Source organism: Streptomyces sp. BI87, assembly GCF_025957665.1.
Lineage (GTDB): Bacteria > Actinomycetota > Actinomycetes > Streptomycetales > Streptomycetaceae > Streptomyces > Streptomyces albidoflavus.
The window spans coordinates 5,875,514-6,100,525 of the sequence record NZ_CP110079.1 but is presented as its reverse complement, the minus strand read 5'-3'; the positions used below and the strand labels follow the sequence as shown (position 1 = coordinate 6,100,525).

Genomic DNA, 225,012 nt, shown 5'->3' with positions numbered 1-225,012 from the left:
ACGGAGACGGTCGCCGACCGGACCACGGCCGCCCCGGCGAAGTACAGGGCGTAGGCGAGGGCGCTCGGCACGGCGGCGACGTACACCAGGAGCCAGACCACGCGGGCCGGGTCGGCGCTCTGCGGAACCAGCCCCTCCAGCAGGCCGAACGGCAGGAGGAGCAGGGCGCCGACGGCGAAGGCCCAGGTGGTGGTGGAGAGCGGGTCGCCGTCGCCGTCCCGGCCCCAGAAGCGGGTCATCAGGGTGATGGAGGCGTACCCGGCGGCCGCGATCACGCCGAGCGCGATCCCCCACGGCCGGACCGTCGCTCCCTCACCGCCGAGCACGAGCACGGCCAGCCCGAGCAGCGCGCCGCCCACGGCCAGGAGGCCGCCGAGACCCAGCCGCTCCCCCAGCAGCAGCCGGGCGCCGAGCGCGATCAGCACGGGCCCCGAACCGAGGGTCACCACCGTGCCGACCGCGAGCCCGGTCTCCTGCACCGCGGCGAAGTAGGCGGTCTGGAAGACCGTCAGGCCGATCCCGGTGGCGAGGACCCGGCGGACCTTGCGCCGCAACGGTTCGGCGGGACGCGGCGCGCGCCGTCCGTGCCGCAGGGCGTGCACGCCGAGGAGCAGGGCGAGCCCGCCGACGTAGCGCCAGAAGGAGAGGGAGACGGGGCCGATGTCGCTGGCCCGGTAGAGCAGGGAGGCGGCGGCGCCCGCCGTTCCCCAGGCCGCACCGGCGACGACCAGGTAGAAGAGGCCGCGGCTCACGGGCAGGCCGACGGCAGAGGGGTGGGACATGGTGTTCTCCGCAGGTGGTGTGAAGCGAACGGTTCACGTCTGCGGGCAGCACTCGCCGCCCCGGCGACCGGCCGGGTCACGACGCGCGGGGGCCCGCCTCAGGCGGCGGGCGGCGGAAGGACGAGTGCATGCGGCATGGACCGCACTCTAGGCATGGTCGCGGGCGCCGGACAACTCCTCGCCCGCCGCCCGCTCCCCGGCCGGATGGGACGCCGCGACCGGCCCCGCCGAGGGAGCGGCCGGGGTGGAGGACTGGGCGATGAACGCGCCGAGCAGGACCACCACGCCCCCGGCGATCTGCGGCAGCGAGAGGTGCTCGCCGAGCAGCACCCAGGCGAGGACGGTGGCCACCACCGCCTCCAGGCACGCCACGACCCCGGCGACGGCGGGCGACAGCCGGCGCACCGACAGCACCCCCGTCACATAGGCGAGGACGGTGGCGAGCAGCACGATCCAGCCGAGCAGCAGGAAGGCGGCGACCGGCGTCCCGTCCATCCGCGCCGTCCCGGCCAGCACGCCCCACTCCATCGACCAGGGCCGGGCGATCACGGTGAGCACCGCGGTCCCGACGAGCAGGCCGTACGCGATGACGCCGAGCGGATGCGGCGCCTCGTCCCCGGCGTCGCCGCCCTGGTCGGAGAGGACGAAGTAGCCCACCTGGCAGCAGGCGGCGCCGAGCGCCAGCAGGAGGCCGATCACGTCGAAGCGGAGCCCGGCCCACACCTCCACCACACAGGCGAGCCCGCCGACGGCGAGCACCACCCCGAAGGCGGCGGCCCGGGTCACCGGACGGCGCTGCACGAAGCGCACCCAGCCGAGGACCAGCGCCGGCGCCAGGTACTCGACCAGCAGCGCGACGCCTACGGGGATACGGGAGATCGCGGCGAAGTAGCACGCCTGGACGCCCGCCACCGCCAGCAGGCCGAAGCCGAGCAGCAACGCCGGGCGCCTGCGCGGCAGATCGCGGTGGACCCAGGCGAGCGGCAGCATGACCAGGGCCGCGCCGGCCACCCTCAGCCAGACGACGTGGAGCGGGTCGAGCCCGGCCTCGATGAGCGGTTTGGCGGCGACACCGGAGCCTCCGAAGGCGAGGGCGGAGACGAGCGCGAGACCGAGCCCCGCGCCGCGTCCGCCGAGCGGCCGGCGGGAGGTCAGGGGAGCGTGGGGCGCTGATGCGGGGGAAGCGGAGGAGGCTGACACGGGCACATCATGACAGCAGAGATCAGGGGCGTCACCCCATGGCGCTCCTTACCGTTCCGGCCCCGGACGCTCCTGTGGCGCGCCGAGTTCGCGGCGCAGTGCCGACACGTCGATCGGGCCGGCCTGTTCGCCGACGTGCGAGGCCCGGCCCTCCGCCGGAGGCACCGGCTCCGCGTCGAGGCGGCGGCGCAGCAGCTCGCGGTCGACCCCGGCCCGCTCCATGACCTGGACGGCCCGGCACTCGGGGTCCGCGACCAGCCCGGCCAGCAGATCGGGGCCCGCCGGCCGGTCGCCCCGGCCGTCCGCCCGCTTCCGGGCGGCCTCCAGCGCCTCGGCCGCGGCGGGCGACCAGCCGTCGGACCGGGCCATCGGCACCGCGCCGGAGTCCTCGACGGAGCCGTGCCACTTGAGTCCGTAGCCGATGTTCCGCTGGACGAGCAGGCCGAGGAGCTTCACCAGTTGTTCGCCGCCCTGCTCGCAGGCGTCGACGGCCTCGCGGCTGGCGGGGTCGTGCTCCAGCAGGGCGTGGAGCAGGTGCGCGGTGTCGGCCTGGCCGTCGCCGTCCCGCTGGGCACGGCGGCGCGCGCCCGCCAGGGCGTTGGCCAGCTCGGGCCGCGGGGAACCGTCGGCCGGGACGGGTCCGGGGTCCGAGGTGTGGAGAGGGCGGTACACACCCACCACCTCACCATTCGGGCGCTTCGTCCACATCCCCGAGGGGACGCATTCGCGCGTCCGACACAGGGTGGGCATGCCGCGGCCGCCCCTCCTCCCTGCGGAGGAGGGGCGGCCCGGCGCGGACGGGAGGCGTGCGGGTCGTTCCGTGCGCCCCTCGGGGTGCGCCGCGGGGTCAGTCCTGGTCGGCGAGGATCAGGTAGAGCCGCTTGCGGGCGTCGTTGACGACGGCGAGGGCCTTCTCCTGCTGCTCCTTGGTGCCGGTCTTCCAGACCTGGCCGAACGCCTCCATCAGCCCGGCACCGGCCTGGCGGATCTCGTTGACGCTCTCCCAGTCGACGCCGCGGCCGACCTCTTCCCAGGGGGCGTCCGGCCCCGCCTCGGCGGCGGTCCGGCCCTCCTCGGTGAGTGCGAACAGCTTCTTGCCGCCGCTGCTCTCACTGGCGATGAGGCCCTCGTCCTCCAGCAGCTGGAGGGTGGGGTACACCGATCCCGGGCTGGGCTTCCAGGCACCGCCACTGCGTTCGGCGATCTCCTGGATCATCTCGTAGCCGTGCATCGGCCGGTCGGCCAGCAGCGCCAGGATGGAGGCGCGCACGTCACCGCGCCGCGCCCTCCCCCGGCCGCCGCCGCGCCCGCGCCCGCCCCAGGGCCCACCGGGCCCGAAGCCGGGCCCGAACGGCCCGAAGGCCATCCGCCGCCGGTCGTCACCGTCAGGCCCGCGCCGCCCCCCGCCCCATCGCTCGAACCCCTCAGGCCCAGGCCCTCCGTGGTGGGAACCGAACTGCCGCCCGTGCCCCAGTCCGTGCTCATGCTCGTGGTCGTGTCCGTGGATACGCATCGCAACGCTCCTTCCGTTCGTAATCGGTCGCGATGCCTCAACGATATATCGGAACTGTTCTTACGGCAAGACCTCGGCTCGGAGGGTCGATGACCTGGCTCTTCGAAGCGCCCGATCCGCATGACGCCGCCCCCACTCCACGAGCGAGGTCAAGGCACTAGGGGGACCGACCCCTGGTCGAGCCGGCCGGGGCGGGCCCTCCCCCGAACCGAAACTCGAGGCCCCGGGTGCGGCCCGGTCGGCACGCGCAGCGTGAGCCGCTCCGCGGCGGTGGGCGCGATCTCCCGCACCTCGTCGACCGGTCCGGACCCGGTCGACGAGCAGCCGCCTGCCATGAACGGCCATCCGGGCAATACGGTGGGACACGAGGGCCTCCGGCCGGTGGAGACTCGACACCTCCACCACACACGGGGCCCCTCGTCATGATCAAGCCCACCAGCGTCAACCACGCTCGTGACCAGGCACGCCCCTCCCCACCTCGGCCAGGGCCCCCGCGTCGCCCTGCGCCACCTCAGCCGGCAGGACTACGCCGGGATCGCCGCCCTCACCCGCGAGAGCACCGAGCTGCACCGGACCTGGCTGGGCGTCCACGAGCCGGCGGTGGAGGCGTTCGAGCGCCGCCTGGAGCGGTTCGGGCGGCCGACGCACGAGGGATTCGTGATCTGTCTGCGCGAGACCGGGGCGATCGTGGGCGGAGTCAACGTCAACGCCATCCTGCGCGGCAGCCGGCAGTGCGGCACCTCGGCTTCACCGCGTACGCGGCGACGACCGGCCGGGGTTACCTGACCGAAGGGCTGGGCCTCGTGATCCGGCACGCCTTCGGCCCCATGGGCCTGCACCGGCGGGAGGCCGACATCCAGCCCGGCAACACCCGCTCGCTCGCCCTCGTCCGGCGCCTCGGGTTCCGGTACGAGGGGTTCTCGCCCGCCTTCCAGGTGATCGACCGGGAGTGGCGGGACCACCAACGCAGGGCCCTGGCCTTTGAGGACGTACCCCGGCGGGCCCGGCGATGGGCACAGACGGGCGCCGGTGAGCGCCGGTGCCGGGCCAGACGGCGCAAAAGCAGGTCCACCGACCCGCGATTGGCCTTTGCCGCCGCTCGCCCGGGGGCGGCACGCTCGCCGCATGCGCCTGCGAATCATCGATGCCTTCACCGACCGCCCCTTCTCCGGCAACCCGGCCGGGGTCATGCTGCTCGACGCCTTTCCCGAGGACGCACGGCTCCAGCGCATCGCCGCCGAGGTGAACCTCTCCGAGACCGCGTTCGCCCACCCGCTGGAGCCGGGCGGCGAGGCCGACTGGGCGCTGCGCTGGTTCACCCCGCTCCGCGAGGTGGAGCTGTGCGGCCACGCCACCCTCGCCACCGCCCACGCGCTCACCTCCGACGGGCGGGTCGCCCCGGGCGGGGGCCCGCTGCGCTTCGCCACCCGCAGCGGCGTCCTCACCGCCGTGCCCTACGCCGACGGCGGGCACACGCTGGACTTCCCGACCGCGCCGCTGACCGAGGAGCCCCTGCCGGAAGGGCTCGCCGAGGCCCTGGGCGCCGTGCCGCTCAGCGTCCACGACACCGGCCCGCACTGCGGCGACCTGCTGCTGGAGCTCCCCGACGAGAAGACGGTCCGGGAGCTGGAGCCCGACCACCGCGCCCTCGTCCGCCACAGCCGGCGCGGCATCATCGCCACCGCCCTGGCCGACGATCCCGCCGCCGGCTACGACTTCGTCTCGCGCGGCTTCTTCCCGCAGGTCGGCATCGACGAGGACCCGGTCACCGGCAGCGCCCACACCGCCCTCGCCCCGTACTGGACGGCCCGCCTGGGCCGCGAGCGGCTGACCGGGTTCCAGGGCGGGGCGCGTACCGGCATCGTCCGGACCGAACTGCGCGGCGACCGCACGCTGCTGACCGGCGACGCGGTCACCGTCTTCGACGGCGAGCTGCTGGTGTGAGCGGCCGGTCCCGGCTGCCTGCGACCGCTCAGGCCGTCGGCAGCCAGCCGACCTTTCCCGCCAGCAGCGCGTACCCGACGAAGGCGCCGATGTCGAGCAGGGTGTGGGCGACCACCAGCGGCCCGACCCGGCGCCAGCGCTGGTAGAGGAAGGCGAAGACGACGCCCATCACCAGGTTGCCGATGAAGCCGCCGATGCCCTGGTAGAGGTGGTACGAGCCGCGCAGCACCGAGCTGGCCAGCAGGGCGGCGACCGGGCTCCAGCCGAGCTGATCGAGCCGGCGCAGCAGGTAGCCGACAACGATCACCTCCTCCAGGACGGAGTTCTCGGCCGCCGAGAGGATCAGCACGGGGAACTTCCACCACTCACCGGGCAGCGACTCCGGGACGACGGTGAGGTTCATGCCGGCCGCGCGCGAGACCAGGTAGAAGGCGAGTCCCGCGCTGCCGATGCAGGCCGCCAGAGCGGTACCCCGGGTCAGGTCGAAGCGCGGCCGGGTGAGGTCGAAGCCGATCGAACGGGGCCCCGCGCCCTCCCGCGTCAGCAGGTGGAGGACGAGCAGCACGGGCACCAGGGCGGTCGCGATACCGAAGAGCTGCCAGGCCAGATCCAGCCACGGACGCCCGGGCGCCGCCGAGGAGTTGAGATTGGCCGCCTGGTCCTTCAGACCGCCCGGCCGGGTGACCGAGCCGACGAAACTGATCAGGGAGGAGACGGCGCTCGCGCCCAGCGACAGCGCCAGCACGATCAGCGTTTCGTCCCGGAACACCCTTCGTGAGGGATCTTCCACCCGTAGAGAACCAGCCACCAGCCCTGCCTCCGTCCGCACTCTGCCTCCAGTTGTGCAATCCCGGCCCATCCGCCCGCACACCCCGCTAGGGTCTCGAAAACAGATCCGAAGATCGTGCGCGACAGGCCGAGGGGGACGGGCGCCGTCGACGGCGCGCCTGTCCCCCTCTCCTTGCTTCATCGCTCAAGGAGGGGCACCACCGCAATGGGACGTCACAGCTTGCCCGATGAGTACGGGGCCGCTGCGCCCGGCCCTCGCCCCCGGGCCCGGGGCCGCACCGTCGCCCTCGCCACCGTCCTCGTCCTCGCGGTCGCCGCGGGCACCGCGGTGGCCGGGCGCAACGGCCTGCTGCCGCTCGGCGGCTCCTGCGCGGACGAGGCGGTACGCGTCGATGTGGTGGCGGCGCCGGACATCGCCCCGGCGCTCGGACAGGCGGCCGCCCACATCCGTGAGAAGGAGGTGACCTCGGACGGCCACTGCATGGACGTCCGGGTCACGCCGCGCGACGCCTACCAGGTGGCCGACGCCCTGCGCGCGGGCAAGGGCGGCGAGTACGAGGTGTGGGTGCCCGACTCGGCCCTCTGGCTGGACAGAGCCGGCTCCGACAGCGACAGCACCCCCGTCACGCCCACCGGCAACATCGCGGCCACCCCGGTGGGCGTCGCCATGCTGCCGAGCGCCGCCCGCTCACTGGGGTGGCCGTCGAAGACGTACAGCTGGGCCGAGCTGACCGCGGCGGCCACCGCCGGCGAGAAGCTCCGCCTGGGCACCGCCGACCCGGCCCGCAGCGCCCCCGGCCTGCTCGCCCTCACCATGGTCGGCGCTTCCGCCGCCGAGGCGGGCGACGAGGACAACACGCAGGTGGCCGAGGCCGCGAAGATCCTCGCCTCCCGCATGTCGGACTCCGACGGCCAGGTCCTGGACACGCTGGCCCGCGACGCCTCCGGCACCGAGCAGGGCAACCCGCGCCGCAACCAGGCGCTGATCCTCACCGAGCAGGCGGCCCACCGGCACAACGCCGGCACCGAGGAAGAGGAGGGGCTCGACCTCTTCTACCCGAAGGACGGCACGCCGCTGCTCGACTACCCCTTCACCCTGGTCGACGAGCGCGGGCAGAGCACCGACGAGAGCAGGGCGGCGGTCCGCTTCATGACCTTCTTCGGCGAGCCGGAGGGTCGCCGCGTCCTCGCCCGGCACGGCTTCCGCCCGGAGTCCGGCGACGCGGACGAGGCCGTGGTCACCGCGGCGGGCGGCCGCACCCCGCAGCCGTACGCGCAGGAGGAGTTCGAGCCGCCGGCGCCGGAGGCGGTGCAGGAGACGCTCGGCATGTGGACCATCACGGTGCAGAGCGCGCGGCTGACCACGGTGGTGGACGCCTCCGGCTCGATGGCGCAGCCGGTGCCGGGCCGCGACCAGTCGCGGATGGACGTCACCAAGGCGTCGCTGATCCAGGCGCTCTCCCAGTTCACGCCGGACGACGAGATCGGTCTGTGGGAGTTCGCCACCCACCTCGACGGCGACAAGGACTTCCGGAAGCTGGTCGAGACCCGCCGCCTCGGCGACCGGGACGAGAAGGGCAAGGCGCACCGCGAGAAGCTGACCGCCGCCTTCGGCGACCTCACCCCCGTCCCGGACGGCGCGACGGGGCTCTACGACACGACCCTCGCCGCCTACCGGGCGGCGCAGGACAGCTACGTCAGCGGGAAGTTCAACGCCCTGGTGATCCTCACCGACGGGATCAACGAGGACCCGGGGTCGATCTCCCGCAGCTCCCTCGTCGCCGAGCTGGAGGGGCTGCGCGACCCGGACCGCCCGGTCCCGGTGATCGCCATCGCGGTCGGCCCGGCCGCCGACAAGGAGGAGGTCAAGGAGATCGCCGAGGCCACCGGCGGCTCCGGTCACCAGGTCAGCGACCCGGCGCAGATCCACGCCGTGATCCTCAAGGCGATCATGGAGGCGGGGAGCACCCTCTGACCGCCGCCTCCCGAGCCGTACGACTCCCCCGCCCGGCCGGGCTCAGACCGGCCGGGCGGTCGCGTCGGTGACCCCGACCGGCCAGGTGTGCACCGGCTCCCCGGCGTGCATCAGGTCGCTGTAGCGGCGCACCATGGCGGCGAGCGCCGGGCGCCGCTCCATCCCGCTCTCCCGCGCCCGGTGGTACGTGGCCGCCTGCCAGGCGGCGCCGTTGGTCCGCCGGCGGCAGCGGGCCTCGATGACGCCGAGGTAGCGGTCCCGGTCGGCCGGGTCGACGCCCCAGGCGTCCAGCCCTGCGGAGGCCAGCGGGAGCAGCTCCTCCAGGACGAGGGTGGCCGCGTCGGTCTCGGCGGTCCCGGTGTACTTGCCGCGCCTGGGCCAGGTGAGCCGCGCGTCGATCCCGTACCGGCAGGCGGCGTCGAAGTTGGCCTCGGCCGCCTCGAAGGGGAGCTTCGTCCAGACCGGGGTGCGGCTCTCGGCCAGCGAGCGGACAAGACCGTAGTAGAAGGCGGCGTTGGCGACGACATCGATCACGGTGGGCCCGGCGGGCAGGACGCGGTTCTCGACGCGGAGGTGGGGCACGCCGTCGGCGACGCCGTAGACCGGGCGGTTCCAGCGGTAGACGGTGCCGTTGTGCAGGACCAGCTCGGCGAGGGAGGGGGCCTGGCCCGCCGCCAGCGCGTCCTCGGGGTCCTCATCGGAGCAGATCGGCAGCAGCCCGGGGAAGTAGCGCAGGTTCTCCGCGAAGAGTTCCCGGGCGCTGGAGATCCACCGCTCGCCGAACCAGGTGCGGGGGCGCACCCCCTGGACCTGGAGTTCCACCGGACGGGTGTCGATCGACTGGAGGAAGAGGGGCGCCCGCGACTCGCGCCACAGCTCCTTGCCGAAGAGGAACGGCGAGTTGGCCCCGATCGCGATCTGCACGGCGGCGACGGCCTGCGCGGCGTTCCACACGTCGGCGAAGCGGTCCGGGGTCACCTGGAGGTGGAGCTGCACGGAGGTGCAGGCGGCCTCGGGGGCGATCGACGAGGCGGTGTAGCGCAGCCGCTCGACCCCCTCGATGTCGAGCGGGAATTCCTCGCCCCGGGCGGCCACGATCTCGTCGTTGAGAAGGCGGTAGCGGTCGACGTCGGTGAGATTGGCGGAGACCAGATCATCACGGGTGAGGGTCGGCAGAATTCCGATCATGACGATCCCGGCGTCCAGCTCTCCGGCTTTACGGTCGGCATACCCGAGGCCGATCCGCAACTCCTCGGCCAGCCGGTCCAGGACGCGATCACCCAATCGGTGGGGGGCGATATTCACTTCGAGATTGAACATTCCCAGCTCGGTCTGGAAATCGCGGCTGGCGATCCGCTCCAGCACTTGCTGGTTCATCATTCGCGGCAGGCCGTCGGAGCCCGCGAGATTGAGTTCGATCTCCAGGCCCAGGAGGTTCTTCGGACGGTCGAAGCGCTTCTCGTCCAGCATCCGCTCCAGCGCCCGCTGGCACTGCTGAAGTTTGCGCCGGAACGCATGCCGATCCGCCAGATCGAACGATCCCGCCTCGACCTTCTCGCCCATCGATGCCCTCCCCGGGGTACTGGTCCCCGGCTGCCGCCCAGGGCTGGTCCACGGAAGATGATGCCCAGGCAATGCGATCCATAACGCCCCGCGACAGCCCGCCGCGCGCTAGGCTCGATCCCGACCGAGGCACTGGGCACATTCACGCGGCAAGCCGCGGGCGAATGAGCTCCGGCACCGCGGCACCTGTTCGGCCCTGGTCCGTCGCTCACTCGGCCCCGGAGGACGGCGAGCGGGTGGTGAAATCGCCGACAGGAACAGGCCGACCGCCCGCCGGATGAATATCCAGGTCACAGGCGTGCCGTCCGGAGAAAATGCGGATGAACCCCTCATTATGGCGACCGAATACCGCCTTGCCCGCAATTCCGAGCACCGGTAGGCGAAGCGCCGATGGAACACAGGTCGTATAAACTCCGCGAACGAGGCAGTGAATTGGCGACCGCCAGGACCTGTCCGGCGGATCATCGCGGCCTCACGCACCGTTCTACCGGAGAGGGCCCAAGGTCCCTGCCCCGCCCCTTCGCTCTGAGCTGACAGTGTCGTCCGCGCCTGCCCTGATGTCCCCTGCCTGCCCGACGAGAGGCGACCCACCATGCCGCTGCACTTCTTCCCGGCTCCCGCGCCCGCCGAGCGCAGCGTCCTCGCCGCCCTCGGTTCCCCGACGGCCGTCCGCGAGGCCCGCACCTCCGCGCTCCGCGCGGCGACCGGCCCGACCAGCCCGGAACTCCCGCTGCCGGTCCACGTCATGGACCGCACCACCCTGGAGAGCGACTCACCGATCCGGCTCGCCGGCTGGCGGTTCCTGATCCGCAGCGGCGAGCGGGCCGTGGCCGCCGCCGACACCCGCCTCACCCCGGACGGCTGGGCCTTCTCGCACTTCTTCGAAGGCCCGTACGTCACCGCCACCGAGGCGGCCCTGCGCCAGGCCGACGGCCTCGCCGCGCCGCACCAGCCGCGCCTGCTGTCGGTCCCGGGGCTGTACATGCTGACGCTCTGGCTGCACGGCGACCCGGCGGCCGACGCCGGCCGGGGCGGCCCGCTCGCCACCGACCTGCTGGTCCCGATCGCCCCGGCCCCGCCCGGCATCGCCGCCCACCGGCCCTACCCGGCCTCCGAGCTGCTGCCGGTGCTGACCCGGCGCCTCTCCCCCGGCCAGCTGCCGGGCCCGCTCCTGCCGGCCTGACCGCCCGGGGCGCGGGGAGGCCGTACGCTCCCTCCTCGCGCCCGGGGCGCACCACCCCTCTTGTGGGCTAGCCCGATGTGACCAGTTCCAATGACCCGAATTGACAGGGCAGTTGACATGAACCGCCCGCACGGGTGACGCGTCCTCCCCCAGTGAGGAGCGCTGCCGCGAAATGCCTGCGGATTCAGCGCCACGGGGCAACACTGGGACGACCGATCAGACGGGGGCGGTCATGAAGAACACGTCGAGCAGGACAGCAACCACATCGCAGGGAAAGAACCCACCCATGTGCCAGCACCAGCCTCTCTGCCCCACCGCCGACTCCGCCGACCGGGAGGCCGCCCGCGTCGTGGCGCACCGCCCGGAACAGGGCTGGAGCCTGCTGTGCAACGGCGTCGTCCTCTTCGAGGACACCGGCGAGCTGCTGCCCGACGGGCAGATCATCGCACCGCACCGGCCGCTGACCCCGGGCCGGGTGACCACGGCGGCGTGAGCGAGGGCGCGCGGCAGCCGCACACCGCGCGAGAGGAAACGGCAGGGCCGGCTCGGAGACGCCTCCGAACCGGCCCTCACGTGTCTGCGGCCTCCCCGTGGGGAAGGCCCGCCGATCAGTCCTGGTACGCGTCCAGCGGCGGGCAGGAGCAGACCAGGTTGCGGTCGCCGTACGCCTGGTCGATCCGGCGGACCGGCGGCCAGTACTTGTCGGCCGCGTGCACGCCGGCCGGGAAGACGGCCTCCTCGCGGGTGTAGGGGTGGTCCCAGTCGCCGGTGAGGGTGCGGGCGGTGTGCGGGGCGTTGCGCAGCGGGTTGTCCTCGGCGGGCCAGGCGCCGGTGGCCACCTGCTCGATCTCGGCGCGGATGGCGATCATCGCCTCGCAGAAGCGGTCGAGCTCGGCGAGGTTCTCGCTCTCGGTCGGCTCGATCATCAGCGTCCCGGCAACCGGGAACGACATGGTCGGCGCGTGGAAGCCGTAGTCGACCAGCCGCTTGGCGACGTCGTCGACGCTGACGCCGGTCGCCTTGGTGAGCGGGCGCAGGTCGATGATGCACTCGTGGGCGACGAGCCCGGCGGGGCCGGTGTAGAGCACCGGGAAGTGCGGCTCCAGCCGCTTGGCGATGTAGTTGGCGCCGAGGACCGCGACCTGGGTGGCGCGCTTGAGCCCCTCGCCGCCCATCAGCCGCACGTACGACCAGGAGATCGGGAGTATGCCCGCGGAGCCCCACGGGGCGGCCGAGATCGGGCCGACGCCGGTGGCGGGCCCGGCGGCCGGCTGGAGCGGGTGGTTGGGCAGGAAGGGCGCCAGGTGCTCGCGGACACCGACCGGGCCGACGCCGGGGCCGCCGCCGCCGTGCGGGATGCAGAAGGTCTTGTGCAGGTTGAGGTGGGAGACGTCGCCGCCGAACCGGCCGGGCTTGGCGAGGCCGACCAGCGCGTTGAGGTTGGCGCCGTCGACGTAGACCTGGCCGCCCGCGTCGTGGACGGCGGCGCAGATGTCGGCGACGTGCTCCTCGAAGACTCCGTGGGTCGACGGGTAGGTGATCATGAGCACGGCGAGCTGCTCGCGGTACTGGTCGATCTTGGCCCGCAGGTCCTCGATCTCGATCTCGCCGTCGTCGGAGGTCTTGACGACGACGACCTTCATCCCGGCCATGACGGCGCTGGCGGCGTTGGTTCCGTGCGCCGAGGAGGGGATCAGGCAGACGGTGCGGTCCAGGTCGCCGTTGGCCCGGTGGTAACCGCGGACTGCCAGCAGCCCGGCCAGCTCACCCTGCGAGCCGGCGTTGGGCTGGAGGGAGACCTTGTCGTAGCCGGTGACCTCGGCAAGGCGCTCCTCCAGCTCGCGGATGAGCGTGAGGTAGCCCTGCGCCTGGTCGGCCGGGGCGAAGGGGTGCAGCGCGCCGAACTCGGGCCAGGTGACCGGCTCCATCTCGGTCGTCGCGTTCAGCTTCATCGTGCAGGAGCCGAGCGGGATCATGCCCCGGTCCAGCGCGTAGTCCCGGTCGGCCAGCCGCTTGAGGTAGCGGAGCATGGCGGTCTCGGAGCGGTACTGGTGGAAGACCGGGTGGGTCAGGTACGCGTCCTCACGGAGCAGCGCCTCGGGCAGCGCGTCCGGGGCGGAGGCGTCCAGCTCCTCGATGTCGGCGGAGACCCCGAAGGCCTCCCAGACCGCGGCGAGCCGGGCGCGGGTGGTGGTCTCGTCGCAGGCGACGGAGACGTGGTCGGCGTCGACCTGGCGGAGGTTGATGCCCCGCTCGCGGGCGGCGGAGGCCACCTCGGCGGCCCGGCCGGGCACCCGGGCCGTCACGGTGTCGAAGAACGACTCCTCGGTGATCTCGACCCCGCTCCGGCGCAGCCCTGCGGCGAGCAGCGCGGCGAAGCGGTGGGTACGCCCGGCGATGGCACGCAGCCCCTCGGGCCCGTGGTAGACCGCGTACATCCCGGCCATCACGGCGAGCAGCACCTGCGCGGTGCAGATGTTGCTGGTGGCCTTCTCGCGGCGGATGTGCTGCTCACGGGTCTGGAGGGCGAGCCGGTACGCGCGGTCGCCGTCGGCGTCGACCGAGACACCGACCAGACGGCCCGGGAGGCTGCGCGCGAACTTCTCACGGACCGCCATGTATCCGGCGTGCGGGCCGCCGAAGCCCATGGGCACGCCGAAGCGCTGGCTGGTGCCGACGGCGATGTCGGCGCCGAGCTGACCGGGCGGGGTCAGCAGGGTCAGGGCGAGCAGGTCGGCGGCGACGGTGACGACGGCACCCAGCTCGTGGGCGGCGTCGATGACCGGCTTGAGGTCGCGGACGGCCCCGGAGGCACCGGGGTACTGGAGGAGGACGCCGAAGACGCCCCGCTCGGCGACCTCGGCGGGGATGCCCTCACTGAGGTCGGCGACGACCACCTCGACGCCGGTCGGCTCGGCGCGGGTCTCGATCACCGCGACGGTCTGCGGGAAGGCGTCGGCGTCGATGAGGAAGACACCCTGCTTGACCTTGCCGACCCGGCGCGAGAGCGCCATCGCCTCGGCGGCGGCGGTGCCCTCGTCCAGCAGCGAGGCGCCGGAGGTGGGCAGGCCGGTGAGGTCGGCGACGGTGGTCTGGAAGTTCAGCAGCGCCTCCAGCCGGCCCTGCGAGATCTCCGGCTGGTAGGGCGTGTACGCCGTGTACCAGGCCGGGTTCTCCATGACGTTCCGCAGGATGACCGGCGGGGTGAAGGTACCGTAGTAGCCCAGGCCGATCATGGAGTCGACGACCTGGTTGCGGTCGGCCAGGCTGCGCAGTTCGGCGAGGACCTCCGCCTCGGAGCGGCCGTCGGGCAGGTCCAGCGCCTCGGCGCTCTTGATCACGTCGGGGACGGCGGCGGCGGTGAGTTCGTCCAGGGAGCCGTAGCCCACCTGAGCCAGCATCTTGGCGCGGTCACCGGCGTCGGGCCCGATGTGCCGCTGTTCGAACGGGACGCCCTGTTCGAGGCGGGAGAGCGGGGTGCGGTTGGCGGTCATGCGGAGGCCTCCTGGTCGACGCGACCTGCGTGGGACACCCGCCGCGGGTGCCCGTACGGCCTCCCCCTCTGTCATCCGGACCTGAGAGCTTCACCGGCGCTGAGGCCGGTTTTCACCGTCGGTGAGGCCGGGGTGCGCACGGAGCGTCCGCCTCCCGTCCTGCTTTCCAGAGTGACCTCGTCCGTGCGGTACGGGGGCCTGAGAGATTCCGGGGAGGATTTGCTCCTTCGGCGCCTCCGCGGTGAACGCCGGAGGACTCTCCCGCACGGGGTCGACAGCCACAACCAGCCTATCAGCGGGAACCGCGCCGGGTCCGTTCGAGTGGCCGAGCGACGGGATGTGCCCTTTCGTAGGAGGGACGCATGTGCTGCGATGCCCTGGGAGGGTTCCGTGCAGAGCGATATCGATCCCCGCAGCCTGATCGGACGCAAGGCGTTCGACCGCCACGGCACCAAGGTCGGCACGGTCGACGAGGTCTATCTGGACGACGCGACCGGCGTCCCGGAGTGGGCCGCCGTCCGCACCGGCCTCTTCAGCCGCGACGCCTTCGTCCCCCTGGAACCGAGCGAGCTGGTCGAGGGAGGGCTGCGCATCCCGTTCGAACGCGCCCTCATCCGCGAGGCCCCCGACTTCGGCGTGGGCCGCCACCTCTCCCCGGAGCAGGAACTCCAGCTCTACCACCACTACGGACTGGACCTCGGCGCCCCCGAACCGCCCCCCGACCGCGACTTCGGCCGTGTCGCGGGCACCGACGACGCCTGACCCACCCCGCTCACCCCCCGTCGGGCCCGCTGTCCTCCTCCACCAGGGGGAGCGGCGCCGACAGGCTCAGCTCCGGGTCGTCCGTGCGGAAGGTACGCACCCGGCCCGGCGCCGAGGTCGGCGTCTCGAACCGGACGGTCACGCGTCCGACCCCGCTGCCCTGGACCCAGCCGGGCCCGTGGACGGCGTGGACCACGTCGTGACCGGCGGGCCAGCGCCGCTCCTCCGGGACGGCCGGCGCGACCGGGTCCACCGTCTCGGCCGCGGGCCCCTCCGGAGCCGGCTCCTCCGCCCCCGCGGCCGCCTCAGCTGCGGCCCGCTCCCCCGCGGCCTGGGCGAACAGGTCCTCCTGCGTGTAGTCGGCGAGGCCGCTGACGCCCACGCCGAGGAGACGGACCCCGCCGGTGGTGTCCACGCCCTCCAGGAGCCGCGCGGCGGCCTCCCGGACGACGGCGGGGTCGTCCGTGGGGCCGCGCAGAGTCTCCGAGCGGGTCAGCGTGGAGAAGTCGTAGCGGCGGACCTTGAGGACCACCGTGCGCCCCGAGCGGCCCGCCTCGCGCAGCCGCTTGGTGCACCGCTCCGCCAGCCGCGCGACCTCGCCGCGCACCCGGACCCGGTCGTGGATGTCCAGGTCGTAGGTGTCCTCCACGGAGACGGACTTGCCCTCCCGCTCGGAGACCACGGGCCGCTCGTCGAGGGCGAGGGCCATGGCGTACAGGCCGGTGCCGTGCGCCCGGCCGAGCAGCCGGACCAGTTCGTCCTGGCCGGCCTCGGCGATCTCGTCGACGGTGGTGATGCCCGCACGGCGCAGATGGTCACCGGTGGCCGGGCCGACGCCGGGCAGCACCCGGACCGGGAGCGGCGCCAGCAGTTCCCGCTCCGTGCCCGGCTCGATGAGGACCAGGCCGTCCGGCTTGGCCCGCTCCGAGCCGATCTTGGCGAGCATCTTCGACACGGCGAGCCCGACCGACCCGCTCAGCCCGGTGACCCTCCTGATGTCCGCCCGCAGCCGCTCCCCCACCTCGCGGGCGGAACCGCTGTCGAAGGCCGCCCCGCCCGCCTCCAGGTCGACGAACGCCTCGTCCAGGCTGAGCGGCTCCACCAGCGGCGAGAGCCCCCGCAGCAGCCCCATGACCTGGTTGCTGACGTCGCGGTAGAGGGTGAAGCGGGGGGTGAGGTACGCGGCGTGCGGGGCGAGCCGACGCGCCTGCGCGGTGGGCATCGCCGAGTGGACCCCGAACCGCCGTGCCTCGTAGGAGGCGGTGGCCACCACTCCGCGCGGCCCGAGCCCACCGACCACCACCGCTTTTCCGCGCAGGCTCGGCTTGGCGGCCTGCTCCGCCGAGGCGTAGAAGGCATCCATGTCGAGATGGAGGATCGTGGGCGCGGATCTCACGGGGTCGATGCTGCCCTACGCCACCGACAACGGCGGCCGGACGGCCCGTGGGCTCGTTCAGACCGCCCGGTTGCGCCGCCGGGCCAGCTCGTCGCCGGGGTGGTGGCGCACCACCGTCTCCCCGGTCTCCACCCGCTCCCCGTGGAGCTGGGCGAGGGCGCTCTCCACGTCCGACCAGACCACGCCCACCGCGATGCCGAAGATGCCCTGGCCGCCCTGGAGCAGGTCGACCACCTCGTCGGGCGAGGTGCACTCGTAGACGGTGGCGCCGTCGCTCATCAGCGTCATCCGCTCCAGGTCGCGGAAGCCGCCGTCCCGCAGGTGCTGGACCGTGGTGCGGATGTTCTGGAGGGAGACCCCGGTGTCGAGGAACCGCTTGACGATCTTGAGGACGACCACGTCGCGGAAGCTGTAGAGCCGCTGCGCGGCGCCCCCGTGCGGCGGCCGCACGCTCGGCTCGACCAGCCCGGTACGGGCCCAGTAGTCCAGTTGGCGGTAGGTGATCCCGGCCGCGGCGCAGGCGGTGGGACCCCGGTAACCGATGTCGTCCCCGGCCCTCTCCACGCCGTCGGCGACGGCCTCGACCGGCCGCCCCTGCCGTGCCGCCGACCTGCCGTGAAGCGGGTACGGACCGCGCTCGCGGGGGCTGAGCCCCGGAGCACCCCCCGTCGTACCGTCGCCGCTGATGCTCACGCCGACCCTCCGTCCTTGACCTGCTTGTCGACGGTAGGCAGTCACCCGGGGTGCGTCAACGATCGCCGCGCTCGCCACGCCGGGTGATATTCCCCCCAAGGGTGGTTTACCGTGTCCCGCTTCCGGGAAAGGCCGCCGATCGGCCGGAGGGGTCAGCCGCCGCTACTGGCTGTTGTTGGTGCCGAAGTCCTCGGGCGAGATCTGATCGAGGAACTCGCGGAACTTCTCCACCTCGTCCTCCTGCTCGTCCGGGATGGCGATCCCCGCGTCGTCGAGCACCCCGTCACTGCCGTAGATCGGCGTGCCGGTGCGCAGCGCGAGCGCTATGGCGTCGGAGGGGCGGGCGCTCACCTCGACCCCGCTGGCGAAGACCAGCTCCGCGTAGAAGACGCCTTCCCGCAGGTCGGTGATGCGCACTTCGGTCAGCTCCTGCCCCACGGCCTCCAGGACGTCCTTGAAGAGGTCGTGCGTCAGCGGCCTGGCAGGGGCCATGCCCTGCTGGGCAAATGCGATGGCGGTCGCCTCACCCGGTCCGATCCAGATGGGGAGGTAGCGGTCGCCTCCCACTTCGCGCAGGAGCACGATCGGCTGGTTGGAGGGCATTTCGACCCGGACACCTACGACGTCGAGCTCGTTCACACAGCAACCCTAGGACGTGCCCGGCGGGTTTGGGTAGTCGGGCTCCGGCTGGATCGGTCCGGATCAGGGCAGACGCACCCCGAGAGCGGTCTGGAAGAGCGCCGAATGCAGGCTCGTGGTGAGCTCGGCCAGCTCCTTGGTCCGCTCCTGGGCATGGGCTCTGGTCTGCGGATTCCGGTGCAGGCGCAGGGGCGCGACGATCTGCTCGACCAGGGATGCCTCCCGGTCGGCGGCGGCCTTCATGGCCCGCAGATGACGCGGCTCGATTCCCGAGCGGCCCAGTTCGGCCACCAGAGCGGCGACGCGCACCGCCTGGGCGTCGTAGTCCCCCTCGGGCAGCGGGCCGATCAGCCCGTACGACTCCCATTCGGCGAGTTCCTCCTCGCCGACCTCGGCGGCGGCCAGGAGCTCCGCCCGGCCGACGCGGCGGACGGTGGGAGCGCCGGGGTCGGTCTCCTGGGCCTCGCGCTGCCGGCCGACGCCGGGGAGCGGGTACTCCTCGCCGCGCTCGACGGCGTCGAGGTGCTCCTTGATGACCTTGAGGGGGAGGTAGTGGTCGCGCTGCATGCGCAGGACCTGGGCGAGCCGCTCGATGTCCTGCGGGCTGAACTTGCGGTACCCCGAGGGGGTGCGCTGCGGCTCGATGAGCCCCTCGGACTCCAGGAAACGGATCTTGGAGATGGTCACTTCGGGGAATTCGTCACGGAGCGTGCTGAGCACCGTGCCGATACTCACCGGCCGACTGTCCGCGGCGGCGGTGCCGTTCCCGGCACCGCCCCTCGCTGATTGACGCATAGACCTTCCTGACGGTCAGATGCCCCGCTGGCTGGCGTAGAAGACCAGCCGGTACTTGCCGATCTGCACCTCGTCGCCGTTGGCGAGCGCGACGGCGTCGATGCGCTCGCGGTTGACGTAGGTGCCGTTGAGGCTGCCCACGTCGGCGACGGTGAAGGCCCCGTCCTCCTGGCGGCGGAACTCGACGTGGCGGCGCGAGACCGTCACGTCGTCCAGGAAGATGTCACCCTGCGGGTGGCGCCCCGCCGTCGTCAGGTCCCCGTCGAGCAGGAACCGGCTGCCGGCGTTGGGCCCGCGGCGCACCACCAGCAGCGCCGATCCGGCCGGGAGGGCGTCCACGGCGGCCTGGGCCTCCGGGGAGAGCGTCGGCGCCGGGTTCTGCCCGGTCACCTCCGCCTCGTACGCCTCCAGTCCGGAGATCGAGATCGTCGAGGTGGTCTCCGACGGGCGCTCCTGGGCCGCCTGGGCGGTCAGGGGCGCTCCGCAGTTGGAACAGAAGCGGCTGGCCTCGGCGTTGCGGTGCCCGCACCTGCTGCACACCATGGACGGGCCTCCCTGCCGCGGCTGCCCTGCGGGGGCTTCGGTTCCGTACGAGCCGGGACCGAAGTCTCCACCCGTACTTGAGGTTGATGGTTCACCGAAACCTATGCCGCCGGCACCGGAGCGGTCAACGGACGACGCGCCCGAATTGTCACCGCCGGCCACCTCGTCACGGAACAGGGGACGCTCGCCCTGCTCCTCTTCTCCCTGGCGCGGGGCGCGGTGCCGGGCGGCCTTGCCGCCGTCCTCGCGCCCACTCTTGCCGAACAACTTCGCAAACAACTTCACGGGCGATTCCCCTTGACCGAAACAGACCCGCCCGTGGGGCAGGACGAACCCTGATTGCACACGACGGCCGATCCGGACGCCTTCACCGCGTCCGTCTCCACCGCACAGTTTCCACCACGCACCGCCTCCGCCGTGCGCCGACCCCCCGCAACCTCATGCCCCGCTCGGGCACTGTGCATACGCTCGGGCCTCACTCGTTGGACGACCGAGCGTAGTCAGGCTGCTCCGCCGGTCGCAAGGCGTCCACCACGATCTTCTCCTCACGTGTCACCACCACCGTGGCCTGCTCCTTCTCCAGCGTCTGGACCACCCCGCCAGGGATGTTGAGGGCCGGTTCGAGATCCTGCGGGTTGCCGACGACCTTGAAACGGTAAGGACGGGTGATCTTGTTCCCGTCGACGTTGACGCCGCCCGATCCATCACTCAGGTACGTGCCCGCGACCACCCGTACGTCATTCACCTGGATCGCCTCCGCGCCCGCCGCCCGCAGCTCCTGGACGGCGTCCAGGAGCATGTCGGCGCGGACGGTCCCGGCGGCGTCCTGGACGGTGACGGTGATGCCCGGACCGGTCGCCGCGACGTTCCCCGCGAGGATGCCCAACTGACGCTCCTTCTCGACGGTCTGCCGACGCGCCTCCTCGGCCTGGTCCGAGCTGTTCTCCAGCTCGGTCCGCTGGTCCTCCAGACGCTGCTTCTCGTCTTCCAGACGCTCGGTACGGTCGTCGAGTTCATCGAGGATGCGCACGAGATCGTCCTGGCGGGCGCCGCGCAGCGCCCCGGTGTCGTTGGTGGAGCGCACCTGGATGGCCAGGCCGAGCCCGAGCACGAAGAGCAGCACGGCGACGGTGAGCTGGGCACGGGTCACCCGCGGCGGCCACAGGCCCTTCACCAGGCGCTGCCGGCCGGTCAGTTCGGCGGGGGCCGGCCCTTCCTCCGGGGGCGGCTCGGCGGCGGGCTCGGGGGCCGCCTCGGGCAGCGGCTGGCGCCGGGGCGGTCCGGCCGGACGGGGGGCGTCGCCGGAGTCGGGGCCCTGGGCGCCGGGCTCGTCGTCGCGCATCGGCCTCACGCCCTGAACACGTGCCGGCGGATGGCCGCGGCGTTGGAGAAGATGCGGATGCCGAGGACCACGACGACGCCGGTGGAGAGCTGGGCGCCCACGCCGAGCTGGTCGCCGAGGAAGACGATGAGGGCGGCGACGACGACGTTCGACAGGAACGAGACGACGAAGACCTTGTCGTCGAAGATGCCGTCGAGCATGGCGCGCAGCCCGCCGAAGACGGCGTCCAGCGCCGCCACCACGGCGATCGGCAGATAAGGCTCCACGACGGCGGGAACCTCGGGCCGGACCAGCAGTCCGGCCACGACTCCCACGAGGAGCCCCAGTACGGCGATCAAGATGTGCCCTTTCCCGCGGTCGGCTCCGCGATTCGTACGCTCACGCTCGGTGCGGCGGGCAGGCGGACCTCGTCCTCCGCGGTGATCCTCGTGCGGATGCCGAAGTTCTCGCGCAGTGCCGCGAGGTACTGCCCGTCCGCGCTGCCCTGGAAGCGGTCGGCGAGGCGCTGCCCGTCGCCCACCGCCAGCACCGTGTACGGCGGGCCCAGCGGTTTGTTGTCGACCAGTATGGCGTCCCCCGCGGCTCTGATCGCCGAGAGGGCGGTGAGGCGCTGGCCGTTGATCGACACGGCCTCGGCGCCGGACTGCCAGAGCCCGTTGACGACGCGTTGCATGTCGCGGTCGCGCAGCCGCCCGGTGTCGGAGAACCCGGCGCTCTCCCGCGGTCCGCCGCCCCCGGTGTCGGACCCCTTGGCGTCGTCCACCACCAGCTTGAGGCCGGGGCCGTGGACGGCGGTGGAGCCCGAGAGGAGGCCGACCAGGGCGCCCTGGTCCCCGCCGTGCTTCTGGAGTGCCTCGCGCTGGCGCTTGCCGACCTCGGTCCGCAGGCTCTCGACATCCTTCTCGAGACCGTCGGCGGTGGCCGATCCGCTCTCGATCCGGTCGATGAGTTCCTCGCGTTCCTTGGCGACGACCGGTGCGTCCTCGCGGGCCTGGGCGGCCCCGACGGTGACGACGAGGGCGGCGAGGACCAGCCCGGCCGCCAGCCCGAGCTTCGCCTTGAGGGTGCGCGGGACGCCCGCGGTGCCGTCGGCGGCCCGGCGGGCGGCCGCCTCGGCGTAGCCGTCGTCCAGGCTGTGGTCCATCACGTTGGTGAGCAGCGACATGGAGGCGTCGGGGCGCGGGCGGCGCGGGACGGTGCTCCGTCCGGGGGGCTGCTGCGACATGCCGCACATCGTCGCACGGCCGGGGCCCCACCTCCGAATGGGCTCGGGCGGCCGCGGGCGTACTGCCCGCGGCCGCCCGGTGGCGGTGTTCCGGCGTCAGCGCCCTGCGCTGTCCACCACGGCCGCCCACTCGTCCAGCAGGGCCTCGGCCGACTCGTCGTCCGGCCCCTCGGCCCACAGGTGGGTGACGGCCTCGGCCCGGTCGGGCAGGACCATCACCCAGCGCCCGTCGGCCTCGACGACCCGGACGCCGTCCGTGGTGTCCACGTACCGGTCGCCGGCCGCCTCGACCACCCGCCGCATGACCAGACCCTTGACCGCCCACGGGGTGGCGAGGTCGCGCTTGAGGACGTGGGCGCGCGGGATGCGGGCGTCGATCTGGCTGAGGGTGAGCTGGGTCCTCGCCACCAGACCGATGAGCCGTACGAACGCGGCCGTGCCGTCGAAGACGCTGCTGAACTCGGGGACGATGAAGCCGCCCCGGCCGTCGCCGCCGAAGATCGTCGCCTCGTCGCGGCCGACCCGGGTGAGGTCGTCGGGCGAGGTGGTCGTCCACTCGACCTGCGTGCCGTGGTACGCGGCGACCTGCTCGGCGATGCGCGTGGTGGTGACGGGCAGCGCCACCCGCCCGCTGCGCCGGTCGGCCGCGACCAGGTCGAGCATGACCAGCAGGGCCCGGTCGTCCTCGACGATCCGGCCCTTCTCGTCCACGAGCGAGAGTCGCTCGCCGACGGGGTCGAACCGAACACCGAACGCGGCCCGCGCGGAGGCCACCATCTCGCCGAGCCGCACCAGTCCGGCCCGGCGGCTCTCCGCGGTCTCGGTCGGCCGGGACTCGTCGAGCCCCGGGTTGATGGTGAGCGCGTCGACGCCGAGCCGCCCCAGCAGGCTGGGCAGGACCAGCCCGGCACTGCCGTTGGAGGCGTCGACGACGACCTTGAGCCCGGAGTCGGCGATCCCGCTGGTGTCGACGTTGCGCAGCAGCGAGCCGGTGTACGAGTCGAAGACGCTGGACGGGAAGTGCAGGTCGCCGATCTCCCCGGGGAAGGCACGCCGGTACTCCTGGCGGGCGTAGACCCGGTCCAGCTTGCGCTGGCTGCCCTGGGAGAGGTCGCCTCCCCGCCCGTCGAAGAACATGATGTCGACGGAGTCGGGGACGCCCGGGGTGGTACGGATCATGATGCCGCCGGCGCTGCCGCGCGCCGTCTGCTGCCGGGCGACGGGCAACGGCACGTTCTCCAGGTCGCGTACGTCGATGGCGCTGGCCTGGAGCGCGGAGATGACCGCCCGCTTGAGGGCGCGGGCGCCTCGCGAGTGGTCGCGGGCGGTGGTGACCGTCGAGCCCTTCTTGAGGGTGGTGGCGTACGCGCCGGCCAGGCGGACGGCGAGTTCGGGGGTGATCTCGACGTTGAGGATGCCGGAGACGCCCCGGGCGCCGAAGAGGTGCGCCTGGCCGCGCGACTCCCAGATGACCGAGGTGTTGACGAAGGCGCCGGCCTCGATGGTCTTGAAGGGGTAGACGCGGACGTTGCCCTGGATGATCGACTCTTCGCCGATGAAGCACTCGTCGCCGATGACGGCGCCGTCCTCGATCCGGGCCGCCCGCATCACGTCGGTGTTCTTGCCGATCACGCAGCCGCGCAGGTTGCTCTGCTGCCCGATGTAGACGTTGTCGTGCACAACCGTCTTGTGGAGGAAGGAGCCGCTCTTGACCACGACGTTGGAGCCGATGACGGTGTCCTCGCGGATCTCGGCACCGGCCTCGACCTTGGCGTAGTCGCCGATGTACACCGGTCCGCGGAGCACCGCGTCGGGGTGGACGTCGGCGCCCTCGGCGACCCAGACGCCGGGCGAGATCTCGAACCCGTCGAGTTCGACGTCGACCTTGCCTTCGAGCACGTCGGCCTGGGCCTTCACATAGCTCTCGTGGGTGCCGACGTCCTCCCAGTAGCCCTCGGCGACATAGCCGTAGATGGGCTTGCCTTCCTTCATCAGCTGCGGGAAGACGTCGCCGGACCAGTCGACGGAGGTGTCGGCCTCGACGTAGTCGAAGACCTCCGGCTCCATGACGTAGATGCCCGTGTTGACCGTGTCGGAGAAGACCTGGCCCCAGGTCGGCTTCTCCAGGAAACGTTCCACCTTGCCGTCGTCGTCGACGATGGTGATGCCGAATTCCAGGGGGTTGGGGACGCGGGTCAGGCAGACCGTGACCAGGGCGCCCTTCTCCTTGTGGAAGGCGATGAGATCGGTGAGGTCGAAATCGGTGAGTGCGTCGCCGGAAATGACGAGGAAGGCGTCGTCCTTGAGGGCTTCCTCCGCGTTCTTGACGCTGCCGGCTGTCCCGAGTGGCTTCTCCTCATTGGCATAGGTGAGTTCCATCCCGAGTTCTTCGCCGTCACCGAAATAGTTCCTGACGAGCGAGGCCAGGAACTGGACGGTGACCACGGTCTCGGAGAGCCCGTGCCGTTTGAGCAGCCTGAGCACGTGCTCCATGATGGGCCGGTTCACCACCGGCAGGAGCGGCTTGGGCATGCTTGAGGTCATGGGGCGAAGGCGCGTGCCTTCGCCTCCGGCCATTACGACGGCCTTCATGTCGGAAGCGTCCTCCTTGAAGAGACGACGGTCTTGCCGACTTCACCCGGCCGGTCCGGCCCGCGACTAGGTGTGGCGCGGACCATCAGCCTTACGGCCACCCAATGGCGGGGCTCAATCGGCCGTGGCGTCCGCCCTGACAAGTCGGCGGACCTGGACCACGTAGAGAATCCCTGCCCACCAGTAGAGGGTTGTACCCCATCCTGCGAACGCCCATCCGAAAACAGCTGCGAGGGACGCGAGCCAGCTGCCGCCCTCGCTGAGGAGCAGCAGCGGAAACGCGTACATCAAGTTGAAGGTAGCGGCCTTTCCCAGAAAGTTCACCTGGGGAGGCGGATAACCGTGGCGTCGGAGGATGCCCACCATGACCAGGAGCATCAGTTCACGGGCGAGGAGGAGGCCGGTGAGCCACCAGGGAAGGATCTCCCGCCAGGTGAGGCCGACCAGCGTGGAGAGGATGTACAGCCGGTCCGCGGCCGGGTCCAGCAGCCGGCCCAGGCGGCTGATCTGGTTCCATCGCCTGGCCAGCTTGCCGTCCAGGTAGTCGCTGACGCCGCTCAGGGCGAGCACCAGCAGCGCCCAGCCGTCGCTGTTCGGGCCGCCGAAGACGGGCCGCAGAATGAGCCACAGGAACAGCGGTACGCCGACCAGCCGGGCCATGCTGAGGACGTTGGGGATGGTGAGGACCCGGTCCGTCTGGACCCGAGTCTCCTGGACCTCCACCCGGGGGCCTCCTGTGGTGTAACGCGCCAATGTTGCCCCCCGACCTTACCCCCCGGCCCGCGCTCCCTTCACAGAGGGGGCACAAGTCCCCCTGAATGCCGCTGAACGCAGAAATGCCTCGGGCCCCGGAAACCTGTTTACACAAGATTTCCAGGGCCCGAGGCCAAAGAAAGTTCGGCGGCGTCCTACTCTCCCACAGGGTCCCCCCTGCAGTACCATCGGCGCTGTAAGGCTTAGCTTCCGGGTTCGGAATGTAACCGGGCGTTTCCCTCACGCTATGACCACCGAAACACTACGAAACACACCAGCAACCACAACCCACCTCTAGACAGGTATGTGATTGGTGTTCGTGGTTTCAGAACCAACACAGTGGACGCGAGCAACTGAGGACAAGCCCTCGGCCTATTAGTACCGGTCAACTCCACCCCTTACAGGGCTTCCATATCCGGCCTATCAACCCAGTCGTCTACTGGGAGCCTTACCCTCTCAAGGAGGTGGGAATACTCATCTCGAAGCAGGCTTCCCGCTTAGATGCTTTCAGCGGTTATCCCTCCCGAACGTAGCCAACCAGCCATGCCCTTGGCAGAACAACTGGCACACCAGAGGTTCGTCCGTCCCGGTCCTCTCGTACTAGGGACAGCCCTTCTCAATATTCCTACGCGCACAGCGGATAGGGACCGAACTGTCTCACGACGTTCTAAACCCAGCTCGCGTACCGCTTTAATGGGCGAACAGCCCAACCCTTGGGACCGACTCCAGCCCCAGGATGCGACGAGCCGACATCGAGGTGCCAAACCATCCCGTCGATATGGACTCTTGGGGAAGATCAGCCTGTTATCCCCGGGGTACCTTTTATCCGTTGAGCGACGGCGCTTCCACAAGCCACCGCCGGATCACTAGTCCCGACTTTCGTCCCTGCTCGACCCGTCGGTCTCACAGTCAAGCTCCCTTGTGCACTTACACTCAACACCTGATTACCAACCAGGCTGAGGGAACCTTTGGGCGCCTCCGTTACTCTTTAGGAGGCAACCGCCCCAGTTAAACTACCCATCAGACACTGTCCCTGATCCGGATCACGGACCCAGGTTAGACATCCAGCACGACCAGAGTGGTATTTCAACGACGACTCCACACACACTGGCGTGCATGCTTCACAGTCTCCCACCTATCCTACACAAGCCGAACCGAACACCAATATCAAACTGTAGTAAAGGTCCCGGGGTCTTTCCGTCCTGCTGCGCGAAACGAGCATCTTTACTCGTAATGCAATTTCACCGGGCCTATGGTTGAGACAGTCGAGAAGTCGTTACGCCATTCGTGCAGGTCGGAACTTACCCGACAAGGAATTTCGCTACCTTAGGATGGTTATAGTTACCACCGCCGTTTACTGGCGCTTAAGTTCTCAGCTTCGCCACACCGAAATGTGACTAACCGGTCCCCTTAACGTTCCAGCACCGGGCAGGCGTCAGTCCGTATACATCGCCTTACGGCTTCGCACGGACCTGTGTTTTTAGTAAACAGTCGCTTCTCGCTGGTCTCTGCGGCCACACCCAGCTCACCGAGCAAATCGGATCACCAGACATGGCCCCCCTTCTCCCGAAGTTACGGGGGCATTTTGCCGAGTTCCTTAACCATAGTTCACCCGAACGCCTCGGTATTCTCTACCTGACCACCTGAGTCGGTTTAGGGTACGGGCCGCCATGAAACTCGCTAGAGGCTTTTCTCGACAGCATAGGATCATCCACTTCACCACAATCGGCTCGGCATCAGGTCTCAGACTATTGCCAGACGGATTTACCTACCTGACGTCCTACACCCTTACCCCGGGACAACCACCGCCCGGGATGGACTACCTTCCTGCGTCACCCCATCACTCACCTACTACCAGCTCGGGCCACCGGCTCCACCACTTTCCATTCCCCGAAGGGTCCGGAACGGCTTCACGGGCTTAGCATCACTGGATTCAATGTTTGACGCTTCACAGCGGGTACCGGAATATCAACCGGTTATCCATCGACTACGCCTGTCGGCCTCGCCTTAGGTCCCGACTTACCCTGGGCAGATCAGCTTGACCCAGGAACCCTTAGTCAATCGGCGCACACGTTTCTCACGTGTGAATCGCTACTCATGCCTGCATTCTCACTCGTGAACCGTCCACAACTCGCTTCCACGGCTGCTTCACCCGGCACACGACGCTCCCCTACCCATCACAGCCTCCGTTGGGAGTATTGCTGCAATGACACGACTTCGGCGGTACGCTTGAGCCCCGCTACATTGTCGGCGCGGAATCACTAGACCAGTGAGCTATTACGCACTCTTTCAAGGGTGGCTGCTTCTAAGCCAACCTCCTGGTTGTCTCTGCGACTCCACATCCTTTCCCACTTAGCGTACGCTTAGGGGCCTTAGTCGATGCTCTGGGCTGTTTCCCTCTCGACCATGGAGCTTATCCCCCACAGTCTCACTGCCGCGCTCTCACTTACCGGCATTCGGAGTTTGGCTAAGGTCAGTAACCCGGTAGGGCCCATCGCCTATCCAGTGCTCTACCTCCGGCAAGAAACACACGACGCTGCACCTAAATGCATTTCGGGGAGAACCAGCTATCACGGAGTTTGATTGGCCTTTCACCCCTAACCACAGGTCATCCCCCAGGTTTTCAACCCTGGTGGGTTCGGTCCTCCACGACCTCTTACAGCCGCTTCAACCTGCCCATGGCTAGATCACTCCGCTTCGGGTCTAGAGCGTGCAACTCAAACGCCCTCTTCGGACTCGCTTTCGCTACGGCTTCCCCACACGGGTTAACCTCGCTACACACCGCTAACTCGCAGGCTCATTCTTCAAAAGGCACGCAGTCACGACGCACCGAGCAAGCTCGATGCGCGACGCTCCCACGGCTTGTAGGCACACGGTTTCAGGTACTATTTCACTCCGCTCCCGCGGTACTTTTCACCATTCCCTCACGGTACTATCCGCTATCGGTCACCAGGGAATATTTAGGCTTAGCGGGTGGTCCCGCCAGATTCACACGGGATTTCTCGGGCCCCGTGCTACTTGGGTGTCTCTCAAACGAGCCGCTGATGTTTCGACTACGGGGGTCTTACCCTCTACGCCGGACCTTTCGCATGTCCTTCGCCTACATCAACGGTTTCTGACTCGTCCCACGGTAAGCAGACCGTAGAAGAGAGATCCCACAACCCCGCATGCGCAACCCCTGCCGGGTATCACACACATACGGTTTGGCCTCATCCAGTTTCGCTCGCCACTACTCCCGGAATCACGGTTGTTTTCTCTTCCTGCGGGTACTGAGATGTTTCACTTCCCCGCGTTCCCTCCACACTGCCTATGAGTTCAGCAGCGGGTGACAGCCCATGACGACTGCCGGGTTTCCCCATTCGGAAACCCCCGGATCAAAGCCTGGTTGACGACTCCCCGGGGACTATCGTGGCCTCCCACGTCCTTCATCGGTTCCTGGTGCCAAGGCATCCACCGTGCGCCCTTAAAAACTTGGCCACAGATGCTCGCGTCCACTGTGCAGTTCTCAAACAACGACCAACCACCCACCACCCCGAGACATACATCCCGAGTTCACTGGGGCCGGCAACCGAAGAAACAGCCACATCGTGGCCGCTCCCTCAGACACCCAACAGCGTGCCCGACACCTTCCATCCCCTCGAACTGTTTTCCACGCCGAAGCAGTACTCACAGTCCCAGCAGACCGAATGTGCCGAATAGTCAACGTTCCACCCATGAGCAACCAGCATCAGACGTTTGCTGATGAACTGGCCTCTGACCAAGCGAACTTGGTGAGAAGTGCTCCTTAGAAAGGAGGTGATCCAGCCGCACCTTCCGGTACGGCTACCTTGTTACGACTTCGTCCCAATCGCCAGTCCCACCTTCGACAGCTCCCTCCCACAAGGGGTTGGGCCACCGGCTTCGGGTGTTACCGACTTTCGTGACGTGACGGGCGGTGTGTACAAGGCCCGGGAACGTATTCACCGCAGCAATGCTGATCTGCGATTACTAGCGACTCCGACTTCATGGGGTCGAGTTGCAGACCCCAATCCGAACTGAGACCGGCTTTTTGAGATTCGCTCCACCTCACGGTATCGCAGCTCATTGTACCGGCCATTGTAGCACGTGTGCAGCCCAAGACATAAGGGGCATGATGACTTGACGTCGTCCCCACCTTCCTCCGAGTTGACCCCGGCGGTCTCCCGTGAGTCCCCAGCACCACAAGGGCCTGCTGGCAACACGGGACAAGGGTTGCGCTCGTTGCGGGACTTAACCCAACATCTCACGACACGAGCTGACGACAGCCATGCACCACCTGTACACCGACCACAAGGGGCGCCTGTCTCCAGACGTTTCCGGTGTATGTCAAGCCTTGGTAAGGTTCTTCGCGTTGCGTCGAATTAAGCCACATGCTCCGCCGCTTGTGCGGGCCCCCGTCAATTCCTTTGAGTTTTAGCCTTGCGGCCGTACTCCCCAGGCGGGGCACTTAATGCGTTAGCTGCGGCACGGACAACGTGGAATGTTGCCCACACCTAGTGCCCACCGTTTACGGCGTGGACTACCAGGGTATCTAATCCTGTTCGCTCCCCACGCTTTCGCTCCTCAGCGTCAGTATCGGCCCAGAGATCCGCCTTCGCCACCGGTGTTCCTCCTGATATCTGCGCATTTCACCGCTACACCAGGAATTCCGATCTCCCCTACCGAACTCTAGCCTGCCCGTATCGACTGCAGACCCGGGGTTAAGCCCCGGGCTTTCACAACCGACGTGACAAGCCGCCTACGAGCTCTTTACGCCCAATAATTCCGGACAACGCTTGCGCCCTACGTATTACCGCGGCTGCTGGCACGTAGTTAGTTACGCTTCTTCTGCAGGTACCGTCACTTTCGCTTCTTCCCTGCTGAAAGAGGTTTACAACCCGAAGGCCGTCATCCCTCACGCGGCGTCGCTGCATCAGGCTTTCGCCCATTGTGCAATATTCCCCACTGCTGCCTCCCGTAGGAGTCTGGGCCGTGTCTCAGTCCCAGTGTGGCCGGTCGCCCTCTCAGGCCGGCTACCCGTCGTCGCCTTGGTGAGCCACTACCTCACCAACAAGCTGATAGGCCGCGGGCTCATCCTGCACCGCCGGAGCTTTACACCATCCACCATGCGGCAGACGGTCATATCCGGTATTAGACCCCGTTTCCAGGGCTTGTCCCAGAGTGCAGGGCAGATTGCCCACGTGTTACTCACCCGTTCGCCACTAATCCCCGCCCGAAAGCGGTTCATCGTTCGACTTGCATGTGTTAAGCACGCCGCCAGCGTTCGTCCTGAGCCAGGATCAAACTCTCCGTGAATGTGTACCCGTAATCGGGCGCAACAGACATGAGAGCGGTGCGACAAGGAGGAATAGTCCCTGTCGCACACAGCGTCCTCGCTGTTGTATTTCAAAGGAACCTCAACCAACCAGAAACCTGGCCGGTCGGGGTATCAACATATCTGGCGTTGACTTTTAGCACGCTGTTGAGTTCTCAAGGAACGGACGCTTCCTTTGTACTCACCCTCTCGGGCTTTCCTCCGGGCGCTTCCCTTCGGTATTTCGTGTTCCAGACTCTATCAGTTCTTTTTCCTGCCTCCGACCACCGTCCGCAGGCATGCGGATATGCAGTGGATTCAGGGAATCTGCTGAGTTTGGTTCGCCCCGTCGGCACGCTTGAATGTCGTGCTCGGCGCTGGGCAGGAGTCGACTGTACCCAGGCGCGGAGCCGCGATGCAAATCGTTTCTGCTCGCGGCGGCCCACGTCTTCAACAGGACGTCTTGGGCGGAATCGTGACTTCGTATGACTTACGCTACTCGGCAACGTGCCGTCCAGGTCCGCCCGGCGGTTCTCCTGTCCTTCTCAGACCTGCTCATCTTCTCGGAGGTTCCGCCATGACCGAAGTGATGTCCCCGCTCAGCGGCCAGGCCATCGGGCTGGCCTCGGTGCCGGACCCCGTCTTCTCGGGCGCGATGGTGGGGCCGGGTACCGCGATCGACCCGGTGCGCGAGCCGTCGGAGGCGGTCTCCCCGGTCGCCGGTGTCGTGGTCTCCCTGCACCCGCACGCGTTCGTCGTGGTGGACGAGGCGGGGCGCGGGGTACTCACCCACCTCGGGATCGACACCGTGCAGCTCAACGGTGAGGGGTTCGAGCTGCTGGTGCGCAAGGGGGACACCGTCGCCCAGGGGCAGCCCGTGGTGCGGTGGGACCCCTCCGCCGTCGAGACCGCCGGCAAGTCGCCCATCTGCCCGGTGGTGGCACTGGAGGCGGTCGCCGACCAGTTGTCCGGTGTTCGTGAGGATGGGGACGTGGCGGCGGGCCAGCCGCTGTTCAGCTGGAACTGACCGCTCCCGGCGCCGGATTCCGGCGGGCGACCACATCCAACGCGGCGGGTACGCCGCACGAGCGGAGACAGTGAGATGGAGACAACGCTGCGAGGCGTCGGCGTGAGCCACGGAGTGGCGATCGGCGAGGTACGGCACATGGGGACGGCGGTGCTGGAGCCGCCGGCCAAGCAGATCCCCGCCGAGGAGGCGGAGCGCGAGCAGGCCAGGGCGCGGCGGGCCGTGGAGGCGGTGGCCGCCGACCTGATGGCGCGCGGGAATCTCGCGGGCGGTGAGGCCCAGGCCGTGCTGGAGGCCCAGGCCATGATGGCGCAGGACCCGGAGCTGATCGCCGACGTGGAGCGGCGGATCGCGGTGGGCAGCACCGCCGAGCGCGCCGTCTACGACGCCTTCGCCTCGTACCGGGCGCTGCTGGCCGGGGCCGGTGAGTATCTGGCGGGCCGGGTCGCCGACCTGGACGACGTGCGGAACCGGATCGTGGCGCGGCTGCTGGGCGTGCCGATGCCGGGGGTTCCCGACAGCGACGAGCCGTACATCCTGATCGCGCGGGATCTGGCGCCGGCGGACACCGCGCTGCTCGACCCGACGCTCGTCCTGGGCTTCGTGACCGAGGAGGGCGGGCCGACCAGCCACAGCGCCATTCTGGCGCGGGCGCTCGGGGTCCCGGCGATCGTGGCGCTCCCCGGGGCCGGGGAGCTGGGTGAGGGTACCGAGATCGCGATCGACGGGAGTTCCGGCGAGGTCTTCGTGGACCCGAGTGCCGAGAAGCGGGCGGCGCTGGAGGCGGACGCGGCGGCGCGCAAGGCGGCGTTGTCGGCGTCGAGCGGCCCCGGTGCGACCTCGGACGGGCACACGGTGCCGCTGCTGGCCAACATCGGCGGGCCCGGTGACGTGGCGGCGGCGGTGGAGGCGGGGGCGGAAGGAGTCGGGCTGTTCCGGACCGAGTTCCTCTTCCTGGACGACAGTGCCCGCGCGCCCTCGGAGGAGAAGCAGACGGCCGCGTACCGGCAGGTGCTGGAGGCGTTCCCGCAGGGGCGGGTCGTGGTGCGGGTGCTGGACGCGGGTGCGGACAAGCCGCTGGACTTCCTCACGCCCGCCGACGAGCCCAACCCGGCGCTCGGGGTGCGCGGGCTGCGCAGCCTGCTGGACCACCCTCACGTGCTGCGGACCCAGCTGACCGCGCTGGCGCGCGCGGCGGAGGGGCTTCCGGTGCACCTGGAGGTCATGGCGCCGATGGTCGCCGACCGCGCGGACGCCAAGGCGTTCGCGGACGCCTGCCGGGAGGCGGGGCTGCACGCCAAGTTCGGGGCGATGGTGGAGATCCCCTCGGCGGCGCTGCGGGCGCGCTCGGTGCTCCAGGAGGTCGAGTTCCTGTCGCTGGGCACCAACGACCTGGCGCAGTACACCTTCGCCGCCGACCGGCAGGTGGGCGCGGTGTCGCGGCTCCAGGACCCGTGGCAGCCGGCGCTGCTGGACCTGGTCGCGATGGCGGCCGAGGCGGGCCGGGCCGAGGGGAAGAGCTGCGGGGTGTGCGGCGAGGCGGCCTCCGATCCGCTGCTGGCCTGTGTGCTGACCGGGCTGGGGGTCACCTCCTTGTCGATGGGCGCGGCCTCGATCCCGTACGTGCGGGCGACGCTCGCCAAGTACACGCTGGCGCAGTGCGAGCGGGCCGCCGCCGCGGCGCGGGCCACCGAGTCGGCGGACGAGGCGCGGGCGGCCGCTCAGGCGGTGCTGTCCGGGGAGTGACACCGGCGGTGGGGCCCGCTCCACCCGCCTCAGCAGGGGTGTCCTCCCGGCCGGGAGGACACCCCTCTTGCTTGCGGTCAGTGGCAGGTGTCCGGGCCGTGGTCGTCGTCGAGCGGGGTGCCCGCTCGGTACTCGACGCCCGGTTCCGGAGCCACCGGTTCGCCGGTGACGGGGTCGGTGCAGTAGGCGTCGAAGACCTCGCCGGCGGTCAGCGGCTGGGCGCGGCCCGCCCTCAGGCGCCAGCCGCGGACCTCCTCGGGCTCTCCCTTCGCCCTGCTGCGCATGACGAGTCCGGCGGGGGCGGGCAGGGCGAGGGCGCAGGCGAGCAGGGTGGTGAAGTCGACGGTCTCCTCGTGGTCGAGCAGGGCTTCGCCGGCCGTGCTGGTGTCGGCATGAAGGGCGGCGAGCAGGGTACGGCCGGCAGTGGTCAGGGAGCAGACGAGCTGGTGGTGGCCGGGGGCGGTGGTGTCGAGGGCGGCGCCCAGGAGGTGTGCGGCCCGGCGCTGGGCGTGGTGGGCGAGCGGCCTGGCGCAGCGCGGGCAGTCGCCGAGTTCGTCCAGGAGGTCGCTCGCGTACTCCCAGGTGGTCTGGCGGAGGGATTCGGCGACCAGGCTGCGGAGCAGCTCGGGGAGGGGTTCGCCCTCGTGGAGGATGCAGGGGCCGAGGGCGGCGGCCTCCGCCGTGTACCGGGCCCTGCTGTCGGTCGTGTCCGGGTCCAGGCCCTCCTGGGCGCAGAAGCGGGCGAACTCGGCCGGGTCGAAGAGGACGACGGAGGTGGTGCGGCCCTGGGCGGCGAGGGAGCGGAGCAGGGCCTCTGCCTGCCGGAGATAGGTGGGGTGGTCCTCGAAGAGGAAGGTGCGGTAGCGGCGCATGGCCGCGAGGTCGTCGGCGGAGGCGAGCAGGCCGAGGGTGCCGGCGATCTCGCGGCGCAGCAGCTGGCGCGGGGTCGGGTGGGTGGTGGTCATGCGGGGTCCCCCTGGTGAGTGAGCAGTACCGACTTACTCACTCACCGTAACCACCGCCACTGACAGTGACCCTCAGTGGCGGTCGCGGGCCAGGTCGGCGTAGTGGTGGAGGAGGTCCAGACGGTCGACGGAGCCCGGGTTGACCGCCTTCTCCAGCGGGGTGCCCTGCATGAGGCGCTTGACGGGGACCTCGATGCGCTTGCCGGTGAGGGTGTGCGGGACGCCGGGGACCTCGATGACCTCGTCCGGGACGTGGCGCGGGGAGAGGCTGTGGCGGATCGCCTTCTTGATCTTCCCGCGGAGGGCGTCGTCGAGGACGGCGCCGTCGGCGAGGTGGACGAAGAGCGGCATCCAGTAGCCGCCGTCGGCCTGTTCGACGCCGATGACCAGGGATTCGCGGATCTCTTCGAGCCGTTCCACCACCTCGTAGATGTCGGCCGAGCCCATGCGGACGCCTTGGCGGTTGAGGGTGGAGTCGGAGCGGCCGTGGATGACGACGGAGCCCCGGTCGGTGACGGTGATCCAGTCGCCGTGCCGCCAGACGCCCTCGTAGGTGTCGAAGTAGCTGTCGTGGTAGCGGCTGCCGTCGGGGTCGTTCCAGAAGTGGACCGGCATGGAGGGCATGGGGTTGGTGACGACCAGTTCGCCGACCTCCTCGGTCAGCGGCCGGCCGGCCGGGTCCCAGGCCTGGAGGTCGGTGCCGAGACAGGGGGCCTGGAGTTCGCCGATGTGCACGGGGAGGGTGGGGACGGCGCCGGCGAAGCAGCTGCACACGTCGGTGCCGCCGCTGACGGAGGCGATCCACAGGTCGGAGCCGGCCTCGGCGAACTCGTCGTGGAGCCAGCGGAATCCGTCCGGCGGCAGCGGGGAGCCGGTGGTGGCGACGCACTGGACGCGGGAGAGGTCGTGGTCGCGGGCGGGGTGGACGCCGGCCTTGCGGCAGGCCATGACGTACGCCGCCGAGGTGCCGTAGAGGGTGGCGCCGGTGCGTTCGGCCACGCGCCACTGGGCGCCGGTGTCCGGGTAGCCGGGGCTGCCGTCGTAGAGGACGACGGTGGTGCCGGTGAGGAGGCCGGAGACGAGGAAGTTCCACATCATCCAGCCGGTGGAGGTGTACCAGAAGAAGCGGTCCTCGGGGCCCAGGTCGCAGTGGAGGCCGAGCTGCTTGAGGTGTTCGAGGAGGATGCCGCCCTGCGACTGGACGATGGCCTTGGGCAGGCCGGTCGTACCGGAGGAGTAGAGGACCCAGAGCGGGTGGTCGAAGGGGACCGGCGTGAAGACCGGCTCGGTGTCGGCGGCGACCAGGTCGGCCCAGTCGCGGGCGCCCTCCGGGGCGGGGGTGCCGAGGAGCGGGATGTGGACGACGGCGCGCAGCGAGGGCAGGGCGGCGCGGAGTTCGGCGACGGTGTCGCGGCGGTCGTGCTCCTTGCCGCCGTAGCGGTAACCGTCGACGGTGAAGAGGACGACCGGTTCGACCTGCTGGAAGCGGTCGAGGACGCTGCGGGCGCCGAAGTCGGGGGCGCAGGAGGTCCAGACGGCGCCGACGGCGGCGGAGGCGAGCAGGGCGACGACGGCCTGCGGGATGTTGGGCAGGTAGCCGCTGACCCGGTCGCCCGGCTCGACGCCGAGGGCGCGGAGCTCGGCGGCGAGCGAGCCGACCTGGCGGCGCAGCTCCGCCCAGGAGGTCGGGCCGACGGTGCCGGTCTCGTCGACGTGCAGGAGGACGGGGGCGTCGGGCCGGTCGGCTGCGGCGCGCAGGGCGTGTTCGGCGTAGTTCAGGGTGGCGCCGGGGAACCACTGGGCGCCCGGCATGGAGCGCTCCCCCAGCACGCGCGCGGCCGGGGTGTCGAAGCGGACGTCGAACCACTCGGTGACGGCCTGCCAGAAGGTGTCGAGCTCCTCGACGGACCAGCGGTGCAGGGCCGGGTAGCCGCCGTCGGCGGGGGCGCCGTGGTGCTCGGCCGCCCAGCTCTGGAAACGGGTCACCGCGGCTTGCGCGACGCGCTCCTCGGTGGGCTGCCAGAGCGGCTGGGGCTGCGGTTCGGCGGTCGTCATGGGGCGGCTCCCGTGCGGTGCGTACTCGGTGCCCGCGCCCCGCGCCGCCGGGTGGGCGGCCGGCGGAGCACGAGGGCGGTGCGGTGGGGCCGACGATGCCATGTGATCGATTTCCGCACCAGGGTGGCGGCCACACACCTGCCCGGTCGGCGGTGTGGTTGATCACTGGGTGAACGGCGGCTGAACGAAGTCCTCCAGGGCGTCCCCGGATGGCAGGCTGACCGGCATGGACGGTCGTGACCTCGTACGTTCGGTGGCAGCGGTGGCAGGGCTCGGGCTGGTGCGCTCGTGGTGGCCCGGGCGTGGCGACGCGGCCGCGGTGGAGCGGGCCCGGGTGCCCGGGCGGGCGGTGGGGGCGGAGCCGGGGCCCGGGGGCGGCGTGGTGCGGTTCGAGCGGTCGGCGCTGCGGGTGCTGGTGACGACGGCGGGGGCGGTCTTCTGCGGCTGGGACGGTGCGGAGCCGACGCCCTCTCCCCTGGTCCGGGAAGAGCTGGTCGAGCCGGACGCGCGGGCCCGGCTGGAGCCGCACACGGCGGGCGGCTGGCGGGTGGTGGCCGAGCGGCTGACCGTGGCGGTTTCCTCGACGGGCGCGGTGGAGCTCTGCACGCCGGGCGGGGTGCTGCTCCGCCGGGATCTGCCGCCGCGCTGGTGGGAGCGGGGCGAAGGCGGGCCCGCGCGGTGGGCACGGCGCTCGGAGGTCGGGGCGGACGCGCGCTTCTTCGGGCTCGGCGGGAGCGGGGCGGGGCTGCGGCTGGGCGACGGGGTGCATCCGGTACCGGGTGGCACGGGGGTGGCCCCGGTGCAGTTGGTGCTCGCGGACGCGGGGACGCACCTGGTCGTCCCCGACGGAACCGAGGCGGGGACGGTGCGCCTGTGGGAGGGGGCCGAGGGCGCCGGGTCGGGGCACGACCGGCCGGGGCGGGCGGAGTGGCGGGGTGCGGGCGGTCCGCCGCGCCACTGGATGGCGGTGGGGACGCCCGCGCGGGCGCTGGCCTCGTGGGCGGCGGTGGCGGGGACCCCGGAGGTTGCGCCGGTCTCCGTGATCGGGGTGGGCGTCAGCGGCGGCCGGGCCGCCCGGCCGCGTACGCGGGTGCCCCGGCAGGGGGCGGCCGCCGGTGACGGCTGGGCGGCGATGCGGACGGCGCTGGCCCGGGTGACGGCGCTCGGGGTGTGCGGGGCGGCGCCGGGCGGGGCCGAGGGTGACGGTCCGGGGAAGGGGGCGCCCGCGGAGGTGTGGGTGCGGTGGTGGCAACTGGGGGCGTACCTGCCGGTGTTCCGTACGGGGGCGGGGCCCGAGGGATGGGAGGCGCGGCCCGCTCTGGCGGAGCTGGCCCGGGTGGCGCTGGCCGAACGGCGGCGGCTGCTGCCGTACCACGCGGCGCTCGGCGCCTTCGCCGGGCTGACCGGGGTGCCGGCGGTGCGGCCGGTGTGGTGGAACACCCCGGAGGACCGGGGGCTGCGGGAGGGCGGGGACGCCTTCCTGCTGGGGGACGCGTTCCTGGTCGTACCGGTGCTGGGGCCCGGCGGCGGGCCGTCGGCGGTGCGGTTGCCGGCGGGGCGGTGGTACGACACGGCCACCGGGCGGGCGTACCAGGGGGGTGCCGCCGTGCCGGTGGGGGTGGCGGCGGACCGGTTGCCGGTGTTCGCGCGGGCCGGGGCCGTGGTGCCGGTCCGCGGGGCGGACGGGGAGGTCGAGTGGGAGGTGTGGGCGCCCGCGCCCGGGCGTACCGGTGCGGGGATGGTGGTGCGGGAGTCCGGGGTGCTGGAGCGGGTGGTCTCCCGCTGGGAGGAGGGGCGGGTCGTGGTGCGGGAGGAGGCTGCCGCGGCGCGTGGGGCGGAGGTGTCGGTTCCGGTCCGGGTGCGAGGGTTTGGGTGAGAGGGCGGCCCGTCGCGCCGGGAGGTTCGTCGGGTGTCCGTCCCTCCTGGGCGGGCGTCACCGATGGCCTCAGGCGCCGGCCGGGCTGGATGTGCGCGGCCCAGGTTCAGAAGGTAGGGGCGCCCGGCTGGGTCAAGAGGTCCGTGTTGTCGGTGCGCTGGTCGATGCTGCCGGTGAGGGGAAGGGCGCGCAAGGCAGGGTCGGTGAGGGTGGCGGTGAGGGCCCGGGTGAAGCGTTCGGCGTGGAGGACCTGGTACGGGCGGTCGTGGTAGGGACGCAGGGCCGGCTCGACGGGGTCGGTGAGGCCGGTCGTGTTCTGGCGGGTGGCGAGGTGGACGTACGCGTCGCCGAGGTGGCGTTCGCGGTCCGGGTACGTGGTGGCGGCGAGGGCGGCACGCAGGGAGGAGGCCAGGGCGTCGGTGCCGGGGAGGCGGGCGAAGGCGCTGCCCAGCCACTTGCCGTAGGGGGCGTAACGGCGTTCGAGGAGGAAGGTGAGGCGCATCAGGTCGCGGACGAGGCGGGCGGCGGTGACGGCGGAGCCCAGCTCGTCGCCGACCTCGGCGCAGCGGCCGACGAGGGCCTCCTCCTGGGCGACGCGCTGCCACTGGCAGGCCAGGAGGTAGCGCCAGACCTGGTCCGGGTACCAGGCGAGGCGGTGGCGGGCGGCGGTGAGGGCGCCGGGGCCGTCGTGGAGGACGGCGCCACCGGTGACTTCGGCCAGTCGCTGCTGGGGCATGGCCAGCCAGTCGGCGGCCGTCGGCTCCTCGGCGGTGGCAGCCGGGCCCAGTTGTCCGGTGAGCCAGCGGTCGGTCTCCAGGATGTCGACGCGGTGCTCGACCGGGCCTTCGGTCGGCGTCATGTGGCCGATCGGGCCGTCGGCGGTGGCGGGGCGGAAGTGGGTGGGCCAGCCTCGTACCTCCTTCGGCAGCCGCTCCCGCAGCAGTTCGTGGAGGTCGGTGGTGTGGCGGGCGGCGTCCTCGGGGGTGAGGAAGAGCTGGAGGCGCGGGCCCCATTCGTGGTCGGCGGAGCGGGGCGTGTCGAAGCCCAGCACCTCCGAGCCCGTGCCGACCCGGGCGGCCGCGTACCGCAGGCCCGGGTGGACCTCGTCGAGCAGCGGGCGGACGGCCTCCTCGTAGAGGAGACGGGAGAGTTCCAGGCCGGGGAGGAAGTCCGGGGCGGGGTGGGTCATGGGCTCACTGTCGCCAGCGGGGGCGGCCGCGGCAAGCGGGTTTCGGCACGGCGGCGGGACTCACCCGTACCGTCCGGCGAACCAGGCGTCCGCCGCACGGGTGTGCAGGGGGAAGCCGAGTGCGGCGGGGGCGCGCAGGAGGCGGGTGGCGGTGGTCTCGGCGGTGGGGGTGAAGGCGGGCAGGCTCGCGGCGGGGCGCTCGGGGAGGAGGCCGAAGAGGAGGAGGTGGCCGTCGCCGGAGCTCATGGCGTCGGCGAGGGTGACCTCGGCGGGGTCGGCGAGGACGCCGGTCTCCTCGCGGAGTTCGCGGACGACGGCGTGGCGCCAGTCCTCGTCGCCGTCGATGAAGCCGCCGGGCAGGGCGGCCGTGCCGCGTGCCGGTGCGATGGCGCGGACGACGGTGAGCAGCGCCGGGCCTGCCTCGTCGCGTACGGGCAGGAGGGCCACGGCGACCGGGAGCGGGTTGCGGTAGGCGGTCGTCCCGCAGGCCGGGCAGAGGCGGCGGCCGGCGCCGGGGTCCGGGTAGGGGGTGCCGCAGGCCGAGCAGTGGGAACCGGGGACGGGCGGCCGGGAGGTGGGGACGGGCGTGGGCGTGGGGCTGGGCGTGGTGTCGGGCACGCGGGGACTGTAGCGGAGGGGGTGGCTCGCGAAGCGGTGAACGGGAGGCCGGGCCCGGCGGGTTGCTCTTCCCTCGTGGCGGGCGGAGCTGATAGATGAAGGGCGCATGACAGGAACCAATTCCTCCGCCCGTCCCTCCTCGGCCTCCGCGCGGTTCTCCTCCCGCGCCGTGCGCGTGCTCGGCGCGGGACTGGCGGCCGCCGCTCTCGCGCTGACCGCCGGTGCCGCCGCCTCCCCCGCCACGGCCGCGCCGGTCGCGGACGCCGAGCGCTCCGGCGGCCCCAAGGCCCCGCGGGGCTTCGTGGCCCTCTCCGACGTGGCGCCGACGATCCTCCAGGAGATCCGCTACACGACGCCGCACAACTTCGTCGGCGAGCCGATCGACGGCTACCGGGCGCCGATGTGCGTGGTCACCAGGCCGACCGCCGAGGCGCTGAAGCGGGCGCAGCGCGGGCTGCTGCGCAAGGGCTACTCGCTCAAGGTCTACGACTGCTACCGGCCGCAGCGCGCCGTCGACCACTTCGTGCGCTGGGCGGAGGACGTGGCGGACGAGCGGATGAAGGCGGAGTTCTACCCCCAGGTGGACAAATCGCGCCTCTTCGAGGACGGCTACATCGCGGAGAAGTCCGGCCACAGCCGCGGCTCGACGGTCGACCTGACGCTGGTGAAGCTGCCGGCGAAGCCGACCCGGCCGTACGTCCCCGGCGAGCCGCTGAAGCCCTGCTACGCCCCGCGCGAGCAGCGGTTCCCGGACAACTCGGTGGACATGGGCACCGGGTTCGACTGCTTCGACACGCTCTCGCACACCGACGACCCGCGGATCACCGGAGCCCAGCGGGCCCACCGCGACCTGCTGCGGTCGGCGCTGGCCGCCGAGGGGTTCACCAACCTGCCCGAGGAGTGGTGGCACTTCACCCACAAGCCGGAGCTCTTCCCCGACACCTACTTCGACTTCCCCGTGGAGCGCCGCTCGCTGCCCGGCGGTCACCACCACTGAGCGGCGACGGCCGCCGCCGTCCCGCCCGGCCGTGGGCCTGGTCCGGGCGGCGCGGCGGCGGCTACCGTGCCCGCATGGAGCAACGGAGCTTTGATACCTACGAGGAATTCTGGCCCTACTACGTGGCGATGCACTCCAAGGCGGCGACGCGCTGGGTGCACCTGACCGGGACGCTGACCGGGCTGGCGATCAGCGCCTACGGGCTGACGCGGGGGCGTAAGCGGTACCTGGCGGCGCTGCCGCTGATCGGGTACGGGACGGCCTGGCCCGCGCACTTCCTCATAGAGAAGAACAACCCGGCGACCTTCGGGCACCCCGCCTGGTCGCTGCGGGGCGACGCGCAGATGATCCGGATGATGCTGGCGGGGCGGGACCACGAGCTGGCCGAGACCGCGCGGAAGTGGCTCGCGGAGAACCGCTGATCCGGGGCCCCGCCGTGTCTTGACGGCCGGCCGGGGCGGGAGAACACTTCCCCGGCACGCGGCCCGCACCCCGGTCGGCGAGGGTGCGGGCCACGTGCGGTGGCGGGTGCCGGGTCAGTGCGGGGCGGTCTCGCGGGGAGCGGCGGCGCGGGCCATGGCGTGTTCGACGACCCCGATGAGGACCTCCTTGGCGGAGGCGCGCTCACGGGCGTCGCAGAGGACCACCGGCACGCCCGGGTCGAGGTCGAGGGCGGTACGGATGTCCTCGGGCGGGTAGTGATCGGCGTCGTCGAAGCAGTTGACGCCCACGACGAAGGGGATGCCGCGGCGCTCGAAGTAGTCGACGGCGGCGAAGCAGTCCTCCAGGCGCCGGGTGTCGGCGAGGACGACGGCCCCGAGGGCACCCTGGGCCAGTTCGTCCCAGAGGAACCAGAACCGGTCCTGGCCGGGGGTGCCGAAGAGGTAGAGGGTGAGGTCCTCGCGGAGGGTGATCCGGCCGAAGTCCATGGCGACGGTGGTGGTGTGCTTGGCCTCCACGCCGCCGGTGTCGTCCACCGGGCGCCCGGCCTCGCTCAGCGTCTCCTCGGTCCTGAGCGGCTTGATCTCGCTGACCGCGGCGACCAGGGTGGTCTTGCCGACGCCGAATCCCCCGGCCACGAGGATCTTCAGGGTGACCGGCTCGACGGGAGCCTTCTCCCGCGGTGAGCGCCCGAACTTCATGGAGTCTCGTCTCCTGCTTCGCTGATCTCTCGGGGGGGTGGGTGCCGACGGGCGGTCAGAGGGCGCGCAGCCCGCTGATCACCTCGCGCAGAATGCTTTCGTCGGGCAGCTCCGCCGGCGGCACCGGACGGTTCACGTGCACGAACTCCTCCTCCACGAGGTCGCCGACCAGGACCCGGACGACGCCGACCGGCAGGTCCAGCTCGGCGGCGAGCTCCGCCACGGACTGGGGCGCCTCGCGGCACAACGCGACGATGTCGACGTGCTCCGGCGACAGCGTGCGGTTCTCCTCCGGATCGTCGGCGCGCGGCTCCGCGACGACGAGCGCGATGAGGTCCAGGCGGTGCTGACCGGTGCCGGTGGTCCGGCCCCGCGTCATGGCGTACGGACGGACCACCGGTCCGGCGTCGTCGTCGAACCAGCGGTGCGCCCCGTTCCCGTCTTCGCTCATGCCTGGTTCACTACCCGCCCGCGGGCAGATCCGTGCGCGGCGCGCTGCCCAGATGCACGCCGACCCGCTTGACCAGCAGCGTCATCTCGTACGCCACGAGCCCCACGTCGGAGTCGGAGTCGGCGAGGACGGCGAGGCAGCTGCCGTCGCCCGCGGCGGTGACGAAGAGGAACGCCTCGTCCAGCTCGACGACGGTCTGCCGGACGCGCCCGGCGTCGAAGTGCCGGCCGACGCCCTTGGCGAGGCTGTGGAAGCCGGAGGCGACGGCGGCCAGGTGTTCGCTGTCCTCGCGGGTGAGGTCCTGGGAGACCCCGGTGGGCAGTCCGTCGCCGGACAGGACCAGGACCTTGCGGATGCCGGCGACCCTGGTGACCAGGTCGTCGAGGAGCCAGTTCAGCTCCCCGGAACCGGTGGTGTGCGCGGCGGTCTTCGATGCGGTCATCGACCGTCTCCCTCGGGTGTCGTTCGTGGTGCTGTGGAGCCCGCGTTCTCGTCGCGGCCGCGCTGCCAGCCTCGCTGGAGCGAGGCCATGCGGCTGCGGACCTCGTCGGCGTCGCGGTCGGTGTCGTGGGTGGTGTCCTGGTCGCGGTCGTCCGGAGCCCTCCTGCGGGCCTCCTTCAACTGCGGGGCGAGGCTGGCCTGCCGGACCCGGCGCGGCAGGCCGGCGGGTCCCTTCACGGGCGGGGCGGCGGGCTGGTCGCGGGCGCCGCTCTCCTCCTGGTCCTGGGCGGGCTCGTCGGGCCGGCTGTGGGCGACGGTCCGGCCGTGCGAGCTGACCAGCTTGGGGGTGCGGCGGCGGGGCAGCGGCGCCGGGCCCGCGCCCGCGGGTGACGGTCCGCCGGGCCTGGCGCCGGCGGCCGGGTCGTCGTGGGCCTGCTGGTGCTGGTCGCGGGGGTCGGCGGCGGGGGCCAGCGGCCGCCTGGGCCGGAAGACGCCCGGTTCGCTGTCGTCGTCGGGCAGGGCGCCGGGGAAGTCCTCCTCGTCCACGCCGGGGGTGCCGGCCGGGGCCTCGAGTTCGACGGGGCCGTCGGGGAGGAGGGGGCGCGTGGGCGTCCGGGAGGTCGGGATGCGGGTCAGGGCGGGGCGGCCGGGGCCGCGTGCGCCGCTGTCGGCGGTGTCGAGGGAGAGGCCGCGGCCGTCGGTGGAGCCGCCGGACTCGTCGGTCTCGATGAGCAGGGCGTCCGGGATGAAGACGACCGCGGTGGTGCCCCCGTACGGCGACTTCTGGAGGGAGACCCGGATGTTCTGGCGCTGGGCGAGGCGGCTGACCACGAAGAGGCCGAGCCGGTCGGTGTCGGAGAGTTCGAAGTCGGGGGTCTCGGCGAGGCGGAGGTTGGCGTCGAGGAGGACGTCGGGGGCCATGCCCAGGCCCCGGTCGTGGATCTCCAGGGTGAAGCCGTTGGCGACGGACTCGCCGTGCACCTGGACGGCGGTGTGCGGGGGCGAGAAGACCGTGGCGTTCTCCAGGAGTTCCGCCGTGAGGTGGGTGAGGTCGGCGACGGCGGGGCCGGTCACCGCGATCTTCGGCAGGCGGCGGACCTCGATCCGCTCGTAGTCCTCCACCTCGGCGACGGAGGCGCGGACCACGTCCATGAGCTGCACCGGGCGCCGCCACTGCCGGGAGGGCGCGGCGCCGGAGAGGATCACCAGGCCCTCGGCGTGGCGGCGCATGCGGGTGGTCAGGTGGTCGAGGCGGAAGAGGTCGGCCAGTTCCTCGGAGTCCTCGGTGCGCCGCTCCATCGTGTCCAGGAGGGTGAGCTGCTTGTGCAGGAGGACCTGGCTGCGGCGGGCGAGGTTGACGAAGACCTCGGAGACGCCGCGCCGCATCTGGGCCTGTTTGACGGCGCCTTCGACGGCGGCCCGTTGCAGGGTGTTGAGGGCCTGGCCGACCTGGCCGATCTCGTTCTTCGCGTACTCCAGCCGGGGGGCCTCGGTGTCGACGTCGACCTGTTCGCCCGCGGCCAGGCGGCGCTGGACCGAGGGCAGGCGGACGCCGGACGCCTCGTGGGCCTGGTGGCGCAGCCGGGAGAGGTCGCGGATGAGGCTGCGGCCGACGCGTACCGAGAGGTAGAGCGAGAGGGCGAGGGCGGCGAAGCCGAGGACCCCGGTGGCGGCGGCGCGGACGAGGATGCCGACGGCGACGGGCCGGACGCGCTCCTCGTAGCGGTCGGCGGCGGCGCCGGCGCGCTCGGCGAGGCCGTCGAGGACCTTGCCCGCGGCCGTGTCCCAGCTCTTGGCGGTGACGCCGCGCGGCGGCCCGGGCGGGGAGGCGGCGACGGAGGTCTCCAGGTCGCGCAGGGGCGCGGTCTCGGCGCCCTGCCAGTACCGCTCGTAGCGGGCCTCCTCGTCGTCGGGCAGGAGCGGCAGGCTGGTCTCGAAGAGGAGGGTGCGCTGGGCCAGGAGGTCGGAGACCTGGCGCAGGTCGGCCTTGTCGAAGCGTTCGCCGACCAGGGCCGAGGCGACCAGGGCGTCCTCGCGGGAGAGCAGGTCGCGGGCGCGGGCGAGGGAGACGAGGGCCCGGTTCTCCTTGTCGAGCTCGACGTCCTTGATGGTGTGCAGGTGGGTCAGGAAGACGTAGCAGGGGTCGACGAGGCGGTTGTACAGGTCGAGGGCGGCGGCACGGGTGACCGTGTTGTCCTCGACGGAGCGGCGCAGGGTGGCGATCCCCTCGAAGGATTCGAGGAGCGCGGTGAGCCGGCGCCGGGAGTCGGCGCTGAGCCCTTCGGTGGCGTCGGTGTCCTCGGCGCCGGCCCGGACGCGGGCCAGGGCCCGGTCGGTGGCGGTCCGCGAGCGGCGCAGTTCGCCGAGGGCGGCCGAGGCGCGCGGGTCGGCGAGGTGGACGAGGGTGCGGCGCCGTTCGTCCTGGAGGACCCGGGCGGCTTCCTCGACGGGCCGGCCGACCCGGTCGTCGGCCTCGCCGATCTTCAGGATCTCGGCGGCCTCACGCCCTGTCAGCACCGTGGCGAAGCCCCAGATCGCGGTGAGGGAGACCAGCGGCACGAGCAGCAACGCCACGATCTTCCGCCGGATCGTCCTGCCGCGAAAGCGCATGGCCTCCCCCAGTCCGTCCCCCGATGGTGTCCGGGGTGCACATCCGTGCGTCAACAAACGGCGCGAGCCTACTACTGACACAGGGTTGACCGAAGAGACGTCCGGGAGGTTTTCGGCCCGGAACGAGGCATCGGCGTCCGGTTCCCGCCGTTCAGCGACGATCAGGTGACCCTCGGGCCGCACACCGGCGTCCTCTCAGGCAGACTGGCCCCCTCCCGGACCGGCTGATTGCGGACATCTTCCCGGTCAGTTCCGACATCTCGCCCCCGTGGTCGGGAATCATCCGGGGACTCCGTGCGTCCTTCTGTACAAGTCGTGTACGAGGTGTGCGGAGTTGGTACGGGAGGGGTGCGCCGGCGTGGACCGGCGGCCGCCGGATCTCGACGGCGGCAGCGTAAAGCGGACGAAGGCGGGCAGCCAGACTGAAGACGGGGCCGGTTTTACGCGGCACCGGTCGGCTGACGGCAAGGCGGTGGGGAGTGACGGACTGATGGCTACGGCGGAGCGGCGGAGGACCCCGGCGGAGCGGGGCGAGCCGGGCGGGCAGGTGCCCGGCCCGCGCCGGGCGGAGGCGAGCGGGGAGCCGGAGCGGGCGCCGCTGTGGGTGGACGAGCCCGCGGCGCGTCCCCGGATGCCCGATCCGGTGCGGACGGCGGCGGTGCGGGCGGTGCTGATCGTGGCGCTGACGCTGATACAGGCGATGGTCGCCTTCCTGGCGACGCTGGCGGAGTCCTGGCTGGCCTTCCCGATGGTGCTCAGCAGCGTGGCGAGCACCATCGCGGCCACCTGGGCGGTGCTGGACGTCTGGGTCACCCGGCAGGTGTGGAACCAGCGGCACGGTGTGGTCTCGGCCCCGGGCAGCACGGCCCGCGAGCGCCGCCGCGAACGCCGCCGGGAGCGGCGTGCCGCCCGGCGCGCGGCCAAGGCCGGGGCGCGGATACCCGACCCGTCGGGCGGGGCGCCGGCCGCCGCCTCCGACGGGGAGCGGAATCCACGGACCAGCGGCACGGCGCGGGGCGGCGACGCCACCCCGGAGGCCGCCCCGAAGGGGAGCGGCTCCGGCGCACGGCCCGCCGGGCGCGACAGGGCAGGCTTCGAGCCGTCCGGGGTGAAGGCCTCGGAGCGGGAGCGGGAGTTGACCCACTCGTCCTGACCGGGCGGCGGTACGGCGGCTCCGTCAGGTTCGCCGTACCGCCTCCGGACCGGCAGACACCGACAGCTCCGCCCTCAGTGCCGGACCAGGCAGAACGGATGCCCGGCCGGGTCGGCGAGGACGCTCCAGCTCCGTTCACCGGAGCCGTCGTCCAGCAGCGTCGCCCCCGAGGCCAGCGCCTGTTCCTGGGCCTGGTCCAGGTCGGGCACACCGAAGTCGAGGTGGAACTGCTGGGGCCGGGACGCATCGGGCCACCGGGGCGGCTGGTACGGCGTCACCCGCTGGAAGGCGAGTACGAGCCCGGACGGCGTGTGCAGCGTCGCCCACTCCCCGCCGACCGCCCAGCGCCGGTCCTCCTGGTTCACGGCCCCGCCGAGCAAGGACCGGTAGAAGCGGGCGAGTTCCAGCGGCTCGGAACAGTCCAGCACCACGCACTGCAGTTCGGCGATCATGAGCCGATCCTAGGGCCGGGCCGTCGTTCTGCGAGGTCGAGGCCGACGGCGCCAGGCGCCGGAACGGCATGGCTCTCGGCCACCGTCACCAGGAGGAACCGGTGTCGTACCCGCCACAGCCCACCCCCGAGCAGGAACTCGCCGAGGCGAAGAGGCGGTTGAGCCTCCCGCACATCGTCGTGATCTGCGGCTCCACCCGCTTCATGGCGGAGATGAACGAGGCTGATCTGCGGGAGACCGCGGCCGGAGGGATCGTCGTCAAACCCGGCTGTGACATGAAGTCGCCGCACGCCCTCTGGTCCGACCCTGTCGAGGCCGAGGCGCTGAAGGCGCGCCTCCACGAGCTGCACCGGGCGAAGATCCGGCTCGCCGACGAGGTGCTCGTGGTCGGCGACTACATCGGGGACAGCACCCGGGCCGAGATCGCCTACGCCCGGTCGCTGGGCAAGCCGGTGCGGTTCACGCACCCGGAGGTCGACCCGGACGCCTGACCGTGTCGCGGTCGCGGCAGGGCAGACACCCCCTAGACCCGCTCCAATGCCCGGTGCGGCCCCCTCGGCAGTTCGGCCACGACCGGGTCGCCAGGGCGGACCACGCCGCCGGTGCGGACCACGCCCATCACGCCGGACTTGAAGGTGAAGTCCCCCGACGCGGAGTCCAGCGCGAAGACCTCGGCGAGGAGGCCCGGGCGGAAGTCGTTGATCTTCGCGCAGGGGTTGCGCAGGCCGGTCACCTCGACCACGGCCTCCTCGCCCAGCCGCAGGAGCGTGCCGGTGGGGAGGCCCAGCAGGCCGACGCCGCGGGTGGTGATGTTCTCGCCGAGCTGGCCAGCCGTGACGTGGTAGCCCTTGAGGGCCAGTTCGTCGAAGAGTTCGGCGTGCATCAGGTGGACCTGGCGCATGTTGGGCAGGTCCGGCTCGTAGGTCATGCGGAACTGGTGGCGGATCGTCCGCCCCGCGTGCACGTCGCCTTCGACCCCGAGTCCGGCGAGCAGCGTGACCGACTCCCTGACGGGCTTGGAGAAGGCGTACGTCTCGTTACGGCTCACCGCTGCGACCTGGCCGTTCATCTCCCCGTCCGGTCCACTGCCGGCGCTCACGCCTCGTCCTTGCGCGGCTTGACGTACATCCGGGTGGCGGTGATCTCGCCGTGCACCGTCTCCTCCTGCGGGTCCTGCTGGGGCAGGCCGGGGCGGAGGTGTTCCTCGACGCTGATGTACTTCAGGCCCGCGCGGAGGTCGGCGTCGTTGCGGAGGCGGATGACCAGGGGAAACTCGGCGAGGGCGGTCGTGTCGAAGAGGCCGGTGGTGTACAGGAGCTGGACGCCGAGGGCGTCGGCGACGGCGCGCTGGAGTTCCAGCAGGTAGGTGGCGTTGGCGCGGCCGATGGGGTTGTCGAGGAAGAGCGTGCCGGCGTGGCGGTGCTTGTCGCGGCCCCGGTCGTTGCTGCGCAGGGCGGCCATCGTGCAGTACAGGGCGATGGCGGCGGTGAGCAGCTGGCCGCCGGAGAAGACGTCGCCCATCTGGCCGACGGGGACGCGCTCCGCGCGCAGCACGGCGTCCGGCTTGAGGATCTCGACGGAGACGCCGCGCGGCTGGAGGGCGGCGTGGACGCCGCGCAGCAGCAGGGACATGCCGTCGCGGCGCAGGTCGGCGTTCTTGCGGACGGCGGTGCTGGTGGCCTCGTCGATGACCTCGCCGAGCCGTTCCACCAGGGTGGTCTGGTCGGGCTCCTCGAAGCGGATGCGCAGGAACTCCTGGCCCGACCACTCCCCCAGCCCCTCGGGCAGCCGGGAGAGCCGCTGGGCGGAGCGCAGCGTGGCGAGGGAGGACTCGACCAGGCCGCGCAGCCGGTCCACGATCGAGTCGCGGTTGCGTTCCAGCTGGTCGAGTTCGTCGGTGAGGACCCGGAGCCTCGGCGCGAACGCATCGGCCCACTTGGCGGCGTGTTCGGGCAGCGCGGCGGCGGGGAGTTCGCGGATCTGGGCGCGGGCAGGGGTGCGGACCTGTTCGTAGCGGCTGGAGTTGGCGTGGCGGACCAGGATGTCGCTGGTCTCGCGGAGGGCCGACTCGGCGGCGGAGAGGTCGGCGGCGCAGCCGCGCAGGGAGCGGCGCGCCTCGGCGGCGGCGCGGCGGGCCTCGTCCAGGCTCCCCGTGTACTGGTCCGGGGCCTGGGCGCCGCTCTCGTCCTCGGTGTCGCGGGTGTCCTGCGGGTCGCGGAGCAGGTCACGCAGGAGGGACGCGGTCTCCTCGAAGCCCGCGGTGGCCTCCTCGGCGGCGCGATGGGCGTGGAGGAGTTCGCCGTGCGCCTCGCGGGCGGCGGCCAGTTCGTCGGTGCGCCCGGCGAGTTCGGCGGTGGCGGCGCGCAGCAGCCGCTGGGCGGCCTCGACGTCGGCGGGCACCTGCTCGGGCGGCAGCTCGGTGTGGGCCTCGCCCTCCTCGGGGGCGTGCCGCTCGGCCTCGCCGCGCAGCCGGCCGAGCTGTTCGCTGGCGGCGGCGGAGCGGGTCTCCAGCATCTGGACGAGGGCTTCGGCGCGGGCGGCGGCGGCCTGGCGGGAGGGCCCGTCGGCGCCGTCGGGGTCCTCCAGGAGCTGGGCGGCGCGGTTGCGGACCTTGTTGCTGAGCCGGTCGAGTTCGGCGCGGGCCGCCGACTCGTCGCTCTCGGCACGGGCCTGCTCGGCCCGGAGGTCGGCACCGACGCCGACCTTCTCGTACAGCTGGGAGGCGGAGCGGTACGCCTCGCGCAGGGCGGGCAGCGAGACGCGCGGGGTGTCGGCGGTGGCGGGGAGTTCGGCGTCGTCGGGGACGCCGGCGATCTCGGCGCGTTCGGCACGCAGGGCGCGGGCGGTGCGGCGGGCGTCGTCGGCGGCGCGCTGGGCTGCGCGGCGGTCCTCGTCGGCGGCGCGCGCCCGGTCCAGGCAAGTCTGGGCGCGCTCCTCGCTGGTGGCGGCGGTCTCGGCCAGTTCGCGCAGGGCGGCCTGCCAGCGGGGCCGTTCGCGCAGGCGGTGGGCGAGGCCGGCGAGGGCGTCGGCGGCGCGCCGGGCGCGCTGGGCGCGTTCCTGGCTGTCGTCGCGGACCCGGTTCGCCTCGGTGGCGGCCTCGTCGGCCTCGGCACGGGCGGTGCGGGCCTGCTGGAGGGTGTGGGCGGCGGTGTCGGCGTGCTCCTGGGCCTGGTCGGCGGTGGCGCGCAGCTCGGTGAGGTGGCCCGCCGGGCAGCCGGCGCGCCACGACGTGAGCCGGGCGGCCAGTTCGCGGTCCTTGGCGAGACGGGCGGCGAGCGCCCGGATCTCCTCGTCGCGGGCGGCGGCGCGGGCGCGCAGGGCCTGGCGTTCCTCGTCGGCGGCGTACTCGTCGTGCATGGCCGGGTTGGGCGGGACGAGGAAGACGTTCTCTTCCTCGGTGCCGGAGGCCGCCGTACGGGGTGCCGGGGCGAGGAGGGCGGCCGAGGTGCCGACGGCGACGGCGGAGCGGGGCAGCAGGGCGGCGTCGGCGAGGACGGCGCGGGCCCGGCTGTGGGTGTCGGGGTCGGTGATGACGACGCCGTCGACCAGCTCGGGCCGGGCGGCGAGGACGGCGGCGTGCTCGGCCGGGTCGACGGCCTGGGCGAGGTAGCGCCAGCCGGGGAGGGCGGGGATGCCCTGTTCGCCGAGGTACTCGACGGTGGCGAGGACGTCGGGGCCGGGCGGCAGGAGCCCGCCGTCGCCGAGGGCGCCGAGGATGCGGGTGTCGTCGGCGGCGGCGGTGCGCAGGTCGAAGAGCTGGCGTTCGGCGGCGGTGACGCCCTCGTCCAGGAGGGCGGCGAGGCGGTCGGCGGAGCGGTCGAGTTCGGCGGCGGTGAGCGGGCCTTCCTCGCTGTCGGGCGCGGGCAGGCCGAGGAGTTCGGCGAGCCGGGGTTCGGCGGCGAGGGCGGCGGCGGTGCGCTGTTCCGCCTCGTGGGCGCGGGCGGCGGCGTCGGCGGCGTCGTGGGCGCGGGCGGCGGCGAGGTCGGCGCGGGCCTCGTCGGCGGCGCACTCCTTGGCGTGGTCGGCGGCGCGGTGGGCGCGTTCGCGGGCGCTCTCCCAGGCGGCGGCCGCCTCCTGCTCGGCGTCGGTGGCGGCGAGGGCGGCCCGGGCGGGGTCGCTGTCGGCGGCTCCGGCCTCCAGCCAGCCGGCCCGTACGGCTTCCTCGGTCTCCTGCTCGACCTCGGCGAGGCGCTGGCGCAGGTGGCCGGTCTCGCTGCGGGCGCGCTGGGCCTCGGTGGCGGCGGCGGTGGCGTCGCGGTGGGCGGCCTCGCCCTCGTCCTGGAGGTGGGCGGCGCGCTCCTCCAGTTCGGTGGCGACGCGTTCGCCGTCGCGGGCGGCGGCGTCGAGGGCGCGGACCAGGGCGGTGGCGGCCTGCGAGCGGGCGGCGAGGGCGGGGGCGGCGTCGCGTTCGGCCTCGCGGATGGCGTCGGCTACGCGGGTGGAGCGGTCCGCGGCGGCGCGGTGGCGCAGGACGGCCTCGGCGGCCTGCCAGGCGGCGTGCAGGGTGCGGGCGTCGGCGAGTTCGCGGCGCTGGGCGGCGGCGGCCTTCTCGGCGACGGTGAGGGCGAGCGAGGCGTGCCGGTAGGCGAGTTCGGCGGCGATCAGGGCGGCCCGGGAGCGGGTGTCCTCGGCGCCGGTGACGCGGTGGGCGGCGGTGGTGACCTGCTGGGCGAGGTCGCCGGTGCGGGCGCGTTCGTGGCGGGCGCGCAGGGAGAGGCTGCGGGCGAGGGTGCGGGTGCGGCGTTCGGCGGCGGCGTGGATGTCGCGGCTGCGGTCGCGTTCGGCGGTGGTCTCGACGATGCGGCCGAGCAGGTCGACGGAGCCTGCGGTGAAGTCGCGTTCGGCGATGAGTTCGGCGCGGCGGCCGAGTTTGTGGCCGAAGCCGTGGACGAGGTCGGCGAGGCCGTCGGTGTCGCGGGTGTCGGTGACGGCGCGCAGCAGCAGGTCGGTGAAGTCGGAGTCCTTCTTGACCGCGAAGAGGCCGGCGGCCTCGCCCTCGTCGGCGTTCATCTCCCGCTGGTAGCGGAAGAGTTCGGGGTCGAGACCGAGTTCGCCGAGGTGCTCGGTCCAGCGTTCGTGGGTCTCCTCCCAGTGCACGTCGAGGTGGAGGTAGAACTTCCCGGCGTCGGTGAGGGCGTCGCGGAACCCCTTCATGGTGCGGCGCCGGCCGCGCGCTCCGGAGGCGCCCTCGACGGGCGCGGGGACGGTGGTGGACTCGGCGACGGGCAGCGAGTCGAGGCTGAGGCCGGGACCGGGGCGGAAGGAGTACCAGGCCTCGGCGAACTTCCGCGGGTCGTTGGAGACCTGGCGGCCGCGCCACTCGCTGACCTTGCCAACGACGACGGTCTCGCCGGTGAGGGTGTGCTGCCACTCCAGGGCGACGTGGCCGCAGTCGTCGGCGAGCAGGAACTTGCGGAGCACGCCGGAGCTGGCGCCGCCGAGCGTGTTGCGGTGGCCGGGGAGCATCACCGAGAAGATCAGCTTGAGCAGGACGGACTTGCCGCCGCCGTTCTCCAGGAAGAGGACGCCCGCGGGGGCGGGCCTGCGCGGCGGGCCGACCGGCTCCTCCTCGAAGAACTCCGCCTGGGCGGGGGCCGGCTTCGGCACGGCCTTGCCGACCCCGCGCAGGTCCAGGACGGTGTCGGCGTACCGGGCGCCTGCGGGTCCGATGGAGTAGAGGCGGACCCGGGACAACTCGTACATGGCGGCGGACTCTCGTTGCGATCGGTACGGTCCGGCGGCGGCCGGAGGGCGTGGGCTTGCGGGTGGGCCGGCGGGCGGCCGGTCAGGAGAAGGGCAGTCCGGCGTCGGCGACCAGGTCGAGGTCGTCGCCCTCGTCGGGCGGGAGCAGGGTGGCGGTGCCGTCGCTGACGGGGACGATGCCGAGGCCGAGCAGTTCGCTCATGGCGGCGCCGCCCGCGAGGTCGCGGACCTGGAGCTGGTAGCGGGCGGTGGTGCGGTACGTCCCGCCGGCCTCGTCGCCGGTGCGCTGGAGGAAGCCGGACTCGGTGAGGAAGGCGGCGGCCTTGCCGACGATGCCGGTGGTCGAACCGGCGAGCCTGCGGGCGTCCTTGGTGGCGCCGGTGGAGCTGCGCCGGGCCCAGACGCGCCAGGCGGCCTCCAGGCCGGGGGCGTCCGAGACGGGGTCGGTGTTGTCGCCCTGCTCCTCGGCGCGCTCCTCCAGCTTGCGGCAGGCCTGGCGGACGAAGGCGTCCACGCCGTTGACCGTGACGCGGCCGATGTAGCCGTCGTCGGCGAGGTCCTCGGGGCGGGGGAACGCCATGGCGGCCAGGGCGAGATGGGCCAGGCCGTGCAGGAAGCGGTCGGCGGAGTCGGTGGCGGCGCGCCGGGCGTAGTCGCCCATGCGGACGGCGAAGACGGAGTCCTCGTCGGCGGTGACGGCCATGCCGGCGCGGTCGGAGACCTCCAGGACGATCAGCCCGAGGCCGGCGGCGACGGCGTCGGCGAGCCGGGCGAAGGGCGGGTCCTCGCGGTACCGGCGCAGGAGTTCGCCGTACTCGGCGTCCCGGGCGGGCTGGAGCCGGGGCTGGAGGCCGAAGGAGACCAGCCGGGCGGCGTCGGCGGCGTCGGCCGGGGTGACGGCGGGGGTGTGCGGCGCCGGGGCGCCGGCCTGCTCCCGTACGGGCTCGGTGGTCTGCTCGGTCACGGGTGGTGCTCCTGGTGGTGGGACGTGCCCGGGCGGGCGTGCGGGGCCGGGGTGGGGGGAGTCGGGGTGCGGCGGCCGCCCGTCACGCGGACTCCGTGCGGTCGGCGGCCATGCCCGCGGCGTCGAGCAGGGCGCTGCCGACGATGAGGTCGGCGCCGCCGAAGTGGGGGTCGTCGAGTTGGGTGCCGTCGTCCACGGCGAACAGCAGCCGGCGCTCGCCCTGGCGGTAGGCGGTGCCGACCGGCGGGGAGGCGGCGTGCACGGCGATGAGGGCCACCAGGTACGCCAGGCCGTACGGGTCCTCGTCGCGGCGGCGGGCCTCGGCGAGCAGGCCGGAGAGGCGGCGGGGCGCGTCCCACTCCAGGTCGAGGAGGTCGCGGGCGGCGGCGAGCTGCTCCTCGCTGAAGCGGCTGTCGTCCGGGGTGGCGATCAGGTCGGGCTCGGGCATCTCGGCGCCCAGGTGGGCGCGTTCGACGGGCGGGGTGAGCAGCAGGTCGACCAGGTCGCCGACGCGGACGGAGGCCGGGGTGCGCAGTCCGGTGCCGTGGGCGAACCAGGCGTCGGTGGCGCGCAGCGCCTGCTCGACGGGGAGCGGCAGGAGGGGGGCGAGGAGCTGGCCGTAGAGGTCGACGCCGGTGCGGGCGGTGGGGGCGGCGAACGCCTGGCGGTCCTGTTCGGCGCGGAAGAGCGGGCCCGCCTCCAGGAGCCTGGCCTGGAGCTGGGTGTGGCGGCGGATGCAGTCCTTGACGATGTCGACCAGTTCGGCGGCGCGCCGTTTCTGCTCGGGGTCCTCGGACTCGTCGCGGGCCTTGCGGATGTTGGTGAGGATGGCGTTCTCGTGGCGGTAGCGGTCGGCCACGTGGTCGAGCGCCTCGGCGATCATGTCGGGGACGGCGCCGAGCCAGTCGACGGCGCGGACGTTGCGCCGGGTGGCGTCGAGGGCGCGGCGCAGCGTCTCGGAGTACTGGACGGTGCGGTACCGGGCCTGTTCGGCGGCGAGCTGGGCGTCGGCGAGGCGGCCCCGGTTGATCAGCACCTCCAGCTTGACCTCGGCGGCGATCTGGGCGCTGGTGACGTCCGTGTCGAGGGCGCCGACCAGGACGTTGACCGCCTCGTCGGTGGTGCGGAGGTAGACGCTGCCGCCGCGCCCGGGCACCTCCTCGACCAGCTTGAAGTCGTAGTCCCGGCGGACGTAGCTCCCGTCGGGCGCGAAGGTGCCGTAGACGGCGCGGAAACCGCGGTCGACGCTGCCGACGTTGATGAGGTTCTCCAGGACCCAGCGGGCGACGCGCTCGTGCTCGGCGGCGGGGCGGCCGGGGGCCTGGGCGGCGATGCGGGGCAGCAGCCTGGCCACTATCTGCTCGTGGTCCGCGCCGGTGTCGAAGTCCATGTGGAGCGTGACCAGGTCGATGGCGGCCAGCGCCACCTCGGCCATCGCGTACCCCGCGTACTCCCCCGCCAGGTTGGCCTTGCGCGTGTCCAGGTCGTGCAGCGGCGCGGTGCAGGCCAGCGCCCGCAGCCGCCGCGCCAGGCCCTCGTCGGCGGCCGGGCCCGGCGCCGGGCGCGGCCCCGCGCTGAGCTGGGACGGAGCGGGTTCCGTGGAGGCGGGCGAAGTCACGGGGGACAGCCTAGATCCTTGCTCCGACATCGGGCGAAACGCACCGATGAGGGGGCGGGCGGGGCTGGCCGCTCTGTCGGCCGGGCCTCGGTCTCGCGTCCGGCCCACCGTCCCCGGAGGCGGGCGCCCGGCCCGCCCCGCGACCGCCGGGGGTCCCCCTCCCCCGGCGGCTCGTCAGATCGCCGCCGTGTCCGGGCCGATGCGGCTGCGGACCGCCGTCTGGACCTCGGCCTCCTCGGCCGGGTCGGCGGCGAGGCGGCGGAGGCGGCCGACGACGCGCTGGTCGCCGGTGGCGGCGTGGCGGGCGCCGACCTCGCGGGTGGTCTCCTCGCAGTCCCAGAGGCATTCGACGGCGAAGCCCCGGGCGAAGGTGGCGTCGGTGGCGGCCAGTGCCTGGGCGGTGCGGCCGCGCAGGTGGGAGGAGGCCGTCTCGCGGTAGAGGTGGCGCAGGACCGGGGCGGCCTGCGCGATGCCGAGGCGTCCCGCGCCGTCCACCAGGCTCCACAGGGCGGGCCCGTCGGGGCCGGCGCCGCGCACCGCCTCGCGGAGGGCGGCCAGGACCAGGGGGCCGTCGTCGGCCGAGCCCCGGCAGGCGAGGAGTTGGCCGGCGGCGGAGCCGAGGGCGTCGGGGCGGCGTGCCCAGCCACGGGCGCGGACCAGGACGGGGGCGCCGTCCATCCGGCCCAGCGACTCGACCGCCGCCTCCCGGACCACGGGCGCCCCGTCGGCGACGGCGGCCTCGATGAGGTCGAGCGCCGCGGGGTCGCCGGTGCGGGCGAGGTGGCTGAGCGCGGCGGCGCGGGCGCCGTCGAGCCCGCCGCGGGCGGCGGCGAGCAGCGCCGGGCGGTCGGCGGCGGTGGCGACGGTGGCCAGGCAGCGGGCGGCCGGCACATGGCGGTCGTTGCCCCGGTCGTGGCCCTCCTGGGCCCAGGTCAGGACCCCGTCGACGCTCCACTGGGGGCGGTCGGGGGTGGTGAGCTGGCGTTGCCACAGGCCGAAGGAGGTCCGCTCCAGGGCGGCCCGGACGCGCGGGCCGATCGCCGGGTCGGGGTCCTCGGCCCACAGGTGCCAGGGCCTCGGTTCGTAACTGTCGGCGGCCGCCGCGGCCAGATCCGCCTCACCCTCGGGGGTCGCGGGGAACCGGGCGAGGACGGGCGCGGCCAGCGCGCCGAGGGCGGCGTCGTCGTCGCGTACGGCCAGTTCGTCCAGGGCCCAGCGCCAGTTGGCGCCGTGCGCGGCGTACCGGCGCAGCAGGGCCAGGGCGTCGTCGCGCCCGTAGGAGGCGAGGTGGCCGAGGACGCTGACGGCCAGGCCGGTGCGCTCCTCGCCGGTGGCGGTGTGGTCCTCGGGCGCGAAGAGGTGCGCCTCGACGGCGTCCAGGGAGCCGTCCAGGTCGAGGTAGAGCCGGGCGTAGTAGAGGGAGCGGTTCTCCACCTGCCAGTCGTGGCGGGGGTCGCGCAGGACGCACTGGTCGAGGGCGGCGAGCGCCTCGGAACGGGGGGCGGTCAGGGCGTGCAGCGTGCCGTCTCCCCTGCCCCGCTGGAGCAGGCCGAGGAGAGTACCGCTGGGCGCTATGACCGGATCGACGGAATCACACATGGATGAGCCTCACATCAAGCTGTCGACGCAACCGGGGATGGTGCACTACCTGGCCGCGCCGCAACAGGTCTTGACGTTCTTCACGCTCGTCCGCCGGCGGGTGCTGATGTCCATCGTTGTCTGCCTCTCGTCCGTGGCCCCAAGGGTGTCCCCGCACCACGGGGCACGGGGAGGGCCGGTTCACGGTGCGCGCGATGATGCGGCTCCTGCCCAGCTCGCGCGCTCGTGAATCACGACGTCATGATGGCTCAGCGGCTCGCGGCGCCGCGACCAGATTTAACGGGCGTCCCCGGTCGGCACGGTTCAGGCCGTGCCAGGACCGTCCTGGGCGGCGGTGAACCGGGCGAGCAGCTCGTCCTTGCCGAACATGCGGGCCGTGTCCAGGGCGGAGGGGGCTCCGGCGGCCGGGTCGGCGCCGCCGTCGAGGAGGGCGGTGACGACCTCGTCCTCGCCCTTGAAGACGGCTCCGGCGAGCGGGGTCTGGCCCCGGTCGTTGGCGCGGTCGGGGTCGGCGCCGCGCTCCAGCAGGACGCGGACGGCGTCGGCGTGGCCGTGGTAGGCGGCGAGCATGACGAGGGTGTGGCCCTGGTCGTTGGTGAGGTTGACCGGCACTCCGGCGTCGACGTAGGCGGCCAGCTGGGCGGCCTGCCCCTGGCGTGCCAGGTCGAAGATCTTGGTGGCCAGCTCGACGACCTCGGGGTCGGGTGCCTCACTCATCGGCGGTACGCCCTTCGCGTTCTCGTGGGGGTGGCTGCGCGGCCGGGCGGGCGCCCGGCCGGCGGGACGGCAGTGGGGCCGTCCGGGTGAATCGCCAGGGTACTGCCCCCGCCGGGCCGCCTGGGCGCACCCCGGCCGAGGCTGCTGCCGACCGGCCCCGGGGGCCTGCTGACACGTACCAGCCGGGTGAAAACACCCCCAGTTACCCCGTTTGCACCTTTTGTCGTACAGATACATGCTGTGAGCCTGGAACAACTGATGGTGATTGTCCCCACCCACCAGGGAGAACTCTCATGATCCTGTCCATGTCCGGCGTCGTCCTCCTCGGCATCATCGTCTTCCTGTTCTTCCGGAAGGACGGCCTCAAGGCGTCCCACGCCGTGGTCTGCGCCCTCTTCGGCTTCTACCTGGCGGGCACCGCCATCGCCCCCAGCATCACGGCGGGCGGCGCGAGCCTCGCCGGGCTGCTCGGCGGGATCAAGTTCTGACCGTCCGCACCCGCACCCCGAGGAGCAAGACGTGGCCCGGCGCCCACTCCCCAGCATTCTGCGCGGCGGCACCGCCCCGATCGTCCGGAGCCGTGAGCTGGCCCGGTCGGCGGCGGACAACGCCACGGACGTCCTCCATCCGCTGATCACCATCGGCCGCGGCCTGCGCCGCCTGGCAGCCGCCGGACGGCGCAAGTGGGCCGACACCCCCAAGGACCGGCGCGGCCCCCTGCTCTTCCTGATCGCCGCGGTCCTGCTGGTCCTCTCCCTGCTCCGGTACGGCCTCCCGCTGGCCGGGGCCGCCCTGCTCGCGGTGGCCGCCTGGACGGGCCGGGACCGCAAACCGGCCACGCCGGCGGCCGACGACGACGCCCGGAGCCAGCGGCTCACCTCGCTCTACGAGGCGCTCGTCCCCTACTTCTCCGTCCCGGACGACCCGGCGCCCCTCTACACCTACGGCGGCGACCGGGAGAAGGCGTTCGCCTCGCACAGCTTCGACGAGAGCGGCCACCCCGACCGCCTGGTGCTGCGCTACCCCGGCTACTTCACCGACGCCGAGCCCGAGTCCCGGCTCCGCGTCGAGCAGGTCCTGGCCGCCAAGCTCGGACGCGCCCGCGAGTACCGCTTCGACTGGAACGAGCAGGGCAACGAACTGACCGTCACCGCCGTCGCCCCGCTCCCCTGCGACCTGACCGCGCAGCCCTTCGCCACCGCCCCGGGCGAGCACCTGCTCGGCTTCACCGACGCCGCCGACACCGCCCGCACCCTGCCGGTCAACGGCCCCGACGGCGACCCCCGGGACGAACCCCCCGTCCTGTGGCGCACCGGCGCCCGCGCCACCGAGCCGCACCTGCTCGCCGTCGGCCATCCCGGCAGCGGCACCACCTCGCTGCTGCGCTCCCTCGCCCTCCAGGCGCTGCGCCACGGGGACGTGCTGGTGGTCGACGGCGGCGGGGCCGGCGAGTACGCGTGCCTCACCGGCCGGGAGGGCGTCCTCGCCGTCGAGTGCGACCTCGACGGCGCGCTCACCGGCCTGGAGTGGGCCTGCCACGAGACCGAGCGCCGCCTCATCGCCGCGGGCCGGGCCCGGCAGGAGGGCCATCCGCCGCCCCCGGACACCCGGCGCCCGCTCTGGATTCTGCTCGACCGCCCGGCCGCCCTCGCCCACCTGGCCGAGGCCGAGGGCAGGACCGACCCGCAGAGCCTGCTCCAGGTCCCGCTGCGGCACGGGCGGGCCGCCCAGGTCACCGTGGTGGTGGCCGAGCAGTTCGACTCCACCGAGTCCCTGACCGAGCCGGTACGCCGCCACACCCGGGCCCGCGTCGTGCTGGGCCGCGCCTCCGCCGCCCAGGTCGCCCTGGTGCTGGGCGCCCCGCCGAACACCTCGACCCCCGTCGCGGCCCCGCCCGGCCGGGGCTGGGTGCGGCTCGGCGACGGCCCCGTCCAGCGCCTCCAGGTACCGGCCGCGCCCGACCCGTACGACGAGGGGACGGCCGAGGCCGACCGGCGCGCCGTGCTGGAGTTGCTGCCGCCGCGCCCCCAGCCGCTCACGGTCCCGCCGGCCCCTACCGAGCCGCCCGCGGTCCCGGCGGGCGCCGACCTCTGAGCCGTACGCCCCGTGCCCCGCGAGCCCGGCCGGGCTCGCGGGGCACGTCCGCGTCTCAGGCGACGACGCTGCGCGGGGACTCGGCGCCGCCGCGCACCCCGTCCCGGACCAGCCGGGCGGCGGCGGCGAGCCGGACCGCCGCCTCGTCGGCCACCGCTCCCCCGACGGTGAAGGGCAGCCGTACGTACCCCTCGAAGGCCCCGTCGACGCCGAAGCGGGGGCCGGAGGGGACGCGGATGCCGACCTGTTCGCCGAGGGCGGCGATCCGGGAGCCGGAGAGACCGCCGGTGCGCACCCAGAGGGTGAGCCCGCCGCGCGGCACCTCGAAGCTCCAGTCGGGCAGTTCCCGGCGGACGGCGGCGACCAGGGTGTCGCGGTTCTCGCGCGCCTGGTCGCGGCGGAGCCGGACCGCCTCCTCCCAGCCGCCGCCGGAGAGCAGCCAGTGCACGGCGAGCTGCTCCAGGACGGGGGTGCCGAGGTCGGCGTAGGCGCGGGCGGAGACGAGGCGGCGGATGACGTCCGGGGCGGCCCGGACCCAGCCGATCCGCATCCCGGCCCAGAACGCCTTGCTGGCCGAGCCGACGGTGATCACGGTCGAGCCCGCGGGGTCGAAGGCGCAGACCCGGCGCGGCAGGGCGGAGGTGCCGTCGGGGGCGGGGGCCAGTTCCGGGTCGAGGGCCAGTTCGGTCATGGTCTCGTCGACGACCAGCACGGTCCCCGCCGAGCGGGCCGCCTCCACCAGGGCGCGGCGCTGCTCCTCGTCGGCGAGGGCGCCGGTCGGGTTGTGGAAGTCGGCGACGACGTAGGCGAGCCGGGGCGCGGCGTCCCGCAGCACCTGGCGCCAGCGGTCCAGGTCCCAGCCGCGCAGCTGGTCGGCCATGGCGACCGGGACCAGTCGGGCGCCGGCCTCCCGCATGAGCTGGAGGATGTTGGCGTAGCTCGGTGATTCGACGGCGATGCGCTCGCCCTGCGGGGCGAAGAGGTGGCAGATGGCGTCGATGGCGCCCATCGCCCCGGTGGTGACCATGATCTGCTCGGGCATGGTCGGGATGCCCAGCCGCGTGTACCGCTCGGCGAGCGTGGCCCGCAGGTCGGGCAGGCCCGCCGGGTAGTCCCCGTGGGTCATGGCGTACGGCGGCAGGGACTCCAGGGCGCCGGTGACGGCGCGGGTCAGCCACGGTTCGGGGGCGGGCAGCGAGGCGCAGCCGAGGTCGATCAGGGCGCCGAGCGCCTCGGGGGGCAGCGGTTCGAGGCCCCGGGCGGGCAGCGGGTTGCCGGCCGGGACGGCGGTCCAGCTGCCGGCGCCGCGCCGGGAGGCGAGGAAGCCTTCGCTCCGCAGCGCCTCGTAGGCGGCGGCGACGGTGGTGCGGCTGACGGCGAGGGCGAGGGCCAGCTCGCGTTCGGCCGGGAGGCGGGCGGCGACCGGGAGGCGGCCCTCCAGGACGAGCAGGCGGACGCCGTCGGCGAGGGCGCGGTAGGCGGGCGGGCGGCGGCCGCCCGGGCCGGTCCGGGTCTGCCAGGACTGCGAGGCGAGCAGGCGGGCCAGTTGAGCCGCGCCGGTCACCGAGGTCCACTCGGTCATGAAGTCAGTCCACCTTCCCCGAATTGGCCCTGTGCGGCCACCATTCGCCCGCCACAGAGTGACACGCATCAGTCCACTTTCACCACCTTGGAGGTTGTGGTGTTCCTCGCGCCGCGCCCGCACGCCCGTCGGCTCCCCCGCCGCCTCTTCCAGCTGTTCACCGGCCTCACGCTGTACGGGGTGAGCGTCGCGCTGCTGGTGCGGGGCGGGCTCGGGCTGGAGCCGTGGGGGGTGTTCCAGCAGGGCCTCTCCGAGCTGACCGGGCTGACGATGGGCACGGTGTCGATCGTGGTGGGCGCGGCCGTGCTCCTGCTGTGGATACCGCTGCGTCAGCGGCCGGGCTTCGGCACGGTCTGCAACGTCTTCCTGGTCGGCCTCGCCCTGGACGCGACCCTCGCCGTCCTCCCCGCCCCCGAGCCCTTGGCCGCCCGGGTGGCGCTGATGATCTCCGGGGTCGTCCTGAACGGCGCCGCGACCGGCCTGTACATCGCCGCCCGGTTCGGGCCGGGCCCGCGCGACGGCCTGATGACCGGCCTCCACCAGGTCACCGGCCGGTCGGTGCGGCTGGTCCGCACCGGCATCGAGGTGCTGGTGGTGGCGAGCGGCTTCCTCCTCGGCGGCACCGTCGGCATCGGCACGGTGGTGTACGCCCTGTCCATCGGACCGCTCGCCCAGTGGTTCCTGCACCTCTTCACGGTCCCGGCCGCCCCGGCCCCGGCGCCCGCACCCGGCGGCGCCATACTGCGTCCGTGACCGCTTCCCCCGCCTCGGCCCGCCATCCGTACCTGGACCACCCCGGCCCGCTGCCCTTCGCCCACCGCGGCGGGGCCGCGGGCGGCCGCGAGAACACGGCCGCCGCCTTCGCGGAGGCCGTCGCGGCGGGCTACCGGTACCTGGAGACCGACGTCCACCTCACCGCCGACGGCGTGCTCGCCGCCTTCCACGACCCGACCCTGGACCGGGTGACCGACCGGGCCGGCCGCATCGCCGACCTGCCGTGGAGCGAGGTGGCCCGGGCCAGGGTGGCGGGCAGCGAACCGGTGCCGCGCTTCGAGGAACTGCTGGAACGCTTCCCCGAGGCCCGCTGGAACGTCGACGTGAAGGCGGAGCCCGCCCTGGTCCCACTGCTGGAGCTGATCGAACGCGCCGGCGCCTGGGACCGGGTCTGCGTCGGCTCCTTCTCGGAGAGCCGGGTGGCCCGCGCCCAGCGCCTGGGCGGCCCGCGCCTGGCCACCTCGTACGGCGTCCGCGGCGTCCTCGGCCTGCGGCTGCGCTCCTGGGGGCTGCCGGCGCCGGTGCGCGGTTCGGCGGTCTGCGTCCAGGTCCCCGAGGCGCAGTACGGCATCCCGGTGGTGGACCGCCGCTTCCTGCGCGCGGCCCACGCGCGCGGCCTCCAGGTGCACGTCTGGACCGTCAACGATCCCCGGCGGATGGCGACGCTCCTGGACCTCGGCGTCGATGGCATCATGACCGATCACATCGGCACACTGCGCGAGGTGCTGCGCGACCGGGGGCAGTGGGCCTGAGCCGCAGGCGGCGGCGAGGAGCGAGGGGAAGACGATGAGCAGCGGGACGGTACCTGCCGAGGAGTCCGGCCGGGCGGCGGCCAGACGCCGCGAGCAGCGCGGCTGGTACGTCTACGACTGGGCGTGCTCGGTCTACTCGACCAGCGTCCTGACCGTCTTCCTCGGCCCCTACCTCACCTCGGTGGCCAAGGCGGCCGCCGACTCCGAGGGGTACGTCCACCCGCTCGGCGTCCCGGTCGCCGCGGGCTCCTTCTTCGCCTACACCGTCTCCCTCTCGGTGATCCTGGCGATCGTGGTGATGCCGCTGGCGGGCGCCGCCGCGGACCGCACCGGGCGCAAGAAGCCGCTGCTGGCCCTCTCCGCCTACCTGGGCGCCGCCGCGACGGCCGGCATGTTCTTCCTCGACGGCGACCGCTACCTCCTGGGCGGCCTGCTGCTGGTGGTCGCCAACGCCTCGCTCGCCGTCTCGATGGTCCTCTACAACTCCTACCTGCCGCAGATCGCCGAGCCCGAGGAGCGCGACGCCGTCTCCTCCAAGGGGTGGGCCTTCGGCTACGCCTCGGGCGCCCTGGTGCTGCTCGCCAACCTGGTGCTGTACACCGCGCACGACTCCTTCGGCCTGGACGAGGCGACGGCGGTCCGGATCTGCCTCGCCTCGGCGGGCGTCTGGTGGGGCGCGTTCACCCTGGTCCCGCTGCGCAGGCTGCGCGACCGGCGGCTGCCCGCCGAGGCGGTGGGGGCCCGGCGCGGCGGCTGGGGCCAGCTGGTGGCGACCGTCAAGGACATGCGCCGCCATCCGCTGACCCTGGGGTTCCTGCTGGCGTACCTGATGTACAACGACGGCGTGCAGACGGTGATCAGCCAGGCGTCGGTCTTCGGCTCCGAGGAACTGGGGCTGGACCAGTCGACGCTGATCGTGGCGGTGCTGCTGGTGCAGGTCCTCGCGGTGGCGGGGGCGCTCGGCATGGGGCGGCTGGCCCGAAGTCACGGCGCGCGGAACACGATCCTGGGCTCGCTGGTGGTCTGGACGCTGATCCTGGCCGCCGGGTACTTCCTGCCGGCCGGCTCGCCGGTCTGGTTCTTCGTGCTGGCGGCCTTCATCGGCACGGTGCTGGGCGGCACCCAGGCGCTCTCCCGCTCGCTCTTCTCCCACCTGGTACCGGCGGGCAAGGAGGCCGAGTACTTCGCCGCCTTCGAGATGAGCGACCGCGGCATGAGCTGGCTGGGCCCGCTGCTCTTCGGCCTCACCTACCAGTTCACGGGGAGCTACCGGGACGCGATCCTCTCCCTGATCCTCTTCTTCGTGATCGGTTTCGTGCTGCTGGCCCGGGTACCCGTACGCAGAGCCGTCCTGGACGCGGGCAATCCCGTGCCGGGCCGGATTTAGCGCGGACGGCAAAACGGCGGTAGTGTACGCGTTTGGCTCGCCAGGCGTACCGTTACTGCGCGTGAAAGACGTGCGGTGTGGGCGCGCATCCCCTGTCAGATGTGACAAACCGGGCGATGGTGGGTACAACAAGGGGCGGCTACGACGGCGACGCATGACCCTGAACGGGAATCTTTACCGCCGACCGGACGTTGACCGGATGACGACGACAGCGACACCTGTCCTGTGGGCGACAAGCCCGGGAGGCACGATTCATGAGTGAGCGAGCTCTTCGCGGCACGCGCCTCGTGGTGACGAGCTACGAGACCGACCGCGGCATCGACCTGGCCCCGCGCCAGGCCGTGGAGTACGCATGCCAGAACGGACATCGATTCGAGATGCCGTTCTCGGTTGAGGCCGAGATTCCGCCGGAGTGGGAGTGCAAGGTCTGCGGCGCCCAGGCACTTCTGGTGGACGGCGACGGACCCGAGGAGAAGAAGGGCAAGCCCGCGCGTACGCACTGGGACATGCTGATGGAGCGGCGCACGCGGGAGGAGCTGGAGGAGGTGCTGGCCGAGCGGCTGGCGGTCCTTCGTTCCGGCGCCATGAACATCGCGGTGCACCCGCGGGACAGCCGGAAGTCCGCCTGAGGCGCTTCCGGTGCCCCTGACGCACCGTTCTCGGCCCGTGGGCCGTACCCCTCAGCGGGGGTACGGCCCACGGGCCTTCTACGTGGCCGGGCGGGCCCGTGGCTCAGGGGGTGAGCGGCGGCCGGGGGTCGTCGTCGCGCCCGTCGGGACGGGGCGGCTCGTCGTCGCGGACGACCTCGCCCTGGACGACCTTGCCGTCGGGGGCGCGCATCCGGGCCTGCTGGAAGGCTCCGCCGAAGGTACCGGGCCCGGCCGCGGCCATCCGCCGTTCCAGTGAACGTTCGGCGCGGCGGGCCAGGGCGGTACGGACCGGGGGCAGCAGCAGGACGAGGCCGAGGACGTCGGAGACCAGTCCCGGCAGGATGAACAGCAGCCCGGCGATGAGCAGGAAGGCGTTGCCGCCGCTGCGGTCGGTCTCGGGGGTGATGCCCTGCTGCTGCTGGGCGACGGTCTCCTGGAACTTCCGCAGGGCCCGCCGTCCGGCCCGCTTGATCAGCGCGGAGCCGGCCACGACACCGGCCAGGAGGAGCAGGAACACGATGAACCCGCTGGTCGCCTCGGCGACCAGGGTGAGCAGCCAGACCTCCAGGATCAGCCACGCCACCAGGGCGAGCGGCAGGAAGGTTTTCAGGCGGGAGCGCGGAGCGTTGCGGGAGGGAGGCGGTGCGCCAGTCGTCATGCCTCCAGTGTGCCTGCCCGGTGCCCGGGGCGCGGAGGCGGGATGATCAAGGCCCCGCGCGGATCAGCCCGGCGTACGCCCGAGGGCCTTGCTGACGCGGCCGCCGACGCCCCAGGCGGTGACGCGCCAGAGGGCTTCCACGACGATGTCGCGGCTCATCTTGCTGTCGCCGTGTTCGCGCTCGACGAAGGTGATGGGGACCTCCACCACCGTGCAGCCGGACTGGACGGCGCGGCGAGCCAGGTCGACCTGGAAGCAGTACCCCTGCGAGGCCACCTCGGTCAGGCCGAGCTTCTCCAGGGTCTCGCGGCGGAAGGCGCGGTAGCCGCCGGTGATGTCGCGCAGCGGTACGTCCAGCAGCAGCCGCGAGTAGGTGCTGCCGCCGCGGGAGAGGAGCTGGCGGCCGCGCGGCCAGTTGACGACCCGGCCGCCGGGCACCCAGCGGGAGCCGAGGACCAGGTCGGCGCCCTTGAGGGCGGTGAGCAGGCGGGGCAGTTCCTCGGGCTGGTGGGAGCCGTCGGCGTCCATCTCGACCAGGACGCCGTAGTCGCGCTCCAGTCCCCAGCGGAACCCGGCGAGGTAGGCGGCGCCGAGCCCTTCCTTGCCGGCCCGGTGCAGGACGTGGACCTGCTCGTCGTCGGCGGCGAGTTCGTCGGCGATCTTCCCGGTGCCGTCGGGGCTGTTGTCGTCGGCGACCAGTACGTGGGCCTCCGGGACGGCGGCGCGGACCCGGGCGACGACGGGCGCGAGATTGTCGGCCTCGTTGTACGTCGGAATGATCACCAGCGTGGTTCCGAGCGGACCGTGCTCCTCGCGCGGGGCCTCTGAAGCCCTGTCACCGCCGTCGTTCACCTTTGCCCCTTACCTGTCCGTGCACAGGGCACCACCATAATGCTCATGGTCCCGGGGGCGGAGCCGATCGGACGCCGGGAGTGCCGCAGGTGCGGGCGGGGCGCGCGGCCCGGTGCCGGGAACGGCGCGGAATGGGGGCCCGGTGTCCTTCGGGCCGGCCCGGGACCCGCTGGCTGCGGGTCGACCGAAAACCGTTGTCTACTGAACCTCCGGGCCCCACCCGGGTCGCACCCGCCGGCCGGCCGGAACCTTCCCTCGTCCCCGGGCGCGGGCGCTGGGCCTGGCTCCCAGTGGCGGTGCGCCTGGTGGCGTACCGCCCCTGACCCAGTGGCGTACGGCGACGGTTCGGGGGTTCCCCGGTCGGGCGTCCAGTGGTGGACCCGGCCGAACCTACCCGTCCGCCTCGCGGTTCTGTCAACACCCGTGCCACCTGGGGCGTCTTCGGGAACGCCCAGGTCAGGGGCGGGGCGCCCGCGGCGAGGCCGGGCGGGTACGGCGGCCGGGCCCGCGGTGCGCCGCGCCGCCAGATCACTCGGGTGGGCGCACGTACACGGTCTCGCCGCCGACCACCGTCTCCAGGCAGACCGGAAGCTCGGCACCGGGGGTGAGGTCGGGCAGCCCCGGGGTGCCGGAGCGCGGGTCGGTCGACCAGCGGGCGACCCGGTCGTCCGGGGCCTGGACCAGCAGTTCCTCGGTGCGCCAGAGCGCGTAGTCGGCGGGGGCGCCGGGGACGAGGACGCCCGCGTCGTCGCGGCCGATCGCCCGCCAGCCGCCCCGGGTGTGGGCGGCGAAGGCGGCGCGGACGGACACGCGGTGCTCCGGGGTGCGGTGGAAGGCGGCGGCGCGGACGGCCTCCCAGGGCGCGACCGGGGTGACGGGGCTGTCGGAGCCGAAGGCGAGCGGAATGCCGGCCCGGAGCGTGGCGGCGAACGGGTTGAGGGTGCGGGCACGTTCAACGCCGAGCCGCTGGGCGTACATGCCGTCCTCACCGCCCCACAGGGCGTCGAAGGCCGGCTGCACGGAGGCGGTCATGCCGAGGTCGGCGAGGGCGGCAAGGGTCTCGTCGGTGAGCATCTCGGCGTGCTCGACGCGATGCCGGGCGGCCCGGATTCGGTCGAGGCCGGCCTTCTCGGCGGCGGCGCGGACGCCCTCGACGACGGCGGTCAGCGCGGCGTCCCCGATGGCGTGGAACCCGGCCTGGAGTCCCGCCTCGGTGCAGGCGACGACGTGCGCGGCGACGGCGGCGGCGTCGAGGTGGGCGGTCCCGGTGTGGCCCGCGTCCTCGTAGGGGGCGTGCAGGCAGGCCGTGTGGGAGCCGAGGGCGCCGTCCACGAAGAGATCTCCGGCGGCCCCGTGGGCACCGAGGTCGCGGATGCGGTCGACGCCCTCGGGGCCGGTGACCAGTTCACCCCAGTAGCCGGTGACGCGCGGCCCCCGTTCCTCGGCGGCGAGCCGGAGCAGGCCGGTGAGGTCGTCCTCGCTGCTGATCTCGGGGCCCGCGCACTCGTGGAGGGAGCCGACGCCCAGCGAGGCGGCCTCCCGCAGGGCGGCGCGCTGCGCCTCGGCCCGCTGAGCGGGCGTCACGGCGCCGAGGGCGGCGGCGCGTACGGCGTGGTGGGCGTCGCCCGTCAGGGGCGCGTCCGGGCGGTACCCGGCGCGCTCGGTGACCCCGGGCACCAGGTCCAGCAGGGCGCTGCTGACGACCGCCGAGTGGACGTCGATGCGGGAGAGGTACAGAGGGCGCCCGCCCGCCGCCTCGTCCAGCTGGGCGCGGCCGGGCGGGAACTGGCCGGGCCAGCGGGCGGCGTCCCAGCCGTGGCCGAGCAGCACGCGGTCGTGCGGCCGGGCCTCGGCATGGGCGCGGACCAGGTCGAGGGCCTGCTCGACGGTGCGGGTGCCGGAGAGGTCGAGGCCGGTGCGGGCCAGGCCGGTGCTGGTGAGGTGGACGTGGGCGTCGGTGAAGGCGGGGGTGACCAGGGCGCCGTCGAGGTGCACGACCTCGTCCACGCCGTCGGCGAAGGCGTCGGCCGCCCCCTCCGACCCGACCCAGGCGACCTGGCCGCGCTCGACGACCATCGCGGTGGCGAACGGGTCGGCGGGGCTGTGCACCTCGCCGCCGCGCAGCAGCACGGTGCGGGTGGCGGAGGGCTCGGTGCGGGGCGGGGCGGCGCTGTCACTCATGGGGAACAGTCTCGCCCCTCGGGACGCGGGCACGGCGCCCGGGTCCGCCTCCCGCGCGCCGTGGTGCGCCGGGGGCGCGAGACCTCCGACACCCGAGGACGCCCGTTCAGCCCGTCCGACGCTTGAGGACGCCCACCCCAGCCCGTCCCACGCTCTCGGCCCGTCCGGCGTTTTCCGGCCCGTCCGGCGTCTCCAGCCCGTCCGGCGCTTGAGGACACAGCCCGTCCGGCGTGAGGACAATCAGCCTGGCCGGCGCCTGAGGCCGATCGGTGACCGGCACGGTCGCGGTCCGAGACGTCACCGCGGAGCCCGGCAGAGAACCCCGCCTGACGCCCAAGCCCCCGAGCGGGAGCGGTCAGAGCTGGGGCGGGCGCGCCTCGTAAGGGGTGGAGAGGACGACGGTGGTGCGGGTGGAGACGCCGGCCAGGGAGCGGACCCGGGAGAGGAGGTCCTCCAGGGCGACGGGGGCGGTGACGCGGACCTTGAGGATGTAGTTCTCGTCTCCCGCGACGCTGTGGCACGCCTCGATCTCCGGGACGCCGGCGAGGCGTTCGGCGATGTCGTCGGGGGCGCTGGGATCGAAGGGTTTGACCGAGATGAAGGCGGTCAGCGGCAGCCCCACCGCCTCAGGGTCGACCACGGCGGCGTAACCGCGGATCACCCCGCGCTGCTCCAGCCGGCGCACCCGCTGGTGCACGGCGGAGGTGGACAGGCCGGTGGCCTTGCCCAGGTCGGTGTAGCTCATCCGCCCGTCAGCGACGAGCAACTGCACGATCTGACGGTCCAGGTCCTCCATGGCGCAAGAACCTACAGGGCGCTCACGGCGCTCCGCAGCAGAGGACCAGCAGGCGGACGGCGGCGTACGACGGGGGCTCGCGCGCGGACAGGGGCGCGAACGTTACGCCGTTCGCGGCAAAGTGCGCCGGGCATGTGACCAACGCCACATCCATGCGGCCGTGTCCTCGCCCGCGAAGTGATTACCCGTCGATCTCTCAGGGAAGTGCTTGCTGTGGCCGAGGCCGCAGTCGCCTTGTCGGCCCACCCGAGGGGGAGAATCCCATGCAGAGTGCCAAGCGTTCCCATCGCGCTGCCCGCAGCAGGCAGCAGCCCGCCGTCGAGCTGGTGCCCGACCCGGTCGAGGAGTCCGAGGAGGAGCTCGACGCGTACGAGACCTTCGGGATGTTCCGCGTCGTGTGCCCCGACTGCGCGCAGCCCATCGCCCTCCTCGCCGACGAGGAGACGCTGCCCCAGCACGCCCTGTGCGCCACCCCGTGGGACCCGTTCGGGCTCACCGTCTGCTCCGGCACCGGCCGTCCGGCCGGCGAGGCGCTGCCCGCCGGCGAGGAGACGGGCCGTCACACCCAGGACGCCACGGTGCTGCTGACGCTGCCGCAGACGCTGGACTGGCGGACGCAGCCCTTCTCCCACGTGGGCGGCCCCGGTTCGCGGCCGATCGGTCTCCAGCGGGTACGCGGCCAGGCCGCCTGAGCCCCGGTACTCCTCGCGCGGCGGCGTACGCGCCGCCCGCCCGGACCGCGCCGGCCCGCGGTCCGGGCGGCCCGAACGGCGGCTCACCCGTGACCCCTCGGCGGGGCACGGCGTTCGCCTGGCATGACCTCTTCGCCCTCCGCGAACGGACGGCGCCGGCACGGGCTGACCGTGCCGCCGCCCAGCTCGTCGGAAGAATCGGTTCCCCCTGCGGCCGACCCGCCCATCTACCGGGCGCTGTTCCAGCAGTGGGCCCGCCACGGACGGACCCTCCCGGGCCGCCGCGACCCCGAGTGGTCCCGGCTGGCGGCGGCTCCGGTGTTCCGGTTCAGCGGCTCTCCGGCCCGGCCAGGTGACGGGCGATGACCATGCGCTGAATCTGGTTGGTGCCCTCGACGATCTGGAGCACCTTCGCCTCGCGCATCAGCCGCTCGGCGGGGAAGTCGGCCGTGTAGCCGTACCCGCCGAGCACCTGGACGGCGTCGGTGGTGACCTTCATGGCCGCGTCCGTGCAGAAGAGCTTGGCCATGGCGGCCTGCCGGGAGAAGGGGAGCCCGGCGTCGCGCAGCCGCGCCGCCGCGAGGTAGAGCGCCCGCCCGGCCTCGACCTGGGTGGCCATGTCGGCGAGGAGGAAGCGCAGCCCCTGGAAGTCGGCGATCGGCCGGCCGAACTGCCGCCGGCCCGAGGCGTACTCCAGCGCGGCGTCCAGCGCGGCCTGGGCCACCCCGGTCGCGCAGGCGGCGATACCGAGGCGCCCGGAGTCCAGGGCGGCCAGCGCGACGGCGAAGCCCTGCCCCTCCGCGCCGAGGCGGCGGTCGTCGCCGACCCGGACGCCGTCCAGGTGTATCTGGGCGGTCGGTGAGCCCTTCATGCCCATCTTGCGCTCGGGCGCGGCGGCGCTGAGCCCGGGGGCGTCGCCGGGGACGAGGAAGGCGGTGATGCCGCGCGGGCCCTCCTCGCCGGTGCGGGCCATCACGGTGTAGAAGTCGGCGATCCCGCCGTGGGTGATCCACGCCTTGGAGCCGTCGATCACCCAGTCGTCCCCGTCGCGGCGGGCCCGGGTGCGCAGCGAGGCCGCGTCGGAACCGGCGGCCGGCTCGGAGAGGCCGTAGGCGCCCAGCAGGCCGCCGCCGGTCATCGCGGGCAGGTGGGCGGCGCGCTGCTCGTCGGTGCCGAAGGCGGCGAGGGCGTGGCAGGCGAGGGTGTGCACGCTGACACCGAGGCCGACGGTGAGCCGGGCGGCGGCCAGCTCCTCCAGCACCTGGAGGTAGACCTCGTAGGGCTGGTCCCCGCCGCCGTACTCGACGGGGTAGGGCAGGCCGAGCAGTCCGGCCTCGGAGAGCCGGGTGAAGGTCTCGCGGGGGAAGCGGCCGGCCTCCTCCTCTTCCGCGGTGGCCGGTGCGATGTCGCGGCGGACCATCTCGCGGACGAGCGAGATCAGGTCCCGGGCCTCGTCGGTGGGCAGTTGACGGTCCACCGCCTGCGGGGCGCGGTCGTTCATGGCGGGCGCTCTCCTCCGTGTCAGGGCATGCCGGCGTCCGCGCACGGGGTGTGGCGCCATCGCCGGTCTCGCTGCCTCAGCCGGCCGGCGGTCCGGGTCGCGGACCGTCGGCCCCTGTCCCGCCCCTGTGGGGCGTGTGCACCGGGCCTGACCAGCGGCTGTGGCGCGTTGAGTATGCCCGATTGAGGCCCTCCCGTCACGGGTGAGCAGCTCGGACCCCCCTGGAGGGCCACCCCGCGCATTGGTACGAACCATTGACCGACTGGTCTAGTCCTCCTAAGGTTCCGGCAACGGCGCACCCGTCCGCGCTCCCGCCTGACGGCCCTGCTGGCGGCCGCCACCTCCGCCGTCCTCGGCGCCGGACTCCTGGCCGGCGCCGCCACCGCCTCCGCCGAACCCGCACCCTCCCCCACCACCGGGGCGCAGGCCGAGGCCGGGGCCCAGGCCGGATCCAAGGTGATCGGCTACTTCACGGAATGGGGTGTCTACGACCGGAACTACCACGTCAAGAACATCGAGACCTCCGGCTCGGCCGACAAGCTCACCCACATCAACTACTCCTTCGGCAACGTCCAGGGCGGCAAGTGCGCGCTGGGCGACGGCTTCGCCGCGACCGAGAAGGCGTACACCGCCGAGGAGTCGGTGGACGGCGAGGCCGACGCCTGGGACCAGCCGCTGCGCGGCAACTTCAACCAGCTCCTGAAGCTCAAGGAGCGCCACCCCGGCCTGAAGGTCCTCTGGTCCTTCGGCGGCTGGACCTGGTCCGGCGGGTTCACCGAGGCGGCGAAGGACCCGGCCGCCTTCGCCAAGTCCTGCCACGACCTGGTCGAGGACCCGCGCTGGGCCGAGGTCTTCGACGGCATCGACGTCGACTGGGAGTACCCCAACGCCTGCGGGCTGACCTGCGACGAGAGTGGTCCTGAGGCGTTCGGCGAGGTGGTCTCCGCACTGCGCGCCGAGTTCGGCGAGGACTACCTGGTCACCGCCGCGATCCCGGCCGACGCCTCCGAGGGCGGCAAGCTGGACGCCACCGACTACGCCGGGGCCGCTCAGTACGTCGACTGGTACAACCCGATGACCTACGACTACTACGGTGCCTGGGACGCCCAGGGCCCGACCGCCCCGCACTCGCCGCTGACGGCGTACGACGGCATCCCCGACGCCTCGTACACCACCGAGGCGACCATCGACAAGCTGAAGGAGGCAGGCGTTCCGGCCTCCAAGCTGCTGCTGGGCCTCGGCTTCTACGGGCGCGGCTGGACCGGGGTCACCGAGGAGGCGCCGGGCTCCAGCGCGAGCGGCCCCGCCTCCGGCGTGTACGAGCAGGGCATCGAGGGCTACAAGGTGCTCAAGGAGCGCTGCCCGGCGACCGGCGAGGCCGGCGGGACGGCGTACGCGCTCTGCGGCGGGGAGTGGTGGAGCTACGACACCCCCGCGACCATCGCCGGGAAGATGGCCTACAAGGAGCACGAGGGCCTGGCCGGCACCTTCTTCTGGGAGCTGAGCGGGGACACCGCCGACGGTGAGCTGATCCGCGCGATCGACTGACCCCTGGGCGGGAAGCACCGATGGGGGCGCGGGCCGGCCGGCCCGCGCCCCCATCGGCGTGCTGATCCGCGTCAGCGGATGCCGACCGAGGCGAGGGCGGCACGCTGGGCGGCGCTCGCGTCGGCGGGGAAGTACAGGTAGCAGACGCCTCCGGTGCCGGAGAGGACCCGGCCGTCGGCCGCGTACCGCTTGGTGCGGAGCCAGATGTTGGACCACTCGGTGCGGTCGTAGACCCGGCGGACCGCCTCGTTGCTCGGCGAGGCGGGGTCGTTGGCGATGATGTCGCCGGCCTCGGTGAAGCCGACGACGGTCATCAGGTGGCCGGAGGTGCCGTACCCGGCGCCGGTCAGCTCCTCGGCGAGGAAGGACTGCGAGGTGATGACGGGGATGCCGGCGCTGACCAGCCGGTGCAGGTCGCTGAGGGAGCCGAGCCGGGTGACGACGGCGCGCAGGTCGTCGTAGGTGGCGGCGTAGGCGGCGTTGAAGGGCCAGTTGCCGCACCCCTCGTACTGGTAGTCGTAGGTGAAGCGGGCCGCGTGGCAGACCTGCGGGTCGTCGTACTCCGGGTTGACCCAGGCCAGTTCCTCGGCGGTGGGGCGGCGGCCCCAGTACTCGATGATCATCTGCGAGGAGGTGGGGCTGCACCACGCCTCGCCGCCGTTGTCGTACTCCGGGTACTGGCCGATGTGGGTGTTCTGCGAGTAGCGCGGCACGGCCAGTTCGCGGGCGCGGCCGGGGCTGGTCGCGGGGACGGTGAAGCGGTCGGGGATGTCGGAGGTCATCGCCCCGGCCCGCCAGACGACGGGCGTGGCGCCGCTGCCCGGGGTGCGGTAGAGCGTCAGGCGCAGGCGGTACGCGACGATCCGGGTGCCGGAGGCGGCGTCGTCCACCGAGACGGTGTCGGTCCAGACGCTGGTGCGGTCGTCGCCCTGGTCGTCGACGGAGGTGCGCCGGATGTCCGCGTCGCCCGAGGCCCAGCGGCCGAGCACGTACCACGGGGTGCGGGCGCCGTCCGCGTAGACGCCCTCCGCCTCGATCTGGAGCCAGGTCCCGGCCGGGGTGCGGGCGTTCCAGGAGGCGATCAGCTCGGTGGCGGGGACCTTGCTGCGGTGCAGCGGGGAGGTCCAGGTGGCGTACTCCCAGGCGTCGGTGGTGCCGGTGTGCGGGTCGGTGTACTCGGCGACTCCGGCCGGCGCGGCGATGCGGATGCCGGGGCGGGACCCGGCGACGACGCGGATGCCGGAGGCGCGGCCCTGGAGCCAGTCCGAGGCGGTGCTCCAGAACCGGTTGTCGATGGTGGCGGGCTCCTGCCGCCCGGCGGCCGAGGGGCGCGGCAGGGCGGCGGCGGGGCCGGCGGCCGCGGTGGCGGCGACGGCTGCGGCCGCGGCGGCCGTCAGCAGAGCCCTGCGGGGGAGTTCGGATCGGGTCATGGGGGTCCCCCAGTCGACGTCGGATCAGCACGAGAAGCACGGCAGGTGCACGACAAGTGCCCACTATGGCCGGTGCCTCAACCCTTCTGCCAGTCTTCCCGGCTGCCAGGGGTGGACCAATATTGGCCTGAACCACTGGCGCCCCGGCCACGCCGCGCGGGACCCGCGCCGCACCCCACCCGGGCGGCGGCGCCGGGCCCGGGCCGACCCTCGCCGCCCCGCGTCCGGGCGCCCCCGTACGCTGACGCGGTGCGACAGGACCCCCTCGGCAGCCCCGGCCCCCTCCCCCGCCTCGCCGCCGAGGTGCGGGCGGCCCGCCCCTCCCTCGGCCCGGTCCGGCTCGTCGCCGTGGACGGGCACGCAGGGTCGGGCAAGACCACCTTCGCCGGACGGCTGGCCGAGGCGCTCGGCCGGGCACCCGTCCTCCACCTGGACGACCTCGCCACCCACGAGGAGCCCTTCGCCTGGACGGTGCGGCTGCGCGAGCAGGTGCTCGCCCCGCTCAGCAGGGGCGAGGAGGCCCACTACCGGCCCTACGACTGGCACCGCCGCGCCTTCGGCCCGCCCCGGCCCCTGCCGGCCGCCCCGGTGGTCCTGCTCGAAGGGGTGGGCGCGGGCCGGCGCGCGGTGCGGCCGGTGCTGGCCCGGCTGCTGTGGATGGAGGTCGACGCGGGGACCGCGCACGGGCGCGGCAAGGAGCGGGACGGAGCGGAACAGGCGGCCTTCTGGCGCGGGTGGGTCCCGGCCGAGCGACGGCACTTCACCTCCGACCCCTCGCGGCCCTTCGCCGACACGCTGGTGCGGCCCGGCACGACCGAACCGGGACTTCTTTCCGGCCCGGGTCGGGACGCCGCCAACCCCCTTTCCCGTGACGGTGGGTGACGCTCCGTCGGCGCTTGGCCGATCTTGACCGAAAGGCCGTCAGCCGGGGCTCACGGCCGCTTGACCGGGGCCCGGTGCAGGTCATACGTTCTGTGGGAGCGGTCCGAGCGGGGCCGCTCCCACAGACACGAAGCCCCCGGTTGTTCCCCCGTGACCGGGGGCTTCGTTCTGCCCGCGACTCCGCTTCGTACCGCTTTGCGCAGGCGTCCGCTCACCCACCGTCACCACCAGCCCCGCGACTCGCCCGCCGACGCACCTCCGCGGCCCGGCCACGTCCCCTTCGGCCACCCCCCGCCCACAGGTACGATGCCCCTCGGTGCGACCTCGGACAGCTCGCCGTTCCGGCGGGCAACGACCGTGCGCGGGAGGGTGGTTGGCTGGAGGGTCAGTCGTCCGCCGGGGCCCGGCGGGACACCAGGGGGCAGTTTGTGGGGGACGTGATGGACTTCGGCGCGCAGGGCTCTTCGGCCCCGGCCGACCTCGCCTGGCTGCGAGGGGTCGACGCCTACACGATGGGCGCGTATCCGCAGGCCGAGGAGGAGTTCCGGGAAGCGGTCCGGCTGGACCCCCGGATGGCCGACGGCTGGCTCGGGCTGCACGCCCTGCGCATCGACACCACCACCGCGCTGCTCCACATGTACGAGAACCGCGACCGCTTCGGCGAGCAGCGGGCCCGGCACCGCCGCACCCTCAACTCCTGGTACTGGCTGGGCTGGTGGGTACAGCCCGTGCTGGAGAGCAGCCGGGACCTGCTGCTCGCCCACGCCTCGCACTGGCTCGACGGGCGCCATGTGCCGGAGCTGGACCGGGCCCTGGCGGGGCTGCCACCGGTCGAGGCCGACGCCCAGGTGCGCTTCCTGCACGCCTGCCGGGCCTACCTGGTCAAGGACTGGGAGCAGTTGGTCCGCCACACCGACCCGTTGCGCGACGATCCGCTGCTGGGCATCGAGGCCGGTCTCTTCGGCGGCATGGCGCGGGTGCGGCTGGAGATGTTCGGCCACGCCGAACCGCTGCTCTCGGCGGCCCTGATGCGCTGCCGTAGCGAGCAGCCGCAGCGCAAGGAGCTGCGGTACTGGCTGGCCCGCGCCCACGAGGGCACCGGCCGGTCGGCGGCGGCGCTGCCGCTGTACCGGGCCGTGCACCGGGTGGACCCGGCCTTCATGGACACCGCGGCCCGGCTGGCGGCCATCACCGAGGGGGACGGGTACGCGGACCTGGCCGACGCGGTGGACCTGTCCGCAGTGGCGGTGGCGCAGAACGCGGAGGCACCCGAGCAGGCGGAGCCGGGGTACGGCACCGATCCGGGCGGCCGCGACCTGCGGACGGAGGCGGCCCCCGACCCGGTGGCCGTGCCCGTGCCGCCGGACGCCGCCCGCGAGAAGGCGGCCTCCGCCCGACGGGCCGGCGGGTGGCTGCCAACCGGTTCGGCCGACCCGGTGGCGCTGGAGCAGGCCCTCGCCGAGCTGGAGCGGATGGTGGGGCTTGAGCCGGTCAAACGCCAGGTGAAAGCCTTGTCGGCACAGCTCAACATGGCCCGGCTGCGGGCCGGGCAGGGGCTGCCGGTGCGGCCCCCGAAGCGCCACTTCGTCTTCTCGGGCCCCTCCGGCACCGGCAAGACCACGGTGGCCCGCATCCTGGGCCGGGTCTTCTACGCGCTGGGACTGCTGGGCGGCGACCACCTGGTGGAGGCGCAGCGCTCGGACCTGGTCGGCGAGTACCTGGGCCAGACCGCGGTGAAGGCCAACGAGCTGATCGACTCGGCGCTGGGCGGCGTCCTCTTCGTCGACGAGGCGTACAGCCTCTCCAACGGCGCCTACGGGCGCGGGGACGCCTACGGCGACGAGGCGCTCCAGGTGCTGCTGAAGCGGGCCGAGGACAACCGGGACCGGCTGGTGGTGATCCTGGCCGGCTATCCGGAGGGCATGGACCAGCTGCTGACCGCCAACCCGGGACTAGGCTCGCGCTTCACCACCCGCGTCGACTTCCCCTCGTACCGGCCCGCCGAGCTGACCGCGATCGGCGGGGTGCTGGCGGCGGAGAACGGCGACGGCTGGGACGAGGAGGCGCTGGAGGAGCTGCGCTCCATCAGCGGGCACGTGGTCGAGCAGGGGTGGATCGACGAACTGGGCAACGGCCGCTTCCTGCGCACCCTGTACGAGAAGAGCTGCGCCTACCGGGACCTGCGGCTGACCGCCTTCCCGCACACCCCCGGCCGGGAGGACCTGGCCACGCTGCGGCTGCCCGACCTGATGCAGGCGTACGGCGAGGTGCTGTCGGGGCGCGGACCGCAGAACCCGCCGGCGCTGTAGAGCTGCGGCGGGTCCGGGTACGGCGCGAGGAGCGCGGGTCAGCCGCTCGAGGGCAGCTCGCTGGAGTGGCGTTCGGCCAGGGCGCGCAGGAGGCGGGCGTCGCGGACGGCGGCGGCGCGGCCGTTGCCGGGCTGGATGCCGAGGACCGGCATGCTGGTGCCGTCGCTGAGGTCGAGGAAGACCCAGGCGTCGCCGGTCCGCAGGTTGACCCGGACGATCTCCGCCCAGGCCAGGCGCCGGACCCGGGTGATGTTGACGACGGTGACCCCGTCCTCGTCGGCCCGCACGCGGGGCCTGGCCAGCAGGACCAGGATGCCCGCGAGCAGGGCGGCGGTGAAGACGAAGCTGGTCTTCTCGGCGGGGCTGAGGCTCTCCAGGAGCAGCGCGACGGCGCTGACCACGACGAAGAGCGCGACCGCCGCGGAAAGGAGCACCGCCCGGGTCTTCGCCGGACGGAAGTCGACGGGCAGCGCGGGGAGTTCGGGGGTGCCGTGCTCGGTGCTCATGGCTGGCTCCGGGGGTCCGTCGTGCCGAGGGCTGCTCAGAGCCGGCAGGCGTGGATGGCGGTGGTGAGGATGGCGCGGGCGCCCAGTTCGTAGAGGTCGTCCATGATGCGCTGGGCGTCCTTGGCGGGGACCATGGCGCGGACGGCGACCCAGCCCTCGTTGTGCAGCGGGGAGACGGTGGGCGACTCCAGGCCGGGGGTGAGGGCGACGGCCTGCTCCAGGTGCTCGGCGCGGCAGTCGTAGTCCATCATCACGTAGGCGCGGGCGACCAGGACGCCCTGGATGCGGCGGAGGAACTGCTGCACCTTGGGCTCGGCGGCGTCCTCGGAGCCGGCGCCGGTGCGGCGGATGACGACCGCCTCGGAGTGCATGATCGGCTCGCCGAAGACCTCCAGGCCCGCGTTGCGCAGGGAGGTGCCGGTCTCCACCACGTCGGCGATGACCTGGGCCACGCCGAGCTCGATGGCGGTCTCCACGGCGCCGTCGAGGTGGACGACGGAGGCGTCGACCCCGTGCTCCGCCAGGTGGCGGGCGACGATGCCCTCGTAGGAGGTGGCGACGGTGCGGCCCTTGAGGTCGTCGGCGGACTCGGCGGTGCCGGGCCGGGCGGCGAAGCGGAAGGTGGAGCGGGCGAAGCCGAGCGGGAGGATCTCCTCCGCGTCGGCGCCGGAGTCCACCAGCAGGTCGCGGCCGGTGATGCCGATGTCCAGGCGGCCGGTGGCCACGTAGATGGCGATGTCCCGCGGGCGCAGGTAGAAGAACTCGACCTCGTTGACCGGATCGACCAGGACGAGTTCCTTGGACTCCTTGCGCTGCTGGTATCCGGCCTCATGGAGGATCGCCGACGCAGGTCCGGAGAGAGAACCCTTGTTCGGGACGGCGATGCGCAGCATGAGGTCGGACCCTTCGTGCGGGAGAGAGTGCGGTACGGAGAAAGGAGGGGGAGAAGCGCGGGGCGGGGCGCTCAGAGATGGGCGTACACGTCGTCGAGGGAGATGCCGCGGGCGACCATCATCACCTGTACGTGGTACAGGAGCTGGGAGATCTCCTCGGCGGCGGCTTCCTTGCCCTCGTACTCGGCGGCCATCCACACCTCGGCGGCCTCTTCGACGACCTTCTTGCCGATGGCATGGACTCCCTTGTCCACCAGTTCGGCGGTGCGGGAGGTGGTGGGGTCGCCGTGCGCGGCCTTCTGCTGGAGCTCGGTGAAGAGCTCCTCGAACGTCTTCTTGGACATGGTGTCCCCCACCCTACGCGCTTCCCGGGAGCGGTCAGCGCCAGGGTTCGGCGACGGTCCGCAGCGCGGCGGCGGTGGCGACGGCGGCGGTGACCGCTTCGTGCCCCTTGTCCTCGCGGGAGCCCGCGAGGCCGGCCCGGTCGAGTGCCTGCTCCTCGGTGTCGCAGGTGAGCACGCCGAAGCCGACGGGGACCCCGGTGTCGACGGAGACCTGGGTGAGGCCCTGGGTGACCCCCTGGCACACGTACTCGAAGTGGGGGGTGCCGCCGCGGATGACGACGCCGAGGGCGACGATCGCGTCGTAGCCGCGGGAGGCCAGCACCTTGGCGACGACGGGGAGTTCGAAGCTGCCGGGGACCCGGAGCAGGGTGGGCTCGCTGATGCCCAGCTCGCCGAGGGCGCGCAGGGCGCCGTCGACCAGGCCGTCCATGACCTGCTCGTGCCACTGCGCGGCGATCACCGCGACCCGCAGGTCCTGGCAGTTCTTCACACTCAGTTCGGGGGCGCCCTTGCCGCTCACTCGCTTCTCCTCGTGGTCGTGGTGGGTGTCGGGGTGACGTACGTGCTACTGGTTGCCGCAGGAGCCGGTGGGGGCCGGCGGGCGGCCCTCCAGCCAGGGCAGGTCGTGGCCCATGCGGTCGCGCTTGGTGCGCAGGTACCGCAGGTTGTGCTCGCCCGCCTGGACCGGCAGCGGTTCGCGGCCGGTGACCCGCAGGCCGTGCCGGGTCAGGGCGGCGGACTTGTCGGGGTTGTTGGTGAGCAGGCGCAGGCTGCGGACGCCGAGGTCGGCGAGGATCTGCGCGCCGGCCGCGTAGTCGCGGGCGTCGGCGGGCAGCCCCAGCTCGGTGTTGGCGTCCAGGGTGTCGCGGCCCAGCTCCTGGAGTTCGTAGGCGCGGAGCTTGGAGAGCAGACCGATGCCGCGCCCCTCGTGGCCGCGGAGGTAGACGACGACGCCCCGGCCGTCCTCGACGACGCGGTCCATGGACTTCTGGAGCTGGGGGCCGCAGTCGCAGCGCTGCGAGTGGAAGATGTCGCCGGTCAGGCACTCGGAGTGGAGCCGCACCAGGACGTCCTCGCCGCCGCCCAGGTCGCCGTGGACGAGGGCGACGTGCTCGACGCCGTCGACGGTGGAGCGGTAGCCGTAGGCGGTGAAGTCACCGGAGGCGGTGGGCAGCCGGACGGTGGCCTCGCGGCGGACGGTCGGCTCGCTGCTGCGGCGGTAGGCGATCAGGTCCTCGATGGAGATGATCGACAGGCCGTGCTTGCGGGCGAAGGGGATCAGCTCGGGCAGGCGCAGCATGGTGCCGTCCTCACCCGCGATCTCCACGATGGCCCCGGCGGGGCGCAGTCCGGCGAGCCGGGCGAGGTCGACGGCGGCCTCGGTGTGGCCCGGGCGGACCAGGACGCCGCCGGGCTTGGCGCGCAGCGGGAAGACGTGGCCGGGGCGGACCAGGTCGCCGGCGGCGGTCGTCGCGTGGGCGAGCAGCCGCAGGGTGGTGGCGCGGTCGGCGGCGGAGATGCCGGTGGTGACGCCGTGGGCGGCGCTGCCGTCGACCGAGACGGTGAAGGCCGTCTGCATGGACTCGGTGTTGGTGGCGACCATCTGGGGCAGGTCGAGCCGGTCCAGGTCCGGGCCCTCCAGGGGCGCGCAGATCAGTCCGCGGCACTCGCTCATCATGAAGGCGACGACCTCGGGGGTGGCCTTCTCGGCGGCGATGACGAGGTCGCCCTCGTTCTCGCGGTCCTCGTCGTCCACCACGACGACGGGCCGGCCGGCGGCGATGTCGGCGACGGCCTGCTCGACCGGGTCGAGGACCAGCCGCTCCTCGGCCGGGCCGGGGCGGTAGCTGTCGTGGCCAGCACTCATGCCGGTGCTCCTTCCAGTGCGGCGGCGGTGGCGCGGGAGCGCTGCCACCAGTCGCGCATGCCCCACAGGACGAGGGCGAGGTAGATCACGTAGACCAGGCCGGAGAAGGCCAGGCCGCTGCTGAAGGCGAGGGGGACGCCGACGATGTCGACGAGGAGCCAGGCGAACCAGAACTCGACCAGTCCGCGGGCCTGCGCGACCATCGCGGCGAGGGTGCCGACGAAGATGTACGCGTCGGGCCACGGGTTCCAGGAGAGGGTCGGCACGGCGCTGAAGAGGAGGCCGACCGCGAGGGTTCCGGCGGCCGTGCCGGCGAGGAGCAGGCCGCGCTCGCGCCAGGTGGCGAAGCGGACCGCGATGGAGCCGTCCTGGGCCTGCTGCTTGCCCCGGTTCCACTGCCGCCAGCCCCACAGGGCGACGCCGATGACCAGGAGCTGCTTGCCGACGCCGCCGCTGAGCTGGGCCGAGGCGTAGGCGCCGACCAGGATCAGGCCGGAGAGGAACTGGGCGGGCCAGGTCCATATGGAGCGCCGCCAGCCGAGGGCGAGGGCGATCAGGCCGACGGTGTTGCCGACCATGTCGGACCAGATGACGTGCTGGCCGAAGGCGGTGAACGCCTCGGTGTTGAGCCAGTCGAAGGCGCTCACCGGGACTCCTCCCCGGTCGCGGCGGGGGCGGCGCGGTGGCCGAGCATCCGCTCGACGTACTTGGCGATCACGTCGACCTCCAGGTTGACCGGGTCGCCGGGCTGCTTGTGGCCGAGGGTGGTCAGGGCGAGGGTGGTCGGGATGAGGCTGATGGTGAAGTGGTCCTCGCCCGCCTCGACCACGGTCAGGCTGACGCCGTCCACGGTGATGGAGCCCTTCTCCACGACGTACCGCGCCAGGTGGGCGGGGAGGGAGACGGTGACCAGTTCCCAGTGTGCGGAGGGCTCGCGGGCGGTGAGGGTGCCGACGCCGTCCACGTGCCCCTGGACGAGGTGGCCGCCGAGGCGGCCGCCGACGGCGGTGGGGCGTTCGAGGTTGACGCGGGAGCCGGGGGCGAGCGCGCCCAGGCTGGAGCGGGTGAGGGTCTCGGCCATGACGTCGGCGGTGAAGGAGTCACTGTCGTGGTCGACCACGGTCAGGCAGACGCCGTTGACGGCGATGGAGTCGCCGTGCCGGGCGCCCTCGGTGACGACCGGGCCGCGCAGCCGGAAGCGGGCGGCGTCACCGAGGTCTTCGACGGCGGTGACTTCCCCGAGTTCTTCGACGATTCCGGTGAACACTCAGTGCTCCTTCGTGAGGGGGGTGGCGGGGGCGGCGGTGATCCGCAGGTCGGGTCCGATGCGGCGGGCGTCGGTGATGTCGAGTCGCAACGCGTCGGCGACGGTGGAGATTCCGCCGCCGCTCAGCACCTGCGGCCCGGCGCCGAGCAGGGCGGGCGCCAGGTAGCCGACGACCCGGTCGACGGCCCCGGCGGCGACGAAGGCGCCGGCCAGCCGCGCCCCGCCCTCCAGCAGGACGGAGCGGACGGAGCGGGCGTGCAGGGCGGCGAGGAGCGCGGTGAGGTCGAGGCCGCCGTCGGTCCGCGGCAGGCGCAGGAGCTCGGCGCGCGGGTGGCCTTCGAGGTGCCCGGCGTCGGCGTCCTCGGCCACCGCGAGGAGGGTGGGCGCGGCCTCGTCGAGGACGCGGGCACCGGGGCGTACGGCGGTGGCGTCGCTGTCCAGGACGATCCGCAGGGGCTGTACGGGCGCGGGGGCGTCCGGCGCCGGGGCGGGGAGCCGGGCGGCGAGGTGCGGGTCGTCGGCGCGGGCGGTGCCGGCGCCGACCAGGACGGCGTCGGCCTCGGCGCGCAGGCGGTGGACGTCGGCGCGCGATTCGGCGGAGGTGATCCAGCGGCTGGTGCCGTCGGCGGCGGCGGTGCGGCCGTCGAGGGTGGCCGCGTACTTCCAGGTCACGTGGGGGCGGCCGCGGCGGACCGAGGTGAGCCAGGCGGCGTTGACCTGCTCGGCCTCGGCGGCGAGCAGTCCCTGGACGGTCTCGACGCCGGCTCCGCGCAGGGTGGCGGCGCCGCCCTCGGCCTGCGGGTCCGGGTCGGCGACCGCGTACACGACGCGGCTGATCCCGGCGTCGAGGAGGGCCTGTGCGCAGGGGCCGGTGCGGCCGGTGTGGTTGCAGGGCTCCAGGGTGACGAGGGCGGTGCCGCCGCGGGCCCGGTCGCCCGCCTCGCGCAGGGCGTGGATCTCGGCGTGCGGGCCGCCGGCCCGCCGGTGCCAGCCCTCGCCGGCCTGCTCGCCGTGGGCGTCGAGGACGACGCAGCCGACGACGGGGTTGGGGCTGGTGGTGCCGAGACCGCGTGCGGCGAGTTCCAGGGCGCGGCGCATCGCGGCGCGTTCCCGCTCGTTCGCCTGGGGTGTGGCCACCCGGGTCCTCCTGCCTCTTCGGGCACGGACTCCGGGGCCTGTCATGAAGACAGCGACACGGACGACGGCACGCACGACGCCGGACAGACCCGTCCCACGGGGGTTCCCCGCGAACACGGCCTACGGCGGCACGTCCTCGCCCGCCGCGCACTGCCTCCCATCCGGACTTTCACCGTCGGTCCAGGAATTCCACCTGGTCAACCGCCCACTGGATGCGGACGGGTCGCGGACTGTTACCGCCGGTTCGGAATTACACCGACCCCGGAGTGCGCTGCTTGACTACTCCCGCCAGTGTGCCACGCCGGTCAAGGGCCGTCGTCCGCCTGTGGTCCGACTCACAGGCTCACCGACCGGCGCGCGAGCGGGCCCCGGCGGTGCCAGGCTGGCGTCCATGACGACGATTCTGGTCACGGGCGGGACGGGAAAACTGGGGCGGCCGCTGGTGGCGCGGCTGCGCGAGGGCGGGCAGGACGTACGGGTGCTGAGCCGCCGCGATCCGCACCACCCGGTCGATCTGCGCAAGGGGCAGGGGCTGGACGCGGCACTGGCCGGAGTGGGGACCGTGGTGCACTGCGCCTCCTCGCCGACGGGCGGCGACGCGGAGGCGGCCGGGAATCTGCTGGCCGCCGCGGGCCGGGCCGGGGTGGAGCACCTGGTGTACATCTCGATCGTCGGGGTGGACCAGATCCCGTACCCGTACTACCGGGTGAAGCACCAGGTCGAGCGGATGGTCGAGGAGTCGGGGATCGGGTGGACGGTGCTGCGGGCCACCCAGTTCCACGATCTGGTGCGGTCGGTGCTGCGGGCGCTGGGGCGGCCGCCGGTGATGGTGCTGCCCAAGGGGCTGAAGGATCAGCCGGTGGCCGTCGAGGAGGTGGCGGGGCGGCTCGCCGAGCTGGCGCTCGGGGGGCCTGCGGGGCGGGTGGCCGACCTGGGCGGGCCCGAGGTGCGGGATCTGGAGTCGCTGGCGGATGCCTGGGAGGCGGCCTCCGGGCGGGGGCGGAAGAGGGTCGGGGTGCCGCTGGCTGGGCGGGCCTACCGGGCGTTCCGGGAGGGGAGGCATCTGGCTCCTGACGGGGACAAGGGGTCCGTCACCTTCGAGGAGTTCCTGGCGGAGCGGGGGGCCTGAGAGCTGGGCTCTCCGGCCCGGGTGGGGGCGGCTGCGCCGGGCCGGGTGTCCGTGGGTCGGCGGTGGCCGTCGCTGATGGCCTCAAGCGCCGGCCGGGCTGGTTTTGGTTTTCTGGGCTTCAGGTCGCGAAGACCGCCTCCCTCGCGTCCTCCTGGGCGGTGAGGAGGGCGCCGGTGAGGACGGCTGTGCCGCCGAGGCGGGTGGGGCGGACGTCGGTGCGGAGGGGGGAGAGGGCGGCGAGGCGCTTGCCGACGCGGGCGGCGAGGGCTTCGCCGCCCGCTTCGCCGGCCTCGCCGGCGAGGACGACGCAGCCGGGGTCCAGGACGGCGGCGACGGCGGCGGCGCCCAGGGCGATGCGGTCGGCCAGCTCGTCCAGGAAGAGTTCTCCGGCGGTGCCCGCCTCGAAGGCGGCGCGGACGGCGGTGGCGGAGGCGGGCTCCTCTCGGCCGTCGGCGGCGTCGCGGGGGCGGGTGACGGGCACGCCGTGGCGGCGGGCCAGCTCGTGCACGGCCGCCGCCCCGGCCAGCGAGTGGAAGCCGCCGCCGCAGTCGGTGGCCGAGGGCAGAGTGGAGGTCAGCGGGACGGGCAGGAAGCCGATCTCGCCCGCCCCTCCCCCGGCGCCGCGCCGGAGCGTCCCGTCGAGGACGAGGGCGGCGCCGACGCCGTGGCCGAGCCAGAGCAGGACGAAGGTGTCGTGGTCCTGGGCCGCGCCGTGGCGGCGTTCGGCGACGGCGGCGAGGTTGGTCTCGTTCTCGACCAGGACGCGGGCCGAGCGGTGACCCTGGAGGGCGCGGACCAGGCGCCGGTGCCAGCCGGGCAGTCCGGTGGAGTCGCGCAGTTCGCCGGTGGCGGGGTCGACCAGGCCGGGTGCCCCGACACAGACGCTGTGCAGCGCGTCCACGCCCGCCTCGGCCAGGGCGGCGTCGAGGAGGCTGACGGCGCGTTCCACGGCGGGCACGGTCCCGAGGCCGCCGTCGATCGGCAGCCGCGCCTCGGCGAGCGGGGTGCCGAGGAGGTCGGTGACGACGAGGGCGAGGCCGCTGGTCCGTACGTCGAGGGCGGCGAGGTGGGCCCGCTCGGCGACCAGACCGTAGAGGCGGGCGTTGGGCCCGCGGCGGTCGGCGCCGCTCTCCCCCACGACCCGGACGAGCCCAGCACCGGTGAGCCGGTCGACCAGGTCCGCGACGGTGGGCCGGGAGAGGCCGGTCAGCTCCTTGAGGCGGGCCGCGGTGAGCGGTCCCTCGCGCAGGAGGTGGTCGAGGGCGAGCCGGTCGTTGATGACCCGGGCGGTACGCGGTGAGGCGGGCATGCCGCGATCCTTCCAGAAACCACTTATCTATCAGGCAGGGTTCCTGATAGTTTACCGCCCGGCACGGCGCCCGGACCGTCCGGGCGGGTCCGTGCCGACTCCCAGGAGGGGAAACCGATGACAGCGGACGCGGAACTTCCGGTGAAGGACGGCGGCGGGGTGCGGCGCGCCCGGTACGCCGTCGCCGCCGTCTTCTGCGCGCACGGCGCGGTGACGGGGAGCTTCGCGACCCGGGTGCCGTGGATTCAGGAACACGCCCAGATCAGCGCGGGGCAGCTCGGCCTGGCGCTCGCCTTCCCCGCCGTCGGTGCGGCGCTGGCGATGCCGCTGGCCGGGTCGGTCAGCCACCGGTTCGGCTCGCGGGCGGCGCTGCGCGGCCTGGTCGCGCTGTGGACGCTCGCCCTGGCGCTGCCCTCCCTCGCACCGAACCTGCTGACGCTCTGCCTGGCACTCTTCGTCTTCGGGGCGAGCGCCGGGATGTCCGACGTGACGATGAACGCGCTGGGCGTGGAGGTCGAGAACCGGATCGGCCGGTCGGTGATGTCGAGCCTGCACGGCATGTGGAGCGTGGGGGCGCTGCTGGGCTCGGCGGCCGGGACCGTCGCCGCCCATCTGCACGTCGACGCCCGGCTGCACCACGCGGGCGCCGCCCTGGTCCTGACCGCGATCGCGGTCACGGTCTGCCAGGGCGTCCCGGACGTACACAGCGAGCCGGACGAGACTCCCCCGCCCCGCTTCGCACTGCCGCCCCGGTCCGCGCTGCTGATCGGCGCCGTCGGCTTCTGCGCGGTCTTCGCGGAGGGCGCGGCGATGGACTGGTCCGGGGTCTACCTGCGGGACGTGCTCGGCGGCTCGCCCGGCGTCGCGGCGGCCTCCACCACGGCGTTCGCCCTGACCATGGCGGTGGCCCGGCTCAGCGGCGACCGCATCGTGGACCGGTTCGGCGCGGTGGGGACGGTACGGGTGGGTGGCACCCTGGCCACCGGGGGCGGGCTCCTGGTGGTGACCGCGAACGGCACGGTGACCGCGCTGGCCGGGTTCGGGCTGATCGGCCTGGGCGTGGCCGTGGTGGTGCCGCTGGCCTTCGCGGCGGCGGCCCGCAGCGGCCCCCGTCCGGCGCAGGCCATCGCCGGCGTCGCCACCATCACGTACACCTCGGGGCTGATCGCTCCCTCCGCGATCGGCGGGGTGGCGGACCTCTCCTCGCTGGTGGCGTCGTTCGGGCTGGTGACGGTGCTCGCCTTCGGCCTGGTGGTCGGCGCGGGGGTCCTGCGGACCAGGCCGAAGGCGGCTGCGGGCGGGAGCGCGGCTACGCCGGCAGCAGCGGACGCGCCGCGTCCCTGAACGGCTCGGTCCACGGCGCGGGGCGCATCGTGTCCGGGTCCAGGCGCACCAGGACGCGGTGGCCGCGCGCGTGGGTGACGGTGCCGTCGGCGGAGCAGAGCCGGAAGCCGTAGGTGAGGCCGGTGCGGCCCAGGCGCTCCAGCCAGAGGTGGACGGCGTAGCTCCCGGTCCGGGTGACCGGGAGTTCGTAGGTGATGTGGAACTCCTTCACCGCGTTGCAGGCGTCGCCCGCGGCGCGCCAGTCGCCGGCGTAGGTGTGGCCGAGCCCGGCCCAGTGGGCGCCCCAGGCGCGCTCGACGAGGAGCGGGTAGCGGGCGTTGTGGAGCAGGCCGAGGGCGTCCAGGTCGTCGAAGTGGACCTCGACGGGGACGAGGATGCCGTCCGCCTCGGGGGCGGTCGGCGCGTCGGCGAGCGGGGCGGCGGTCACGGGCGGTCTCCTGGAGGTCGGGGCGGGGTGGAGGAACGTCCCGGCACACGGAGGGAGCCGCCTCGACGGATGACCGAAAAGAGACTCACTCGCGGGGGCGACGGACGCCGGGCGGCGACCACGGCCGGGTTCTCCGCCCGCCACCCTAAGCAACCGCTCAGCACGTCAGGGCACCCACCCCCGCCTCGTGACACGGCGCCCCCGCCCGTCCTGGCGCAAGGAGAGGCCGCAACGGCATTACCATGTGGCTGATATTTTCTCCGGCACCCACGCCGGTGGGCCGCGGCGCTGCGACACGTCCCCCTGTGTTTCAGTCAGGTTTCGGCCATCTCAGCGGACTTCTCGCGATCAACAAGGAGCGACCATGGGCCTCGGCGTGCGCTGGACCTTGCACGGCGACGGACGGACACCCGCACCGGGGGCCGTGGTACGCCCCGACGAGCGGCTGAGCTGGCCCCGGACGGCGGGCCTCGGCGCCCAGCACGTCGTGGCCATGTTCGGCGCCTCGTTCGTGGCACCCGTCCTGATGGGGCTCGACCCCAACCTCGCGATCATGATGTCGGGTGTCGCCACCATGATCTTCCTGCTGGCGACCCGCGGGAAGGTGCCCAGCTATCTGGGCTGCTCCCTGTCGTTCGTCGGGGTGGCGGCGGCGATCCGGGCGAGCGGCGGCGACAGCGCCACCGTCACCGGCGCCGTGCTGGTCGTGGCGGCCGTCCTCTTCCTAGCCGGCCTCGTGGTGCGCAAGTTCGGCGCGCGCGTCATCCACGCGGCGATGCCGCCGGTGGTCACCGGCGCCGTCGTCATGCTGATCGGCTTCAACCTCGCCCCGGTCACGGCCACCACCTACTGGCCGCAGGACCAGTGGACGGCGCTGCTGGTGATGCTCTTCACCGGCCTGGCCGTGGTCTGCCTGCGCGGCTTCCTCTCCCGCATCGCGATCTTCCTCGGCCTGGTCTTCGGCTACCTGCTCTCCTGGGTCCTCGACCTCGTCTTCGGCAAGATCCACAGCCCGGCCGGCGGCGCCGAGGCGGTCGACCACTGGCGCCTGGACCTGTCCGCCGTCGGGGAGGCCGACTGGATCGGGCTGCCCTCCTTCCACGCCCCGAGCTTCGAGTGGTCGGCGATCCTGGTGGCACTGCCCGTGGTCATCGCCCTCATCGCGGAGAACGCCGGGCACGTCAAGGCGGTCGGCGAGATGACCGGCGACGACCTGGACGACAAGCTGGGCACCGCCATCGCGGCCGACGGCGCCGCCTCGGTGCTCTCCACCGCGGTCGGCGGCCCGCCCAACACCACGTACTCCGAGAACATCGGCGTCATGGCGGCCACCCGCGTCTACTCCACCGCCGCCTACTGGGCCGCCGCCTGCTTCGCCCTCCTCTTCGGCCTCTGCCCGAAGTTCGGCGCGGTGGTCGCCGCCATCCCCGGCGGCGTCCTCGGCGGCATCACCGTCATCCTGTACGGCATGATCGGCCTGCTCGGGGCCCAGATCTGGACCAACGCCAAGGTCGACCTGCGCAACCCGCTCAACCTGGTCCCGGCCGCCGCGGGCATCATCATCGGCGTCGGCGGCGTCAGCCTGAAGATCACCGACAACTTCGAGCTGGGCGGCATCGCGCTCGGCACCCTGGTCGTCATCACCGGCTACCACGTGCTGCGCGCCTTCGCCCCGGCCCACCTCAAGTCCGACGCGCCGCTCCTGGACGCGGGCACCTCGGCCTACGACGAGAAGGACCCGCTCTCCGGCGAGGACGGGAAGACGGACGGGAAGTAACCCCGCCCGCACGCGTCCGGAGCCCGGCACCTCCCCCGTGGGTGCCGGGCTCCGGCGCGTTCAGCGCGCGGGCAGCGGCTCGGGGCGTTCCCCGTCGTCCCCGGCCGGGGCCTTCGGCCGGGCGCCCGCGCCCCAGCGGGTGAGGACCACCCCGGACAGCACCACGGCCATCCCCACCACCACCCGCCAGCCGACCCGCTCACCGAGGACGACGGCGCCCAGCAGGACGGACACCACCGGCAGCAGGTAGCCGACGGCCGCCGCCTGGGTCGGGCCCTCCGCGAGGATCGTCCGGTAGGTGAGGTGGAAGGTGACTCCGGTGGCGAAGATCCCGAGGACCAGCAGGGCCAGGACGGGGACCGCGCCCGGTGCCCGGGGCGGCGGCCCGCCCCAGGGCAGCAGCAGGGCGGCGAGCACCGTGGCCGCCGTGAGCTGCGCCGCCGACAGGCCGATGGCCGGCACCCCCCGCCCGGCGGGCATCCGGCCCATCCAGGCGAAGGCGAGGGCGTAGCTGACGGCGGCCCCGAGCAGGGCGAGGGCACCCCAGCCGGCGAGGGCGCCCGGCTGCCACGGGGCGAAGATCAGGACCGTACCGGCGAACCCGGTGGCGAGCCCGGCCAGGCGGCGGGCACCCAGGGCTCCGCGCTCCCCCGCCACGAGGCCGATCAGCAGGGACCAGAGCGGGGTGGTGGCGTTGAGGACGCCCGCGACGCCGGAGTCCACGGACTGCTGGCCGAGGCTGAACAGGGCGAACGGCAGGGTGTTGCAGAGGAAGGCGGCGACCAGCAGGCGCCCGGCCGCCGTACGGCCGCGCGGCAGGCGCACCCCCGCGCGCCGGGCCAGCACCAGCAGCACGGAGGCGCCGAGGGCGCACCGGACGAAGGTGATCTGGACCGGGCTGAACCCCTCCAGCGCGAGATCGATCCAGAGGAAGGTCGACCCCCAGAGCAGCGCCAGCACCGCCACCCGGCCCCCTGCCCGCACCCCGCCACCACTGCCGTCCCGCATCGCGCCCACCCCTCTCCCCCGGACGCGGACCGCTCCGCGCCCGGCCGTCTCCTCCGGTCGCTCCTCACGGTTCCGCACCCGATCCGACAGGACAAGCGAAAGGTTCTGCACACACCGTTAAGCTCTGCTACATGCTGGATGTACGGAGGATGCAGGTGCTGCGCGTCGTGGTGGAGACCGGCTCGGTGACGGCGGCGGCCCGGCGGCTGGGCTACACCCCGTCGGCGGTGAGCCAGCAGGTGGCGGCCCTGGAGGCGCAGGCGGGGACGCCTCTGCTGGAACGGGTGGGCCGGGGTGTGCGGCCGACCGAGGCCGGCACGCTGCTGGCCGGGCACGCCGAGCTGATCGGCGGTCAGGTCGCCCTCGCCGAGGCGGCCCTCGCCGACCTGCGGGCGGGGCGGACCGGACGGCTCACCGTGCGGTACTTCGCCACCGCGGGGCCGGGGCTGCTCGCCCCCGCCCTGGCCCGGTTCCGGGACCAGCACCCGGGTGTCGGCGTGGAGTTGCGGCTCGGCGAGCCCGACGACCCGCTCGCGGAGGTCGCGGAGGGCCGGGCCGACCTCGGTCTCGCGGTGCGGCCCGACGCGCCCCCGCCACCCGGCGTCGACCTGGTCCGCCTCCTCGACGACCCGTACCGGGTGGCGCTCCCCCCGGGCCATCCGCTCGCCGGGCGGGAGGTGGTCGACCTGGCCGACCTCGCGGAGGAACCGTGGATCGGCAGCGAGCCGCCCGGGCCGTGCCTCCACGCGGTCCTGCAAGGGTGCGCGGCCGCCGGGTTCACCCCCGAGGTCGCGGTGGAGTGCCAGGACTACACGACGGCCCAGGGCTTCGTCGCCGCCGGCCTCGGCGTCGCCCTCCTGCCGCGACTGGGCCTGGCCGTACCGCACCCCGGGGTGACGGTCCGCCCGGTACGCGGCCCCGAACCGGCCCGCACCATCCGCGCCGCACTCCGCTCCGGCGCCCCGCGCACCCCGGCCCTGACCGGACTGCTCTCCGCGCTGCGCGAGGCGGCCGGACCACTGGGCAGCCCCTTTTCCGCACACCCGTACGGGAGTTGAGGCGCGAGGCGGCTCACCTGCCGCCCGGTCCCTCGTTCCGGGGACTCGGCCGGGCGCGCCGCCCGCGGCTCGGACCCGGGCTGGCACGCTGCCGTCATGAAACGGACGAGCGGGACGGCGAGTGGCGTAAGCACCCTGGACGCGACGGTGGCGCGGATGCGCGAGGTCGGTGCCGGCTGCCCGCCCCCGGACGGCGTCGGGGTCTTCACCTCGGTCTATCTGACGGTCACCGAGGAGCTGGCCCGGCGGATCGGCGCCGGCGAGTTCCCCGACGTACGGGCCGCGTCCACCCTCACCACGCTCTTCGCCGGACGCTATCTGGACGCGGTGGCGGCGGACGCGGCGGGTGAGCGGGTGCCCGCGTGCTGGCGGCCGCTCTTCGCCCAGCGGCGTCACCCCGGGGTGCGTCCGCTCCAGTTCGCGCTGGCCGGCATCCAGGCGCACGTGGGGCACGACCTGCCGCTGGCGGTGGTGGACTCCTGCCGAGCGCTGGGGTGTCGTCCGGCGGCGCTGGAGGACGAGTTCGACACCGTCGGCGAGGTGCTGCGCTCGCTGGAGGAGCGGGTCAGGGAGGCGCTGATGCCCGGCCCCGACCTGCTGGAACTGGCCGATCCGCTGACCCACCTGGCCGGGGCGTGGAGCCTGGACAGGGCCCGGGAGGGCGCGTGGGCGGCGGCCCGGACCCTGTGGGTGGTGCGCGGGGTGGAGGAGCTGGGCGAGGAGTTCGTCCGGCGCCTGGACACCTCGGTGGGGCTGGTGGCGCGCATGCTGCTGACGCCGCTGCACGGCTGAGCCCCCGGCGGGGGTCAGTCCTCCGGGAGTTCCACCGGCGCGAGTTCGTCGAACCGGTCGCCGGGGCCCGGGTTGGTCGGGTCGGTGGTGCCGCCGAAGTGGTGCATGACGCCCCAGACGGCGTTGAGGGCGGTCTGCACGGCGCCCTCCGCCCAGCCGGCCGTCCAGGAGATGTCGTCCCCGGCGAGGAAGATGCCGCGCCGGTCGGCGGGCAGCCGGTCCTGCATGAAGTGGGTGAACAGCCGCCGCTGGTAGCGGTAGTGGCCGGGCAGGTTGGCCTTGAACGCGCCCATGAACCAGGGCTCGTTCTCCCAGGAGACGGTGACGGGGCTGCCGATGATGTGGCGGCGGATGTCGACGTCCGGGTAGATCTCGCCGAGCGAGGCGAGCATGACCTCCATGCGCTCCGCCGGGGAGAGCGGCAGCCACTTCAGGCTGTCGTCGCACCAGGTGTAGGAGAGGCAGATGACGGCCGGCCTGCCCGGGCCGTCGTCCAGCAGATAGGTGCCCCGCGTCATCCGGTCGGTCAGCGTCATCGACATCCGGTCGCGGCCGGTCACCGGGTCCTTGTCGAGCCAGAACGGCCGGTCGACGGGGACGAAGAGCTTGCTCGACTCCATGTAGTGGGTGCGCTCCATGGCCGTCCAGTGGTCCATGGGGAAGAGCGTCTCGTCGCAGGCGATCTTGGAGAGCAGCAGCCAGGACTGGCCGGTGAAGACGGCCGCCGGGTAGGTGCGGATGGCTCCGGAGGCGTCGGTGACGGTGATGCCGCCGCCCGCCGTCCGGTGCAGCCGGGTCACCGCGCCGCGCGGGGCGCCGCCCTCGTGGAGCGAGGCGAGCGAGGTGCCCTGGGCCCAGTGGACCAGCTTGCCCGGGGCGCGCTCCCAGAGCCGCAGCGGAAGCTGCTGGCTGCCGCCGACGATGCCGCGGTGGTGGTCGTCGGCCTCGGTGTAGACGACCCGCAGGATCTCCAGGATGGAGTTGGGGAAGTCGGTGTCCCAGCCGCCGGTGCCGAAGCCGACCTGGCCGAAGATCTCCCGGTGCTTGAAGGAGCGGAACGCCTCGGAGCCGGCGAGGAAGCCGTAGAAGGTCTGGTCGTCGAGGCGTTCCACCAGCCGGGCCCAGATTTCGCGGATGCGCGGGATGTCGCGGGTGCGCAGCGCCTCGTTCATGTCGCCGAACTCGGCGCCCTCGTCCAGGCACCGCTGCCAGGCGTCGGCCACGTCGCGGTAGACCTGCGGCAGGTCGTCCAGGGTGCGGGCGTAGTGGCTCTCGCCCTTGAGGTCGACCACGGTGGACGGGGTGGCCGGGGAGAGCGGATTGGGGAACGGCCTGGTCTGAAGGCCCACCAGGTCGATGTAGTGCTGGAGCGAGGTCGAGGAGGGCGGGAAGCGCATGGCGCCCATCTCGGCGCGCAGCCCCGGGTCGCACCCGTCGAAGCCGACGGTCCGCAGCCGCCCGCCGATCTGGTCGGCCTCGTAGACGACCGGCTTGAGCCCCATCTTCATCAGCTCGTACGCGGTGACGATCCCGGAGAGGCCGCCGCCGATCACCGCGACCTCGGTGCCGTGGGCGGTGGCGGGGATCTGGCCGAGCCCGGCGGCGTGGCCGAGGTAGTCGTCGTACGGGAAGGGGAAGTCGGGGCCGACCATGGTGATCGGCGGCAGTCCGGCGGCGGGGCGGCCTGCGGGGGGCACCGTGGACGTCATGGGGTGCGGGCTCCTTGCGGGGACGGGCGTCAGGGGTGGCGTGGCGGGTGCGGGCTCAGCCGTACAGCTCGGGGCGGCGGTCGCGCAGGTACGGGCTGTCGGCGCGGGAGGCGGCCAGCAGCGCGGGGTCGGCGTCGGCGAGCAGCAGCGCCTCGTCCCGCCCGCCGCGTACCGGCACGGTGCCGTCGGGTGCGGCGAGGCAGCTGCGCCCGGCGAAGGTGTACGGGCCCTCGGTGCCGGTGCGGTTGGCGTACGCCACGTAGAGCTGGCTCTCCACGGCGCGGGCGGGCACGAGGGTGTCGGGGACGACGGTGAAGGGCTCGGCGAGGGCGGTGGGGACGCAGAGCAGGTCGGTGCCGGCCAGCGCGTGCGCGCGGACGGTCTCGGGGAACTCCACGTCGTAGCAGACCAGCAGGCCCAGGGTGAGGCCGTCGAGGTGGGCCTGGACGACGGGCCGGTCGCCGGGGGTGAACCAGCGGTGCTCGTGGTCGCCGTACAGATGAGTCTTGCGGTAGTGGCCGAGAGGGCTGCCGTCGGGGCCGGTGAGGGCGGCGGAGTTGTGGAGGCGGCCGTCGGCGCCGCGTTCGGCGTAGCCGTGGACGACGGCGATGCCGTGGCGGGCGGCGAGGGCGGAGACGGCGCGGGCCGAGGAGCCGTCGGCGGGCTCGGCGAGGGCGTCGAAACCGGCCTCGGGGGCGTAGCCGGTGAGGTACAGCTCGGGGGTGACCAGCAGCCGGGCCCCGTCGGCGGCGGCGCGCCGGGCGGCTTCGTCGAGACGGTCCAGCGCGTCGGCGGGGGCCGGGGCGCTCTGGAGCAGGGCGGTGCGCAGCGACGACGGCATGGCTGACCTCGGGCGGTGGTGCGGCGGGGAACGGGATCGACCGTACGCGGGCGCGCACGGCGGTCACAAGGTGCGTTCCTTGCGCATCGCACGGCGATTCGTTGCGCGGATTCCGCCCTGTGCGGCGATCTGTTGCGCGCGCCCCACCCCTCCGGCCCGGAGTCGCGTTTTCGCTGGTCAGAAGGTGATCGGGGTCACCCGGCGGTGCTGGTGACGGTGGTGCGGCGCAGCAGCGGGGAGAGGACCAGGACCGACTTGGTGCGCTCGACGTAGGGCTCGCCCGCGATGCGTTCGAGGACGTCTTCGAAGTGGCGCATGTCGGCGGCGAAGATCTGCGCGAGGGCGTCGGCCTCGCCGGTGACGGTGGAGGCGGCGGCCACCTCCGGATAGCGCTCCAGGCCGCGCCGGATGTCCTGCGGGGAGGTGTGCGGGCGGCAGTAGATCTCGATGTACCCCTCGGTCCGCCATCCCAGGGCCGCCGGGTCGACGCGGACGGTGAACCCGGTGATGGCGCCCTCGGCGCGGAGCCGGTCGACGCGGCGTTTGACGGCGGGGGCGGAGAGGCCGACGAGGGCGCCGATGTCGGCGTAGGAGCGGCGGGCGTCGTCGGCGAGGGCGTGGACGATGCGTTCGTCGAGGTCGTTCAGGCGCACATCGTGCAGTAGACCACGGCGGCGCGGTGGCGGTGTACGCCCGCGGGCCGGGCCCCCGGAGTGAGGGCCCGGCCCGCGCGGCCGGCGGTGCGGAGGTCAGCGGAGGTCAGCTCCAGCTGGCGTGCAGCGGCTTGCCCTCGGCGTAACCGGCGGCACTCTGGACGCCGACGACGGCCCGCTCGGCGAACTCGGCGAGGCTGGCGGCCCCGGCGTAGGTGCAGGAGGAGCGGACGCCCGCGATGATCGAGTCGATCAGGTCCTCGACACCGGGACGCTGCGGGTCGAGGAACATCCGCGAGGTGGAGATGCCCTCCTCGAAGAGCGCCTTGCGGGCCCGGTCGTACGCCGACTCCTCGCTGGTGCGGTTGCGCACGGCGCGGGCGGAGGCCATGCCGTACGACTCCTTGTAGAGGCGGCCGTCGGCGGACTGCTGGAGGTCGCCGGGCGACTCGTAGGTCCCGGCGAACCAGGAGCCGATCATGACGTTGGAGGCGCCGGCGGCCACCGCCATCGCCACGTCGCGCGGGTGGCGGACGCCACCGTCGGCCCAGACGTGCTTGCCGAGGGCGCGGGCCTCGGCGGCGCACTCCAGGACGGCGGAGAACTGCGGGCGGCCGACGCCGGTCATCATGCGGGTGGTGCACATGGCGCCCGGGCCGACACCGACCTTGATGATGTCGGCCCCGGCCTCGACGAGGTCGCGGACGCCTTCGGCGGCGACGATGTTGCCGGCCACGATCGGCACCTGCGGGTCGAGGGCGCGGACCGCGCGGACGGCCCGGACCATCGACTCCTGGTGGCCGTGGGCGGTGTCCACGACGAGGGTGTCGACCCCGGCGTCCAGCAGCTGGCGGGCCTTGCCGGCCACGTCGCCGTTGATCCCGACGGCGGCGGCGATCCGCAGCCGGCCCTGGGCGTCGACGTTGGGCTGGTAGAGGGTGGCGCGCAGGGCGCCGGTCCGGGTGAGGATGCCGACCAGGCGGCCGTCGGCGCCGACGGCGGGCGCGTAGCGGCGGTTGGCGCCGTCGAGGGTGTCGAAGGCGTCGCCGGGGGCGATGTCGGCGTCCAGCAGGAGCAGGTCGCGGGACATCACGTCGGCGAGCTGGGTGAAGCGGTCGACGTCGGTGAGGTCCTCGTCGGTGACCACGCCGACGGGCCGGTGGTTCTCGTCCACCACGACACCGGCGTTGTGCGCGCGCTTGGGCAGCAGCGACAGGGCGTCCCCGACGGTCTGGGTGGGGGCCAGCACGATGGGCGTGTCCAGCACCAGGTGGCGCTGCTTCACCCACTGGGTGACCTCGGTGACGACCTCGATCGGGATGTCCTGCGGGATGACGGTGAGGCCGCCGCGCCGGGCGGTGGTCTCGGCCATGCGGCGGCCGGCGATGGCGGTCATGTTGGCCACCACGAGCGGGATGGTGGTTCCCGTCCCGTCGGGCGAGGAGAGGTCGACGGCCTGGCGGGAGCCGACTGCGGAGCGACGCGGCACCATGAAGACGTCGTCATAGGTCAGGTCGTACGCGACCGGGGGTATCGAGGTGTGGCGACCGGTACCGGGCTCAAGAAAACGCATGAGTCTCACATTCCCACGCAAACCGGAGCAGGTCACTCCCACAAAGACACAGCGAAACGCCCCCGCGCTCGTGTCTTTCTCCCAAGCGCCCCGGGGCGTCGTGTGTGCGGGCGGGTGACCCGCCTTACTCAGCCACTTTACCCGCCGCCGCACACCCCGGCCCGTCCGCACGCCCCCGGTGACCTGCGGCCTGCGCGCCAGGACGGCGCACTCCCGGCGCGCGAGGGACGGAAAGTTTAGGCTCCATGGCACTCGGCGCGCGGTTCTCACCCCGGAGGCACGGATGGCGTATCGGATGACGGACGGGCAGCGGCGGGCACGGCTGGGGGTGCGGCACGCGCTCACGCCGTCCGCGCGGGCCGGTGACCCGGCCGGGGCGGCGCGCGCGGTGGTGGCGCTGCACTCCACCGACCCGTCCTCGGTCCACGTCGCCGCCTGGGCCCGCACCCGGGACGAGCAGGCGGACGCGGCATCGGTGGAGCGCGCCCTGTACGAGGACCGGGCGCTGGTCAGGCTGCTGGCGATGCGCAGAACCGTCTTCGTGGCGCCGGTGGAGACGGCGGCCGTCCTCCAGGCCGCCTGCTCCCGCGAGGTGGCGGCCCGTGAACGCCGCAAGCTGGAGGGTTTCGTCGCCGCCTCGGAGCTGGCCCCCGACGGGGCCGCCGCCGGGTGGCTGGCCGGCGCGGAGGAGACGGCGCTCGCCTCCCTGGCGGCCCGGGGCGAGGCCACCGCCGCCCAGCTGGCCGCCGACGACCCCCGGCTCGCCGCGCAGGTGCGGATCGGCGGCGCCTCGCCGCACGCGCGCGGCCAGAGCGTCGCGGCCCGCCTGCTGCTCCTGCTCGCGGCCGAGGGCAAGGCGGTACGCGGCCGGCCGCGCGGCTCGTGGACCTCGCACCAGTACCGCTGGTCCCCGCTCTCCGCCTGGTTGCCCGACGGACTCGCCCCCTGGGAGACCGAGGCGGCCCGCGCGGAGCTGGCCCGGCTCTGGCTGCGGGCGTACGGGCCCGGCACGGCGGAGGATCTGCGCTGGTGGACGGGGTGGACCAAGACGCAGACCACGCGGGCGCTGAAGGAGGTGGCCCCGGCCGAGGTGGAGCTGGACGACGGCACGACCGGGCTGGTCCTCGCCGACGACCTCGACCCGGTCCCCGATCCCGAGCCCTGGGCGGCGCTGCTGCCCGCGCTCGACCCGACCCCCATGGGATGGCACTCCCGCGCCTGGTACCTGGGCCCCCACCGGGACCGCCTCTACGACCGGGCGGGCAACATCGGCCCTTCCGTGTGGTGGTGCGGCCGGATCGTCGGCGGCTGGGCGCAGGACCGGGACGGCGCGCTGGTCTGCCGCTACCTGGAGGACGTCGGCGCGGACGCCCGGACAGCGGTCGACGCCGAGGCGGAACGGCTCGCCCCACGGCTCGGCGCGGTCCGGCTCACGGCACGGACCCGGGGCTGGACCTGGCTGGAGGAGGAACTGGCGGCGGACTCCGGCTGACGGCGAGGCCCGCTCAGCCGTCGCCCTCCAGCACCAGCAACGCGGTGACCCCCACGCCGCTCTCCCGCGCGTCGGCCGCACTGTCACCGAGAACGGCGCGGGCCGTCTCCCACTCCCCCGGACTCGCGGCGGCCAGCTCCCCCCACCCGCGCACGACCAGCACGCCCCCGTCGGCGAGCGGCAGGCTGTCGGGGTCGCCGAGCAGGTCGGCCAGGGCGTCCCAGTTCCGCCCGAACCAGCCGGGCAGGCCCAGCTGTCCGGCGCAGGCGTCCAGGAAGCCCGCCTTGTCCGTCACCCCGGCCAGGTCGAGAACGGCACAGGGCTGCCCGGCCTCCCGGGCGGCCGCCGCGGCGCGGGCCACCGGGTCGGCGGGGCGTGCGGTCGGGCCGGTGCGGCTGTCGTCGTCGCTCACGTGCGTACGGTCCCCTCTCGGCCGCTCCCCTTCCGCGCCGCGCTCATCGCAGCACCGCGCGGAAGGAGGCGTAGTGGTCCTCGGTCCAGTAGATCTCGTCCTCGCGCCCGGTCACCAGGCGGCGGGCGCCCCGGTCACGCGAACCGGGAGTCTTCACGGTGTACTCGCGGTAGTGCCCGCGCTTCCGCTCCGGCAGCAGCTTCTCGTAGTTGCCGAAGACGGAGCCGTCCTTGGCGTACGGGAAGGGGCCGCCCTGGTCGATGAGCCGCAGGGTGTCGCGGGCCTCGGCGGGCAGCCGCTCCTGGCGGACCGTGTCCATGCCCTCGGCCCAGGCGGGCACCGGCCCGCCGGAGGACGTGCCGCCCCGCTCGGCCGAACAGCCCGTCAGGAGGGCCAGCAGCGCGCAGAGCAGCGCCGTCAGGGAAACGCGGAGGAGAGCCCGGGGGTGGCGGGAACGTACAGACATGGCGGTGATGCTGTCACACCGGGGCAACACCGCCCGGCAGCCCGACGGAGCGGGCCAGCGCGCGCAGACTGTGGGTGAAGAACCGCTCCCGGTCCTCCACCACGCGATGGAAGTGCCCGAAGAGTTCGAAGGAGATCAGTCCGAAGAGCTGGGCCCAGGCGGCGACGAGGGCGGCGACCACGGCGGGCGGCAGGTCACCGGTCAGCTCGGCCAGGTCGCCCGCCAGCCGCTCCGCCTCCGGCCCCGCCTCGTCACCGAGCGGCGGCGGCGTCACGGCACCCGCCCGGTGCGCCTCGCGGACGATCCCGATCAGCACGGAGGCGACCCGGGCGGCCGGGGGCACGGTGTCGCCGGGGGCGGTGTAGCCGGGCACCGGGGAACCGTAGATCAGGGCGTACTCGTGCGGGTGGGCCAGCGCCCAGGCCCGGACGGCGGCGGCGACCTCGACCCAGCGGCCGGTCCACTCCGTCCCCTCCCCCGCCCTGGCGGCGGCCTGCTCGGCGGCCTCACCCACCGCGTCGTAGGCGTCGACGATGAGCGCCGTCAGCAACTCGTCGCGGCTCGGGAAGTAGCGGTACAGGGCGGAGGAGACCATGCCCAGCTCACGGGCGACCGCCCGCAGCGAGAGCCGGGCGGCCCCCTCGGTGGCGAGCTGGCGCCGGGCCTCGTCCTTGATGGCGGCGGTCACTTCGGCGCGGGCGCGCTCCCTGACCCCTCGAACAGTGCTCATGCCGGGAGTCTGCCAGACGACGAGTGCACCGCTCAACAAAGAGAGCACTGCTCTTGCTTCGGTGCACCCCTTGCGTGCACACTGCTCTCAAGCGAGAGCACCGCTCTCCAAACCAAGGGGGTTCCCATGTCGTCCGCCACTCCGTACTACCGCCGGGCCACGCCCTTCGCCGTCCGCCTCAACTCCCTCGTCGGGCGGCTCGCCCGCCTCGGCATCAGCCTCCTCGGCTCCGCCGAACTGACGGTGGTCGGCCGCCGCAGCGGCACCCCGCAGCGCATCCCGGTCAACCCGCACACCCACGAGGGCGCGGAGTACCTGGTCTCGGCCCGCGGCCACTCCCAGTGGGTACGGAACATGCGCGCGGCGGGCGGCGGCGAACTACGACTGGGCCGCCGCACCCGCACCTTCCACGCCGAGGAGCTCCCCGACACCCCCCTCAAGGCCGAGATCCTCCGCACCTACCTCGCCCGCTGGGGCTGGGAGGTGAACGACTACTTCCAGGGCGTCACCGCCCAGTCGCCCGACGCCGACCTCCTGGCCGCCTGCCCGGACCACCCGGTCTTCCGCATCACCACGCAACAGAAGAACTAGCCGGGGCCTGCGCCCAGACCGTCCGGCCTGCGACCAGACCGTCCGGCCAGCTCCCGGCCCGTCCGGCCCACTCCCAGCCTGGCCAGCCAACTCCTAGCCCGGCCGGCGCTTGAGGCCGAAAAGGGACTCAGGCGTCCCCGGGCTCATCCGGATCAGCCCGGTCGAGAGCCGGCCGGGGCGGCGGTGCGGCCGCCAGAAGCTGATCGGCCGCAGCGGTGTCGGTGACCAGACTGGTCACCAGCCCGGACCGCAGGACAGCGTCAATGGCCGGCGCCTTCCGCCCACCCCCGGCGATCGCCACGACCTCGGGAATCCGCCGCAACCGATCCGCCTCGACGGTGATGCACCGCTCCCCCAGATCCCGCCCGACCCGCCGCCCCTCGGCGTCGAAGAGGTGCGCGGACATCTCCGCGGCCACCCCCAGCGAGGCGTAGTGCGCCCGCTCCTCCGCACTGAGCATGTCGTGCACGGTCGAGATCCCCGGCTCCCAGGACCCGATGGAGACGGCCGCGACCGTCACCTTGTCGAAGTGCTCGAAGGCCCGGGCGATCCCGGTCTGGTTCCGCAGCGCCGCGGCGGTCGCCGGGTCGGGCAGCAGCATCGGCGCGTAGATGGGGTGCGCCTCGCCCCCGGCGACCTGGGCCGCCCGCCGGACCGCCTCGACCGATCCGCGCTCGGCGGTGCCCGCGTCGTACACCCCGGTCAGCTGCACCACGGTGCAGGGCGGCAGCTTGTCGAGGGCCGCCGCCATGTGGATGGTGGAGCGGCCCCAGGCGAGGCCGAGCACGTCGCCCTCGGCGACGAGTTCCCCGAGCAGGTCGGCGGCGACCTCGCCGAGGCTCTCGGGATCGGGCGACTCCTCCTCCTCGGCAGGCGACTCCACGACCACGGCGTGCCGCAGCCCGAAGCGGGCGCGCAGGGCGTCGGAGCGTTCCGCGTCGAGTTCCGCCGGGACGCGGATCTCGATGCGGACGAGGTCACGTTCGAGAGCGGTCTCCAGGACCCGGGCCACCTTGAAGCGGCTGACGCCGAACTCCTCGGCGATCTGGATCTTGGACTTGCCCTCCAGATAGAAACGGCGGGCCATGGCCGCCGCCTGCACCAGCTCCGCGGGTCCCATCCGCAGGGCAGGACGACCCGCCGACATGCCGGACACGGCAATCTCCTCACTGCTGTTCACAAGTGGCTCCGCCGTTCATCCTCGCAGATCCGGCGGCGCCCCATCGGCCCTCGGGGCGGTCGTTCATCGTGCGGTGACCCCGGGTTGGCCCGGGGTGTCGCCGCGTGTTCAGTGGCCGCACGCCCAGGGGGCCGAGGCGGTGGCCTTGCGGGCGCTGTCGCGCAGCGAGCGGACGGCCTCGGCCGGGTCCTCGGCGCCGTAGACCGCCGAGCCCGCCACGAAGACGTCGGCCCCGGCCTCGGCGCACCGCTCGATGGTGGCGGCGGAGACACCGCCGTCCACCTGGAGCCAGAGGTCCAGGCCGTGCCGGCCGATCAGCTCCCGGGTGCGGCGGATCTTCGGCAGCGTGAGGTCGAGGAAGGACTGGCCGCCGAAGCCGGGCTCGACGGTCATGATCAGCACCATGTCCAGCTCGGGCAGCAGCTCCTCGTACGGCTCGATCGCCGTGGCGGGTTTGAGCGCCATGGCGGCGCGGGCGCCCTTGGCGCGGATCTCGCGGGCCAGGCGGACCGGCGCGGCGGCGGCCTCGACGTGGAAGGTGACCGATCCGGCCCCCGCCTCGACGTACTGCGGCGCCCAGCGGTCCGGGTCCTCGATCATCAGGTGGCAGTCCAGCGGGGTCTCCGTGGCCCGGGCCAGCGACTCGACGACCGGTACGCCGAGCGTCAGGTTGGGCACGAAGTGGTTGTCCATGACGTCGACGTGGAGCCAGTCGGCGCCGTCGACCGCGCGGGCCTCGTCGGCGAGGCGGGCGAAGTCGGCGGAGAGGATGCTGGGATTGATCTGCGCTGCCATGCCCCAAGACTGCCATGCTCGCGGCCGGTTCCCGCCTCCGGAGGCCGGAACCTCTGCTTCCGCCGCTCCTACTGTCCGACCCGCCCGTCGATGCGCTCGCGCAGGAAGTCGGCGTGCCCGTTGTGGCGCGCGTACTCCTCGACGAGGTGGACCAGGACCTCGCGGAGCGAGACGGGCTCGCCGTGCGCCTCACCGACGAGGTGGAGCGAGGGCGCCCGCGCCACGAAGGCGTCCCCGAACTCCTGCTCGGCCCGGAGCAGCCGCCACGCCTCCTCCACCAGGGCGGGGTCGGGCAGCGCGCCGTCCCAGTCGCCGTCCGGGTCCTCGGGCAGCCGGAAGTACGGGGGCGCGTCCTGCCCCGCCATCCGTACCCGGAACCAGACGCGCTCCACGTCGGCCATGTGCCGCACCAGCCCGAGCAGGGACATGGTGGACGGCTCGACGGAGCGCCGGGCCAGCTGCCCGGCGTCGAGCCCGGCGCATTTCAGTTCCAGGGTGAGCCGCTGGCAGCGCAGGTACTCCATGAGCGTGGCGGTCTCGTCGCCGAGGGTCGGCCCGTTCTGGCGGGGGTCGTCCCCGACGGGGAGGAACAGGTCGGCGCGCTTGCGCGGTGTCGCGTTCATGGAGCCGATCCTGGCAGCCCCGCGCCCCGTCCCACCAGATCTTCACCGGCGGTACGCGGTCAGCGGGCGCCCGGCTCCGCCGCGCCGAGGAAACGGGCCAGCTCGGTGCCGAGCCGGCCGGGCGCGTCCTCCTGCACCAGGTGTCCCGCTCCCGGGATCAGCACCAGCTCGGCGCCGGGCACGGCCGAGGCCAGTTCGTACGCCTTCGCCACCGGAATCCACGCGTCGTCCTCGCCCCAGAAGACGGTCACCGGCAGTTCGATCGAGCCGTACCGGCCCTGGATCTCGTCGGTGTAGCGCTGGCTCGCCTGGGCGATCTGCCGGTAGAAGGCGGGCTGCCCCTCCTCCCCCTCCCAGGGCCGGACGAGCCGGTCCAGGACGGCCGGGTCGAGCCCGGGGCTGCTGGCCGAGGAGATGTACTCGCGGACCAGCGCGCGGTGCAGGTGGGGCGGGAGCTGTTCGAAGACCCCGTGGTGCGCGCCGACCAGGCGGAAGAAGGCCGAACCCCAGGGGGCGAGGGCGACCGGGTCGACCAGGGCGAGCCGCCGGTAGGCCGCGCCGTGCAGGAGATGGGCGCGCAGCGCGACGGCACCGCCGAAGTCGTGGGCGACGACGGCCGGGGCGGCCAGGTCCCAGTGGGCCAGCAGCTCGGCGAAGACCCGGCCCTGCGCGCCCAGCGACACGTCCTGCCCCTCGAACTGGGCGGAGATGCCGTACCCCGGCATGTCCCAGACGTACACCTGATGGTCCCGGGCCAGCTCGCGCGCGATCCGGCGCCAGACGTACGAGGAGAAGGGCGTCCCGTGGCAGAGGACGACCGGCGGCGCGGCCGGGCCCCCGAGCCGCTCCCAGCGCACCTCGCCCGCACTGCTGCCGTACGTTCTGGACAGCTCCCAGTCACTCATGCGTATGCCCTTTCCGCCGGCACCGGCGATCACGCGCGTCCGCTCTGGGGCGGAAGCTTGTCACACCGGCCCGGGAGCGACGACAGGCCCGAGGCAAGGGCGAGTTGGGCCCCGCGCCCGTGGCGTACGGGCGCGGGGCGGCGGCTCAGGCGGTGCGCCGCAGCAGCGCCAGGTACATCGCGTCGGTGCCGTGCAGGTGCGGCCAGAGCTGCACGTCGGGGCCCTCGCCGAGGGCGGGGACGCCGGGCATCAGCGGGCGGGCGTCGAGGAGTTCCGCGCCCCCCTCGCGCTTGAGGACGTCGTCGACGACGGCCCGGGTCTCGGCCAGGTGCGGCGAGCAGGTCGCGTACGCCACCACGCCGCCGACGCGCACCGACTCCAGGGCCGTCCGCAGCAGGGCGCGCTGGAGCGGGGCGAACCCGTCCAGGTCCTCGGGGCGGCGGCGCCAGCGGGCCTCGGGGCGACGGCGCAGCGCGCCGAGCCCGGTGCACGGCACGTCGACCAGGACCCGGTCGAAGGAGCCGGGTCGCCACGGCGGGCGCGTCCCGTCGGCGGCGATGACCTGGTACGGGCCCGGGTTGCCGTCCAGCGCCTTGGCGACCAGCCCGGCCCGGTGCGGCTGCTTCTCGGACGCGAGCAGGGTCGCACCCCGCTGCGCGGCGAGCCCGGCGAGCAGCGCCGCCTTGCCGCCCGGACCGGCGCAGGCGTCGAGCCAGCGGCTGTCGGAGCCCTCCAGCGGGGCGTCGGCGAGGGCCAGCGCCACCAGTTGGCTGCCCTCGTCCTGCACCCCGGCGTCGCCCTCGCGGACGGCGTCGATGGCGCCCGGCTCGCCGCCCTCGGTGAGTCGCACGGCATACGGCGACCAGCGGCCCGGCAGGGCGCGATCCGGGCCGAGACCGTCGAGCAGGGTGTCGGAGGTGGTGCGGCCGGGCCGGGCGACGAGGGTGACCTCGGGCCGCTCGTTGTCGGCCTCCAACAGGTCCTCGATACCGGCACGGGGCCCGCCGAGCGAGTCCCAGAGCGCGGAGACGACCCAGCGCGGGTGGGAGTGGACGACGGCGAGGTGGTCCTCGGGGTCCTCGTCGTACGGCGGGGCCACCCGCTCCAGCCACCCGTCGAGGTCGTCGGCGGTGATGCGGCGCAGCACCGCGTTGACGAACTTGGCGCGGCCGTCGCCGAGGACGACGCGGGCCAGCTCCACGGTGGCGGAGACCGCCGCGTGACTCGGGATGCGCGTGCCGAGGAGCTGGTGGGCGCCGAGGGAGAGGACGTCGAGGACCGGCGGGTCGACCTCGCGCAGCGGGCGGTCGACACAGGCCGCGATGATCGCGTCGTAGGTGCCCTGGCGGCGCAGGGTGCCGTAGACGAGTTCGGTGGCGAGGGCGGCGTCCCGGGCCTCGAAGGTGTCCGGGTGGTCCTCGCGCGCCTTGCGGAGCAGGGCGGGCAGCACCAGGTTGGCGTAGGCGTCCCGTTCGTCGACGGCGCGCAGCGCCTCGAAGGCGAGGATGCGCACCGGGTCCTTCTTGGGGCGGCGGTAGGGCTTGCCGGTCTTACGGGGACGCCGGGACGGCTGGTCGGTCAAAGGTGCTCCGCTGTCGCAAGGTCACTGGCCCGCCGCTCCGCCGCACGGACCGGCACGCCGCCGCGCCCGGCGGCACCTGCCCGCCTGCTCGGCGGGGGCGCCACGGGCGCGGTTCTGTCCCCTTCAGCGTACGTCGGCAGCGCCGAGGCTCTCGCCCGGGGCGATCCGGACGCCGCGCGCCCAGTCGGCGGCGCGCATCGGCTTCTTGCCCTGCGGCTGGACCCAGAGGAGTTCGACGGCGTGCGAACCGGTGCCCACGTGCACGTGGTTCTTGCCCACCGCCAGGTGGCCCGGGGCGAGGCCGTCCTCGCCGGGCAGCGGGCGGGCGGCGACCAGCTTGAGCCGCTCGCCCCGGAAGACGGTCCACGCGCCGGGGGCCGGGGTGCAGCCGCGCACCACCCGGTCGACGCGGAGCGCCGGCGCGGCCCAGTCGACCTGGGCGTCCTCGACGGTGAGCTTGGGGGCGAGGCTGACCCCGTCGGTGGGCTGCGGCACCGCCTGCAGCGTGCCGTCCTCGATGCCGTCCATGGTCGCCGCGAGCAGGCCGGAACCGGCGAAGGCGAGACGGGTCAGCAGGTCGCCGCTGGTGTCGGTGGACCGGACCTCCTCGGTGACGGTGCCGTAGACGGGGCCGGAGTCCAGGCCCTCCTCGATGAGGAAGGTGGAGGCGCCGGTGATCTGGTCGCCCGCGAGGATCGCGTGCTGCACGGGGGCGGCGCCGCGCCAGGCGGGGAGCAGCGAGAAGTGCAGGTTGACCCAGCCCCGGGCAGGGATGTCCAGGGCCACCTTGGGCAGCAACGCGCCGTAGGCGACGACCGGGCAGCAGTCCGGGCCGATCTCCCGCAGCCGTGCCAGGAACTCCTCGTCCCGCGGCCGGTTCGGCTTCAGCACCTCGATCCCGGCCTCCTCGGCGCGCTCCGCGACCGGGCTGGCGACCAGCCGCCGGCCGCGCCCGGCCGGGGCGTCGGGCCGGGTGACGACGGCGACCACCTCGTGCCGCTCCGAGGCGATCAGTGCGTCCAGAGCGGGAACGGCGACCTCGGGGGTGCCGGCGAAGACGAGCCTCACGGTGGGGATACCTCGCTATGTCGTACGGGCGGAGCCACGGCCCCCTTCCCGGCGGGCACGCCTGGCGGGGAGCCGCGCCAGTCTAGGCCGCACGGCGCCGGGGGCGCCTGCCCGGGGCGTACCGGCGCGGACGCCCATGACGCCCATACCACCCGGCGGGCCCGTCCTCCCCGGTCTCCGCGTCCTCTCCCGAACACGCCCACAACTCCCCTGCCCCCTCGGGGGCGCACGCGGTGTCGCGCGCCCCGCGCCCCCACACATACGCCCTGGAGCGTGACCACTCAGGGCGCCGGGCGTTGGTCAAGGCGAGTTGACTTCCACGGGTCTTCGCTCCAGTGGCCCGTCTCCCCCCATCCCACCGCCCGTTCGAGAGGCTTGTTCATGGCCGACCACGCAACCCACGACGCACAGGCACGGGCCAGCCTGCACCTGCTGGTGCGGGACATCGAGCGGGTCCGCCGCCAGGTGGACGCGCTCCGCACCCTCACCGCCCAGCTGGGCAACGTCTACCGCCCCCGCCGCACCGGCCCCGCCACCGGCTTCGTCGTCTACGGCCGGGCCCCCGCACCCACCGTGCGCCTGGCCCAGGAGCTGCGGGACAGCGTCGAAACCCTGGTCACCGCCGCCGTGGACTTCGACCGCTCCCTCGGCTTCTCCTGGGACGCGGTCGGCTCCGCCCTCGGCGTGACCAAGCAGGCGGTCCACCGCCGCTACGGCGCCCGCCGCGCCACCGCCCAGGCCGCCGCCGAGGCCGAGCGCGCCGCCGAGACCACCACCAGCACCCGCCCGGTCCCCCTCAACACCGGCCTCCCCACCGTCCCCGCCGCCCGCTCCATGCCCACCCAGCCCACCGCCCGCCCCAACGCCCTCCCGGGCCCACGCCACGGCTGACCGGCCCTCGCGGCCTCGTACTCGCTGCCCCCGTCCCGACAGGCGGGGGCAGCGGTGTGCGGGGGCCGGTGAGCGCCCCCACCTCAGCGGGTGGGCGAAACCCCGCAGGAGCGGGGACCAGCACGAGCGCCGCATGGACACCCTGCGCGGCCTGGGTCCATCCCCGCACGCGCGGGGACCAGTCTCCCTGACCTGCACCTCTACTCCGCCAACTCCCCGCTCTGAACCAACTGCACGCCCTCAGCCACCCCCTAACCGCCATCCCCCCTGTTCCCCTCACCCAATATCCAACGGATCAACCCGAACCCTCACCGGCGCCCTCCCCCCACGAGCCATCCGCGCCGCCTGCGCAGTCTTCAGCGCATGTGCCAGCGCCATCCCACTGCCCGGCGGCACCCGCACCAGCGCCCGCACCTGCGCCCCCTCCCCCGGTCGCCCACGCCCCCGCTCGGCGGACTCGTGCAGCGGGACCGGGCCCAGGATCTCCGCGTCCGACGGGAGTTCGACCGCGCCGAGGAACTCCGTCACCGCCGCCTGCGGGCCGGCCACCGCCGCCATCCGCGATACGGGTGGGAATCCCAGCTCGGAGCGGTCGGCGTACTCGCGGAGGGCGTAGCCGACCGGGTCCCAGCGGACCAGGGCCTGTACGGGGGCGAGCGTCGGCTCGGCGACGATCACCACGGTGCCGCCCGCCGACTGACCGCGGACCAGGGCCGAGGCGGACATCCAGCGCCACAGGGCCGTCTCGCCCGCCCGCAGGTCGGGGCGGTTGAGCAGGGCCCAGCCGTCGAGCAGGACGGCGGCCGCGTAACCGCCCTCGGCGACCGGTTCGGCGCCCGGGGTGGAGACGACCAGCGCGGGGGCGGCGTCCACGGTGTCCAGCACTTGTTCGCGGCCGGAGGTGCGCACCGGGACCGACGGGAAGGCCCGGCCCAGTTCCTCCGCGGTCCGCCGCGCCCCGGTGACCTGGGCGCGCAACCGGAACCCGCCGCACTCCTCGCAGTGCCAGTCGGCCTCCGGGCGCCCGCACCAGGCGCAGTGCAGCAGGGAGGACTCGGCCGCCTGGAGCGGGCCCGCGCACTGCCGGCAGCGGGCGGGTTCGCGGCACCGCTCGCAGGCCAGCCGGGGTACGTAACCGCGCCGGGGCACCTGGACGAGTACGGGTCCCTCGCGCAGCCCGTCGCGCAGCGCCTGCCAGGCGAGGGAGGGGAGCCGGGCGGTGCGGGCGGCGGCGTCACGGGCGAGGTCGTGGTCGGCGATGGTCCGGACCCGGGGGGCGGCGGCCCGGGTGACCGCGCGGTCGGCGGCGACGGGCACCGCCCAGCCGCTGTCGACGAGCTGGGCCGCCTCGACGGTGCAGCTCACCGAACCGAGCAGCACGGCGGAGTTCTCGTGGGCCGCCCGCAGCATCAGCACTTCGCGGGCGTGCGGCTGGGGGGCGTGCTGCTCGCTGTGGTTCTCGTTGCCGTCGTCCCAGAGGGCGACCAGGCCGAGGTCGCGGACGGGCGCGAACATGGCGGCGCGGGTCCCGACGACGGCGCGCACAGAGCCCCGGTGCACGGCGAGCCACTGGCGGTACCGCTTCTGCGGGCCGGCGTCGGCCGTCAGCAGGGTGTGGTGGCCCTTGCCGACGAGCGCCGTAAGGGCCGCGTCCACCCGCGCCGCGTGCCGCCCGTCGGGCAGGACGACGAGTGCTCCGCGACCGGAGGCCAGCGTCGCGACCACGGCCCTGGCCAGTTCCTCGGCCCACTGCGGACCGGGCAGCGCCGTCCACACCGCCCTCGGCGCCCCGCCCCGGGCCAGCTCGGCCAGCAACCCGGGCCCGGCCGGCCCGTACCGCTCCCAGCTCCCCGCCTCCGGTGCGGACGGCGGCGGCAGGGGGTCGGGCGAGGGCGCCGCCTCGGCCTTGGCGTTCCTGGGCGGCACCGCGAGCTGGAGGACGTCGGCGAGGCTGCCCGCGTACCGGTCGGCCACGGCGCGGGCGAGGCCGAGCAGTTCCGGGGTGAGCACCGGCTCGGGCGAGACCACCTGAGCGAGCGCGGCCAACGGCCCGTCGTAGTCCGACTCGGCGAGCCGGTCCACGATGAACCCGCTGATCAGCCCGCCACCTTCGCGCCGCCCCGCGTGCACCCGCCCGGCCCCGGCGGAGAACCGCACCCGCACCCGCACCCCGGGCTGCGCCTCGGCGTCCAGCTCCTTGGGCACCGCGTAGTCGAAGTACCGGTCGAGGTGCAGCACACCCTTGTCCACCACGACCCGCGCCACCGGCAGGTGCTCCGCGACGTCGGCCCCGCGCCAGGTCCGCGGCTTGGCCTTCGGCGCCTTGGCCTGCCGCGCCATCTCCCGGACCAGCGCCAGCTGCTCCGGCTCCCTCCCGGACCGCTCCCCGGCCCCCTCATCCTCGCTGCTCACGCCTGCATTCCTACCAGACCCCTCGGACACCGCCCGGAGCTCCCGGAAGGCCCGGCCCCACCGAGGCCCTCTCGACAGCCCCGTCCCGGGCGGCTTCCCTGGAAACGCGAAACACTCGGCGGCCCTTGCCGCCGTTGTCGTCACCGGCCGACCCTTGTCAGGCGCGGGCCGGGGGCCCGCCGCCACGGCCGCGACTGGAGGGTGGGGACGTGCACGTACCGCCGAAGAGGTTCGGAGCGGAGTTACGCAGGGCCAGGCACGAGAGGGGGATGACCCTCACCCGGCTCGCCTCGGCCGTGCACTACAGCAAGAGCCAGCTGAGCAAGATCGAGAATGGCCATCAACGGCCGACTGCGCACCTCGCCCGGCGCTGCGAAGTGGAGCTGAACTGCCCGGGACGGCTCACCGCCCTCCTGCCCGGCCCGCCGACGCCCACCTCCCCGGCGGCCGCCGGACCACCGAGCCGCCGTCTCGTCCTCACGGCCGGTGCCGCGACCGTGCTGCTGGCCAACAGCGCCCCGGGCGGCGCGGCCGCCTCGGCGCCCGTGGAACAGACGGGGGACGGCTCGCTCGTCGACTCGGCGCGGGCGCTGCTCACCCACTTCCGCCGGATGGCGCAAAGCTGCCCGCCGCCCACCGTCCTGGTGCCCCTCGCCGAACAGACCCGCGCCTTGGTCGCCCTGGCGGCGGACTCGGGGAGCGGCTCGCGGAACGGCCTGCTCCTCGTCGCCGCCCGGTTCGCCGAGTTCACCGGCTGGATGGCGCAGGAGTCCGGCCACGACGAGGCAGCCCGGCGCTGGACCGACCACGCCGTGCGGCTCGCCTTCGACGGGGGCGACCACCAGCTCGGGCACTACGGGCTGGTCCGCCGCGCCCTCATGGCGTACTACCGGGGCCACGCCCACGAGACCGTCGCCCTCTCGGCCGCGGCCGGGGACCACCGGCTGGCCCCGCGCATCCGGGGCCTCGCCGCTCAGCAGGAGGCCGAGGGCCATGCCCTGGCCGGAGACCACGGCGCGAGTCTGCGCGCGCTCGACCGGGCCCGTGGCCTGCTCGCGGCGGCCGGACGGGAGGAGGACCCCGCGCCGGTCGGGCCGACGCACCTTCCCGACCCGGTGACGATGTTCACCGGCTGGTGCCTCTACGACCTGGGCCGTCCGGCGGCCGCGGCGGAACACCTCGACGCGGCCTGCGCGGCACTGCCTCCCCAGGCCCACCGCAACCTCGCCCGCTACGGCGTCCGCAGAGCGCTTGCCCACGCCTCCGCCGGCGAGGTCGACCACGCGTGCGCCGTTGCCAGAACCGCCCTGACCAGCGCTTCCGCTGTGGGCTCCTACACGATCGGGCTGGACCTGCGCCGTCTGGCCGGGGTCCTCGGCCGCCACCGGGGGCACAGCGGGGTACGGGCGCTCGCCCCCGACCTCACCGCCGCGCTGACGCTCTCGGCCGCCGCCCGGACCGCACCCCCGCTGCCGAAGCCCGCCTGACGCCGCGCGCTTCCTCTGTAGGCACTTCTCTCACCCACCCCTTCCTCTGGAGAGGCGATCCGCCATGCCCCATGTCTTCATCAACTACCGGACCGGCGACGGGGAACAGGCGTCGGCCCATCTGGACGACGCGCTCCGCCGGCGGTTCGGTGACAACGCCTCGTTCCGCGACGGCCGGTCCATCCGCCTCGGCCGCACCTTCCAGGAGGAGCTGCGCGAGAACGTCCGCGCCTGTGAGGTCCTGCTCGTCCTGGCCGGCCCGGGCTGGGCGGCGCGACCCGAGCTGTGGCAGCAGGACGACTGGGTGCGCGAGGAGATCCTGGAGGCCCTGCGCAACGACGTCCTCATCGTCCCCGTGCTGCTCGGCCGGGGCACCGCACGCCCCGCCAAGGCCGACCTGCCGCCGGAGCTGGCCTCCGTCGCCGACCGCCAGTGCCTGACCTACGAGGCGCACCGGGCCGAGTACGACGTACCGGCCATCCTCCAGGCGCTCACCAAGGTTATCCCCGCCTTTGCCGCCGCGGAGGAGGAGCGCGCCCAGGCGACCGAGACCACCGCCAACGGGATGCGGGAGGTCGAGGGCGTGTCCGCCGTGCAGGCGGGGAGCGCCGGCGACATCAGCACCACGGTGAACGGCTCGACCGGAGCCGGCTCCACCACCACGCACTTCCACGCCGCCACCGGCTCCGTACACACCGGCTCCGGCAACCAGCACCTCCCCCAGTTCTCCGGCGACGGCCCCGTCAACTACACCGCCGACAACCACGGAACCGTCAACAACAGCTTCGGCAACCGCACCGCCGACCAGGAGAAGAAGTGACCCAGGCGGGGACGACGCAGAACTACGTCGACACCGCCTCGGTCGTCCACACCGGGACCGGGAACGTCTTCCTCGGACCGGCACCCCCACCCCGGAAACCGCCCCGGCGGCTCGCCCGCGAAGAGCTGTACTTCCACATGCGGCGGTTCGTCCGGCCCGCCGTGGCCAACGCGGCGTACGACACCCTGGCCAGTGACCGGCTGGTCGTCCTCACCGGCCCCGACGGGAGCGGGCGTCAGACCGCCGGGCGGGTACTCCTCGGTGAACTGCCGGGCAAGGAGGTGCCGTTCGAACTGGTGCCGGACGTCGCCGAGAACGGGCACCACCACTTGGACCCGGACATGGTCCAGCCCGGCAACCGGCTGCTGCTGGACCTGACGGCCGCTGAGGAGCAGGCCCGCAGAGAGATGGCCGGGCAGCTCCCGAAGCTCTGGGAACAGGTGCGCGAGCAGACCGCCTACCTCGCGGTCCTCCTTCCGGACACCGACCGGGAGCTCCCGCACTACGTCGCCTCCCAGGTCCACCACCTGGCTCCGCCCGACCGGATGGCCCTGCTCCGGCGCCAGCTGCGCTGTGAGGGCATGGACACGCGGGTCTGCGCGCCCGCCCCGGAGTCCCTCGCCACCTACCTCACCACGCGACCGCCCGTGCGCGAGGTGGCACGGCTCGCCCACGCGGTCGTCCGGTTGCGCCGGCGCCACCGGCACGGCGTACACCACATCACGGACACGCCGGAACTGTTCGCCGAGTGGTGTGAGAAGGCGCTCAGCACGCTCACCGACCCCCAGGCCGCCGTCGACGCCATCGTGGGCAAGGCGACCAAGGCACACGAGCGGGCCTTCTGCTACGCGACCGCCCTGCTGGAGGGCGCCCGTACCGACACCGTGCACGCCGCCGCGCGCATCCTGACGACCGCCACGGCCACGCCGGCCGACCCGCAGCCCCTGCTGGAGCAGAACGGCACCCACCACCTGCTCCGGACGATCCGAGCCGACCGCGACGGGGACCGGCACACCTTCGCCCAGCAGGAAGTGGCGGAGGCCCTCTGCCGTCACCTCTGGAGCGACCGGCCGGATCTGCGGGGTGTCCTCCTCGACTGCACGCCCCAGTTGCTGGCACTGCCCGCTCTCGACACGCGGGAACGGGAGACCGCGGCGGTGCGGGTGGCCGAGCTGATGACCGGCACCGAACCGGGCACCGTACTGCGGCAGCGGGTGGAGGCCTGGGCGGAGCAAGGCACGGACGGCTCGCTCACCGCCGCGTCCGCGCTCCTGGACCGACTGGTCCAGCACCCGCGGCTCGGGACCGCCTGGCGACGCTGGATCTACGACCGGGCGGGCGTCCAGACCCTCACCCCCGGGCTCCGGCGGGTACTGACCGGGGTCTGCGCCACCACCATGGCCACCCGGTACCCGCGCTCCGCCCTGATCCGCCTGCACCGACTCGCCGCCTCCGAGCCGGAGGGGCAGGGGGCGACCGGTGCCCTCCTCACCCACGTGCGCGAGGACGGGCAGGCCCTGCACCACCTGCTGAACCGGCTCAGCCGGAGACTCGGCGCCCCTGACAGACACCCGCGCGACCTGGGCATCTTCCTCGCCGTCGCCGCCGACCGGGACCTCCTGGCCCGGACCGTCACCACGGACGGCCTGAGCTGCTGGCGGTCCGTCTTCCGCACGGCGGCACCGGAGCGCTGGCGCCCGGCCGCCGCCCCGCTGCTCGGCCCGGAGGCGGACGGCGAATCCCTGCGCTCCCTCATCGCCGCAGCCGGCCGCAACCACCCCGCGCTCAACGCCCTGTACCTGACCGCCGTCGAGTCGGGCCCGCCCGCGCACGCGCACCGGGTCCTGCGCCTGATCTGCGACGCCCGGTCCCGCCATCCCCCTCGGCCCATGGAGGAAACCGCACCATGACCACCGGCCAGAAGACCGTCTTCGGCTTCCTCGGCATCATCGCGACCCTTCTCGCGGTCATTCTGGGCCTCTGCCTGGGCTGGCCCCTGTGGGTCTGGGGCCTGGTGGCCGCCCTGGTCTCGGGGACCCTGCTGACCGGTATGGCCTTCGCCGGCCGGGCACAGCGGGCGGAGCCCTTCCCGGAGGGCACCCTGATCGATCTGCCGGTGCGCCCGGTGGAGCGCAGGGAGATCCAGCTCACCCGGGTGCGGCTGCCCAGCGCGGAACGGGACTACGGCTTCCTCCTCACCGCGACCGTGCGCTGGTGCCCGCGTCCCGAGGCGCCCGACCGGCCGATGGACGGCGGAGCGCTGGCCAGAGCCTCGGTCGTCCAGCGCGCCGAGGAGGTCACCCGTACCAGCGAACCGGGACGCTGTTCGCTCGTGCAGCACGAACTGAGCGCCGCCCTGGCCGTCATGCTCCCCGATCCGTACGACCTGGTCGACGCGCACGCCGTGGAGGTCACGCTGGCCCTGGACGACCGTGACCAGGAGCGGCTGGACCGACTGGCCGCCATCCGCAAGGAGCAGGCGGTGTGGGAGCACGAACGCCGCCACGAACAGGACCGCCGGGAGTATCTGCACTCCGACGTGTTGCGGGACACCGGCAGCGCCGTGGTGTGGTGGCTGACCCGCAACGGCGAGCAGATCGGCAGGACCGTGGACGACCTCGGAATCCTGGCGCAACTCACGTCGGCGGCCAACAACGAGGAGATCCCGGAACTGCTGCGCGAACTGATCATCGAGCCACCCGCACCCGAACCGGTCCGGGAGGTGGCGGACACGGCCACGTCCGCCCCCCGCACGGCCGCCGACCTTCTCGGCGACTTCTTCCGGGAGACAGGGATCAACCCGGACGAGGAGGTGAACGCGCTGATGGTCGACATGCTGGCGGGCGCGGCGGCGAAGAAGGACCCCCGAGCCGCCGAGGAGATCCGGCGCCGGTACGGGAGCATCCGGCGCACCGAGGAGGAGGCCGCCGCGCCCTCGCCGAACGGCAACGGCCCGGCGCCCGCCATGAACGGTGCGGGCCCGCACCCGGAATGACCCCTGACACGGCTGAGGCCCGGCGCCCCCGAAGGGCGCCGGGCCTCAGCCACGTCACTCGCGTCGCTCCGTGCGGGTCAGACCCCCGCGGCCTTGCGCAGGGCCTCGACGCGGGTCGGCTGCTCCCAGGTGAACTCGGGGAGGGCGCGGCCGAAGTGGCCGTAGGCGGCCGTCTTGGCGTAGATGGGGCGGAGGAGGTCGAGGTCGCGGATGATCGCGGCCGGACGGAGGTCGAAGACCTCGCTGATGGCGCTCTCGATCTTCTCGGGGTCGACGGTGGCGGTGCCGAAGGTCTCGACGAAGAGGCCGACGGGCTCGGCCTTGCCGATGGCGTAGGCGACCTGGACCTCGCAGCGCGAGGCCAGTCCGGCGGCGACGACGTTCTTGGCGACCCAGCGCATGGCGTAGGCGGCCGAGCGGTCGACCTTGGACGGGTCCTTGCCGGAGAAGGCACCGCCGCCGTGGCGGGCCATGCCGCCGTAGGTGTCGATGATGATCTTGCGGCCGGTGAGGCCGGCGTCGCCCATCGGGCCGCCGATCTCGAAGCGGCCGGTCGGGTTGACCAGCAGGCGGTAGCCCTCGGTGTCGAGCTTGATGCCGTCGTCCAGGAGCGCCTTCAGCTCCGGCTCCACGACGAACTCGCGGATGTCGGGTGCCAGCAGCGAGTCGAGGTCGATGTCGGAGGCGTGCTGCGAGGAGACGACGACCGTGTCGAGGCGGGCGGCCTTGTCACCGTCGTACTCGATGGTGACCTGGGTCTTCCCGTCCGGGCGCAGGTAGGGGATGGTGCCGTTCTTGCGGACCTCGGAGAGGCGGCGCGAGAGCCGGTGCGCCAGGTGGATCGGGAGCGGCATGAGCTCGGGCGTCTCGTCGCAGGCGTAGCCGAACATCAGCCCCTGGTCGCCCGCGCCCTGCCGGTCCAGCTCGTCCCCTTCCTCACCTTCGGCGGCACCTCCGACCCGCTGCTCGTACGCCGTGTCGACGCCCTGTGCGATGTCCGGCGACTGGGAGCCGATGGAGACGGAGACTCCGCAGGAGGCGCCGTCGAAGCCCTTCTTGGAGGAGTCGTAGCCGATCTCCAGGATCTTCTCGCGCACGAGCTGCGCGATCGGCGCGTAGGCCTTGGTCGTGACCTCACCGGCGACGTGCACGAGGCCGGTGGTGATCAACGTCTCCACGGCGACGCGGGAGGAGGGGTCCTCCCGCAGCAGCGCGTCGAGGATCGTGTCGCTGATCTGGTCAGCGATCTTGTCGGGGTGACCCTCGGTCACGGACTCCGAGGTGAAGAGACGGCGGGACACATCGCTCCCTGTGGTTGCAGCGGCTGCTGGCTGATCATGGCCGGACCGTCCGGGAGCTGCGCCCGGCACCGTCCGTCGGCAGTTTATCGGTCACATCGTGCCGCCGGACCAGTTGTCTCGCCTCTTGGGAGCTCTGTGACCAGCGGCACGGCCTTGACACGTACGCAATTCCGCCCTGGTGGGTGATCTTTCATACGTCTTTCGCCGGGGTCGGGAGTCCCGGTAGGGGGGATCTTGGCACTCATCCCAGCCGGTTGGCCACCAGGTCCCACACCGTGTCGGCGAGGTTCTCCTTACGGCCGTACGGGACGGGGGTCTCGCTGCCGTCCGCGGCGAGGACCACGGCCTCGCTCTCCTCGGCCCCGAAGGTCTTGTTCTCGCCGACCTCGTTGACCACCAGCAGGTCGCACCCCTTGCGGCGGAGCTTGGCCCGGCCGTTGGCGAGGACGTCGTCGGTCTCGGCGGCGAAGCCGACGATCAGCTGCCCCGGCCGGGCCCGGTCGGCGGCCAGCTCGGCCAGGATGTCCGGGTTGCGGACCAGCGCGACCGGCTCGGGCTCCTTGCCCTCCTGCTTCTTGATCTTCCCGGTGGCGTAGGCGGCGGGCCGGAAGTCCGCCACGGCCGCGGCCATCACCACGGCGTCGGCCGTGCCCGCGGCCTGCCGGACGGCGTCACGCAGCTCCATCGCGGTGGTGACGTGGACGACGTCGACCCCGGCCGGGTCGGGCAGGGCGGCATTGGCCGAGAGCAGCGTCACCCGGGCGCCGCGGGCGGCGGCGGTACGGGCCAGGGCGTACCCCTGCTTGCCGGAGGAGCGGTTGCCGAGGAAGCGGACCGGGTCGAGCGGCTCGCGGGTGCCGCCGGCGCTGACGACGACGTGGCGTCCGGCCAGGTCGCGGTCGGCGGTGCCGCGCTCGCCGACCCGCAGACAGAGCTCGTAGATCTCGCCGGGGTCGGGCAGCCGGCCCTTGCCGCTGTCGGCGCCGGTGAGGCGGCCCACGGCCGGTTCGATCACGACGGCGCCGCGGCGGCGCAGGGTGGCGACGTTCTCCCGGGTGGCGGGGTGCTCCCACATCTCGGTGTGCATCGCGGGGGCGAAGACCACCGGACAGCGGGCGGTCAGCAGGGTGTTGGTGAGCAGGTCGTCGGCGAGGCCGTGGGCGGCCTTGGCGAGGACGTCGGCGGTGGCCGGGGCGACGACGACGAGGTCGGCCTGCTGGCCGATGCGGACGTGCGGGACCTCGTGCACGTCGTCCCAGACCTCGGTGGAGACGGGCTGCCCGGAGAGGGCCGACCAGGTCGGGGCGCCGACGAAGTGGAGCGCGGAGGCGGTGGGCACCACCCGGACCGTGTGGCCGGCCTCGGTGAACCTGCGCAGCAGTTCGCACGCCTTGTAGGCCGCGATGCCGCCGGTGACCCCGAGGACGACCCTGAGTCCGTCCCGTCCGCCGCCCTGCGTCCCGTCCGCTGCCGCCACGTCGTCCGCCACCACGTCTCCTCGCCTGTCGTGTCTCGGCTCCGGGCGCCTTGTCAGGGGCTCCGGGGCCCGGGCCCCGGTGCGGGGGCCGCCTGGCACCCTATGACACACCACGGGCCCGGCAGCAGTGCTGCCGGGCCCGGTGTGCGTGTGCGGAGACGCTGCCGACCAGGTGTTACTGGACGGGGCCCTCGACGGCCTCGGAGGTCAGCAGGCCGGCGTTGATCTCGCGGAGCGCGATCGACAGGGGCTTCTCGTGCACGTGGGTGTCCACCAGCGGACCGACGTACTCCAGCAGGCCCTCGCCGAGCTGCGAGTAGTAGGCGTTGATCTGACGGGCGCGCTTGGCCGCGTAGATCACGAGGCTGTACTTGGAGTCCGTGGCCTCAAGCAGCTCGTCGATCGGCGGGTTGATGATGCCCTCGGGCGTGGTGATGGGAGAGGACACTCTCTAGCCTTCCGAAGAAACTTCTGGGGGACTGCCCGCCGTCGCGGTCCGGTCTCCGGCGCGGCCCGCGGGGCGGGTGCCGGGATTAGGGGCCTCACCGACGGTGGGGCAGGGGATCACAATGAATCACACGATGGATCAGAGAATCTCCATCAAGGCTAGCAGCTCGACTGCCACCGCCTCGACGGAGGTGTTGACCAGAGTGGTGTCGAACTCCGCCTCGGCGGCCAGTTCGATCCTGGCGGCCGCCAGACGGCGCTCGATCACCTCGGCCGACTCGGTGCCGCGCCCGGTGAGGCGGCGGACCAGCTCCTCCCAGCTCGGCGGGGCGAGGAAGACCAGCTGCGCGTCGGCCATCGACTCCTTGACCTGCCGGGCGCCCTGGAGGTCGATCTCCAGCAGGACCGGCTCACCGGCCTCCAGGCGGTCCTGCACGGCGCGCCGGGGCGTGCCGTAGCGGTTGCCGGCGAACTCGGCCCATTCGAGCAGCTCGCCGTTGGCGATCAGCTTGTCGAACTCCTCGTCGGAGACGAAGAAGTACTGGACTCCGTGCTTCTCGCCGGGCCGGGGCTTGCGCGTGGTGGCGGAGACCGAGAGCCAGACCTCGGGGTGCTCCTTGCGCATATGAGCGACGACCGTGCTCTTGCCGACCCCGGAGGGGCCGGAGAGCACGGTCAGTCGCGGACGTGCGTCCGGGGGTACGGGGGAGGTCCCCCGGGGTGTTGCTGCCATGGGGCGATTATTCCAGCTTCCCGGCCCGGACCGGAAAGCAGGCTCGCGTCAGGCCGGGGAGCCCCCGAACTCCCGCTCCAGGGAGGCGATCTGGTTGGAGCCGAGACCCCGCACGCGGCGGCTCTCGGAGATGCCGAGCCGCTCCATGATCTGCTTGGCCCGGACCTTGCCCACGCCCGGGAGCGATTCGAGGAGGGCGGAGACCTTCATCTTGCCGATGACGTCGTTCTCCTGGCCCTGCTTGATGACCTCGTGCAGCGAGGCGCCGGAGTGCTTGAGTCGATTCTTGACCTCGGCCCGCTCCCGGCGAGCCGCGGCGGCCTTTTCGAGCGCGGCTGCGCGCTGTTCAGGGGTAAGGGGCGGAAGAGCCACGCCTACGTCACCTCGGATGTCGAACTGTCGGATACGAATCCGGCGCAGGACCGATCGGTCCCCCACCGGGGCTGAACGGAGCAACGCGCTTGCTCCGTCGCTCTCGGTGGAGACTAGCGGCCATGGCGTCCCGAGTCAGCGAGAACAGTCGAAAAGTCCTGGTCAGGATCGTCAAGCGGTCCCAGGTATGCGACATTCACGACATAAGGGCCGAGATTTTCGGGGTGAAGGGCGCCGTGTCGCGTCGACAACGCGTCAACAGGGCGCCGACGCGCCTCCTCCACAAGGATGCGGAACCGCCGCGAGGGCCCTTCACCACGGAGATTTTGGTTGAACATTGCAGTTCCGGGGCCGGGACGGGGCAGCCCTGCCGCCCCATCCGGACGCCCGGACGCACGCGGCTCACGCCACCGCGGCCCGGATCTCGTCGGCGAACCGCTCGGCGGCACCGCGCAGCGCGGCGACGTCGGGCCCGTGGCGCAGGACGCCACGGCTGACGTTGGGCACCACGAGGTGGGCGGCGGGCCCGAAGACCTTCGGGAGATCGGCCGCCGTCGCCCCCTGCGCCCCGATGCCCGGGGCCAGCAGCGGCCCGCCGATCTCCAGGTCGTACGAGGAGAGGTCGCCCAGGGTCGCGCCGACCACCGCGCCGAAGGAGCCCATCGGGGCGGCGCCCTCGTTGTCGCGGGCGAGGCGGGCCAGCATCGTGGCGCCGACGGTACGGCCGTCGGGGCGCACCGCGTGCTGGACCTCGGCGCCCTCCGGGTTGGAGGTGAGGGCGAGCACGAAGAGGCCGCTGCCGCTCTCGCGGGCCAGTTCCACGGCCGGGGCGAGCGAGCCGTAGCCGAGGTAGGGCGAGACGGTGAGGGCGTCGCTGAAGAGGGGGGCGCCGGGGCTCAGGTAGGTCTGGGCGTAGGCGGTCATGGTGGAGCCGATGTCGCCGCGCTTGGCGTCCATGATCACCAGGGTCCCGGCGTCCCGCAGCTCGGCGACGGCGCCTTCGAGGACGGCCAGCCCCCGCGAGCCGAACCGCTCGAAGAAGGCGCTCTGCGGCTTCACCGAGGCGACGTGCCCGGCGAGCGCGTCGACACTCGCCCGGGTGAACGCGGTCAGCCCCGCGACGTCGTCCCCGAGCCCCCAGTCGGCGAGGAGCGAGGGGTGCGGGTCGATGCCGACGCAGAGCGGCCCGTACGTGTCCATGGCGCGGCGCAGCCGGGCGCCGAAGGGGACGGGGGCGGCGGGCGGGGTCGTCGTCATGCGGCGGCGTCCTTCCGGGTGTCGGCGCCGACGGCCTCGGCGAGGGTGGGGTAGGGGCTGTCGGCGAGGAGCCGGGCCAGGCCCCGGTGGACGGCGCGGGCGTAGCCGGGGCCGGTGTAGATGAAGGCGCTGTAGCCCTGGACCAGGGTGGCCCCGGCGAGGATGCGCCGCCAGGCGTCCTCGGCCGTCTCCACGCCGCCGACGCCGACCAGGGTGAGGCGGTCGCCGACGCGGGCGTACAGGCGGCGCAGGACCTCCAGGGAGCGGGCCTTCAGGGGGGCGCCGGAGAGGCCGCCGGTCTCGGCGACCAGGGCCGGGTCGGCGGTGAGGCCGAGGCCCTCGCGGGCGATGGTGGTGTTGGTGGCGATGATGCCGTCCAGGCCGAGTTCGACGGCGAGGTCGGCGACGGCGTCGATGTCCTCGTCGGCGAGGTCGGGGGCGATCTTGACCAGCAGCGGGACGCGGCGGCCGGGGACCGAGCGGTCGGCGGCCTCGCGGACGGCGGTGAGCAGCGGGCGCAGGTGGCCGACGGCCTGGAGGTCGCGCAGCCCCGGGGTGTTGGGCGAGGAGACGTTGACGACGAGGTAGTCGGCGTGGGCGGCGAGCCGCTCGGTGGAGGTGACGTAGTCGGCGACGGCCTCGGCCTCGGGGACGGCCTTGGTCTTGCCGATGTTGACGCCGACAGTGGTACGGAAGACGGGACGGCGCCCGGTGAGGCGGGCGGCGACGGCGGCGGAGCCCTCGTTGTTGAAGCCCATGCGGTTGATCAGCGCGCGGTCCCCGACCAGGCGGAAGAGGCGCTTCGGCGGGTTGCCGGGCTGGGCCTGGCCGGTGACGGTGCCGATCTCGACGTGGTCGAAGCCGAGCATGGCCATGCCGTCGATGCCGACCGCGTTCTTGTCGAAGCCGGCGGCGAGGCCGAAGGGGCCGTGCATGCGCAGGCCGAGCGCCTCGGTCCGCAGCTCCTTGTGGCGGGGGGCGAAGTACGCGGCGACGAACGTCCGCACCACCGGGACGCGGGCGGCGAGCCTGATCCAGCGGAAGGCGAGGTGGTGGGCGCGTTCGGCGTCCAGGCGCCGGAAGAACAGGCGGAAGAAGAGCGGGTACATGCGGGACGTCCTCGTCGGGGGCGGGGCGGGGGCCTCATGAAGAGGGGGACACCGTTTCCGGTGTCCCCCTCGGGGCGGTCAGCGGGCGGCGGTGAGCCGCTCGGCGTGTTCCTGGAGGGAACGGACGCCGACGTCGCCGTGGTGCAGGGCGTCGATGCCCTGGACGGCGGCGGCCAGCGCCTGGACCGTGGTCAGGCAGGGCACCGCCCGGGCGACCGCCGCGGTGCGGATGTCGTACCCGTCGAGGCGGCCGCCGGTGCCGTACGGGGTGTTGACGATGAGGTCGACCTCGCCGTCGTGGATCAGCTGGACGATGGTCTTCTCGCCGTTCGGGCCCTCGCCCTCGGACTGCTTGCGGACCACGGTGGCCTTGATGCCGTTGCGGCCGAGCACCTCGGCGGTGCCGGAGGTGGCGAGCAGTTCGAAGCCGTGGGCGACCAGTTCCCGGGCGGGGAAGATCATCGACCGCTTGTCCCGGTTGGCGACCGAGATGAAGGCGCGGCCCTTGGTGGGCAGCGGGCCGTACGCGCCGGCCTGGGACTTGGCGTAGGCGGTGCCGAAGACCGCGTCGATGCCCATGACCTCGCCGGTGGAGCGCATCTCCGGGCCGAGGACGGTGTCCACGCCGCGGCCGTGGATGTCGCGGAAGCGGCTCCACGGCATGACGGCCTCCTTGACGGAGATCGGCGCGTCGGCCGGCAGGGTGCCGCCGTCGCCGGCGGCCGGGAGCAGCCCCTCGGCGCGCAGCTCGGCGACGGTGGCGCCGAGCGAGATGCGGGCCGCGGCCTTGGCCAGCGGCACCGCCGTGGCCTTCGAGGTGAAGGGCACGGTCCGCGAGGCGCGCGGGTTGGCCTCCAGGACGTAGAGGATGTCCCCGGAGAGGGCGAACTGGATGTTGATCAGTCCGCGCACCCCGACGCCCCGGGCGATGGCCTCGGTGGAGGCGCGCAGCCGCTTGATGTCGTAGCCGCCGAGGGTGATCGGGGGCAGGGCGCACGCCGAGTCGCCGGAGTGGATGCCGGCCTCCTCGATGTGCTCCATGACGCCGCCGAGGTACAGCTCGGTGCCGTCGTAGAGGGCGTCGACGTCGATCTCGATGGCGTCGTCGAGGAAGCGGTCGACCAGGACCGGCCGCGAGGGGCTGATCTCGGTGGACTCCTCGATGTACGCGGAGAGCCGGGCCTCGTCGTAGACGATCTCCATGCCGCGGCCGCCGAGGACGTAGCTCGGGCGGACCAGGACGGGGTAGCCGATCTCGTCGGCGATCGCCTTGGCCTCGTCGAAGGTGGTGGCGGTGCCGTGCTTGGGGGCGGGCAGCCCGGCCTCGGCGAGGACCCGGCCGAAGGCGCCGCGGTCCTCGGCGGCGTGGATCGCCTCCGGCGGGGTGCCGACGACGGGCACGCCGTTGTCCTTGAGGGCCTGGGCGAGACCGAGCGGGGTCTGGCCGCCGAGCTGGACGATGACGCCCGCGACGGGGCCGGCCTGCTCCTCCGCGTGGACGATCTCCAGGACGTCCTCCAGGGTGAGCGGCTCGAAGTAGAGCCGGTCGGAGGTGTCGTAGTCGGTGGAGACGGTCTCCGGGTTGCAGTTGACCATGACGGTCTCGTACCCGGCGTCGGAGAGCGCGAAGGAGGCGTGGACGCAGGAGTAGTCGAACTCGATGCCCTGGCCGATGCGGTTCGGGCCGGAGCCCAGGATGATCACCGCGGGCTTCTCTCGCGGGGCGACCTCGCTCTCCTCGTCGTAGGAGGAGTAGAAGTACGGGGTCCTCGCGGCGAACTCGGCGGCGCAGGTGTCGACCGTCTTGTAGACCGGGCGGACGCCGAGGGCGTGCCGGACCTCGCGGACGACGTCCTCGCGCAGGCCGCGCAGGGCGGCGATCTGGCTGTCGGAGAAGCCGTGACGCTTGGCGTGGGCGAGCAGCTCGGGGGTGAGCTCGCGGGCCCCGGCCAGTTCGTCGGCGGTCTCCTTGATCAGGAAGAGCTGGTCGGTGAACCAGGGGTCGATCTTCGTCGCGGCGAAGACCTCCTCCTGGGTGGCACCGGCCCGGATCGCCTCCATGACGGTGTTGATGCGGCCGTCGGTGGGGCGGACCGCCTCGCGCAGCAGCGCGTCCTTGTCGCCGGTCGGGCCGGTGAAGGCGAACTGGCTGCCCTTCTTCTCCAGCGAGCGGAGCGCCTTCTGGAGCGCCTCGGTGAAGTTCCGGCCGATCGCCATGGCCTCGCCCACCGACTTCATGGTGGTGGTGAGGGTGGAGTCGGCGGAGGGGAACTTCTCGAAGGCGAAGCGGGGGGCCTTGACCACGACGTAGTCGAGCGTCGGTTCGAAGGAGGCCGGGGTCTGCTCGGTGATGTCGTTGGGAATCTCGTCGAGGGTGTAGCCGACGGCGAGCTTGGCGGCGATCTTGGCGATCGGGAAGCCGGTCGCCTTGGAGGCGAGCGCCGAGGAGCGGGAGACGCGCGGGTTCATCTCGATGACGATGATCCGGCCGTCCGCGGGGTTGACCGCGAACTGGATGTTGCAGCCGCCGGTGTCGACGCCGACCTCGCGGATGATCGCGATGCCGATGTCCCGCAGCCGCTGGTACTCGCGGTCGGTGAGGGTCATGGCGGGGGCGACGGTGATGGAGTCGCCGGTGTGCACGCCCATCGGGTCGAAGTTCTCGATGGAGCAGACGACCACGACGTTGTCGTTGCGGTCGCGCATCAGCTCCAGCTCGTACTCCTTCCACCCCAGGATCGATTCTTCGAGGAGCACCTCGGTGGTGGGCGAGAGGGTCAGGCCCTGGCCGGCGATACGGCGCAGCTCCTCCTCGTCGTGGGCGAAGCCGGAGCCGGCGCCGCCCATGGTGAAGGAGGGGCGGACGACGACCGGGTAACCGCCCAGCTCCTCGACGCCGGCCAGGACGTCGTCCATGGAGTGGCAGATGACCGAGCGGGCGGACTCGCCGTGGCCGATCTTCTCGCGGACGGCCTCGACGACGCCCTTGAAGAGGTCGCGGTCCTCCCCCTTGTTGATCGCCTCGACGTTGGCGCCGATCAGCTCGACGCCGTACTTGTCGAGGATGCCGGCGCCGTGCAGGGAGATCGCGGTGTTGAGCGCGGTCTGGCCGCCGAGGGTGGGCAGGAGGGCGTCGGGGCGCTCCTTGGCGATGATCTTCTCGACGTACTCGGGGGTGATCGGCTCGACGTAGGTGGCGTCGGCGATCTCCGGGTCGGTCATGATCGTCGCCGGGTTGGAGTTGACCAGGATGACGCGCAGGCCCTCGGCCTTGAGCACGCGGCAGGCCTGGGTGCCGGAGTAGTCGAACTCGGCGGCCTGGCCGATGACGATCGGGCCGGAGCCGATGACCAGGACGGACTGGATATCGGAGCGCTTAGGCACGCTGGCCCTCCATCAGGGTGACGAAACGGTCGAAGAGGTAGGCGGCGTCGTGCGGGCCGGCCGCTGCTTCGGGGTGGTACTGGACGGAGAAGGCGGGCCGGTCGAGCAGGCGCAGGCCCTCCACCACGTTGTCGTTGAGGCAGACGTGGGAGACCTCGGCGCGGCCGTAGGGGGTCTCGGAGACCTTGTCGAGGGGCGCGTCGACGGCGAAGCCGTGGTTGTGCGCGGTGACCTCGACCTTGCCGGTGGAGCGGTCCTGGACGGGCTGGTTGATGCCCCGGTGGCCGTACTTCAGCTTGAAGGTGCCGAAGCCGAGGGCGCGGCCGAGGATCTGGTTGCCGAAGCAGATGCCGAAGAGCGGGGTGCCGCGCTCCAGGACGGCGCGCATCAGCGCGACCGGGTGGCCGGCGGTGGCGGGGTCGCCGGGGCCGTTGGAGAAGAAGACACCGTCGGGCTTGACGGCCCAGATGTCCTCGGCGGTGGCGGTGGCCGGCAGCACGTGCACCTCGATGCCGCGCTCGGCCATCCGGTGCGGGGTCATCCCCTTGATGCCGAGGTCGACGGCGGCGACGGTGAACTTCTTCTCGCCGATCGCCGGGACCACGTACGCCTGCTCGGTGGCGACCTCGGCGGAGAGGTCGGCGCCCTTCATCTCGGGGGCCTGGCGGACCCGCTCCAGGAGGGCTGCCTCGTCGGCGAGCTGCTCGCCGGAGAAGATGCCGACGCGCATGGCGCCGCGCTCGCGCAGGTGGCGGGTGAGGGCGCGGGTGTCGACGCCGGAGATGCCGACGACGCCCTGCCGCTCCAGCTCCTCGTCGAGGGAGCGCTGGGAGCGCCAGTTGGAGGCGCGGCGGGCGGGGTCGCGGACGACGTAGCCCGACACCCAGATCTTGCGGGACTCGGGGTCCTCGTCGTTGACGCCGGTGTTGCCGACGTGCGGGGCCGTCATGACGACGACCTGGCGGTGGTAGGAGGGGTCGGTCAGGGTCTCCTGGTAGCCGGTCATGCCGGTGGAGAACACCGCCTCACCGAAGGTCTCCCCCACGGCCCCGTAGGCGCGGCCGCGGAAGGTGCGGCCGTCCTCCAGGACGAGTACGGCGGGAGCCTGGCCGGCTCCCCGGGTGGAGGTCGTCATCGTGCGGTGCCTTCCGTCGTGCGGTCGTGGTGCGGGTGGGGGGCGGCGGACGCGGCGGCGGCGTCCTCGGCCTCCAGGGTGCCGAGGGCCTTGACCCAGGCGGGGTGCTCGGCGGCCCGGTCGGAGCGGAAGCCGGAGTCGATCACCCGGTCCCCGTGGGCCCAGGTGACGACCAGCAGGCCGCCCTCGGGCAGGACCTTGCCGGCGATGCCCTTGTCGAGGCGGGCGCCGAGGATGGCCTCGGCGGGGACGAAGAAGCCGGCGGCGCCGGGGCGGACCACGTCGAGCCCCTCGGGGTGGAGGGTCAGCTCGGCGCGGCTGCGGGTGCCCAGGCCCCGGGCGACGATCCGGTCCAGCCACTGCCCCGCGGTGGTGGAGCCGTGGTAGCGCCCGGTCAGGGTGAGGGTGGCCGGGGCGAGGCCCTCGGGGGTGGTGGGCAGCTCGGGCAGGCCGGACTGGAGGGTGCCGCGCCACTTCCAGCCTTCGCGCATCAGCCAGTAGACGAGGGCGACGAAGAGGGCGAGGCCGACGACCCAGCCGATGCGCGCGGCCCAGTCCGTCACCTCCGCCGACTTCTGCTCGGCGGCCAGAGTCATCAGTACAGGTGTCACGCCAGCTTCCCGTCCACTACCGTTGCCCGGCCCCGCAGGAAGGTGTGGGTGACGCGTCCCGGCAGCTCACGGCCCTCGTAGGGGGTGTTGCGGCTGCGGGAGGCGAAGCCCGCGGGGTCCACGTCTCCACGGTAAGCCGGATCGACCAGCGTGAGGTTGGCGGGCTCCCCCTCGGCGACCGGGCGGCCCTGCCCGGCGATGCCGGAGATGGCGGCCGGGCGGAAGGACATCCGGTCGGCGACGCCGGCCCAGTCGAGCAGCCCGGTGTCGACCATCGTCTGCTGGACCACGGAGAGCGCCGTCTCCAGGCCGACCATGCCCATGGCCGCGGCGGGCCACTCGCAGTCCTTGTCCTCGTGGGGGTGCGGGGCGTGGTCGGTGGCGACGCAGTCGATGGTGCCGTCGGCCAGGGCCGCGCGCAGCGCCCGTACGTCGGCCTCGGTGCGCAGCGGCGGGTTGACCTTGTAGACCGGGTTGTAGGTGCGCACCAGCTCGTCGGTGAGGAGCAGGTGGTGCGGGGTGACCTCGGCGGTGACGTTCCACCCCTTGGACTTGGCCCAGCGGACGATCTCCACGGAGCCGGCGGTGGAGAGGTGGCAGATGTGCACGCGCGAGCCGACGTGCGCGGCGAGCAGCACGTCCCGGGCGATGATCGACTCCTCGGCGACGGCGGGCCAGCCGCCGAGACCGAGTTCGGCGGAGACGACGCCCTCGTTCATCTGGGCGCCCTCGGTGAGCCGGGGCTCCTGCGCGTGCTGGGCGACGACGCCGTCGAACGCCTTCACGTACTCCAGGGCGCGGCGCATGATCACCGCGTCGTCGACGCACTTGCCGTCGTCGGAGAAGACCCGGACGTTCGCCGCCGAGTCGTGCATGGCGCCCAGCTCGGCGAGGTGCTTGCCCTCCAGGCCGACGGTGACGGCGCCGATGGGCTGCACGTCGCAGTAGCCGGACTCCTTGCCGAGCCGCCAGACCTGCTCGACCACGCCGGCGGTGTCGGCGACGGGGAAGGTGTTGGCCATGGCGTGCACGGCGGTGTAGCCGCCGGCGGCGGCGGCGCGGGTGCCGGTGAGGACGGTCTCGGAGTCCTCGCGGCCGGGCTCACGCAGGTGGGTGTGGAGGTCGACCAGGCCGGGGAGGAGGACCAGGCCCTCGGCCTCGATCACCTGGGCGCCCTCGGCGTCGAGGCCGGTGCCGACGGCGGCCACGGTCTCCCCGTCGATGAGGACGTCCTGCGGTTCGCCGCCGAGCAGGCGCGCCCCGCGGATCAGCGTCTTGGTGTGGGCGGTCATGATGCGTGGTTCTCCTCGGAGGCGGGGGCGGGGCGGTTCTGGGCGACGGCGGGCTCGTTCCCGCCCAGCAGCAGGTAGAGGACGGCCATCCGCACGGAGACGCCGTTGGTGACCTGCTCGACGACGGTGCAGCGCGGCGAGTCGGCGACCTCGGCGGTGATCTCCATGCCGCGGACCATCGGGCCGGGGTGCATGACGATGGCGTGGGCGGGCATCTTCGCCATCCGCTCCCCGTCGAGCCCGTACCGGCGGGCGTACTCGCGCTCGGTCGGGAAGTACGCGGCGTTCATCCGCTCGCGCTGTACCCGGAGCATCATCACGGCGTCGGAGCGGTCGAGCACCTGGTCGAGGCTGTACGAGACCTCGCAGGGCCAGTTCTCGACGCCGACCGGCACCAGGGTGGGCGGGGCGACGAGGGTGACGTGGGCGCCGAGGGTGTGCAGCAGGTCGACGTTGGAGCGGGCGACGCGGCTGTGCAGGATGTCGCCGACGATGGTGACCCGGCGGCCGGCCAGGTCCTGGCCGAGGCCGGCGTCGGGCCCGACCAGGCGGCGGCGGAGCGTGAAGGCGTCCAGCAGGGCCTGAGTGGGGTGCTGGTGGGTGCCGTCGCCGGCGTTGATGACGGCGGCGTCGATCCAGCCGGAGGTGGCGAGCCGGAAGGGCGCGCCGGAGGCGCCGTGCCGGATGACGACGGCGTCGACGCCCATCGCCTCCAGGGTCTGGGCGGTGTCCTTGAGCGACTCGCCCTTGGAGACCGAGGACCCCTTGGCGGTGAAGTTGATGACGTCGGCGGAGAGGCGCTTCTCGGCGGCCTCGAAGGAGATCCGGGTCCGCGTCGAGTCCTCGAAGAAGAGGTTGACGACGGTCCGGCCGCGCAGGGTGGGCAGTTTCTTGATCGGCCGGTCGGCTACCCGGGCCATCTCCTCGGCGGTGTCGAGGATGAGGACGGCGTCGTCGCGGGTGAGGTCGGCGGCCGAGATGAGGTGGCGCATCATCGGTGGGCTCCGTGCGTTCGGGAGGTTTCGGGCATGCGGGGACACCCTGGTCCGGCGGCCGGCCCGCGCGGGGCGCGGACGGCGACGGGACCGCGGTGGGGTGCTACTTGCCGCCTGCCGGGGCGGGGTCGGAGGGCCCGGCGCCGAGCAGCACGGCGTCGCGGCCGTCCTCCTCGGAGAGCTGGACCTTGACCGTCTCCCGCAGCGACGTGGGGAGGTTCTTGCCGACGTAGTCGGCGCGGATCGGCAGCTCGCGGTGGCCGCGGTCGACGAGGACGGCGAGCTGCACGGCGCGGGGCCGGCCGATGTCACCGAGGGCGTCGAGGGCGGCGCGGATGGTGCGGCCGGAGAAGAGCACGTCGTCGACGAGGACGACGAGGCGTCCGTCGATCCCGTCGGCGGGGATCTCGGTGCGGCCGATGGCGCGCGCGGGCTTCAGCCGCAGGTCGTCGCGGTACATGGTGATGTCCAGCGAGCCGGCCGGGACGGGGCGCGAGGTGATCTCGGCGAGCTTGGCCGCCAGCCGCCCGGCGAGATGGACGCCGCGGGTGGGGATGCCGAGCAGGACCACGTCGTCGGCGCCCTTGGCGCGTTCGACGATCTCGTGGGCGATGCGGGTGAGGACCCGGCCGATGTCGGGGCCTTCGAGAACGGGGCGGGCTTCGCGCGGCCCGGTGTTCTCCGGGGTGGTGGCGTTCACGGGGAACGGACCTCCTTCTCCGCCTCACAGGACGGTTCTTAAAGGACGTCGGGATGTGCGTCGTCCACCGTACCAGCGACCGGGAGATGCCTGGTCACCCCCCTGGCCCCCGCCCGGCCCAACGGGCACCGACGGGTCCGCGGGGCCCCGGGGACCCGCCCTCCTACGGGCCGGGGCGCCCCGGGACCGGCCCGCGGCCGCCCCGGGACCACCGTTCGGCTTGACGCAGCCAAGTAACGCTGCGTAACCTCACAGTGAGTTACCAGTCTTCGTCCGGGGAGCCACATGTCCAGCGAATACGCAAAACAGCTCGGGGCCAAGCTCCGCGCCATCCGCACGCAGCAGGGCCTTTCCCTCCACGGCGTCGAGGAGAAGTCCCAGGGCCGCTGGAAGGCGGTCGTGGTCGGTTCGTACGAGCGCGGGGACCGCGCCGTCACCGTGCAGCGGCTCGCCGAGCTCGCGGACTTCTACGGCGTCCCCGTGCAGGAGCTGCTGCCGGGCACGACCCCCGGCGGCGCCGCCGAGCCCCCGCCGAAGCTCGTCCTCCAGCTGGAGCGCCTGGCCAACGTCCCGCCGGAGAAGGCGGGCCCCCTCCAGCGGTACGCGGCCACCATCCAGTCGCAGCGCGGGGACTACAACGGCAAGGTCCTCTCCATCCGCCAGGACGACCTGCGCACCCTCGCGGTCATCTACGACCAGTCGCCCTCGGTCCTCACCGAGCAGCTGATCAGCTGGGGCGTCCTCGACTCCGACGCGCGTCGCGCCGTCGCCCACGAGGACAGCTGACCCGCGCCACGGCAGCCGAGCGCCACGCCTGAGGGCGGTCCCGGAGCTTTCCGGGGCCGCCCTCAGGCGCGTCCGGGGCCGGCTGCGAGCCCCGGCACGACGAGAGCCCGCAGCCGTGACGGCTGCGGGCTCTCGCGGTGTGCGGGTGGATCAGGCGCGGCGCAGACCCGGCTTCAGCTCCTTGAAGCGGGCGAGCAGGCCGTTGACGAAGGCCGGGGAGTCGTCCGTGGAGAACTCCTTGGCCAGCTGGACGGCCTCGTCCAGCACGACCGCGTCCGGGGTGGTGTCGACCCAGATCAGCTCGTAGGCGCCGAGCCGCAGGATGTTGCGGTCGACGACGGGCATCCGGTCGAGGGTCCAGTCGACGGCGTACTGCGCGATGAGCTCGTCGATGCGCCGCTCGTGCTCGGCGTACCCCTCGACGAGTTCCATCGTGTACTCGCTGACCGGCGGCTGCCGGGTGTCGGAGCGGGCGTGCCGAATCCAGTCGGCGAGGACGGTCAGCACGTCGGTGGAGCGCTGATCGGCCTCGAAGAGGATCTGGAAGGCGCGCTTGCGGGCCGTATTGCGAGCAGCCACGGCTAGCTGTTCACCCGGCCGAGGTAGTCGCTCGTACGGGTGTCGACCTTGATCTTTTCACCGGTGGTGATGAAGAGCGGGACGTTGATCTGGTGGCCCGTCTCCAGGATGGCCGGCTTGGTGCCGCCGGTGGAGCGGTCGCCCTGGACGCCCGGCTCGGTCTCCTTGATGACCAGCTCGACGGCGGCCGGCAGCTCCACGAAGAGCACCTCGCCCTCGTGCTGGGCGACGGTCGCCTCGAAGCCCTCGATGAGGAAGTTGGCGGCGTCACCGACGGCCTTGCGGTCGACGTGCAGCTGGTCGTACGTCTCCATGTCCATGAAGACGAAGTAGTCGCCGTCCATGTACGAGAACTGCATGTCGCGCTTGTCGACAGTGGCCGTCTCGACCTTGACGCCGGCGTTGAAGGTCTTGTCGACGACCTTTCCGGACAGCACGTTCTTCAGCTTGGTGCGCACGAAGGCAGGGCCCTTGCCGGGCTTGACGTGCTGGAACTCGACTACGGACCAGAGCTGGCCCCCGTCGAGCTTGAGCACCATGCCGTTCTTGAGGTCGTTCGTGGAAGCCACGTTTGCGGAATCTCCTGGACGAATGGGTGTCTCCCCCCTGACCTCGCGGTCAGCGGGGAGCTGGTGGGACCTCGGGTGCGCGCACAGGCCGGGGCTAGAGCGCGAGCAGCTCCTTGGTCGTGATCGTGAGTAGCTCGGGTCCGCCGTCCGCCTCGGGGCGCACGACGAGCGTGTCGTCGATCCGGACTCCGCCCCGGCCCGGGAGGTGGACTCCCGGTTCGACGGTGACCGGCACACGAGCGTCCAGTTTACCCATGGCCGCCGGGGCGATCTGCGGGTCCTCCACGTTTTCCAGGCCGACCCCGTGCCCGGTGACGGGGGCGAGACCCTCGGTGTACCCCGCACCGGTGAGCACCTGGCGGGCGGCCCGGTCGACGTCGCGGCAGGCCGCACCGGGTGCGAGCGCCTCCCGGCCGGCCCGCTGGGCGGCGAAGACCAGGTCGTACAGTTCCACCTGCCAGTCGGCCGGGGTGGTGCCGATGACGAAGGTCCGGCCGATCGCGCAGCGGTAGCCGCGGTAGACGGCGCCGAGGCTGACGGTGAGGAAGTCGCCCTCCTCGACCCGGCGGTCGGTGGGCTGGTGGCGGGCGAGGCCCGCGTTGGGCCCGGTCCCCACCGAGCTGGCGAAGGCCGGTCCGTCGGCGCCGTGGTCGATGAGGCGGCGCTCCAGCTCCAGGGCGAGGTGCCGCTCCGTGCGGCCGACCAGGATCGACTCCAGGAGTTCGCCGAGTGCCTGGTCGGTGATCTCGGCGGCGATCCGCAGGCAGGAGATCTCCTCCTCGTCCTTGACGTACCGCAGCTGCTCGACGGCGCCGCCCAGGTCGGTGAGCGAGAGACCGGGGGCGGCGGAGGCCATCGCCCGGTGCCGGGCCACCGTCAGGTCGTGCTCCTCGACCGCGACGGGGCGCCGGTCCTGGCGCAGCGCGAGGGTGGCGGCGGCGACCGCCGGGTCGGCGCCGGGGCCGTCCAGGAGCTGGAGCCTGAGCGCCTCGTCGGGCCTGCCCTCCTCGGGCCGCGCGCCGGGCGGTACGGCGCAGAGCAGCACGTCGGCGCCGGGATCGTGGACGCCGAGCAGCAGGGCGGCCCGTTCGGGGGCGGTGCCGGTCAGGTAGCGGATGTTGGCCGGGCGGGAGACCACGGCGGCGGCGTCTCCGGCCGCCGCGCAGCGCTCCCGCAGCCGCTGCCTGCGGGCTTGGTACACGTCGTACGCGTGCGGGGCCTCGGACATGTTCCGAGCCTACGAGCGGCTCGGCGCACCGGCCGGTTCAGCGCGTCCGACCGGGCACCGGGGTGCTCAGTGCGGGGCCCGGGCACCCCCGCCGGGTCACCACTGGGGCGGGCTGGCGATGGCGCGGGCGAGGACGTCGTCGAGGGCCCGGGCGGTCTGTGCGGCGTCGAGGTGCGAGTTGTCGATGATCGGCAGCCCGGAGCCGTACCAGCCGGCCATCCGGCCGTGGATGCGGGCCACCTCCTCGTCGGAGAGGCGGCGGTTGCCGTGGCGCTGGGAGTTGCGCTCCAGGACGATCTCCAGCCCGGGGAGCAGGACCACGGGGAGCAGCCCGGGGCCGACGTGGCGCTTCCAGCCGCCGAGGCCGATCACCGGCCGGTCGGGGAAGACGGCGTCGTCGAGGATGCAGGAGATGCCGTTGGCGAGGAAGTTGCGGGCGGAGAAGCCGCAGGTGCGGCGGGCGAGGCGGTACTGGGCCTCGGAGTGGTCGTTCCACCCGGCCTGGGGGTCGGCGAAGCCGGAGCGGACCCATTCGCGGACGTCGTCCAGGCTGATGTGGGCGGTGGGCACGCGGCGTTGTTCGGCCCAGAGCCGGGCGACGGTGGTCTTCCCCGCTCCGGCCGGGCCTATCAGCAGCACCGCGAGGGTGGTGCTGCCGGTGTCGGCCTGTCCGGCGCCGGGCGGGGGGCTCGGCATCGCCACCGGGCCACCGGGCGGCAGCTGCACGTGGCCGGTGCCCTCCGGCGGGACCGAGGCCGGGGGGACGGGCAGGGTCGGGCCGCCCTGGGCGGGGTGCGGGGTGCGGCCGGAGGGCACGTTCCCGACGAAGCCCGGAGGCTGGGCGGGGTGCGGCGGCTGGGGCGGCGGCGCGGGGTGCGGGGGCTGGGCGGGCGGCGTGGACTGGGGCCAGTCGGCACTGGCCGCGGCCTGCTGGTGGTAAGGCGGCAGCGGAGGCCCCCCTGCGTGCTGCATCCGGTGCCACTCCGTCTCGTTGGGCAACTGGCGTGGGGCGCGCGGCGCCTGGGGGAAGCCCCCGGCCGCCGGTGCGCTACCGAACGGTACCGTCCCCGCCGGGTGTTGTGTGAACGAGCGGGCAGGTCACGGCGTGCCCGGCGGCGGACGGAAGGCTCCGCCGCGCCGCCGGTCACCCCGGGGTCAGTCCGCGACCTCGCCGTAGGCGCCCAGCATGACGGCCGGGTCGGGGCCCTCCAGGACCGTGGGGCGGGCCAGGCCGTCCAGGACGATGAAGCGCAGCGTGTCACCGCGGGACTTCTTGTCGACCTTCATGTTCTCGACCAGCTTGGGCCACTGGTCGTAGCGGTAGGTCAGAGGCAGGCCGACCGCCTCCAGGACGGTGCGGTGCCGGTCGGCGGTGGCGTCGTCGAGCCGTCCGGCGAGGCGGCCCAGCTCCGCGGCGTAGAGCATGCCGACGGCGACGGCGGCGCCGTGCCGCCACTCGTACCGCTCGTTCTTCTCGATGGCGTGGCCCAGGGTGTGGCCGTAGTTGAGGATCTCGCGGCGGCCGGACTCCTTGAGGTCCTCGGAGACCACCTCGGCCTTGACCCGGATGGAGCGCTCGATGAGTTCGGCGGTGTGCGGCCCGGCGGGGGTGCGGGCGGCGGCCGGGTCGGCCTCGATGAGGTCGAGGATGACCGGGTCGGCGATGAAGCCGGCCTTGATGATCTCGGCGAGGCCGCTGACGTAGTCGTGGACCGGCAGCGACTCCAGCGCGGCCAGGTCGCAGAGGACCCCGGCCGGCGGGTGGAAGGCGCCGACGAGGTTCTTGCCCTCGGCGGTGTTGATGCCGGTCTTGCCGCCGACGGCCGCGTCGACCATGGCCAGCACGGTGGTGGGGACGGCGACCCAGCGCACCCCGCGCAGCCAGCTCGCGGCGACGAAGCCGGCGAGGTCGGTGGTGGCGCCGCCGCCGACGCCGACGATGACGTCGGTGCGGGTGAAGCCGGACTGGCCGAGCGCCTTCCAGCAGTAGGCGGCGACCTCGGCGGTCTTGGCCTCCTCGGCGTTGGGCACCTGGACGGCGATGGCCTCGTACCCCTGGTCGGCGAGGTCGGCGCGGAGCGCCTCCCCGGTCTCGGCCAGTGCCTCGGGGTGGATGACGGCGACCCGGCGGGCCTGTTCGCCGATGAGGCCGGGCAGCTCACCGAGGAGCTGGCGGCCGATCAGTACCTCGTACGGGTCGGTGCCTGCGGTGGCGCCGACCGGGATACGCAGGGTCATGCGTGCTTCAACTCCAGTGCGTCGAGGACCGCTTCGGCGACCTCTTCGGGGGTGCGGTGGTCGGTGGCGACCTCGGCGCGGGCGACCTCGGTGTAGAGGTGGCGGCGGGCCTCCATCAGCTCGCGCCACTGCCGGCGCGGGTTGACGGCGAGCAGCGGCCGGGCGGTGGCCAGGCCGGTGCGCCGTACCGCCTCGTCGACCTGCATCGACAGGTAGACGACCGGCAGGCCGGCGAGCAGCGCCCGGGTCTCCGGGTCGAGGACGGCGCCGCCGCCCAGGGCCAGGACACCGGGGTGGCTCCCGACGGCGGCGGCGACGGCGCGGCGCTCCAGCTCGCGGAAGTGCGGTTCGCCGTCGTCGACGAAGATCTCGGCGATCTCGCGGCCCTCGGCGGCGACGATGTCGGCGTCGGTGTCGCGGTAGGTGTGGCCGAGCCGCTCGGCGAGCAGCGCGCCGACAGTGGACTTGCCGACGCCCATCGGTCCGACGAGGACCAGGCAGGGGCCGGCGCTCACCGGACGGGGAGGTGGTCGAGGTAGCCGGAGACGTTGCGGCGGGTCTCGGCGACGCTGTCGCCGCCGAACTTCTCCGCGACGGCGTCGGCGAGGACGAGGGCGACCATCGCCTCGGCGACGATACCGGCGGCCGGGACGGCGCAGACGTCGGAGCGCTGGTGGTGGGCCTTGGCGGGCTCACCGGTGGCGACGTCGACGGTGCCGAGCGCGCGGGGCACGGTGGCGATGGGCTTCATGGCGGCGCGCACCCGCAGCACCTCGCCGGTGGTCAGGCCGCCCTCGGTGCCGCCGGAGCGGCCCGAGGCGCGGCGGATGCCCTCGTCGGTGACGACGATCTCGTCGTGCGCCTGCGAACCGGGCACCCGGGCCAGGTCGAAGCCGTCGCCGACCTCGACGCCCTTGATCGCCTGGATGCCCATGAGGGCACCGGCCAGCCGCGCGTCGAGCCGCCGGTCCCAGTGGACGTGCGAGCCGAGCCCGACCGGCACGCCATGGGCGACGACCTCGACCACACCGCCGAGGGTGTCGCCGTCCTTGTGGGCCTGGTCGATCTCGGCGACCATCGCGGCGGACGCCTCCGGGTCGAGGCAGCGCACCGGGTCGGCGTCGAGCCGCTCCACGTCGCCCGGGACCGGGAGGGTGCCGTACGGCGCCTTGGCGGCGGCCAGCTCCACGACGTGCGAGACGATCTCGATCCCGGCCGTCTCCTTCAGGTACGAGCGGGCGACGGCGCCGAGCGCGACCCGGGCGGCGGTCTCGCGGGCGGAGGCGCGCTCCAGGATCGGGCGGGCCTCGTCGAAGCCGTACTTCTGCATCCCGGCGAGGTCGGCGTGGCCGGGCCTCGGGCGGGTCAGCGGCGCGTTGCGGGCGAGGGCGGCCAGTTCCTCGGGGTCGACCGGGTCGGCCGCCATGACCTGCTCCCACTTGGGCCACTCGGTGTTGCCCACCATGACGGCGACCGGGGAACCGAGGGTCAGCCCGTGGCGCACCCCGCCGAGGAAGGTGACCTCGTCACGCTCGAACTTCATCCGGGCGCCGCGACCGTAGCCGAGCCGCCGCCGGGCCAGATGGTCGGCGACCATCTCCGTGGTGATCGGCACCCCGGCGGGAAGTCCCTCCAGGGTGGCCACCAGTGCGGGTCCGTGCGACTCCCCCGCGGTCAGCCAACGCAGCCTGCTCAACGGTGCTCCTCCTGCTCGCGCCCGGTCTCTGCGGCGCGGCCGGGGGGCGCGTCCCCTGCCCGCCGCGTCCGATCCTCCCACGCCGGGCGGCCCGGTGCGGCAGCCGGTCCAACGGGTGGAACGCCGGTGCCGCGGCGGCCGCGCCGGAAGGGGCGCGTCCAGTCAGCGGTCAGCGGGCGGCGATGGCGGAGGTGCCCGCCGCGCGCATCGCCGCGAGGGGCGCGGTCGCCACCCCGGTCATCTGCTCGACCTGGAGCACGGCCTGGTGGACCAGGAGGTCGAGCCCGCCGAGGACGGTGCCGCCGCGCTCGGCCCAGCGGGCGGCGAGCGGGGTCGGCCACGGCTCGTAGAGCACGTCGAAGAGGGTGCCGGGCGCCTCAGGGACCTCGGCGGCGAGCGCGTCGGCTGCACCGGCCGGGGTGGTGGCGATGACCAGGGGGCGGCGCAGCGCCTCGGCGGCCCGCTCCCAGGGGAGGGCCAGCGCCTCGACCCCGAGCCGCCGCCCCCACTCACGCATCTCTTCGGCGCGCGCCTCGCTGCGGACGTACACCTCGACCTGGCCGGCCCCCATCGCGGCGAGGGCGGCCAGCGCGGAGGAGGCCGTGGCGCCGGCGCCGAGGACGGCGGCCTCGGGGGCCTTCTCGACGCCCCGCTCGCCGAGGGCGGCGACCAGCCCGGGCACGTCGGTGTTGTCCCCGTGCCAGCTGCCGTCGGCGCCGCGGACCAACGTGTTGACCGCCTCCACCGAACGGGCGACCGGCGTGACCGTCGCGCAGAGCGCGAGCGCCGCCCGCTTCAGCGGCATGGTCAGCGACAGTCCGGCCCACTCGGGGCCGAGCCCGGCGACGAAGCCGGGGAGCTGGTCCTCGTCGGTCTCGTACCGGTCGTACGTCCAGCCGTCGAGGCCCAGTTCGGCGTAGGCGGCGCGGTGCAGGGCCGGGGAGAGCGAGTGGCCGACGGGCTTGCCGAGGACGGCGGCCCGGCGGCCCCGTCCCTCACTGGTCCTTGCGGCGGCTTTCATTGAACTCCTTCACCAGGGCCTCGTGGTCGGCCAGGGTCTTGGTGAACTGGGTGGTCTTGCCGTCGATGGAGATGAAGAACATCCAGTCGTCGGTGTCCGGGGCGACGGCGGCCTTCATGGCGTCGGAGCCCGGGTTCCCGATCGGTCCCGGCGGCAGGAGCTTGTGGTAGTAGGTGTTGTAGGGGTCGGGGTCGTTGCGGATCTTCGCGATCGAGATGTCGATCTCGCTCTCCCCCTTCAGGTAGTTGTACGTGGAGTCGAACTCCAGCTTCTGGTTGGTCACCGTGTTGTCCGGCTGGAGCCGGTTGTAGACGACGGCGGCCATCTTCCGGAAGTCGTCGTGGGTCATGCCCTCGGCCTGGACCAGGCTCGCGACGGTGACCACCTGGAGCGGGTCCTTCAGGCCCAGCTTCTCGGCCGAGCCCTCCAGGTCGTAGCGGGCGTACTCCTGCTTCGCCTGCGCGACCATCTTCTTGAGGACGTCGGCCGGCTCCATCGACTTGGCCAGCGGGTAGCTGGAGGGGAAGAGGAAGCCTTCCAGCGGGTCCTTGATGTCCTTGTTGTTGTTGGCCCACTTGGGCAGGCCGAGCGACGTGGACTCCTTGAGCGCCACTTCCTCGGTGGTGCCGGCCTTGACGCCGAGCCGCTTGTCGATCTGCTCGTAGACCCAGGCGTTGCGGCGGCCCTCGGGGATGATCAGCGTGTTGCGGCTCTTGGGGCTGAGCATCAGCTCGACGGCGGCCTTGCCGGACATCTGCTTGCGCAGGGTGTAGAAGCCGGGCTGGAGGGACTTGCCCTGGGGGTGCGCGTTCTGCGCGTTGACGAAGGCCGAGCCGCTCTTGACGACGTCGTGCTTCTTCAGCAGATTGGCGATGTCCCAGCCGACGGCGCCCTGCGGCACCTCGACGACGACCTGCCCCGAGCCCTCGCCCGCGTAGTCCTCGGCCGGGCCGAAACGGTCCTGGTAGAACTGGTAGCCGTAGTACGCGACGGCGCCGCCGCCGCCGATCAGGACCAGCGAGACGACCAGGCAGGCCACGCCGTTGCGGCTCTTGCCCTTGGTGCCCCGGCCGCGCTGCTTGCCGCCGCGTCCGCCGCGCCGGCCGCCGGGCTCCGGTTCGTCCTCGTAGCCGTCGTCGTAGTCGTCGTACCCGTCCCGGTCGTCCGGGCGGTCCCGGTCGTCCCGCTCGCCCTTGCGGCCCCGGCCACGGCGGGCGCCACGACCCTCGTCGGCCTCGGGGGCCTCGTCGGCGCCGGTGAAGAAGGGGTGGGTCTCCTCCCCCGGCTCCTCCCACTCGCTCTCGGGCCGCTGCTCCTCGCGGCGGCCGGGCGGGCGGGGCGGCGGATAGGCGCCCTCGGTGCGGTACGGGTCGTGCTGCCCGTCGCCGTAGCCGTCGTGGCCGGGGTGGCCGTGGGCCTGCTGCTGGTAGGGGTCGCCGGCCGCCGGGTCGTACGGCGGGACCTGCCCGGTGTCCCACTGGCCGGGGTACTGCTGCCCGTAGCCGTCGGAGCCGCCGTACTGGCCCTGCTGCGGATGTCCCTGCTGCTGGGGGTGGCCCTGCTGGTGCGGGTCGTACTGCCGGCCCGGGTGACCCTGCTGCGGGTACTGCTGCTGCGGGTAGCCCTGCTGGCCCCCGTCCTGCGGGTACTGCTGGTACGGCTGCCCGTCGTAGCCGGGCTGCGGGGGCGGGTAGCCGCCAGGCTGCTGTCCGCTCCATCCGCCGCCGTACCCGCCCTGTGCCGCCTGCCCGTAGGCCGGCGAGGAGAGCGGGTCCTCCTGCCACGGATCGGAGCCTTGGCCCCGGCCATACTCAGTCATCGGTCCCCTAGAGCGCGGGACGGGGGAAGCCGCCGCTCCGGGGGCGGCCTCCACGCCGTCTCTTCTGCCGCGTGCGTCAGTACTTCGAACACACCGGCGCATCGCGCGGCACGTTACCGTATCGCGATCAGATGACCACTTCGACGCCCTCACCTGGGGCGTCGCCTGACGCCCGTTCGGACTCCAGGGCACTCTGCAAGATCACCACGGCGGCCGCCTGATCGATGACGGCGCGCCCCTTCTTGGAGCGGACCCCGGAGGCCCGCATCCCCTGAGCCGCCGTCACCGTGGACATCCGCTCGTCGACCAGACGCACCGGTACGGGCGCGATGGTCCGGGCGAGTTCCTGGGCGAAACCGCGGACCTTGACCGCCGCCGGGCCCTCGCCGCCTTTGAGGGAGCGCGGGAGCCCGACGACGACCTCGATCGGCTCGTACTCCTCGACCAGGGCGGCGAGCCGCCGGTGGGCGGCCGGGACATCGCGTCCCGGCACGGTCTCCACCGGCGTGGCGAGGATGCCGTCCGGGTCGCACGAGGCGACCCCGATCCGGGCGTCCCCGACGTCCACGGCGAGGCGGCGGCCCCGGCGCAGCACTCCGCTCACCGGGCGCTCTCGGCGACCTGGCGTTCGACCGCGCTGACGGCCTCGTCGATGGCCTGCGGGTTCTGCCCGCCGCCCTGGGCGACGTCGGGCTTGCCGCCGCCGCCTCCGCCGAGCGTCTTGGCGGCGGTACGGACCAGGTCACCGGCCTTGAGGCCACGCTCGCGGGCGGCCTCGTTGGTGGCGACCACGGTCAGCGGCCTGTCGTTGGCCACGGTGAACAGCGCCACCACGGCGGGCCGGTCGGAGGGGATGCGGCCGCGCACGTCGAGGACGAGCTTGCGCAGGTCGTCGGCGCCCGTGCCGTCCGGCACCCGGCCGGTGACCAGGGCGGTGCCCCGGACGTCCTGGGCGCCCGCGGCGAGCCCGGCGGCGGCCTGGAGGACCTTCTCGGCGCGGAACCGCTCGATCTCCTTCTCGGCCTCCTTGAGCTTGCCGAGCATCGCGGAGACCTTCTCGGGCAGCTCCTCGGGACGGCCCTTGACCAGCTCCTGGAGCTGGGCGACGACCGTGTGCTCCTTGGCCAGGAAGTTGTACGCGTCGACGCCGACCAGGGCCTCGATTCGCCGCACGCCCGAGCCGATGGAGGACTCGCCCAGCAGCTTGACCAGGCCGAGCTGGGCGGTGTTGTGGACGTGGGTGCCGCCGCACAGCTCCTTGGAGAAGTCGCCGATGGTGACGACCCGGACCCGCTCGCCGTACTTCTCGCCGAACTCGGCGATGGCGCCCTGCTTCTTGGCGTCGTCGATGCTCATGACCTCGGCCTGGACGTCCAGGTCGCGGGCGAGCACCTCGTTGATCTTCTGCTCGACGTCGGTGAGGACGGCGCCGGGCACGGCGGCCGGGGAGCCGAAGTCGAAGCGGAAGCGGCCCGGCTGGTTCTCCGAGCCGGCCTGGGCGGCCGTCGGGCCGAGCGCGTCGCGCAGCGCCTGGTGGGTGAGGTGGGTGGCGGAGTGGGCGCGGGCGATGGCCCGGCGGCGGCCGACGTCGATGGCGGCGTAGGCCGGGGAGCCCACGGTCACCTCGCCGACCTGCACGACGCCCTTGTGGACGTGGACGCCGGGAACCGGCTTCTGCACGTCGCGGACCTCGACCACGGCGCCGTTGTCGAAGCGGATGCGGCCGGTGTCGGCGATCTGGCCGCCGCCCTCGGCGTAGAACGGGGTGCGGTCGAGGACGATCTCGACCTCGTCGCCCTCGGTGGCGGCGGGCGAGGAGACGCCGTCGACCAGCAGGCCGACCACGGTGGACTCGCCCTCGGTGGCGAGGTAACCGGTGAAGTCGGTGGCGCCGGCGGCGTCGGCCACCTCGCGGTAGGCGGAGAGGTCGGCGTGACCGGTCTTCTTGGCGCGGGCGTCGGCCTTGGCGCGCTCCCGCTGCTCCTTCATCAGGCGGCGGAAGCCCGGCTCGTCGACGGTCAGCCCCTGCTCGGCGGCCATCTCCAGGGTCAGGTCGATCGGGAAGCCCCACGTGTCGTGGAGGAGGAACGCCTTGTCCCCGGAGAGCACGGTCGAGCCGGCGGCCTTGGTCTCGGTGACGGCCGTGTCGAGGATGTTGGTGCCGCCCTTGAGGGCCTTGAGGAAGGCGGCCTCCTCGGCGAGGGCGACGGTGAGGATGCGCTTGCGCTCGGTGATCAGCTCCGGGTACTGCTGCCCCATCGACTCGATCACGGTGTCGACCAGCTCGGCGACAACCGGGCCGGTGGCCCCCAGCAGGCGCATGTTGCGGATGGCGCGGCGCATGATGCGGCGCAGCACGTAGCCGCGGCCCTCGTTGCCCGGGGTGACGCCGTCGCCGATGAGCATGACGGAGGTGCGCATGTGGTCGGTGACGACGCGCAGCGACACGTCCGAGGCCGCGTCGGCGCCGTACCGGACGCCGGTCAGCTCGGTGGCCTTGTCGATGACGATCCGGGAGGTGTCGATCTCGTAGAGGTTGCGCACGTCCTGAAGGATCATGGCGAGCCGCTCGAGGCCGAGGCCGGTGTCGATGTTCTTGCTCGGCAGGTCACCGAGGATCGGGAAGTTCTCCTTGTCCTCGCCGGCGCCCCGCTCGTACTGCATGAAGACGAGGTTCCAGATCTCCACGTACCGCTCGTCGTTGACGGCCGGGCCGCCCTCGACGCCGAACTCGGGGCCGCGGTCGTAGTTGATCTCGGAGCAGGGGCCGCAGGGGCCCGGGACGCCCATGGACCAGAAGTTGTCCTTCTTGCCCAGGCGCTGGATGCGCTCGGCGGGGACGCCGATCTTCTCGCGCCAGATCGTCTCGGCCTCGTCGTCGTCGAGGTAGACGGTGATCCACAGACGCTCGGGGTCGAGGCCGTAACCGCCCTGCTCCTGGGAGGTGGTGAGCAGCTCCCAGGCGTAGGTGATGGCCCCTTCCTTGAAGTAGTCCCCGAAGGAGAAGTTGCCGCACATCTGGAAGAACGTGCCGTGCCGGGTGGTCTTGCCGACCTCTTCGATGTCGGGGGTGCGCACGCACTTCTGCACGCTGGTGGCGCGCGGGGCGGGCGGGGTGGCCTCGCCGAGGAAGTACGGCTTGAAGGGGACCATGCCCGCGGGGACGAGCAGCAGGGTCGGGTCGTCCGCGATCAGCGACGCCGAAGGGACGACGGCGTGCCCGCGCTCCTCGAAGAAGCGCAGCCAGCGGCGGCGGATCTCAGCCGACTCCATCAGTGGTCCTCATTCCGGTTGTTCGGGTGCTTCGGGTACTTCTCGGGGTACTTCTGCCGGGCGCGGTACGCGACGGGGTACCGCTCCCCCTCCAGCGCCGGCCGGCGCGCGGCGGGCAGCCCGGGGCCCTCGGGGGGCGCGTTCAGCCCCAGTACGTCGTCCAGCTCCGCCTCGCGCTGGAGCATTCCCGCGCGGACGTCGAGGGCGAAGTCCTTGATCCGGTGGCCGGCGTCGAGCGCCTTGTCGGCGGCCTGCGCGGCGAGGCTCTCGGGGGTGAGCCGCTGGAGCTTCTGGTTGACCTTGTGGCTGGCCCACACGCCGGCGGCTGCGCCCGCGGTGAACCAGAACGTACGGCGGAACATCGCTGGTCAGTCCTTCCGCCTCCGCCGCGCCCGGCGTGCGGGCGGCACGGCGCGCCCCACGATCACGGTGCGGCGGGAGGGCTTGGCGGTCGTGCGCCGGTCGTCCTCGTCCCGGGTCCTGCGGCTGATGGCCTGCCGGACGCCGTAGCCGAAGGCGGCCACCTTCACCAGGGGGCCGCCGAAGGTGGAGGCGACCGTCGTGGAGAGCGCGGAGGCATTGGAGGTGACTTCCTGCACGTCGGAGGCGATGGCGTCGACTCTGTCGAGCTGGCTCTGGGCCGAGCGGACCGTCGCCGAGGCGTCGGCCAGCAGGGGAACCGCCTGCTCGGTGACGTCCGCCACCAGCTTGGTCGTCGCCTTGAGCGTCTGGGCGAGCCTCACCAGGGCCACGGCGAGGAAGGAGACCAGAATCGCCCAGAAGACGGCCACCAGAATCCCGGCCACCTCTCCACCGGACACTGCGCACCGCTCTCTCTCGGGTCTGATTCGTCAGGTTCGGGTTGTGCACCCGCGTGTGCCGCCGGCTCCCGCGCGGGGCGTTCGGCACCGGGCGGCCGCCCATCGAGCCTATCGCGCGGCCGGTGGCCGCCCGAACCGGTTTCCCGGCCGGGCGCGCGGCGTGCGGCCGGGTCGACAAGCGACGAACCCGCCCCCTCTCCGCAGGGGAGAGGAGGCGGGCTGAGTGCTCTGCCGGATCAGCGGGTGATCAGCGGGCGTAGTACTCGACGACGAGCTGCTCGTCGCAGATGACCGGGATCTCCTTGCGGTTCGGGTCCCGGTCCAGGCGGAAGGCCAGGGCCTTCAGGTTGACCTGGAGGTAGCGCGGGGTCTCGCCCTCCGTGTCGTAGCCACCCTCACGGGCGACCTGGAAGGGGTGCTTCTCGCGGCTGCGCTCGCGGACCATCACGACGTCGTCGGGACGCACGCGGTACGACGGCTTGTCGACCTTGTGGCCGTTGACCTCGATGTGGCCGTGAACGACCATCTGACGGGCCTGGTAGATGGTGCGGGCGATGCCCGAACGCAGCACCAGGGCGTCGAGACGACGCTCCAGCTCGATGACCAGCGCTTCGCCGGTCTTGCCCTCGGCCTTGCGAGCGCGGTCGTAGGCACGGGCCATCTGACGCTCGCTGATGTCGTACTGGGCGCGCAGACGCTGCTTCTCGAGCAGACGGACCTTGTAGTCCGAGTTCTGCTTGCGGCCACGGCCGTGCTCACCCGGCGGGTAGGGGCGGGCCTCGAAGTACTTGACAGCCTTCGGGGTCAGCGCGATACCGAGAGCACGCGACTTCTTGACCTTGGGACGGGACTGGTTCGGCATGAACCGGACCTTCTCTCATCTTTCGTGGGTGGCTCACCAGGGTTAGGGGAGGTCGCATCCGCAGCCGGGGAAACCCTGAGGTCCCGTGCCGTGACACGGTTCCACCGGGCAGCCGCTCCCTGGTCTGGGCACTAACGTGCAGCACGCGAGTGGCCCACCGACCGCCGCTGGGGGGTGGTGGGCTGCCCGCGACACCTTCGACGGTGCGCGACGCTCCTGGAAGACCCGCTCACCACCGCGAGGGCGGTGGGGGCTTCCGGCTGCATGTCCCACTCTGGTGGTGCCGGCCGGGGCCGGACATGGGACGCAGCACTGCTAGCCGAGTGTACCGGCTCACCGGCGGTGCTCCGCACCGGGCCGGGGCGGGTCAGCCCTCGCCTCGGCCGCCCTCGGCGAGGCGCTCGCGGACCTTCTCGACCACGTCGGCGTAGCGGGCCTCGGCGCCGTACCGGGTGGGCTGGTAGTACCGCTTCCCGGCGAGGGCGTCCGGGGCGTACTGCTGGGCGGCGATGGCGCCGGGGACGTCGTGCGGGTAGATGTACCCCTGGGCGTGGCCGAGCTTGGCCGCGCCCTTGTAGTGGCCGTCCCGCAGGTGGGTGGGGACCGGTCCGGCGTGGCCCTTGCGGACGTCCTCCAGGGCGGCGCCGATGGCGGTGGTGGCGGCGTTGGACTTGGGGGCCAGGGCGAGGGCGATGGTGGCGTGGCTGAGGGTCAGCGCGGCCTCGGGGAAGCCGATCATGGCGACGGCCTGGGCGGCGGCGACCGCGGTGGGCAGGGCGGTGGGGTCGGCGAGGCCGATGTCCTCGCTGGCCGAGATCATCAGGCGGCGGGCGATGAAGCGGGGGTCCTCGCCCGCGTCGATCATCCGGGCCAGGTAGTGCAGGGCGGCGTCCACGTCCGAGCCGCGGATGGACTTGATGAGGGCGCTCGCCACGTCGTAGTGCTGGTCGCCCGCGCGGTCGTAGGCGACGGCGGCCCGGTCCACCGACTCTTCCAGGGTGGTGAGGGTGATCTCCGCCTCGCCCTTGTCGAGCGCGGCCCCGGCGCCCGCCTCCAGGGCGGTCAGGGCCCGGCGGGCGTCGCCCCCGGCGACCCGCAGCAGGTGGGCCTCGGCGTCCTCGGCGAGGGTGACGGAGCCGGCCAGGCCCCGCTCGTCGGTGAGGGCGCGGTGGACCAGGCCCCGCAGGTCCTCGTCGGTCAGCGGCTCCAGGGTGAGCAGCAGCGAGCGGGAGAGCAGCGGGGAGATCACCGAGAAGTACGGGTTCTCGGTGGTGGCGGCGATGAGGGTGACCCAGCGGTTCTCCACCGCCGGCAGCAGGGAGTCCTGCTGGGCCTTGGAGAAGCGGTGGATCTCGTCGAGGAAGAGGACGGTCTCCTTGCCGAAGCCGCCGGAGGCGCGGCGGGCGCCGTCGATGACGGCGCGCACCTCCTTGACCCCGGCGGTGATCGCGGAGAGCTCCACGAACCGCTTGTTGGTGGCCTTGCTGACCACGTACGCGAGGGTCGTCTTGCCGATGCCGGGCGGGCCCCAGAGGAAGACCGAGGAGGGGCCGGCCGGGCCGCCGCCGCCCTCGCCGACGAGGCGGCGCAGCGGCGATCCGGGCTTGAGCAGGTGCTGCTGGCCGACCACCTCGTCCAGGGTGCGGGGGCGCATCCGGACGGCCAGGGGGCTGCTGGACGGGTCCTTCTCCTGGCGGTCCTCGGCTGCTGCGGTGAAGAGGTCGGGTTCCACACGGGAACCCTAGTTCACGGCACCGACAACCGGCCCGGGGCGGCCTGCGCGGGCCCTCCCCCGCCGGTCAGCTGGTCCAGAACTCCCACCAGCGGGTGAGGATCAGCATGCCGATGACGCCGATGTGCAGGACGGGCAGCACCCAGGCGAACTCGCCGACGAAAGAGCGGATCGCGCGGGGGGCGGGCAGGAAGCCCTCACGGACGTTGTGCACCGTGACGTACCAGAACATGATGATCGTGGCGACCCAGGCGAGGCAGCACCACAGGCAGAGCGAGTTGATGTTGTACAGCGACTGGTACTGGAGCCAGGTGCAGAAGCCGACGCCGAAGAGGGTCCCGGCGTTGAAGGTCAGCCAGTACCAGCGCGGGAAGCGGGCCCCGGCCAGCAGGCTGACGCCGACGCCGATCACGACGGCGTAGGTGACCAGGCCGAGCATCGGGTTGGGGAAGCCGAAGGCGGCGGCCTGCTCGCTCTTCATGATGTTGCCGCAGGCGACGACCGGGTTGAGGCTGCACCCCGGGACGAAGTCCGGGTCCTCCAGCAGCTTGAACTTGTCGAGGGTGATGACCCAGGCGGCCAGCAGCCCGGCCGCGCCGGTGATCACCAGCATCCAGGCGAAGGCGCGGCTCGTGCCGGCCCGTGCCCGGGTGGGGTGGGTGTCCTCGCGTCCGGGGGCGGCACCGTCGGGTGCTGCTGTGGGGTGGGTCATCACGTCGTTCCGCCAGTGTCGTCGTAGGTCTGCCGGTCTTCTCGGCCGCCAGTCTGCCGTCCGCCCTCCGCCCCGCCCAGGGGCCGGTGGGCCCGGCGGGGCCGGCACCGGGGCCCGCGCGGCTGCGGTCATTGTGCCCCAACGGCCCTGCGGGGCGCCGTCGGACGGACATAAGGAAGAACGGCCGAGCGGCCGGGAGGATGCGGGCGGGCGGCGCCGGGCGTACGACGACGCCGGGCCCGCGCCCCCGGTGAAGGGTGCGCGGGCCCGGCGGGCCGTGCGGTCAGGCGAGGCGGGCGGCCACCTCGGCGACGACGGAGTCGAGCGGGACGGCGGTCTGCTCGCCGGACTCCATCTCCTTGAGCTGGACGACGCCCTCGGCGAGGTCCCGCTCCCCCGCGACCAGGGTGTAGCGGGCGCCGGAGCGGTTGGCGGCCTTCATCGCGGCCTTGAGCCCCTTGCCGCCGTAGGCGAAGTCGGCGGCGACGCCGTCCTGGCGCAGCCGGGTGACGATCCCGAAGAGCGCCCGGCGGGCCTCCTCGCCGAGCGGGACGGCGAAGACGCTGGTCGGGGAGGGCAGGTCCAGCTCGACGCCCTCGGCGCGCAGCGCCAGCACGGTGCGGTCGACGCCGAGCGCCCAGCCGACGGAGGGCAGCGCGGGGCCGCCGATCATCTCGGAGAGCCCGTCGTAGCGGCCGCCGCCGCCGACGGCCGACTGGGAGCCGAGGCCGTCGTGGACGAACTCGAAGGTGGTGCGGGTGTAGTAGTCCAGACCACGCACGAGGCGCTCGTCGTCCTCGAAGACCACCCCGGCGGCGGTGATCAGGGCGCGCACCTCCTCGTGGTACGCCTTGCAGGCGTCGCAGAGGTAGTCCCGCAGCACGGGCGCGTCGGTGAGCTGCTTCTGGACGTCGGCCCGCTTGTCGTCGAGGACGCGCAGCGGGTTGATGTCGATCCGGCGGCGGGTCTCCTCGTCGAGGTCGAGACCGCGCAGGAACTCCTGGAGCGCGGCCCGGTAGACCGGGCGGCACTCCTGGTCGCCGAGCGAGTTGAGCAGGATGCGGAACTCGCGCAACCCCAGCGAGCGGTAGGCCTGGTCGGCCAGGATGATCAGCTCGGCGTCGAGCGCCGGGTCCTCGGCGCCGATCGCCTCCGCGCCGACCTGCGAGAAGTGGCGGTAGCGGCCCTTCTGCGGCCGCTCGTAGCGGTAGTACGAGCCGGAGTACCAGAGCTTGACGGGGAGGTTGCCGGCCTTGTGGAGGCTGGCCTCCAGGGCGGCACGCAGCACGGAGGCGGTGCCTTCGGGGCGCAGGGCGAGCTGGTCGCCGCCCTTGGTCTCGAAGGCGTACATCTCCTTGGTGACGATGTCGGTGGACTCGCCGACGCCGCGGGCGAAGAGGGCGACGTCCTCGAAGCCGGGGGTCTCGATGTAGCCGTAGCCGGAGTTGCGCAGCGGGGCCGAGATCGCCTCGCGGACCGCGAGGTAGGTCGCGGAGTCCGGGGGCAGCAGGTCGTACGTGCCCTTGGGGGCCTTGAAGGTGCTCACGGTTCTCTCTTTGTCTACAGACGTCGTCGGTCGCCGGTGCCACCGGTGCCACCGGTGAGGCCCTGGGCGACCTGCCGCAGGTACGGGTTGGCGGCGCGTTCCCGGCCGATGGTGGTGTGCTCGTTGTGGCCGGGGAGGACGACGGTGGAGTCGTCCAGCGGGAGGCACACCCGGGCCAGGGAGGCGTACATCTCACCGAGGTCGCCGCCGGGGAGGTCGGTCCGGCCGATGGAGCCGGCGAACAGCAGGTCGCCGGAGAGGAGCACCTGCGGCACGTCCCCCGCCTGCGGCAGCCTGAAGGTCACCGACCCCTTGGTATGCCCGGGCGCGTGGTCGACGCTGAACGACAGCCCGGCCAGGTCCACCTGGGCGCCGTCGGCCAGCTCGTGGACGTCGTCGGGCTCGCCGACGGTCAGCTCGCCCATGAGCGGCATGCCGATGGAGCGGCCGATGCCCTTCCCCGGGTCGCTCATCATGTAGCGGTCCTCGGGGTGGATCCAGGCGGGCACGTCGTGGGCGCCGCAGACCGGGACGACCGAGGCGACGTGGTCGATGTGGCCGTGGGTGAGGAGGACGGCGACCGGCTTGAGCCGGTGCTTGGCCAGCACGTCCTCGACGCCCTGGGCGGCCTGGTGGCCGGGGTCCACGATCACGCACTCCTCGCCGGCGGCGGGCGCGATCACATAACAGTTGGTGCCCCAGGCGCCGGCGGGGAACCCGGCAATCAGCACGTTCGTCCTCACTGTCGTCGCTTCTGTCGTCCCACGGCGCGGACCGCGGAGAATCGCAGCAGGTCCGAAGCCTACCGGCGGTGCCGTTTCCACAGCCAACCCGTATACGGTACGGGGCACACCGAAGCGGTCGGGCCCCTACGACGTGACGAGGAGACAACCCGGTGGTCAGCAGCGAGCAGCGGCGGCGCGAGGCCGCCCGCAAGAAGTACCTGCGCCAGCAGGAGCGGCGCGAGGCGGCCCGCCGCCGGGCGCGGACGCGTACCGCGGTCATCGCCTCGGCCCTGGCCGTGGTGCTCGCGGGCGGTGCGGCGGTGTACGCGGTGGGCGGCATCGGCGGCGACGAGAAGGACACGGCGGCCAAGGCCCAGGAGACCCCGGAGCCCACCAAGGCCGCCGATCCCTGCGAGAAGCCCGCGCCGGGCAAGGTGAAGAAGATGAGCTTCAAGAAGGAGCCGAAGCTCACCGTCGACACCGACGCCGACTACACCATGAACCTCGCCACCACCTGCGGGGACATCCCGCTGGAGCTGGACGCGAAGAACGCCCCGCACACGGTCAACTCCTTCGACTTCCTCGCGGGCGAGGGCTACTTCGACCACACCAAGTGCCACCGGCTGACCAGCGCCGGCATCTACGTCCTCCAGTGCGGCGACCCGGAGGGCACCGGCGCGGGCGACCCCGGTTACACGATCCCGGACGAGAACCTGAAGTCGAAGAAGCTCAAGGGCGGCGTCTACCCGGCCGGCACGGTGGCCATGGCCAACCGCTACAACGCCCAGGACGACAGCAATCGCGACTCCGGCGGCAGCCAGTTCTTCCTCGTCTACCAGGACAGCCAGCTGCCGCCCGACTACACCCCGTTCGGCACGGTCTCGAAGGAGGGCATGAAGGTCCTCCAGAAGATCGCCGAGGCGGGTGAGCAGACCGGCATGGGCGACGGCGCCCCCAACGCGACCGTCGTGATCGACAAGGCCACGGTGGAGAAGTCCTGACCTGATCCGCACCGGTCCTGAGCCGGAAGTTCGGTCGTGCGGGATGCGGACAGCCGCCCCGCCGGTCGCCTATGTTGGCCGTGACGAAATTGTGGACGATGCCGGGGCCCGCCGAGGGCCCGTCCGGGCATCATGTGGAGGAGGCGCTGTGAGCAGCGACCCGTGGGGCCGCGTCGACGAGACGGGGACCGTGTACGTGCGGACGGCGGACGGCGAACGAGTCGTCGGGTCGTGGCAGGCCGGAACGCCTGAGGAGGCCCTGGCCTACTTCGAGCGCAAGTACGAGGGCCTGGTCGTCGAGATCGGCCTCCTCGAGCGCCGGGTGCGCACCACCGACCTGGCCGCCAAGGAGGCCGAGGCCGCCATCGCCACGCTGCGGGCGCAGGTGGACGAGGCGCACGCGGTGGGGGACCTGGAGGCGCTCTCGAAGCGGCTGGACCGTCTGGTGCAGACCGTCGAGGAGCGGCGCGAGGAGCGCAAGGCGCGCAAGGCGAAGCAGTCCGAGGAGGCCAAGGCCGCCAAGGAGAAGCTGGTCGCCGAGGCCGAGGAGCTGGCCCGGTCCGACCAGTGGCGGCCCGCCGGCGAGCGGCTGCGCGCGCTGGTGGACACCTGGAAGGGCCTGCCCCGGCTGGACCGGAAGACCGACGACGAGCTGTGGCACCGCTTCTCGCACGCCCGCTCGGCGTTCTCCAAGCGCCGCAAGGCGCACTTCGCGCAGCTCGACGCGCAGCGCGAGGACGCCCGCAAGGTCAAGGAGCGCCTGGCGGCCGAGGCGGAGTCGCTGGCCAAGTCGACGGACTGGGGTCCCACGGCTGCCCGCTACCGCGACCTGATGACGCAGTGGAAGGCGGCCGGCCGCGCCCAGCGCGAGCACGAGGACGCCCTGTGGGGCCGCTTCCGCGGTGCGCAGGACGTGTTCTTCGCGGCCCGCAGTGAGGTGTTCGCCGAGCGCGACGCCGAGCAGGCCGAGAACCTCAAGATCAAGGAGGGGCTCGCGGAGGAGGCCGAGAAGCTGGTGCCGGTGACCGACCTGAAGGCGGCCCGCGCCGCCTTCCGCGCGGTCAACGAGCGCTGGGAGGCGGTCGGCCACGTCCCGCGCGACGCCCGCCCGAAGGTCGAGGGCCGGATGCACGCCGTGGAGCGGGCGATCCAGGAGGCCGAGGAGGCCGAGTGGCGCCGCACCAACCCGGAGGCGCGGGCGCGCGCGGCCGGGCTGACCGGGGTGCTCCAGGACGCGGTCGACAAGCTCCAGGGCCAGATCGAGCGGGCCGAGGCGGCCGGTTCCACGGCCAAGGCCGAGAAGCTCCGCCGTGAGCTGGAGGGCCGCCAGGCCCTGCTGGACCAGGCGCGCAAGGGCCTGGAGGAGTTCAGCGGCTGACGGTTCGCCAGTACGTCCTGCGGAAGGGCCTCACCGGTGCGGTGGGGCCCTTCTCGCGTACCGGACGGGGGCGCACGCCCGGCCGGCCCGTGCACCGGCGCGCCCGTGGCGCCGGGCTGCCCCGGCCGGTGATCGATGGGGCAGGATGGGGCCATGCCGCACTCACCGGACGCGCCCCTGGACCGCCTGGTCAGGGCGGTCACCTCACTGTCGTACGCGCTCGGCCGCAGCCGGGTCCACGAGGAGCTGACGGCCTCGGTCGGGGTGACGGTGGAGCGCCCCGAGATCGCGCTGCTGCGGGTGTTGTACGCCTCGCCGGAGCCCCTGCGCGTCACCGACCTGGCCGCCAGGCTGCTGGTCCGCTCGCCGCACGTCACCCGGCAGGTGGCGCGGCTGGAGGCGGCGGGGCTGGTGCGCCGGGTACCGGACGCCCTCGACCACCGGACGCATCTGCTCTCCACGACCGCCCACGGCCGCCAGGTGGTGGACCGGATCGACCAGGGGATGCGGGACAGCTTCCGGGCCACCCTGGACGACCTGACGGACCGGCAGCTGGCGGACGCGGCCGAGGTGATGGAGCGGCTCGCGGCGGACGCGGCGGCCCGCTACGAGGAGCCCCACCCGGCCCCGCCGCCCACACGCGGCGGAGGCTGACGGGCGGGGCGGGGCCGCCCGGTCAGGGCCTGCGGGCCGAGGTCACCCGGTAGACGTCGTAGACGCCCTCCACGCCCCGGACCGCCTTGAGGACGTGGCCGAGGTGCTTGGGGTCGCCCATCTCGAAGGTGAAGCGGGAGGTGGCGACCCGGTCGCGGGAGGTCTGGACGGCGGCCGACAGGATGTTGACGTGCTGGTCGGAGAGGACCCGCGTGACGTCCGAGAGCAGCCGGGAGCGGTCCAGCGCCTCGACCTGGATGGCGACCAGGAAGACCGAGGACTGGGTCGGCGCCCACTCGACGTCGAGCATCCTTTCGGGCTGCTTGGAGAGCTCGTCCACGTTGACGCAGTCGGCGCGGTGGACCGAGACGCCGTTGCCCCGGGTGACGAAGCCGATGATCGGGTCGCCGGGGACGGGCGTGCAGCAGCGGGCCAGCTTGACCCAGACGTCGTCCACGCCCTTGACGACCACACCGGGGTCGGCGTTGGAGCGGCGCTTGCGGCGGCTGCGGGAGGGCGGCGCCGACTCGGCGATGTCCTCGCTGGCGGCCTCCTCGCCGCCGAGCGACTGCACCAGCTTCTGGACGACGCCCTGGGCGGCGACGTGGCCCTCGCCGATCGCCGCGTAGAGCGAGGAGATGTCCGTGTACCGCATCTCGTGGGCGAGGGTGACCAGGGAGTCGCCGGTCAGGATGCGCTGGATCGGCAGGTTCTGCTTGCGCATGGCGCGGACGAGGGCGTCCTTGCCCTGCTCGATCGCCTCGTCGCGGCGCTCCTTGGAGAACCAGGCGCGGATCTTGTTGCGGGCCCGGGGGGACTTGACGAAGCCCAGCCAGTCCCGGGAGGGCCCGGCGCCGGACGCCTTGGAGGTGAAGACCTCCACCAGGTCGCCGTTGTCCAGGGTGGACTCCAGCGGGACCAGGCGGCCGTTGACGCGGGCGCCGATGGTGCGGTGGCCGACCTCGGTGTGGACGGCGTAGGCGAAGTCCACCGGGGTGGCGCCGGCCGGCAGCGCTATGACGTCGCCCTTGGGCGTGAAGACGAAGACCTCGTTGCGCGAGAGGTCGAAGCGCAGGGACTCCAGGAACTCGCCCGGGTCCTCCGTCTCCTTCTGCCAGTCGAGGAGCTGGCGCAGCCACGCCATGTCGTTGACGGCGTCTTCCTTGCCGGTCTTGCGGGGCACGTCGGTGCGCACCTTGGAGGCGCCGGCGACCGCCTCCTGCTTGTACTTCCAGTGGGCCGCGATGCCGTACTCGGCGCGCCGGTGCATGTCGAAGGTGCGGATCTGGAGCTCTACGGGCTTGCCGCCGGGTCCGATGACCGTCGTGTGCAGCGACTGGTACATGTTGAACTTCGGCATCGCGATGTAGTCCTTGAACCGTCCGGGCACCGGGTTCCACCGGGCGTGGACGGTGCCGAGCGCCGCGTAGCAGTCGCGGACGGTGTCGACGAGGACGCGGATGCCGACCAGGTCGTAGATCTCCGCGAAGTCCCGGCCGCGGACGATCATCTTCTGGTACACGCTGTAGTAGTGCTTGGGACGGCCGGTGACCGTCGCCTTGATGCGGGCGGCGCGCAGGTCCGCCTGGACCTCGTCGGTGACGATGGCGAGGTACTCGTCCCGCTTGGGCGCCCGCTCGGCGACGAGCCGCACGATCTCGTCGTACATCTTGGGGTAGAGGATCGCGAAGGCGAGGTCCTCCAGCTCCCACTTGATGGTGTTCATGCCCAGCCGGTGGGCGAGCGGAGCGTAGATCTCCAGCGTCTCGCGGGCCTTCTTCTCCTGCTTCTCCCGCTTGAGGTAGCGCATCGTGCGCATGTTGTGCAGGCGGTCGGCGAGCTTGATGACCAGGACGCGCGGGTCCTTGGCCATGGCGACGACCATCTTGCGGACCGTCTCGGCCTGCGCGGCCTCGCCGAACTTCACCTTGTCGAGCTTGGTGACCCCGTCGACCAGCAGCGCCACCTGGTCGCCGAAGTCCCGCCGCAGCGCGTCGAGCCCGTACTCGGTGTCCTCGACGGTGTCGTGCAGCAGCCCCGCCATGAGCGTCGCCGGGTCCATGCCCAGCTCGGCGAGGATCGTCGTGACCGCGAGCGGATGGGTGATGTACGGATCACCGCTCTTGCGCTTCTGCCCCCGGTGCCACCTCTCGGCGACCTGGTACGCCTTCTCGATCTGCCGCAGCGTCGCGGTCTCGATCTTCGGGTCGTTGCTCCGCACGATCCGCAGCAGCGGCTCGAGCACCGGGTTGTACGGATGCGACCGCTGAACCCCGAGCCGGGCCAGCCGGGCCCGGACACGGTTGGAGGAACCGGAGCGGGCGGGCTGCTGGCCCGCGGGGCGGCCGGCCGGCGTGGGCGCCGGGGCCGAGGCGGGTGCGGGCTCGGCGGCGGCCGGGTCCGGCTTCGGGCCCTCGGGTCCGGGCGCGCCGGAGGGAGCCGCGGCGCTCTGGGCCTGCTGGCCCTGGGCGGCGGCTTCGGGGTCCCCCGGACGGGGTCCGGAGGAGAGTGGCTGGGCCTCGTCAGGCAAGAGCGCTCCTCGGGCAGGGCTCCGGATCACGATCACGGTCCGGACTGCCATGGTAGCGAGATCGGACCACCGGCTCCGCTCCGGAGCAGGCGGCGGCGGACGGTACGGAGTGCGGGCGGGGGCGTGCGCCCCCCTGTGCGCCGGTGCGGCGGGCCCGCACATGGCGAAGGCCCCGGCAGTGCGCTGCCGGGGCCTTCGCCATCAGTGGCGGCTCAGACCGTGAGCAGGGAGTCCAGTGGAGCCCCGCCCAGTTCCCGGGTGAGCTTGGCCCGCCCGTCGAGGAAACCGAGCTCCATGAGCACGGCGGCCCCGGCGACCTGGGCCCCGGCACGGCGGATCAGTTCCACGGACGCGGCGGCGGTGCCGCCGGTGGCCAGGACGTCGTCGATGACCATGACGCGGTCCTCGGGGGTGAGGTCCTCGGCGTGGACCTCGATCTCGGCGGTGCCGTACTCCAGCTCGTACGCCTGGCGCAGGGTGGCTCCGGGGAGCTTGCCGGCCTTGCGGACGGGGATGAAGCCGAGACCCGCGCGGACGGCGACCGGGGCGGCCAGGATGAAGCCGCGGGCCTCCAGTCCGACGACGCGGGTCGCGCCGTTGCGCAGGGAGAGCTCCGCGAGCGCCTCCGTGAGGGCCGTGAAGGCGGCCGGGTCGGCGAGGAGCGGCGTGATGTCCTTGAAGACGACGCCGGGCTTCGGGTAGTCCGGCACATCCCGGATGCGGCTGAGCAGGAGCTCCTGGATGTCGGTCATCGGCGCTTTCCGGAGGGTCGGCCGCGGCCCCGGCCGCGGGAGGTGGGCTGGGTACGGCGCGGGCCCACCAGGGAGCCCGTCTCGGCACCGTCGCCATCGTCGCCGAGGTCGTCGCCGGCCGTACCGGCGGCGGTGGCCCCGGCCGGCTGCGGCTCCCCCTCGTCGCCGCCCTGGGCGCGCTTGGCGAGGACCCTCCGCTTGAGGGCCTTCATCTGCGGCTCGGTCTCCTTGAAGTCGGCGACGAGCGGCGTGGCGATGAAGATCGACGAGTACGCGCCGGCCGCGAGGCCGACGAAGAGCGAGAGCGAGATGTCGTTGAGCATGCCCGCGCCGAGGAAGCCGCCGCCGATGAAGAGCAGCGCGCCGACCGGGAGCAGCGCGACCGCGGTGGTGTTGATGGAGCGCACCAGGGTCGCGTTGATGGAGCGGTTGGCGATCTCGCTGTAGGTCCAGCGGGTCTGCTTGGTGGCGTCCTTCGAGCTCTCCTTGAGGCTGTCGAACACCACCACCGTGTCGTACAGCGAGTAGCCGAGGATGGTCAGCAGACCGATCACCGTGCCGACCGTGACCTCGAAGCCGACGAGGGCGTAGACGCCCACCGTGATGGTGATGTCGTGGATCAGGGCGATCAGCGCGGCGAGGGCCATCCGCCACTCGAAGGCGATGGCCAGGTAGATCACCACGAGGATCATGAAGACCCCGAGGCCGGTCCACGCCTTGTTGGCGATCTGGGAGCCCCAGCTGGGGCCGACCAGGTCGGCGTTGATGTCGTCGGCGGCGACGTCCAGCTCACGGGAGAGCGTGTCCCGGATCTGGTCGGACTTCTCCGTGTCGACGTTGCTGATCTGGATGCGCAGGCCGCCGTTGCCCAGTTCCTGGACGAGGGCGTCGTGTCCGGCCGCGTCCTCCGCGATGGTCTCCGCCTGCGGTGCGGAGACGCTGGTCTTCGGGGTGGTGAAGACGGCGCCGCCCTGGAACTCGATGCCCATGCTGAGCCCGCGCACCGCGAGGCCCGCGATGGCCGTGATGGTGATCAGGATCGAGACCGCGTACCAGAACTTGCGCTTGCCGACGAAGTCGTAACCGACCTCGCCGCGGTAGAGCTTGGCGCCGAGATTTCCGAGTCGGGACATCTCACGCCTCCTTCGGGTCGGCGGGGACGGTACGGCGGGCGCGGCGCAGCGGCGGCTTGACGCCGAGGCGCTTCGGGTCCAGGCCCGACCAGGGATGGCCGCTCGCGAAGAACTTCTTGCGCGCCAGGATGGTCAGCAGCGGCTTGGTGAAGAAGAACACCACGACCACGTCGAGCAGGGTGGTGAGGCCCAGCGTGAACGCGAAGCCCTGCACCTTGCCGACGGTGACCACGAAGAGCACGGCCGCGGAGAGGAACGACACGAAGTCGGAGACGAGGATGGTGCGCCGGGCGCGGGGCCAGCCGCGCGCCACGGCGGGCTGGAGCGAGCGCCCCTCGCGGATCTCGTCGCGGACCCGTTCGAAGAAGACGATGAACGAGTCGGCGGTGATACCGATGGCGACGATGGCACCGCAGACGGCCGGCAGGTTGAGCGCGAAGCCGATGGCCGGGCCGAGCAGCACCATGATCGTGTAGGTCAGTGCCGCCGACATCAGGAGGCTGATGATGGCGATCAGCGACAGGCCCCGGTAGTAGACCACCAGGTAGACGATGACCAGGATCAGGCCGATGCCGCCGGCGATGAGTCCGGCCTCCAGCTGCTCGCCGCCGAGCGCCGCTGTCACCGAGGTGACGGACTCCTCGACGAAGGAGAGCGGCAGGGCGCCGTAGGACAGCATGTTCGCCAGGTCCTGCGCCGACTCCTGGGTGAAGGACCCGGAGATCTGGGCCGTTCCGCCGGTCAGCGGCTCACGGACGTACGGCGCGGAGACCACGTCACCGTCGAGGACGATGGCGAACTGGTTCTGCGGGGAAGGCTTGGCCGAGATGTCCGTGGTGACATCGGCGAACTGCTTCTTGCCCTTGTCGGTGAACTCCATGTTCACCAACCACCCCTGCGCGCCCTGCTGGTCGATGGCGGCGGTGGCGTCGTCGATCTCGGTGCCCGCTACGGCGGAGGGGCCGAGGATGTACTTCTCCCACTGACCTTGCGAGTTCTGACCGCAGGCGACGATCGCCTCACTGGGCTTGGTGCCCTCGGCGGCGGCCGTGCGCTCCTCGGTGTCGGTGCAGGTCAGCGCCTCGAACTTCTTCATGAGCGCTGCATCGCCCCCGCCCTCGGAGGCGGAGGGGGAGGGCGTCGGGTCCGCCTTGCCGTCGGCCGAGCCGGACGGGGAGGGCGTGGCGTCGGCCTTCAGGGCGCCGGAGGCGGCGCGGCCCTGGGTGGTGGGCGTGGCCTCGGGCTCGCCGGACTTGCCGTCGGTGGCCTTGTCGCCGCCCTCGGTGGCCTTGTCACCGTCGCCCTGCTCGGCCTCGTCGGGCGAGCCGCTCGCCGACGGGCTCGGGGAGCCCTCGGGGGCGGGCTCACCGGAGGCGAGCTGGAGTACCGGGCGGAAGAAGAGCTGTGCGGTGGTGCCGACCTGCTCGCGGGCCTGCTTCTCGTTCGTCCCCTTGGGGATGTTCACGATGATGTGGTCGGTGCCCTGGGTCTGAACCTCGGCCTCGGAGACACCGAGGCCGTTGACACGGCGCTCGATGATGCCGACGGCCGTGTTCATGTTGGTCTGGTTGACCGCGCTTTCCTGACCCGGTTCGCTCCTGGCCTGGAGCGTGATGCTCGTGCCGCCGGCGAGATCGATACCGAGGCGCGGCGTGGTGTGCCCGGAGAGGAACATGCCTCCGGTGAGCGCCACCAGTGCGATCAGGATCAGCGCCAGGGCGCGGCCCGGCCGGCCCTGGCCGGGCTGCCTTCGGCCCTTCTTCGGTGCTGCCACCTTGTCGTTTCTCCCTGTCCAACCGCCCGGCGTGGCTGAGCGCGGCGGGCGGCCCTGAAGTTGTGTGGAGGACCGGCGCGAAGCGGACACACCCCAGGGACCGGACGGCGCGTGCCGCGGACCGGTCCCCGGATGTGACTACTTCGTGTCGGACTCGCCGTCGGTCTTCTTCGGCGTCGCCTCGGCGGCGTCCTGGTCGGCGTCATCGGCCTTCTTGCCGAGGTCGATGCGGGCGGCGTCGCCGTCTTCGTCGTCCTTGGTCAGGGAGGAGGCGTCGTCGGGGACGACCGGGGCGTCGCTCTCGTCACCCTCGACCCCGTGGATGATCCGGTTGTACTCCTCGTCGTCGAGGACGGCGCCGATGGCGTTCTTCGCGTAGATCGCGTGGACGCCGGGGGCCACCTCAAGGAGGACGGACTCGTCGTGGACCTCCTTGACGGTGGCGTACATGCCACCGATCGTCCGGATGCCGCTGCCGGGCGTCATCGAGTTGCGCATGTCGACGGCCTGCTGCTGCTTCTTCTTCGCCGAGCGCGTCATCAGGAACATGGCGCCGATGAGCACGACGAAGGGGAGGAGGGTCACGATGTCCACGGGGGAATGTCCTTCGCACGACCGCGCGGTGGAGCGGCCTATCGATGGGGGTGGGCGGCCGCCCGCAAGGGACGGCATCGGCGGAGTCTAAGCGAGTCCGCACGGATGGAACAACGCTCAGCATGGCACCCCAGTTCCGGGTGGGGCGATCTTCCCGCGCCGTCAGCCCGCGAAGAGGTCGCCTTGCCCCGGTCCGCCCGGAACCTGCCGGGGCGGGGTCAGCCCGAGGTGTGCCCAGGCCGCGGGGGTGGCGACCCGGCCCCGGGGGGTACGGGCGAGCAGGCCCTCGCGGACGAGGAAGGGCTCGGCCACCTCCTCGACGGTCTCGCGCTCCTCCCCCACCGCGACGGAGAGGGTGGAGAGCCCGACCGGTCCCCCGCCGAACAGCTTCAGCAGCGCCTCCAGGACCGAGCGGTCGAGCCGGTCCAGTCCCCGGGCGTCGACCTCGTAGACCGCGAGGGCCGCCGAGGCGATCTCCCGGTCGACGGCGCCGTCCGCCTTGACCTGGGCGTAGTCGCGGACCCGGCGCAGCAGGCGGTTGGCGATGCGCGGGGTGCCGCGGGAGCGGCCGGCGATCTCGGCGGCGCCCTCGGTGTCGATCTCGACGTCGAGCAGGCGGGCGGAGCGGTGGACGACGCGCTCCAGTTCGGCCGGGCCGTAGAACTCCATGTGGCCGGTGAAGCCGAAGCGGTCGCGCAGCGGCGGGGGCAGCAGCCCGGCCCGGGTGGTGGCGCCGACCAGGGTGAACGGGGGGAGTTCCAGCGGGATGGCGGTGGCGCCGGGGCCCTTGCCGACGATGACGTCGACCCGGAAGTCCTCCATGGCCATGTACAGCATCTCCTCGGCGGGCCGGGACATGCGGTGGATCTCGTCGAGGAAGAGCACCTCGCCCTCCTGGAGGGAGGAGAGGATCGCGGCCAGGTCGCCGGCGTGCTGGATGGCGGGTCCTGAGGTGATCCGGATGGGGGCTTCCATCTCGGCGGCGATGATCATCGAGAGGGTGGTCTTGCCGAGCCCGGGGGCGCCGGAGAGCAGCACGTGGTCGGCGGTGGCGCCACGGGCCCGGGCGGCCTTGAGGACCAGGTCGAGCTGGGCGCGGACCTTCTCCTGCCCGATGAACTCGCCCAGTTCCTTGGGGCGCAGGGCGGCTTCGACGGCGGTGTCCTCGCCGTCGGCGACGGAGCCCACCAGCCGGTGGCCGTCCTCGTCGGCGCCGTGGGCGGCGGGCTCGGTCTCGTACGGGTTCACTGCTCTCGCCTCGGATCTTCCTGGGGTCCTGGCCGGTCGGGTGCGGGGCGGCCCGGTGGCCGCCGGGGTCAGCGGGCGCGGTTGAGGCTCTGGAGGGCGGCGCGCAGGAGCTGGGGTACGGCGGGCTGGGCGCCCTCGGCGAGGGCGGCCTCGGCCTGCGGGGTGACGGCGGCGACGGCGTCGTCCGCCTCGCGCGGGGCGTAGCCGAGGCCGACCAGGGCGGTGTGCAGCTGCTCGGACCAGGGGGCCGGGCCGCTCGCGGCGGCGGGGCGGGCGGCCTGGGTGGCGCCGCGCGGGGCGCCGAGCCGGTCCTTGAGTTCGAGGAGGAGCTTCTGGGCGCCCTTCTTGCCGATGCCGGGGACGGCGGTGAGCGCCTTCTCGTCGCCGGTGGCCACCGCGCGGCGCAGGGCGTCGGGGTGGTGGACGGCGAGCATCGCCTGGGCGAGGCGCGGGCCGACGCCGCTGGCGGTCTGGAGGAGTTCGAAGGTCTGCCGCTCGTCGTCGTCGGCGAAGCCGTAGAGCGTCAGGGAGTCCTCGCGGACGACGAGGCTGGTGGCGAGGCGGGCCTGCTCGCCGACCCGCAGGCCGGAGAGGGTGTCCGGGGTGCACTGGACGGCCATGCCGATCCCGCCGACCTCCACCACCGCGCTGTCCGGGGCGAGGGCGGCGACGGTGCCGCTGACTGAGGCGATCATGCGGGGCGGCCTTTCTGGGGGCGCCGCCCGGGAGCGGTACGGCGCGGGGCGGGGGCGGCGCGGTGGGCGGCGACGGCCTGCTGGAGGCGGTTCTGTGCGGGGGCGCGCCAGATGTGGCAGATGGCGAGGGCGAGGGCGTCGGCGGCGTCGGCCGGCTTCGGGGGCGCGTCGAGCCGCAGCAGCCGGGTCACCATGGCGCCGACCTGGTCCTTCTCGGCGCGGCCCGACCCGGTGACGGCGGCCTTGACCTCGCTGGGGGTGTGCAGGGCGACGGGCAGGCCGCGGCGGGCGGCGCAGAGCATGGCGACGGCGCTGGCCTGGGCGGTGCCCATCACGGTGCGGACGTTGTGCTGGCTGAAGACCCGCTCGACGGCGACCCGCTCGGGCCGGTGCTCGTCGAGCCAGGCTTCGATGCCGGCCTCCACGGCGACCAGCCGGTCGGGGGTCTCGGCCTCGGCGGGGGTGCGGATCACGCCGACGCCGACCATGGTCAGGGGGCGGCCCGCTTCGCCGTCGACGACGCCGATGCCGCACCGGGTCAGCCCCGGGTCCACGCCCAGTACCCGCATCGTCCCTCCCCTTCCGCCCGCCCGTCCCCGGCGCGGGCGGCCTCCGGCCCTTGTTCGACCTGGTGTTCGCGCACGTACCGGCAGGCTATCGGCCGCCGCCGACAATCCCCGAACCACGGGGCCGGTGTGCCGCGGACGGGGCGCGGAAGCCGGTGCGGCCCGGGTCCTCTCCGGTGCGGAGGGGACCCGGGCCGCGCGGCGGCTGCCGGGATCAGGCGTCGACGGAGGCCATGACCTCGTCGGAGACGTCGAAGTTGGCGAAGACGTTCTGCACGTCGTCGCTGTCCTCCAGGGCGTCAATCAGCTTGAAGATCTTGCGCGCGCCCTCCTCGTCCAGCTCGACCTGCATGGTCGGGACGAAGTTGGCGTCGGCCGAGTCGTAGTCGATGCCGGCCTCCTGGAGGGCGGTGCGGACCGCGACCAGGTCGGTGGCCTCGCTGAGCACCTCGAAGGACTCGCCGAGGTCGTTGACCTCCTCGGCACCCGCGTCCAGGACGGCGCCGAGGACGTCGTCCTCGGAGAGCTCGCCCTTGGGGACGATGACGACGCCCTTGCGGTTGAAGAGGTAGGAGACCGAGCCGGGGTCGGCCATCGAGCCGCCGTTGCGCGTCATGGCGACACGGACGTCGGAGGCGGCGCGGTTGCGGTTGTCGGTGAGGCACTCGATGAGCACCGCGACACCGTTGGGGCCGTAACCCTCGTACATGATCGTCTCGTAGTCGGCGCCACCGGCTTCGAGGCCGGCGCCGCGCTTGACCGCCGAGTCGATGTTCTTGTTGGGCACCGACTGCTTCTTGGCCTTCTGGATGGCGTCGAAGAGGGTCGGGTTGCCGTCGATGTCGGCGCCGCCCATACGGGCCGCGACCTCGATGTTCTTGATCAGCTTCGCGAAGAGTTTGCCGCGCTTGGCGTCGATCACGGCCTTCTTGTGCTTCGTCGTAGCCCATTTAGAGTGGCCGGACATCTGCCTGTCTCCTTCGCGTCACCACATGTACTGAACGAACCTGAGTGATCCTACCGGGATGCGGGGGCGCCCCGCCCCTGTCGTACCGGGTGGTGAGGGTACGGCAGGGGCGGGGGCGGCCGCCTCGGTGGGTCAGGCGGCGGCGCGGACCAGTTCGGTGAAGTGGCCGTGCAGCCGGTGGTCGCCGGTCAGTTCGGGGTGGAACGAGGTCGCCAGCGCGTTGCCCTGGCGGACCGCGACGGGGTGGCCGCCGTAGGTGGCGAGCACCTCGGTGGCGGCGCCGGTGGACTCCACCCACGGGGCGCGGATGAAGACCCCGTCGACGGGCGGCCCCGCGATGCCGGTGACCGGGACCGACGCCTCGAACGACTCGTTCTGCCGCCCGAAGGCGTTGCGGCGGACGATCATGTCGATCCCGCCGAAGGTCTCCTGGCCCGCGCGCGGGTCGAGGATCTTGTCGGCGAGCAGGATCATCCCGGCGCAGGTGCCGTAGACCGGCAGCCCCTCCGCGATACGGGCCCGCAGCGGCTCGGTGAGGCCGAAGAGGGCGGCCAGCTTCGAGATGGTGGTCGACTCGCCGCCGGGCAGGACCAGCCCGTCGAGGCGGGCCAGCTCCTCGGGGCGCCGCACCGTGGTGGCGCGGGCGCCGGAGGCGGTGAGGGCCTTCAGGTGCTCGGGGACGTCACCCTGGAGGGCGAGGACGCCGACGAGCGGGGTGGCGGCCATCGGTCACCAGCCGCGGTTGGCGTAGCGCTCCGTCTCGGGGAGCGTGTCGCAGTTGATGCCGACCATGGCCTCGCCGAGGTTGCGGGAGGCGTCCGCGACGGCCTTCGGGTCGTCGAAGAAGGTGGTGGCGCGGACGATGGCGGCGGCCCGCCTGGCCGGGTCGCCCGACTTGAAGATGCCGGAGCCGACGAAGACGCCCTCGGCGCCGAGCTGGCGCATCAGCGCGGCGTCGGCCGGGGTGGCGACGCCGCCGGCGGAGAAGAGCACCACGGGCAGGCGGCCGAGGGCGGCGGTCTCGGCGACCAGCTCGTAGGGGGCGCGCAGCTCCTTGGCGGCGGCGTACAGCTCGTGCTGGTCGCAGGCGGCGAGGCGGCCGATCTCGGCCTTGATCTGGCGGAGGTGGCGGACCGCCTCGACGACGTTGCCGGTGCCGGCCTCGCCCTTGGAACGGATCATCGCGGCGCCCTCGGCGACGCGGCGCAGGGCCTCACCGAGGTTGGTGGCGCCGCAGACGAAGGGGGTGGTGAAGGACCACTTGTCGGAGTGGTTGGCCTCGTCGGCGGGGGTGAGGACCTCGGACTCGTCGATGTAGTCGACGCCGAGCGACTGGAGGACCTGGGCCTCCACGAAGTGGCCGATGCGGGACTTGGCCATGACCGGGATGGAAACGGCCTCGATGATGGACTCGATCATGTCCGGGTCGGACATGCGGGCCACGCCGCCGTCCTTGCGGATGTCGGCGGGGACCCGCTCCAGCGCCATGACGGCGACGGCGCCGGCGTCCTCGGCGATCTTCGCCTGCTCGGGCGTGACCACGTCCATGATCACGCCGCCCTTGAGCTGCTCGGCCATGCCGCGCTTGACGCGGGCGGTGCCGGTGGCGGGGGCGGCGGGGGTGGCGGGGGGCGTGCTGGACACGGGCTACCTCACGTAGGACGAGACGAGTTGCTGCACGTGAAGCCAACTCCCGGGGGGCACTTCCGGACAAGGGCCAATGAACAGGCGGTGGATCGTTCTGGCCCGCGCCCCCTCCCGGCTGCCCCTGCTCAGCGGTCGGCCAGCGCCGCCGGCGGCTCGTCGTCCATCTCGAAGGCGAGCGGGAACGGCGCGTGGCCGGCCAGCCGCAGCCAGCGGACCGTGCGGTGGCGGCGCAGCGCGCGGGCGGCACGGACGGCGTCGTTGTGGAAGCGGCGGGCCATCGGCACCCGGCGTACGGCGGCGGCCAGTTCGTCGGCGGTCTCGGTGCCGCCGGGCGCCTGACGGACCGCGTCGACCTGCGAGACGTCGCCGAAAACGGCGCGCAGGGCCTGGCTCAGCTCGCTCTCGGCCACCTCGCGGGCCTCCTCGTCGGCCTGCCGGGCGGCGTGCGCGGCCTCGTAGAGCACGATGGAGGCGGCGGGGTCCAGGACCCCCGCGGTGGCGAGTTCCTGGGCGACCGAGGCGCGGCGCAGGAGTTGGGCGTCGAGGGCCGCGCGGGCGGCGTCGATGCGGGCGTGCAGCCGGTCGAGGCGGCCGGCGGTCCAGCTCAGGTAGACACCGATGGCGAGCAGCGCCACCGCGATCCAGATCAGTGTGGAGGTCACGGGCGGCAAGGCTACGCGGCCGGGGGCGGCCGGGGTGACGCCCCCGGGCGGAAGCCCTCAGGTGGGCGGCTCAGTCGCGGGCGAAGCCCAGGCGGGCGCGGAGGCCCACGCGTTCGTCGGTGGCGACCGAGGCGGCGCCGTCGGTGACGGTCTCGTAGACGGCGAGGATGTCGGCGCCGACGGTGGACCAGTCGAACCGCTTGACGTGGCGGGAGCCGTGCTCGCTGAGCCGCTCGCGGCGCCCGGGGTCGCCGAGCAGCCGGATCGCGCCCTCGGCCAGCGCCTCGGCGTCCTCGTTGGTGAACATCTCGCCGGCCGTGCCGTGGTCGAGGACCTGCGCGAAGGCGTCCAGGTCGCTGGCGAGGACCGGGGCGCCGGCCGACATCGCCTCGACCAGGATGATCCCGAAGCTCTCGCCGCCGGTGTTGGGCGCCACGTACACGTCGACGCTGCGCAGCAGCCGCGCCTTGTCCTCGTCGCTGATCATGCCGAGGAACTCGACCCGCTCGCGCAGTTCGGCGGGGAGCCCGGTGACGGCCTCCTCCTCGTCCCCCCGCCCGGCGACCAGCAGCCGGGCCCCGGGGTGGGCGGCGAGGATGGCGGGCAGCGCCTTCATGAGGACGGGCAGGCCCTTGCGGGGCTCGTCGATGCGGCCGATGAAGCCGAGGGTGGAGCCCTGCCACTCGGGCCGGGGCTCGGCCCGGGCGAAGAAGTCGACGTCGACCCCGTTGGGGATGACCACCGCGTCCCCGCCCAGGTGCTCCACCAGCGTGCGCCGGGCGTACTCGCTGACCGCGATGCGCGCGCTGATCTTCTCCAGCGCGGGCTGGAGGATCGGGTACGCGGCGATCATCGCCCGGGAGCGCGGGTTGGAGGTGTGGAAGGTGGCCACGATCGGCCCGGAGGCGGCCCAGCAGCTCAGCAGGCCGAGCGAGGGCGAGGCGGGTTCGTGGATGTGGATGACGTCGAAGGTGCCGTCGTGGAGCCAGCGGCGGACCCGGGCGGCGGAGAGGAAGCCGAAGTTCAGCCGGGCGACGGAGCCGTTGTAGGGCACCGGGACGGCGCGTCCGGCGGAGACCACGTACGGCGGCAGCGGTGTCTCGTCGTCGGACGGGGCGAGGACGGAAACCTCGTGGCCGAGGCGGATCAGGTGCTCGGCCAGGTCGCGGATGTGGAACTGGACGCCGCCGGGGACGTCCCAGGCGTACGGGCAGACGATGCCGATCCTCAAGACTGCTCCCGGGGTTCCAGGTCGGCCAGCCAGAGGCGCTGGAGCATGTGCCAGTCCTCGGGGTGGTCGGCGATGCCCTCGGCGAAGGCGTCCGCGAGGGCCTGTGTCATGAGGGACGTCTTCTCGGCCCGGGTACCTGCCTCGGGCACCTCGACGGGCGGGTGGACGCGGCCCTTCATGACGGGGGTGGCGTCGAACCAGAGGGTGACGGGCAGCAGCAGGGCGCCGGTCTGCTGGGCGAGTATCGCCGGGCCCGCGGGCATCCGGGCGGTGTCGCCGAAGAACTTCACCTCGACGCCGGAGGCGGACAGGTCGCGGTCGGCGACGAGGCAGACGAGGCCGCCGGCGCGCAGCCGGCGGGCGAGGGTGCCGAAGGCGGAGCCGCCGGTGTGCGGCAGCACCTCCATGCCCAGCCCCTCGCGGTAGGCGACGAACCGGTCGTAGAGGGTCTCGGGCTTGAGCCGCTCGGCGACGGTGGTGAAGGGCACCCCGAGGTTGCGGGTGACCCAGGCGCCGGCCAGGTCCCAGTTCCCGAGGTGGGGCAGGGCGAGTATGACGCCCTTGCCGGCGGCGAGGCCGTCGGTGAGGTGGTGCAGGCCCTCCGGCTCGAACCCCTCCTTGATGCGCTGCTCGCTCCAGGCCGGCAGCCGGAAGGACTCCATCCAGTACCGCAGGTACGAGCGCATCCCGGCCCGGGACAGCTCCGCGAGCCGCTCGGGGCCCGCGTCGGGGACGACCCGGGCGAGGTTGGCCTCCAGCCGCAGGACGCCCTTGCCGCGCCGCTTCCAGACGGTGTCGGCGAGGGTCTGCCCGAGGCGGGCGGCGACCGGCTCGGGCAGCTTCTTGACGGTGCTCCAGCCGAGGCCGTAGAGCGCGTCGGAGAGCCGTTCGTTCACGAGGCGGCCCCCTGGCCCGCCGGGCCGTCGGCCTCGATCGCCTCGCGGCGGACCGTGACCACCCGCTGGACCAGCGTGACCAGGCTGCCCACGGCGACCAGCCACAGGGCGATCGGCAGCAGCACCTGGATGCCGGGGACGCCGAAGCCGTGCAGGCCCGCGAGGCCCGCCGCGACCAGCGAGATGACCAGCCGCTCGGCGCGCTCCACCAGGCCGTTGACCGCGACCGGCAGGCCGATGGCCTCGCCGCGCGCCTTGGTGTAGGAGACGACCTGTCCGGCAGCGAGGCAGAAGAGGGCGACCGCGCACAGCACGTTGTCGTCGCCGTTGCCCGCGTACCAGAGCGCGAAGCCGCCGAAGATCGCGCCGTCGGCGACCCGGTCGAGGGTCGAGTCGAGGAACGCGCCCCAGCGGCTGGAGATCCCGGCCTGGCGGGCCATGTTGCCGTCGACCAGGTCGGAGAAGACGAAGAGGGTGATGACGATGGTGCCCCAGAAGAACTCCCCCCGGGGGAAGAAGACCAGCGCCCCCGCCACCACTCCGGCGGTCCCGACGAGGGTGACCGCGTCGGGGCTGACCCCGCGGCGGAGCAGAAACGCGGCGAACGGTGTGAGGACGCGCGTGAAGAACGCTCGCGCGTACTTGTTCAGCATGGCCTTCCCGAGGGTCGGTGGGGGCCGGTGTCCGGGCCGGGCATCGGCTGGCCCATCGTAGTCACGCGCACGCCGCCCCGCCGTCGGGGCACCCGGGCCGACGCGCCCCGCCCACCCGCGCGGACGGCCCGGCGGCGGGCGCGCTCCCCCACGACCTTCCCTGTCCCCTGCCGCGCGCCCCCGCGCCCCGATACCCTGACTGCGGATCAGCAGGAAGGCCGGGCGCGGCAGTCGGGTCCGGCAAGGCGACGAGGCGGCGACAGCGCTCCGGCAGCGCGGCGATGGGGGCGGCATGGCGGACGACTTCTTCGATTTCAGCCCCGGGGCGCAGATCCCCGTCACCGGGGGCGCGGGCGGCACGGCCGCCACCCATGCCCTGGCCTCGGTGGCGTACCGCGACGACCCGCTGGACAAGATCACCGAGGCGGACGGCGAGTGGCACAAGACGACGGTGAAGCCGGGCAAGCTGAAGATCTTCGCGCCGCTGCTCGGTGAGGCGTTCTCGCAGGCCGTCGTGGTGCGGATGCTGGGCGCCGGGCGGGCGCCGCTGATCCAGGCGTTCGGCATGGAGCCGCAGGTGGTGGTCGAGCACTGCCTTGCGGCGACCCGGCTGCGCAAGCAGCGCGACCGGCGGCTGACCCTGGTCGCGCTGATCTGCGGGGTGCTCTTCCTGCCCGGCGCGGCCCTGTGGGTGCTCGCCTTCCAGCTGCGGGCGATGTCGGGCAAGTGGGTGGCCAAGGGCGCCGACCTGCTCGGCACGCTGCTGATGCTGGTGGGCGGCATCGCCTCGGTGGTGCTGCTGATCGGGCTGCCGACCGAGGGCATCCTGCCCTGGTACATCCGCGGCTGCATCGTCGGCCCGGTGCTCGGCTGGTTCGTGGCCAAGCAGCTCGCGGAGCGGACCGCGCAGGACCTGCGGGCCCACTGGAGCAGTCTGCTGGCGGGCGGCGGCTCCGGCGCGAAGATCCCCGAGGCGGTCCCGGCCAACCCGGACGACGCCGCCGCCGAGCAGCTGCGGGTCAGCCTCGCCAAGCTCGCCGCCGAGCAGCAGAGCAACTCGGTCTTCTACGCCGGTCCCAAGGGCATCCTCGGCATGGGCACCCGGTGGGGCAGCTGGCAGCTGGCGGAGGACCTGGAGCCGACGGAGGCGGGCAAGGAGATCAACCCGTTTCGTTCCTGGGACGTGATCCGGGCCATCCACGACCAGCTCCAGATGCTGGAGCGCGGCCCGCTGCACACCGGCGGCTTCCCCAAGCCCTCGGTGAAGCACTGGATCGTCTCCCCGGTCGGGGAGAACGCGGGCGGTGTCTCGCGCCCCGAGGGCGAGACGGTCGAGGCGTACCAGGTCAAGCCGCACGAGATCCAGCGGATCTGCAACGAGCAGCAGTTCAGCAACGGCAACCGGCACTATCTCGGCGTGCAGTTCGTGCTCTGGGACGGCCAGCTGGTGCTGACCATGCTGATCACGGTGACGGTGCTCCACCACACGCTGCGCATCGAGGTCACCGGCCACGCGCTGGGCCCGGTGCACGGCCTGTTCAGCGGCGGCCCCGCGGCGCGCGAGCGGACCACGGCGAAGCCGATCAAGTTCTGGGAGACCAAGACCCACAAGCTGCCGCTGGTCGACGCGACCGAGGTGGTGCGGCTGCTGGTCCGCGCCCCGCTCACCCCGTACCCGCCGGTCCTCGACTTCCTCGGCGGGAAGCTGGCCCTGCCGGAGCCCTTCGGGCTGCGGCACGTGTGGGCCGGACGGCCGTGGGCCAATCGCTTCATGGCCGACGACGCGCTGCGCACGGCGGCGCCGGTGCTGCGGGTGGTGCACAAGGCCGCGCTGCGGGTCCTGGAGGAGAACGGCGTGGACACCAGCCGCTTCGCGGGCCGCGCGGCGGGCCTGAGCGGCGCCGTCCAGGACGCGGCTCCGAAGAAGGCCGACCTGTACGACGCCTGAACGGACCGGGGCCGGGCGCTCGCCCGAGGGCGGCGCCCGGCCCCGTCCGTCAGCCCGCGTCGGTGTCGGTCAGCTCGGAACCGTCGGCCTCGGGCCAGGCGGCGGCGAGCATCGCCCGGGTGTCGCCGAGGAGCTGGGGCAGCACCTTGGTGTCGCCGATGACCGGCATGAAGTTGGTGTCCCCGCCCCACCGGGGCACGATGTGCTGGTGGAGATGGGCGGCGATGCCCGCGCCCGCGGCCGACCCCTGGTTGAGCCCGATGTTGAAGCCGTGCGCGCCGGAGGCGGAGCGCAGCGCCGTCATCGCCTGCTTGGTCAGCTCCGCGACCTCGGCCGTCTCGGCGGCGTCCAGCTCGGTGTAGTCGGCGACGTGCCGGTAGGGCACCACGAGGAGGTGGCCGCCGTTGTACGGGTAGAGGTTGAGCACCGCGTAGGCGTGCGCGCCGCGCCGGACGATCAGCCCGTCCTCGTCGGATTTGGCCGGGACCACACAGAACGGACAGCCGTCCTGGGCACCGGGCCCGGTCGGCTTGTTCTCCCCCTGGATGTACGCCATCCGGTGGGGCGTCCACAGGCGCTGGAACGCGTCGGGCGTCCCCACTCCGAACTGCTGCTCCGGCTCAGTCGTCATGCCTTGCAGCATATGACCTCGGCCGCCGGGCGCGTGTCGCCGGGGCGGTGGCCGTGCCCGGGCCGCGATGCTGGGGCCCATGCGCACCCGTCCCGCCCCCGACCAGCGGCGCCTGCACCGCTGGGAGCACCGCACGGAGCTGCCGCTCGCCGCCGCCTCCCTGGTCTTCCTCGGCGCGTACGCCGCGCGCGTGCTGGGGCACGGCCTGCCGCAGTACGTCCACGACCTCTGCCTGGCGCTGCTGCTGGGCTGCTGGCTGCTCTTCGGGATCGACTACGCGGTGCGCTGGCGGCTCAGCGGCGAAGGAGCGCTTTTCTGGGCGCGCCACGGTCTGTCCACCGCGGTCCTGCTGCTGCCGCTCCTGCGCCCGCTGCGGGTGGTCCCCGTCTACGAGGCGATCCGCCGCAGACAGCGCCGGCCCCGCCTGAACCTGTACGCGCGGGTGATGAGCTACGCCGGCCTCTCGACGGCACTGATCGGCTTCGCGGGCGCCCTCACCGTCTACGCGACGGAACGCTCGGCCGAGGGCTCGACGATCCAGAGCTTCGGCGACGCGGTCTGGTGCGTCTGCTCCACCCTGGCCACCATCGGCTACGGCGACGCGGTCCCGGTCACCTTCCTCGGCCGCCTCGTCCTGGTGGTGCTGATGGGCGGCGGCCTCGCCCTGCTCGGCGCGGTGACCGGCTCGTTCGCCTCCTGGCTGCTCCAGGCCTTCGCCGAGGAGGGCGAACGAACGGACCGGCCCCCGGCGAGCTGAGCGCTCGCCGGGGGCCGGCCGTGGTCACGTACCCGCGTCTCAGACCTGGACGCGCCGCTCCACCACGTCCTGGAGCTTGGCGAGGGCGTCCTCGCGGGGGATGCCGTTCTCCTGCGAGCCGTCGCGGTACCGGAAGGAGACGGTGCCGGCGTTCATGTCCTCGTCACCGACGATGATCATGAACGGCACCTTGGCCTTCTGGTGGTTGCGGATCTTCTTCTGCATCCGGTCGGAGGAGGAGTCGACCTCCACCCGCAGCCCGCGCGCCTTGGCGTCGGCGGCGAACTCCTGGAGGTAGGAGACGTGCGCGTCGCCGATCGGGATGCCGACCGCCTGGACGGGGGCGAGCCACGCCGGGAACGCGCCCGCGTAGTGCTCCAGCAGGACCGCGAAGAACCGCTCGATGGAGCCGAAGAGCGCCCGGTGGATCATGACCGGCTGCTGGCGCGAGCCGTCCGCCGCCGTGTACTCCAGGCCGAACCGCTTCGGCTGCTGGAAGTCGACCTGGATGGTCGACATCTGCCAGGAGCGGCCGATGGCGTCCCTGGCCTGCACGGAGATCTTCGGCCCGTAGTACGCGGCGCCGCCCGGGTCGGGGACGAGCGGGAGGCCCTGCTTCTCGGCCGCCTGGCGGAGCGCCTCGGTGGCCTCCTCCCACTCGGCGTCCTCACCGATGAACTTGTCCGACTCGGGGTCGCGGGTGGACAGCTCCAGCTCGAACTGGTTGAGCCCGTAGTCCCGCAGCAGGTCCAGCACGAAGGTGAGCAGGGAGTCCAGCTCCTCGGGCATCTGCTCCTTGGTGCAGTAGATGTGCGAGTCGTCCTGGGTGAAGCCGCGCGAGCGGGTCAGGCCGTGCACCACACCGGACTTCTCGTACCGGTAGACCGTGCCGAACTCGAAGAGGCGCAGCGGCAGTTCGCGGTAGGAGCGGCCCCGGCCCTTGAAGATCAGGTTGTGCATGGGGCAGTTCATCGCCTTGAGGCGGTAGTTCTGCCCGTCGAACTCGATGGGCGGGAACATGCCCTCGGCGTAGTTCGGCAGGTGCCCCGAGGTCTCGAAGAGCTGCTCCTTCGAGATGTGCGGGGTGTTGACGAACTCGTACCCGGCGTCCTCGTGGCGCCTGCGGGAGTAGTTCTCCATCTCCTTGCGGACCACCCCGCCCTTGGGGTGGAAGACGGCGAGGCCGGGGCCGAGCTCGTCGGGGAAGGAGAAGAGGTCCAGCTCGGTGCCGAGCTTGCGGTGGTCGCGCTTCTCGGCCTCGGCGAGGAACTCCAGGTGCGCCTTCAGCTCCTCCTTGGAGGGCCAGGCGGTGCCGTAGATCCGCTGGAGCTGCGGGTTCTTCTCGCTGCCGCGCCAGTAGGCGGCGGCCGAACGCATCAGCTTGAAGGCGGGGATGTTCCGGGTGGTGGGCAGGTGGGGGCCTCGGCAGAGGTCCTTCCAGCACAGCTCGCCGGTCTTGGCGTCGAGGTTGTCGTAGATGGTCAGCTCACCGCCGCCCACCTCCGCGTCGGCGCCGTCGGCGGCCTGGGCCGCGTTGCCCTTGAGGCCGATCAGCTCCAGCTTGTACGGCTCGTCGGCCAGCTCGACGCGGGCGTCCTCGTCGGTGGTGACCCGGCGGGAGAAGCGCTGGCCGCGCTTCTGGATCTCCTGCATCTTCTTCTCGACGCGCTTGAGGTCCTCGGGGGTGAAGGGCTCCGCGACGTCGAAGTCGTAGTAGAAGCCGCCCTTGACCGGCGGGCCGATGCCGAGCTTGGCCTCGGGGAAGAGCTCCTGCACGGCCTGGGCCATCACGTGCGCGGTGGAGTGGCGCAGGATGTTGAGGCCGTCCTCGGAAGAGATGTCGACGGGCTCGACGCTCTCGCCGTCGCCCGGGACGTACGCGAGGTCCTTCAGCTCACCGTCCACCCGGGCGGCGATCACGGTGCGCTCGCCGGCGAAGAGGTCGGCGGCCGTAGTGCCCGTCGTCACCACACGTTCTTCCCGCTCGGAATCGCGTTGGATGATCACACGGACGTCTGACACCGGTCTCTCCTGACTGAGGTGGGGAGCGTGCGCCGGATCTGGCGTGCACGCACGGGGCCGATGGTACCGAGCCGGGGAGGGCCGACGCGAAAGGGTTCCGCCGACGCGTCCGCTCGCCCGGAGCCTTCGGGCCGCCTACCGTGCCCGCATGACTACGGACTGGAACGGCCTCCTCACCGATCAGCTCGACTGGTACTGGACCCACCTGCTCCGCCCCCGCCTCGCCGGGCTCACCGACGCCGAGTACTTCTGGGAACCGGTCGAGGGGTGCTGGAACATCCGTCCGGCGGGGACCAGCCCGTGGCCCTCGGCGGCCGGCTCCGGCGACTGGACGATCGACTACGCCTTCCCCGAGCCGGCCCCGCCGCCGGTCACCACCATCTCCTGGCGGCTGGGCCACCTCGTCGTCGGTGTCCTCGGCACCCGCCTCGCCGCCCACTTCGGCGGCCCGGAGACCGACTACGGCAGCTTCGCCTACGCCGGGACCGCCGAGGAGGCGCTGCGCCAGCTCGACACCCGGTACGCGGAGTGGACCGCCGGGGTGCGGGCCCTCGGCCAGGAGGGGCTGGAGCGGCCCTGCGGCCCGTCCGAGGGCCCGTTCGCCGAGGCGCCGATGGGCGCGCTGGTCCTGCACATCACCCGCGAGATCGTCCACCACGGCGCGGAGATCGGCACCCTGCGCGACCTGTGGGCGCACCGTCCGCTGACCGGCTGAGCCGCCCGGGCGCCGCGTACCGGTGCGGGCGGACGGGTATCACCTCCCGGGCGGGAAGCCGTCCGCGCGGGTGGGAGGAGCTGGTTCGTCATGACGCACTGGTACGAGGGCCCGTTGGCCGCACTGCGCCTCGGGGCGACCGGCCCCGACGCCGAGGAGGACCGGCTGGTGACGGCCGCCGTCGTCGTCCAGGACCTGGCGGGGGCACGCCCGAGGGTGCTGCGCTGGCTGGTCAGCCCGGGGGTGACGGTGACCGAGGAGGAGGCCGCGCGGCACGGCCTGACGCGGGATCAGGTGGAGCGTACGGGCCGGTGGCCGGCGCCGGTGATGGAGGAGATCGGCCGCTCGCTGGCCGCGCACGCGGCGGCCGGCCGGCCGCTGGTGGTCGACGACGCCCCGGCGGCACTGACCCTGCTCGACCGCGAACTGCGGCGCCACCGCGCCTCCTCGCTCGGCGCCTACCTCGCCGGGGTGCCGCTGAGCGTGCTGGACCCGCGCGTCCTCGACACCCACCTGGACCGGTACCGCAAGGGCTCGCGCCGGCTGGACGCCCTCTGCGTCCGGTACGGCGTACCGGCGCCGCCCCCGCACGACGCGGCGGAGGAGGCGCGGACGGCGATCGAGGTGGTGCGGGCGCTGGCGCGGGTCTTCGCGCCCCGGCTGCAACGACTGACCCCGGGCGAACTCCACGCGCTCCAGGAGGACTGGCACGCCGCGCAGGTACGCGGCGGAGCCGCGCGTCCGGCGCGGGAGCGGGCCGACACGACGTGGCCACTGCGCCCTCGGGCGGCGGCGGCCGTCTGAACGGGCCCGCGACAGCCACCCGGACAACGAAGAGCCGGTCCGTCGACGACGGACCGGCTCTCCCGGGGTGGGCGATACTGGGTTCGAACCAGTGACCTCTTCGGTGTGAACGAAGCGCTCTCCCACTGAGCTAATCGCCCGGGAACGGACTGAACCATACAGGCCCCGGGGCCCGCCGTTCAAACCGGCTTCGCGGCCGCGAGCAGCCGGGCGAGCCCCGCGCGCCCGGACCGCATCATCAGGGCGTGGTTGGCACGGAAGAAGGGACGCCCGGGCACGGCCAGCAGCCGCATCACCCGTGAGGTGACCCGGACGTCCTGGTCGAAGTCGACCCGCGCACCGCCCGGGACGGCGCCGACCCGCCACACCAGCGTCCCCACCAGGTCGCCGCCGAGAGCCGCCTCGATCAGCCGGGCGTCCGGGTCCTGGCTGCGGACGCGGGCGGTGACCCGCAGGTCGTACGGGAGCAGGGAGCGGAAGCGCAGCACGCCCTCCGTCTCGCTGGTGCGGCGCACCTCTCGGACCTCGCGCCACCAGTGGGGGTATCCGGGGACGTCCTCCAGCACCCGGTAGACGGCGTCGGGGGCGGCCGGCAGCTCCCAGCGGCTGTGGAAGCGGTAGTGGTTCAGGTCCATGCCGCAAGGCTGCCCGCCCGCCCGGACGGCCACGCCCGCCATGCATTCTGACGGCAAGTCGACAAATACCCCGTCAGCCACCCGTCCGGCGGGGCGCATTCCGCATTAGGGGCAGAAAAACGGGGAGTACGAAAAACAGGAAAGGGCGGAACGCATTCCGGTACGGGAATTCCCGACGCCCGTCCGGAACTGATGAAGCGTCACCCGGACGATCCGCGTGGCGTGCGCCATACATAGCGACAGAACCTTTATTCCGGGCATTTCCCGCGGATGCCCGCACCGCTCCCCCGGTCACCCGGCGTCACACCGGCGGCGGGCGCGCCCGGCTCCGCACACGGCTGCGGCCCGAAGGCCGGAAGCCTTCGGGCCGCAGTCCCGGGGTGGGCGATACTGGGTTCGAACCAGTGACCTCTTCGGTGTGAACGAAGCGCTCTCCCACTGAGCTAATCGCCCGGGCGCAGAGAGAACATTACCGCATGTCAGCGGGTGCCCCCGACACCCCCGCGCGCACCGGCCGGACGGCCGGCGCCGGCCGGGCCCACCAGGCGATCACCAGGTGATGTTCCAGGGCATCGTCAGCCCGAAGCGCCACAGGTACAGGGCGCAGAGCGCGGCGCCGATCACCACGGCGACCGAGGTCAGGATGAGGTTCCGGCGGCGGACCTTCGGGTCGAGCGCCCGCTGGGCCGCCTCGGTGACCTTCCGGCGCGTCCAGCGCAGCACCAGTTGCGCCCAGACGAACTCCGTGGACCAGATGGCCATGCCGGCGAAGATCACCAGCCATCCCGGCCCGGGCAGGGCCAGCATCAGCACCCCCGCCACCACGACGGCCAGGCCCACCACGAAGACGCCGACCTGCCAGCTCAGGTGCAGGGTCCGGCTGCGCCGGATGAACTGCGGCGCCCGCGACCCGAGCCGTCGCTCGGGCTTCTTCTTCGCCTCGTCCTCCGCCACCGCGGTGGAACCGGCGTCGTCACTCCCCGTATTCATGAGGACAAACGTACCTGACGCGCACACCTCGCCGGAATGACCGCACCCGTACCGAATACTCGGCCGTACGAGGTATCTCAACCTTCGCAAAATGCCCAGAGGGGTTTACAACGGCACCGTAGGTGGCATGTCGATTTCGCCGACGTGCGAATCCCCGAGCGCACACTGAGCGAAAGGCCCTGGCGCTTATGAACACCACGGTCAGCTGCGAGCTGCACCTGCGCCTCGTTGTGTCGAGCGAGTCCTCACTGCCTGTTCCCGCAGGACTGCGGTATGACACGGCCGATCCCTATGCCGTGCACGCCACCTTCCACACCGGAGCCGAGGAGACGGTCGAGTGGGTGTTCGCCCGCGATCTCCTCGCCGAGGGCCTGCACCGGCCCACCGGCACCGGCGACGTCCGAGTCTGGCCGTCCCGCAGCCACGGTCAGGGCGTCGTCTGCATCGCCCTGAGTTCCCCCGAAGGTGAGGCTCTGCTCGAAGCCCCGGCGCGGGCGCTGGAATCCTTCCTGAAGCGCACGGACGCGGCGGTGCCCCCGGGCACCGAGCACCGTCACTTCGATCTCGACACGGAGCTGTCGCACATCCTGGCCGAGAGCTGACCCTCCCGGGCAGCGCGCCAGCTCCGCCCGGCCGCCCGACTCGGGGAGGCGGCCCGGGGTACGACAACCGCTCACGGAGTACGAGTGCCGCCACCGCGCGTCCAGCGCGGGAGGCGGCTCTCGTGCGTCCCGAAGCGGCCGTGCGCCGCCCTATCCCCGGCAGCCGCCGGACGGCTCGTCTACCATCGGCCAGCACCGGCGGGCACCGGCCCGACCTCCAGGCCAGGGAGCGGCCCGTGCTGATCACTCACGACACCCGATGTGCGCTGGACGCCGTGGTCGGCCTGGTGAACACCGCCCCGGGCGACGGCCGCCCCGACGGACTGGGCGACGTGAGCGCGCTGCGTACCTTCGTCGACGCGCACGGGGTGAGCGACGTGGGGCAGCTCGGCGAGGCCGACCTGGCCGCCGTGCACCGGGTGCGCGAGCGCTTCGAGGCGGTCTTCGCCGCCGGGAGCCTGGGGGACGCGGCCCGGGTGATCAACGAACTGGTGGCGGCGGCCGGGACCACGCCCCGGCTCACCGACCACGACGGCTTCGACTGGCACGTGCACTACTTCGCGCCGGGCGCCTCGGTCGCCGACCACCTCGCGGCCGACGGCGGGATGGCGCTGGCGTTCTTCGTGGTCGCCGGGGAGTGCGAGCGGCTGCGCCGGTGCGAGGCGCCGGACTGCGCCAACGCCTTCGTGGACCTCTCCCGCAACCGCTCGCGGCGCTACTGCTCCGGCCGCACCTGCGGCAACCGGCTGCACGTGGCCGCGTACCGGGCGCGGCGCCGGGAGGCCGCGGGCTGAGCGAGGGGGCGCCCGCCCGGCTCACAACAGGAACAGGTCATGCACCGCCCCCAGCATCAGCAGGCAGCCGATCACCAGAAGGAAGATCATCAGGGGCGGCTGGGAGAGGGCGAAGAGGCAGCCGCGGCGCTCGGCGTCGGGGCGTGCGGGGGCGTGTTCGGGCGGTGTGGTGTCGAGCATCTCGCGGAGATCATGACCCGCCCAGAGCCCCCCGGACCGCCGTCCACCAGGGACGAGGCGCCAGGTTCACCGGTTCCCGTGAGCGCGCCACGTGCGCGCCAAGGCGCGCGCGAATAAGCCGCACGCCCGGGGGCGTACGCCCCCTCCGGGCGTGCGGTGGGAACGGCCTCGCGCGCGCGTGCGTCCCTCAGATGCCGTGCTTCTTGAGGATGGCCTCGATGTCGGAGAAGTCGTCGTCCCCGCCGGACTGCTTCTTCCCGGCGGCGGGGGCCTGGGCCGCCTTCCCCGCGCCGGTGCTGCCGCCGACGGCGGGGCGCGCGGAGCCCGTGACCGCCTCCGGCGCCGCGGCCGCCCGCTCCTTGCGGGTCCCCCGGCGGCGCTCGATGGTCCGGGTCGTCATGAAGAGCACCCAGGCGAGCCCGAGGACCCCGAATCCGGCCCAGGCGCTCGGGCTGAAGGCGGTCCTGGCGACCCAGGCGACCGCGCCGGTCAGGACGAGTCCGGCGGGGACCAGGGCGTAGGCGGCGATCCGCGTCGCGGTGAGGAACCGCTTGCGGTAGGCGGTCACGGCGGCGATGCCCAGGCCGGCCGCGGCCACGGCTGAACACACGGTCTCGGCAAGCATCCGGTCCTCCAGGCAGGTGAGTGGGGCTCCTTCCATCCTGCACCGACCGGGGTGCGAATGGCCACGCCCCGTGGCGGGGCCGGCCCGATCTCCGGGAGAACTCCGGGACGCCCTCCTCCCGGGGACGGGGCCACCGCCGGATTCGGCGGGCCGGTGACCGGCTGGAAGACTGTCGGCCATGAACGACTCCTCTCCCTCCTCCCCCGTCGTCCTCGACGTCTGGTGCGAGCTGCAGTGCCCCGACTGCCACACCGCCCTCGGCGACCTCGACGCCCTGCGCGAGCGCTACGGCGACCGCCTGGACATCCGCCTGCGCCACTTTCCGCTGGAGAAGCACCGGCACGCCTTCGCCGCCGCCCAGGCCGCCGAGGAGGCGCTGGTGCAGGGCAAGGGGTGGGAGTACGTACGCGCGGTGCTGGACCGGGTCGTGGAGCTGGACCGCGCGGGCGAGCCGCTGCTGGTCGAGATCGCCGGGGAGCTCGGACTGGACGCGGAGGAGTTCGACACCGCGCTGGTCGACGGGCGGCACATCCTGATCGTCGACGCCGACCAGGCCGAGGGCAAGGCGCTCAAGGTCACCGGCACGCCGACCTACGTGATCGGCGGGGAGCGGCTGGACGGCGGCAAGAGCCAGGAGGGGCTGCGGGCCCGGATCGAGGAGATCGCCGACCGGCTGCTGGCGGGCTGACCCGCGCCCCGAGCCGGCTCACAGCGGCTTGGACCAGTGCAGCCGGGTCGTGGTGTAGCCGAGGGAGTCGTAGAGCCGCCGGGCCGGGGTGTTGTCCGCGAAGACGTGCAGCCCGATGACGCCGTCGCCCGCGCCGAGGGCGGTGCGCTCGGCGAGCAGCATGAGCGCCCGCCCGAGCCCCCGGCCCCGGAACTCCGGGCGGACCTCGACGTCGAAGACGTAGGCGCCGGGTACGCCCGGCTCGGCCTGACCGGAGGAGACCCAGACGTGCCCGGCGGGCGCTCCGTCCGCCTCCACCACGCCGAAGGAGACGCCGGGGGTGGCGAGGCCCTGGGGGAGGTTGTCGCGGTAGCTGGCCTCGGACCTGGCGCGGGCCTGCTCCTCGGGCAGCCCCCGGGCCGCCCACTCCTGGGCGTACGCCTCGCGTGAGACCGTCTCCCACCGCGCGTACTCCTCCTCGGTCATGGGGCGCGCGGTGACGCCGGCCGGGAGCGGGGGCGGGGCGGGCGGCAGGGTCTTGACCATGTTCCGGCCGCCCTCGGTCCAGCCGAGGGCCGTGGCCAGACGCAGCGCGGGGCCGGCGTCGGCGGGCACCGTGCAGCGGGCCAGCGTGCAGCCCCAGCCGCGCAGCACCTCCTCGGCGGCGAGCACCGCCACCGTCGCCCTGCCCCGGCCCCGGTCGGTCTCCTGGACGGTGAGGCCGTCCAGGAGACCGACGGTGGGCCCCATTCCGGGAGCGGTGCCGACGCTGAGGCTCCCCGCCGGCCGCCCGTTGACGCAGATGTCGTACGGCCGGGGGCGGACCGTGCCGTCCGGCTCGCGCTGAAGCGGCGCCGCGGGCCGCAGGGTGGTGGTCATCGGTCTGGTTCTACCCCCGCCGGGCGGGGCCTGTCACCACCGTTTCGGACGGGCTCAGGGGTCGATGTCGGCGGCGGACCGCTCGGCGAAGATCCGGATGGCCTTGGCGGTGACCGGTCCGGGTGCGGCGGCCAGGGTACGGCCGTCGACGCGGTGGACACCCTGCACGTCGCGGAGGGAGGAGGTCAGGAAGACCTCGTCGGCCCGTTCCAGGACGTCCATCGGCAGTTCGGTCTCGCGCGCCCCGGTCCACTCGGCGGTCAGGGCGCGGGTGATCCCGGCGAGGCAGCCGGAGGAGACTGGCGGGGTGTGGAGTTCACCGTCGAGGACGACGAAGACGTTGGAGCCGGTGCCCTCGCAAAGGGCGCCCACGGTGTTGGCGAACAGCGCCTCGGTGGCGCCCTGTTCGCGGGCGCGGGCGAGCGCGACCACGTTCTCGGCGTACGAGGTGGTCTTGAGCCCGGCCAGCGCGCCCCGTTCGTTGCGGGTCCAGTCGACGGTGACGACGGCGGTGGTCTCGGGGCGCGGGTGGGCCTCCCCGAGGGCGACGACGAGGGTGGGGGTGTTCTCGCCGCGGTCGGAGCCGAGCGGCGAGAGGCCCCCGGTATAGGTGATCCGCAGCCGGCCCAGCGGCACCGGTTCGGCCGCCAGGACGGCGGCGCAGGCGCGGCGCACCTCGTCGAGGTCGGGTTCGGGCAGGCCGAGGCCGCGCGCCGAGCGGGCGAGGCGGTCCAGGTGGCGGGTGAGCGCGAACGCACGGCCGTCGACGGCCTTGAGCGTCTCGAAGACGCCGTCGCCGACGGTCAGCCCGTGGTCCAGGACGGACACCTGTGCGGTACCGGCGTCCCGCAGGGCGCCGTCGAGCCAGATCTTCACGTAAGGGTTCCTCCACTCGCCTCGTGTCCCTCAGACGCTATCGCCAGCAGCCGGGACGCCTTCAGTTCGGTCTCCCGCCACTCCCGCTCGGGGTCGGACCCCCAGGTGATACCGGCGCCGGTGCCGAACTTGAGCACCACGCCGCCGTCGTCGCCCGGTTCCGTCCAGAAGGTGCGGATACCCACCGCCAGCTCGGCCGTGCCCCGGTCGGCGTCGACCCAGCCGACCGCCCCGCAGTACGGGCCCCGGGGTACGGGTTCCAGTGCGCGGATGATCCCCAGCGCACTCGACTTGGGCGCTCCCGTGACCGAGCCGGGCGGGAAGGCCGCGCCGAACAGCCCGGGCCAGCCGGCGCCCGCCGCCAGGGTGGCGCGGACCGTGGAGACGAGGTGGACCAGACCGGGGTGCTTCTCGACCACACAGAGCTCCGGGACCTCGACGGAGCCGGTGGCGGCGACGCGGCCCAGGTCGTTGCGGACCAGGTCGACGATCATGACGTTCTCGGCGTAGTCCTTCTCCAGGAGGTCCGCCTCGGTGGCCCCGGTCCCCTTGATCGGGCCCGACTCCACGACCGAGCCGCGCCGGCGCAGGAACAGCTCGGGGGAGGCGGTGGCCACCCCGATGCCGTGCGCGGGCAGGCGAACCGTTCCCGCATAGGGGGCGGGGTTGCCCCGGGCCAGCAGCGCGGTGAGGGCGTCGACGTCGGCGGCCCCGCCCTCCGGCAGCGGCGCGGAGAGCACCCGGCAGAGATTGGCCTGGTACACCTCGCCCCGCGCGACGGCGGCCCTGATCCGCCGCACCCCCTCCGTGTACGCGCCGTGCCCGAGCGAGGACTCCCAGGCGTCGGGGGCGGGCCCGCGCCAGGCCCCCGGGCGGGGGGCGGGGACCGGCTCGCGGCGCACCTCGTCGAAGCGGGCGCAGGTCAGGCCGCCTTCGAAATCGGCGACGACCGCCCAGAAGCCCTCCGAGCCGAGCGCCTCGGGATCATGGGTGACGTCGCGCAGACCGGTGGCGAGCAGCTCGCCGAAACGGGCCAGCGGGGGAAGAGGGGAAGCGGGGTTGTGCACGTGCGCGAGTCTAGGTCGGCCCGCCTCGGGCGGCCCCTCGCCGAGGTCACCGCAGCACGCTGCGCAAACGCGTTTTTGTGCTGGCCCAGGAATCCGCTAGAGTTCAACACGTCGCCGGGACGCGCAAGCGCCCCGGGAAAGACAAGCGGACGTAGCTCAGTTGGTAGAGCGCAACCTTGCCAAGGTTGAGGTCGCCAGTTCGAACCTGGTCGTCCGCTCGACGTGGGGGATCTTCCCGAGCCCTCGCAGTGGTGGAGTGGCCGAGAGGCGAGGCAACGGCCTGCAAAGCCGTCTACACGGGTTCAAATCCCGTCTCCACCTCCAAGGACGATTAGCTCAGCGGGAGAGCGCTTCCCTGACACGGAAGAGGTCACTGGTTCAATCCCAGTATCGTCCACTCGGAACCTCACGGTTCCGCCCGCGCGATTAGCTCAGCGGGAGAGCGCTTCCCTGACACGGAAGAGGTCACTGGTTCAATCCCAGTATCGCGCACGCAGTACCACACCCCCCGAACTCCGGCCGGTCTCCGGTCGCGGTCGGTCCCGCGCGATTAGCTCAGCGGGAGAGCGCTTCCCTGACACGGAAGAGGTCACTGGTTCAATCCCAGTATCGCGCACCACCCGGAGCCCCCGGCCGCCTCAGGCGGCCGGGGGCTCCGTCGTCGCCTACTCCCCCGTCTCCGGCCGGACCGGACGGAACCCTCTGACGTGGGGCCCGCCCGGTGCGGCCGGAAGCGCGGGGTCAGGAGGAGAAGAGCATGCGGCCGAAACCGCGGTCGCGACGGCGGCCGTAGTGGTGGCCGCCGTGGTGCGGGGCGCCCCAGGCCGGGGCGGGCGGTGCCGGGTACGCCTGCCCGTGCGGGGGCTGCGGCGCGGGCGGGGCGGCGGGCGGCGGGGCCTGCTGGGACCACTGGGACTCCAGGCGGGTCAGCGCCTCCAGTTCCCCGTAGTCCAGGAATATCCCCCGGCATCCCCCGCACTGCTCGATCTGGACGCCGTTGCGGTTGTAGGTGTGCATCGGGGCGTGGCACTTCGGACAGTGCATCGTTCGGCTCAACTCCTCGCCTGTGGACAGGACCTGCGCCGGGATACTGCCCCGGCGCGATCCCTGGCACCCTACGTCGCGGCGTCCAGGGCGGGTCCGTGCGGGAGCGGGGCCATCCTGGCGCAGGCGTCCACGAAGGCGGACTCGTCCTCGTCCAGAGGCCGCGCGGCCTGCTCCGCCTTGACCAGGGCCTGCGCCGCGATCTGGGCCGTCAGGGCCCGGGCCGGGCCGTCCAGTTGGCGCCACTCCTCCCCCGGCGGGCCGGCCGCCGCGCCGCCCGCCTCCCGGTACGCGGTCAGGAAGCGCACCCAGTCCTCGGGGGCCATCAGGCCGCAGGCGAACCAGGCCGCCGGGCGGGCCAGGTCCCACACGGGGTCGCCGAGGCCCATGTCGTCCACGTCGATCAGCACCCAGCCGCGCCCCGGTTCCGGGTCGCGCACCAGTTGCCCGAGGTGGAGGTCGCCGTGGCAGACGGCCGACCCGGTGCGGGCCGGTGGTACCGAGACAGCGGCGCCCGCCGCGAGGACGGCGTTGCGGGCGGCGCCTCGCAGCGGGGAGTTCCGCAGCCGGGCAAGGGCCCGTTCCGCCTTCTCGGGGCCGCGGGCCGCGGGCGGGGCCTGTCCGAGGACCGACGGCGGGGCCTGGTGGAGGCGGGCGAGGAGGGTGGCGGTCTCCTCCCAGGGGGCGGCGCCGGGGGCCGCCGGGTCGACCGGGGTGCCGTAGGGCCAGCAGGTCAGCAGGCGGCCACACGCCTCGACGGGGGCGCCGGCCAGCGGGCGCAGCACGATGCCCGCCAGGCCGGGCGAGGCGGCGGCGGTGAGGCGGGCGTGCAGGGCGGGCCCGGCGTCCGGGGCGTGGGCCTTCACCACGAGGTGGCCGTGGCGCACCACCGTGCCGTCCGGCCGGTCGGCCAGTACGCGGACGGGGCAGGCACAGGGCTGGGGCGGGACGACGGGGTGGGCTCGGCGGGCGGCGTGGTCGGCCAGGGCGGCGTGCAGGTCCTCGCATGGCATGGGGTCAGCTTGCCTGGCTCCCGGGCGGCGTGCCCGCCGGGGGCGGCAGGTGCGGTGCAGGAGACCCGGGGCGCGGTCCGGGAGCACGAAGACGCCCGCGCGGCTGACCGCGCGGGCGTCCTGTCGTCCGTCGTACCCCCGTCCCCACGGGGTCCCGGGCCGCTCTCCCGGACCGGGGCGCGTCAGCGCCCCAGCATCACACCTACGGACGACGCCTGTGCCACCACCGCTTCCCAGCCGCCGAAGACGACGACGAGAAGGGCGGCCAGGGGAAGAACCATCGCGGTGGCGACCAGCGGATGGCGCCGGTCTCCGCGCGGCGGGCCGAAGGGGCGCACCGTGGGGAGCGCCGCCAGTGTCCGGCGTCCTCGGGTGCGCAGCGCTTCAGCCATGGCCCTCTCCTGTTCGTTCCGGACGGCGGCAAACCCGGGCCGTGATGCGCAGCCCGTGTCCGCCGCCTGACAATGAATCTATGCGCGGGGCGGCTCCGGGGCGTCATGCCGGCGTACCGATGTGCGGGCCTCCCGCAGGATGACGGGGCGACCGGTGGCGTACTCCTGTGGTTGCAGGGCGCCGGCCGGAGGTACGGGATCTCCCCCAGGGGAACGGCGGCGCGGGTGGTGACTTCGCTCACGCGTGCGAGGCGGTGGAGGGGTACGGAGCGTGGTCCCGGGGATCGCCAGGGTGTCCGGCCGAGGAGGGGAACGAGGCCGGGGAAGCGGGACGAGGGCTGCGGCCACGCTCCCCCGACGGGGCGTCAGAGCGTCGCTTCGCGACGCCTGTTGGAGCAGACGCGGCGTCAACAAGGCAACCGCTGAACAGCTGGTGACCGGCGCTCAGTTCGCGTCTACCGCACGCAGAATCGATGCGCAAGCAAGGGCGCGGCCTGAGCGCGCCGGGGGCCGGGGAACCGTAAGCTGTGGCTCGTCACAGGGACCGGGCAGCGGAGATGGACATGGCGATGATGCGGCTCCGACGCGAGGACCCGCGTGTCGTCGGCTCGTTCAGGCTTCACCGGCGGCTCGGCGCGGGCGGGATGGGCGTGGTCTATCTGGGCTCCGACCGGCGCGGCCAGCGGGTGGCGCTGAAGGTGATCCGCCCGGATCTGGCGGAGGACCAGGAGTTCCGCTCGCGGTTCGCCCGCGAGGTCTCCGCCGCCCGGCGCATCCGGGGCGGCTGCACGGCGCGGCTGGTCGCCGCCGATCTCGACGCCGACCGGCCGTGGTTCGCCACCCAGTACGTACCGGGGCCCTCGCTGCACGACAAGGTCGCCGACGAGGGGCCGCTCTCCGCCGCCGACGTGGCCTCGGTCGGGGCGGCGCTCTCCGAGGGGCTGGTCGCGGTCCACGAGGCCGGGGTGGTCCACCGGGACCTGAAGCCGTCCAACATCCTGCTCTCCCCCAAGGGCCCCCGCATCATCGACTTCGGCATCGCCTGGGCCACGGGGGCCTCGACGCTGACCCACGTGGGGACCGCCGTCGGCTCGCCGGGGTTCCTCGCGCCCGAGCAGGTGCGCGGCGCCGCCGTCACCCCTGCCACCGACGTCTTCTCGCTGGGGGCGACGCTGGCGTACGCGGCGACGGCCGACTCGCCCTTCGGGCACGGCAGCTCCGAGGTGATGCTCTACCGCGTGGTGCACGAGGAACCGCACCTCTCCGGGGTGCCGGACGCGCTGGCGCCGCTGCTGCTGGCCTGCCTCGCCAAGGTGCCCGAGCAGCGGCCCAGCACGCTGGAGCTGTCGCTGCGGCTCAAGGAGATCGCGGCGCGTGAGGCGCAGGGGCCCAGTGACGCCCGGGCGCCCGGGCCGCGCGGGGAGCAGGACCGGCCGACCGGGCGGATGACCGTGCCGCCCGAGGGGCAGCGTACGCAGCGGCATCAGCACTCCGGGTCCACGCCGCGTCCCTCGCAGGGGGCGCGGGCGCAAGGAGTGCGGGCGCAGGCGCCGCGGACCGGGGCGGGGAGGAGTGGGCCCGAGTCGGCGCGGAACCCGAACTCCGTCTCCCGGCCCCGGACCGGGGGGAGCTCCCGGGGCGGGAACCCGAGGACCGGGGGGACGCGCGGGCCCGGGCAGCGGCCTCGGGGCGGGCAGCGGGGGGCCGCTCCCCGGGGGACCGGGACTGGGCGGCGGCCTGCCAATTCTCGGCTGTTGCGGCAGCGGTTGGTGGTGTTCGTGGTGGTCACCTTGATGGTGGCGTTGGGGATCGCTGCTGCGCAGGGGTGCCAGGGGCCGGCCGAGGGGGCCGGCCCTGGCGTGGGGCGGGTTGCCTCGGTCGGGGTGGGGGGAGCGGGCTCTCCGTGAGCCGGGCTCACTGACGGGCCTCAGGCGCCGGCCGGGCTGACATGTGGCTGGGGTTCGGTGCCATCGCGCCGGTTCACGATGGCCTCAAACGCCGGCCGGGCTTGTTTCGGCTGGGGTTCGGCCCTCAACCTGCGGTTCAGGATGGCCTCAAACACCGGCCGGGCTGGGGTTGGCCAGGTTGAGTGTGGGGGCTGGTGGTCAGTGAGGGGGCTGGTGGGTCTGGGTGACCGGGGCCTGGAGCATGCCGGTGATGGCGTCGGCGAGGAAGTCGCCGGTGGCCTGCCAGCGGGGGGTGGTGGTGTCGCGGGCGGCCTGTTCCTCGTGTTCGGCGCAGGCCGAGGTGATGATGTGGGTCATCAGGGCGGCGCGTCCCCGGACGATGTGGGCCGGGAGGTGGTCGAGGCGGGCGACGATCGCGTGGACGATGCGGGCGGCGGCGGGGGCCTCGTCGCCCAGGCCGCGCAGGATCTCGGCCGCCTGGGGGTCGTGGACGGCGGCGCGGACGAAACGGGCCCGCCAGGTCGGCTTCCCCTCCCCCGCCTGTGCGGCGAGTGCGCCCAGGGCGTCGGTGGCGGGCACGACCAGGCCGCGGACGTCGTCGAGGAGTGAGGCGGAGGCCGCGGACATCTCCTGGCGGCGCGGTTCCAGGCCGGTGATGTGCCGGGTCAGCAGAGCCCGTAGCAGGCCCTCCCGGCCGCCGAAGTAGTAGCCGACCGCCGAGTGGTTGCTGTTGCCCGCCGCCTCGGCGATCTTGCGGTCCGAGGTCTGGGCGATCCCCGCCTCCGCGAACAGTCGTTCCGCCGCGTCGAGCAGCGCCGTGCGGGACCTGTCTGATCTGGCCATCGGTGGTCGCGTTCTCCCGGGTGGCGTACGCCCTGACGGGCGTGGGGACGGAGGCCAACCTAGCCCATCCCAAGTTTTTAAGTCAGGTGGCGTATGGTGGGCAGGTCCGACGGCCCCTCACTCAGTGCGGCGTGGCGAGACAGGCCCGTCGCCCCCTTCCTCGAACCCTCACAGCTAGGAGCAGTCCGTGGACCCGTCCACCAGCGCCCCGCCGGACGGCGGAACCGTCGAAGAAGCACCCGCGGGCCCGCCCCAGGAGGACCGCAAGGCCCGGATCGCGCGGTACGTCGCGCTCTTCGCCATGCCGTTCCTGATGGTGACGATGATGTACGCGACCTACGTCGGCACGATGCACGCGCCTGCCCCGCGCGACCTGCCCGTCGCCGTGGTGGGCGCGGGGCCCGCCGCCGAGCAGCTGGTCGCGGGGCTGGACGCCGCGCCCGGGGACGCCGTGGACGCGCGGCTGGTCGCCACCGAGGACGAGGCGGTCGGCCTGCTGAAGGACCGCGAGATGGCCGGGGCGCTGCTGCCGCCCGCCGAGGCCGGTGGCACGGCCACGATCTACACGGCCAACGCCGCGGGGGCCTCCCAGGCGAGCACCGTGCAGCAGGTCCTCGCGCCCTTGGCGGTGGAGAACGAGTGGCGGACCGCGGTCGAGGACGTCGCGCCGCTCGCCGACGGCGACATGTCCGGCACCGCGGTGCTGTTCGCCGGAATGGGCATGATGCTCGCCGGGTACGTCCCGCTGAGCCTCATGACGATGTCCCTGCCGTACCTGCTGCGGCTGCGGCGCTTCCTCCCGCTCGCGCTCGTCTGGTCGGCCGTCACCAGCACCGTCATCTGGACGATCCTGGGCCCGGTGGTCGGCGCCGTCGACGGGCACTACCTGGAGTTCCTCGGCATCGGCGTGCTGGCCACCGGCGCCGTCGCCCTGACCCAGCTGCTCTTCACCAAGCTGGTCGGCCCGCTGGCCGTGCTGTTCGGCATGCTGCTCTGGGTCGTCTTCGGGATGCCCTCCTCGGGGCTGTCGCTGTCGATCCACACCATGCCGGGCTTCTTCCAGTTCCTGCACGGGGTGCTGCCGCTCCCGGCGGCGGGCGAGGCGCTGCGCTCGCTGCTGTACTTCGAGGGGCGCGGCCTCGGTTCCCACCTGCTGACGCTGGCGGTGTGGGCGATCGCCGCGCTGGCCCTCTGCCTGCTGAAGGAGCGCCGCTCCGGACACGCCATCCCGGCGGCCCCCGCCGCGGACGGGCCCGGGGAGCCGCTGCCCGCGCTGGCCGGGGGCCCCGTCCGGGCCCCGCGTACGCGGTACGTCGCCGCCGTCCTGTTCCCGCTGTCGATCCTGGTCGCGGTGGTCGGGCTGATGGGCGCCTCGATGCACAAGCCCGAGGTACGGGACATGCCGGTGGCCGTGGTGGGGGCCACCGAAGAGCAGGCGCGGCAGGCCGTCGCGGGGCTGGAGCCCAGTCTCGGCGCCATGTTCGACCTGCGGCCCGCCGACTCCGTACGGGAGGCCACCGCGCAGCTGACCGACCAGGAGGTGGCCGGCGCGTACGTGCTGCCAACCGCGCCGGGCGGCGGGGCCGAGCTGCTCACCGCCTCGGCCGCCGGAGCCAGCCAGCAGACGATTCTGCGGAGCGTCTTCCAGCAGATCGCCGAGAAGCAGGACATGGCGCTGGAGACACGGGACGTCCGGCCGCTGACCGGGGACGACACGATGGGCTCCAACAGCCTCTACGTGGCGATGTCCTGGATCATGGCCGGGTTCCTGATCATGGCGGTGCTGCGCGGCGGCGCCCCCGAGCTGCGCCGGTTCCGGCAGTTCCTGCCGCTGCTGGCGGGGTGGGCCGTGGGCATGGCGGTGTGGCTCTGGTTCCTCTTCGACGTGCTGATCGGCGCGGTGAACGGGCACGCCGGCCTGCTGATCGGCGCGGGCGCGGCCACCATCTTCTGCGTGGCCCTGGCCGCCGGCGCCTTCACCCGGACCATCGGCCTCGCGGCGATCGTGCCGGTCATGATCGTGCTGATGCTGCTGGGGGTCCCGGCCTCCGGCGGCGGACTGCCGATCTCGATGGTCCCGGACATCTTCCGCACCCTTCAGGACGTGCTGCCGCTGCCGGCCGCCGTGGACATCGCCCGCTCGCTGGTCTACTTCGACTCCGCCGGCCTCGGCGGGAACCTGCTGACCATCGCGGCCTGGGGCGGCGCCGGTCTGGTTCTGAACCTGCTGGCCGACCTCTGGCTGGCGCACCGCGCCCGGCAGGGCAAGGGCATCCCGGCGGAGGTGCCCCGGGCGGGGGCGCCCGGCAAGGCCGCGCAGGCCGACACCGAGGAGCAGCGGGAGGACGCCGCCCTGGCCGGCAGCGCGGCCGCCTCGTGACCCCGGCACTCTTCTGACCCCGGCCTCCGCCGGCGCACGCCGCTCCGGTCCCGCTGTTCCCGCGCTTGGCGGGGCGGGGCCGGAGCGGCGTTCCGTCGTTCGTGCGACGAGGTCGAACCAGGGGCCGTACGCGGAGGCGAAGGATCTTGCCGGCGCCCTGCGGCGTGCCCAGCCACACGCCGTGCGCGTCCTTGCCGGGCGATTCAGCCGTTCAGCCGGCGCTCAGCCCCGCGTCGCGTAGAAGGCGACCGCCGAGGCGGCGGCGACGTTGAGGGAGTCGATGCCGGCGTCCATCGGAATGCGCACCCAGGTGTCGGCCGCCGCGAGGGCGCCGGGGGTGAGGCCGTCGCCCTCGGTGCCGAACATCAGGGCCAGCTTCTCGGGGCGGCGGGCGGCCAGTTCGTCCAGGGTGATGGAGCGGTCGCCGAGGCAGAAGGCGGCGGTGAGGAAGCCGTGGCGGGCGAAGAGTCCGGCGTCGGCGGGCCAGTCGGGGAGCCGGGTCCAGGGCAGTTGGAGGACGGCGCCCATCGAGACCTTCACCGCGCGCCGGTACAGCGGGTCCGCGCAGCGGGGGCTCAGCAGGACGGCGTCCACGCCGAGCGCGGCCGCGTTGCGGAAGGCGGCGCCCACGTTGGCGTGGTCGACGATGTCCTCCAGGACGGCGACGCGCCGGGCGGTGGTGAGGAGTGCGGCGGGATCGGGCAGCGGCTTGCGCTCCATGGCCGCGAGGGCGCCCCGGTGCACGTGGTAGCCGGTGACCTGCTCGGCGAGGTCGGGGGTGACCAGGTGGACCGGGGCGTCGGCGGCCGCGATGACGTCGGCCATGACGTCGAGCCACTTCTCGGAGAGGAGGAGCGACCGCATCGTGTAACCGGCCTCGACGGCACGGCGGATGACCTTCTCGCCCTCGGCGATGAAGAGGCCCTCGGCCGGTTCGCGGCGGCGGCGCAGCGCGACGTCGGTGAGGTCGGTGTAGTCGTGCAGGCGCGGGTCACCGGGGTCGGTGACGGGCTGCGGTACGGCCATGGGTGCGGGCTCCCGTTCGGTGGCGGTCGCGTCAGGCGGTCGGGCCGACGCCCACGACCTCGCCGATGACGATGACGGCGGGCGGCCGCACCTCCTCGGCGCGGGCGGTCTCCGCGACGGTGGCGAGGGTCGCGTCGACGCGCCGCTGGGCGGCGGTCGTGCCCTCCTGGACGAGGGCGACCCGGGTCCGCGGGTCGCGGCCGTGGGCGACGAGGGCCTCGGCGATGGCACCTATCTTGTCGACGCCCATCAGCACGACGAGGGTGCCGCGCAGCTTCGCGAGGGCCGCCCAGTCGACCAGCGAGCGCGGGTCGTCGGGCGCGACGTGGCCGCTGACGACGGTGAACTCGTGGGCGACGCCCCGGTGGGTGACCGGGATGCCGGCGGCGGAGGGGACGCTTATGGAGCTGGAGATGCCCGGGACCACGGTGCAGGCGATGCCGGCCTCGGCCAGCGCCTCGACCTCCTCCATGCCACGCCCGAAGACGAAGGGGTCGCCACCCTTGAGCCGCACCACGGCCTTGCCGGCCTTGGCGTGCTCGACGAGGGCCGCGTTGATCGCCTCCTGGGCCATGTACCGGCCGTAGGGGATCTTCGCGGCGTCGATCACCTCGACGTGCGGGGGCAGTTCGGCGAGCAGGTCGCGCGGGCCGAGCCGGTCGGCGATGACCACGTCGGCCTCGGCGAGCAGGCGGCGCCCGCGCACGGTGATGAGGTCGGGGTCGCCGGGGCCGCCGCCGACCAGGGAGACGCGCGGCGCGTCGGAACCGGCGCGGGCGGTGCGGCGGGCGGCGAGCAGGGTGCCGTCGCTCAGCCCGTCGACCACGGCGTCGCGGACGGCGGCGGTGTAGCGGGGGTCGCGGCGTTCGGCGTCGCGGGTCAGCACGGCGACGGTGACTCCGGCGCTGCGGCCGGTGGCCGGGGTCCACGCGGTGGCGGCCTCGGCGTCGTCGGCGCGTACGCACCAGACGCGGTGGGCCTCGCCCTCGGCGGAGGCGGCCGTGTTGGCCTCGGGGTCGCTGGTGGCGATCAGGGCGTACCAGGCGTCGCTGAGGTCGCCGGGGCGGTAGCCGCGGCGCTCCCAGGTGATCTCGCCGGCGTCGGCCATGGCCTCGACGGAGGCGGTGGCCGAGGGCGAGACGAGCAGGACCTCGGCGCCGGCCGCGACGAGTCCGGGGAGCCGCCGCTGGGCCACCTGGCCGCCGCCGAGGACGACGACGCGCCGCCCGGACAGGCGGAGTCCGACGGGGTACGCGGGGTGGTCGGCGGAATGGGCCATGACGGTGCGGCTCCTGGGGACGGGCAGGCGGGAGGAGGGCCGCTGCGACGGTGGAGCGGCGGGCGACACGCGGGCCCGCGCGGGGGCGCTTGTCGGCCTCCACGATACGGCGGGGACGGGGGCGGGCGGGCCCCGGCCCTGGTGGGAGGGGTCGCTGCGGCCGCCCGGCCCGGTCGGGGGCGGGCGGCCGCGGGGCTCACTTCTCGGTGACGCCGGCCGAGTCGAAGGTGGCGACCTCGTGCATGGCGCGGGCGGCGCTCTGCACGATCGGCAGGGCGAGCAGGGCGCCGGTGCCCTCGCCGAGCCGCAGGTCGAGGTCGACCAGGGGGCGCAGGCCCAGCTTGTTGAGGGCGGCGACGTGGCCCGGTTCGGCGCTGCGGTGCCCGGCGATGCAGGCGGCCAGTACCTCGGGGGCGATGGCGCGGGCGACCAGGGCGGCGGCCCCGGCGCTGACCCCGTCGAGGATGACGGGGGTGCGCAGGCTGGCGCCGCCCAGCAGGAGCCCGGCCATGGCGGCGTGCTCCAGGCCGCCGACGGCGGCGAGCACGCCGATCGGGTCGGCCGGGTCGGGGCGGTGCAGTTCGAGGGCGCGGCGGACCACGTCGGTCTTGCGGGCCAGCGTCTCGTCATTGATGCCGGTGCCGCGGCCGGTGACCTCGGCCGGGTCGGCGCCGGTGTAGACGGAGATGAGAGCGGCCGACGCGGTGGTGTTGGCGATGCCCATCTCCCCGGTGAGCAGCGCCTTGTTCCCGGCGGCGACCAGGTCGCGGGCGGTCTCGATGCCGACCTCGATCGCCGCCTTGACCTCCTCGCGGGTGAGGGCGGGGCCGGCGGTCATGTCGGCGGTGCCGGGGCGGACCTTGCGGGGCAGCAGGCCGGGGGTGGCGGGCAGCTCGGTGGCAACGCCCACGTCCACCACGCAGACCTCGGCGCCGACCTGGGCGGCGAAGGCGTTGCAGACCGCGCCGCCGCCGAGGAAGTTGGCCACCATCTGGCCGGTGACCTCCTGGGGCCAGGGGGTGACGCCCTGGGCGTGGACGCCGTGGTCCCCGGCGAAGACCGCGACGGCGGCCGGTTCGGGGACGGGCGGCGGGCACTTCCGGGAGAGGCCGCTGAGCTGGGCGGAGATGATCTCCAGCATGCCGAGGGCGCCGGCGGGCTTGGTCATCCGCTTCTGCCGCTCCCACGCCTCGCCGAGCGCCTTGGCGTCGAGCGGGCGGATGTTGGCGACGGTCTCGGCGAGCAGGTCGTGCGGCTCCTCGCCGGGCAGCGCACGGCGGCCGTACGTCTCCTCGTGGACGACCCAGGACAGGGGGCGCCGCTTGGACCAGCCGGCCTGCATCAGTTCGGGCTCCTCGGGGAACTCGTCGACATAGCCGACGCACAGGTAGGCGACGACCTCCAGGTGGTCGGGGAGGCCCAGTTCGCGGACCATCTCCCGTTCGTCGAAGAAGCTGACCCAGCCGACGCCCAGGCCCTCGGCGCGGGCGGCGAGCCAGAGGTTCTCGACGGCGAGCGCCGAGGAGTACGGGGCCATCTGCGGCTGGGTGTGTCGGCCAAGGGTGTGGCGGCCGCCCCGGGTGGGGTCGGCGGTGACGACGATGTTGACCGGCGTGTCGAGGATCGCCTCGATCTTCAGTTCCTTGAACTGCTTGGCGCGGCCCTTGGGCAGCGAGGTGGCGTACGCCTCCCGCTGGCGCTCGGCCAGTTCGTGCATGGCCTGCCGGGTGTCGGCGGAGCGGATGACGACGAAGTCCCAGGGCTGGGAGTGGCCGACGCTGGGCGCGGTGTGCGCCGCCTCCAGGACCCGCAGCAGCACGTCGTGCGGGATGGGGTCGGAGCGGAAGCCGTTGCGGATGTCGCGCCGCTCGCGCATCACCCGCAGCACGGCGTCCCGCTCGGCCTCGGCGTAGCCGGGGGCGGCGGGGCGGGGCTCCTCCTGCGGGAGTTCGGCGGGCGCCTCCTCCTCGGGGACGGCCTCCTGGTCCGGGACGGGGGCTTCCCCGGGGGACCCGGCCTCGGCGGCCTCGACGGCCACGGGCTCGGCAGCGACGGGCTCGGCGCCGGACTCGGGAGCCACCGCCTCCGGCTCGGCGTCCTGCGGCCCGGCCGCCTCGGGGACCGTTTCTGCGGGTACCGGGGTCTCGGCGGGGAGCTGTGCCTCGGCGGGAGCCTCCGCGACGGTCTCGTCCGCCGCCGGGGCCTGCTCGGCCTCCTCGGGAACGGGAACGGTGGCGGTCTCCACGGCGGCCTGCGGCTGGGGCTCCTCGGCCTCCAAAGCCTCGGGCGCGGCCTGCTCGGGGGCAGCCTCCTCCGGGGCGGCCACGGTCTCCGCCGCCACCTCGACGGGGGCGGGAGCGGAGGCGGCCTCGGCGACGGCCTCGACCGGCACCCCCGCCGGCGGCGTCCCCCACTCGGGCAGCGTCTCGGCCGGCGCCAGGTGACCGTCGGTCGGCACGGCACCGGGGACGGCGACGAACTGCCCGAGCGAGGCGTCGGCGGGCGGCTGCACGGGCTCGGCTGCCGGGTTGTCCGCCACCGGCGCCTCCTGCGGCTCGACGGGAGCCGTGGCCTCGGCCTCGGCCTCCGGCGCGGCACCGGTCCGCTGCCCGGGGAGCTCCACGGGAGCGGCGGCCGGGTCCTGCCCGGCGGGAACGTGCTCCGGCATGCCGGAGGCGTCCTGGTAGGTGGCGGCGGATGCGTCCGGGGCCTCCGGGAAGGGCTGTGCCTCGGTGTGCGGGGCCTGCGGGGTGTCCTGGGCCGCGGCCTCCGGCTGCGCGGGCAGGGGCGTGTGGCCGGAGTGGTCCGGGGCGTAGGCCGGGCCGGCCGGTGCCGCGTCGCCGTACGAGGCGTGCTGCCCGGTGCTCCACGAGGCGTCCTGGCCGCCGGTCCAGGCGGGGTCGGTCTCCGGCAGGGCACCCAGCTGGGGGCCGGGCAGGGTGGCCGGGTCGGGCTGGTCGAGGTACTCGGGCCCGGTCGTGGCCGGGCCCGTCTGCCGGGCGGGCGCCGGGTGGGCGGCGGGGCCCCGGTCGGCGAGGGAGCGGACCTGGCTGCCGCTGGTGCCACCGGGGACGGGCGGGCCCATGTGGAGCGGGCGGCGCGGTGGCGGGGTCTGGGCGGCCTCGGCGGCCCGGACTGCGGAGACGTCGACGGCGCCGCTGTCCCGGCCCGCGCGCTCGTGGGCGCCGGCCTCGTGGTTCTGCGGCTCGTGCGCCTCGGTGTACGGCGGCTGCGGCTCGGCCTCGGGGGCCTGGCCGGTGGCGTACGGCTGGCCCTCGGCGGCGTACTGCTGGGGGTCGGCGGCATACGGCTGCTCGTGGCCCGTGGCGTACTGCCCGGTGGCGTGCTGCTGCCCGTCGTCGGCCGGGAACTGGCCGGTGGACCATTCGGATGCCGGGTACTCGCCCCAGGCGCCCTGGGCGCTGGGCATGAGGAGTTCGTCCTCGCCGCGCCGGGGGGCGTGCGTGGTCCCGGGGACGGAGCCCTGCTGCGGCACCGCACCCGCGTTGCCCGGGAAATCCTCACCCGGAATCTGGCCGGTGTCGGTCATGCGTACCCCTCGCCCATGTGCGTCGTAACTCTCCTGACGGCCCTGCCCCGGCGGACGCGGCCCTTGGCACCGTCCGCCCGTCGTGTCAACGAGCGGCCGTGCCGCGCGGCACGTACCGGACGGGCAGCGGCTGCTGTCCGCCGCTGCTGCGGCGGCCGGCGCCGTGGCCCGCTGCGGAGTGCGCCACGTCGCGCGCCCCCCGGCCTGTCCTACCGCGACGGCCCGGGCATCGGTGCCCCTTGTCCGGATATCGCCGGAGGAAGCGCCACGGGCCCGCGTGCGGTACAACGATCCGCCAGCCTACCGCGCGCCGTGTACGGGGCCCGTCACGGGGCGCGGTCGGGCAGCTCTCCGGAGAGCAGGAAGACGACGGTGCGCTCGCGTTCGGTCCAGGTGTCGGTGGACAGTTCCACCGACTGGAGCAGGGAGCAGGAGACCCGGTAGCCGTGGGCGGTCAGGTCGCGGCCGACCAGTTCCGCCGCGTCCCTGGTGGAGGCGTGGGTGACCAGGCGGGCGGGGCGCCGGTCGGCGACGGCGGAGACCACCGCGGGCCCGCCGCCGCCGATCCGGACCACGTCGGGCTCGGGCAGGTCCTCCAGGACGTGCGGGGCGCTGCCGTGGACGGTCTGGAGCTGGACGCCGTCGCGGCGGGCGGCCTCGGCGGTGCGTTCGCAGGCGGCGCGGCCGGCGTCGACGGCGATGACGGCGGCCCCGAACAGGGCGGCGTCGACGGCGAACGCCCCCGAGCCGCAGCCGATGTCCCAGACCAGGTCGCCGGGGCGCGGTCCGAGCAGCGCCAGCTGGCAGGCGCGCAGCCGCTGCCCCTCGCCCTCGTGGCCGGCCGAGTCGTCCGGGCCGTCCGGCCCGGGACCGGGCAGGGCCCAGCCGCGGCGGTTGCGGGTGAGGTCGCGGCCGGCCCGCCAGCCGCCGTCGGGGCTCTGGGCCGCGGTGCCGCCGACCACCAGGACGATGTTGGGGTCGCGCCAGCTGTGGTCGGCGGCCCGGTCGGAGGTGACGACGGTGACCTGTTCGCGGTCGGTGCCCAGCTCCTCGCAGATGACGAAGGTGCGGTGGATGTCTCCCAGCAGCAGGCCGAGTTCGGCGGGTCCGGCGCCGGGCGAGGTGAGCACGGCGACCTTGGTGTGGGCGCGGCAGATGTTGACCGCGCGGCGCAGGGTGCGCCGGTGGGCGACGACGATCTCGGCGTCGTCCCAGGGCATCCCGGCGCGGGCGAAGGCCGTGGCGACCAGGGAGACGGCGGGGACGACCTCGACCTCCAGCCCGTGTTCGGGGGCGCGCAGGGCGCGGACCACGCCGAAGAAGCCGGGGTCGCCGTCGGCGAGGACGACGGCGGTGCCGCGGTGGGCGGCGATGCGCCGGGCGGCGAGGTGGACGGAGCCCAGCCGCACCTGTTCGGCGCGGGCGGGGACCTCGGGCAGGGCGAGGTGGTGGGCGGCGCCGGCCACCAGGGTGGCGGCGGCGAGGGCGGAGCGGGCCGCCTCGGTCAGGGGGGTGCCGTCCCAGCCGATCACCGTGACCCGGTCGGCCATCGTCGTCTGTCTCCTGAACTCTGCGCCGAGGCGCTGGTGGGGGCGTGCGGAGGTGGGGGCCCGGCGGGCCGAGGGTGCAGGGTAGCGGGTGGCCGACGACGGCGGAGGTGGGGGCGGGGGTACGGGGTGCGGGGTGCGCGGGGTGCGGGGTCAGTTCCAGTCGGAGTACGCCGGGTAGCCGCCGGACTCGGCGAGCTGCTCGCCGACGCCTTCGAGGTCCTCGGGGAGCAGGCTCCACACGATCAGGTCGGTGCGGAACTCGGCCCAGCTGCCGTCCTCGGTGCGGGTCCGCGCTATCCGGGCGCCGCGCAGCACGCCCTCGCTGATGCAGCCGGTCTTCTGGGCGACCTGCTGGGCGGCGGTGTTCCCGGCGGCGGTGCGCATCTCCAGGCGTTCGAAGCGCTGGTCGCCGAAGAGCCACTGGGCGAGGGCGACGACGGCCTCGCAGGCGTACCCCTCGCCGCGGGCCCAGGGGGCGACGACGCAGGAGAGTTCGGCGGAGCGGACGCGGCGGTCGACGTGGCGCAGGTGGACGGTGCCGACCAGGCGCTGGGTGAGGAACTCGGTGACGGCCAGGACGATGCCGCGCCCGCGCAGCCGCTCGGCGGGGGCGGCCCGGGTGATCCAGTCGTGGGCGTCGCCCTCGGTGTAGGGGTGCGGGGCGGTGGTCCAGGCGGTGACCAGTTCGTCGTTCATCATCTCGGTGAACGGGGGGATGTCCGCCACTTCCAGGGGGCGCAGCACCAGCCGTTCGGTGCTGAGGGAGATGTCCGGGAAGGTGGTTGTCATGCGCCGCTCTCCGTAACCTTCTTGGCCTGGCCGAGTGCCCAGCATGCAGCATCACGGCACTCGGCCGCACCACGGGGTCGCGCTCCCTTCGCGGAGAGCGGAGTGCCGTGGTGCGGCCGGTGGGTGAGGGTGGGTCAGCCGGCGGTGGCCGGGATGACGGAGCCCTTGTAGGTGTCCTCGATGAACTTCTTCACCTCGGGCGAGGTGAGCAGCTCGGCGAGCTTCTTGACCCGCGGGTCGTTCTCGTTGCCCTTCTTGACGGCGAGGACGTTGTTGTACGGGTTGTCCTTCGCCTTCTCCAGGAGGATGGCGTCCTCGCGGGGGCTGAGGCCGGCGTCGAGGGCGAAGTTGTTGTTGATCGCGGCGGCGTCGACGTCGCTGAGGGAACGCGGGAGCTGGGCGGGGTCCAGCTCCTTGATGGTGAGGTTCTTGGGGTTCTTCGCGATGTCGGAGGGGCTGGCGTCGGCGCCGGCACCCTTCTTCAGCTCGATGAGCCCCTCCTCGGCGAGGAGGTTGAGGGCGCGGCCCTCGTTGGTGACGTCGTTGGGCACCGCGACGGTGGCGCCCTTTTGGAGGTCGGCGATGTCCTTGACCTTCTCGGAGTAGACGCCGGTCGGCGGCAGGTAGATCTCGTCCAGTGCGACCAGCTCGGTGCCCTTGGACTGGTTGAACTCGTCCAGGTAGGGCTGGTGCTGGTACAGGTTGGCGTCGAGGGTCCCCTCCTGGAGGGCGGTGTTCGGCAGGACGTAGTCCGTGAACTCCTTGACGTCCAGGTCGAGCCCGGCGTCCTTCGCCAGGTTCTGCTTCACGTACGCGAGGATCTCCCCGGCCGGGGTGGGGGTGGCTCCGACGACCAGGGGGCCTTCGGCGCCGGACGCGTCGTCCGAGCCGGGGCCCGAGCCGCACGCGGTGAGGGTCAGGCCCAGGGTGAGGGCGCCCGCCGCGGCGGTGAGCAGGGTCTTGCGCATGGTGCTTCTCTCGCTCTCTCGTGACCGCTGCGGGGCTCAGAAGGCCGGCAGGACGGAGCCCTTGAACTCGTCCTCGATGAACTTCTTCACCTCGGGCGAGTTGAGCAGCTCGGCGAGCTTCTTGACGCGCGGGTCGTTCTCCTCGCCCTCCTTGACCACCAGGAGGTTGGCGTACGGGTTGCCCTCGGCCTTCTCCAGGATCAGGGAGTCGTCCTTGGGGCTGAGGTCGGCCTCGACGGCGTAGTTGCCGTTGACGATCGCGGCGTCCACGTCGTCCAGGGAGCGCGGCACCTGCGCGGCCTCCAGTTCCTTGAACTGGAGGTCCTTCGGGTTCTTCGCGATGTCCTTGGGGGTCGCGGCCTCGCCGGCGCCCTTCTTCAGCTCGATGATGCCCTCGTCGGCCAGGAGCTGGAGGGCGCGCGCCTCGTTGGTGGTGTCGTTGGGCAGGGCGACGGTGGCGCCCTTCTTCAGGTCGTCGGCGCTCTCGATCTTGTTGGAGTAGAGGCCGAGCGGCTCCAGGTGGACCGGGACCACCGACGTGAGCTGGGTGCCGTTCTTCTTCTGGAAGTCGTCCAGGTAGGGCTGGTGCTGGAAGAAGTTGGCGTCGACCGAGCCGTCCTCGGTGGCGGTGTTCGGCAGGACGTAGTCCGTGAACTCCTTGACGTCCAGCTCGAGCCCGGCGTCCTTGGCCAGGTTCTGCTTGACGTAGTCGAGGATGACGGCGTGCGGGGTCGGGCTGGCCGCGACGGTCAGCGGACCGCCCTTGTCGCCGCCGGCCGAGTCGGACTCGGAGCCGCCGCAGGCGGAGAGGCCGAGGGCGAGGGCGCCGGTGGCGAGGAAAGCGGTGGTGATCTTCAGGTTCTTACGCACGACAAGTGCCTCTTTCAGGGTGTCGGCCTCGCCCTTAGAACAAGGGGTCACAGGCCGGGGACGGGGTGGTGCGGTGGGTCAGGAAGCCTTGGTGAGTTCCGGTTCGGTGCCGGTCTGCGTCGTGGCGGCCGGGGTGCGGTCGCGCAGGAGGCGCAGCTTGGGGGCGGCGCCGGAGCGGCCGCCCCGGCGGTGCAGGCCCCGGGCGGCGAAGTCGCCCGCGAACTGGATGAGGGAGATGACGACGGCCAGGACGGCGACGGTGATCCACATCAGGCCGGACTCGAAGCGCTGGTAGCCGTAGCGGATGGCGATGTCGCCGAGGCCGCCGGCGCCGACGGTGCCGGCCATCGCGGAGTAGCCGATGAGGGTCACGATCGTGGTGGTGACACCGGCGATCATCGACGGCAGGGACTCGGGGACCAGGACCTTGCGGACCACGGTCCAGGTCGAGCCGCCCATCGACTGGACCGCCTCGACCAGGCCGGAGTCGACCTCGCGTACGGAGGTCTCCACGAGCCGGGCGAAGAACGGGATGGCGCCGATGGCCAGCGGCACGATGGCGGCCTCGCGGCCGATGGTGGTGCCGGTGAGCCAGCGGGTGAAGCCCATCAGCGCGACCATCAGGATGATGAACGGCATCGATCGGGCGATGTTCACGATCTGCCCGATGACCTTGTTGGCCACCGAGTTCTGGAGCAGCCCGCCCCGGTCGGTGAGGACCAGCAGGATGCCCAGCGGCAGGCCGAGCAGGACGGCGATGACGGTGGACCAGCCGACCATGTACAGCGTGTCCCAGCTCGCCTGCTCCAGCAGGGGCTGCATCTCGGACCAGGTCACTTGGCACCTTCCTTCACCAGCGCGGGGGCGGCATCGGCGACCGCGTCGGCGGCGTCCGCCGCGTCCGCCGCGTCCGCCGCGTTCTCGACGTGCAGACCCTGCTCGCGCAGGAAGCCGATCGGCACGACGTTGTCCTCGTAGCGGCCGGGCAGTTCGATCCGCATCCGGCCGACCTGGCGTCCGGCCACGGTGTCCATGGCGGCGCCGAGGATCGAGATGTCGATGTTGTACGTACGGGAGAGCTGCGAGATGACCGGCCGGGAGGTCGACTCACCGAGGAAGGTGACGTCGAGGACGGTCCGCTCGGGGTCCCCGGACTCGCCGCTCACCGGGAAGAGGGCGGAGGCGAGCTGCGAGCCGGGGGTGGCCAGCAGTTCGGGGACGGTGCCGGACTCGATGATCCGGCCCCGCTCCATCAGCGCGGCCGAGTCGCAGATGGACTTGACCACGTCCATCTCGTGGGTGATGAGCAGCACGGTCAGCCCGAGCTGCTGCCCGAGGTCGCGGAGCAGCTGGAGGATGGAGCGGGTGGTCTCCGGGTCGAGGGCGCTGGTGGCCTCGTCGGAGAGGAGCACCTTCGGGTCGCCGGCCAGGGCGCGGGCGATGCCGACGCGCTGCTTCTGCCCGCCGGAGAGCTGCGCCGGGTACGCCTTGGCCTTGTCGGCGAGGCCGACCAGGTCGAGGAGTTCGAGCGCCTTGCGGGAGCGGGCGGCACCGGAGTGGCCCAGGATCTCCAGCGGCAGCTCGATGTTGTCCTGCACGGTGCGGGTCGACAGCAGGTTGAAGTGCTGGAAGACCATGCCGATGCGGCTGCGGGCGCGGCGCAGTTCGCGGCCGGCGCGGTTGCCGCGCCCGGCGAGCGCGGTGAGGTCGGTGCCGTCGACCGTGACCGTCCCGGAGGTGGGGCGCTCCAGGAGGTTGATGCAGCGGATGAGGGAGGATTTGCCGGCGCCGCTCTGGCCGATGACGCCGTACACCTCGCCCTCGCGCACCGTGAGGTCGACGTCGTCGACGGCGGTGACCTCGCGGCCGCGGGTGCGGTAGGTCTTGGTCAGTCCCGATGTGGTGATCACAGGGGTATCCATCACTGTCGAGTGCGCGGCGGCGCGTACGCCGGACGCGGGGGCATTCGTGGGGAACGCGGCACGGTCCGGGGCGCGGCGAAGACCGCGGGGAACCGTGTCCGGGTGGGGTGGGCGCGTGCGGTGTCCGGCCCGCTACGGGGCCTGGAACAGGCGTGGCGCCTCAGCCGTCTCGCTTCGGGGCGCGAGAGATGCGGCAGGGGCCCTCAGAAGGCGCGCATTCGGCGGGTGCGCAGACAACGAGCACCGGGCGTGGTGATCGCCTCGGTCGCGGGTACGCGGTTGCTCGTCGTGGTCATGCGGACCAGTAAAGCAGAAGAGCGGACCGGCACGGTCACGGCTGTCCGCATGCCGGACAGCCGTGGACAGCGCGCGGACCGCCAAGCGGAGTCCGTCAGTCCGCTATGAGGATTTCCAGCGAACCCCCGTTGACCTGCACGGACACCGCCGTCAGGTCGCTCACCACGGCGTCGGCCGTCAGCTCGGCGGCAGGGTGCGATGTGGTCAAGGCCACGGTCCGCATGCCCGCCGCCCGGCCGGAGGCGAGCCCGGCCGGGGCGTCCTCGAAGACCACGCACCGTTCGGGCGCGACGCCGAGGCGGGCGGCGGCCAGCAGGAAGGGCTCGGGGTCGGGCTTGCCCCGGGTGATGTCGTCGGCGGCGACCACGGTGGCCGGGTGGATGCCGACGGCGGCCAGCCTGGCCTCGGCGAGGCGGCGGCTGGCGGAGGTGACCACGGCCCACCGGCCGGCGGCGAGCGAGCCGAGCAGGGCGAGGGCGCCGGGGACCGGCTCGACCCCCTCGGCCACCGCCTCGACCTCCAGGTCCTCGATCCGGGCGACGGCGGCGGGCACCCCGGCGGCCGGTATGAGGTCGGCGACGATCTCGGCGGACGGCCTGCCGTGCATCGGGACCCCGGCGAAGTCGGCGGCGGTCAGCCCCGCCTCCTCGGCCCAGCGGGTCCAGCACCGCAGCGCGGAGTCCACGGAGGAGACCAGGGTTCCGTCGTTGTCGAACAGCAGGGCATCGGCTTCGATCATCATGGTGCCCGACTGTACGACCGGCGGCCGCGGGGGCGGGCCTCGCGGGGGTGGGCCGCCGACGGCGGGTGAAATGGCCCGTAATAGGGTTCGCCGCATGCTGGATGCCCTGACGATCGCGACCGCGGTCTGCGCGCTGCTGCTCGCCGCCTGGTGCGGTGTGGCGTTCGCACGCCACGAGCCGACCAAGGACTGGCACTTCATCGGCATGGCCGTGGTGTCGCTGCTGGCCGTCGCGCAGCTGGCGGTCGGTGTGGTGCAGCTGGCCCGGGGCCAGTCGCCGGAACAGGGCACCGTGCTCTTCGTCTCGTACCTGCTGGGCGCCGCCGCCTGTGTCCCGGCCGCCGGCTTCATGTCGCTGGCCGAGCGCACCCGCTGGGGCTCGATGACGGTCCTGGCCGGCGGCGTGGTCCTCGCCGTCCTCCAAGTACGGCTCTACGACATCTGGGGAGGCTGAGGATGAGCGAGACGCGACAGGTCCCGGAGCCCGCCGGCGAGGCGGCGGCCGCGGAGCCCCGCCGCAAGCTGGTCACGGGCCCCGGCACGCTGCTGGTCTGGGTCTACGGCGTCATGGTGGTCGGCGCGGTCTCGCGCTCGGCCTACCAGATCGCCACCGAGTTCGACCGGGCCCCGCTGGCGTACACGCTCTCGGCGGTGGCCGCCGTGGTGTACGCCTTCATCACCTACACGCTGGTCCGCGGCGGCGAGCGCGCCCGGGTGGCGGCGCTGGTCTGCTGCGCGGTGGAGCTGGTCGGTGTGGTGCTGGTCGGCATCTGGACGCTGGCCGACCCCTCGGCCTTCCCGGACTCCACGGTCTGGTCGGAGTTCGGCCGGGGCTACCTCTTCATCCCGGTGATCCTGCCGGTGACCGGCATCCTGTGGCTGCGGCGCCCGCGCGCCTGACCCCCTGCGCACCTGCGCCGGGCGGCCCGTCTCCTCACCGGAGGCGGGCCGTCCGCGTGTCCGGGGCGGCCCGGCGGCCGTCAGGCGCTGGCGGCGTACTCCTGCCCGGTCGGCGCGGTCTTCTCCAGCACGATCTGCTGGACGCCGTCGACCGTGGTGTCCCCCACCGCCGCGTATCCGGCGCGCCGGTAGAGGCGGAGGTTGAGGTCGCTGCGGTGGCCGGTGTGGAGCCTCAGCAGGCTGGCGCCGCGCTCGGTGGTCAGGGCCCGCTCCACGGCGAGCAGCAGCCGCGCGCCGAGGCCGTGCCGCTGGAGACGGGGATGGACGCAGAGTTTGCCGATCCGCGCGGTGCCGTCCTCGCCGACCGTGCCGGTGACGGCGCCGACCACCTCGTCGCCGAGGCGGGCCACGAAGACGCAGTCCCGGCCCACCGAGGCCCGGACCGAGTCGAGGGACTCCACCAGCGCCTCGATGCGGTAGTTGCCGTACCGCTCGGCCTCGCTCTGGAAGCACAGGTACTGCAGCCGGAAGATCTGCTCGGCGTCGCTCTCCCGCGCCGCAGCGACGATCACACTCATGCCCATGTGCGCATGCCTCTCGCTCACCTGTTCCGCCGGTTGTCTATCGCTCCATTCCCCCCGGGCCAGGAGCTCCAACCTCCGTCGCGAGCATTCTGCGCAGGCATCCCAGGCAACGGGAACGTTCCGGCCCCACGCTGCCCTGTGAGATACCCAACGTTCCTGCGATTTCGCGGTACGTGAGATCGCGCCCGGAGAGCAGGGCGGCGACCAGAGTGCGGCAGCGCGGGGTGAGCGCGTCGACCGCCCGGCGGAACTCGGCGGCGGCCTCCCGGCTCAGGAACCGGCTCTCGGGGCAGCCGCCGGGCCCGGTGGCCAGCGGGCGGGGCCGCCGCGGCCCGGCCGCCTCGCGCCGCAGGGCTCCCAGGGCCGCCCGCGCCTCGCTGCGGACGGCGGCGAGCAGCCCGGGGCGCGGGTCGGCGGGCGGACCCTGGGCCTTGGCCCGTTCCAGCAGCCGCAGCCAGGCGGCCTGTTCGAGATCGGCGGCGTCCAGTCCGGTCAGGGCGGCCTCCGCGGCCGCCGCCCGGGCCAGCGGCGGCCGGAGCGCGGTGTAGGCGTCGCGGGTGAGCCACCCGGCGGGGTCGGTCTTCGTCATGCCCGGCGTGACGAGGCGGCCACCCGGTCGGTTGCTGCGGGCGGCCGCCTGTCACCCCGTCCGGTGACACCCGGCGTACGCCGGTGGACAGGCGGGGGGCGCGTACCGCCTCGTGGGCGGCGCGGAGGTGCGGGTCAGCGCCGCCGGTGCTCGGCGGCGGCGAGCAGCGCGGTGTCGCACTGGTCGGAGAAGATGCCGTCGATCCCGGTCTCGAAGTAGGCCCGGAAGGCGCCGAAGGCGTCGCCGTAGGCGTTGGGGTCGGTGCCCCGGCGGAACTCCGCGGGCAGGAACTGGTTCTCGTTGCGCATCGTGTACGGGTGCAGGATCAGCCCCTTGGCGTGCGCGTCGGCGACCAGCGTCGAGGGTGTGCCGAGGCTGCCGTCGGCGCGGCGCGGGATGACCAGGTCGAGGGTGGGGCCGATCCCCTTGGCGTACCGGGCGATCTCCTTGAGCCCGGCCGGGGTGATGAGGTCGGCGACGGTGCGCGGGTCGCCGGAGTCGACGAAGTCCCAGGGGCGGGTGTTGGCGCCGGAGAGCAGCACGACACCGGGGGTGGCGACGAGCCGGTGGAGCCTCTGGATGCTGGTCGGCTCGAAGGACTGGACGAAGAGGGGCGAGGTGGCGCGGTCGCGGCGGTACTTGCGCAGCAGGCGGGCCAGCGGCTCCTCCAGGCCCAGGCCGAGGGAGCGGAAGTAGGTGGGGTGCTTGGTCTCCACGTGGAGCCAGACGGGCGCGCCGCGCTCCTTGCCCGCCTTGTCGGCCCAGCGCAGCACCTCCTCGAACGTGGGCACGGACCACCGGCCGTTGTAGAGGGTGCTGTGCTGCCGGGTCCCGGGGATGCGCTCGGTGGCGCGCAGCGTCTTCAATTCGGCGAGGGTGAAGTCCTCGGTGAACCAGCCGGTGAGCTTCACCCCGTCGATGGACTTGGTGGCCTTGCGGCCGGCGAACTCGGGGCGGTCGGCGACGTCGGTGGTGCCGGTGATGTCGTTCTCGTGACGGCATACGAGATGGCCGTCCTTGGTGGGCACCAGGTCCTGCTCGACGATGTGGGCACCCATGTCGAGGGCGAGCTGATAGGCACCGAGGGTGTGTTCGGGCCGGTAGCCGCTGGCGCCGCGGTGGGCGATGACGGTCGGGTACGGCAGGTCGCGGAAGGAGCCGGGGCGTTTCCTCGCGGCCGCCTCGGCGGTCCCCGCGGCCTGCGCGGCCTGCGGAAGGCCGAGGGCGAGGCCCGCGGCGGAGGCGACGGTGGCACCGAGCAGGGCGCGGCGCGGGGCGCCGGCGGCGGGGGGCTGTCCGGAGGAGGACTTCGGCATGGAGCGACTCCGTTTCACTGGGTGTCCCGAACCTGTCAAAGCGGCTCGATCGTAGGGGCGCTCCGCTTGCCTGCGGGAGACCTTGGGCCGAACGGCGGACCAACACAGGTCAACACTGCGTATCGGGTTCATCAACCCGATGTGCGCACCGCGGCGAACCGCGAGTATCGTCCTCACCTGCGTGGTTCCGTGCCGGGTGACCGCCCGGACCGCCGCGCCGGGCCCCGCCGCCCCCGGGTGACGGCGGGCGTTCGCGCCGACCTGCCAGCCAACCCGAGCCATCGGAGGGCCACTTGTCCAGCCTCGCGTTCATGAGGGCCACCCTCGGCCCCGTCCTGCGCCTGATGTTCCGGCCGCAGGTGGAGGGGGCGGAGAACATTCCCGGCACCGGGCCGGTCATTCTGGCCGGAAACCACCTCACCTTCATCGACTCGCTGATCCTTCCGATCTGCTGCGAGCGGCCGGTCTACTTCATCGGCAAGGACGAGTACGTGACGGGCAAGGGGATCAAGGGCCGGGCGATGGCCTGGTTCTTCCGGGGCGCGGGGATGATCCCGGTGGACCGCGACGGCGGACGCGGCGGCGTGGCGGCGCTGATGACGGGCCGCCGGGTGCTGGAGGAGGGCAAGGTCTTCTCCATCTACCCGGAGGGCACCCGCTCCCCCGACGGCCGCCTCTACCGGGGGCGTACCGGCATCGCCCGCCTCACCCTGATGACCGGCGCGCCCGTGGTGCCGTTCGCCGTCATCGGTACCGACAAGATCCAGCCGGGCGGCAAGGGCATGCCGCGCCCCGGCAAGGTCACCGTGCGCTTCGGCGAGCCGATGGAGTTCTCCCGCTACGACGGCATGGACCGCGACCGCTACGTCCTGCGCGCCGTCACCGACTCGGTGATGACCGAGGTCATGCGGCTCTCCGGCCAGGAGTACGTGGACATGTACGCCACCAAGGCGAAGGCGGCCTGACCCGCCGGCAGGCAGACGTGCGAGAGGGCCCCGCTGCGGCAGCGGGGCCCTCTCACGTGTTTCCCGGGAACTGTTCCGGTCAGTGGTGCGCGGCCGCGGCCCCGTCCTCCAGCCGCTGGCCGCGCAGCAGGAACCAGGCGGCCACGGCGGTGGCGACCAGGACCACGCAGCCGATCGACGAGGCGGTGTGCAGCCCGTCGACGAAGGCCCGCTGGGCGGCGGCGACCAGTTCGGCCCCGGTCTGCGCCGGCAGCTCGGAGGCTGCCTCGACGGCACCGCCCAGCGACTCGTGGGCGGCGTCGGCGACCGGCCCCGGCGTCCCCTCGGGGACCGGGAAGCCGCGGTAGACGCCGGTGACGATGGAGCCGAGCAGGGCGATGCCGAGGGCGGCGCCCAGTTCGTAGGCGGTCTCCGAGACGGCCGAGGCCGAACCGGCCTGTTCCTTGGGCACGGAGGAGAGGATCACGTCGGCGGTGACGGTGAAGGCGAGGCCCGCGCCGACGCCGACCACCAGCAGGATCGCGCCGAGCAGCGGATAGCTGGTGTTCTGGCCGACCAGGGTGATGGCCCCCAGCGCGAGGCCGATCGCGGCGAGCCCGCCGGAGACCGCCGCCCGCACCGAGAAGCGGCGCGCGGCCCGTCCCGCGAGCAGACCGGCGACGACGGCGCCGATCGCCGCCGGAAGTTCGGCGAGCCCGGCCTCCAGCGGCCGCCTGCCCTGGACGAGCTGGAGGTACTGGGAGAGGAAGAAGACCAGCCCGGCCAGGCCCAGGATGGTCAGCAGGTCGGCGAGGACCGCCGCCGAGAAGCCCCGGTTGCGGAAGAGGTGCATGTCCAGCAGCGGCGACTTCAGGGTCAGCTGGCGGCGGACGAACCAGGCCAGGGTGGCGACACCGGCCACGGCGGCCGCGCCGGCACCCCACGAGGCGCCGTGCACCGCGCCTTCCTTGATCGCGTAGACGACGGCGATGATGCCGATCAGGGAGAGGCCGACGCTGGCCAGGTCCCAGGGGCCGGGGGCGGGGTTCTTCGACTCGGGGAGCAGCCTGACGCCGACGACCACCAGGACGGCCATCACCGGCAGGTTGATGAGGAAGACCGAGCCCCACCAGAAGTGCTCCAGCAGGAACCCGCCGACGACCGGGCCGACGGCGGCACCGGCGGAGGCGGCCGCGCCCCAGATGCCGATGGCGACGCTGCGTTCGCGGGCGTCGTGGAAGATGTTCCGGATCAACGCCAGCGTGGAGGGCATCAGGGTGGCACCGGCGACGCCGAGCAGGGCGCGGGCCACGATCATCAGCTCGGGCGAGGTGGCGTAGGCGTTGAGGACCGAAACCAGGCCGAAGGCGGTGGCGCCGGTGAGCAGCAGCTTCTTGCGGCCGATGCGGTCGCCGAGGCTGCCCATGGAGACCAGCAGGCCGGCGATGACGAAGGAGTAGACGTCGCCGATCCACAGCAGCTGGGTACCGGTGGGCTTGAGGTCCTCGCTGAGGAAGGGGGTGGCGAGGCCGAGCACGGTGGCGTCGACGGCCACCAGCAGGACGGCGAGGACCAGGACGGAGAGGGCGATCCACCGGCCGGGCCGGCTCAGCTCCTCGTCCTTCGTCGGCAGGGAGAAGGGGCGGTCATGCGGTCACGCTCCGGCGCGCTCCGCCGAGCAGCAGCTCGGCCATGAGGTAGGTGAAGTCGTTGGCGGCGACGCGGCCCTGCTGGACCGCGAAGACCGCGGCGCCCAGGAGGCCGTAGAGCGCCTCGGTCAGCCAGGCGGCGGGCAGGTCGATGCGGAACTCGCCGCGCTCCTGGCCCTGTCGGAAGAAGGCGGCGATCCGGGCGTCGAGCCGGTCCCAGCCCTCGTGGACGTCCTCCTGGAAGAGCTGGGCCTCGTTGACGAGGAAGCCGTAGAGCTGGGCGCCGGGCTCCAGGGCGGCGATGAGCCGCCGCAGGCCCTCCTCGGAGCTGCCCTCGTCGAGCCGGGCGGCGTCCATGGCGGCGCCGAACTCGGCGATGCCCCGCTCCTCCAGCGCGCGGACGAGGGCGTCCCGCCCGGCGAAGTGCCGGTGCAGGGTCGCCCGGCCCACGCCGGCGGCCCGGGCCACCTCGTCCATGGGGGCGCCGGGTTTGCGGGAGAGCAGCGCGGCAGCGGCACGCAGCATCTGGTCACGATCGACAGCCATGGGACAACAGTAGCCCATGTGAGACAGCTCCGTCTCATTGTGGCGGTGGCCGTCTCACCGCGCGGGCGTACGACACGCCGGGCGGCGAGCACACCCGGGCCTCGTCCGGCCTCCCCCGGGCCGAACGGGCACCCTGGGGTGATGAAGCCGCTGCTCTTCCTCGACGTGGACGGGCCCCTCAACCCGTACGGGGCCCTCAGCGCGCCCGCGCCGCCGGAGGGCTTCCACCCGCACCGGATGCGCCCGGCGGGCTGGAGCTGGCCCGAACCGCTGACGGTGCTCCTCGACCCGGACCACGGCACGCGGCTGCGCGCGCTCCAGCGCCACTACGAGCTGGTCTGGGCGACGACCTGGGAGGACGAGGCCAACGCCTGGATCGCCCCGGTGCTCGGCCTGCCGCCGCTGCCCTACGTCGACTTCCCCGCCCCGGCCGTGCCGGGACCGGCGGGGACCTTCTGGAAGACCCGCCGCCTGCTCGCCTACGCCGACGCCCGCCGGTTCGCGTGGGTGGACGACGACCTCACGGAGGCCGACGAGCTGTGGGCCCGGCGCCACCACCCGGCGCCCGCGCTGCTGCTGCCGATCGACCGGAGCGTGGGCCTGCGGGAGGCCGACTTCGACCGGCTGGAGCAGTGGGCGGACGCGGGCTGACCCCTCGGGTCAGCGTGCGGGCAGGCTCAGTTCGAACTGGCCGATGGTCGCGGTGACCGCCATTCCGGCGCGGGCATACAGGTGGTGGGCGCCGGTCGGGCTCTCGCTGTCCACGTCGAGGCCGACGGTGGTGGCGCCCCGGTCCGCGAAGCGCGCGAAGGCGGCCAGCAGCAGGGCCTTGCCGAGGCCGGTCCGGCGCGCCTCGCGGGCGACGGCGAGCTGGCAGACCTCGCCGGAGGGCGCGTCCTGGACGGTGGTCAGGTCGCAGACGGCGACGCCGACGATCCGCCCGGCGCGCTCGGCGAGGACCCACAGGGCGGGGTCGGTCCGCTCGTGGACCAGGTCGGCGCTCCACCGCTCGAAGGTGCGGCCCACCCCCTCGTACCGGTCGGCGAACGCCTCCTCCGCGCAGGCGTGGACGCGGCGCAGCTCCTCGGGGGTGCCGTCGCAGGGGCGGACGGTGACGCCCTCGGGCCACCGGGGCGCGGGCAGCGGGCCGGCCAGGGGGCGGCGCATCCGCTGGTGGACGCGGACGAGGCGGTAGCCGCGGGCGCGGAGCATCCGGTCGGCGGCGCCGTCCAGCATCACGTAGTGGAGGAGGGTGGCCGGGGAGCCCGCGTGGGGCGCGGTGGCGGCCAGCTCGCGGGCCCGGTCGCCGGACCAGTCGATCAGGGCGGCGCCGATCCCGGTGCCGAGGTGGCCGGGGCGGGTGTAGCCGTCGGCGTGCAGCCGGCCGGGGCGCACCTCGTCGACCTGGGCGTACCCGGCGAGGGTGCCGTCGGGGGCGGTGGCCACCCGGGCGTCGCGGGCCAGGTCCAGCCGGGACCAGACGGCCCGGAACTCGGCCGGGGTGCGGGCACCCGCCATCGGGTCCTGGCTCCGCTCGGCCTCGTGGACCAGGGCCGCGACCTGCTCCGCCTCCTCGGCCCCGGGTGCCCTGGTGCCGTACCCCTCGCGCATCGCGCCGCCTCCCCGCCTGCGCGCGGACCGGTGCCCGCGCGTCGGGGCATCTCAGCAGTTCAGGACGGAGACGGGCAAGATCTTTTCGCGCGTGGACCCCGTACCGGCGCGCCGGTACGGGGTCCACGGGGGCGGTACGGGTCAGCTGCCGGCCGGCTGCTTCGCCTCGGCCCAGGCGTGCTGGACGACCAGGTCGGCCTTGACCTCGACCAGCTGGGCGGCGACGGCGGAGGGCGCGGTGCCGCCGCGCCCGCTGCGGGAGGCGAGGGCGCCGGGAACGTTCAGGACGGTGCGGACCTCGGGGGTCAGGTGCTCGGAGATCTTGGCGAACTGCTCGTCGGTGAGCTGGTCCAGTTCGATCCCCTCGGCCTCGCAGACCTTGACGCACTCGCCGGCCACCTCGTGGGCGACCCGGAACGGCACACCCTGGCGGACCAGCCACTCGGCGATGTCGGTGGCGAGCGAGAACCCGGCGGGCGCCAGCTCCTCCATGCGCTCGCGGTGGACGGTGAGCGTGGCCATCATGCCGGTGAAGGCGGGCAGCAGGATCTCCAGCTGGTCGACGGAGTCGAAGACCGGCTCCTTGTCCTCCTGGAGGTCCCGGTTGTACGCCAGCGGGAGCGCCTTGAGGGTGGCGAGCAGGCCGGTGAGGTTGCCGATGAGGCGGCCGGACTTGCCCCGGGCCAGCTCCGCGATGTCCGGGTTCTTCTTCTGCGGCATGATCGAGGAGCCGGTGGAGAAGGCGTCGTGGAGGGTGACGAAGGAGAACTCCTTCGTGTTCCAGAGGATGACCTCCTCGGCGATCCGGGAGAGGTTGACCCCCACCATCGCGGTGATGAAGGCGAACTCGGCGACGAAGTCGCGGGAGGCCGTGCCGTCGATGGAGTTGCCCGAGGAGCCGCGCTCGAAGCCGAGGTCCTTGGCGACCGCCTGCGGGTCGAGGCCGAGCGAGGAGCCGGCCAGCGCGCCCGAGCCGTACGGCGAGACGGCGGTGCGGGTGTCCCACTGGCGCAGCCGCTCGGCGTCCCGGGAGAGCGACTGGACGTGGGCGAGGACGTGGTGGGCGAAGAGCACCGGCTGGGCGTGCTGGAGGTGGGTGCGGCCGGGCATGGCCACGTCCGGGTGAGCCTCGGCGAGGCCGACCAGCGCGTCCTGGAGTTCGGCGAGGAGGCCGCCGATGATCCGGGCGTGGTCGCGCAGGTACATCCGGAAGAGGGTGGCGACCTGGTCGTTGCGGGAGCGTCCGGCGCGCAGCTTGCCACCGAGGTCGGGGCCGAGCCGCTCCAGCAGGCCGCGCTCCAGGGCGGTGTGGACGTCCTCGTCGGCGATGGTGCCGGTGAACGAGCCGTCGGCGACGTCCGCCTCCAGCTGGTCGAGGCCGGCCAGCATCCGGGTCAGCTCGTCCTCGGTGAGCAGCCCGGCGGTGTGCAGCACGCGGGCGTGGGCGCGGGAGCCCGCGATGTCGTACGGGGCGAGCCGCCAGTCGAAGTGGACCGAGGCGGAGAGCTTGGCCAGCGCCTCGGCGGGGCCGTCCGCGAACCGGCCGCCCCAGAGGCGGACGTCACCGTTGTTGCTGCTCACTGCTGTACTCGCTTCCTCGCACGGGACGGAGTGGGTGTGCTGGTGGCGCGGGCCGCCGGGCGAGACTCCCCCTACGGTGCACACCGATAGGCATAACTATGCACCCCACCGTATGATTCGTCAAAACATGACGCTCCCGTGACCCGAAAACCCCTGCCAGAGCAGCACGGGGGAGCGAATAATGGACCGCATGGGTAAGGAATACGCACGCGTCGAAGGCCGTCTCCGCACCTTCATCGAGGCCCAGCCGGTGTTCTTCACGGCCAGCGCCCCGCTCGCCGCAGACGGCACCGTCAACCTCTCCCCCAAGGGCGTCAGCGGCTCCTTCACCGTGCTCGACCCGCTCACCCTGGCCTACCTGGACTTCGCCGGCAGCCACTCCGAGACCATCGCCCACCTCCGCGAGAACGGCCGCATCACGCTGATGTGGTGCGCCTTCCAGGGGCCGCCCACCATCGTGCGGGTGCACGGCAGGGGCGAACCGGTCTTCCGCGACGACCCGCGCTTCGAGGACCTGGTCGCCCGCTTCCCCGGCGTCGACCCCGTCCCGCACGGGCTGCGCGCCGTGATCGTGGTGCACGCCGAGACGATCCGCGACTCCTGCGGCTACGCGGTGCCCTTCATGGCGTACGAGTCCGACCGGGACCTGCACGCCAAGCGGTTCTCCCGGGAGGACGACGCCTCACTCGGCGCGTACTTCGCCCAGAAGGAGCACATCCGCACCAGCATGGACGGGCTGCCGGGGCTGCCGCTGCCCCTGCCGCCGCGCACCGGCCCGGCCGTAGCCGGGGCCGAGGAGGGATGAGGACGCCCAGGGTAGATGTAGTGACCACATGACGAGACGCGCTTGCGGTGCCCGGCCGCCGGGCGTTGCATCGCGGGCGTGCAGTCCGAACAGATGACCCCCCGCAGCGGCGCCGACGACGGCGCCAAGGACCGCGCGGCCCGCCGCGCCGTCACGCTCTTCCCGCTCCTCGTGCTCGCCGCCGGGGCCCTCGGCCTCGCCACCCCCTCACTCTTCGCCGGGTGGACCGGCGGCGTGCCGTACCTGCTCGGCTGCGTGATGTTCTGCATGGGCCTGACCATGACGCCGCTGGACTTCCAGGGCGTGGTGAAGCGGCCGTGGGCGGTGGCGCTCGGTCTGGTCGCGCACTACGTCATCATGCCGGGGCTCGGCTGGCTCGTCGCCCACGCCCTCTCCCTGCCGCCGGCGCTGGCGGCGGGCGTGATCCTGGTCGGCTGCGCGCCCAGCGGCACCGCCTCCAACGTCGTCACCTACCTCGCCCGGGGCGACGTGGCCCTCTCCGTCTCGGTCGCCACCGTCTCGACCGTGCTGGCCCCGCTCATCACCCCGCCGCTCACCCTGCTGCTGGCCGGCGAGTACCTGCCGGTGGACGCGGGCGCGATGGTCGGCGACATCCTCAGGACCGTGCTGCTGCCGGTGATCGCCGGTGTCCTGGTCCGCCTGGTCGCCGGCCGGTACGTCGACCGGGTGCTGCCCGCCATGCCGTGGCTCTCCTCGCTCGCCATCGCCGCCATCGTCGCGGCGGTGGTCTCCGGCAGCGCCGACGCCATCAAGTCGGCCGCGCTCACCGTGATCCTCGCGGTGGTCCTCCACAACGGCCTGAGGCTCGCCCTCGGTTACGGCGCGGGCCGCCTCTTCGGCCTCGGCGCCCCCGCCAGCCGCGCCATGTCCTTCGAGGTCGGCATGCAGAACTCCGGTCTCGCCGCCTCCCTGGCCACCGCCCACTTCTCCCCGATGGCCGCCCTGCCCGCCGCCGTCTTCTCCGTCTGGCACAACGTCTCCGGCGCCCTGGTCGCGGCCTGGATGGCCCACCGGGCCCGCCGCACCGACGCCCTGGAGGCGGCCGCCTCGGCCGACAGGACGGCACCGGCCGCCTGATCCCGGTCGGCACGTACGAGGGGCCCGCACCTCCCCCGTGGTGCGGGCCCCTCCGTCCTGCTCAGCCGGCCCCCGCCCCCGACCGGGGCAGTACACGGGCGAGCGGCCCGGGCAGCCACCAGGCGCGGGCGCCCAGCAGCCGCATCACCGCCGGGACGATCAGGCAGCGGATCACCACCGCGTCCAGCAGGACCGCCACCGCGAGGGCGAGGCCGAACTGCTGGAGCATCCGGCTCGGGCTCAGCACGAAGGCGGCGAAGACCACGATCATGATGGCGGCGGCCGCCGTGATCACCTTGCCGGTGGCGGCCAGCCCCTCCCCCACCGCGAGCCGCGCGTCCCCGGTGCGCAGCCACGCCTCCCGCATCCGGGAGACGAGGAAGACCTCGTAGTCCATGGAGAGGCCGAAGACGATCGCGAAGACCATCACGGGGATGAACGCCTCCACCGGCCCGCCGCTCGCCCCGAACCAGCCGTTGTGGAACACCAGCGTGATGACGCCGAGCGCCGCCGAGATGGAGAGCAGGTTGAGGACGGCCGCCTTCAGCGGGACGAGCAGCGAGCGGAAGACGGCGAGCAGCAGCAGGGTGGAGAGCCCCACCACCACGGCGACGAAGAGCGGCATCCGCGCGGAGACCGAGTCGGCGAAGTCCAGGGCGGCAGCGGTCGGTCCGCCCACCAGGTACCGCGCTCCGGTCTCGTCGGCGAGCGGCGCCAACACCTCGGCGCGCAGGTCGCGCACCAGCTGCGCGGTGGCCTCGTCCTGCGGCCCGGCCTCCGGGAAGGCCAGCACGGTGGCGACCGCCCCGTCCCCGGCGGGGAACGGGCCCTGGACCGCCGCCACGCCCTCCGCCCCGCCGAGCGCCGTGGCCAGTTCCTTCCCCGGGGCGGCGTCGCCGCCCTCCGCGACGACCACCAGCGGCCCGTTGAACCCGGGCCCGAACCCTTCAGCCGTCAGGTCGTACGCGGTACGGCTGCTCGACCCGGCCTGGTCGGTCCCGGCGTCGGCGAAGCCGAGCCGCATCCCGAGCACCGGCGCCGAGAGCGCCACCAGCACGGCGACCCCGGCGAGCAGCACGGGCAGCGGGCGGCGCCCGACGGCGGTGGCGAGGGCGGCCCAGCGCCCGCCGTCCGCCGGGTCCGCGCCTCCCTCCCCGCGCCTGGCGCGCCGCTCCGCCTCCCGGGCCCGGATCTGCCGCTCGATCCGGGCTCCGGCGAGGGCGAGCAGGGCGGGCAGCAGGGTGACCGAGGCCGCCATCGTGACCAGCACGGTCAGCGCGACCGCGAGGGCGACGCCCTGGAGGGCACCCAGATCGAGGACGACCAGGCCGAGCAGGGCGATGATGACGGTGCAGCCGGCGAAGAGGACGGTCCGACCGGCCACCTCCATGGCCCGTACGGCGGCGTGGTGCCGGTCGGCTCCGGCCAGCAGTTCGGTGCGGTAGCGGTGGAAGATCAGCAGGGCGTAGTCGACGCCCACGCCGAGGCCGACCAGCATCATCACCGGCGGGGTGAAGTCGGCGACGGTGAAGAGGTGCGCGGCGAGCCCGATCAGCCCGAGCGCGCCACCGACCGCGAAGACGGCGGTGACCAGGGGGACGGCGGCCGCGACCAGCGAGCCGAAGAAGAGGACCAGGATGACGAGGGCGGCGAGCATCCCCGCGCCCTCGGCGGCCCCGCCGCCCGCCTCCTCGGCGCCCCGGGTGGCCTCGCCGCCGACGGCGGTCACCAGCCCGTCGCCACCGGCCTCACGGACGGTGTCCAGCAGCCGGGTCAGGTCCTCGGCGGCGAGCGGGTCGCCCCCGTCGTCGAGGGCCACGGTGGCGTAGCCGATCGTGCCGTCCCGGGAGACCGCACCCCCCTCGGACCAGGGAGCCTGTACGGAGTCGACCGAGGGCAGGCCCTTCACCTGGTCGAGGAGGGCGGTGACCCGGTCCCGGTCGGCGTCGAGTCCGTCCGCGTTCTTCAGCAGGACGCGGGCCGTACGGCCCTCCGGCTCGACGCCGTGTGCGGCGAGGAGGTCGGCGGCGGCCTGGGAGTCGGTGCCGGGAAGGGTGTGGTCGTTGCGGTAGCCGTCCCCGGCCACCTGGGCACCGGCGGTGAGGACGGCGACCAGGACCAGCCAGAGCAGCAGCGCGGTCTTCCGGTGCCGCATCGACCCGGCGGCGATCCGGCCGAGGCGTCCGGGGGGCGGGGTCGCGGTGGAGGAGGACGGGGCGGCTTCGGTGCGTGCCATCTCAGCGGCCCCCTTCCGGGCGCGGTCCGCCGGAGCGTCCGGCGCGGCGGAGTCCGGCCAAGGCCCCGGCGAGGGCGCAGAGCAGCACGGCGGTGACGAGGGCGAGCCGCGGCAGGCCGCCGCCGCCCACGTCGAGGGGTTCGCCGAGAGCCAGGCTGACCAGGACGGCGGCGGCTTCGGTGAGCAGGAATCCCGCGGCGCCCCCGACGAGGAAGCCCGTCGCGGCGGCCGGTGCCCTGCCCGGTGTCGAGGTGTGTGGTGTCATGCCGCCGAGCCTGGGACGTGGGTCACCCGCCGCGCGTCCGCCCGGAGTTGTCGGCCGGCTACTCCCCCGGGCGTCCCCGGGCGACGCCCGGCGTACGCCCGGGGGGCTTGCGCTCAGCCGCCGAGCCACCCCGGCGACACCAGCCCCGACTCGTAGGCGAGCACGACGAGTTGCGAACGGTCGCGGACGGCGAGTTTGGTCATGACGCGGCTGACGTGGGTCTTGGCGGTGGCCGGGCTGACGACGAGGGTGGCGGCGATCCGGTCGTTGGTGAGGCCGGCGGCGACCAGGCGCAGCACCTCGCGTTCGCGGTCGGTGAGGGCGTTCAGCCGGGGGTCGGGCGGGGGCGGGGCGACGCGGCCGGCGAACTCGGCGATGAGGCGCCGGGTGACCGAGGGGCTGATCAGTGCGTCACCCCGGGCGGCGACGCGGAGGGCGTGGGCCAGTTCCTCGGGTTCGGTGTCCTTGACGAGGAAGCCGGTAACGCCCTCGCGCAGCGCCCGGTAGACGTACTCGTCCAGGTCGAAGGTGGTGAGGATGACGACGCGGACCGCCTCCAGGCGCGGGTCGGCGGTGATGCGGCGGGCCGCTTCCAGGCCGTCGGTGCCGGGCATCCGGATGTCCATGAGGACGACGTCGGGCCGGAGCGCGCGGGCGGCGGCGACGGCCTCCTCCCCGTCGGCGGCCTCGCCGACCACCTCGATGCCCTCCTCGTCCTCCAGGATCGAGCGGAATCCGGCGCGGACGAGCCGCTGGTCGTCGGCGAGCAGCACCGTGATCATCGGCGGGGTCCCTCCGTGGCGGTCGTACGGGCGAGCGGCAGGGTGGCGCGGACGGTGAAGCCGCCACCTGGGGCGGGTCCGGCGGTGAGGTCGCCGCCGAGGGCGCGGGCGCGCTCGCGCATCCCGGTGATGCCCGATCCGGGCGGGCCGGTGCGCGCGGGGTCGGCGGCCGGGCCGCGCCCGTCGTCGGTGACGGTGACGGCGAGGCGGCCGTCCTCGCCGTCGAGGTGGATGTCGGCGCGGGTGGCGCGGGCGTGCCGGGCGACGTTGGTCAGCGACTCCTGCACGATGCGGTACGCGGCGAGGTCCGCCTCGACCGGGAGCGGCCCGGTGTGGCCCGTGCGGTGGACGGTGACGGCCAGGCCGGCGGCGCCGGCCGCGTCAGTGAGTTCGCCGATGCGGTCGAGGCCGGGGGCGGGCGCGGTCGGCGCGGCCTCACCGGCCTCGCGCAGCACGCCGAGGGTGGCCCGGAGTTCGCGCAGGGCCTCGCGGCTGGCGTCCTTGACGGCGCCGAGCGCCTCGGTGGCCTGGTCCGCTCCGGCGGCGGGGTCCTTGGTGAGGCGGCGCAGGGCGGCGGTGGACTGGACGTTGATGAGGGAGAGGTGATGGCCGACCACGTCGTGGAGTTCGCGGGCGATGCGCAGCCGCTCCCGGGTGGCGGCCCGCTCCTCGGTCTCCCGGGCGCGGGCGAGGTGGCTGTGGCGGAGCCCGCCGAGGGTGATCATGGCGACGAACCAGCCGGTGAGCATGAACAGGGCGACCTGGTTGACGTCGCCGTTGCCCCGGAAGGTGCCGAGCGCGGTCCCGATGAGGCAGAGGGCGGCGATGACCACGGCGGCGTGCAGCCGCCCGGCGGCGGCCACCAGGAAGAGGGCCACCACCACGGCGAGCAGCAGCGGCCCGTCGTAGGCGCTGGTCACGTAGTAGACGGCGGTGACGAGGGCGGCGACCGAGGCGGCGGCCACCGGGCGGCGGGAGCTGAAGTACAGGGCGCCGCAGGCCACCGCGATCAGCACCCAGTTGGCGGAGGTGACCGCCCAGGGCTCCTCGCGGGCACCGATCAGGGAGCGCAGGGTGCCGAGGCCGACCACCAGGAAGAGCCCCGAGGCCAGGGCGGCGTCGGCGGCGCGGCCTCGCGGGAGCCGGAGGCGGCTCCGGGCTGGGGAGGGCATGCGGCCAGCGTAGGACGCGCGGCCCGTCCCGTCCTCGGCCGCGGGGGCGAACCGGGCGGGCCGTCGCTACCTCCGGTGGGGTACGGCCCGGTCGACCGCTGGGGTACGCGTCCGCCCGCCCCCGGTGCGGGAGCGGGCGGGCGCGCGGGGCTCAGTGGTCGTTCTGGGCGAGCCGCAGCAGGTGCGCGGCGAGGGCCTGCCCGCCCTCGGGGTCCCGGCTGATGAGCATCAACGTGTCATCGCCCGCGATGGTGCCCAGCACGTCGTGGAGTTCGGCCTGGTCGATGGCGGAGGCGAGGAACTGGGCGGCGCCCGGCGGGGTCCGCAGCACCACCAGGTTGGCCGAGGCCTCGGCGGAGATCAGCAGCTCGCCGGAGAGCCGCCGCATCCGCTCCTCCTTGGCGGACTCGCCGAGCGGGGCGCGCGGTGTGCGGAAGCCGCCCTCGCTCGGCACGGCGTAGATCAGGTCCCCCTCGGCGTTGCGGATCTTGACGGCGTTCAGCTCGTCGAGGTCCCGGGAGAGGGTGGCCTGGGTGACGCTCAGTCCGTCGTCGGCCAGGAGCTTGGCCAACTGGCTCTGGGAGCGCACCGGTTGCCGGTTGAGGATGTCCACGATCCGGCGGTGGCGGGCGGTGCGGGTCTGCGGCACCGCCTGGGCGCTCTCGTTCTCGTGCGCCTGGCTCATCGTCGTCGTCCCGTTCTGCGGCTCATCGTTCCCCCTGGTCGGTGGTGCGAGCGGTCTCCCGCGCGGTGTCGAGGACGCCGGGCAGGGCCCGCAGGAAGGTGTCCGCCTCCTCGTCGGTGAACACCAGCGGCGGCATCAGCCGTACGACGTCGGGGGCGGGCGCGTTGACCAGCAGGCCGGCGTCCTGGGCCGCTTGCTGGACGGTGGGTGCGAGCGGCTCGGTGAGCACGATACCCAGCAGCAGGCCCGCACCGCGGACGTGGCCGACCAGCGGGTGGCCGAGCCCCTCGATTCCGGCGCGCAGCCGCTCGCCGACCCGTTTCACCTGGTCGAGGAGGCCGTCGGCGGCGATGGTGGAGAGGACGGCGAGCCCGGCGGCGCAGGCGACGGGGTTGCCGCCGAAGGTGGTGCCGTGCTGGCCGGGACGGAGCAGGTCGGCGGCGGGGCCGAAGGCGACGGTGGCCCCGATGGGCAGGCCGCCGCCGAGCCCCTTGGCGAGGGTGACGACATCGGGGTCGACGCCCTCGTGGGCCTGGTGCTCGAACCAGTGGCCGGTGCGGCCGATGCCGGTCTGCACCTCGTCCAGGACGAGGAGGGTGCCGGTGGCGCGGGTGATCTCGCGGGCCTCCCTGAGGTAGCCGGCGGGCGGGACGACCACGCCGTTCTCCCCCTGGATCGGCTCCAGGAAGACGGCGGCGGTCTCCTCGGTGACGGCGGCGCGCAGGGCGCCGGCGTCCCCGTACGGCACGTGGGTGACCTCGCCGGGCAGCGGCAGGAAGGGGGCCTGCTTGGCGGGCTGGCCGGTGAGGGCGAGGGCGCCCATGGTGCGGCCGTGGAAGCCGCCCTCGGTGGCCACCATGTGGGTGCGGCCGGTGAGCCGCCCGATCTTGAAGGCGGCCTCGTTTGCCTCGGCGCCGGAGTTGGCGAAGAAGACGCGGCCGGGGCGGCCGAACAGGCGGAGCAGTTCCTCGGCGAGGGCGACGGGCGGCTCGGCGGTGAAGAGGTTGGAGACGTGGCCCAGGGAGGCGATCTGGCGGCTGACCGCCTCGACGACGGCGGGGTGGCCGTGGCCGAGGGCGTTGACGGCGATGCCGCCGACCAGGTCGAGGTAGGTGGCGCCCTCGGCGTCGGTGAGGACGGCGCCCTCGCCGTGGACCAGGGGCAGCCGGGGGGTGCCGTAGTTGTCCATCAGGGCGCCCTGCCAGCGCGAGGTGAGCGCGGCGTTGCCGCCGGGCTCGGCGGCGGGGGCGGGCGGGGTGGCGGTCACGTGAGTTCCTCCTGGTCCGGGACGACCATGGTGCCGATGCCTTCGTCGGTGAAGATCTCCAGCAGGATGGAGTGCTGGACCCGTCCGTCGATGACGCGGGCGGTGGTGACGCCGTTGCGTACGGCGTGCAGGCACCCCTCCATCTTGGGGACCATGCCGCTGGCCAGGTCGGGCAGGAGCTTCTCCAGCTCGGTGGCGGTGAGGCGGCTGATCACCTCGTCGCTGTGCGGCCAGTCCTCGTACAGCCCCTCGACGTCGGTGAGGACCATGAGCGTCTCGGCGTCGAGCGCGGCGGCCAGGGCGGCGGCCGCGGTGTCGGCGTTGACGTTGTAGACGTGGTCGTCGTCGGCGCTGCGGGCGATGGAGGAGACGACGGGGATGCGGCCGTTCTCCAGCAGGACCTCGATGGCGCCGGTGTCGATCTCGGTGATCTGGCCGACCCGGCCGATGTCGACCAGCTCGCCCTCGATGCGCGGCTGGTGCTTGGTGGCGGTGATGGTGTGCGCGTCCTCGCCGGTGAGGCCGACGGCGAGCGGGCCGTGCTGGTTGAGCAGGCCGACCAGCTCCCGCTGGACCTGGCCGGCGAGGACCATCCGTACGACGTCCATCGCCTCGGGCGTGGTGACGCGCAGCCCGGCCTTGAACTCGCTGACCAGGCCCTGCCGGTCGAGCTGGGCGTTGATCTGCGGGCCGCCGCCGTGCACGACGACCGGCTTGAGGCCGGCGTGGCGCAGGAAGACGACGTCCTGGGCGAAGGCGGCCTTCAGCTCCTCGTTGATCATGGCGTTGCCGCCGAACTTGATGACGACGGTCTTGCCGTGGTGCCGGGTGAGCCAGGGCAGCGCCTCCACGAGGATCTGCGCCTTGGGCAGGGCGGTGTGCTTGCGGGTGCTCATGGGTGCGGGCGTCCTTCGGGTCCGGGTCGGCCGGGCGGGCCGGGCGCTCTCCTGGTCAGGAGGAGTACGCGCTGTTCTCGTGGACGTAGTCGGCGGTGAGGTCGTTGGTCCAGATGACCGCGGAGGCGTCGCCCGCGTGCAGGTCGGCGGTGATGGTGACCTCGCGGTAGCGCATGTCGACCAGCGAGCGGTCCTCGCCGACGCCGCCGTCCTTGCAGACCCAGACGCCGTTGATGGCCACGTCGAGCCGGTCGGGCTCGAAGACGGCGTCGGTGGTGCCGATGGCGGAGAGCACCCGGCCCCAGTTGGGGTCCTCGCCGTGCACGGCGCACTTGAGCAGGTTGTTCCGGGCGATGGTGCGGCCCACCTGCACGGCGTCCTCCTCGCTGGCGGCGCCGGTCACCTCGATCCGGATGTCCTTGCTGGCGCCCTCGGCGTCGCCGATGAGCTGGCGGGCCAGGTCGTCGCAGACGGTGCGGACGGCCTCGGCGAACTCCGCCTCGCCGGGCACCTTGCCGGAGGCGCCGGAGGCGAGCAGCAGCACGGTGTCGTTGGTCGACATGCAGGCGTCGGAGTCGATCCGGTCGAAGGTGGTGCGGGTGGCGCCGCGCAGCACCCGGTCGAGGGTGTCGCTGTCGAGGTCGGCGTCGGTGGTGAGGACGACCAGCATGGTGGCGAGGGAGGGGGCGAGCATGCCCGCGCCCTTGGCCATGCCGCCGACGGTCCAGCCGTCGCCGGTGACGACGGCCGTCTTGTGGACGGTGTCGGTGGTCTTGATGGCGATGGCGGCCTTCTCGCCGCCGTGCGCGCTGAGGGCGGCGGCCGCGGTCTCGACGCCGGGCAGCAGCTTGTCCATCGGCAGCAGCTCGCCGATGAGGCCGGTGGAGGCCACCGCGATGTCGCCGGCGCCCTCGCCGAGGATCTCGGCCACCTTCTCGGCGGTGGCGTGGGTGTCCTGGAAACCCTGCGGCCCGGTGCAGGCGTTGGCGCCGCCGGAGTTGAGGACGACCGCGGCGACCTGCCCGTCCTTGACGACCTGCTCGGACCAGAGGACCGGCGCGGCCTTGACGCGGTTGGCGGTGAAGACGCCCGCAGCGGATCGGCGGGGGCCGGTGTTGACCACGAGGGCCAGGTCCGGGTTGCCGTTCGCCTTGATGCCCGCGGCGATACCCGCCGCGGTGAATCCCTGTGCTGCCGTGACGCTCACGGTCTTCTCCTTCCGGCCTTCCGGCCTCTTCCACCCCGGCGCCCGCGTGGGCCCGGGGCGTGGTTCAGGGCGCCATCCGTACGGGGTGTGCGCCCGGGTCCGCCGCCGGCACCCCCCTCAGGGGGCGACACCGGTGACGGGCAGTCCGCTGGTCTCCGGGAGTCCGAGGGCGAGGTTCATGCTCTGCACGGCGCCGCCCGCGGTGCCCTTGGTCAGGTTGTCGATGGCGCTGATCACCAGAACCCGCCCGGCCGCCTCGTCGTACGCCACCTGGAGCTGCGCGGTGTTGGAGCCGTACACGGCGCCGGTCGCGGGCCACTGCCCTTCGGGCAGCAGGTGGACGAAGGGCTCGTCCGCGTACGCCTTCTCGTACACCTCGCGCAGGCGCTCGGCGTCGACGCCGGGGCGGGCCTTGGCGCTGGAGGTGGCGAGGATGCCGCGGGGCATCGGGGCCAGGGTCGGGGTGAAGGAGACGGTGACCCGCTCGCCGGCGGCGGCGCTGAGGTTCTGGATCATCTCCGGGGTGTGCCGGTGCAGCCCGCCCACGCCGTACGGCGACATGGAGCCCATGACCTCGCTGCCCAGCAGGTGGGGCTTGGCCGCCTTGCCCGCACCGGAGGTGCCGGAGGCGGCGACGACCACGGCCTCGGGCTCGGCGAGCCCGGCGGCGTAGGCCGGGGCGAGCGCCAGCGACACCGCCGTCGGGTAGCAACCGGGCACCGCGACGCGCCTGGACCCCTCCAGCGCGGCGCGGGCACCCGGCAGCTCGGGGAGGCCGTAGGGCCAGGTCCCGGCGTGCGGCGAGCCGTAGAAGCGTTCCCAGTCGGCGGCGTCCGCGAGCCGGAAGTCCGCCCCCATGTCCACCACCAGCACGCTCTCGCCGAGCTGCTCGGCGACGGCGGCCGACTGCCCGTGCGGCAGCGCCAGGAAGACGACGTCGTGCCCGGCCAGCGTCTCGGCCGTGGTCGCCGCCAGCACCCGGTCGGCGAGCGGCAGCAGATGCGGCTGAAGCGCCCCGAGCCGCTGCCCGGCGTTGGACCCCGCCGTCAGCACCCCGATCTCGACCTCAGGATGCTGAAGCAACAGCCGCAGCACCTCACCACCCGCGTACCCACTCGCGCCCGCCACTGCCGCGCGTACCGTCATGGAACCCTCCTTCTAGGTGGCATGACTATACGCATAGGTGCACGTTTATGCAATGAGGGGGGCGGGCGGGGCAGCTGGACCGGCCGCCGGTCTGACGGTCCGGCCACCGCCGCCCGTCCGCGCTTGACCTTGACACGGTGACAAGGTCTTCACTGCGGGCCAGGAGGTGGTCTCGATGAC

202 protein-coding genes, 7 tRNA genes, 3 rRNA genes, 2 pseudogenes and 2 riboswitches (2 of these 216 only partly in view) are annotated in these 225,012 nt (G+C 73.3%); of the genes and pseudogenes, 60 read left to right on the top strand and 154 right to left on the bottom strand.

Annotation, left to right across the window (positions count from 1 at the left end):
* The 4 genes from OIM89_RS27275 to OIM89_RS27260 all read right to left on the bottom strand — a co-directional run.
* On the bottom strand, window positions 1–782 hold the 5' portion of the coding sequence (locus OIM89_RS27275; protein WP_030695189.1) for a DMT family transporter. 181 nt of this gene lie to the left of the window's left edge; 782 of the gene's 963 nt are visible here — the first part of the coding sequence; the start codon lies at window positions 780–782; its stop codon lies off the left edge, out of view.
* A 147-nt stretch (window positions 783–929) separates the two neighbouring features.
* Complete coding sequence (locus OIM89_RS27270) at window positions 930–1,937, bottom strand: EamA family transporter (RefSeq protein ID WP_030695188.1); 1,008 nt, start codon at window positions 1,935–1,937, stop codon at window positions 930–932.
* A gap of 93 nt (window positions 1,938–2,030) precedes the next feature.
* Window positions 2,031–2,654, bottom strand: a complete 624-nt coding sequence (locus OIM89_RS27265) for a Clp protease N-terminal domain-containing protein (protein ID WP_047467791.1) — start codon at window positions 2,652–2,654, stop codon at window positions 2,031–2,033.
* A 175-nt stretch (window positions 2,655–2,829) separates the two neighbouring features.
* On the bottom strand, window positions 2,830–3,495 hold the full coding sequence (locus tag OIM89_RS27260) for a PadR family transcriptional regulator (protein WP_030695186.1): 666 nt from the start codon (window positions 3,493–3,495) through the stop codon (window positions 2,830–2,832).
* Between the two features lie 453 nt (window positions 3,496–3,948).
* Between OIM89_RS27260 and OIM89_RS27255 the strand changes: the two are divergent.
* Together OIM89_RS27255 and OIM89_RS27250 are read left to right on the top strand one after the other, a co-directional pair.
* Window positions 3,949–4,528, top strand: a pseudogene (locus OIM89_RS27255) (GNAT family N-acetyltransferase).
* A gap of 92 nt (window positions 4,529–4,620) precedes the next feature.
* Window positions 4,621–5,439 (top strand): PhzF family phenazine biosynthesis protein, encoded by an 819-nt coding sequence (locus OIM89_RS27250; RefSeq protein ID WP_264491686.1) that lies wholly within the window; start codon window positions 4,621–4,623, stop codon window positions 5,437–5,439.
* 28 nt (window positions 5,440–5,467) lie between these two features.
* On the opposite strand, the gene OIM89_RS27245 is transcribed toward OIM89_RS27250, so the two are convergent.
* Window positions 5,468–6,268, bottom strand: coding sequence for a CPBP family intramembrane glutamic endopeptidase (locus tag OIM89_RS27245; RefSeq protein WP_030695184.1), 801 nt, complete (start codon window positions 6,266–6,268; stop codon window positions 5,468–5,470).
* Between the two features lie 165 nt (window positions 6,269–6,433).
* On the opposite strand from OIM89_RS27245, the gene OIM89_RS27240 reads away from it, so the two are divergent.
* Window positions 6,434–8,203 carry a substrate-binding and VWA domain-containing protein gene (locus OIM89_RS27240; protein ID WP_030695183.1) on the top strand — a complete coding sequence of 590 codons (1,770 nt, stop codon included), beginning with the start codon at window positions 6,434–6,436 and terminating at the stop codon, window positions 8,201–8,203.
* Window positions 8,204–8,245: 42 nt separating this feature from the next.
* On the opposite strand, the gene OIM89_RS27235 is transcribed toward OIM89_RS27240, so the two are convergent.
* Window positions 8,246–9,766 carry a glutamate-cysteine ligase family protein gene (locus tag OIM89_RS27235; RefSeq protein ID WP_030695182.1) on the bottom strand — a complete coding sequence of 507 codons (1,521 nt, stop codon included), beginning with the start codon at window positions 9,764–9,766 and terminating at the stop codon, window positions 8,246–8,248.
* 592 nt (window positions 9,767–10,358) lie between these two features.
* On the opposite strand from OIM89_RS27235, the gene OIM89_RS27230 reads away from it, so the two are divergent.
* Entirely contained in the window at window positions 10,359–10,949 is a 591-nt protein-coding gene (locus OIM89_RS27230; protein WP_175457754.1) for a hypothetical protein, read from the top strand.
* A gap of 286 nt (window positions 10,950–11,235) precedes the next feature.
* A complete protein-coding gene (locus OIM89_RS27225) occupies window positions 11,236–11,442 on the top strand; it encodes a DUF5999 family protein (RefSeq protein WP_030695180.1) in 207 nt (68 codons plus the stop codon).
* A 115-nt stretch (window positions 11,443–11,557) separates the two neighbouring features.
* Here the strand turns inward: OIM89_RS27225 and gcvP are convergent, their stop codons facing one another.
* The gene (gene gcvP / locus OIM89_RS27220; RefSeq protein WP_047467798.1) at window positions 11,558–14,443 is read right to left on the bottom strand and encodes an aminomethyl-transferring glycine dehydrogenase; all 2,886 of its coding nucleotides are present in this window, start codon (window positions 14,441–14,443) and stop codon (window positions 11,558–11,560) included.
* Window positions 14,444–14,619: 176 nt separating this feature from the next.
* Window positions 14,620–14,717, bottom strand: a riboswitch (glycine riboswitch).
* Window positions 14,718–14,833: 116 nt separating this feature from the next.
* Here gcvP and OIM89_RS27215 point away from each other — a divergent pair.
* The gene (locus OIM89_RS27215) at window positions 14,834–15,205 is read left to right on the top strand and encodes a PRC-barrel domain-containing protein (protein ID WP_030695178.1); all 372 of its coding nucleotides are present in this window, start codon (window positions 14,834–14,836) and stop codon (window positions 15,203–15,205) included.
* Between the two features lie 10 nt (window positions 15,206–15,215).
* Here OIM89_RS27215 and OIM89_RS27210 read toward each other — a convergent pair whose 3' ends face one another.
* The 13 genes from OIM89_RS27210 to OIM89_RS27150 all read right to left on the bottom strand — a co-directional run bounded on the left by OIM89_RS27210 (window position 15,216) and on the right by OIM89_RS27150 (window position 30,496).
* Window positions 15,216–16,601 carry a DNA polymerase IV gene (locus OIM89_RS27210; RefSeq protein ID WP_078858132.1) on the bottom strand — a complete coding sequence of 462 codons (1,386 nt, stop codon included), beginning with the start codon at window positions 16,599–16,601 and terminating at the stop codon, window positions 15,216–15,218.
* Window positions 16,602–16,658: 57 nt separating this feature from the next.
* On the bottom strand, window positions 16,659–17,294 hold the full coding sequence (locus OIM89_RS27205) for a MerR family transcriptional regulator (protein WP_030695176.1): 636 nt from the start codon (window positions 17,292–17,294) through the stop codon (window positions 16,659–16,661).
* A gap of 162 nt (window positions 17,295–17,456) precedes the next feature.
* Window positions 17,457–17,933 (bottom strand): bifunctional nuclease family protein, encoded by a 477-nt coding sequence (locus tag OIM89_RS27200; RefSeq protein ID WP_003946924.1) that lies wholly within the window; start codon window positions 17,931–17,933, stop codon window positions 17,457–17,459.
* 63 nt (window positions 17,934–17,996) lie between these two features.
* The gene (locus OIM89_RS27195) at window positions 17,997–18,728 is read right to left on the bottom strand and encodes a MerR family transcriptional regulator (protein WP_030695175.1); all 732 of its coding nucleotides are present in this window, start codon (window positions 18,726–18,728) and stop codon (window positions 17,997–17,999) included.
* Between the two features lie 15 nt (window positions 18,729–18,743).
* Entirely contained in the window at window positions 18,744–19,664 is a 921-nt protein-coding gene (locus tag OIM89_RS27190; RefSeq protein ID WP_075987617.1) for an FHA domain-containing protein, read from the bottom strand.
* An 82-nt stretch (window positions 19,665–19,746) separates the two neighbouring features.
* Complete coding sequence (locus tag OIM89_RS27185; RefSeq protein WP_030695174.1) at window positions 19,747–20,613, bottom strand: DUF881 domain-containing protein; 867 nt, start codon at window positions 20,611–20,613, stop codon at window positions 19,747–19,749.
* Between the two features lie 5 nt (window positions 20,614–20,618).
* Window positions 20,619–20,951 carry a small basic family protein gene (locus OIM89_RS27180; protein WP_003946928.1) on the bottom strand — a complete coding sequence of 111 codons (333 nt, stop codon included), beginning with the start codon at window positions 20,949–20,951 and terminating at the stop codon, window positions 20,619–20,621.
* Complete coding sequence (locus tag OIM89_RS27175) at window positions 20,948–21,847, bottom strand: DUF881 domain-containing protein (RefSeq protein WP_264491685.1); 900 nt, start codon at window positions 21,845–21,847, stop codon at window positions 20,948–20,950. Before OIM89_RS27175 ends, OIM89_RS27180 begins: the two co-directional genes overlap by 4 nt.
* Window positions 21,848–21,934: 87 nt before the next feature.
* On the bottom strand, window positions 21,935–24,430 hold the full coding sequence (locus OIM89_RS27170; protein ID WP_030695172.1) for a mannose-1-phosphate guanyltransferase: 2,496 nt from the start codon (window positions 24,428–24,430) through the stop codon (window positions 21,935–21,937).
* A 114-nt stretch (window positions 24,431–24,544) separates the two neighbouring features.
* The gene (locus OIM89_RS27165) at window positions 24,545–25,153 is read right to left on the bottom strand and encodes a CDP-alcohol phosphatidyltransferase family protein (RefSeq protein ID WP_008417540.1); all 609 of its coding nucleotides are present in this window, start codon (window positions 25,151–25,153) and stop codon (window positions 24,545–24,547) included.
* Between the two features lie 172 nt (window positions 25,154–25,325).
* Window positions 25,326–25,442, bottom strand: a 5S ribosomal RNA gene (gene rrf / locus OIM89_RS27160).
* A gap of 96 nt (window positions 25,443–25,538) precedes the next feature.
* Window positions 25,539–28,660 (bottom strand): 23S ribosomal RNA (locus tag OIM89_RS27155).
* 311 nt (window positions 28,661–28,971) lie between these two features.
* Window positions 28,972–30,496 (bottom strand): 16S ribosomal RNA (locus OIM89_RS27150).
* The 16S, 23S and 5S rRNA genes sit together here, the layout of an rRNA operon.
* 575 nt (window positions 30,497–31,071) lie before the next feature.
* On the opposite strand from OIM89_RS27150, the gene OIM89_RS27145 reads away from it, so the two are divergent.
* Window positions 31,072–31,521: a PTS glucose transporter subunit IIA gene (locus OIM89_RS27145; RefSeq protein WP_226965009.1), complete on the top strand. Its 450-nt coding sequence runs from the start codon at window positions 31,072–31,074 to the stop codon at window positions 31,519–31,521.
* A gap of 75 nt (window positions 31,522–31,596) precedes the next feature.
* The gene (gene ptsP / locus OIM89_RS27140) at window positions 31,597–33,267 is read left to right on the top strand and encodes a phosphoenolpyruvate--protein phosphotransferase (RefSeq protein WP_030695360.1); all 1,671 of its coding nucleotides are present in this window, start codon (window positions 31,597–31,599) and stop codon (window positions 33,265–33,267) included.
* 77 nt (window positions 33,268–33,344) lie between these two features.
* Here the strand turns inward: ptsP and OIM89_RS27135 are convergent, their stop codons facing one another.
* Window positions 33,345–34,232 (bottom strand): hypothetical protein, encoded by an 888-nt coding sequence (locus OIM89_RS27135; RefSeq protein ID WP_047469791.1) that lies wholly within the window; start codon window positions 34,230–34,232, stop codon window positions 33,345–33,347.
* Window positions 34,233–34,304: 72 nt separating this feature from the next.
* Window positions 34,305–36,287, bottom strand: a complete 1,983-nt coding sequence (locus OIM89_RS27130) for an acetoacetate--CoA ligase (RefSeq protein ID WP_217467032.1) — start codon at window positions 36,285–36,287, stop codon at window positions 34,305–34,307.
* Window positions 36,288–36,513: 226 nt separating this feature from the next.
* On the opposite strand from OIM89_RS27130, the gene OIM89_RS27125 reads away from it, so the two are divergent.
* Window positions 36,514–38,163, top strand: a complete 1,650-nt coding sequence (locus OIM89_RS27125; RefSeq protein ID WP_195731263.1) for a TIM-barrel domain-containing protein — start codon at window positions 36,514–36,516, stop codon at window positions 38,161–38,163.
* 106 nt (window positions 38,164–38,269) lie between these two features.
* On the opposite strand, the gene OIM89_RS27120 is transcribed toward OIM89_RS27125, so the two are convergent.
* Window positions 38,270–39,352, bottom strand: a complete 1,083-nt coding sequence (locus OIM89_RS27120) for a DUF4037 domain-containing protein (RefSeq protein WP_264491684.1) — start codon at window positions 39,350–39,352, stop codon at window positions 38,270–38,272.
* 60 nt (window positions 39,353–39,412) lie between these two features.
* On the bottom strand, window positions 39,413–39,970 hold the full coding sequence (locus OIM89_RS27115) for an NUDIX hydrolase (RefSeq protein WP_175457609.1): 558 nt from the start codon (window positions 39,968–39,970) through the stop codon (window positions 39,413–39,415).
* Between the two features lie 169 nt (window positions 39,971–40,139).
* Here OIM89_RS27115 and OIM89_RS27110 point away from each other — a divergent pair, with 169 nt between their 5' ends.
* Together OIM89_RS27110 and OIM89_RS27105 are read left to right on the top strand one after the other, a co-directional pair.
* Window positions 40,140–40,967 carry a M15 family metallopeptidase gene (locus OIM89_RS27110; protein ID WP_151170485.1) on the top strand — a complete coding sequence of 276 codons (828 nt, stop codon included), beginning with the start codon at window positions 40,140–40,142 and terminating at the stop codon, window positions 40,965–40,967.
* 74 nt (window positions 40,968–41,041) lie between these two features.
* Entirely contained in the window at window positions 41,042–41,389 is a 348-nt protein-coding gene (locus OIM89_RS27105; protein ID WP_175457608.1) for a DUF962 domain-containing protein, read from the top strand.
* A 114-nt stretch (window positions 41,390–41,503) separates the two neighbouring features.
* Here the strand turns inward: OIM89_RS27105 and OIM89_RS27100 are convergent, their stop codons facing one another.
* Genes OIM89_RS27100 through OIM89_RS27085 form a run of 4 tightly spaced genes read right to left on the bottom strand, consistent with a single transcriptional unit; the run spans window position 41,504 to window position 45,611 of the window.
* On the bottom strand, window positions 41,504–42,109 hold the full coding sequence (locus tag OIM89_RS27100) for a GTP-binding protein (RefSeq protein WP_030695368.1): 606 nt from the start codon (window positions 42,107–42,109) through the stop codon (window positions 41,504–41,506).
* A gap of 55 nt (window positions 42,110–42,164) precedes the next feature.
* A complete protein-coding gene (locus OIM89_RS27095) occupies window positions 42,165–42,560 on the bottom strand; it encodes a DUF742 domain-containing protein (protein WP_030695369.1) in 396 nt (131 codons plus the stop codon).
* 10 nt (window positions 42,561–42,570) lie between these two features.
* Window positions 42,571–43,002: a roadblock/LC7 domain-containing protein gene (locus tag OIM89_RS27090; RefSeq protein WP_030695370.1), complete on the bottom strand. Its 432-nt coding sequence runs from the start codon at window positions 43,000–43,002 to the stop codon at window positions 42,571–42,573.
* Window positions 42,999–45,611 carry a nitrate- and nitrite sensing domain-containing protein gene (locus OIM89_RS27085; protein ID WP_030695371.1) on the bottom strand — a complete coding sequence of 871 codons (2,613 nt, stop codon included), beginning with the start codon at window positions 45,609–45,611 and terminating at the stop codon, window positions 42,999–43,001. The genes OIM89_RS27090 and OIM89_RS27085 overlap by 4 nt, the downstream gene beginning before the upstream one ends.
* A 472-nt stretch (window positions 45,612–46,083) precedes the next feature.
* Here OIM89_RS27085 and OIM89_RS27080 point away from each other — a divergent pair.
* Window positions 46,084–46,551: pseudogene (locus OIM89_RS27080) on the top strand (hypothetical protein); the annotation flags it as partial.
* Between the two features lie 287 nt (window positions 46,552–46,838).
* On the opposite strand, the gene OIM89_RS27075 reads toward OIM89_RS27080, so the two are convergent.
* On the bottom strand, window positions 46,839–47,216 hold the full coding sequence (locus OIM89_RS27075; RefSeq protein WP_030695373.1) for a VOC family protein: 378 nt from the start codon (window positions 47,214–47,216) through the stop codon (window positions 46,839–46,841).
* A gap of 68 nt (window positions 47,217–47,284) precedes the next feature.
* On the opposite strand from OIM89_RS27075, the gene OIM89_RS27070 reads away from it, so the two are divergent.
* Complete coding sequence (locus tag OIM89_RS27070) at window positions 47,285–47,707, top strand: hypothetical protein (RefSeq protein WP_107049053.1); 423 nt, start codon at window positions 47,285–47,287, stop codon at window positions 47,705–47,707.
* A gap of 32 nt (window positions 47,708–47,739) precedes the next feature.
* Here the strand turns inward: OIM89_RS27070 and OIM89_RS27065 are convergent, their stop codons facing one another.
* From OIM89_RS27065 to OIM89_RS27040, 6 genes are all read right to left on the bottom strand, one after another.
* The gene (locus OIM89_RS27065; protein ID WP_264491814.1) at window positions 47,740–48,285 is read right to left on the bottom strand and encodes an MOSC domain-containing protein; all 546 of its coding nucleotides are present in this window, start codon (window positions 48,283–48,285) and stop codon (window positions 47,740–47,742) included.
* 26 nt (window positions 48,286–48,311) lie between these two features.
* Window positions 48,312–52,919 carry a hypothetical protein gene (locus tag OIM89_RS27060; RefSeq protein WP_030695376.1) on the bottom strand — a complete coding sequence of 1,536 codons (4,608 nt, stop codon included), beginning with the start codon at window positions 52,917–52,919 and terminating at the stop codon, window positions 48,312–48,314.
* Window positions 52,920–53,001: 82 nt separating this feature from the next.
* Window positions 53,002–53,883, bottom strand: coding sequence for a hypothetical protein (locus OIM89_RS27055; RefSeq protein ID WP_030695377.1), 882 nt, complete (start codon window positions 53,881–53,883; stop codon window positions 53,002–53,004).
* An 82-nt stretch (window positions 53,884–53,965) separates the two neighbouring features.
* On the bottom strand, window positions 53,966–55,501 hold the full coding sequence (locus OIM89_RS27050; RefSeq protein ID WP_030695378.1) for a hypothetical protein: 1,536 nt from the start codon (window positions 55,499–55,501) through the stop codon (window positions 53,966–53,968).
* A gap of 174 nt (window positions 55,502–55,675) precedes the next feature.
* Window positions 55,676–57,100 (bottom strand): HEAT repeat domain-containing protein, encoded by a 1,425-nt coding sequence (locus OIM89_RS27045; protein WP_264491683.1) that lies wholly within the window; start codon window positions 57,098–57,100, stop codon window positions 55,676–55,678.
* Window positions 57,101–57,403: 303 nt separating this feature from the next.
* Window positions 57,404–57,817 carry an ankyrin repeat domain-containing protein gene (locus OIM89_RS27040; RefSeq protein ID WP_010636500.1) on the bottom strand — a complete coding sequence of 138 codons (414 nt, stop codon included), beginning with the start codon at window positions 57,815–57,817 and terminating at the stop codon, window positions 57,404–57,406.
* A 293-nt stretch (window positions 57,818–58,110) separates the two neighbouring features.
* On the opposite strand from OIM89_RS27040, the gene OIM89_RS27035 reads away from it, so the two are divergent.
* Together OIM89_RS27035 and OIM89_RS27030 are read left to right on the top strand one after the other, a co-directional pair.
* Window positions 58,111–58,305, top strand: coding sequence for a hypothetical protein (locus OIM89_RS27035; protein WP_003946963.1), 195 nt, complete (start codon window positions 58,111–58,113; stop codon window positions 58,303–58,305).
* A gap of 31 nt (window positions 58,306–58,336) precedes the next feature.
* Entirely contained in the window at window positions 58,337–59,911 is a 1,575-nt protein-coding gene (locus OIM89_RS27030) for a hypothetical protein (RefSeq protein ID WP_226965014.1), read from the top strand.
* A 55-nt stretch (window positions 59,912–59,966) separates the two neighbouring features.
* Here the strand turns inward: OIM89_RS27030 and OIM89_RS27025 are convergent, their stop codons facing one another.
* Window positions 59,967–61,493: a PLP-dependent aminotransferase family protein gene (locus OIM89_RS27025; protein ID WP_030695382.1), complete on the bottom strand. Its 1,527-nt coding sequence runs from the start codon at window positions 61,491–61,493 to the stop codon at window positions 59,967–59,969.
* A gap of 99 nt (window positions 61,494–61,592) precedes the next feature.
* Between OIM89_RS27025 and OIM89_RS27020 the strand changes: the two genes are divergently transcribed.
* The 4 genes from OIM89_RS27020 to OIM89_RS27005 all read left to right on the top strand — a co-directional run bounded on the left by OIM89_RS27020 (window position 61,593) and on the right by OIM89_RS27005 (window position 65,035).
* The gene (locus OIM89_RS27020; protein ID WP_030695383.1) at window positions 61,593–62,246 is read left to right on the top strand and encodes a YczE/YyaS/YitT family protein; all 654 of its coding nucleotides are present in this window, start codon (window positions 61,593–61,595) and stop codon (window positions 62,244–62,246) included.
* A complete protein-coding gene (locus tag OIM89_RS27015; protein WP_030695384.1) occupies window positions 62,243–63,019 on the top strand; it encodes a glycerophosphodiester phosphodiesterase in 777 nt (258 codons plus the stop codon). Before OIM89_RS27020 ends, OIM89_RS27015 begins: the two co-directional genes overlap by 4 nt.
* A gap of 34 nt (window positions 63,020–63,053) precedes the next feature.
* Window positions 63,054–64,406 carry an MFS transporter gene (locus OIM89_RS27010; RefSeq protein ID WP_030695385.1) on the top strand — a complete coding sequence of 451 codons (1,353 nt, stop codon included), beginning with the start codon at window positions 63,054–63,056 and terminating at the stop codon, window positions 64,404–64,406.
* A gap of 254 nt (window positions 64,407–64,660) precedes the next feature.
* Entirely contained in the window at window positions 64,661–65,035 is a 375-nt protein-coding gene (locus OIM89_RS27005; protein WP_003946969.1) for an RNA polymerase-binding protein RbpA, read from the top strand.
* Window positions 65,036–65,138: 103 nt separating this feature from the next.
* Here the strand turns inward: OIM89_RS27005 and fxsA are convergent, their stop codons facing one another.
* The 4 genes from fxsA to OIM89_RS26985 form a co-directional block, all read right to left on the bottom strand.
* Window positions 65,139–65,714 carry an FxsA family membrane protein gene (gene fxsA / locus OIM89_RS27000; protein ID WP_264491682.1) on the bottom strand — a complete coding sequence of 192 codons (576 nt, stop codon included), beginning with the start codon at window positions 65,712–65,714 and terminating at the stop codon, window positions 65,139–65,141.
* 63 nt (window positions 65,715–65,777) lie between these two features.
* Entirely contained in the window at window positions 65,778–66,566 is a 789-nt protein-coding gene (locus tag OIM89_RS26995; protein WP_030695387.1) for a polyprenol monophosphomannose synthase, read from the bottom strand.
* 528 nt (window positions 66,567–67,094) lie between these two features.
* Complete coding sequence (locus OIM89_RS26990; protein ID WP_264491681.1) at window positions 67,095–68,747, bottom strand: amidohydrolase; 1,653 nt, start codon at window positions 68,745–68,747, stop codon at window positions 67,095–67,097.
* Between the two features lie 355 nt (window positions 68,748–69,102).
* Window positions 69,103–69,543, bottom strand: coding sequence for an Lrp/AsnC family transcriptional regulator (locus OIM89_RS26985; protein WP_008407389.1), 441 nt, complete (start codon window positions 69,541–69,543; stop codon window positions 69,103–69,105).
* Between the two features lie 263 nt (window positions 69,544–69,806).
* Here OIM89_RS26985 and OIM89_RS26980 point away from each other — a divergent pair, with 263 nt between their 5' ends.
* Complete coding sequence (locus tag OIM89_RS26980; protein ID WP_030695389.1) at window positions 69,807–70,235, top strand: hypothetical protein; 429 nt, start codon at window positions 69,807–69,809, stop codon at window positions 70,233–70,235.
* Window positions 70,236–70,563: 328 nt separating this feature from the next.
* Here OIM89_RS26980 and OIM89_RS26975 read toward each other — a convergent pair whose 3' ends face one another.
* Entirely contained in the window at window positions 70,564–71,736 is a 1,173-nt protein-coding gene (locus OIM89_RS26975; protein ID WP_030695390.1) for an acyl-CoA dehydrogenase family protein, read from the bottom strand.
* 315 nt (window positions 71,737–72,051) lie between these two features.
* Between OIM89_RS26975 and OIM89_RS26970 the strand changes: the two genes are divergently transcribed.
* Window positions 72,052–73,284 carry a glycoside hydrolase family 18 protein gene (locus tag OIM89_RS26970; RefSeq protein WP_264491813.1) on the top strand — a complete coding sequence of 411 codons (1,233 nt, stop codon included), beginning with the start codon at window positions 72,052–72,054 and terminating at the stop codon, window positions 73,282–73,284.
* Between the two features lie 71 nt (window positions 73,285–73,355).
* Here the strand turns inward: OIM89_RS26970 and OIM89_RS26965 are convergent, their stop codons facing one another.
* Window positions 73,356–74,714 (bottom strand): peptidase C39 family protein, encoded by a 1,359-nt coding sequence (locus tag OIM89_RS26965; protein ID WP_030695392.1) that lies wholly within the window; start codon window positions 74,712–74,714, stop codon window positions 73,356–73,358.
* A gap of 249 nt (window positions 74,715–74,963) precedes the next feature.
* Here OIM89_RS26965 and OIM89_RS26960 point away from each other — a divergent pair, with 249 nt between their 5' ends.
* Both OIM89_RS26960 and OIM89_RS26955 read left to right on the top strand, forming a co-directional pair.
* The gene (locus OIM89_RS26960; RefSeq protein ID WP_030695393.1) at window positions 74,964–75,596 is read left to right on the top strand and encodes a uridine kinase; all 633 of its coding nucleotides are present in this window, start codon (window positions 74,964–74,966) and stop codon (window positions 75,594–75,596) included.
* A 440-nt stretch (window positions 75,597–76,036) separates the two neighbouring features.
* Window positions 76,037–77,905 (top strand): AAA family ATPase, encoded by a 1,869-nt coding sequence (locus OIM89_RS26955; RefSeq protein ID WP_195731528.1) that lies wholly within the window; start codon window positions 76,037–76,039, stop codon window positions 77,903–77,905.
* A 38-nt stretch (window positions 77,906–77,943) separates the two neighbouring features.
* On the opposite strand, the gene OIM89_RS26950 is transcribed toward OIM89_RS26955, so the two are convergent.
* From OIM89_RS26950 to ribD, 8 genes are all read right to left on the bottom strand, one after another.
* Window positions 77,944–78,411 (bottom strand): PH domain-containing protein, encoded by a 468-nt coding sequence (locus OIM89_RS26950; protein WP_047469740.1) that lies wholly within the window; start codon window positions 78,409–78,411, stop codon window positions 77,944–77,946.
* Between the two features lie 35 nt (window positions 78,412–78,446).
* Window positions 78,447–79,304 carry an ATP phosphoribosyltransferase gene (gene hisG, locus OIM89_RS26945; protein WP_030695396.1) on the bottom strand — a complete coding sequence of 286 codons (858 nt, stop codon included), beginning with the start codon at window positions 79,302–79,304 and terminating at the stop codon, window positions 78,447–78,449.
* A 71-nt stretch (window positions 79,305–79,375) separates the two neighbouring features.
* The gene (locus OIM89_RS26940; RefSeq protein ID WP_003946983.1) at window positions 79,376–79,648 is read right to left on the bottom strand and encodes a phosphoribosyl-ATP diphosphatase; all 273 of its coding nucleotides are present in this window, start codon (window positions 79,646–79,648) and stop codon (window positions 79,376–79,378) included.
* Between the two features lie 34 nt (window positions 79,649–79,682).
* Window positions 79,683–80,168, bottom strand: coding sequence for a 6,7-dimethyl-8-ribityllumazine synthase (gene ribH / locus OIM89_RS26935; RefSeq protein ID WP_030695397.1), 486 nt, complete (start codon window positions 80,166–80,168; stop codon window positions 79,683–79,685).
* A gap of 45 nt (window positions 80,169–80,213) precedes the next feature.
* Window positions 80,214–81,515: a bifunctional 3,4-dihydroxy-2-butanone-4-phosphate synthase/GTP cyclohydrolase II gene (locus OIM89_RS26930; protein ID WP_151170083.1), complete on the bottom strand. Its 1,302-nt coding sequence runs from the start codon at window positions 81,513–81,515 to the stop codon at window positions 80,214–80,216.
* Complete coding sequence (locus tag OIM89_RS26925; protein WP_030695399.1) at window positions 81,512–82,162, bottom strand: nicotinamide mononucleotide transporter family protein; 651 nt, start codon at window positions 82,160–82,162, stop codon at window positions 81,512–81,514. Before OIM89_RS26925 ends, OIM89_RS26930 begins: the two co-directional genes overlap by 4 nt.
* Complete coding sequence (locus tag OIM89_RS26920) at window positions 82,159–82,782, bottom strand: riboflavin synthase (protein ID WP_030695400.1); 624 nt, start codon at window positions 82,780–82,782, stop codon at window positions 82,159–82,161. Before OIM89_RS26920 ends, OIM89_RS26925 begins: the two co-directional genes overlap by 4 nt.
* Window positions 82,783–83,919: a bifunctional diaminohydroxyphosphoribosylaminopyrimidine deaminase/5-amino-6-(5-phosphoribosylamino)uracil reductase RibD gene (ribD, locus tag OIM89_RS26915; RefSeq protein WP_264491680.1), complete on the bottom strand. Its 1,137-nt coding sequence runs from the start codon at window positions 83,917–83,919 to the stop codon at window positions 82,783–82,785.
* Between the two features lie 143 nt (window positions 83,920–84,062).
* A riboswitch (FMN riboswitch) is annotated at window positions 84,063–84,193 on the bottom strand.
* Between the two features lie 117 nt (window positions 84,194–84,310).
* Between ribD and OIM89_RS26910 the strand changes: the two genes are divergently transcribed.
* Window positions 84,311–85,048: an SDR family oxidoreductase gene (locus OIM89_RS26910; protein ID WP_247861086.1), complete on the top strand. Its 738-nt coding sequence runs from the start codon at window positions 84,311–84,313 to the stop codon at window positions 85,046–85,048.
* A 118-nt stretch (window positions 85,049–85,166) separates the two neighbouring features.
* On the opposite strand, the gene OIM89_RS26905 is transcribed toward OIM89_RS26910, so the two are convergent.
* Entirely contained in the window at window positions 85,167–86,357 is a 1,191-nt protein-coding gene (locus OIM89_RS26905; protein ID WP_195731257.1) for an ROK family transcriptional regulator, read from the bottom strand.
* Window positions 86,358–86,474: 117 nt separating this feature from the next.
* On the opposite strand from OIM89_RS26905, the gene OIM89_RS26900 reads away from it, so the two are divergent.
* Window positions 86,475–87,701: an MFS transporter gene (locus OIM89_RS26900; RefSeq protein WP_264491679.1), complete on the top strand. Its 1,227-nt coding sequence runs from the start codon at window positions 86,475–86,477 to the stop codon at window positions 87,699–87,701.
* On the opposite strand, the gene OIM89_RS26895 is transcribed toward OIM89_RS26900, so the two are convergent.
* Window positions 87,667–88,128 (bottom strand): acyl-CoA thioesterase, encoded by a 462-nt coding sequence (locus tag OIM89_RS26895; protein WP_264491678.1) that lies wholly within the window; start codon window positions 88,126–88,128, stop codon window positions 87,667–87,669. The two genes, OIM89_RS26900 and OIM89_RS26895, sit on opposite strands and share 35 nt — an antisense overlap.
* Before the next feature lie 364 nt (window positions 88,129–88,492).
* Here OIM89_RS26895 and OIM89_RS26890 point away from each other — a divergent pair, with 364 nt between their 5' ends.
* On the top strand, window positions 88,493–89,905 hold the full coding sequence (locus OIM89_RS26890) for a uracil-xanthine permease family protein (protein ID WP_195731256.1): 1,413 nt from the start codon (window positions 88,493–88,495) through the stop codon (window positions 89,903–89,905).
* A gap of 60 nt (window positions 89,906–89,965) precedes the next feature.
* Here the strand turns inward: OIM89_RS26890 and OIM89_RS26885 are convergent, their stop codons facing one another.
* The gene (locus tag OIM89_RS26885) at window positions 89,966–90,913 is read right to left on the bottom strand and encodes a DMT family transporter (protein ID WP_151170077.1); all 948 of its coding nucleotides are present in this window, start codon (window positions 90,911–90,913) and stop codon (window positions 89,966–89,968) included.
* A gap of 149 nt (window positions 90,914–91,062) precedes the next feature.
* On the opposite strand from OIM89_RS26885, the gene OIM89_RS26880 reads away from it, so the two are divergent.
* Together OIM89_RS26880 and OIM89_RS26875 are read left to right on the top strand one after the other, a co-directional pair.
* Window positions 91,063–91,971, top strand: coding sequence for a LysR family transcriptional regulator (locus OIM89_RS26880; RefSeq protein WP_264491812.1), 909 nt, complete (start codon window positions 91,063–91,065; stop codon window positions 91,969–91,971).
* 96 nt (window positions 91,972–92,067) lie between these two features.
* Window positions 92,068–92,763, top strand: coding sequence for a DUF5995 family protein (locus tag OIM89_RS26875; protein WP_151170075.1), 696 nt, complete (start codon window positions 92,068–92,070; stop codon window positions 92,761–92,763).
* Between the two features lie 14 nt (window positions 92,764–92,777).
* Here OIM89_RS26875 and OIM89_RS26870 read toward each other — a convergent pair whose 3' ends face one another.
* The 4 genes from OIM89_RS26870 to OIM89_RS26855 all read right to left on the bottom strand — a co-directional run bounded on the left by OIM89_RS26870 (window position 92,778) and on the right by OIM89_RS26855 (window position 97,539).
* The gene (locus OIM89_RS26870) at window positions 92,778–94,472 is read right to left on the bottom strand and encodes a flavin monoamine oxidase family protein (RefSeq protein WP_030695410.1); all 1,695 of its coding nucleotides are present in this window, start codon (window positions 94,470–94,472) and stop codon (window positions 92,778–92,780) included.
* Window positions 94,473–94,527: 55 nt separating this feature from the next.
* On the bottom strand, window positions 94,528–95,313 hold the full coding sequence (locus tag OIM89_RS26865) for a carbon-nitrogen hydrolase family protein (protein WP_264491677.1): 786 nt from the start codon (window positions 95,311–95,313) through the stop codon (window positions 94,528–94,530).
* A 194-nt stretch (window positions 95,314–95,507) separates the two neighbouring features.
* Window positions 95,508–95,966, bottom strand: a complete 459-nt coding sequence (locus tag OIM89_RS26860; protein ID WP_008406376.1) for an Lrp/AsnC family transcriptional regulator — start codon at window positions 95,964–95,966, stop codon at window positions 95,508–95,510.
* A gap of 106 nt (window positions 95,967–96,072) precedes the next feature.
* Window positions 96,073–97,539, bottom strand: coding sequence for a GuaB1 family IMP dehydrogenase-related protein (locus tag OIM89_RS26855; RefSeq protein WP_023420387.1), 1,467 nt, complete (start codon window positions 97,537–97,539; stop codon window positions 96,073–96,075).
* Between the two features lie 295 nt (window positions 97,540–97,834).
* Between OIM89_RS26855 and OIM89_RS26850 the strand changes: the two genes are divergently transcribed.
* Window positions 97,835–99,031, top strand: coding sequence for a winged helix DNA-binding domain-containing protein (locus tag OIM89_RS26850; protein ID WP_264491676.1), 1,197 nt, complete (start codon window positions 97,835–97,837; stop codon window positions 99,029–99,031).
* Window positions 99,032–99,044: 13 nt separating this feature from the next.
* Here the strand turns inward: OIM89_RS26850 and OIM89_RS26845 are convergent, their stop codons facing one another.
* The 3 genes from OIM89_RS26845 to OIM89_RS26835 are packed head-to-tail and all read right to left on the bottom strand — an operon-like array spanning window position 99,045 to window position 100,639.
* On the bottom strand, window positions 99,045–99,443 hold the full coding sequence (locus OIM89_RS26845; protein ID WP_151170073.1) for a barstar family protein: 399 nt from the start codon (window positions 99,441–99,443) through the stop codon (window positions 99,045–99,047).
* A 43-nt stretch (window positions 99,444–99,486) separates the two neighbouring features.
* The gene (locus tag OIM89_RS26840; protein WP_030695414.1) at window positions 99,487–99,909 is read right to left on the bottom strand and encodes a ribonuclease domain-containing protein; all 423 of its coding nucleotides are present in this window, start codon (window positions 99,907–99,909) and stop codon (window positions 99,487–99,489) included.
* A 13-nt stretch (window positions 99,910–99,922) separates the two neighbouring features.
* Complete coding sequence (locus OIM89_RS26835) at window positions 99,923–100,639, bottom strand: TetR/AcrR family transcriptional regulator (protein WP_030695415.1); 717 nt, start codon at window positions 100,637–100,639, stop codon at window positions 99,923–99,925.
* A 126-nt stretch (window positions 100,640–100,765) separates the two neighbouring features.
* Here OIM89_RS26835 and OIM89_RS26830 point away from each other — a divergent pair, with 126 nt between their 5' ends.
* Window positions 100,766–101,230, top strand: a complete 465-nt coding sequence (locus tag OIM89_RS26830) for a nitroreductase family deazaflavin-dependent oxidoreductase (RefSeq protein ID WP_023420382.1) — start codon at window positions 100,766–100,768, stop codon at window positions 101,228–101,230.
* 127 nt (window positions 101,231–101,357) lie between these two features.
* Here OIM89_RS26830 and OIM89_RS26825 read toward each other — a convergent pair whose 3' ends face one another.
* From OIM89_RS26825 to fmt, 6 genes are all read right to left on the bottom strand, one after another.
* Window positions 101,358–102,410: a sugar-binding transcriptional regulator gene (locus OIM89_RS26825; protein WP_030695416.1), complete on the bottom strand. Its 1,053-nt coding sequence runs from the start codon at window positions 102,408–102,410 to the stop codon at window positions 101,358–101,360.
* A gap of 108 nt (window positions 102,411–102,518) precedes the next feature.
* Window positions 102,519–103,205, bottom strand: coding sequence for a ribulose-phosphate 3-epimerase (gene rpe / locus OIM89_RS26820; RefSeq protein WP_030695417.1), 687 nt, complete (start codon window positions 103,203–103,205; stop codon window positions 102,519–102,521).
* 68 nt (window positions 103,206–103,273) lie between these two features.
* On the bottom strand, window positions 103,274–103,828 hold the full coding sequence (locus OIM89_RS26815; protein WP_264491675.1) for a DinB family protein: 555 nt from the start codon (window positions 103,826–103,828) through the stop codon (window positions 103,274–103,276).
* Window positions 103,829–103,887: 59 nt separating this feature from the next.
* Window positions 103,888–104,733 carry an alpha/beta fold hydrolase gene (locus tag OIM89_RS26810; RefSeq protein ID WP_047469710.1) on the bottom strand — a complete coding sequence of 282 codons (846 nt, stop codon included), beginning with the start codon at window positions 104,731–104,733 and terminating at the stop codon, window positions 103,888–103,890.
* A gap of 145 nt (window positions 104,734–104,878) precedes the next feature.
* Window positions 104,879–106,315 carry an RsmB/NOP family class I SAM-dependent RNA methyltransferase gene (locus OIM89_RS26805; protein WP_010636537.1) on the bottom strand — a complete coding sequence of 479 codons (1,437 nt, stop codon included), beginning with the start codon at window positions 106,313–106,315 and terminating at the stop codon, window positions 104,879–104,881.
* Window positions 106,316–106,438: 123 nt separating this feature from the next.
* Window positions 106,439–107,383, bottom strand: a complete 945-nt coding sequence (gene fmt, locus OIM89_RS26800; RefSeq protein WP_217466572.1) for a methionyl-tRNA formyltransferase — start codon at window positions 107,381–107,383, stop codon at window positions 106,439–106,441.
* Window positions 107,384–107,764: 381 nt separating this feature from the next.
* Between fmt and OIM89_RS26795 the strand changes: the two genes are divergently transcribed.
* Window positions 107,765–108,274, top strand: coding sequence for a hypothetical protein (locus OIM89_RS26795; protein WP_030695420.1), 510 nt, complete (start codon window positions 107,765–107,767; stop codon window positions 108,272–108,274).
* 276 nt (window positions 108,275–108,550) lie between these two features.
* Here OIM89_RS26795 and OIM89_RS26790 read toward each other — a convergent pair whose 3' ends face one another.
* Window positions 108,551–110,686: a primosomal protein N' gene (locus tag OIM89_RS26790; protein ID WP_264491674.1), complete on the bottom strand. Its 2,136-nt coding sequence runs from the start codon at window positions 110,684–110,686 to the stop codon at window positions 108,551–108,553.
* A 209-nt stretch (window positions 110,687–110,895) separates the two neighbouring features.
* On the opposite strand from OIM89_RS26790, the gene OIM89_RS26785 reads away from it, so the two are divergent.
* From OIM89_RS26785 to OIM89_RS26770, 4 genes are all read left to right on the top strand, one after another.
* Window positions 110,896–112,173: a helix-turn-helix domain-containing protein gene (locus OIM89_RS26785; RefSeq protein WP_264491673.1), complete on the top strand. Its 1,278-nt coding sequence runs from the start codon at window positions 110,896–110,898 to the stop codon at window positions 112,171–112,173.
* A gap of 64 nt (window positions 112,174–112,237) precedes the next feature.
* On the top strand, window positions 112,238–112,993 hold the full coding sequence (locus tag OIM89_RS26780; protein ID WP_030695423.1) for a toll/interleukin-1 receptor domain-containing protein: 756 nt from the start codon (window positions 112,238–112,240) through the stop codon (window positions 112,991–112,993).
* Entirely contained in the window at window positions 112,990–114,903 is a 1,914-nt protein-coding gene (locus tag OIM89_RS26775; protein ID WP_030695424.1) for a hypothetical protein, read from the top strand. Before OIM89_RS26780 ends, OIM89_RS26775 begins: the two co-directional genes overlap by 4 nt.
* Window positions 114,900–115,988, top strand: coding sequence for a phage holin family protein (locus OIM89_RS26770; RefSeq protein ID WP_175458015.1), 1,089 nt, complete (start codon window positions 114,900–114,902; stop codon window positions 115,986–115,988). Before OIM89_RS26775 ends, OIM89_RS26770 begins: the two co-directional genes overlap by 4 nt.
* 77 nt (window positions 115,989–116,065) lie before the next feature.
* On the opposite strand, the gene metK is transcribed toward OIM89_RS26770, so the two are convergent.
* From metK to pyrR, 13 genes are all read right to left on the bottom strand, one after another.
* A complete protein-coding gene (metK, locus tag OIM89_RS26765) occupies window positions 116,066–117,289 on the bottom strand; it encodes a methionine adenosyltransferase (RefSeq protein WP_047469693.1) in 1,224 nt (407 codons plus the stop codon).
* Window positions 117,290–117,530: 241 nt separating this feature from the next.
* Complete coding sequence (coaBC, locus tag OIM89_RS26760) at window positions 117,531–118,778, bottom strand: bifunctional phosphopantothenoylcysteine decarboxylase/phosphopantothenate--cysteine ligase CoaBC (protein WP_030695427.1); 1,248 nt, start codon at window positions 118,776–118,778, stop codon at window positions 117,531–117,533.
* Between the two features lie 163 nt (window positions 118,779–118,941).
* Window positions 118,942–119,214, bottom strand: a complete 273-nt coding sequence (gene rpoZ, locus OIM89_RS26755) for a DNA-directed RNA polymerase subunit omega (protein WP_003947021.1) — start codon at window positions 119,212–119,214, stop codon at window positions 118,942–118,944.
* A gap of 138 nt (window positions 119,215–119,352) precedes the next feature.
* Window positions 119,353–119,946 (bottom strand): guanylate kinase, encoded by a 594-nt coding sequence (gene gmk / locus OIM89_RS26750; protein ID WP_030695428.1) that lies wholly within the window; start codon window positions 119,944–119,946, stop codon window positions 119,353–119,355.
* A 48-nt stretch (window positions 119,947–119,994) separates the two neighbouring features.
* On the bottom strand, window positions 119,995–120,318 hold the full coding sequence (locus tag OIM89_RS26745) for an integration host factor (RefSeq protein ID WP_003970367.1): 324 nt from the start codon (window positions 120,316–120,318) through the stop codon (window positions 119,995–119,997).
* Window positions 120,319–120,720: 402 nt separating this feature from the next.
* On the bottom strand, window positions 120,721–121,575 hold the full coding sequence (pyrF, locus tag OIM89_RS26740; protein ID WP_030695429.1) for an orotidine-5'-phosphate decarboxylase: 855 nt from the start codon (window positions 121,573–121,575) through the stop codon (window positions 120,721–120,723).
* Window positions 121,572–122,684 (bottom strand): quinone-dependent dihydroorotate dehydrogenase, encoded by a 1,113-nt coding sequence (locus OIM89_RS26735; protein WP_264491672.1) that lies wholly within the window; start codon window positions 122,682–122,684, stop codon window positions 121,572–121,574. The genes pyrF and OIM89_RS26735 overlap by 4 nt, the downstream gene beginning before the upstream one ends.
* Window positions 122,685–122,762: 78 nt before the next feature.
* Complete coding sequence (gene carB / locus OIM89_RS26730) at window positions 122,763–126,068, bottom strand: carbamoyl-phosphate synthase large subunit (RefSeq protein WP_030695431.1); 3,306 nt, start codon at window positions 126,066–126,068, stop codon at window positions 122,763–122,765.
* On the bottom strand, window positions 126,061–127,203 hold the full coding sequence (gene carA / locus OIM89_RS26725; protein ID WP_047469682.1) for a glutamine-hydrolyzing carbamoyl-phosphate synthase small subunit: 1,143 nt from the start codon (window positions 127,201–127,203) through the stop codon (window positions 126,061–126,063). Before carA ends, carB begins: the two co-directional genes overlap by 8 nt.
* Window positions 127,200–127,799: a hypothetical protein gene (locus tag OIM89_RS26720; RefSeq protein ID WP_047469679.1), complete on the bottom strand. Its 600-nt coding sequence runs from the start codon at window positions 127,797–127,799 to the stop codon at window positions 127,200–127,202. Before OIM89_RS26720 ends, carA begins: the two co-directional genes overlap by 4 nt.
* Before the next feature lie 11 nt (window positions 127,800–127,810).
* The gene (locus OIM89_RS26715) at window positions 127,811–129,106 is read right to left on the bottom strand and encodes a dihydroorotase (protein WP_030695434.1); all 1,296 of its coding nucleotides are present in this window, start codon (window positions 129,104–129,106) and stop codon (window positions 127,811–127,813) included.
* Window positions 129,103–130,101 (bottom strand): aspartate carbamoyltransferase catalytic subunit, encoded by a 999-nt coding sequence (locus OIM89_RS26710; protein WP_030695435.1) that lies wholly within the window; start codon window positions 130,099–130,101, stop codon window positions 129,103–129,105. The genes OIM89_RS26715 and OIM89_RS26710 overlap by 4 nt, the downstream gene beginning before the upstream one ends.
* Before the next feature lie 103 nt (window positions 130,102–130,204).
* Window positions 130,205–130,801, bottom strand: coding sequence for a bifunctional pyr operon transcriptional regulator/uracil phosphoribosyltransferase PyrR (gene pyrR, locus OIM89_RS26705; protein WP_030695436.1), 597 nt, complete (start codon window positions 130,799–130,801; stop codon window positions 130,205–130,207).
* Window positions 130,802–131,086: 285 nt separating this feature from the next.
* Between pyrR and bldD the strand changes: the two genes are divergently transcribed.
* Window positions 131,087–131,587, top strand: a complete 501-nt coding sequence (gene bldD, locus OIM89_RS26700) for a transcriptional regulator BldD (RefSeq protein WP_003947032.1) — start codon at window positions 131,087–131,089, stop codon at window positions 131,585–131,587.
* Between the two features lie 150 nt (window positions 131,588–131,737).
* Here bldD and nusB read toward each other — a convergent pair whose 3' ends face one another.
* From nusB to OIM89_RS26610, 18 genes are all read right to left on the bottom strand, one after another.
* The gene (gene nusB, locus OIM89_RS26695) at window positions 131,738–132,166 is read right to left on the bottom strand and encodes a transcription antitermination factor NusB (RefSeq protein WP_003947033.1); all 429 of its coding nucleotides are present in this window, start codon (window positions 132,164–132,166) and stop codon (window positions 131,738–131,740) included.
* Between the two features lie 2 nt (window positions 132,167–132,168).
* On the bottom strand, window positions 132,169–132,735 hold the full coding sequence (gene efp, locus OIM89_RS26690; protein WP_030695437.1) for an elongation factor P: 567 nt from the start codon (window positions 132,733–132,735) through the stop codon (window positions 132,169–132,171).
* A 94-nt stretch (window positions 132,736–132,829) separates the two neighbouring features.
* Window positions 132,830–133,963, bottom strand: a complete 1,134-nt coding sequence (locus OIM89_RS26685; RefSeq protein ID WP_030695438.1) for an aminopeptidase P family protein — start codon at window positions 133,961–133,963, stop codon at window positions 132,830–132,832.
* Window positions 133,964–134,059: 96 nt separating this feature from the next.
* Complete coding sequence (locus tag OIM89_RS26680; protein ID WP_030695439.1) at window positions 134,060–134,935, bottom strand: Pro-rich N-terminal domain-containing protein; 876 nt, start codon at window positions 134,933–134,935, stop codon at window positions 134,060–134,062.
* A gap of 183 nt (window positions 134,936–135,118) precedes the next feature.
* A complete protein-coding gene (gene aroB / locus OIM89_RS26675) occupies window positions 135,119–136,201 on the bottom strand; it encodes a 3-dehydroquinate synthase (protein ID WP_030695440.1) in 1,083 nt (360 codons plus the stop codon).
* Window positions 136,198–136,716: a shikimate kinase gene (locus tag OIM89_RS26670; protein ID WP_047469674.1), complete on the bottom strand. Its 519-nt coding sequence runs from the start codon at window positions 136,714–136,716 to the stop codon at window positions 136,198–136,200. Before OIM89_RS26670 ends, aroB begins: the two co-directional genes overlap by 4 nt.
* Window positions 136,713–137,897 (bottom strand): chorismate synthase, encoded by a 1,185-nt coding sequence (gene aroC / locus OIM89_RS26665; RefSeq protein ID WP_047469670.1) that lies wholly within the window; start codon window positions 137,895–137,897, stop codon window positions 136,713–136,715. The genes OIM89_RS26670 and aroC overlap by 4 nt, the downstream gene beginning before the upstream one ends.
* A gap of 169 nt (window positions 137,898–138,066) precedes the next feature.
* Window positions 138,067–138,918, bottom strand: a complete 852-nt coding sequence (locus OIM89_RS26660; protein ID WP_264491671.1) for a shikimate dehydrogenase — start codon at window positions 138,916–138,918, stop codon at window positions 138,067–138,069.
* Window positions 138,893–140,737, bottom strand: a complete 1,845-nt coding sequence (mltG, locus tag OIM89_RS26655) for an endolytic transglycosylase MltG (protein ID WP_226965031.1) — start codon at window positions 140,735–140,737, stop codon at window positions 138,893–138,895. Before mltG ends, OIM89_RS26660 begins: the two co-directional genes overlap by 26 nt.
* Before the next feature lie 127 nt (window positions 140,738–140,864).
* The gene (ruvX, locus tag OIM89_RS26650; RefSeq protein WP_003947042.1) at window positions 140,865–141,341 is read right to left on the bottom strand and encodes a Holliday junction resolvase RuvX; all 477 of its coding nucleotides are present in this window, start codon (window positions 141,339–141,341) and stop codon (window positions 140,865–140,867) included.
* Window positions 141,338–144,010, bottom strand: coding sequence for an alanine--tRNA ligase (alaS, locus tag OIM89_RS26645; protein WP_151170054.1), 2,673 nt, complete (start codon window positions 144,008–144,010; stop codon window positions 141,338–141,340). The genes ruvX and alaS overlap by 4 nt, the downstream gene beginning before the upstream one ends.
* Complete coding sequence (locus OIM89_RS26640) at window positions 144,010–144,372, bottom strand: hypothetical protein (RefSeq protein WP_030695446.1); 363 nt, start codon at window positions 144,370–144,372, stop codon at window positions 144,010–144,012. Before OIM89_RS26640 ends, alaS begins: the two co-directional genes overlap by 1 nt.
* A 6-nt stretch (window positions 144,373–144,378) precedes the next feature.
* Entirely contained in the window at window positions 144,379–144,831 is a 453-nt protein-coding gene (locus tag OIM89_RS26635) for a DUF948 domain-containing protein (RefSeq protein WP_078858185.1), read from the bottom strand.
* A gap of 247 nt (window positions 144,832–145,078) precedes the next feature.
* Window positions 145,079–145,693, bottom strand: a complete 615-nt coding sequence (gene rpsD / locus OIM89_RS26630; protein WP_003947046.1) for a 30S ribosomal protein S4 — start codon at window positions 145,691–145,693, stop codon at window positions 145,079–145,081.
* Between the two features lie 367 nt (window positions 145,694–146,060).
* Entirely contained in the window at window positions 146,061–147,425 is a 1,365-nt protein-coding gene (locus OIM89_RS26625; protein WP_003947047.1) for a replication-associated recombination protein A, read from the bottom strand.
* 67 nt (window positions 147,426–147,492) lie between these two features.
* Complete coding sequence (locus OIM89_RS26620; protein ID WP_030695449.1) at window positions 147,493–148,137, bottom strand: vitamin K epoxide reductase family protein; 645 nt, start codon at window positions 148,135–148,137, stop codon at window positions 147,493–147,495.
* Between the two features lie 283 nt (window positions 148,138–148,420).
* Complete coding sequence (gene hisS / locus OIM89_RS26615; protein WP_030695450.1) at window positions 148,421–149,683, bottom strand: histidine--tRNA ligase; 1,263 nt, start codon at window positions 149,681–149,683, stop codon at window positions 148,421–148,423.
* 14 nt (window positions 149,684–149,697) lie between these two features.
* Complete coding sequence (locus tag OIM89_RS26610; protein WP_238469235.1) at window positions 149,698–150,414, bottom strand: MBL fold metallo-hydrolase; 717 nt, start codon at window positions 150,412–150,414, stop codon at window positions 149,698–149,700.
* A gap of 164 nt (window positions 150,415–150,578) precedes the next feature.
* Here OIM89_RS26610 and OIM89_RS26605 point away from each other — a divergent pair, with 164 nt between their 5' ends.
* The 3 genes from OIM89_RS26605 to OIM89_RS26595 all read left to right on the top strand — a co-directional run bounded on the left by OIM89_RS26605 (window position 150,579) and on the right by OIM89_RS26595 (window position 153,441).
* Window positions 150,579–151,409 (top strand): peptidylprolyl isomerase, encoded by an 831-nt coding sequence (locus OIM89_RS26605; protein WP_030695452.1) that lies wholly within the window; start codon window positions 150,579–150,581, stop codon window positions 151,407–151,409.
* Window positions 151,410–151,557: 148 nt separating this feature from the next.
* Window positions 151,558–152,787, top strand: a complete 1,230-nt coding sequence (locus OIM89_RS26600) for a DUF349 domain-containing protein (protein WP_030695453.1) — start codon at window positions 151,558–151,560, stop codon at window positions 152,785–152,787.
* Window positions 152,788–152,940: 153 nt separating this feature from the next.
* A complete protein-coding gene (locus tag OIM89_RS26595; RefSeq protein ID WP_030695454.1) occupies window positions 152,941–153,441 on the top strand; it encodes a MarR family winged helix-turn-helix transcriptional regulator in 501 nt (166 codons plus the stop codon).
* Between the two features lie 22 nt (window positions 153,442–153,463).
* Here the strand turns inward: OIM89_RS26595 and OIM89_RS26590 are convergent, their stop codons facing one another.
* The 15 genes from OIM89_RS26590 to pgsA all read right to left on the bottom strand — a co-directional run bounded on the left by OIM89_RS26590 (window position 153,464) and on the right by pgsA (window position 168,789).
* Entirely contained in the window at window positions 153,464–155,971 is a 2,508-nt protein-coding gene (locus OIM89_RS26590) for a RelA/SpoT family protein (protein WP_030695455.1), read from the bottom strand.
* Window positions 155,972–156,183: 212 nt separating this feature from the next.
* Complete coding sequence (locus OIM89_RS26585) at window positions 156,184–156,723, bottom strand: adenine phosphoribosyltransferase (RefSeq protein WP_030695456.1); 540 nt, start codon at window positions 156,721–156,723, stop codon at window positions 156,184–156,186.
* The gene (gene secF / locus OIM89_RS26580; RefSeq protein WP_030695457.1) at window positions 156,720–157,856 is read right to left on the bottom strand and encodes a protein translocase subunit SecF; all 1,137 of its coding nucleotides are present in this window, start codon (window positions 157,854–157,856) and stop codon (window positions 156,720–156,722) included. The genes OIM89_RS26585 and secF overlap by 4 nt, the downstream gene beginning before the upstream one ends.
* Before the next feature lies 1 nt (window position 157,857).
* Window positions 157,858–159,630 (bottom strand): protein translocase subunit SecD, encoded by a 1,773-nt coding sequence (secD, locus tag OIM89_RS26575; protein WP_030695458.1) that lies wholly within the window; start codon window positions 159,628–159,630, stop codon window positions 157,858–157,860.
* Between the two features lie 138 nt (window positions 159,631–159,768).
* Window positions 159,769–160,224 (bottom strand): preprotein translocase subunit YajC, encoded by a 456-nt coding sequence (gene yajC / locus OIM89_RS26570; protein WP_008416886.1) that lies wholly within the window; start codon window positions 160,222–160,224, stop codon window positions 159,769–159,771.
* A 162-nt stretch (window positions 160,225–160,386) separates the two neighbouring features.
* Window positions 160,387–161,472: a Holliday junction branch migration DNA helicase RuvB gene (ruvB, locus tag OIM89_RS26565; protein WP_047469651.1), complete on the bottom strand. Its 1,086-nt coding sequence runs from the start codon at window positions 161,470–161,472 to the stop codon at window positions 160,387–160,389.
* 68 nt (window positions 161,473–161,540) lie between these two features.
* On the bottom strand, window positions 161,541–162,167 hold the full coding sequence (gene ruvA / locus OIM89_RS26560; RefSeq protein ID WP_030695459.1) for a Holliday junction branch migration protein RuvA: 627 nt from the start codon (window positions 162,165–162,167) through the stop codon (window positions 161,541–161,543).
* Window positions 162,164–162,736, bottom strand: a complete 573-nt coding sequence (ruvC, locus tag OIM89_RS26555) for a crossover junction endodeoxyribonuclease RuvC (protein ID WP_030695460.1) — start codon at window positions 162,734–162,736, stop codon at window positions 162,164–162,166. Before ruvC ends, ruvA begins: the two co-directional genes overlap by 4 nt.
* A gap of 211 nt (window positions 162,737–162,947) precedes the next feature.
* Entirely contained in the window at window positions 162,948–163,700 is a 753-nt protein-coding gene (locus tag OIM89_RS26550; RefSeq protein WP_003947062.1) for a YebC/PmpR family DNA-binding transcriptional regulator, read from the bottom strand.
* A 132-nt stretch (window positions 163,701–163,832) separates the two neighbouring features.
* Complete coding sequence (gene pdxT, locus OIM89_RS26545; protein ID WP_030695461.1) at window positions 163,833–164,426, bottom strand: pyridoxal 5'-phosphate synthase glutaminase subunit PdxT; 594 nt, start codon at window positions 164,424–164,426, stop codon at window positions 163,833–163,835.
* A gap of 3 nt (window positions 164,427–164,429) precedes the next feature.
* Window positions 164,430–165,344, bottom strand: coding sequence for a pyridoxal 5'-phosphate synthase lyase subunit PdxS (pdxS, locus tag OIM89_RS26540; RefSeq protein ID WP_003947064.1), 915 nt, complete (start codon window positions 165,342–165,344; stop codon window positions 164,430–164,432).
* Between the two features lie 128 nt (window positions 165,345–165,472).
* Entirely contained in the window at window positions 165,473–166,009 is a 537-nt protein-coding gene (locus OIM89_RS26535; protein WP_030695462.1) for a membrane protein, read from the bottom strand.
* A 70-nt stretch (window positions 166,010–166,079) separates the two neighbouring features.
* Complete coding sequence (locus OIM89_RS26530) at window positions 166,080–167,240, bottom strand: glycosyltransferase family 4 protein (RefSeq protein WP_175458461.1); 1,161 nt, start codon at window positions 167,238–167,240, stop codon at window positions 166,080–166,082.
* On the bottom strand, window positions 167,237–168,136 hold the full coding sequence (locus OIM89_RS26525; protein WP_030695464.1) for a phosphatidylinositol mannoside acyltransferase: 900 nt from the start codon (window positions 168,134–168,136) through the stop codon (window positions 167,237–167,239). Before OIM89_RS26525 ends, OIM89_RS26530 begins: the two co-directional genes overlap by 4 nt.
* The gene (gene pgsA, locus OIM89_RS26520) at window positions 168,133–168,789 is read right to left on the bottom strand and encodes a phosphatidylinositol phosphate synthase (protein WP_030695465.1); all 657 of its coding nucleotides are present in this window, start codon (window positions 168,787–168,789) and stop codon (window positions 168,133–168,135) included. The genes OIM89_RS26525 and pgsA overlap by 4 nt, the downstream gene beginning before the upstream one ends.
* 292 nt (window positions 168,790–169,081) lie before the next feature.
* Between pgsA and OIM89_RS26515 the strand changes: the two genes are divergently transcribed.
* Complete coding sequence (locus tag OIM89_RS26515; protein ID WP_226965034.1) at window positions 169,082–170,737, top strand: hypothetical protein; 1,656 nt, start codon at window positions 169,082–169,084, stop codon at window positions 170,735–170,737.
* 49 nt (window positions 170,738–170,786) lie between these two features.
* On the opposite strand, the gene OIM89_RS26510 is transcribed toward OIM89_RS26515, so the two are convergent.
* A complete protein-coding gene (locus OIM89_RS26510) occupies window positions 170,787–171,380 on the bottom strand; it encodes an HIT family protein (RefSeq protein ID WP_030695467.1) in 594 nt (197 codons plus the stop codon).
* 67 nt (window positions 171,381–171,447) lie between these two features.
* On the opposite strand from OIM89_RS26510, the gene OIM89_RS26505 reads away from it, so the two are divergent.
* The gene (locus OIM89_RS26505) at window positions 171,448–172,125 is read left to right on the top strand and encodes a potassium channel family protein (protein WP_030695468.1); all 678 of its coding nucleotides are present in this window, start codon (window positions 171,448–171,450) and stop codon (window positions 172,123–172,125) included.
* Window positions 172,126–172,164: 39 nt separating this feature from the next.
* Here OIM89_RS26505 and thrS read toward each other — a convergent pair whose 3' ends face one another.
* The gene (thrS, locus tag OIM89_RS26500) at window positions 172,165–174,132 is read right to left on the bottom strand and encodes a threonine--tRNA ligase (protein WP_175458463.1); all 1,968 of its coding nucleotides are present in this window, start codon (window positions 174,130–174,132) and stop codon (window positions 172,165–172,167) included.
* 163 nt (window positions 174,133–174,295) lie between these two features.
* Here thrS and OIM89_RS26495 point away from each other — a divergent pair, with 163 nt between their 5' ends.
* A complete protein-coding gene (locus tag OIM89_RS26495) occupies window positions 174,296–174,862 on the top strand; it encodes a DinB family protein (protein ID WP_030695470.1) in 567 nt (188 codons plus the stop codon).
* Window positions 174,863–174,952: 90 nt separating this feature from the next.
* Complete coding sequence (locus OIM89_RS26490) at window positions 174,953–175,666, top strand: hypothetical protein (protein ID WP_030695471.1); 714 nt, start codon at window positions 174,953–174,955, stop codon at window positions 175,664–175,666.
* Between the two features lie 68 nt (window positions 175,667–175,734).
* Here the strand turns inward: OIM89_RS26490 and OIM89_RS26485 are convergent.
* The 4 genes from OIM89_RS26485 to OIM89_RS26470 all read right to left on the bottom strand — a co-directional run bounded on the left by OIM89_RS26485 (window position 175,735) and on the right by OIM89_RS26470 (window position 177,291).
* Window positions 175,735–175,806: transfer RNA gene (locus OIM89_RS26485), tRNA-Val, on the bottom strand.
* 39 nt (window positions 175,807–175,845) lie between these two features.
* Window positions 175,846–176,301 carry an SRPBCC family protein gene (locus OIM89_RS26480; protein WP_175458459.1) on the bottom strand — a complete coding sequence of 152 codons (456 nt, stop codon included), beginning with the start codon at window positions 176,299–176,301 and terminating at the stop codon, window positions 175,846–175,848.
* 381 nt (window positions 176,302–176,682) lie between these two features.
* Window positions 176,683–176,754, bottom strand: a tRNA-Val gene (locus OIM89_RS26475).
* A 96-nt stretch (window positions 176,755–176,850) separates the two neighbouring features.
* Complete coding sequence (locus tag OIM89_RS26470; protein WP_030695473.1) at window positions 176,851–177,291, bottom strand: TIGR02611 family protein; 441 nt, start codon at window positions 177,289–177,291, stop codon at window positions 176,851–176,853.
* 188 nt (window positions 177,292–177,479) lie between these two features.
* Between OIM89_RS26470 and OIM89_RS26465 the strand changes: the two genes are divergently transcribed.
* Both OIM89_RS26465 and OIM89_RS26460 read left to right on the top strand, forming a co-directional pair.
* Entirely contained in the window at window positions 177,480–177,893 is a 414-nt protein-coding gene (locus tag OIM89_RS26465) for an SsgA family sporulation/cell division regulator (protein ID WP_003959770.1), read from the top strand.
* A 236-nt stretch (window positions 177,894–178,129) separates the two neighbouring features.
* The gene (locus OIM89_RS26460; protein WP_030695474.1) at window positions 178,130–178,687 is read left to right on the top strand and encodes a CGNR zinc finger domain-containing protein; all 558 of its coding nucleotides are present in this window, start codon (window positions 178,130–178,132) and stop codon (window positions 178,685–178,687) included.
* 21 nt (window positions 178,688–178,708) lie between these two features.
* Here the strand turns inward: OIM89_RS26460 and OIM89_RS26455 are convergent, their stop codons facing one another.
* Both OIM89_RS26455 and OIM89_RS26450 read right to left on the bottom strand, forming a co-directional pair.
* The gene (locus OIM89_RS26455; protein WP_023420323.1) at window positions 178,709–178,867 is read right to left on the bottom strand and encodes a hypothetical protein; all 159 of its coding nucleotides are present in this window, start codon (window positions 178,865–178,867) and stop codon (window positions 178,709–178,711) included.
* A gap of 187 nt (window positions 178,868–179,054) precedes the next feature.
* Entirely contained in the window at window positions 179,055–179,492 is a 438-nt protein-coding gene (locus OIM89_RS26450; protein WP_030695475.1) for a hypothetical protein, read from the bottom strand.
* Window positions 179,493–179,670: 178 nt separating this feature from the next.
* Between OIM89_RS26450 and OIM89_RS26445 the strand changes: the two genes are divergently transcribed.
* Window positions 179,671–180,180, top strand: coding sequence for a DsbA family protein (locus tag OIM89_RS26445; RefSeq protein ID WP_030695476.1), 510 nt, complete (start codon window positions 179,671–179,673; stop codon window positions 180,178–180,180).
* Between the two features lie 18 nt (window positions 180,181–180,198).
* Here the strand turns inward: OIM89_RS26445 and OIM89_RS26440 are convergent, their stop codons facing one another.
* From OIM89_RS26440 to OIM89_RS26430, 3 genes are read right to left on the bottom strand one after another with little or no spacing between them, the layout of a single operon-like run.
* Window positions 180,199–181,038 carry a GNAT family N-acetyltransferase gene (locus tag OIM89_RS26440; RefSeq protein ID WP_030695477.1) on the bottom strand — a complete coding sequence of 280 codons (840 nt, stop codon included), beginning with the start codon at window positions 181,036–181,038 and terminating at the stop codon, window positions 180,199–180,201.
* Between the two features lie 54 nt (window positions 181,039–181,092).
* Complete coding sequence (locus tag OIM89_RS26435) at window positions 181,093–181,914, bottom strand: aminotransferase class IV (protein WP_030695478.1); 822 nt, start codon at window positions 181,912–181,914, stop codon at window positions 181,093–181,095.
* Window positions 181,911–182,981: a chorismate-binding protein gene (locus OIM89_RS26430; RefSeq protein WP_030695479.1), complete on the bottom strand. Its 1,071-nt coding sequence runs from the start codon at window positions 182,979–182,981 to the stop codon at window positions 181,911–181,913. The genes OIM89_RS26435 and OIM89_RS26430 overlap by 4 nt, the downstream gene beginning before the upstream one ends.
* Window positions 182,982–183,126: 145 nt before the next feature.
* Here OIM89_RS26430 and OIM89_RS26425 point away from each other — a divergent pair.
* From OIM89_RS26425 to OIM89_RS26405, 5 genes are all read left to right on the top strand, one after another.
* Window positions 183,127–183,199: transfer RNA gene (locus OIM89_RS26425), tRNA-Gly, on the top strand.
* A gap of 32 nt (window positions 183,200–183,231) precedes the next feature.
* Window positions 183,232–183,305 (top strand) — tRNA-Cys (locus tag OIM89_RS26420).
* Between the two features lies 1 nt (window position 183,306).
* A tRNA-Val gene (locus tag OIM89_RS26415) sits at window positions 183,307–183,378 on the top strand.
* Between the two features lie 23 nt (window positions 183,379–183,401).
* Window positions 183,402–183,473 (top strand) — tRNA-Val (locus OIM89_RS26410).
* Window positions 183,474–183,525: 52 nt separating this feature from the next.
* Window positions 183,526–183,600, top strand: a tRNA-Val gene (locus OIM89_RS26405).
* 122 nt (window positions 183,601–183,722) lie between these two features.
* On the opposite strand, the gene OIM89_RS26400 is transcribed toward OIM89_RS26405, so the two are convergent.
* The 3 genes from OIM89_RS26400 to OIM89_RS26390 form a co-directional block, all read right to left on the bottom strand.
* A complete protein-coding gene (locus OIM89_RS26400) occupies window positions 183,723–184,025 on the bottom strand; it encodes a zf-TFIIB domain-containing protein (RefSeq protein WP_030695480.1) in 303 nt (100 codons plus the stop codon).
* Window positions 184,026–184,096: 71 nt separating this feature from the next.
* The gene (locus OIM89_RS26395) at window positions 184,097–185,038 is read right to left on the bottom strand and encodes a phosphotransferase family protein (protein ID WP_030695481.1); all 942 of its coding nucleotides are present in this window, start codon (window positions 185,036–185,038) and stop codon (window positions 184,097–184,099) included.
* Window positions 185,039–185,220: 182 nt separating this feature from the next.
* Window positions 185,221–185,430 (bottom strand): hypothetical protein, encoded by a 210-nt coding sequence (locus OIM89_RS26390; protein WP_030695482.1) that lies wholly within the window; start codon window positions 185,428–185,430, stop codon window positions 185,221–185,223.
* A 557-nt stretch (window positions 185,431–185,987) separates the two neighbouring features.
* On the opposite strand from OIM89_RS26390, the gene OIM89_RS26385 reads away from it, so the two are divergent.
* On the top strand, window positions 185,988–187,337 hold the full coding sequence (locus OIM89_RS26385; RefSeq protein ID WP_226965607.1) for a protein kinase domain-containing protein: 1,350 nt from the start codon (window positions 185,988–185,990) through the stop codon (window positions 187,335–187,337).
* 198 nt (window positions 187,338–187,535) lie between these two features.
* Here the strand turns inward: OIM89_RS26385 and OIM89_RS26380 are convergent, their stop codons facing one another.
* A complete protein-coding gene (locus tag OIM89_RS26380) occupies window positions 187,536–188,180 on the bottom strand; it encodes a TetR/AcrR family transcriptional regulator (protein WP_047469588.1) in 645 nt (214 codons plus the stop codon).
* 187 nt (window positions 188,181–188,367) lie between these two features.
* On the opposite strand from OIM89_RS26380, the gene OIM89_RS26375 reads away from it, so the two are divergent.
* Window positions 188,368–190,560: an ABC transporter permease gene (locus OIM89_RS26375; protein WP_030695485.1), complete on the top strand. Its 2,193-nt coding sequence runs from the start codon at window positions 188,368–188,370 to the stop codon at window positions 190,558–190,560.
* A 222-nt stretch (window positions 190,561–190,782) separates the two neighbouring features.
* Here OIM89_RS26375 and OIM89_RS26370 read toward each other — a convergent pair whose 3' ends face one another.
* From OIM89_RS26370 to OIM89_RS26325, 10 genes are all read right to left on the bottom strand, one after another.
* On the bottom strand, window positions 190,783–191,586 hold the full coding sequence (locus tag OIM89_RS26370; protein WP_030695486.1) for a TrmH family RNA methyltransferase: 804 nt from the start codon (window positions 191,584–191,586) through the stop codon (window positions 190,783–190,785).
* Window positions 191,587–191,617: 31 nt separating this feature from the next.
* Window positions 191,618–192,865, bottom strand: a complete 1,248-nt coding sequence (gene cobA / locus OIM89_RS26365) for a uroporphyrinogen-III C-methyltransferase (RefSeq protein ID WP_030695487.1) — start codon at window positions 192,863–192,865, stop codon at window positions 191,618–191,620.
* A 196-nt stretch (window positions 192,866–193,061) separates the two neighbouring features.
* Window positions 193,062–196,415: a nicotinate-nucleotide--dimethylbenzimidazole phosphoribosyltransferase gene (cobT, locus tag OIM89_RS26360; protein WP_264491670.1), complete on the bottom strand. Its 3,354-nt coding sequence runs from the start codon at window positions 196,413–196,415 to the stop codon at window positions 193,062–193,064.
* Window positions 196,416–196,741: 326 nt separating this feature from the next.
* A complete protein-coding gene (gene cbiE, locus OIM89_RS26355) occupies window positions 196,742–197,965 on the bottom strand; it encodes a precorrin-6y C5,15-methyltransferase (decarboxylating) subunit CbiE (RefSeq protein ID WP_030695489.1) in 1,224 nt (407 codons plus the stop codon).
* Between the two features lie 150 nt (window positions 197,966–198,115).
* Window positions 198,116–198,754, bottom strand: a complete 639-nt coding sequence (locus tag OIM89_RS26350; protein ID WP_008412485.1) for a GNAT family N-acetyltransferase — start codon at window positions 198,752–198,754, stop codon at window positions 198,116–198,118.
* Window positions 198,755–198,888: 134 nt separating this feature from the next.
* Window positions 198,889–199,722: a MetQ/NlpA family ABC transporter substrate-binding protein gene (locus OIM89_RS26345; protein ID WP_047469573.1), complete on the bottom strand. Its 834-nt coding sequence runs from the start codon at window positions 199,720–199,722 to the stop codon at window positions 198,889–198,891.
* A 36-nt stretch (window positions 199,723–199,758) separates the two neighbouring features.
* The gene (locus tag OIM89_RS26340; RefSeq protein WP_030695491.1) at window positions 199,759–200,592 is read right to left on the bottom strand and encodes a MetQ/NlpA family ABC transporter substrate-binding protein; all 834 of its coding nucleotides are present in this window, start codon (window positions 200,590–200,592) and stop codon (window positions 199,759–199,761) included.
* Between the two features lie 78 nt (window positions 200,593–200,670).
* Complete coding sequence (locus tag OIM89_RS26335) at window positions 200,671–201,429, bottom strand: methionine ABC transporter permease (RefSeq protein ID WP_030695492.1); 759 nt, start codon at window positions 201,427–201,429, stop codon at window positions 200,671–200,673.
* Window positions 201,426–202,502: a methionine ABC transporter ATP-binding protein gene (locus OIM89_RS26330; RefSeq protein WP_030695493.1), complete on the bottom strand. Its 1,077-nt coding sequence runs from the start codon at window positions 202,500–202,502 to the stop codon at window positions 201,426–201,428. Before OIM89_RS26330 ends, OIM89_RS26335 begins: the two co-directional genes overlap by 4 nt.
* A gap of 403 nt (window positions 202,503–202,905) precedes the next feature.
* Complete coding sequence (locus OIM89_RS26325) at window positions 202,906–203,553, bottom strand: HAD-IA family hydrolase (RefSeq protein ID WP_030695494.1); 648 nt, start codon at window positions 203,551–203,553, stop codon at window positions 202,906–202,908.
* A 94-nt stretch (window positions 203,554–203,647) separates the two neighbouring features.
* Here OIM89_RS26325 and OIM89_RS26320 point away from each other — a divergent pair, with 94 nt between their 5' ends.
* Together OIM89_RS26320 and OIM89_RS26315 are read left to right on the top strand one after the other, a co-directional pair.
* Window positions 203,648–204,007, top strand: coding sequence for a hypothetical protein (locus tag OIM89_RS26320; RefSeq protein WP_047469567.1), 360 nt, complete (start codon window positions 203,648–203,650; stop codon window positions 204,005–204,007).
* Window positions 204,008–204,009: 2 nt separating this feature from the next.
* Window positions 204,010–204,453, top strand: a complete 444-nt coding sequence (locus OIM89_RS26315) for a membrane protein (protein ID WP_030695495.1) — start codon at window positions 204,010–204,012, stop codon at window positions 204,451–204,453.
* 80 nt (window positions 204,454–204,533) lie between these two features.
* Here the strand turns inward: OIM89_RS26315 and OIM89_RS26310 are convergent, their stop codons facing one another.
* The 3 genes from OIM89_RS26310 to OIM89_RS26300 form a co-directional block, all read right to left on the bottom strand.
* Window positions 204,534–205,037, bottom strand: coding sequence for a GNAT family N-acetyltransferase (locus tag OIM89_RS26310; protein ID WP_030695496.1), 504 nt, complete (start codon window positions 205,035–205,037; stop codon window positions 204,534–204,536).
* A 37-nt stretch (window positions 205,038–205,074) separates the two neighbouring features.
* Entirely contained in the window at window positions 205,075–205,626 is a 552-nt protein-coding gene (locus OIM89_RS26305) for an RNA polymerase sigma factor (protein ID WP_030695497.1), read from the bottom strand.
* Window positions 205,627–205,760: 134 nt separating this feature from the next.
* Complete coding sequence (locus OIM89_RS26300; protein WP_030695498.1) at window positions 205,761–206,942, bottom strand: glycerophosphodiester phosphodiesterase; 1,182 nt, start codon at window positions 206,940–206,942, stop codon at window positions 205,761–205,763.
* 311 nt (window positions 206,943–207,253) lie between these two features.
* Between OIM89_RS26300 and OIM89_RS26295 the strand changes: the two genes are divergently transcribed.
* Window positions 207,254–207,907: a lysophospholipid acyltransferase family protein gene (locus OIM89_RS26295; RefSeq protein ID WP_413747423.1), complete on the top strand. Its 654-nt coding sequence runs from the start codon at window positions 207,254–207,256 to the stop codon at window positions 207,905–207,907.
* Window positions 207,908–207,986: 79 nt separating this feature from the next.
* On the opposite strand, the gene OIM89_RS26290 is transcribed toward OIM89_RS26295, so the two are convergent.
* Together OIM89_RS26290 and OIM89_RS26285 are read right to left on the bottom strand one after the other, a co-directional pair.
* Window positions 207,987–209,519 (bottom strand): MFS transporter, encoded by a 1,533-nt coding sequence (locus OIM89_RS26290; protein ID WP_264491811.1) that lies wholly within the window; start codon window positions 209,517–209,519, stop codon window positions 207,987–207,989.
* 13 nt (window positions 209,520–209,532) lie between these two features.
* Window positions 209,533–210,081 carry a TetR/AcrR family transcriptional regulator gene (locus OIM89_RS26285; protein ID WP_030695500.1) on the bottom strand — a complete coding sequence of 183 codons (549 nt, stop codon included), beginning with the start codon at window positions 210,079–210,081 and terminating at the stop codon, window positions 209,533–209,535.
* 141 nt (window positions 210,082–210,222) lie between these two features.
* Between OIM89_RS26285 and OIM89_RS26280 the strand changes: the two genes are divergently transcribed.
* A complete protein-coding gene (locus tag OIM89_RS26280; protein ID WP_030695501.1) occupies window positions 210,223–210,732 on the top strand; it encodes an HAD domain-containing protein in 510 nt (169 codons plus the stop codon).
* Window positions 210,733–210,741: 9 nt separating this feature from the next.
* Here the strand turns inward: OIM89_RS26280 and OIM89_RS26275 are convergent, their stop codons facing one another.
* Both OIM89_RS26275 and argH read right to left on the bottom strand, forming a co-directional pair.
* A complete protein-coding gene (locus OIM89_RS26275) occupies window positions 210,742–211,692 on the bottom strand; it encodes a GNAT family N-acetyltransferase (RefSeq protein WP_257380632.1) in 951 nt (316 codons plus the stop codon).
* A 141-nt stretch (window positions 211,693–211,833) separates the two neighbouring features.
* Window positions 211,834–213,273 carry an argininosuccinate lyase gene (gene argH / locus OIM89_RS26270; RefSeq protein WP_047139019.1) on the bottom strand — a complete coding sequence of 480 codons (1,440 nt, stop codon included), beginning with the start codon at window positions 213,271–213,273 and terminating at the stop codon, window positions 211,834–211,836.
* Window positions 213,274–213,454: 181 nt separating this feature from the next.
* Here argH and OIM89_RS26265 point away from each other — a divergent pair, with 181 nt between their 5' ends.
* Both OIM89_RS26265 and OIM89_RS26260 read left to right on the top strand, forming a co-directional pair.
* Window positions 213,455–214,078, top strand: coding sequence for a pyridoxamine 5'-phosphate oxidase family protein (locus OIM89_RS26265; protein ID WP_192831791.1), 624 nt, complete (start codon window positions 213,455–213,457; stop codon window positions 214,076–214,078).
* 93 nt (window positions 214,079–214,171) lie between these two features.
* Complete coding sequence (locus OIM89_RS26260; RefSeq protein WP_264491810.1) at window positions 214,172–215,176, top strand: bile acid:sodium symporter family protein; 1,005 nt, start codon at window positions 214,172–214,174, stop codon at window positions 215,174–215,176.
* 61 nt (window positions 215,177–215,237) lie between these two features.
* On the opposite strand, the gene OIM89_RS26255 is transcribed toward OIM89_RS26260, so the two are convergent.
* From OIM89_RS26255 to argC, 9 genes are all read right to left on the bottom strand, one after another.
* Window positions 215,238–217,412 carry an MMPL family transporter gene (locus OIM89_RS26255; RefSeq protein ID WP_264491668.1) on the bottom strand — a complete coding sequence of 725 codons (2,175 nt, stop codon included), beginning with the start codon at window positions 217,410–217,412 and terminating at the stop codon, window positions 215,238–215,240.
* 1 nt (window position 217,413) lies between these two features.
* Window positions 217,414–217,677: a hypothetical protein gene (locus OIM89_RS26250; protein ID WP_030695507.1), complete on the bottom strand. Its 264-nt coding sequence runs from the start codon at window positions 217,675–217,677 to the stop codon at window positions 217,414–217,416.
* Window positions 217,678–217,790: 113 nt separating this feature from the next.
* Window positions 217,791–218,459 carry a response regulator gene (locus tag OIM89_RS26245; RefSeq protein WP_030695508.1) on the bottom strand — a complete coding sequence of 223 codons (669 nt, stop codon included), beginning with the start codon at window positions 218,457–218,459 and terminating at the stop codon, window positions 217,791–217,793.
* Window positions 218,456–219,631, bottom strand: a complete 1,176-nt coding sequence (locus OIM89_RS26240; protein ID WP_047469550.1) for a sensor histidine kinase — start codon at window positions 219,629–219,631, stop codon at window positions 218,456–218,458. Before OIM89_RS26240 ends, OIM89_RS26245 begins: the two co-directional genes overlap by 4 nt.
* A 151-nt stretch (window positions 219,632–219,782) precedes the next feature.
* Window positions 219,783–220,316, bottom strand: a complete 534-nt coding sequence (locus OIM89_RS26235; protein WP_030695510.1) for an arginine repressor — start codon at window positions 220,314–220,316, stop codon at window positions 219,783–219,785.
* A 22-nt stretch (window positions 220,317–220,338) separates the two neighbouring features.
* Window positions 220,339–221,583: an acetylornithine transaminase gene (locus OIM89_RS26230; protein ID WP_030695511.1), complete on the bottom strand. Its 1,245-nt coding sequence runs from the start codon at window positions 221,581–221,583 to the stop codon at window positions 220,339–220,341.
* Window positions 221,580–222,479 carry an acetylglutamate kinase gene (gene argB, locus OIM89_RS26225; protein ID WP_264491667.1) on the bottom strand — a complete coding sequence of 300 codons (900 nt, stop codon included), beginning with the start codon at window positions 222,477–222,479 and terminating at the stop codon, window positions 221,580–221,582. Before argB ends, OIM89_RS26230 begins: the two co-directional genes overlap by 4 nt.
* Window positions 222,480–222,534: 55 nt before the next feature.
* On the bottom strand, window positions 222,535–223,686 hold the full coding sequence (gene argJ / locus OIM89_RS26220) for a bifunctional glutamate N-acetyltransferase/amino-acid acetyltransferase ArgJ (protein ID WP_010636604.1): 1,152 nt from the start codon (window positions 223,684–223,686) through the stop codon (window positions 222,535–222,537).
* A 117-nt stretch (window positions 223,687–223,803) separates the two neighbouring features.
* Window positions 223,804–224,832 (bottom strand): N-acetyl-gamma-glutamyl-phosphate reductase, encoded by a 1,029-nt coding sequence (gene argC, locus OIM89_RS26215; protein ID WP_030695513.1) that lies wholly within the window; start codon window positions 224,830–224,832, stop codon window positions 223,804–223,806.
* A 175-nt stretch (window positions 224,833–225,007) separates the two neighbouring features.
* Here argC and OIM89_RS26210 point away from each other — a divergent pair, with 175 nt between their 5' ends.
* Window positions 225,008–225,012, top strand: the 5' portion of a protein-coding gene (locus OIM89_RS26210; RefSeq protein ID WP_030695514.1) for a HEAT repeat domain-containing protein. 670 nt of this gene lie beyond the right edge of the window; 5 of the gene's 675 nt are visible here — the first part of the coding sequence; it begins with the start codon at window positions 225,008–225,010; its stop codon lies beyond the right edge, outside the window.

Coding starts and splice junctions, on each gene's coding strand:
- OIM89_RS26255 (WP_264491668.1), bottom strand. CDS start 217,412: ATGGCACGCACCGAAGCCGCCCCGTCCTCCTCCACCGCGACCCCGCCC.
- OIM89_RS26455 (WP_023420323.1), bottom strand. CDS start 178,867: ATGCTCGACACCACACCGCCCGAACACGCCCCCGCACGCCCCGACGCC.
- OIM89_RS26265 (WP_192831791.1), top strand. CDS start 213,455: ATGGACCGCATGGGTAAGGAATACGCACGCGTCGAAGGCCGTCTCCGC.
- OIM89_RS26285 (WP_030695500.1), bottom strand. CDS start 210,081: ATGGCTGTCGATCGTGACCAGATGCTGCGTGCCGCTGCCGCGCTGCTC.
- OIM89_RS27195 (WP_030695175.1), bottom strand. CDS start 18,728: ATGCGTCAATCAGCGAGGGGCGGTGCCGGGAACGGCACCGCCGCCGCG.
- OIM89_RS26510 (WP_030695467.1), bottom strand. CDS start 171,380: ATGCTGCAAGGCATGACGACTGAGCCGGAGCAGCAGTTCGGAGTGGGG.
- OIM89_RS26880 (WP_264491812.1), top strand. CDS start 91,063: ATGCAGGTGCTGCGCGTCGTGGTGGAGACCGGCTCGGTGACGGCGGCG.
- OIM89_RS26815 (WP_264491675.1), bottom strand. CDS start 103,828: ATGAACGCGACACCGCGCAAGCGCGCCGACCTGTTCCTCCCCGTCGGG.
- OIM89_RS26470 (WP_030695473.1), bottom strand. CDS start 177,291: ATGAATACGGGGAGTGACGACGCCGGTTCCACCGCGGTGGCGGAGGAC.
- OIM89_RS26260 (WP_264491810.1), top strand. CDS start 214,172: ATGACCCCCCGCAGCGGCGCCGACGACGGCGCCAAGGACCGCGCGGCC.
- OIM89_RS26395 (WP_030695481.1), bottom strand. CDS start 185,038: ATGCCATGCGAGGACCTGCACGCCGCCCTGGCCGACCACGCCGCCCGC.
- OIM89_RS26385 (WP_226965607.1), top strand. CDS start 185,988: ATGGACATGGCGATGATGCGGCTCCGACGCGAGGACCCGCGTGTCGTC.
- OIM89_RS26900 (WP_264491679.1), top strand. CDS start 86,475: ATGACAGCGGACGCGGAACTTCCGGTGAAGGACGGCGGCGGGGTGCGG.
- fxsA (WP_264491682.1), bottom strand. CDS start 65,714: ATGACGACTGGCGCACCGCCTCCCTCCCGCAACGCTCCGCGCTCCCGC.
- OIM89_RS26550 (WP_003947062.1), bottom strand. CDS start 163,700: ATGTCCGGCCACTCTAAATGGGCTACGACGAAGCACAAGAAGGCCGTG.
- OIM89_RS26240 (WP_047469550.1), bottom strand. CDS start 219,631: ATGCCCTCCCCAGCCCGGAGCCGCCTCCGGCTCCCGCGAGGCCGCGCC.
- bldD (WP_003947032.1), top strand. CDS start 131,087: ATGTCCAGCGAATACGCAAAACAGCTCGGGGCCAAGCTCCGCGCCATC.
- OIM89_RS27125 (WP_195731263.1), top strand. CDS start 36,514: ATGGACGGTCGTGACCTCGTACGTTCGGTGGCAGCGGTGGCAGGGCTC.
- OIM89_RS27065 (WP_264491814.1), bottom strand. CDS start 48,285: ATGAACGGCCAGGTCGCAGCGGTGAGCCGTAACGAGACGTACGCCTTC.
- OIM89_RS26890 (WP_195731256.1), top strand. CDS start 88,493: ATGGGCCTCGGCGTGCGCTGGACCTTGCACGGCGACGGACGGACACCC.
- OIM89_RS27250 (WP_264491686.1), top strand. CDS start 4,621: ATGCGCCTGCGAATCATCGATGCCTTCACCGACCGCCCCTTCTCCGGC.
- ptsP (WP_030695360.1), top strand. CDS start 31,597: ATGGAGACAACGCTGCGAGGCGTCGGCGTGAGCCACGGAGTGGCGATC.
- OIM89_RS26710 (WP_030695435.1), bottom strand. CDS start 130,101: ATGATGCGCCACCTCATCTCGGCCGCCGACCTCACCCGCGACGACGCC.
- argB (WP_264491667.1), bottom strand. CDS start 222,479: ATGAGCACCCGCAAGCACACCGCCCTGCCCAAGGCGCAGATCCTCGTG.
- OIM89_RS26345 (WP_047469573.1), bottom strand. CDS start 199,722: ATGCGCAAGACCCTGCTCACCGCCGCGGCGGGCGCCCTCACCCTGGGC.
- OIM89_RS27060 (WP_030695376.1), bottom strand. CDS start 52,919: ATGTACGAGTTGTCCCGGGTCCGCCTCTACTCCATCGGACCCGCAGGC.
- alaS (WP_151170054.1), bottom strand. CDS start 144,010: ATGGAGTCGGCTGAGATCCGCCGCCGCTGGCTGCGCTTCTTCGAGGAG.
- OIM89_RS26855 (WP_023420387.1), bottom strand. CDS start 97,539: ATGCGTTTTCTTGAGCCCGGTACCGGTCGCCACACCTCGATACCCCCG.
- OIM89_RS27230 (WP_175457754.1), top strand. CDS start 10,359: ATGCCGCTGCACTTCTTCCCGGCTCCCGCGCCCGCCGAGCGCAGCGTC.
- ruvA (WP_030695459.1), bottom strand. CDS start 162,167: ATGATCGCCTCAGTCAGCGGCACCGTCGCCGCCCTCGCCCCGGACAGC.
- OIM89_RS26315 (WP_030695495.1), top strand. CDS start 204,010: ATGAGCGAGACGCGACAGGTCCCGGAGCCCGCCGGCGAGGCGGCGGCC.
- OIM89_RS27130 (WP_217467032.1), bottom strand. CDS start 36,287: ATGACGACCGCCGAACCGCAGCCCCAGCCGCTCTGGCAGCCCACCGAG.
- OIM89_RS26465 (WP_003959770.1), top strand. CDS start 177,480: ATGAACACCACGGTCAGCTGCGAGCTGCACCTGCGCCTCGTTGTGTCG.
- OIM89_RS26390 (WP_030695482.1), bottom strand. CDS start 185,430: ATGGCTGAAGCGCTGCGCACCCGAGGACGCCGGACACTGGCGGCGCTC.
- OIM89_RS26990 (WP_264491681.1), bottom strand. CDS start 68,747: ATGAGTGACAGCGCCGCCCCGCCCCGCACCGAGCCCTCCGCCACCCGC.
- secF (WP_030695457.1), bottom strand. CDS start 157,856: ATGTCCCGACTCGGAAATCTCGGCGCCAAGCTCTACCGCGGCGAGGTC.
- OIM89_RS26620 (WP_030695449.1), bottom strand. CDS start 148,137: ATGACCCACCCCACAGCAGCACCCGACGGTGCCGCCCCCGGACGCGAG.
- OIM89_RS26445 (WP_030695476.1), top strand. CDS start 179,671: ATGAACGACTCCTCTCCCTCCTCCCCCGTCGTCCTCGACGTCTGGTGC.
- OIM89_RS27045 (WP_264491683.1), bottom strand. CDS start 57,100: ATGTGTGATTCCGTCGATCCGGTCATAGCGCCCAGCGGTACTCTCCTC.
- OIM89_RS27185 (WP_030695174.1), bottom strand. CDS start 20,613: ATGCGCGACGACGAGCCCGGCGCCCAGGGCCCCGACTCCGGCGACGCC.
- OIM89_RS26735 (WP_264491672.1), bottom strand. CDS start 122,684: ATGTACCCGCTCTTCTTCCGCCTGTTCTTCCGGCGCCTGGACGCCGAA.
- OIM89_RS26660 (WP_264491671.1), bottom strand. CDS start 138,918: ATGAAAGCCGCCGCAAGGACCAGTGAGGGACGGGGCCGCCGGGCCGCC.
- OIM89_RS26320 (WP_047469567.1), top strand. CDS start 203,648: ATGCTGGATGCCCTGACGATCGCGACCGCGGTCTGCGCGCTGCTGCTC.
- OIM89_RS26830 (WP_023420382.1), top strand. CDS start 100,766: ATGTCGTCCGCCACTCCGTACTACCGCCGGGCCACGCCCTTCGCCGTC.
- aroB (WP_030695440.1), bottom strand. CDS start 136,201: ATGACCCTGCGTATCCCGGTCGGCGCCACCGCAGGCACCGACCCGTAC.
- rpe (WP_030695417.1), bottom strand. CDS start 103,205: ATGGCAGCGCAGATCAATCCCAGCATCCTCTCCGCCGACTTCGCCCGC.
- OIM89_RS27145 (WP_226965009.1), top strand. CDS start 31,072: ATGACCGAAGTGATGTCCCCGCTCAGCGGCCAGGCCATCGGGCTGGCC.
- OIM89_RS26975 (WP_030695390.1), bottom strand. CDS start 71,736: ATGAACGACCGCGCCCCGCAGGCGGTGGACCGTCAACTGCCCACCGAC.
- OIM89_RS26870 (WP_030695410.1), bottom strand. CDS start 94,472: ATGACGTCCACGGTGCCCCCCGCAGGCCGCCCCGCCGCCGGACTGCCG.
- OIM89_RS26795 (WP_030695420.1), top strand. CDS start 107,765: ATGGCCGACCACGCAACCCACGACGCACAGGCACGGGCCAGCCTGCAC.
- OIM89_RS27025 (WP_030695382.1), bottom strand. CDS start 61,493: ATGACCGAGTGGACCTCGGTGACCGGCGCGGCTCAACTGGCCCGCCTG.
- pdxT (WP_030695461.1), bottom strand. CDS start 164,426: ATGGCCGCCACCCCGCTCGTCGGCGTCCTCGCCCTCCAGGGTGACGTC.
- OIM89_RS27070 (WP_107049053.1), top strand. CDS start 47,285: ATGGCTCTCGGCCACCGTCACCAGGAGGAACCGGTGTCGTACCCGCCA.
- OIM89_RS26810 (WP_047469710.1), bottom strand. CDS start 104,733: ATGAGTGACTGGGAGCTGTCCAGAACGTACGGCAGCAGTGCGGGCGAG.
- gmk (WP_030695428.1), bottom strand. CDS start 119,946: ATGGCAGCAACACCCCGGGGGACCTCCCCCGTACCCCCGGACGCACGT.
- OIM89_RS27095 (WP_030695369.1), bottom strand. CDS start 42,560: ATGAGCGAAGACGGGAACGGGGCGCACCGCTGGTTCGACGACGACGCC.
- OIM89_RS27260 (WP_030695186.1), bottom strand. CDS start 3,495: ATGCGTATCCACGGACACGACCACGAGCATGAGCACGGACTGGGGCAC.
- OIM89_RS26680 (WP_030695439.1), bottom strand. CDS start 134,935: ATGCAGCACGCAGGGGGGCCTCCGCTGCCGCCTTACCACCAGCAGGCC.
- OIM89_RS26595 (WP_030695454.1), top strand. CDS start 152,941: ATGCCGCACTCACCGGACGCGCCCCTGGACCGCCTGGTCAGGGCGGTC.
- pgsA (WP_030695465.1), bottom strand. CDS start 168,789: ATGCTGAACAAGTACGCGCGAGCGTTCTTCACGCGCGTCCTCACACCG.
- OIM89_RS27175 (WP_264491685.1), bottom strand. CDS start 21,847: ATGTGCGGCATGTCGCAGCAGCCCCCCGGACGGAGCACCGTCCCGCGC.
- mltG (WP_226965031.1), bottom strand. CDS start 140,737: ATGACTGAGTATGGCCGGGGCCAAGGCTCCGATCCGTGGCAGGAGGAC.
- cobT (WP_264491670.1), bottom strand. CDS start 196,415: ATGACCGACACCGGCCAGATTCCGGGTGAGGATTTCCCGGGCAACGCG.
- OIM89_RS26295 (WP_413747423.1), top strand. CDS start 207,254: ATGAGGGCCACCCTCGGCCCCGTCCTGCGCCTGATGTTCCGGCCGCAG.
- OIM89_RS26480 (WP_175458459.1), bottom strand. CDS start 176,301: ATGGACCTGAACCACTACCGCTTCCACAGCCGCTGGGAGCTGCCGGCC.
- OIM89_RS27075 (WP_030695373.1), bottom strand. CDS start 47,216: ATGATCGCCGAACTGCAGTGCGTGGTGCTGGACTGTTCCGAGCCGCTG.
- OIM89_RS27225 (WP_030695180.1), top strand. CDS start 11,236: ATGTGCCAGCACCAGCCTCTCTGCCCCACCGCCGACTCCGCCGACCGG.
- OIM89_RS26370 (WP_030695486.1), bottom strand. CDS start 191,586: ATGGCCGTACCGCAGCCCGTCACCGACCCCGGTGACCCGCGCCTGCAC.
- rpsD (WP_003947046.1), bottom strand. CDS start 145,693: ATGCCGAACCAGTCCCGTCCCAAGGTCAAGAAGTCGCGTGCTCTCGGT.
- OIM89_RS27135 (WP_047469791.1), bottom strand. CDS start 34,232: ATGACCACCACCCACCCGACCCCGCGCCAGCTGCTGCGCCGCGAGATC.
- cobA (WP_030695487.1), bottom strand. CDS start 192,865: ATGGCCCATTCCGCCGACCACCCCGCGTACCCCGTCGGACTCCGCCTG.
- OIM89_RS26685 (WP_030695438.1), bottom strand. CDS start 133,963: ATGTCCGAGGCCCCGCACGCGTACGACGTGTACCAAGCCCGCAGGCAG.
- OIM89_RS26585 (WP_030695456.1), bottom strand. CDS start 156,723: ATGACCGACATCCAGGAGCTCCTGCTCAGCCGCATCCGGGATGTGCCG.
- OIM89_RS26640 (WP_030695446.1), bottom strand. CDS start 144,372: ATGTTCCGCCGTACGTTCTGGTTCACCGCGGGCGCAGCCGCCGGCGTG.
- gcvP (WP_047467798.1), bottom strand. CDS start 14,443: ATGACCGCCAACCGCACCCCGCTCTCCCGCCTCGAACAGGGCGTCCCG.
- OIM89_RS26940 (WP_003946983.1), bottom strand. CDS start 79,648: ATGTCCAAGAAGACGTTCGAGGAGCTCTTCACCGAGCTCCAGCAGAAG.
- hisG (WP_030695396.1), bottom strand. CDS start 79,304: ATGCTGCGCATCGCCGTCCCGAACAAGGGTTCTCTCTCCGGACCTGCG.
- OIM89_RS26515 (WP_226965034.1), top strand. CDS start 169,082: ATGGCGGACGACTTCTTCGATTTCAGCCCCGGGGCGCAGATCCCCGTC.
- carA (WP_047469682.1), bottom strand. CDS start 127,203: ATGACGACCTCCACCCGGGGAGCCGGCCAGGCTCCCGCCGTACTCGTC.
- OIM89_RS27240 (WP_030695183.1), top strand. CDS start 6,434: ATGGGACGTCACAGCTTGCCCGATGAGTACGGGGCCGCTGCGCCCGGC.
- OIM89_RS26885 (WP_151170077.1), bottom strand. CDS start 90,913: ATGCGGGACGGCAGTGGTGGCGGGGTGCGGGCAGGGGGCCGGGTGGCG.
- OIM89_RS26965 (WP_030695392.1), bottom strand. CDS start 74,714: ATGACCCGATCCGAACTCCCCCGCAGGGCTCTGCTGACGGCCGCCGCG.
- OIM89_RS26505 (WP_030695468.1), top strand. CDS start 171,448: ATGCGCACCCGTCCCGCCCCCGACCAGCGGCGCCTGCACCGCTGGGAG.
- pyrF (WP_030695429.1), bottom strand. CDS start 121,575: ATGACGACGACCCCGCCCGCCGCCCCCGTCCCCTTCGGCGCCCGGCTG.
- argC (WP_030695513.1), bottom strand. CDS start 224,832: ATGACGGTACGCGCGGCAGTGGCGGGCGCGAGTGGGTACGCGGGTGGT.
- OIM89_RS26310 (WP_030695496.1), bottom strand. CDS start 205,037: ATGGGCATGAGTGTGATCGTCGCTGCGGCGCGGGAGAGCGACGCCGAG.
- OIM89_RS26325 (WP_030695494.1), bottom strand. CDS start 203,553: ATGATGATCGAAGCCGATGCCCTGCTGTTCGACAACGACGGAACCCTG.
- OIM89_RS26955 (WP_195731528.1), top strand. CDS start 76,037: ATGGACTTCGGCGCGCAGGGCTCTTCGGCCCCGGCCGACCTCGCCTGG.
- OIM89_RS27085 (WP_030695371.1), bottom strand. CDS start 45,611: ATGCGCTTTCGCGGCAGGACGATCCGGCGGAAGATCGTGGCGTTGCTG.
- OIM89_RS26275 (WP_257380632.1), bottom strand. CDS start 211,692: ATGCGCGAGGGGTACGGCACCAGGGCACCCGGGGCCGAGGAGGCGGAG.
- OIM89_RS27105 (WP_175457608.1), top strand. CDS start 41,042: ATGGAGCAACGGAGCTTTGATACCTACGAGGAATTCTGGCCCTACTAC.
- OIM89_RS26780 (WP_030695423.1), top strand. CDS start 112,238: ATGCCCCATGTCTTCATCAACTACCGGACCGGCGACGGGGAACAGGCG.
- OIM89_RS27120 (WP_264491684.1), bottom strand. CDS start 39,352: ATGACCCACCCCGCCCCGGACTTCCTCCCCGGCCTGGAACTCTCCCGT.
- OIM89_RS26910 (WP_247861086.1), top strand. CDS start 84,311: ATGACGACGATTCTGGTCACGGGCGGGACGGGAAAACTGGGGCGGCCG.
- OIM89_RS26440 (WP_030695477.1), bottom strand. CDS start 181,038: ATGACCACCACCCTGCGGCCCGCGGCGCCGCTTCAGCGCGAGCCGGAC.
- OIM89_RS26350 (WP_008412485.1), bottom strand. CDS start 198,754: ATGACAACCACCTTCCCGGACATCTCCCTCAGCACCGAACGGCTGGTG.
- OIM89_RS26490 (WP_030695471.1), top strand. CDS start 174,953: ATGACGCACTGGTACGAGGGCCCGTTGGCCGCACTGCGCCTCGGGGCG.
- OIM89_RS27100 (WP_030695368.1), bottom strand. CDS start 42,109: ATGAAGTTCGGGCGCTCACCGCGGGAGAAGGCTCCCGTCGAGCCGGTC.
- OIM89_RS26905 (WP_195731257.1), bottom strand. CDS start 86,357: ATGCCCGCCTCACCGCGTACCGCCCGGGTCATCAACGACCGGCTCGCC.
- ruvC (WP_030695460.1), bottom strand. CDS start 162,736: ATGCGGGTACTGGGCGTGGACCCGGGGCTGACCCGGTGCGGCATCGGC.
- OIM89_RS26770 (WP_175458015.1), top strand. CDS start 114,900: ATGACCACCGGCCAGAAGACCGTCTTCGGCTTCCTCGGCATCATCGCG.
- OIM89_RS26840 (WP_030695414.1), bottom strand. CDS start 99,909: ATGTCTGTACGTTCCCGCCACCCCCGGGCTCTCCTCCGCGTTTCCCTG.
- OIM89_RS26930 (WP_151170083.1), bottom strand. CDS start 81,515: ATGAGTGCTGGCCACGACAGCTACCGCCCCGGCCCGGCCGAGGAGCGG.
- OIM89_RS26300 (WP_030695498.1), bottom strand. CDS start 206,942: ATGCCGAAGTCCTCCTCCGGACAGCCCCCCGCCGCCGGCGCCCCGCGC.
- OIM89_RS26980 (WP_030695389.1), top strand. CDS start 69,807: ATGCAGAGTGCCAAGCGTTCCCATCGCGCTGCCCGCAGCAGGCAGCAG.
- OIM89_RS27170 (WP_030695172.1), bottom strand. CDS start 24,430: ATGAAGGCCGTCGTAATGGCCGGAGGCGAAGGCACGCGCCTTCGCCCC.
- OIM89_RS27235 (WP_030695182.1), bottom strand. CDS start 9,766: ATGGGCGAGAAGGTCGAGGCGGGATCGTTCGATCTGGCGGATCGGCAT.
- OIM89_RS26245 (WP_030695508.1), bottom strand. CDS start 218,459: ATGATCACGGTGCTGCTCGCCGACGACCAGCGGCTCGTCCGCGCCGGA.
- OIM89_RS26250 (WP_030695507.1), bottom strand. CDS start 217,677: ATGACACCACACACCTCGACACCGGGCAGGGCACCGGCCGCCGCGACG.
- OIM89_RS26305 (WP_030695497.1), bottom strand. CDS start 205,626: ATGACGAAGACCGACCCCGCCGGGTGGCTCACCCGCGACGCCTACACC.
- OIM89_RS26835 (WP_030695415.1), bottom strand. CDS start 100,639: ATGAGCACTGTTCGAGGGGTCAGGGAGCGCGCCCGCGCCGAAGTGACC.
- cbiE (WP_030695489.1), bottom strand. CDS start 197,965: ATGGCCGACCGGGTCACGGTGATCGGCTGGGACGGCACCCCCCTGACC.
- OIM89_RS26495 (WP_030695470.1), top strand. CDS start 174,296: ATGACTACGGACTGGAACGGCCTCCTCACCGATCAGCTCGACTGGTAC.
- OIM89_RS26715 (WP_030695434.1), bottom strand. CDS start 129,106: ATGACCGCCCACACCAAGACGCTGATCCGCGGGGCGCGCCTGCTCGGC.
- OIM89_RS26865 (WP_264491677.1), bottom strand. CDS start 95,313: ATGCCGTCGTCGCTGCGCACCGCCCTGCTCCAGAGCGCCCCGGCCCCC.
- OIM89_RS27040 (WP_010636500.1), bottom strand. CDS start 57,817: ATGAGTGAGGCACCCGACCCCGAGGTCGTCGAGCTGGCCACCAAGATC.
- OIM89_RS26985 (WP_008407389.1), bottom strand. CDS start 69,543: ATGGAGGACCTGGACCGTCAGATCGTGCAGTTGCTCGTCGCTGACGGG.
- OIM89_RS27090 (WP_030695370.1), bottom strand. CDS start 43,002: ATGACCGCATCGAAGACCGCCGCGCACACCACCGGTTCCGGGGAGCTG.
- OIM89_RS26450 (WP_030695475.1), bottom strand. CDS start 179,492: ATGCTTGCCGAGACCGTGTGTTCAGCCGTGGCCGCGGCCGGCCTGGGC.
- OIM89_RS26950 (WP_047469740.1), bottom strand. CDS start 78,411: ATGAGCACCGAGCACGGCACCCCCGAACTCCCCGCGCTGCCCGTCGAC.
- OIM89_RS27035 (WP_003946963.1), top strand. CDS start 58,111: ATGATCCTGTCCATGTCCGGCGTCGTCCTCCTCGGCATCATCGTCTTC.
- OIM89_RS26280 (WP_030695501.1), top strand. CDS start 210,223: ATGAAGCCGCTGCTCTTCCTCGACGTGGACGGGCCCCTCAACCCGTAC.
- OIM89_RS26235 (WP_030695510.1), bottom strand. CDS start 220,316: ATGAGCCAGGCGCACGAGAACGAGAGCGCCCAGGCGGTGCCGCAGACC.
- OIM89_RS26875 (WP_151170075.1), top strand. CDS start 92,068: ATGAAACGGACGAGCGGGACGGCGAGTGGCGTAAGCACCCTGGACGCG.
- OIM89_RS26400 (WP_030695480.1), bottom strand. CDS start 184,025: ATGCACTGTCCGAAGTGCCACGCCCCGATGCACACCTACAACCGCAAC.
- OIM89_RS27010 (WP_030695385.1), top strand. CDS start 63,054: ATGAGCAGCGGGACGGTACCTGCCGAGGAGTCCGGCCGGGCGGCGGCC.
- OIM89_RS26720 (WP_047469679.1), bottom strand. CDS start 127,799: ATGACTCTGGCCGCCGAGCAGAAGTCGGCGGAGGTGACGGACTGGGCC.
- OIM89_RS26380 (WP_047469588.1), bottom strand. CDS start 188,180: ATGGCCAGATCAGACAGGTCCCGCACGGCGCTGCTCGACGCGGCGGAA.
- OIM89_RS26850 (WP_264491676.1), top strand. CDS start 97,835: ATGACGGACGGGCAGCGGCGGGCACGGCTGGGGGTGCGGCACGCGCTC.
- OIM89_RS27005 (WP_003946969.1), top strand. CDS start 64,661: ATGAGTGAGCGAGCTCTTCGCGGCACGCGCCTCGTGGTGACGAGCTAC.